This is a genomic window from Amycolatopsis sp. cmx-11-12 (assembly GCF_046269425.1).
Classification (GTDB): domain Bacteria; phylum Actinomycetota; class Actinomycetes; order Mycobacteriales; family Pseudonocardiaceae; genus Amycolatopsis.
In genome coordinates this window covers 167211-396525 of the sequence record NZ_JADNQM010000001.1, presented here as the reverse complement: position 1 = coordinate 396525, position 229315 = coordinate 167211, and the positions used below count along the sequence as shown (strand labels likewise).

General features: G+C 67.4%; 214 protein-coding genes, 4 tRNA genes and 1 pseudogene (2 of these 219 only partly in view). 124 read left to right on the top strand and 95 right to left on the bottom strand.

What is annotated here, in order from left to right:
- The 7 genes from murJ to ACLARN_RS01910 all read left to right on the top strand — a co-directional run.
- Window positions 1-1457 carry the 3' portion of a murein biosynthesis integral membrane protein MurJ gene (gene murJ, locus ACLARN_RS01940; RefSeq protein ID WP_409489641.1) on the top strand. The gene continues 691 nt to the left of window position 1, outside the view, so the window shows 1457 of its 2148 coding nt (coding positions 692-2148); the start codon falls outside the window, past its left edge; the stop codon is at window positions 1455-1457.
- Between the two features lie 121 nt (window positions 1458-1578).
- A complete protein-coding gene (locus tag ACLARN_RS01935) occupies window positions 1579-3141 on the top strand; it encodes a protein kinase family protein (RefSeq protein ID WP_409489640.1) in 1563 nt (520 codons plus the stop codon).
- Between the two features lie 200 nt (window positions 3142-3341).
- Window positions 3342-4001, top strand: coding sequence for an RNA polymerase sigma factor SigM (gene sigM / locus ACLARN_RS01930; protein WP_037308644.1), 660 nt, complete (start codon window positions 3342-3344; stop codon window positions 3999-4001).
- Window positions 3998-4783, top strand: a complete 786-nt coding sequence (locus ACLARN_RS01925; RefSeq protein ID WP_409489545.1) for a hypothetical protein — start codon at window positions 3998-4000, stop codon at window positions 4781-4783. The genes sigM and ACLARN_RS01925 overlap by 4 nt, the downstream gene beginning before the upstream one ends.
- 193 nt (window positions 4784-4976) lie before the next feature.
- Window positions 4977-5972 (top strand): thioredoxin-disulfide reductase, encoded by a 996-nt coding sequence (trxB, locus tag ACLARN_RS01920; RefSeq protein ID WP_409489544.1) that lies wholly within the window; start codon window positions 4977-4979, stop codon window positions 5970-5972.
- 39 nt (window positions 5973-6011) lie between these two features.
- Window positions 6012-6335, top strand: a complete 324-nt coding sequence (gene trxA, locus ACLARN_RS01915; protein ID WP_076163850.1) for a thioredoxin — start codon at window positions 6012-6014, stop codon at window positions 6333-6335.
- Between the two features lie 261 nt (window positions 6336-6596).
- On the top strand, window positions 6597-7745 hold the full coding sequence (locus tag ACLARN_RS01910; RefSeq protein ID WP_409489543.1) for an N-acetylmuramoyl-L-alanine amidase: 1149 nt from the start codon (window positions 6597-6599) through the stop codon (window positions 7743-7745).
- Window positions 7746-8065: 320 nt separating this feature from the next.
- Here ACLARN_RS01910 and ACLARN_RS01905 read toward each other — a convergent pair whose 3' ends face one another.
- Complete coding sequence (locus tag ACLARN_RS01905) at window positions 8066-8710, bottom strand: GNAT family N-acetyltransferase (protein WP_143253201.1); 645 nt, start codon at window positions 8708-8710, stop codon at window positions 8066-8068.
- 195 nt (window positions 8711-8905) lie between these two features.
- On the opposite strand from ACLARN_RS01905, the gene ACLARN_RS01900 reads away from it, so the two are divergent.
- On the top strand, window positions 8906-10225 hold the full coding sequence (locus ACLARN_RS01900) for a PLP-dependent aminotransferase family protein (protein ID WP_409489542.1): 1320 nt from the start codon (window positions 8906-8908) through the stop codon (window positions 10223-10225).
- Window positions 10226-10262: 37 nt separating this feature from the next.
- Complete coding sequence (locus tag ACLARN_RS01895) at window positions 10263-11213, top strand: D-alanine--D-alanine ligase (protein WP_409489541.1); 951 nt, start codon at window positions 10263-10265, stop codon at window positions 11211-11213.
- 47 nt (window positions 11214-11260) lie between these two features.
- Here ACLARN_RS01895 and ACLARN_RS01890 read toward each other — a convergent pair whose 3' ends face one another.
- From ACLARN_RS01890 to rpmH, 10 genes are all read right to left on the bottom strand, one after another.
- Window positions 11261-11638: a hypothetical protein gene (locus ACLARN_RS01890; RefSeq protein WP_409489540.1), complete on the bottom strand. Its 378-nt coding sequence runs from the start codon at window positions 11636-11638 to the stop codon at window positions 11261-11263.
- Window positions 11635-11844, bottom strand: a complete 210-nt coding sequence (locus ACLARN_RS01885; RefSeq protein WP_409489539.1) for a hypothetical protein — start codon at window positions 11842-11844, stop codon at window positions 11635-11637. The genes ACLARN_RS01890 and ACLARN_RS01885 overlap by 4 nt, the downstream gene beginning before the upstream one ends.
- A 195-nt stretch (window positions 11845-12039) precedes the next feature.
- Complete coding sequence (locus tag ACLARN_RS01880) at window positions 12040-13056, bottom strand: ParB/RepB/Spo0J family partition protein (protein ID WP_409489538.1); 1017 nt, start codon at window positions 13054-13056, stop codon at window positions 12040-12042.
- Entirely contained in the window at window positions 13053-13982 is a 930-nt protein-coding gene (locus ACLARN_RS01875) for a ParA family protein (RefSeq protein WP_409489537.1), read from the bottom strand. The genes ACLARN_RS01880 and ACLARN_RS01875 overlap by 4 nt, the downstream gene beginning before the upstream one ends.
- Before the next feature lie 64 nt (window positions 13983-14046).
- A complete protein-coding gene (gene rsmG, locus ACLARN_RS01870; RefSeq protein ID WP_409489536.1) occupies window positions 14047-14727 on the bottom strand; it encodes a 16S rRNA (guanine(527)-N(7))-methyltransferase RsmG in 681 nt (226 codons plus the stop codon).
- A gap of 222 nt (window positions 14728-14949) precedes the next feature.
- Window positions 14950-15507: a protein jag gene (locus ACLARN_RS01865; protein WP_409489535.1), complete on the bottom strand. Its 558-nt coding sequence runs from the start codon at window positions 15505-15507 to the stop codon at window positions 14950-14952.
- Window positions 15508-15537: 30 nt separating this feature from the next.
- Window positions 15538-16641 (bottom strand): membrane protein insertase YidC, encoded by a 1104-nt coding sequence (gene yidC / locus ACLARN_RS01860; RefSeq protein ID WP_409489534.1) that lies wholly within the window; start codon window positions 16639-16641, stop codon window positions 15538-15540.
- Window positions 16642-16645: 4 nt separating this feature from the next.
- Window positions 16646-16951: a membrane protein insertion efficiency factor YidD gene (gene yidD / locus ACLARN_RS01855; RefSeq protein WP_409489533.1), complete on the bottom strand. Its 306-nt coding sequence runs from the start codon at window positions 16949-16951 to the stop codon at window positions 16646-16648.
- 4 nt (window positions 16952-16955) lie between these two features.
- Window positions 16956-17366, bottom strand: a complete 411-nt coding sequence (gene rnpA, locus ACLARN_RS01850) for a ribonuclease P protein component (RefSeq protein WP_409489532.1) — start codon at window positions 17364-17366, stop codon at window positions 16956-16958.
- Window positions 17367-17389: 23 nt separating this feature from the next.
- The gene (gene rpmH / locus ACLARN_RS01845; RefSeq protein WP_005154511.1) at window positions 17390-17533 is read right to left on the bottom strand and encodes a 50S ribosomal protein L34; all 144 of its coding nucleotides are present in this window, start codon (window positions 17531-17533) and stop codon (window positions 17390-17392) included.
- Between the two features lie 604 nt (window positions 17534-18137).
- Between rpmH and dnaA the strand changes: the two genes are divergently transcribed.
- The 9 genes from dnaA to ACLARN_RS01800 all read left to right on the top strand — a co-directional run bounded on the left by dnaA (window position 18138) and on the right by ACLARN_RS01800 (window position 30440).
- Window positions 18138-19769: a chromosomal replication initiator protein DnaA gene (dnaA, locus tag ACLARN_RS01840; protein ID WP_409489531.1), complete on the top strand. Its 1632-nt coding sequence runs from the start codon at window positions 18138-18140 to the stop codon at window positions 19767-19769.
- A gap of 1089 nt (window positions 19770-20858) precedes the next feature.
- Window positions 20859-21992: a DNA polymerase III subunit beta gene (dnaN, locus tag ACLARN_RS01835; RefSeq protein ID WP_076163862.1), complete on the top strand. Its 1134-nt coding sequence runs from the start codon at window positions 20859-20861 to the stop codon at window positions 21990-21992.
- Window positions 21993-22029: 37 nt separating this feature from the next.
- Entirely contained in the window at window positions 22030-22920 is an 891-nt protein-coding gene (gnd, locus tag ACLARN_RS01830) for a phosphogluconate dehydrogenase (NAD(+)-dependent, decarboxylating) (RefSeq protein ID WP_076163863.1), read from the top strand.
- A 5-nt stretch (window positions 22921-22925) separates the two neighbouring features.
- Window positions 22926-24080, top strand: coding sequence for a DNA replication/repair protein RecF (gene recF / locus ACLARN_RS01825; RefSeq protein WP_409489530.1), 1155 nt, complete (start codon window positions 22926-22928; stop codon window positions 24078-24080).
- A 175-nt stretch (window positions 24081-24255) separates the two neighbouring features.
- Window positions 24256-24846: a DciA family protein gene (locus ACLARN_RS01820; RefSeq protein ID WP_409489639.1), complete on the top strand. Its 591-nt coding sequence runs from the start codon at window positions 24256-24258 to the stop codon at window positions 24844-24846.
- 205 nt (window positions 24847-25051) lie between these two features.
- A complete protein-coding gene (gene gyrB, locus ACLARN_RS01815; protein WP_409489529.1) occupies window positions 25052-27019 on the top strand; it encodes a DNA topoisomerase (ATP-hydrolyzing) subunit B in 1968 nt (655 codons plus the stop codon).
- A gap of 51 nt (window positions 27020-27070) precedes the next feature.
- Entirely contained in the window at window positions 27071-29590 is a 2520-nt protein-coding gene (gene gyrA, locus ACLARN_RS01810) for a DNA gyrase subunit A (protein WP_409489528.1), read from the top strand.
- A 39-nt stretch (window positions 29591-29629) separates the two neighbouring features.
- Window positions 29630-30319 carry a DUF3566 domain-containing protein gene (locus ACLARN_RS01805; protein ID WP_409489527.1) on the top strand — a complete coding sequence of 230 codons (690 nt, stop codon included), beginning with the start codon at window positions 29630-29632 and terminating at the stop codon, window positions 30317-30319.
- 47 nt (window positions 30320-30366) lie between these two features.
- Window positions 30367-30440 (top strand) — tRNA-Ile (locus tag ACLARN_RS01800).
- An 82-nt stretch (window positions 30441-30522) separates the two neighbouring features.
- Here ACLARN_RS01800 and xerC read toward each other — a convergent pair.
- The 8 genes from xerC to ACLARN_RS01760 form a co-directional block, all read right to left on the bottom strand.
- Window positions 30523-31692 (bottom strand): tyrosine recombinase XerC, encoded by a 1170-nt coding sequence (gene xerC, locus ACLARN_RS01795; RefSeq protein ID WP_409489526.1) that lies wholly within the window; start codon window positions 31690-31692, stop codon window positions 30523-30525.
- A 55-nt stretch (window positions 31693-31747) separates the two neighbouring features.
- Window positions 31748-31978: a helix-turn-helix domain-containing protein gene (locus ACLARN_RS01790; RefSeq protein ID WP_409489525.1), complete on the bottom strand. Its 231-nt coding sequence runs from the start codon at window positions 31976-31978 to the stop codon at window positions 31748-31750.
- Window positions 31979-33553, bottom strand: a complete 1575-nt coding sequence (locus ACLARN_RS01785; protein ID WP_409489524.1) for a DUF3631 domain-containing protein — start codon at window positions 33551-33553, stop codon at window positions 31979-31981.
- Complete coding sequence (locus ACLARN_RS01780) at window positions 33553-34092, bottom strand: hypothetical protein (RefSeq protein ID WP_409489523.1); 540 nt, start codon at window positions 34090-34092, stop codon at window positions 33553-33555. The genes ACLARN_RS01785 and ACLARN_RS01780 overlap by 1 nt, the downstream gene beginning before the upstream one ends.
- Before the next feature lie 31 nt (window positions 34093-34123).
- Complete coding sequence (locus ACLARN_RS01775) at window positions 34124-34408, bottom strand: hypothetical protein (protein WP_409489522.1); 285 nt, start codon at window positions 34406-34408, stop codon at window positions 34124-34126.
- Window positions 34409-34546: 138 nt separating this feature from the next.
- On the bottom strand, window positions 34547-36745 hold the full coding sequence (locus ACLARN_RS01770) for a cell division protein FtsK (RefSeq protein WP_409489521.1): 2199 nt from the start codon (window positions 36743-36745) through the stop codon (window positions 34547-34549).
- Window positions 36745-37428, bottom strand: coding sequence for an ABC transporter permease (locus tag ACLARN_RS01765; protein ID WP_409489520.1), 684 nt, complete (start codon window positions 37426-37428; stop codon window positions 36745-36747). Before ACLARN_RS01765 ends, ACLARN_RS01770 begins: the two co-directional genes overlap by 1 nt.
- Window positions 37429-37640: 212 nt before the next feature.
- Window positions 37641-37868, bottom strand: a complete 228-nt coding sequence (locus tag ACLARN_RS01760; protein WP_409489519.1) for a hypothetical protein — start codon at window positions 37866-37868, stop codon at window positions 37641-37643.
- A 145-nt stretch (window positions 37869-38013) separates the two neighbouring features.
- Between ACLARN_RS01760 and ACLARN_RS01755 the strand changes: the two genes are divergently transcribed.
- Entirely contained in the window at window positions 38014-38367 is a 354-nt protein-coding gene (locus tag ACLARN_RS01755) for a GntR family transcriptional regulator (protein WP_409489518.1), read from the top strand.
- On the opposite strand, the gene ACLARN_RS01750 is transcribed toward ACLARN_RS01755, so the two are convergent.
- A complete protein-coding gene (locus ACLARN_RS01750) occupies window positions 38364-38564 on the bottom strand; it encodes a hypothetical protein (protein WP_409489517.1) in 201 nt (66 codons plus the stop codon). The genes ACLARN_RS01755 and ACLARN_RS01750 overlap by 4 nt on opposite strands.
- Window positions 38565-38706: 142 nt before the next feature.
- On the opposite strand from ACLARN_RS01750, the gene ACLARN_RS01745 reads away from it, so the two are divergent.
- The gene (locus tag ACLARN_RS01745; protein ID WP_409489516.1) at window positions 38707-40140 is read left to right on the top strand and encodes a hypothetical protein; all 1434 of its coding nucleotides are present in this window, start codon (window positions 38707-38709) and stop codon (window positions 40138-40140) included.
- Here the strand turns inward: ACLARN_RS01745 and ACLARN_RS01740 are convergent.
- The 3 genes from ACLARN_RS01740 to ACLARN_RS01730 all read right to left on the bottom strand — a co-directional run bounded on the left by ACLARN_RS01740 (window position 40099) and on the right by ACLARN_RS01730 (window position 42251).
- Window positions 40099-40995 (bottom strand): phosphotransferase family protein, encoded by an 897-nt coding sequence (locus ACLARN_RS01740; protein WP_409489515.1) that lies wholly within the window; start codon window positions 40993-40995, stop codon window positions 40099-40101. The two genes, ACLARN_RS01745 and ACLARN_RS01740, sit on opposite strands and share 42 nt — an antisense overlap.
- 123 nt (window positions 40996-41118) lie before the next feature.
- Window positions 41119-42012, bottom strand: a complete 894-nt coding sequence (locus ACLARN_RS01735) for a helix-turn-helix domain-containing protein (RefSeq protein WP_409489514.1) — start codon at window positions 42010-42012, stop codon at window positions 41119-41121.
- Window positions 42009-42251, bottom strand: coding sequence for a hypothetical protein (locus ACLARN_RS01730; RefSeq protein ID WP_409489513.1), 243 nt, complete (start codon window positions 42249-42251; stop codon window positions 42009-42011). Before ACLARN_RS01730 ends, ACLARN_RS01735 begins: the two co-directional genes overlap by 4 nt.
- A 170-nt stretch (window positions 42252-42421) precedes the next feature.
- Between ACLARN_RS01730 and ACLARN_RS01725 the strand changes: the two genes are divergently transcribed.
- From ACLARN_RS01725 to ACLARN_RS01695, 7 genes are all read left to right on the top strand, one after another.
- Window positions 42422-43633 (top strand): helix-turn-helix domain-containing protein, encoded by a 1212-nt coding sequence (locus ACLARN_RS01725; RefSeq protein ID WP_409489512.1) that lies wholly within the window; start codon window positions 42422-42424, stop codon window positions 43631-43633.
- A gap of 1301 nt (window positions 43634-44934) precedes the next feature.
- Window positions 44935-45258: a hypothetical protein gene (locus ACLARN_RS01720; protein ID WP_409489511.1), complete on the top strand. Its 324-nt coding sequence runs from the start codon at window positions 44935-44937 to the stop codon at window positions 45256-45258.
- A gap of 362 nt (window positions 45259-45620) precedes the next feature.
- Window positions 45621-45809, top strand: coding sequence for a DLW-39 family protein (locus ACLARN_RS01715; RefSeq protein ID WP_037308710.1), 189 nt, complete (start codon window positions 45621-45623; stop codon window positions 45807-45809).
- A 37-nt stretch (window positions 45810-45846) separates the two neighbouring features.
- Window positions 45847-45919, top strand: a tRNA-Ala gene (locus ACLARN_RS01710).
- A gap of 160 nt (window positions 45920-46079) precedes the next feature.
- Window positions 46080-46451 carry a hypothetical protein gene (locus ACLARN_RS01705; protein WP_409489510.1) on the top strand — a complete coding sequence of 124 codons (372 nt, stop codon included), beginning with the start codon at window positions 46080-46082 and terminating at the stop codon, window positions 46449-46451.
- Window positions 46452-46459: 8 nt separating this feature from the next.
- Window positions 46460-47494, top strand: coding sequence for a hypothetical protein (locus ACLARN_RS01700; RefSeq protein ID WP_409489509.1), 1035 nt, complete (start codon window positions 46460-46462; stop codon window positions 47492-47494).
- Between the two features lie 9 nt (window positions 47495-47503).
- Window positions 47504-48010 (top strand): YbaB/EbfC family nucleoid-associated protein, encoded by a 507-nt coding sequence (locus ACLARN_RS01695; RefSeq protein WP_409489508.1) that lies wholly within the window; start codon window positions 47504-47506, stop codon window positions 48008-48010.
- Window positions 48011-48129: 119 nt separating this feature from the next.
- On the opposite strand, the gene ACLARN_RS01690 is transcribed toward ACLARN_RS01695, so the two are convergent.
- The 7 genes from ACLARN_RS01690 to ACLARN_RS01660 form a co-directional block, all read right to left on the bottom strand.
- Window positions 48130-49068: an alpha/beta hydrolase gene (locus ACLARN_RS01690; RefSeq protein WP_409489507.1), complete on the bottom strand. Its 939-nt coding sequence runs from the start codon at window positions 49066-49068 to the stop codon at window positions 48130-48132.
- A gap of 64 nt (window positions 49069-49132) precedes the next feature.
- Entirely contained in the window at window positions 49133-49792 is a 660-nt protein-coding gene (locus tag ACLARN_RS01685) for a response regulator (protein ID WP_409489506.1), read from the bottom strand.
- On the bottom strand, window positions 49783-50841 hold the full coding sequence (locus tag ACLARN_RS01680; protein ID WP_409489505.1) for a sensor histidine kinase: 1059 nt from the start codon (window positions 50839-50841) through the stop codon (window positions 49783-49785). The genes ACLARN_RS01685 and ACLARN_RS01680 overlap by 10 nt, the downstream gene beginning before the upstream one ends.
- A gap of 93 nt (window positions 50842-50934) precedes the next feature.
- Window positions 50935-52893 (bottom strand): N-6 DNA methylase, encoded by a 1959-nt coding sequence (locus ACLARN_RS01675; RefSeq protein WP_409489504.1) that lies wholly within the window; start codon window positions 52891-52893, stop codon window positions 50935-50937.
- On the bottom strand, window positions 52880-53488 hold the full coding sequence (locus ACLARN_RS01670; RefSeq protein WP_409489503.1) for a restriction endonuclease subunit S: 609 nt from the start codon (window positions 53486-53488) through the stop codon (window positions 52880-52882). Before ACLARN_RS01670 ends, ACLARN_RS01675 begins: the two co-directional genes overlap by 14 nt.
- A gap of 105 nt (window positions 53489-53593) precedes the next feature.
- On the bottom strand, window positions 53594-53809 hold the full coding sequence (locus ACLARN_RS01665) for a hypothetical protein (protein ID WP_409489502.1): 216 nt from the start codon (window positions 53807-53809) through the stop codon (window positions 53594-53596).
- A gap of 316 nt (window positions 53810-54125) precedes the next feature.
- A complete protein-coding gene (locus tag ACLARN_RS01660; protein ID WP_409489501.1) occupies window positions 54126-54977 on the bottom strand; it encodes an ADP-ribosylglycohydrolase family protein in 852 nt (283 codons plus the stop codon).
- An 82-nt stretch (window positions 54978-55059) separates the two neighbouring features.
- Between ACLARN_RS01660 and ACLARN_RS01655 the strand changes: the two genes are divergently transcribed.
- Window positions 55060-56244, top strand: a complete 1185-nt coding sequence (locus tag ACLARN_RS01655; protein WP_409489500.1) for a DNA glycosylase AlkZ-like family protein — start codon at window positions 55060-55062, stop codon at window positions 56242-56244.
- Between the two features lie 4 nt (window positions 56245-56248).
- Here the strand turns inward: ACLARN_RS01655 and ACLARN_RS01650 are convergent, their stop codons facing one another.
- The 3 genes from ACLARN_RS01650 to ACLARN_RS01640 all read right to left on the bottom strand — a co-directional run bounded on the left by ACLARN_RS01650 (window position 56249) and on the right by ACLARN_RS01640 (window position 58978).
- Entirely contained in the window at window positions 56249-57526 is a 1278-nt protein-coding gene (locus ACLARN_RS01650) for a M14 family metallopeptidase (RefSeq protein WP_409489499.1), read from the bottom strand.
- A gap of 93 nt (window positions 57527-57619) precedes the next feature.
- Window positions 57620-58261: a pyridoxal 5'-phosphate synthase gene (locus ACLARN_RS01645; RefSeq protein WP_409489498.1), complete on the bottom strand. Its 642-nt coding sequence runs from the start codon at window positions 58259-58261 to the stop codon at window positions 57620-57622.
- A 3-nt stretch (window positions 58262-58264) separates the two neighbouring features.
- The gene (locus ACLARN_RS01640; RefSeq protein ID WP_409489497.1) at window positions 58265-58978 is read right to left on the bottom strand and encodes a hypothetical protein; all 714 of its coding nucleotides are present in this window, start codon (window positions 58976-58978) and stop codon (window positions 58265-58267) included.
- A 123-nt stretch (window positions 58979-59101) separates the two neighbouring features.
- On the opposite strand from ACLARN_RS01640, the gene ACLARN_RS01635 reads away from it, so the two are divergent.
- Window positions 59102-59626 (top strand): DUF2020 domain-containing protein, encoded by a 525-nt coding sequence (locus ACLARN_RS01635; protein WP_409489496.1) that lies wholly within the window; start codon window positions 59102-59104, stop codon window positions 59624-59626.
- Between the two features lie 168 nt (window positions 59627-59794).
- A complete protein-coding gene (locus ACLARN_RS01630) occupies window positions 59795-60247 on the top strand; it encodes a DUF6918 family protein (protein WP_409489495.1) in 453 nt (150 codons plus the stop codon).
- A 294-nt stretch (window positions 60248-60541) separates the two neighbouring features.
- On the opposite strand, the gene ACLARN_RS01625 is transcribed toward ACLARN_RS01630, so the two are convergent.
- Window positions 60542-61246: a hypothetical protein gene (locus ACLARN_RS01625; protein WP_409489494.1), complete on the bottom strand. Its 705-nt coding sequence runs from the start codon at window positions 61244-61246 to the stop codon at window positions 60542-60544.
- 89 nt (window positions 61247-61335) lie between these two features.
- On the opposite strand from ACLARN_RS01625, the gene ACLARN_RS01620 reads away from it, so the two are divergent.
- Window positions 61336-61896 (top strand): peptidylprolyl isomerase, encoded by a 561-nt coding sequence (locus ACLARN_RS01620; RefSeq protein ID WP_076163882.1) that lies wholly within the window; start codon window positions 61336-61338, stop codon window positions 61894-61896.
- A 52-nt stretch (window positions 61897-61948) separates the two neighbouring features.
- Window positions 61949-62911: a rhomboid family intramembrane serine protease gene (locus ACLARN_RS01615; protein WP_409489493.1), complete on the top strand. Its 963-nt coding sequence runs from the start codon at window positions 61949-61951 to the stop codon at window positions 62909-62911.
- On the opposite strand, the gene ACLARN_RS01610 is transcribed toward ACLARN_RS01615, so the two are convergent.
- The gene (locus ACLARN_RS01610) at window positions 62902-63279 is read right to left on the bottom strand and encodes a PH domain-containing protein (protein WP_409489492.1); all 378 of its coding nucleotides are present in this window, start codon (window positions 63277-63279) and stop codon (window positions 62902-62904) included. The two genes, ACLARN_RS01615 and ACLARN_RS01610, sit on opposite strands and share 10 nt — an antisense overlap.
- A 118-nt stretch (window positions 63280-63397) precedes the next feature.
- Window positions 63398-63664 carry a cell division protein CrgA gene (crgA, locus tag ACLARN_RS01605; RefSeq protein WP_005161856.1) on the bottom strand — a complete coding sequence of 89 codons (267 nt, stop codon included), beginning with the start codon at window positions 63662-63664 and terminating at the stop codon, window positions 63398-63400.
- Between the two features lie 343 nt (window positions 63665-64007).
- Between crgA and ACLARN_RS01600 the strand changes: the two genes are divergently transcribed.
- From ACLARN_RS01600 to ACLARN_RS01590, 3 genes are read left to right on the top strand one after another with little or no spacing between them, the layout of a single operon-like run.
- Complete coding sequence (locus ACLARN_RS01600) at window positions 64008-64931, top strand: class E sortase (protein ID WP_409489638.1); 924 nt, start codon at window positions 64008-64010, stop codon at window positions 64929-64931.
- Window positions 64931-65086, top strand: a complete 156-nt coding sequence (locus ACLARN_RS01595) for a hypothetical protein (RefSeq protein WP_409489491.1) — start codon at window positions 64931-64933, stop codon at window positions 65084-65086. Before ACLARN_RS01600 ends, ACLARN_RS01595 begins: the two co-directional genes overlap by 1 nt.
- 2 nt (window positions 65087-65088) lie before the next feature.
- Window positions 65089-66060, top strand: coding sequence for an LLM class flavin-dependent oxidoreductase (locus ACLARN_RS01590; protein ID WP_409489490.1), 972 nt, complete (start codon window positions 65089-65091; stop codon window positions 66058-66060).
- A 3-nt stretch (window positions 66061-66063) separates the two neighbouring features.
- Here ACLARN_RS01590 and ACLARN_RS01585 read toward each other — a convergent pair whose 3' ends face one another.
- The 3 genes from ACLARN_RS01585 to ACLARN_RS01575 form a co-directional block, all read right to left on the bottom strand.
- Complete coding sequence (locus ACLARN_RS01585) at window positions 66064-66456, bottom strand: SCO5389 family protein (protein WP_409489489.1); 393 nt, start codon at window positions 66454-66456, stop codon at window positions 66064-66066.
- 110 nt (window positions 66457-66566) lie between these two features.
- Window positions 66567-67301, bottom strand: a complete 735-nt coding sequence (locus ACLARN_RS01580; protein WP_409489488.1) for an ABC transporter permease — start codon at window positions 67299-67301, stop codon at window positions 66567-66569.
- Between the two features lie 15 nt (window positions 67302-67316).
- Window positions 67317-68027 carry an ABC transporter ATP-binding protein gene (locus ACLARN_RS01575; RefSeq protein ID WP_409489487.1) on the bottom strand — a complete coding sequence of 237 codons (711 nt, stop codon included), beginning with the start codon at window positions 68025-68027 and terminating at the stop codon, window positions 67317-67319.
- A gap of 132 nt (window positions 68028-68159) precedes the next feature.
- On the opposite strand from ACLARN_RS01575, the gene ACLARN_RS01570 reads away from it, so the two are divergent.
- A complete protein-coding gene (locus ACLARN_RS01570) occupies window positions 68160-70010 on the top strand; it encodes a histidine kinase (RefSeq protein ID WP_409489486.1) in 1851 nt (616 codons plus the stop codon).
- On the top strand, window positions 69950-70606 hold the full coding sequence (locus tag ACLARN_RS01565; protein ID WP_409489485.1) for a response regulator: 657 nt from the start codon (window positions 69950-69952) through the stop codon (window positions 70604-70606). The genes ACLARN_RS01570 and ACLARN_RS01565 overlap by 61 nt, the downstream gene beginning before the upstream one ends.
- 331 nt (window positions 70607-70937) lie before the next feature.
- Here ACLARN_RS01565 and ACLARN_RS01560 read toward each other — a convergent pair whose 3' ends face one another.
- Window positions 70938-72257, bottom strand: a complete 1320-nt coding sequence (locus ACLARN_RS01560) for a pyridine nucleotide-disulfide oxidoreductase (protein ID WP_409489637.1) — start codon at window positions 72255-72257, stop codon at window positions 70938-70940.
- A gap of 111 nt (window positions 72258-72368) precedes the next feature.
- Between ACLARN_RS01560 and ACLARN_RS01555 the strand changes: the two genes are divergently transcribed.
- Genes ACLARN_RS01555 through ACLARN_RS01545 form a run of 3 tightly spaced genes read left to right on the top strand, consistent with a single transcriptional unit; the run spans window position 72369 to window position 74454 of the window.
- Window positions 72369-73013, top strand: coding sequence for an aminodeoxychorismate/anthranilate synthase component II (locus tag ACLARN_RS01555; protein WP_076163893.1), 645 nt, complete (start codon window positions 72369-72371; stop codon window positions 73011-73013).
- Window positions 73010-73822, top strand: a complete 813-nt coding sequence (locus ACLARN_RS01550; RefSeq protein WP_409489484.1) for an ATP-binding cassette domain-containing protein — start codon at window positions 73010-73012, stop codon at window positions 73820-73822. Before ACLARN_RS01555 ends, ACLARN_RS01550 begins: the two co-directional genes overlap by 4 nt.
- Entirely contained in the window at window positions 73810-74454 is a 645-nt protein-coding gene (locus ACLARN_RS01545; RefSeq protein WP_409489483.1) for a hypothetical protein, read from the top strand. The genes ACLARN_RS01550 and ACLARN_RS01545 overlap by 13 nt, the downstream gene beginning before the upstream one ends.
- Before the next feature lie 316 nt (window positions 74455-74770).
- Here ACLARN_RS01545 and ACLARN_RS01540 read toward each other — a convergent pair whose 3' ends face one another.
- The 8 genes from ACLARN_RS01540 to ACLARN_RS01505 form a co-directional block, all read right to left on the bottom strand.
- Window positions 74771-74977: a type II toxin-antitoxin system Phd/YefM family antitoxin gene (locus ACLARN_RS01540; protein WP_409489482.1), complete on the bottom strand. Its 207-nt coding sequence runs from the start codon at window positions 74975-74977 to the stop codon at window positions 74771-74773.
- A gap of 68 nt (window positions 74978-75045) precedes the next feature.
- Window positions 75046-77013: a Stk1 family PASTA domain-containing Ser/Thr kinase gene (pknB, locus tag ACLARN_RS01535; protein WP_409489481.1), complete on the bottom strand. Its 1968-nt coding sequence runs from the start codon at window positions 77011-77013 to the stop codon at window positions 75046-75048.
- Window positions 77010-78320 (bottom strand): protein kinase domain-containing protein, encoded by a 1311-nt coding sequence (locus ACLARN_RS01530; protein ID WP_409489480.1) that lies wholly within the window; start codon window positions 78318-78320, stop codon window positions 77010-77012. The genes pknB and ACLARN_RS01530 overlap by 4 nt, the downstream gene beginning before the upstream one ends.
- A 3-nt stretch (window positions 78321-78323) precedes the next feature.
- The gene (locus ACLARN_RS01525) at window positions 78324-79787 is read right to left on the bottom strand and encodes a peptidoglycan D,D-transpeptidase FtsI family protein (protein WP_409489479.1); all 1464 of its coding nucleotides are present in this window, start codon (window positions 79785-79787) and stop codon (window positions 78324-78326) included.
- The gene (locus ACLARN_RS01520) at window positions 79784-81262 is read right to left on the bottom strand and encodes an FtsW/RodA/SpoVE family cell cycle protein (RefSeq protein WP_409489478.1); all 1479 of its coding nucleotides are present in this window, start codon (window positions 81260-81262) and stop codon (window positions 79784-79786) included. The genes ACLARN_RS01525 and ACLARN_RS01520 overlap by 4 nt, the downstream gene beginning before the upstream one ends.
- Window positions 81262-82656, bottom strand: coding sequence for a PP2C family protein-serine/threonine phosphatase (locus ACLARN_RS01515; protein WP_409489477.1), 1395 nt, complete (start codon window positions 82654-82656; stop codon window positions 81262-81264). Before ACLARN_RS01515 ends, ACLARN_RS01520 begins: the two co-directional genes overlap by 1 nt.
- Entirely contained in the window at window positions 82653-83120 is a 468-nt protein-coding gene (locus ACLARN_RS01510; RefSeq protein ID WP_007030429.1) for an FHA domain-containing protein FhaB, read from the bottom strand. The genes ACLARN_RS01515 and ACLARN_RS01510 overlap by 4 nt, the downstream gene beginning before the upstream one ends.
- Window positions 83121-83280: 160 nt before the next feature.
- Window positions 83281-84549, bottom strand: coding sequence for a DUF3662 and FHA domain-containing protein (locus ACLARN_RS01505; protein WP_409489476.1), 1269 nt, complete (start codon window positions 84547-84549; stop codon window positions 83281-83283).
- 129 nt (window positions 84550-84678) lie between these two features.
- Between ACLARN_RS01505 and ACLARN_RS01500 the strand changes: the two genes are divergently transcribed.
- Together ACLARN_RS01500 and ACLARN_RS01495 are read left to right on the top strand one after the other, a co-directional pair.
- Window positions 84679-84761 (top strand) — tRNA-Leu (locus tag ACLARN_RS01500).
- Window positions 84762-85197: 436 nt separating this feature from the next.
- Window positions 85198-87099 (top strand): AAA family ATPase, encoded by a 1902-nt coding sequence (locus tag ACLARN_RS01495; protein ID WP_409489475.1) that lies wholly within the window; start codon window positions 85198-85200, stop codon window positions 87097-87099.
- Here ACLARN_RS01495 and ACLARN_RS01490 read toward each other — a convergent pair.
- Together ACLARN_RS01490 and ACLARN_RS01485 are read right to left on the bottom strand one after the other, a co-directional pair.
- Window positions 87077-88768, bottom strand: coding sequence for a hypothetical protein (locus ACLARN_RS01490; RefSeq protein ID WP_409489474.1), 1692 nt, complete (start codon window positions 88766-88768; stop codon window positions 87077-87079). The two genes, ACLARN_RS01495 and ACLARN_RS01490, sit on opposite strands and share 23 nt — an antisense overlap.
- 111 nt (window positions 88769-88879) lie before the next feature.
- Window positions 88880-89254, bottom strand: coding sequence for an FKBP-type peptidyl-prolyl cis-trans isomerase (locus ACLARN_RS01485; RefSeq protein ID WP_409489473.1), 375 nt, complete (start codon window positions 89252-89254; stop codon window positions 88880-88882).
- A gap of 142 nt (window positions 89255-89396) precedes the next feature.
- Between ACLARN_RS01485 and ACLARN_RS01480 the strand changes: the two genes are divergently transcribed.
- Window positions 89397-92633 carry a penicillin acylase family protein gene (locus ACLARN_RS01480; RefSeq protein ID WP_409489472.1) on the top strand — a complete coding sequence of 1079 codons (3237 nt, stop codon included), beginning with the start codon at window positions 89397-89399 and terminating at the stop codon, window positions 92631-92633.
- Here ACLARN_RS01480 and ACLARN_RS01475 read toward each other — a convergent pair.
- Window positions 92630-93541, bottom strand: a complete 912-nt coding sequence (locus ACLARN_RS01475) for an oxidoreductase (RefSeq protein ID WP_409489471.1) — start codon at window positions 93539-93541, stop codon at window positions 92630-92632. The two genes, ACLARN_RS01480 and ACLARN_RS01475, sit on opposite strands and share 4 nt — an antisense overlap.
- Between ACLARN_RS01475 and ACLARN_RS01470 the strand changes: the two genes are divergently transcribed.
- From ACLARN_RS01470 to ACLARN_RS01455, 4 genes are all read left to right on the top strand, one after another.
- A complete protein-coding gene (locus ACLARN_RS01470; RefSeq protein ID WP_409489470.1) occupies window positions 93540-94628 on the top strand; it encodes a trans-sulfuration enzyme family protein in 1089 nt (362 codons plus the stop codon). The two genes, ACLARN_RS01475 and ACLARN_RS01470, sit on opposite strands and share 2 nt — an antisense overlap.
- Window positions 94629-94646: 18 nt before the next feature.
- On the top strand, window positions 94647-94979 hold the full coding sequence (locus tag ACLARN_RS01465) for a hypothetical protein (protein ID WP_409489469.1): 333 nt from the start codon (window positions 94647-94649) through the stop codon (window positions 94977-94979).
- 444 nt (window positions 94980-95423) lie between these two features.
- Window positions 95424-96086 (top strand): hypothetical protein, encoded by a 663-nt coding sequence (locus tag ACLARN_RS01460; RefSeq protein WP_409489468.1) that lies wholly within the window; start codon window positions 95424-95426, stop codon window positions 96084-96086.
- 4 nt (window positions 96087-96090) lie between these two features.
- On the top strand, window positions 96091-96693 hold the full coding sequence (locus ACLARN_RS01455) for a class F sortase (protein ID WP_409489467.1): 603 nt from the start codon (window positions 96091-96093) through the stop codon (window positions 96691-96693).
- A gap of 85 nt (window positions 96694-96778) precedes the next feature.
- Here ACLARN_RS01455 and ACLARN_RS01450 read toward each other — a convergent pair whose 3' ends face one another.
- A complete protein-coding gene (locus tag ACLARN_RS01450; RefSeq protein WP_409489466.1) occupies window positions 96779-97834 on the bottom strand; it encodes a patatin-like phospholipase family protein in 1056 nt (351 codons plus the stop codon).
- Window positions 97835-97855: 21 nt separating this feature from the next.
- Entirely contained in the window at window positions 97856-98599 is a 744-nt protein-coding gene (locus ACLARN_RS01445) for a FadR/GntR family transcriptional regulator (RefSeq protein WP_409489465.1), read from the bottom strand.
- Window positions 98600-98659: 60 nt separating this feature from the next.
- Here ACLARN_RS01445 and ACLARN_RS01440 point away from each other — a divergent pair, with 60 nt between their 5' ends.
- Genes ACLARN_RS01440 through ACLARN_RS01405 form a run of 8 tightly spaced genes read left to right on the top strand, consistent with a single transcriptional unit; the run spans window position 98660 to window position 106982 of the window.
- Complete coding sequence (locus tag ACLARN_RS01440) at window positions 98660-100150, top strand: ABC transporter substrate-binding protein (protein ID WP_409489464.1); 1491 nt, start codon at window positions 98660-98662, stop codon at window positions 100148-100150.
- Window positions 100147-101091 (top strand): ABC transporter permease, encoded by a 945-nt coding sequence (locus tag ACLARN_RS01435; protein WP_409489463.1) that lies wholly within the window; start codon window positions 100147-100149, stop codon window positions 101089-101091. Before ACLARN_RS01440 ends, ACLARN_RS01435 begins: the two co-directional genes overlap by 4 nt.
- On the top strand, window positions 101091-101903 hold the full coding sequence (locus tag ACLARN_RS01430) for an ABC transporter permease (protein ID WP_409489462.1): 813 nt from the start codon (window positions 101091-101093) through the stop codon (window positions 101901-101903). The genes ACLARN_RS01435 and ACLARN_RS01430 overlap by 1 nt, the downstream gene beginning before the upstream one ends.
- A complete protein-coding gene (locus ACLARN_RS01425; RefSeq protein WP_409489461.1) occupies window positions 101900-102646 on the top strand; it encodes an ABC transporter ATP-binding protein in 747 nt (248 codons plus the stop codon). The genes ACLARN_RS01430 and ACLARN_RS01425 overlap by 4 nt, the downstream gene beginning before the upstream one ends.
- On the top strand, window positions 102643-103416 hold the full coding sequence (locus tag ACLARN_RS01420; RefSeq protein ID WP_409489460.1) for an ABC transporter ATP-binding protein: 774 nt from the start codon (window positions 102643-102645) through the stop codon (window positions 103414-103416). The genes ACLARN_RS01425 and ACLARN_RS01420 overlap by 4 nt, the downstream gene beginning before the upstream one ends.
- Complete coding sequence (locus ACLARN_RS01415; protein WP_409489459.1) at window positions 103409-104830, top strand: aldehyde dehydrogenase family protein; 1422 nt, start codon at window positions 103409-103411, stop codon at window positions 104828-104830. The genes ACLARN_RS01420 and ACLARN_RS01415 overlap by 8 nt, the downstream gene beginning before the upstream one ends.
- A complete protein-coding gene (locus ACLARN_RS01410; RefSeq protein WP_409489458.1) occupies window positions 104827-105585 on the top strand; it encodes an SDR family NAD(P)-dependent oxidoreductase in 759 nt (252 codons plus the stop codon). Before ACLARN_RS01415 ends, ACLARN_RS01410 begins: the two co-directional genes overlap by 4 nt.
- 11 nt (window positions 105586-105596) lie before the next feature.
- Window positions 105597-106982 carry an amidase gene (locus ACLARN_RS01405; protein ID WP_409489457.1) on the top strand — a complete coding sequence of 462 codons (1386 nt, stop codon included), beginning with the start codon at window positions 105597-105599 and terminating at the stop codon, window positions 106980-106982.
- A 64-nt stretch (window positions 106983-107046) separates the two neighbouring features.
- On the opposite strand, the gene ACLARN_RS01400 is transcribed toward ACLARN_RS01405, so the two are convergent.
- Genes ACLARN_RS01400 through ACLARN_RS01385 form a run of 4 tightly spaced genes read right to left on the bottom strand, consistent with a single transcriptional unit; the run spans window position 107047 to window position 110812 of the window.
- Window positions 107047-107718, bottom strand: coding sequence for a DUF4276 family protein (locus ACLARN_RS01400; protein ID WP_409489456.1), 672 nt, complete (start codon window positions 107716-107718; stop codon window positions 107047-107049).
- A complete protein-coding gene (locus tag ACLARN_RS01395) occupies window positions 107715-108830 on the bottom strand; it encodes an AAA family ATPase (RefSeq protein ID WP_409489455.1) in 1116 nt (371 codons plus the stop codon). Before ACLARN_RS01395 ends, ACLARN_RS01400 begins: the two co-directional genes overlap by 4 nt.
- Window positions 108831-108890: 60 nt before the next feature.
- Window positions 108891-109745: an HpcH/HpaI aldolase/citrate lyase family protein gene (locus tag ACLARN_RS01390; protein WP_409489454.1), complete on the bottom strand. Its 855-nt coding sequence runs from the start codon at window positions 109743-109745 to the stop codon at window positions 108891-108893.
- Window positions 109742-110812: an HpcH/HpaI aldolase/citrate lyase family protein gene (locus tag ACLARN_RS01385; protein ID WP_409489453.1), complete on the bottom strand. Its 1071-nt coding sequence runs from the start codon at window positions 110810-110812 to the stop codon at window positions 109742-109744. The genes ACLARN_RS01390 and ACLARN_RS01385 overlap by 4 nt, the downstream gene beginning before the upstream one ends.
- A 118-nt stretch (window positions 110813-110930) precedes the next feature.
- On the opposite strand from ACLARN_RS01385, the gene ACLARN_RS01380 reads away from it, so the two are divergent.
- The 6 genes from ACLARN_RS01380 (at window position 110931) to ACLARN_RS01355 (ending at window position 118553) form a co-directional block, all read left to right on the top strand.
- Window positions 110931-113147, top strand: coding sequence for a serine/threonine-protein kinase (locus ACLARN_RS01380; RefSeq protein ID WP_409489452.1), 2217 nt, complete (start codon window positions 110931-110933; stop codon window positions 113145-113147).
- On the top strand, window positions 113138-115396 hold the full coding sequence (locus ACLARN_RS01375) for a serine/threonine-protein kinase (protein WP_409489451.1): 2259 nt from the start codon (window positions 113138-113140) through the stop codon (window positions 115394-115396). The genes ACLARN_RS01380 and ACLARN_RS01375 overlap by 10 nt, the downstream gene beginning before the upstream one ends.
- Window positions 115397-115749: 353 nt before the next feature.
- Complete coding sequence (locus ACLARN_RS01370) at window positions 115750-116400, top strand: hypothetical protein (RefSeq protein WP_409489450.1); 651 nt, start codon at window positions 115750-115752, stop codon at window positions 116398-116400.
- Between the two features lie 19 nt (window positions 116401-116419).
- Window positions 116420-117070 (top strand): SDR family oxidoreductase, encoded by a 651-nt coding sequence (locus ACLARN_RS01365; RefSeq protein WP_409489449.1) that lies wholly within the window; start codon window positions 116420-116422, stop codon window positions 117068-117070.
- A gap of 66 nt (window positions 117071-117136) precedes the next feature.
- Window positions 117137-117592 (top strand): hypothetical protein, encoded by a 456-nt coding sequence (locus tag ACLARN_RS01360; protein WP_409489448.1) that lies wholly within the window; start codon window positions 117137-117139, stop codon window positions 117590-117592.
- Window positions 117593-117605: 13 nt separating this feature from the next.
- Window positions 117606-118553 carry a ribose-phosphate diphosphokinase gene (locus ACLARN_RS01355; RefSeq protein WP_409489447.1) on the top strand — a complete coding sequence of 316 codons (948 nt, stop codon included), beginning with the start codon at window positions 117606-117608 and terminating at the stop codon, window positions 118551-118553.
- Here the strand turns inward: ACLARN_RS01355 and ACLARN_RS01350 are convergent.
- Window positions 118550-119854 (bottom strand): D-arabinono-1,4-lactone oxidase, encoded by a 1305-nt coding sequence (locus ACLARN_RS01350; protein ID WP_409489446.1) that lies wholly within the window; start codon window positions 119852-119854, stop codon window positions 118550-118552. The genes ACLARN_RS01355 and ACLARN_RS01350 overlap by 4 nt on opposite strands.
- 87 nt (window positions 119855-119941) lie before the next feature.
- Here ACLARN_RS01350 and ACLARN_RS01345 point away from each other — a divergent pair, with 87 nt between their 5' ends.
- A complete protein-coding gene (locus ACLARN_RS01345) occupies window positions 119942-121126 on the top strand; it encodes an amino acid deaminase/aldolase (protein WP_409489445.1) in 1185 nt (394 codons plus the stop codon).
- 558 nt (window positions 121127-121684) lie between these two features.
- On the opposite strand, the gene ACLARN_RS01340 is transcribed toward ACLARN_RS01345, so the two are convergent.
- Window positions 121685-122329, bottom strand: coding sequence for a TetR family transcriptional regulator (locus ACLARN_RS01340; RefSeq protein ID WP_409489444.1), 645 nt, complete (start codon window positions 122327-122329; stop codon window positions 121685-121687).
- Window positions 122330-122455: 126 nt separating this feature from the next.
- On the opposite strand from ACLARN_RS01340, the gene ACLARN_RS01335 reads away from it, so the two are divergent.
- Together ACLARN_RS01335 and ACLARN_RS01330 are read left to right on the top strand one after the other, a co-directional pair.
- Entirely contained in the window at window positions 122456-123778 is a 1323-nt protein-coding gene (locus ACLARN_RS01335; RefSeq protein ID WP_409489443.1) for a GH1 family beta-glucosidase, read from the top strand.
- Window positions 123771-125027, top strand: a complete 1257-nt coding sequence (locus tag ACLARN_RS01330) for an MFS transporter (RefSeq protein WP_409489442.1) — start codon at window positions 123771-123773, stop codon at window positions 125025-125027. Before ACLARN_RS01335 ends, ACLARN_RS01330 begins: the two co-directional genes overlap by 8 nt.
- A gap of 402 nt (window positions 125028-125429) precedes the next feature.
- Here ACLARN_RS01330 and ACLARN_RS01325 read toward each other — a convergent pair whose 3' ends face one another.
- Both ACLARN_RS01325 and ACLARN_RS01320 read right to left on the bottom strand, forming a co-directional pair.
- On the bottom strand, window positions 125430-125855 hold the full coding sequence (locus ACLARN_RS01325) for a hypothetical protein (RefSeq protein ID WP_409489441.1): 426 nt from the start codon (window positions 125853-125855) through the stop codon (window positions 125430-125432).
- Window positions 125856-125868: 13 nt separating this feature from the next.
- On the bottom strand, window positions 125869-126243 hold the full coding sequence (locus ACLARN_RS01320) for a hypothetical protein (protein WP_409489636.1): 375 nt from the start codon (window positions 126241-126243) through the stop codon (window positions 125869-125871).
- Window positions 126244-126561: 318 nt separating this feature from the next.
- On the opposite strand from ACLARN_RS01320, the gene ACLARN_RS01315 reads away from it, so the two are divergent.
- Window positions 126562-127965: a tetratricopeptide repeat protein gene (locus ACLARN_RS01315; RefSeq protein WP_409489440.1), complete on the top strand. Its 1404-nt coding sequence runs from the start codon at window positions 126562-126564 to the stop codon at window positions 127963-127965.
- Window positions 127966-127972: 7 nt separating this feature from the next.
- Window positions 127973-128860: a phosphotransferase family protein gene (locus tag ACLARN_RS01310; RefSeq protein WP_409489439.1), complete on the top strand. Its 888-nt coding sequence runs from the start codon at window positions 127973-127975 to the stop codon at window positions 128858-128860.
- Between the two features lie 212 nt (window positions 128861-129072).
- On the opposite strand, the gene ACLARN_RS01305 is transcribed toward ACLARN_RS01310, so the two are convergent.
- The 6 genes from ACLARN_RS01305 to ACLARN_RS01280 form a co-directional block, all read right to left on the bottom strand.
- Window positions 129073-131154, bottom strand: a complete 2082-nt coding sequence (locus ACLARN_RS01305; RefSeq protein ID WP_409489438.1) for a tetratricopeptide repeat protein — start codon at window positions 131152-131154, stop codon at window positions 129073-129075.
- A 341-nt stretch (window positions 131155-131495) separates the two neighbouring features.
- Window positions 131496-131984 (bottom strand): hypothetical protein, encoded by a 489-nt coding sequence (locus ACLARN_RS01300; RefSeq protein WP_409489437.1) that lies wholly within the window; start codon window positions 131982-131984, stop codon window positions 131496-131498.
- 75 nt (window positions 131985-132059) lie between these two features.
- A complete protein-coding gene (locus ACLARN_RS01295) occupies window positions 132060-133091 on the bottom strand; it encodes a copper resistance D family protein (RefSeq protein WP_409489436.1) in 1032 nt (343 codons plus the stop codon).
- The gene (locus ACLARN_RS01290) at window positions 133088-133651 is read right to left on the bottom strand and encodes a copper resistance protein CopC (protein ID WP_409489435.1); all 564 of its coding nucleotides are present in this window, start codon (window positions 133649-133651) and stop codon (window positions 133088-133090) included. The genes ACLARN_RS01295 and ACLARN_RS01290 overlap by 4 nt, the downstream gene beginning before the upstream one ends.
- Window positions 133652-134419: a YcnI family protein gene (locus ACLARN_RS01285; RefSeq protein WP_409489434.1), complete on the bottom strand. Its 768-nt coding sequence runs from the start codon at window positions 134417-134419 to the stop codon at window positions 133652-133654.
- A 69-nt stretch (window positions 134420-134488) separates the two neighbouring features.
- Window positions 134489-134980 carry a hypothetical protein gene (locus tag ACLARN_RS01280; protein ID WP_409489635.1) on the bottom strand — a complete coding sequence of 164 codons (492 nt, stop codon included), beginning with the start codon at window positions 134978-134980 and terminating at the stop codon, window positions 134489-134491.
- 302 nt (window positions 134981-135282) lie between these two features.
- Here ACLARN_RS01280 and ACLARN_RS01275 point away from each other — a divergent pair, with 302 nt between their 5' ends.
- From ACLARN_RS01275 to ACLARN_RS01260, 4 genes are read left to right on the top strand one after another with little or no spacing between them, the layout of a single operon-like run.
- Window positions 135283-135930, top strand: coding sequence for an ABC transporter permease (locus ACLARN_RS01275; protein WP_409489634.1), 648 nt, complete (start codon window positions 135283-135285; stop codon window positions 135928-135930).
- Between the two features lie 7 nt (window positions 135931-135937).
- A complete protein-coding gene (locus ACLARN_RS01270; protein WP_076163941.1) occupies window positions 135938-137113 on the top strand; it encodes an ABC transporter ATP-binding protein in 1176 nt (391 codons plus the stop codon).
- Window positions 137110-137886 carry an ABC transporter permease gene (locus ACLARN_RS01265; protein WP_409489433.1) on the top strand — a complete coding sequence of 259 codons (777 nt, stop codon included), beginning with the start codon at window positions 137110-137112 and terminating at the stop codon, window positions 137884-137886. The genes ACLARN_RS01270 and ACLARN_RS01265 overlap by 4 nt, the downstream gene beginning before the upstream one ends.
- Before the next feature lies 1 nt (window position 137887).
- Complete coding sequence (locus ACLARN_RS01260; protein WP_409489432.1) at window positions 137888-138847, top strand: glycine betaine ABC transporter substrate-binding protein; 960 nt, start codon at window positions 137888-137890, stop codon at window positions 138845-138847.
- Between the two features lie 292 nt (window positions 138848-139139).
- On the opposite strand, the gene ACLARN_RS01255 is transcribed toward ACLARN_RS01260, so the two are convergent.
- Window positions 139140-139604, bottom strand: coding sequence for a DUF6474 family protein (locus ACLARN_RS01255; RefSeq protein ID WP_409489431.1), 465 nt, complete (start codon window positions 139602-139604; stop codon window positions 139140-139142).
- A 90-nt stretch (window positions 139605-139694) separates the two neighbouring features.
- Here ACLARN_RS01255 and ACLARN_RS01250 point away from each other — a divergent pair, with 90 nt between their 5' ends.
- From ACLARN_RS01250 to ACLARN_RS01240, 3 genes are all read left to right on the top strand, one after another.
- Window positions 139695-141341 (top strand): TM0106 family RecB-like putative nuclease, encoded by a 1647-nt coding sequence (locus tag ACLARN_RS01250; RefSeq protein WP_409489430.1) that lies wholly within the window; start codon window positions 139695-139697, stop codon window positions 141339-141341.
- Between the two features lie 81 nt (window positions 141342-141422).
- Entirely contained in the window at window positions 141423-142031 is a 609-nt protein-coding gene (locus ACLARN_RS01245) for a PadR family transcriptional regulator (protein ID WP_409489429.1), read from the top strand.
- A gap of 118 nt (window positions 142032-142149) precedes the next feature.
- On the top strand, window positions 142150-142824 hold the full coding sequence (locus tag ACLARN_RS01240; RefSeq protein ID WP_409489428.1) for a class I SAM-dependent methyltransferase: 675 nt from the start codon (window positions 142150-142152) through the stop codon (window positions 142822-142824).
- Between the two features lie 71 nt (window positions 142825-142895).
- Here ACLARN_RS01240 and ACLARN_RS01235 read toward each other — a convergent pair whose 3' ends face one another.
- Window positions 142896-143654 carry an SDR family NAD(P)-dependent oxidoreductase gene (locus tag ACLARN_RS01235; RefSeq protein ID WP_076163947.1) on the bottom strand — a complete coding sequence of 253 codons (759 nt, stop codon included), beginning with the start codon at window positions 143652-143654 and terminating at the stop codon, window positions 142896-142898.
- A 161-nt stretch (window positions 143655-143815) separates the two neighbouring features.
- Here ACLARN_RS01235 and ACLARN_RS01230 point away from each other — a divergent pair, with 161 nt between their 5' ends.
- Window positions 143816-145126, top strand: coding sequence for a UDP-glucose dehydrogenase family protein (locus ACLARN_RS01230; protein WP_409489427.1), 1311 nt, complete (start codon window positions 143816-143818; stop codon window positions 145124-145126).
- A gap of 66 nt (window positions 145127-145192) precedes the next feature.
- Here ACLARN_RS01230 and ACLARN_RS01225 read toward each other — a convergent pair whose 3' ends face one another.
- Window positions 145193-145771 (bottom strand): TetR/AcrR family transcriptional regulator, encoded by a 579-nt coding sequence (locus ACLARN_RS01225; protein WP_409489426.1) that lies wholly within the window; start codon window positions 145769-145771, stop codon window positions 145193-145195.
- A 114-nt stretch (window positions 145772-145885) separates the two neighbouring features.
- On the opposite strand from ACLARN_RS01225, the gene ACLARN_RS01220 reads away from it, so the two are divergent.
- From ACLARN_RS01220 to ACLARN_RS01210, 3 genes are all read left to right on the top strand, one after another.
- The gene (locus ACLARN_RS01220) at window positions 145886-147079 is read left to right on the top strand and encodes an FAD-dependent monooxygenase (RefSeq protein ID WP_409489425.1); all 1194 of its coding nucleotides are present in this window, start codon (window positions 145886-145888) and stop codon (window positions 147077-147079) included.
- A gap of 96 nt (window positions 147080-147175) precedes the next feature.
- Window positions 147176-147499 carry a hypothetical protein gene (locus tag ACLARN_RS01215; RefSeq protein WP_409489424.1) on the top strand — a complete coding sequence of 108 codons (324 nt, stop codon included), beginning with the start codon at window positions 147176-147178 and terminating at the stop codon, window positions 147497-147499.
- A gap of 32 nt (window positions 147500-147531) precedes the next feature.
- On the top strand, window positions 147532-149295 hold the full coding sequence (locus ACLARN_RS01210) for a gamma-glutamyltransferase family protein (RefSeq protein ID WP_409489423.1): 1764 nt from the start codon (window positions 147532-147534) through the stop codon (window positions 149293-149295).
- 205 nt (window positions 149296-149500) lie between these two features.
- Here ACLARN_RS01210 and ACLARN_RS01205 read toward each other — a convergent pair whose 3' ends face one another.
- The 3 genes and pseudogenes from ACLARN_RS01205 to ACLARN_RS01195 form a co-directional block, all read right to left on the bottom strand.
- Entirely contained in the window at window positions 149501-150382 is an 882-nt protein-coding gene (locus tag ACLARN_RS01205) for a VOC family protein (protein ID WP_409489422.1), read from the bottom strand.
- Entirely contained in the window at window positions 150375-150896 is a 522-nt protein-coding gene (locus ACLARN_RS01200) for an RNA polymerase sigma factor (protein WP_409489421.1), read from the bottom strand. Before ACLARN_RS01200 ends, ACLARN_RS01205 begins: the two co-directional genes overlap by 8 nt.
- Before the next feature lie 53 nt (window positions 150897-150949).
- A pseudogene (locus ACLARN_RS01195) lies at window positions 150950-151741 on the bottom strand (MFS transporter); the annotation flags it as partial.
- Window positions 151742-151873: 132 nt separating this feature from the next.
- On the opposite strand from ACLARN_RS01195, the gene ACLARN_RS01190 reads away from it, so the two are divergent.
- Window positions 151874-152746: a hypothetical protein gene (locus ACLARN_RS01190; protein ID WP_409489420.1), complete on the top strand. Its 873-nt coding sequence runs from the start codon at window positions 151874-151876 to the stop codon at window positions 152744-152746.
- A 339-nt stretch (window positions 152747-153085) separates the two neighbouring features.
- Here the strand turns inward: ACLARN_RS01190 and ACLARN_RS01185 are convergent, their stop codons facing one another.
- Entirely contained in the window at window positions 153086-153253 is a 168-nt protein-coding gene (locus tag ACLARN_RS01185; RefSeq protein ID WP_409489633.1) for a hypothetical protein, read from the bottom strand.
- Between the two features lie 110 nt (window positions 153254-153363).
- Complete coding sequence (locus tag ACLARN_RS01180; RefSeq protein WP_409489419.1) at window positions 153364-153582, bottom strand: hypothetical protein; 219 nt, start codon at window positions 153580-153582, stop codon at window positions 153364-153366.
- 30 nt (window positions 153583-153612) lie between these two features.
- Here ACLARN_RS01180 and ACLARN_RS01175 point away from each other — a divergent pair, with 30 nt between their 5' ends.
- From ACLARN_RS01175 to ACLARN_RS01160, 4 genes are all read left to right on the top strand, one after another.
- A complete protein-coding gene (locus ACLARN_RS01175) occupies window positions 153613-154737 on the top strand; it encodes a sensor histidine kinase (protein WP_409489418.1) in 1125 nt (374 codons plus the stop codon).
- Window positions 154734-155402 (top strand): response regulator, encoded by a 669-nt coding sequence (locus ACLARN_RS01170; RefSeq protein WP_409489417.1) that lies wholly within the window; start codon window positions 154734-154736, stop codon window positions 155400-155402. The genes ACLARN_RS01175 and ACLARN_RS01170 overlap by 4 nt, the downstream gene beginning before the upstream one ends.
- 592 nt (window positions 155403-155994) lie before the next feature.
- Complete coding sequence (locus ACLARN_RS01165) at window positions 155995-156195, top strand: hypothetical protein (protein WP_143253207.1); 201 nt, start codon at window positions 155995-155997, stop codon at window positions 156193-156195.
- A complete protein-coding gene (locus ACLARN_RS01160) occupies window positions 156195-156935 on the top strand; it encodes a Crp/Fnr family transcriptional regulator (protein WP_409489416.1) in 741 nt (246 codons plus the stop codon). Before ACLARN_RS01165 ends, ACLARN_RS01160 begins: the two co-directional genes overlap by 1 nt.
- Window positions 156936-157292: 357 nt before the next feature.
- Here the strand turns inward: ACLARN_RS01160 and ACLARN_RS01155 are convergent, their stop codons facing one another.
- The 6 genes from ACLARN_RS01155 to ACLARN_RS01130 form a co-directional block, all read right to left on the bottom strand.
- A complete protein-coding gene (locus tag ACLARN_RS01155; RefSeq protein ID WP_409489415.1) occupies window positions 157293-159062 on the bottom strand; it encodes a glycosyltransferase in 1770 nt (589 codons plus the stop codon).
- Window positions 159059-159598 carry a hypothetical protein gene (locus ACLARN_RS01150; RefSeq protein ID WP_409489414.1) on the bottom strand — a complete coding sequence of 180 codons (540 nt, stop codon included), beginning with the start codon at window positions 159596-159598 and terminating at the stop codon, window positions 159059-159061. Before ACLARN_RS01150 ends, ACLARN_RS01155 begins: the two co-directional genes overlap by 4 nt.
- A complete protein-coding gene (locus tag ACLARN_RS01145; protein ID WP_409489413.1) occupies window positions 159591-161492 on the bottom strand; it encodes a glycosyltransferase family 4 protein in 1902 nt (633 codons plus the stop codon). Before ACLARN_RS01145 ends, ACLARN_RS01150 begins: the two co-directional genes overlap by 8 nt.
- A complete protein-coding gene (locus ACLARN_RS01140) occupies window positions 161489-162832 on the bottom strand; it encodes a methyltransferase (RefSeq protein ID WP_409489412.1) in 1344 nt (447 codons plus the stop codon). Before ACLARN_RS01140 ends, ACLARN_RS01145 begins: the two co-directional genes overlap by 4 nt.
- Before the next feature lie 4 nt (window positions 162833-162836).
- Window positions 162837-164162 (bottom strand): flagellar basal body-associated protein FliL, encoded by a 1326-nt coding sequence (locus ACLARN_RS01135; RefSeq protein ID WP_409489411.1) that lies wholly within the window; start codon window positions 164160-164162, stop codon window positions 162837-162839.
- Window positions 164163-164305: 143 nt separating this feature from the next.
- Window positions 164306-165481 (bottom strand): hypothetical protein, encoded by a 1176-nt coding sequence (locus tag ACLARN_RS01130; RefSeq protein ID WP_409489410.1) that lies wholly within the window; start codon window positions 165479-165481, stop codon window positions 164306-164308.
- Window positions 165482-165643: 162 nt separating this feature from the next.
- On the opposite strand from ACLARN_RS01130, the gene ACLARN_RS01125 reads away from it, so the two are divergent.
- The 11 genes from ACLARN_RS01125 to ACLARN_RS01075 all read left to right on the top strand — a co-directional run bounded on the left by ACLARN_RS01125 (window position 165644) and on the right by ACLARN_RS01075 (window position 181852).
- Window positions 165644-165952, top strand: a complete 309-nt coding sequence (locus ACLARN_RS01125; protein WP_409489409.1) for a type II toxin-antitoxin system prevent-host-death family antitoxin — start codon at window positions 165644-165646, stop codon at window positions 165950-165952.
- A gap of 3 nt (window positions 165953-165955) precedes the next feature.
- Window positions 165956-166477, top strand: a complete 522-nt coding sequence (locus ACLARN_RS01120; protein ID WP_409489408.1) for a type II toxin-antitoxin system RelE family toxin — start codon at window positions 165956-165958, stop codon at window positions 166475-166477.
- Between the two features lie 254 nt (window positions 166478-166731).
- Complete coding sequence (locus ACLARN_RS01115) at window positions 166732-167031, top strand: multiprotein-bridging factor 1 family protein (protein WP_409489407.1); 300 nt, start codon at window positions 166732-166734, stop codon at window positions 167029-167031.
- 69 nt (window positions 167032-167100) lie between these two features.
- Window positions 167101-167607 (top strand): hypothetical protein, encoded by a 507-nt coding sequence (locus tag ACLARN_RS01110; RefSeq protein WP_409489406.1) that lies wholly within the window; start codon window positions 167101-167103, stop codon window positions 167605-167607.
- A gap of 75 nt (window positions 167608-167682) precedes the next feature.
- The gene (locus tag ACLARN_RS01105) at window positions 167683-168291 is read left to right on the top strand and encodes a hypothetical protein (protein ID WP_409489405.1); all 609 of its coding nucleotides are present in this window, start codon (window positions 167683-167685) and stop codon (window positions 168289-168291) included.
- Between the two features lie 188 nt (window positions 168292-168479).
- A complete protein-coding gene (locus tag ACLARN_RS01100) occupies window positions 168480-169028 on the top strand; it encodes a DUF2716 domain-containing protein (protein WP_409489404.1) in 549 nt (182 codons plus the stop codon).
- A 10-nt stretch (window positions 169029-169038) separates the two neighbouring features.
- The gene (locus ACLARN_RS01095) at window positions 169039-169440 is read left to right on the top strand and encodes an immunity 7 family protein (RefSeq protein ID WP_409489403.1); all 402 of its coding nucleotides are present in this window, start codon (window positions 169039-169041) and stop codon (window positions 169438-169440) included.
- Window positions 169441-169661: 221 nt separating this feature from the next.
- Window positions 169662-173768, top strand: coding sequence for a LamG-like jellyroll fold domain-containing protein (locus ACLARN_RS01090; RefSeq protein WP_409489402.1), 4107 nt, complete (start codon window positions 169662-169664; stop codon window positions 173766-173768).
- A gap of 54 nt (window positions 173769-173822) precedes the next feature.
- Complete coding sequence (locus ACLARN_RS01085; RefSeq protein ID WP_409489401.1) at window positions 173823-180638, top strand: RHS repeat-associated core domain-containing protein; 6816 nt, start codon at window positions 173823-173825, stop codon at window positions 180636-180638.
- Window positions 180639-180643: 5 nt separating this feature from the next.
- The gene (locus ACLARN_RS01080; RefSeq protein ID WP_409489400.1) at window positions 180644-181162 is read left to right on the top strand and encodes a DUF4262 domain-containing protein; all 519 of its coding nucleotides are present in this window, start codon (window positions 180644-180646) and stop codon (window positions 181160-181162) included.
- 396 nt (window positions 181163-181558) lie between these two features.
- Complete coding sequence (locus tag ACLARN_RS01075) at window positions 181559-181852, top strand: YiaA/YiaB family inner membrane protein (protein WP_409489399.1); 294 nt, start codon at window positions 181559-181561, stop codon at window positions 181850-181852.
- Here ACLARN_RS01075 and ACLARN_RS01070 read toward each other — a convergent pair.
- Complete coding sequence (locus ACLARN_RS01070; protein ID WP_409489398.1) at window positions 181849-183606, bottom strand: hypothetical protein; 1758 nt, start codon at window positions 183604-183606, stop codon at window positions 181849-181851. The genes ACLARN_RS01075 and ACLARN_RS01070 overlap by 4 nt on opposite strands.
- Before the next feature lie 310 nt (window positions 183607-183916).
- Window positions 183917-183989 (bottom strand) — tRNA-Gly (locus tag ACLARN_RS01065).
- A gap of 197 nt (window positions 183990-184186) precedes the next feature.
- On the opposite strand from ACLARN_RS01065, the gene ACLARN_RS01060 reads away from it, so the two are divergent.
- From ACLARN_RS01060 to ACLARN_RS01050, 3 genes are all read left to right on the top strand, one after another.
- Complete coding sequence (locus tag ACLARN_RS01060; RefSeq protein WP_409489397.1) at window positions 184187-185752, top strand: sigma-70 family RNA polymerase sigma factor; 1566 nt, start codon at window positions 184187-184189, stop codon at window positions 185750-185752.
- A 106-nt stretch (window positions 185753-185858) separates the two neighbouring features.
- The gene (locus tag ACLARN_RS01055; RefSeq protein WP_409489396.1) at window positions 185859-186299 is read left to right on the top strand and encodes a DUF983 domain-containing protein; all 441 of its coding nucleotides are present in this window, start codon (window positions 185859-185861) and stop codon (window positions 186297-186299) included.
- 32 nt (window positions 186300-186331) lie between these two features.
- The gene (locus ACLARN_RS01050; RefSeq protein WP_409489395.1) at window positions 186332-187195 is read left to right on the top strand and encodes an Fpg/Nei family DNA glycosylase; all 864 of its coding nucleotides are present in this window, start codon (window positions 186332-186334) and stop codon (window positions 187193-187195) included.
- Window position 187196: 1 nt separating this feature from the next.
- Here ACLARN_RS01050 and ACLARN_RS01045 read toward each other — a convergent pair whose 3' ends face one another.
- Window positions 187197-188318 (bottom strand): serine hydrolase domain-containing protein, encoded by a 1122-nt coding sequence (locus ACLARN_RS01045; RefSeq protein ID WP_409489394.1) that lies wholly within the window; start codon window positions 188316-188318, stop codon window positions 187197-187199.
- Window positions 188319-188495: 177 nt separating this feature from the next.
- Here ACLARN_RS01045 and ACLARN_RS01040 point away from each other — a divergent pair, with 177 nt between their 5' ends.
- The 11 genes from ACLARN_RS01040 (at window position 188496) to ACLARN_RS00990 (ending at window position 199563) form a co-directional block, all read left to right on the top strand.
- Window positions 188496-189791 (top strand): histidine kinase, encoded by a 1296-nt coding sequence (locus tag ACLARN_RS01040; RefSeq protein WP_409489393.1) that lies wholly within the window; start codon window positions 188496-188498, stop codon window positions 189789-189791.
- 19 nt (window positions 189792-189810) lie between these two features.
- Entirely contained in the window at window positions 189811-190656 is an 846-nt protein-coding gene (locus tag ACLARN_RS01035) for a S49 family peptidase (RefSeq protein WP_409489392.1), read from the top strand.
- A gap of 198 nt (window positions 190657-190854) precedes the next feature.
- Complete coding sequence (locus ACLARN_RS01030; protein ID WP_409489391.1) at window positions 190855-192276, top strand: carbohydrate-binding protein; 1422 nt, start codon at window positions 190855-190857, stop codon at window positions 192274-192276.
- Between the two features lie 144 nt (window positions 192277-192420).
- Window positions 192421-193257: a LytR/AlgR family response regulator transcription factor gene (locus ACLARN_RS01025; RefSeq protein WP_409489632.1), complete on the top strand. Its 837-nt coding sequence runs from the start codon at window positions 192421-192423 to the stop codon at window positions 193255-193257.
- Window positions 193258-193266: 9 nt separating this feature from the next.
- Window positions 193267-193791: a hypothetical protein gene (locus ACLARN_RS01020; RefSeq protein WP_409489390.1), complete on the top strand. Its 525-nt coding sequence runs from the start codon at window positions 193267-193269 to the stop codon at window positions 193789-193791.
- Window positions 193792-193822: 31 nt separating this feature from the next.
- Window positions 193823-195616 carry a cation acetate symporter gene (locus ACLARN_RS01015; RefSeq protein WP_409489389.1) on the top strand — a complete coding sequence of 598 codons (1794 nt, stop codon included), beginning with the start codon at window positions 193823-193825 and terminating at the stop codon, window positions 195614-195616.
- A gap of 139 nt (window positions 195617-195755) precedes the next feature.
- Window positions 195756-196100: a DUF485 domain-containing protein gene (locus ACLARN_RS01010; RefSeq protein WP_409489388.1), complete on the top strand. Its 345-nt coding sequence runs from the start codon at window positions 195756-195758 to the stop codon at window positions 196098-196100.
- Window positions 196097-197728 (top strand): cation acetate symporter, encoded by a 1632-nt coding sequence (locus ACLARN_RS01005; protein WP_409489387.1) that lies wholly within the window; start codon window positions 196097-196099, stop codon window positions 197726-197728. The genes ACLARN_RS01010 and ACLARN_RS01005 overlap by 4 nt, the downstream gene beginning before the upstream one ends.
- A 47-nt stretch (window positions 197729-197775) precedes the next feature.
- Window positions 197776-198126 carry a rhodanese-like domain-containing protein gene (locus ACLARN_RS01000; protein WP_409489386.1) on the top strand — a complete coding sequence of 117 codons (351 nt, stop codon included), beginning with the start codon at window positions 197776-197778 and terminating at the stop codon, window positions 198124-198126.
- A 35-nt stretch (window positions 198127-198161) separates the two neighbouring features.
- Window positions 198162-199100, top strand: a complete 939-nt coding sequence (locus tag ACLARN_RS00995) for a DUF4328 domain-containing protein (protein ID WP_409489385.1) — start codon at window positions 198162-198164, stop codon at window positions 199098-199100.
- Between the two features lie 154 nt (window positions 199101-199254).
- Window positions 199255-199563: an antibiotic biosynthesis monooxygenase family protein gene (locus ACLARN_RS00990; RefSeq protein WP_409489384.1), complete on the top strand. Its 309-nt coding sequence runs from the start codon at window positions 199255-199257 to the stop codon at window positions 199561-199563.
- Here the strand turns inward: ACLARN_RS00990 and ACLARN_RS00985 are convergent.
- Both ACLARN_RS00985 and ACLARN_RS00980 read right to left on the bottom strand, forming a co-directional pair.
- Window positions 199560-200729, bottom strand: coding sequence for a cytochrome P450 (locus tag ACLARN_RS00985; protein ID WP_409489383.1), 1170 nt, complete (start codon window positions 200727-200729; stop codon window positions 199560-199562). The two genes, ACLARN_RS00990 and ACLARN_RS00985, sit on opposite strands and share 4 nt — an antisense overlap.
- Before the next feature lie 60 nt (window positions 200730-200789).
- Window positions 200790-201002: a hypothetical protein gene (locus tag ACLARN_RS00980; RefSeq protein ID WP_409489382.1), complete on the bottom strand. Its 213-nt coding sequence runs from the start codon at window positions 201000-201002 to the stop codon at window positions 200790-200792.
- A gap of 272 nt (window positions 201003-201274) precedes the next feature.
- Here ACLARN_RS00980 and ACLARN_RS00975 point away from each other — a divergent pair, with 272 nt between their 5' ends.
- From ACLARN_RS00975 to ACLARN_RS00960, 4 genes are all read left to right on the top strand, one after another.
- Window positions 201275-202159 (top strand): DUF5926 family protein, encoded by an 885-nt coding sequence (locus ACLARN_RS00975; RefSeq protein ID WP_409489381.1) that lies wholly within the window; start codon window positions 201275-201277, stop codon window positions 202157-202159.
- 88 nt (window positions 202160-202247) lie between these two features.
- Window positions 202248-202595, top strand: coding sequence for a DUF952 domain-containing protein (locus ACLARN_RS00970; protein WP_409489380.1), 348 nt, complete (start codon window positions 202248-202250; stop codon window positions 202593-202595).
- A gap of 205 nt (window positions 202596-202800) precedes the next feature.
- Window positions 202801-203313, top strand: a complete 513-nt coding sequence (locus tag ACLARN_RS00965; protein WP_409489631.1) for a SigE family RNA polymerase sigma factor — start codon at window positions 202801-202803, stop codon at window positions 203311-203313.
- Window positions 203310-204152 (top strand): hypothetical protein, encoded by an 843-nt coding sequence (locus ACLARN_RS00960; RefSeq protein WP_409489379.1) that lies wholly within the window; start codon window positions 203310-203312, stop codon window positions 204150-204152. The genes ACLARN_RS00965 and ACLARN_RS00960 overlap by 4 nt, the downstream gene beginning before the upstream one ends.
- A gap of 81 nt (window positions 204153-204233) precedes the next feature.
- On the opposite strand, the gene ACLARN_RS00955 is transcribed toward ACLARN_RS00960, so the two are convergent.
- The 4 genes from ACLARN_RS00955 to ACLARN_RS00940 form a co-directional block, all read right to left on the bottom strand.
- Window positions 204234-204785, bottom strand: coding sequence for a ferritin (locus ACLARN_RS00955; RefSeq protein ID WP_409489378.1), 552 nt, complete (start codon window positions 204783-204785; stop codon window positions 204234-204236).
- A gap of 156 nt (window positions 204786-204941) precedes the next feature.
- Window positions 204942-206153 carry an arginine deiminase gene (locus ACLARN_RS00950; protein ID WP_409489377.1) on the bottom strand — a complete coding sequence of 404 codons (1212 nt, stop codon included), beginning with the start codon at window positions 206151-206153 and terminating at the stop codon, window positions 204942-204944.
- A 13-nt stretch (window positions 206154-206166) separates the two neighbouring features.
- A complete protein-coding gene (locus ACLARN_RS00945; protein ID WP_409489376.1) occupies window positions 206167-206964 on the bottom strand; it encodes a CPBP family intramembrane glutamic endopeptidase in 798 nt (265 codons plus the stop codon).
- 116 nt (window positions 206965-207080) lie between these two features.
- Entirely contained in the window at window positions 207081-207872 is a 792-nt protein-coding gene (locus ACLARN_RS00940; RefSeq protein WP_409489375.1) for a DUF2470 domain-containing protein, read from the bottom strand.
- Window positions 207873-207968: 96 nt separating this feature from the next.
- Between ACLARN_RS00940 and ACLARN_RS00935 the strand changes: the two genes are divergently transcribed.
- On the top strand, window positions 207969-208976 hold the full coding sequence (locus ACLARN_RS00935) for a hypothetical protein (protein ID WP_409489374.1): 1008 nt from the start codon (window positions 207969-207971) through the stop codon (window positions 208974-208976).
- Between the two features lie 9 nt (window positions 208977-208985).
- Here the strand turns inward: ACLARN_RS00935 and ACLARN_RS00930 are convergent, their stop codons facing one another.
- The 3 genes from ACLARN_RS00930 to ACLARN_RS00920 form a co-directional block, all read right to left on the bottom strand.
- Window positions 208986-209726: a hypothetical protein gene (locus ACLARN_RS00930; RefSeq protein WP_409489373.1), complete on the bottom strand. Its 741-nt coding sequence runs from the start codon at window positions 209724-209726 to the stop codon at window positions 208986-208988.
- An 11-nt stretch (window positions 209727-209737) separates the two neighbouring features.
- A complete protein-coding gene (locus tag ACLARN_RS00925; RefSeq protein ID WP_409489372.1) occupies window positions 209738-211555 on the bottom strand; it encodes a substrate-binding and vWA domain-containing protein in 1818 nt (605 codons plus the stop codon).
- A 185-nt stretch (window positions 211556-211740) separates the two neighbouring features.
- Window positions 211741-212919: a homogentisate 1,2-dioxygenase gene (locus ACLARN_RS00920; RefSeq protein WP_409489371.1), complete on the bottom strand. Its 1179-nt coding sequence runs from the start codon at window positions 212917-212919 to the stop codon at window positions 211741-211743.
- 85 nt (window positions 212920-213004) lie between these two features.
- Here ACLARN_RS00920 and ACLARN_RS00915 point away from each other — a divergent pair, with 85 nt between their 5' ends.
- Window positions 213005-213859, top strand: a complete 855-nt coding sequence (locus ACLARN_RS00915; protein ID WP_409489630.1) for a hypothetical protein — start codon at window positions 213005-213007, stop codon at window positions 213857-213859.
- On the top strand, window positions 213856-214497 hold the full coding sequence (locus tag ACLARN_RS00910) for an IclR family transcriptional regulator (protein WP_409489370.1): 642 nt from the start codon (window positions 213856-213858) through the stop codon (window positions 214495-214497). Before ACLARN_RS00915 ends, ACLARN_RS00910 begins: the two co-directional genes overlap by 4 nt.
- A 2-nt stretch (window positions 214498-214499) precedes the next feature.
- On the opposite strand, the gene ACLARN_RS00905 is transcribed toward ACLARN_RS00910, so the two are convergent.
- Together ACLARN_RS00905 and ACLARN_RS00900 are read right to left on the bottom strand one after the other, a co-directional pair.
- Complete coding sequence (locus tag ACLARN_RS00905; protein WP_409489369.1) at window positions 214500-215171, bottom strand: DUF998 domain-containing protein; 672 nt, start codon at window positions 215169-215171, stop codon at window positions 214500-214502.
- A gap of 88 nt (window positions 215172-215259) precedes the next feature.
- Window positions 215260-215847, bottom strand: a complete 588-nt coding sequence (locus ACLARN_RS00900; RefSeq protein ID WP_409489629.1) for a TMEM165/GDT1 family protein — start codon at window positions 215845-215847, stop codon at window positions 215260-215262.
- Between the two features lie 187 nt (window positions 215848-216034).
- Between ACLARN_RS00900 and ACLARN_RS00895 the strand changes: the two genes are divergently transcribed.
- The 10 genes from ACLARN_RS00895 to ACLARN_RS00850 all read left to right on the top strand — a co-directional run.
- Window positions 216035-216988 (top strand): S41 family peptidase, encoded by a 954-nt coding sequence (locus ACLARN_RS00895; protein WP_409489368.1) that lies wholly within the window; start codon window positions 216035-216037, stop codon window positions 216986-216988.
- Between the two features lie 81 nt (window positions 216989-217069).
- Window positions 217070-218581 (top strand): cytochrome ubiquinol oxidase subunit I, encoded by a 1512-nt coding sequence (locus ACLARN_RS00890; RefSeq protein WP_409489367.1) that lies wholly within the window; start codon window positions 217070-217072, stop codon window positions 218579-218581.
- Window positions 218582-218962: 381 nt separating this feature from the next.
- Window positions 218963-219970, top strand: coding sequence for a cytochrome d ubiquinol oxidase subunit II (gene cydB, locus ACLARN_RS00885; protein WP_409489366.1), 1008 nt, complete (start codon window positions 218963-218965; stop codon window positions 219968-219970).
- Window positions 219967-223218, top strand: coding sequence for a thiol reductant ABC exporter subunit CydC (cydC, locus tag ACLARN_RS00880; RefSeq protein ID WP_409489365.1), 3252 nt, complete (start codon window positions 219967-219969; stop codon window positions 223216-223218). Before cydB ends, cydC begins: the two co-directional genes overlap by 4 nt.
- Before the next feature lie 177 nt (window positions 223219-223395).
- Window positions 223396-224541 carry a GAF domain-containing sensor histidine kinase gene (locus ACLARN_RS00875; protein WP_409489364.1) on the top strand — a complete coding sequence of 382 codons (1146 nt, stop codon included), beginning with the start codon at window positions 223396-223398 and terminating at the stop codon, window positions 224539-224541.
- Between the two features lie 133 nt (window positions 224542-224674).
- Complete coding sequence (locus ACLARN_RS00870) at window positions 224675-225307, top strand: excalibur calcium-binding domain-containing protein (RefSeq protein WP_409489363.1); 633 nt, start codon at window positions 224675-224677, stop codon at window positions 225305-225307.
- Window positions 225304-225948, top strand: a complete 645-nt coding sequence (locus ACLARN_RS00865; protein ID WP_409489362.1) for a class F sortase — start codon at window positions 225304-225306, stop codon at window positions 225946-225948. The genes ACLARN_RS00870 and ACLARN_RS00865 overlap by 4 nt, the downstream gene beginning before the upstream one ends.
- Before the next feature lie 8 nt (window positions 225949-225956).
- Window positions 225957-226565, top strand: a complete 609-nt coding sequence (locus ACLARN_RS00860; protein ID WP_409489361.1) for a histidine phosphatase family protein — start codon at window positions 225957-225959, stop codon at window positions 226563-226565.
- Between the two features lie 42 nt (window positions 226566-226607).
- Window positions 226608-227873 carry a haloacid dehalogenase-like hydrolase gene (locus tag ACLARN_RS00855; RefSeq protein ID WP_409489360.1) on the top strand — a complete coding sequence of 422 codons (1266 nt, stop codon included), beginning with the start codon at window positions 226608-226610 and terminating at the stop codon, window positions 227871-227873.
- A gap of 74 nt (window positions 227874-227947) precedes the next feature.
- Window positions 227948-229315, top strand: the 5' portion of a protein-coding gene (locus ACLARN_RS00850) for an AAA family ATPase (RefSeq protein WP_409489359.1). The gene runs 810 nt beyond the window's last position; 1368 of the gene's 2178 nt are visible here — the first part of the coding sequence; the start codon lies at window positions 227948-227950; the stop codon falls past the right edge of the window.

Genomic DNA, 229315 nt, shown 5'->3' with positions numbered 1-229315 from the left:
CCAACACGATGCCGAACATCATCTTCGAACTGCTGATGGGCGGCGTGCTCTCCAGTCTTGTGGTCCCGCTGCTCGTGCGGTCGCAGGACGACAAGGACGGCGGCGAGGCCTACACGCAGCGGCTGGTCACGGTGGCGGGCACGCTGCTCGTCGTCGGGACGGCGATCGCGGTCTTCGCGGCGCCGCTGATCACCAAGCTCTACGTCGACGACAAAGGCCAGGCGAATCCCGACCTGGTCACCGCGTTCGCGTACCTGCTGCTGCCGCAGATCTTCTTCTACGGCGTGTTCGCGCTGCTCTCGGCGGTGCTGAACGCGAAGAACATCTTCGGCCCGACGGCGTGGGCGCCGGTGATCAACAACCTGGTCGTCGTCTTCACCATCCTCGTGGTCTGGATCATGCCGGGGAACATCGCGACCGATCCCGTGTCGATCACCGACCCGAAGCTGCTCACGCTGGGTTTGGGCGTGACCTTCGGCATCGTGGCGCAGTCGATCCTGCTGATCCCGCCGCTGCTGCGGTCCGGATTCAAGTTCAAGTGGCGCTGGGGCATCGACAAGCGCATGAAGGAGTTCGGCGGGCTCGCGCTCTGGACCGTCGGCTACGTCGCGGTCAGCCAGGTCGGCTACACGATCACGACCCGCGTACTGACCAGCGGTTCGCAAGGCGGTGTGACCGCGTACGCCAACGCGTGGTTGCTCTTCCAGCTGCCGTACGGCGTCATCGGGGTGTCGCTGCTGACCGCGATCATGCCGAGGATGAGCCGCGCGGCCGCGGACGGCGACCACAAGAAGCTGATCGGCGACCTCTCCTACGCGTCCCGGATCTCGACGGTGATGCTCGTGCCGATCTCCGCGGTGATGACCGTGGTGGGCGGTTCGGTCGGTATCGCGCTGTTCAGCAGTGTCGGCAAGGGCACGGTCGAAGACGCGGCGCGGATGGGCGAGGCGCTGGCGATCAGCGCGTTCGCGCTGCTGCCGTACGCGCTGGTCATGCTGCAGATGCGGGTGTTCTACGCGATGAAGGACGCGCGGACGCCGGTGCTGATCATGATCGTGATGACCGTGGTCAAGGTGCCGCTGCTCTACCTGTGCCCCGCGCTGCTGTCGCCGGACAACATCGTGCTCGGCGTGATGATGGTCAACGGCCTCACGTTCGTCGTCGGCGCGATCCTCGGCCAGGTTTGGCTGTGGGTGACCCTCGGAAATCTCCGGAGCAAGCGGATTCTCGGGGTGATCCTCTTCACGGTCGTCGCGAGTGTGCTCGGCGTCGGCGCGGCCTGGCTCGCCGGGCAGGTCGTCCCTGACTCGTTCGGGCCTACTTTCCATGCCTGGGTGAAACTTCTCCTGCAGACGGCGGTCGGGATCGTGGTGTCGTTCGGCGTGCTCATGGCCCTGAAAGTCGAGGAACTGAAGCCCGCCACGACCAGGATCACCCGGTTGATCAAGCGCGGATAACGATTCACGCACGGATGGCGCGCGTTCACGCGTCGTATTCTGGGTACCCTCGGTGCGGGAGCTACGCGGGAGAGTTGCGGTGGATACGAGACGGAGCGAACAGGCAGGGGAGGCGAGCCAGGTGGGCATCCGGGCCCAAGGCGGGTCGCTGGCACCTGGCCGGGTCGTCGGAGACGGCCGGTATCGCCTGCTCGCACAGTTCGGGGTGGACGAACGGGCCGCCGCGCACCTTTGGCGTGCCCGCGATGGGCAGCTGAAGCGGGATGTGGCGTTGACGCTGCTGGTCGGCGACCCGGCGGACGCGGAAGCCGCGAGGCTCGCGCGCCGGACGCTGGAGCGTGCCGCGCACGCCTCCAAGTTCGGCCATGGCGGTGTCGCGCGCGTCCTCGACGTGCTGAGCCTCGGCAGCGGCGTCACCTCGAGCGAAGGACTGCTCGGTGTCGTCGTGGCGGAATGGACCAAGGGCAGCGACCTGGTCGATCTGGTGGCGCAGCGCCCGGTGGCGCCCGCCGCGGCGGCCAGGATGGTGCAGGCACTGGCGGAAGCCGTCGACCACGCCCACCAGAACGGCCTCGTGCTCGGCCTCGACCATCCGCAGCGCCTGCGGCTCACCCCGGACGGCGCGCTGAAGCTCGCCTTCCCGGGCCCACTGCCCGAAGCGACCCTTCGCGACGACGTCAAGGCGCTCGGCGCGGTCCTGTACCTGCTGCTGACCGGCCGCTGGGCCCTTCCCGGCGGGCCGGCCGCGATCCCGGCGGCGCCGCACGCGCCGACCGGCCGCGTCATCCCGCCGCGTTCGCTGGTCCCAACGGTCCCGGTCGAACTGTCGTCACTCGCCGTCCGCACCATCGAGGACGGCGGCCACGGCGGGATCCGCACCAGCGCGGCCATCCTGCGCGTGCTGGACCAGGTCGCCGAAGCCGAGGAACGCACCCAGCTGATCAAGGCCGTCGGCGAGGAAGAAGCCCCCGCCGAGGCGGACGGCACGGTCTGGACGACGAAGAAGCCGGTCAAGGACGTCGCGCGGCGTAAGAAGCTGGCGTTCGGCGTGACCGTGCTGGTCGTCGCGACCGTGGTCATCCTGGCCTGGGGCGGGATGATGCTGATCAACCTGTTCCAGGGCGAATCGAAGTCCAGCGGTCCGCAGATCAACGTCGCCGCGCCGTCGTCCTCGCAGGCTCCGCCGCCTTCGGGCCAGCAACCCCCGCCTGCCCAGCAGCCACCCTCGTCTCCCGCCCTGGGAGCCGCGGTGAAGCCGTCGGCCGTCGCGGTGTTCAACCCGGGCAGCAAGGGCGACAGCCCCGGCCGCGCCAAGAACGCGAACGACGGCGATCCGGGCACCTCCTGGAAGACCGACGAGTACGACAAGCAGTTCCCGGTCCTCAAGGACGGTGTCGGGCTGGTCGTGACCTTCAAGGACCCGATCAACCTCAGCCAGCTCAAGATCGACGCGGGAAGCCCCGGCTCGAAGGTCGAGATCCGCTCCGCCGACAAGAAGAACCCGAAGCTCGACGAGACGAAGGTCGTCGGCGGCGGGGACCTGGCGGCGGGGGAATCGACCATCGCGTTGCAGCAGCCGCAACAGGGTCAGTACTTCATCATCTGGATCACTCAGCTGGGTGAAGACGAGGACGGCAAGTTCATCACCGAACTCAAAGAGCTGACCTTCCTGCCTGCGGGGTGACCTCGAACACCGGGTCAGTGCCTTCGAGGCGCGCTCTCGGATCGGCGTCGCCGGGCCGTGGTTTTCGATCCATCTCGCGACCGCGGGACGGCGGCCCGCCGCCACCGATCCGAGCCTCCGGCGAAGACGCGCGCGCGTATCGTCACCCGGCCGCGCACGTCGCGTTCGAGTGACCCGTCCCTGTCAGTAGGCTCTCCCGGGTGACAGCTGCAGCTCCCACGGACGCGGATCTCATAGCGGCGCACGCCGCTGGTGACCCGCACGCGTTCAGTGAACTGGTCCAGCGACATCGGGATCGCATGTGGGCGGTCGCCCTGCGCACCGTGCGTGATCCGGAAGAAGCCGCGGACGCCCTCCAGGACGCCTTCATCTCCGCGTTCCGCGCGGCGGGCAACTTCAGGGCCGAATCGCAAGTCACGACGTGGCTGCACCGCATCGTCGTGAACGCGTGCCTCGACCGCATCCGGCGGGGCAAGGCAAGACCGACCGTTCCGCTGCCCGAGACCGGGCAGTTCAACGAGCCCGCCTCCCCGCGCGACTCGATGTCCGAGCGCGAGACGAGCCTCGTGGTCAAGGAAGCCCTCGACCAGCTTCCCGAAGAGCAACGTGCCCCGATCGTGTTGGTCGACGTCGAGGGATACTCCGTCGCTGAGACGGCGAAGATGCTCGGCATCGCCGAGGGCACGGTGAAGAGCAGGTGTGCCCGGGGTCGCGGAAAGCTCGCGAAGGTTCTCGGACATCTGCGGAACCCCGATGCTATTGCGAACGTCCCAACTCACGAAAGCAAACGAGAGCGCGCCACCCCGCAACGGGGTGCCAGGCGGCCTCAGGGCACGCCGGGTGACGGGGAGGGACGATGACAGACGAGAGCAGGGGGATCGGTGGGACCGTCGGTCCGCCGTGGTCTGTCGATGTGCTCGCCGACCTGCACGCAGGGGTGCTGGACGAGCGAGAGGCGGCCGAACTCTGGCCGTTGGTGAACGCCGACCCCGAAGCACTGGCGATCATCGAAGCACTTGAAGCGACCACGGCCGACCTCGCGGAACTCGCGAACGAGCCGGTCGCACCGATGCCGGCGGAGTTCGCCGCCCGGATCGACGCGGCACTGGCCGCCGAGATGCGAACGTCGCCTGCGTTTCAAGGCGCACCTGAAGGGCAGCAGGCGCAGGTCGCCCCGGTGGTGGACCTCGCGGCCGCACGGCAACGGCGGAACAAGCGGATCGGCTGGGGCGCCGGGATAGCGACCGTGGCCGCGGCGGCCATCGCCGCCGTCGCGATCGTCGTCCCCACCACGCAGCAGTCGACGCCGGGCGGCGTCGCGCAGCCCCCGCCCGCACCCACCGGCCCTTCGGTCGGTGGAGACGGCGACGGGGCCGAAGCGCTCGTCGGCAAGGCCGTCGGCGTCCGCGACTTCGGCTCACTGCAGACCGAAGAGCGGCTCGACGCTTGTGTCGCCGCCGCCGGACTGGACCCCGACGTGCGGCCGGAAGGCATCCGGCCGGTGAACGTCGCGGGCAAGGACGGCGTGATGGTGATCTACACCACAGGCAAGCTCGCCCAGTTCCGCATCGTCGCCTTCGGTGCCGACTGCGGCCAGGGCAACGCGTCGGTCCTCTTCGACAAGATCATCGGACCGAAGTAGCAGCAGCGGCAGGAAAGGTCCCCCTGCTGCCTCCGGCCGCTAGTAAAGGTCCCTTGCTTCCCCCGCCGGGGAGCAAGGGACCTTTACTATCGCCGCCGCAAGGCAGGAGAAGTAGCGCCGGTCACCCCGGGAACACCGGCACCTACGATCGTGTTGAGCCTGGTGAACAGGTCACTACGAGCGGAGGTCACGGGTGGCTGCCGAGGAGATCAGGAACCTGATCGTTGTTGGGTCGGGTCCTGCGGGGTACACCGCCGCTGTCTACGCGGCACGAGCGCAGCTCGAACCGTTGGTGTTCGAGGGCACTCAGTTCGGCGGTGCGTTGATGACGACGACGGAGGTCGAGAACTTCCCCGGCTTCCGCGAAGGCATCCAGGGTCCCGACCTCATGGAAGAGATGCGCGAGCAGGCCAAGCGTTTCGGCGCCGACCTGCGCCAGGAGGACGTCGAGTCCGTGGAGCTGACCGGTGACGTCAAGTACGTCGTCGCGAACGGCAAGCGCTACGCGGCCCGCGCGGTCGTGCTCTCGATGGGCGCCGCGGCGCGTTATCTGAACGTCCCGGGTGAGCAGGAACTGCTCGGCCGCGGTGTTTCGGCCTGCGCCACCTGCGACGGCTTCTTCTTCCGCGACCACGACATCGTGGTCGCCGGCGGCGGCGACTCCGCGATGGAGGAGGCGACCTTCCTGACGAAGTTCGCCAAGTCCGTCACGATCGTCCACCGTCGCGAGGAGTTCCGCGCCTCCAAGATCATGCTGGAGCGCGCCCGCGACAACGAGAAGATCAAGTGGGCGCTCAACAAGCAGATCACCGGGGTCGAGGGTGAGGGCAAGGTCGAGGGCCTGAAGCTCAAGGACACGGTGACCGGCGAGGAGTCCCAGCTGGACGTGACCGGGTTCTTCGTCGCCATCGGTCACGACCCGCGCAGCGAACTGGTGCGCGGTCAGGTGGACCTCGACGAGGACGGCTACGTGCTCACCAAGGGCCGGACCTCGTACACGAACCTTCCCGGCGTCTTCGCGGCGGGCGACCTGGTCGACCGCACCTATCGACAGGCGATCACCGCCGCCGGCTCGGGCTGTGCCGCGGCGATCGACGCGGAACGATGGCTGGCGGAACACGCCGGTGTCGAGACCGCGCAGGAGACCCCCGAGCTGGTCGGTGGCGGCTACGGCGCCACCACCAACTGACTTTCACAGCACCCAGTTCACCACCCAGGAGGAGACACCATGGCCAACACCGTGACAGTGACCGACAAGAGCTTCGTCGACGACGTGCTGACGAGTGAGAAGCCCGTACTGGTCGACTTCTGGGCGACCTGGTGCGGCCCGTGCAAGATGGTCGCCCCGGTCCTCGAGGAGATCGCGGCGGAGAACGGCGAAAAGCTGACCATCGCGAAGCTCGACATCGACGCCAACCCGAACACTGCGCGTGACTACCAGGTGATGTCGATCCCGACGCTGATCCTGTTCCAGGGCGGCAAGCCGGTGAAGCAGATCGTCGGCGCCAAGCCGAAGGCCGCGCTGCTCTCAGACCTCGCCGACGTCCTCTGATCTCGCGTTTCACCTGCCGAAACCCGGGGCCTGCCCAGGCTCCGGGTTTCGTCGTTCAGCGGAGCGGGTATCTCTGACCGTTACGGGAACACGATCATGGCGCCTGGAAGGGTTCCTCGAACGGGGACTTGACGCACCGACCGGGCCTCCGCGCTCACCGAGAGTTCACAGGGCACAATAGAGCACCGGGGTCCGCCCCGCAGAGTTTTCAAGTCGTGCATCGAGCTCGCTTCGGTGCCCCAAAGGAAGAGCGAGGAGTGCATGCGGGTACTCCGCCGCGGTGACGCCGGACCGGACGTCGCCGAGATCAGGTCCACGCTGGCGGCGATGGAGCTGCTCCCGCCGGTGACCGAATCCGGGGAGTACGAGGTCTACGACACGGCGATGGAACATGCCGTGCGAGCGTTCCAGCAGCGCCGTGGGCTCATCACCGACGGTCTGGTGGGTCCTGCGACCTACCAGGCACTTCGTGGCGCCGGCTATCACCTCGGCAGCCGCCCGCTGACTTACATGTTCTCCGCGCCCATGCAGGGCGACGATGTCTTCGCGCTCCAAGAGCGGCTGACGGAACTCGGCTTCGACGCCGGCCGCCCGGACGGGCACTTCGGCGCCCAGACCGAACGCGCGCTCAAGACCTTCCAGCGCGACATGCGCCTGGTCGCCGACGGCATGTGCGGTCCGGCCACCATCCGCGAACTGCACCGGCTCTCCTCGCCGCGCGCCCGCGGCGGCCGCCCCGTCTTCCTGCGCGAGCAGGAGCAGGTGCGCCAGGCGGGCCCGCGGCTGCGCGGCAAGCGCATCGTGATCGACCCTGGCCACGGCGGCGAAGACCTCGGTGTCGTCGCCGGTGACCTGCGTGAAGCGGACATCGCCTGGGATCTGGCGCGACGGCTCGAAGGCCGGATGCAGGCCACGGGTATGGAGGCGCTGATCTCGCGCGGGCCGAACCAGAGCCCCACCGAGGGCGAGCGTGCCAAGTTCGCGAACGAAGCGGGCGCCGACCTGTTCCTTTCGCTGCACAACGACAGGAATCCCTCGCCCAAGGCGCAGGGTGTCGCGAGCTTCCACTTCGGCACCGGCAACGGCACCACGTCGACCGTCGGTGAGCTGCTGGCCGGCTTCATCCAGCGCGAGCTGGCCGCCCGGACCGGCCTGCGCGACTGCCGCACGCACTACAAGACCTGGGAGATCTTCACCCGCACGCGCTGCCCGGCGGTGCGGATCGAGATCGGTTACCTGACCAACCCGGAAGACAGCGCCAAACTGGCCGACCCGGCTTTCCGCGACATCGTCGCCGAAGGCATCCTGGTCGCCGTGAAACGCCTGTACCTCCTCGGCGAAGGGGACCAGCCGACCGGCACGTTCACCTTCGCGGACGTCCTGGCCCACGAACTCGCCAAAGCGGAGTAGCCAGTCCTCCACACCCGCACGCGGGCGCACATCCCCCTGCCGACACGCTCGGCACAACCGGTTGTGTGCCCCCTCGCCCGACCACGCCACCCCTAGCTCCACCCGGCGCGCAGCCCCCACCCTTCCCGGGGGGCGTCCCCAGGTCCAGCCTACCCATCCACAGATTTTCCACCGCTCCTAGCAGCGATCTGTGGATAACTCGGCGGGTTACCCACAGCTGCCCCCAAGGTGGGGGATGGCTGCTGCGCGCACCCGAAAACTCTGCTAGAGGCGTGAGATGAAGGCGTCCTTCAGTGCGAAATTCGCTACGAAGGGAAAGATCAGGCGCGGCCCATGCTCGGCTCGGCGGTCGTGATGGAGACCTGGCCGAGCAGCCGCTCGAGGGCCGCCTCCACGTCTTCCTTCCACGAGATCGCCGACCGCAGTTCCAGCCGCAGCCGCGGCCACCTCGGATGGGGTCGCACGGTCTTGAACCCGACACTTTGCAGGAACGCGGCGGGCAGCACGCAGCTGTGCCCGCCGTCCGGATCGGTCTCGTCGGGCTTCGCGTCCCCGAAGGCCTCGATCGCGCGGACACCGCGTTTGGTCAGATCCTTCGCGACGGCCTGCACCAGCATCCGGCCGAGCCCGCCGCCCTGGAATTCCGGGAGGATCTGGAAGGCGGTCAGCAGCACCGCGTCCGGCCCGGGCGGCGAAGTGGGGAAAGCCAGCGAACGCGGCACGGCGTTCGGCGGCGCGTAGAGCACGAAGCCGACAGGCAAGGTGTCGCTGTAGACGATCCGGCCGCAGGAGCCCCATTCCAGCAGAACGCTGGAGACCCAGGCTTCCTTTTCGACCTCTGTCGCGCCGTACTCCTCGGCCTGCGCCTTCATATGCGGCGCCAGCTCCCAGTACACGCAGCGACGGCAGCTCTTCGGCAGATGCTCCAGGTTGTCCAGGGTTACGCCCACGACGCGACGCGACACCGGCAAACCTCCCTGAAACGACGACACCGACTCAGCCCTGTCCCGAGCAGGGCTCGCTGAAGGGGTCCTGACCGAGGATAGGCCGATGTGATGAACACCGGAAGGCCAGGGCCCCTCAAGGGAGGGTGGTTACACTCGATGGAACTACCAGTCGGTAGCCGCTATGTCCACTTCGAAGCACGGGTGAAGCGCCTGATGACCGAGAATCGCCCTGTCCGGCCGCAGACCGGCCGTCACAACCTCGACCCGCATCTCGACCGCTACGCCGCGCGTACGGCCGGAATGACTGCTTCCGAGATCAGGGCCTTGTTCGCGGTAGCCAGTCGCCCCGAGGTGGTTTCCCTCGCCGGCGGGATGCCGAACCTCGCCGCGCTCCCGCTCGACACGTTGTCCGCGCAGGTCGGCGAGCTCATCGCGCAGGACGGCCTGGTCGCGCTCCAGTACGGTTCCGCGCACGGCGTCCCGGCGCTGCGCGAGCAGATCTGCGAGATCATGGCGCTCGAGGGCATCAAGGCCCACCCGGACGACGTCGTCGTGACGGTCGGCTCCCAGATGGGGCTCGACATGGTCACCCGGCTGTTCTGCGACCCTGGCGACGTCATCATCGCCGAGGGTCCGTCGTACGTCGGTGCGCTCGGTTCCTTCGCCGCGTACCAGGCGAACGTCGTCCACGTCGCGATGGACGACCACGGTCTGGTCCCCGAGGGGCTGCGCGCCGCGCTCGCGGAGACCAAGAAGACGGGCCAGCGGGTCAAGTTCCTCTACACGATCCCGAACTTCCACAATCCCGGCGGCGTCACGCTGGCCGTCGAGCGCCGCGCGGAGATCGTCGAGATCTGCCGCGAACACGACATCCTCATCGTCGAAGACAACCCGTACGGTCTGCTCGGCTTCGGCGGACAGACGTACCCGGCGCTCCGCTCGATCGACCCCGACAACGTCGTGTACCTGGGTTCTTTCTCGAAGACCTTCGCCTCCGGACTGCGAGTCGGCTGGGTGCTCGCGCCGCACGCCGTCCGAGAGAAACTCGTGCTAGCGGCCGAGTCCGCGACGCTTTGCCCGCCGACGCTTAACCAGTTGATCGTGTCGCGATACCTCGCAACTCACGACTGGATGGGTCAGATCAAGACCTTCCGCGAGAACTACCGGGAGCGCCGGGACGCGATCCTGTCCGCGCTCGAACAGCACATGCCCGCCGGGTGCAGCTGGACCAAACCCGACGGCGGTTTCTACGTCTGGATGACCGTCCCCGAAGGCGTGGACACGAAGGCGATGCTGCCGAGGGCGGTCACCGCCCGGGTCGCGTACGCCTCCGGAACCGGTTTCTACGCCGACGGCTTCGGCAGCAGACAGCTGCGCCTTTCCTACTGTTACCCGACGCCCGAGCGGATCCGCGAAGGTGTCCGGCGGCTCGCCGCGGTGCTCGAGTCCGAAATGGACCTCGCGCGTACCTTCGGTAACGTGAGCCCACGCTCGATCTCGGGGCCGCAGAACCCCTCTCCGGACACGGTCTGATCGACCGGACGTCCCCATAGACACAAAGGAGTCCTCGGTGGTCGACCGCACCGTTGCCGTACTCGCAGGCGGACTTTCCCACGAACGCGATGTCTCTCTCCGCTCCGGACGGCGGCTCTCGGTCGCGCTGCGGGCGGAGGGGCTCATCGTCGAGGAGTGGGACACCGACGCGGGCCTGCTCGAACGTCTTCGCACCCAGCGCCCCGACGCGGCCATCATCGCCCTTCACGGTGGCGAGGGGGAGAACGGCGCGGTGCAGACGGTGCTGGAAATGCTCGACGTGCCCTACGTCGGCACCAGTTCGCAGGGCTGCCGCCGCGCGTGGGACAAGCCGACGGCCAAGGCGCTGGTCGCCAACGCGGGCTTCACCACGCCGGACTGGGTCGTGCTGCCGCACAGCACCTTCCGTGAACTCGGCGCGCAGGCAGTGCTGGACGCGATGGTCGAGACACTGGGCCTGCCCCTGATCCTCAAGCCCGACCAGGGTGGTTCGGCACTGGGCGCCCAGGTCGTCAAGGAGGCCGCGGAGATGCCCGCCGCGATGGTCGGCTGCTTCGCGTACGGGGACACCGTGCTCGCCGAGAAGTTCGTGACCGGTGTCGAAGTGGCCGTGACGGTCATCGAAGGCTCCGAGGGGCCCGAGGCCCTGCCCGCGGTCGAGATCGTGCCGGAGAGCGGCGTGTACGACTACACCGCTCGCTACACCGCCGGACTGACCGATTTCTTCACTCCGGCGCGGATCTCCGACGACGCCGCCAAGGCGGTCAGCGAACTGGCCGTCGCGGTGCACCGTCAACTTGGACTTCGCGACATCTCGCGCACCGACGCCGTGATCACCGAGGACGGCACGGTTTACTTCCTCGCGGTGAACCCGTCACCGGGCCTCACCGAGACGTCGATCGTGCCCATGGCGATCGAGGCCGGTGGCGCCACCCTCGGATCGGTCTTCGCCGACCTCGTCGGGCGAGCGGTTTCCCGTAAGAGCTGACCTGAAAGCGAAGAAGGGGACTTGCCCACGCGGGCGAGTCCCCTTTCTCATTTCCGGGCCACGACGACAACTTGATACTCGTCCTCGTAGATGACCAGCCCGGGACTCACCGACCGGACGGTCTCGCAAGGGACCTCGTGCGTCTCCAGAATCGACAGGTAGCCGTCGACCCGCTCGATGAAGACGTGGGCCGTCGCCTTGAACCACGCCGAGGCCCCGGGATTCACCTCCGCGTCGTAGACGCTCGGATCGATGTGTGCGGGGTTGATGAAGTTCGCGTCGTACCAGTCGTTGTTCGCCCGGCGGAAGGCTTCCTGTTCGGCAGTGAGGCGACCTGCGCGAGCGAGACCGTTGACGAGACCGAAGACGCCGGTGAAGGTTCCCCGCTCATTGCGGGTCGGGCTCTGGAAGCGGACGAAGGTCATCGCCGAGGCCAACCACGCACCCAGGCCAGCAGATCTTCATCGCGCAAGGATTCGATCACGACGTCGGCAGGAAAGTCCTGATGCTTCGGCGCGGCCACCTCGTCGGCGGCAAGTTTCACGGGAAACATCTCCGAAAGCCCGCCCCGAACGAGAGCCGCGTCCAGAAGGGCTCGGGGCGAGTTCACCAACCTCAGCAACTCGTCCACACGAACAACTCGGTCTCTGCCACCGACCAACACGGCTCGGTGTCCATGAGCAATCCGTCGCAGTCGAGGACCACCGCGCGCGGATCTCGACCGCCGAAGAGCCCCTTCACACTTGCCCCCAGTTCAAGCACTCAGCGTGAGTGAATCATCAGCACTCAGCAATCGTCACCGTGACAAAACGACCTGGGGTGATCCCTAATCGGTTTCACGTGTCTGATTTGCCTGATTTTCGTCCATGAGTGCCACGATGCGTTCAAGATCGTCCACCGACCCGAATTCGAGGGTGATCCGGCCTTTGCGGCGGCCCAAGTCGACCTTCACCCGGGTGTCGAACCGGTCCGAAAGCCGGTTCGCCAGTTCTTGGAGACCGGGCGCTTGGATCGGCTTGCGGGGAGCGGGCTTCGGTTTGGCCGGCTTCTCGCTCTTCTTGAGCGTGACGGCTTCCTCGGTCGCGCGGACCGACATGCCCTCCGCGACGATTCGCGCGGCCAGCTCTTCCTGAGCGTCGGCGTCCTCGAGAGAGAGCAGCGCCCGCGCGTGTCCCGCCGAAAGCACCCCTGCCGCGACCCGTCGCTGGACCGCGAGGGGGAGTTTGAGCAAGCGGATCGTGTTCGTGATGACCGGGCGGCTGCGCCCGATCCGGCCTGCCAGCTCCTCGTGCGTGACCGCGAACTCGTCGAGCAGCTGCTGATACGCGGCCGCCTCCTCCAGGGGGTTGAGCTGAACGCGGTGGATGTTCTCGAGCAGTGCGTCACGCAGCATCGCCTCGTCGGCGGTCTGGCGGACGATCGCCGGGATCGCCTCCAGCTCCGCCAGCTGCGACGCGCGCAGGCGCCGCTCGCCCATGACGAGTTCGTACTCGTCGGTCCCGAGTTCACGGACCACGATGGGCTGCATGAGCCCGAACTCGCGGATCGAGTGCTCCAGCTCGCTGAGCGCGTCTTCGTCGAAGACCTGCCGCGGCTGCTTCGGGTTCGGCTTGATCTGGCTGATCGGCACCTCGCGGTAGACCGCACCGGCCACCGCTCCGCCGAGCGAACCGGCCGCACCGTTGGCCGCGAACCAGCCCTTGTCGTCCGGCCCTGCCGGGCCGGTCGGAGGAGCGGGGGCCGCGGCGGAACCGTTCTCCGCCGGGGCAGCAGAGCCCGGTGGCGGACCGGTGGGGATCAGGGCGGCGAGCCCGCGCCCGAGCCCCCCTCTGCGCTCGCTCATGCCGTACCGCTCCTTTCTTTCATCTCCGCCCCACGCTGGGCGATCTCCTTCGCCGCGTCCACGTAGCTCATCGCGCCCCGGGAACCCGGGTCGTACGCGAGGACCGTCTGCCCGTATCCAGGCGCCTCGGAGACCTTCACACTGCGCGGGATCACCGTCTTGAGAACAGTGTCCCCGAAGTGGTTCCGGACCTCGTTCGTCACCTGATCGGCCAGCTTCGTCCGGCCGTCGTACATGGTGAGCAGGATCGTCGAGACGCTGAGTTCGCGGTTCAGATGCTTCTGGACGAGCTCGATGTTGCTCAGCAGCTGCCCCAGACCTTCGAGCGCGTAGTACTCGCACTGGATCGGGATCAGCACCTCCTGCGCGGCGACCATCGCGTTGACGGTCAGCAGACCGAGCGAAGGCGGGCAGTCGATGAAGACGTAGTCGACGCCGATCTCGTCGAGGACCTCGGCTGAGAGCGCCTCCTTGAGCCGCATCTCGCGCGACGCCATCGACACGAGTTCGATCTCGGCGCCTGCCAGATCGATGGTCGCGGGCACGCAGTAGAGGTTCTCCGACTGCTCGCTCTGCGCGGCCGCCTCGGCGAGCGTGACCTCACCGATCAGCACCTCGTAGATCGACGGCGTACCGGAGCGGTGGTCGATGTCGAGCGCCGTACTGGCGTTGCCCTGAGGGTCGAGGTCGATCACGAGTGTCTTGAGCCCGTGGACGGCCAGGGCGGCGGCGAGGTTCACCGTGCTCGTGGTCTTGCCGACGCCGCCCTTCTGGTTGGCGACCGTCAGCACACGCCGACGGTTCGGGCGGGGGAGTGCCCCCTTCTTGGGGTGCAGCACGCTGGCTGCCCGGACGGCCTCTTCAGCGATCGGCGTCCAGCCGATCTCGTTGCCAGTGCCCGCAGGGTCGGACGGTGGGGGAGTCACCGGTCTCGAGCCTCCTCTGTATTAGACGTTGGAGTCGTTCTGCGATGTTTCACGTGGAACTGGTCTAGCTTCGCTTGCCGCGCGATCGAGTCGGTTTCGGAGGCAGGCGGTGGATTACGACGACCGTGCTGGGAACCTCAAGCACCTTGGTGCCGCACTCGAAGACTTCTGGCTCGCCACCGCCGGCCTTCCGGACGGCGACGCGATCGCGTTCGATTTCCTCTCCGGCGCTCGCTCCTTTGAGGGCGACCAGAGTGCCTTGGGAACGCACGAGCGGGAGGCACCAGTTCGCGAGCCGGGCCAAGGGAGCGACCGCCCGGGCGGTGACGACATCCGCGCCACCGAGCTCCTCGCGTACCTGCCGCTCTTCCGCGCGCCCGCGGACAACGGTGATGGGGAGTTCCAGCTTCTCGACAACCTCGGCCAGCCAGTCGACCCGGCGGGCCATCGGTTCGAGCAGAACGATATCGAGGTCCGGTCGGCTGATCGCGAGCGGTACACCCGGAAGCCCCGCGCCCGACCCGACGTCGACCACACGGGCGCCGTCGGGGATCCGCTCGCCGATCACAGCGGAGTTCAAGACGTGTCGTTCCCAGAGCCGGTCGACCTCACGGGGACCGATGAGCCCGCGCTCGACGCCGTGGCGCTCGAGGAGTTCGACATAGCCGGCGGCTTGCTCGACGCGGTCTCCGAACACTTCCGACGCCGCACTCCGTACCGATGCGGCGACCCCGTCCAAGCCCACTCTTGCTCCTCAACCCTCGACGCCGTTTCACGTGAAACGCGCTCCACTGATTGTCCATGACGCTGACCGCAAAGCGGGGAGACAGACCGAAGTTGTGGACAACTCCACTCGCCTCGACGACGAGCCGCGCGTTTCACGTGAAACGCCACGCGTGTAATTCACCCCGCAAACGAAGAAGCGGCCCGCCGGATGACCGGCGGGCCGCTTCTCTCAAGAGAACTGTCAGGCGGGGAAGATGACGACCCGGCGCTTCGGGTCCTCGCCTTCGCTCTCGCTCTTGACCCCGTCGACGGCGGCGACGGCGTCGTGCACGACCTTCCGCTCGAACGGGCTCATCGGCTGGAGCCGGACACGCTCGCCGGAGGAGACCACCGTCTCGGCGGTCGAGCGGCCGAGCTCGCGAAGCTCTTCGCGACGGTCCGCGCGCCATCCGGCGATGTCCAGCATCAGACGGCTCCGCGAACCGGTCTCCTGCTGCACCGCCAGCCGCGTCAGCTCCTGCAGTGACTCGAGCACGGTGCCGCGCGGGCCGACGAGCTTCTCCAGATCCTCGCCACCGTCGATACTGACGATCGCGCGGCCCGCTTCGACATCGAGGTCGATGTCACCGTCGTAGTCCAGAAGGTCGAGCAGCCGCTCGAGGTAGTCGCCGGCGATGTCGCCCTCCTTCACGAGAACGTCGTCGTCGACACCTCCCTTGCCTTCGGTCTCCGCAGCCTCGTCCTCGACCTCGGACGCGCTGTTCTCTTCGGCGTCGATCGTGTCGATCGTGTCCGCCATTGTTGGTCTCCTCTCCAGGCCGGATCGGCGTCAGCGACGCTTCCGGCCCGATTTCTTGGTCGAGTCCGAGATGAGACCGGGCATGTCCGCGCCGTTCTCCTTCGAGCCGTTCGTCGACGGCTCGGCTGATGCGTTCTTGTCGTCCTTCTTCTCAGCGGCGGACGAACCGGTCTGGGCGAAGCCGTGGGGCGAACCCGCCTTCTTGACCTGACCGCCGGAGGACGACTTGTTCCTCTTCTGCTGGACCGGCTTCTGGCCGGGGCGCGGCGCGGTCGGCTTCTGACCCGGCTTCGGGCCGAGGTTCGCGCGCTTCTCCTTCTCGGCTTCCTTGCGGGCCTCTTCTTCCTTGTCGATCTTCGTGTAGACGAGGCGCTGCTGCATCAGGGTCCAGCCGTTGTTCGCGAGCCAGTACAGGAGCAGACCGAGCGGGAACAGCGCACCGAAGATGAGCACACCGATCGGGAAGACGTACATCGTCAGCTTGTTCATCATCGCGGTCTGCGGGGTCGCCGACTCGGGGTTCTGACGCTGGACCGAGTGGCGCGCGGTGAGGTGCGTCGCGATGCTGGCGACGATCATCAGGGGGATCGCGACGGGGGCGACGTGCCAGTGGAAGCCCGTCGCCGCGTTGCCGCCACTGACCATGTCGACACCGGTGTAGATGGCGTCGCCGAGGTTGACGCCGAAGATCTTGGCGTGGACGTAGGACTCGACGCCGGCCTGGTCGAAGAAGTAGTTCTCGGTCTTCGGTCCGCCGTACGGGTTGATGGTGAACATCCGCAGGACGTGGTTCAGACCGATGAAGACCGGGATCTGAAGCAGCATCGGCAGGCAGCTGCCCAGCGGGTTGACGCCGTGCTCCTTCTGGAGCTTCTGCATCTCCATCGCCTGGCGCTGCCGGTCGTTCGCGTACTTCTTCTGCACCTTCTTCATTTCCGGTGCGAAGTCCTGCATCTTCTTCATCGACCGGACCTGGTTCACGAACGGCTTGAACATGATGCCGCGGACGGTGAACGTCAGGAAGATGATCGCGAGGATCCAGGAGACCGCATTCGCCTCGCCGAACACGAGCCCGAAGACCTTGTGCCAACACCACAAGATGAAGGACACGGGGTAGTAGATGAAGTCGAGCACTGAGCTACTCCTCGATCGGTGTTTCAGGTCGGCGGTGGCGCCACGAGAACGTCTCGGGTACCGGGTCGCGGCCGGGCATGGTCCACGGGCCACAGCGCAGCAAGCGCCGGACCGCGAGATAGCTACCGCGGCCGGCGCCGTGCCGGGTCAGTGCCTCGACGGCGTACGCGCTACAGCTCGGGTAGAACCGGCACGCCGGAGGAAAGAAAGGAGAGATCGCCTTGCGATACAGCTTGACGGGCAGGAGCAGGACCCATGCCACCGGACCTGGTCGGCCTACGTCGGTGGTCTCGTTCTCGGTGGCTCGCATGCCGTTACACCGCTGATCCGTTGTCGGGGAGACGCGTCTGGCGGGACTTCCCGGTGACGGCGGAAGGCCCGGACAACCCGAGACGCCGCAACGACGCGTCGAGGTCCGAGCCGAGTTCCGCGCTGGACGCGTCCGCGGCCGGAGGTAGTGCCCGTATCACCAACGAGCTCCCCGGCGGCAGTGTTCCGATCCTGGCGGAAATGAGATGCCTCAACCGGCGGGTGACCCGGTGGCGGACCACAGAGTTGCCCACGGCCTTGCTCACCACAAAACCCGCCCGTGCCGCTTCGGCGGCATCGGGCGGGTCCGTGGTCAACGCATGGACGACGAGGCGGCGCCTGCCTGCCTTGGCCCCACGCCGCATCACGGCACGGAAATCCTCACTGCGCCGCAACCTCGCGGCGGCCGGCAGCACGACGTCCCTCGACGGCGGCCGGATCAGGCGGACAGTGCGCCGCGGCCCTTGCGACGGCGAGCCGCCAGGATGGCCCGGCCGGCGCGGGTCCGCATCCGAAGCCGGAACCCGTGGACCCGGGCGCGTCGGCGGTTGTTCGGCTGGAAGGTGCGCTTACCCTTGCTCACGACTTACTTCTCCTGTTTCATCGGCCGCCGGGAGCGGTTCGACCCGTTCCTGGCGTGTCGTGCTGACGCACGGCAGTCTGTGGTGTCTCCTACCAACGTGTGGCCTCGTCACGTCGAGCGACGACAACGTGGGCACGCGAAACGCCCCCGCTGTATACGGGAGACCTTACGAGGGTACGCACCCACCGCCCGGGTCTGGCAGGCACCCCCTCGACCACTGACCGCGACGGGCCGTGGAGAGTGATCACCGCGACGCGCGGGCATCGAATGGCAACACGCCGTACACCGTGAAATGCTTGCGCGCGAGGATGCCTTGTGGCAACGGGCGGGGCTTGTTAGCGTGCCTCTCCCGGGTTTTCACCGAGGTGGAACGGTGTAGACGCCCGGGCGTCCTCGGGATGTGGAGGCGTCCCGCCGACCTACGTCGATCCCGCAGGTGACGTCGCCGCGGGCCGCCGTACATTAGTGCACAGCTGTGGACAACTATGTGGATATTTGCTGTGCGCATGAGCTGATCGGGCCATGATGGCGCCCGACCCGGTGTTTCGGAGCGCGGTGTTCCCGGATGTTCGCACGCACCGATGAGGGGAGGGGAGTCAGGCAGGTGTCCGATCACCAGCACAATCTTGGCGTCATCTGGGAACAGGTCGTGCGCGAGCTGTCCGATGGCACCCTCTCCCCGCAGCAGCGCGCCTGGATGCGGGTGACCCGGCCGATCGGCCTGCTCGACGGCACCGCGCTGCTAGCCGCCCCCAGTGACTTCGCCAAAGAAGCGATCGAGCGCGCTCTTCGCGGCGCGATCACCGAAGCCCTTTCGCGACGGCTCGGCCGCGCGGTCTCCCTCGCGGTGAAGGTCGACAGCACCGAGACGCACACCTCGATGCCTCCCTCTTCGCCAGGCCCCCGCTATGAGGCGTCACCCGGCCGGGTGGAAAACGGTTCCGGCGCGATGCCCGGTACACCTCCGCTGCCCGACGGTGACGGCATGCTGTCGCCGAACAGGCCCCGGCCCGAGCCCCCGAAGCCGAGGCCGCCCCGGCAGCAGCCGGTGGACAACAGCCTCAACGACGGCGACGACAGCGATGAAGAGGTCGACGAAGAGGGTGAGGCCCTCGCCGCCGTGACCGAGATCTGGCCGACGTTCTCCGGCCAGCCGATCGCGGGCCAGCCCTACACCGCGCCAGCGCAGCCGCAAACGTCGAAGACGAAGCTCAACGAGAAGTACACGTTCGACACCTTCGTGATCGGTGCTTCGAACCGCTTCGCGCACGCGGCCGCGGTCGCGGTCGCCGAAGCACCGGCGCGCGCGTACAACCCGCTGTTCATCTGGGGAGAGTCCGGACTCGGGAAGACCCACCTGCTGCACGCGGTCGGGCACTACGCCCAGCGGCTGTTCCCCGGGATGCGCGTGCGCTACGTGTCGACCGAAGAGTTCACGAACGACTTCATCAACTCGCTGCGAGACGACCGCAAGGTCGCGTTCCAACGCCGCTACCGCGACGTCGATATCCTGCTCGTCGACGACATCCAGTTCCTGGAAGGCAAAGAAGGTACGCAGGAAGAGTTCTTCCACACCTTCAACACCCTCCACAACACGAACAAGCAGATCGTCGTCTCCTCCGACCGCCCGCCGAAGCGCCTCGAAACGCTGGAAGACCGGCTGCGCACGCGGTTCGAGTGGGGCCTCATCACCGACATCCAGCCGCCCGAACTCGAAACGCGTATCGCGATCCTTCGCAAGAAGGCCGCGCAGGACAGGCTCGCGGTACCGAACGAGGTGCTGGAGTTCATCGCCTCGCGCGTCGAGGCGAACATCCGGGAACTCGAAGGCGCGCTCATCCGCGTCACCGCCTTCGCGTCACTGAACCAGCAACCGGTCGACGTCGCTCTCGCCGAGATCGTGCTCCGCGACCTCATCCCGGATTCGCACGCGCCGGAGATCACCGCGCCGACCATCATGGGCGTCACGTCCGAGTTCTTCGACGTGACTCTCGACGACCTCTGCGGGCCGGGTAAGACGAAGGCGCTCGCGACCGCGCGTCAGATCGCGATGTACCTCTGCCGCGAACTGACGGACATGTCGCTGCCGAAGATCGGCCAGACCTTCGGCGGCCGCGACCACACGACGGTCATGCACGCGGACAAGAAGATCCGCAAGGAGATGGCCGAACGACGGCGCATCTACGACCAGGTACAGGAGCTGACGTCGCGCATCAAACAGCGCGCCAGGCAGTAATTTTTGATCGAGCGCTGACGGAAACGTGCCGAAGGGGCGCCGGGCCGCTTACAACTCAGGTTGGGAGCGGAGGGCGCCCCTTCATCACGTTTCCGTGGGCCTTCGGCCCGAAAGAGGGCGCTCGACGGGTGAAGTCTCCGTCGGGCGCGGGGCGCCCTTGGGGAGACCGTAGTGGCCGCGAAATAGTAAGTCCTTAGCACACAAGGGGTTTTGGGGCTCTCACCGTCTGGGTGGGAGCCCCTTCGTCGTGTCCACATAGGCCCGAAGGGCGCGTAGAGCCGCGAAGAGTGGGTACCTCGGAGATATGGCCGAAGCGCGCGAAGGGGGCGAAGCGCGTGTAGGTGCGCTTCGCATTTTTCCTTGTGCACAAAGGAAATCCACACCCTGTGGGCAGCTTGTGCACAACTCTCGCGGGCGGGAGACCAGCGGCGATCGAGTTTCCGTCCACATCGCACTCACAGGGAATCCACAGCATTTCCACACCTTGATCCACATGCTGTCCCCAGGTTGCCCACATCTTGTGCACAAGGGTGAACGGTGCTGCTCGAGTCACTCTCCCGAGCGATTCCGGTCACGAACCGGGTCCACAAGCCTGGGTACAAACCGCCCCACATCTGGGGATAACCATGGGGACAACTGGGGCCGAATGTGGACAGATCGAGCGCGGCCGGAAACCATCCACCGACGGCCCGAGCTGTCCACCGTCCGTACACACCCGGAGTCCACAGGCTCGGAGCCGCCCGGACCTGCGCGAACGAGCCTTGTCCACACAATCCACAACGCCTATTACTACTGCTGTTCTTAGTTCTTCTTAAGAAGTGAATAAAACAAAAACAGGCGAAGGACGAATCTGGGGACAGCCGGTCAACCGTGTCGTCTTGTCGACAAAAGCAAGGGGAGGCCGAGGTGACGTGGACCCCGGGGACGGCCTAACGTGGGTCCCTGCACCTGGTCTGCGTGTCGACGTGCGTTCGCGTCCTCGCTCGGACCGAACGAACCTGCGAGGCACCTGGCCATCGCGCTCTCCGGCCGCGGTGACCCGTTGAGCTTTCGAGCCGTCAGGGGCTCGGCTGTCGAAAGGAAGCGCGCATGAAGATCCGCGTCGAGCGTGACGGGCTGGCCGACGCCGTCGCGTGGGTGGCGAGAAGCCTCCCGTCGCGGCCTCCGGTCCCGGTTCTGGGCGGTGTCCTGCTCGATGCGGGATCCGACGGGACGACGGACGCACTCACCGTCTCCGGATTCGACTACGAGGTCTCCGCCACGGTCGGTGTCCCGGCCACGATCGCCGACGGCGGCCGCCTCCTGGTCTCCGGCCGCCTCCTCGCCGACATCACCAAGTCGCTGCCCGCACAGCCGGTCGAGATCTCCGTCGACGGTGCCCGCGCGACCATCACCTGCGGCTCCGCGCGTTTCTCCCTGCCGACCATGCCGGTCGAGGACTACCCGCAGCTCCCGTCCCAGCCCGCCTTCGCCGGTGAACTCACCGGCGACGCCTTCGGTCAGGCCGTCACCCAGGTCGTCGTCGCCGCGGGCAAGGACGACACGCTCCCGATGCTGACCGGGATGCGGCTGGAGATCTCCGGGTCCTCGCTGACCCTGGTCGCCACCGACCGCTTCCGGCTCGCGATGCGCGAGTTCACCTGGGAGCCCGCCGAGGGACTGTCCGACGCCGCGGTGCTCGTCCCGGCGCGCACGCTCGCCGAGGCCGCGAAGACGCTCGGTGCCAGTGGCGCGAAGATCCGTCTCGCGCTCGCCAGCGGTGAGGGCCTCCTCGGCCTCTCCGGCTCCGGTCGCTACACGACGACCCGTCTGCTCGACGCGGAGTTCCCGCCGTACCGGCAGCTGCTGCCCGCGCAGCACACGTCGCGCGCGGTCATCGAGGTTTCCGCGCTCGCCGAGTCGATCAAGCGTGTTTCGCTGGTCGCCGAACGTGGCACCCAGGTCCGTCTGGAGTTCAAGGACGGGTCGCTGCGGCTGTCCGCCGGTGGCGACGACGAGGGTTCGGCCGAAGAAGAGCTTCAGGTCGACTACGAGGGTGAGCCGGTGACCATCGCGTTCAACCCGGGTTACCTCGTCGACGGTCTCGGCGCGCTGAACGCGAACCGTGCCGAGCTGACGTTCACCACGCCGAACCGGCCGGCGCTGATCAAGCCCGCCGACGAAGAGGGCAACGTCGTCCCCGGCTACCTGTACCTCCTGATGCCGGTTCGCCTCCCGGGCTGACCGGCCGTCATTTCTGTTCGCACCAAAGGGGATCTTCATGGCTCAGCTGGGACTCATCGGCCTCGGTAAAATGGGGTTCAACATGCGTGAGCGGCTGCGCGGCGCCGGTCACGAGGTGGTCGGCTACGACCGCAACCCGGACGTCACCGACTCCACGTCGCTCGAGGACATGGTGTCCAAACTGGACGGTCCGCGGATCGTCTGGATCATGGTGCCCGCCGGGGAACCCACCAGGCAGACCGTCGCGGAGCTCGGCAATCTGCTGTCCGAGGGCGACCTCGTGATCGACGGCGGCAACTCGAAGTACACCGACGACAAGATCAACGGTGACCTGCTCGCGGCGAAGAAGATCGGCTACCTCGACTGCGGGGTTTCCGGTGGCGTGTGGGGCAAGGACAACGGCTACGGCCTGATGGTCGGCGGAGCGGCTTCGGACGTCGAGAAGGCCATGCCGATCTTCGACGCGCTTCGTCCCGAGGGCCCGCGCGAAGAAGGCTTCTCGCACGCCGGCGCCGTCGGTTCCGGTCACTACGCGAAGATGATTCACAACGGCATCGAGTACGGCATGATGCAGGCCTTCGCCGAAGGCTTCGAGCTGCTCGAAGCCGCGAAGGTCGTCGAGAACGTTCCCGCGGTGATCAAGGGCTGGCAGCGGGGGACCGTCGTCCGCTCGTGGCTGCTCGACCTGCTCGTCCGCGCGCTCGACGAAGACCCGGAGCTGGACGACCTCGAAGGTTACGTCGAGGATTCCGGTGAAGGCCGGTGGACCCTCGAAGAGGCGATCAACAACGCGGTCCCGGCGCCGGTCATCTCGGCCGCGCTGTTCGCGCGGTTCGCCTCGCGCCAGGAGGACTCGGCCGCCATGCGTGCCGTCGCCGCGCTGCGCAACCAGTTCGGCGGGCACTCCGTCAAGAAGGTCGGCGGCTAGGCAGGTTGTACCTCAGACATCTCCAGGTCACCGACTTCCGGTCCTGGCCACAAGCCGATCTCGCGCTCGAACCCGGCCCGACCGTCCTCGTCGGACAGAACGGCCGCGGCAAGACGAACCTCCTCGAGGCGATCGGCTACATCGCGACCCTGGGTTCGCATCGCGTCGCGACCGACGCGCCGTTGGTGCGGCACGGGTGCGAACGCGCGCTGATCAGGGTCGCGGTGGTCAACGACGACCGCGAACTGACGATCGAGCTGGAGATCACCCCCGGCAAGGCAAACCGCGCGCGGATCAACCGCGGCGCGGTCGGCAAGCCCCGTGACGTACTCGGGATCCTGCGTACGGTGCTGTTCTCCCCGGAGGACCTGGCGCTCGTGCGCGGGGATCCCGGGGAGCGCCGCCGCTTCATGGACGAACTCCTCGTGCTTCGCGCGCCTCGGTACGCCGGGGTCCGCGCCGACTACGAGAAGGTGCTGAAGCAGCGGAACGCCCTGCTCAAGACGGCGGGCAAGCGGCGTACGGGTCGCGAAGACCCGTACGCGTTGTCGACGCTCGACGTCTGGGACGACCACCTTTCGGTGGCGGGGGCGGCGCTGCTGGCGGCCCGGCTCAACCTCATCGCGGACCTCGCGCCGTACACGGCCGCCGCGTACATGGGGGTCGCGCCCGATTCGAGACCGGCGAAGATCGCTTACAAATCGAGCCTGGGTGAAGCGATGCCGGAGGGCTACGGCGTCCCGGACGGTCCTCGCGCCGACGAAGCGGTGCTCAAGGAAGTGCTGGTCGAGGCGATGGGCCGGTCCCGGAACCTCGAACTGGAGCGCGGGGTGAGCATGGTCGGCCCGCACCGGGACGAGCTCGACCTCATCCTCGGCGAAGCACCGGCCAAGGGCTACGCGAGCCATGGGGAGTCCTGGTCGTTCGCGCTCGCATTGCGTCTGGGAAGCTACGAGCTCCTGCGTGGCGAGGCCGGGGAACCGGTGCTTCTCCTGGATGATGTGTTCGCCGAGCTGGACCGGCGTCGCCGGGCCCGGCTGGCGGAGGTGGCGGCAGGCGCCGAGCAGGTGCTGGTGACCGCCGCCGTGGACGAGGACGTACCCGCCGAACTGGCCGGGCACCGGTTCCTCGTGGCCGATGGTGAGATCAACCGAGGGTGATCCCGTGAAGCGGACACCCCGGGTGATCGGCGCCACAGCAGTTGCCCACCGATCTGGGGACAAACCTGTGGACAGTGTGGATAACACCGTGAACGCGTTATCGCCCCGCGTGACCAAGGGGCCTGAAAAGCGGCTTGACACCCCCCGTAAGGGCGGTAACCCGAGTGAGGGAGGCCTGTTCGACACGCAGAGTGAACAGGCCCCGGTATCGAACGGCGCAACCGATACCAACGGCAAGGAACCGACTACCGGCCGTGACCTCGCGCATGTCGCTTTAGAGGCCGCGAAGGCCAAAGCCAAGGCGCGCGGCGTCGAACCGGGCGTCCGCCGTGGCCGTATCACCGGCGGCGGGGGCGGTGCGAACGGGCAGAGCCCGCGACGTCGTCGCTGGTCAGGGCCGGGTGCCGACACCCGCGACCCGCAACCGCTCGGCAGGCTCGCCTCCCGGATCGCGGTCGACCGCGGCTGGAATACGCGGTTGGCCAACGGTCAGGTCTTCGGCCACTGGGCCCGACTTGTGGGTGAAGAGGTCGCCGAACACGCCCAGCCGGTGGCCTTGAAGGACGGCGAGCTGACCGTGCGCGCCAGCTCGACGGCGTGGGCGACGCAGCTGCGCCTGCTTCAAGGGCAGCTGCTGACGAAGATCGCGGCCGGCGTCGGGCACGGCGTGGTGAAGAGGATGCGGATCCAGGGGCCGACGGCGCCGAGCTGGCGGAAAGGGCCGCGGCACGTCCCGGGACGTGGTCCGCGTGACACGTACGGCTGATCCGAGTTGCGCTTCGCCGCGACTGTGCCACCAGCGCCCCGAGAACGCGCTCAGAGCGCTTCGCGAACGTCAAGACTCTTCTTCGAACGAATTAGCGCGCCTGTGAGCAAATCAGGGGTGTCCTTGCCGCATGTCAGCGGACGCGGCCAAGTACACTGGAGACGAGCGAGCTTCCGCTCGGGGTAGACGAGGAGAATCAACGCCTGTGACCGAGAACAAGAGCGAGTACAACGCGTCGTCGATCACGGTGCTCGAAGGCCTCGAAGCAGTCCGCAAGCGTCCCGGTATGTACATCGGTTCCACCGGAGAACGCGGCCTCCACCACCTCGTGCAAGAGGTGGTCGACAACTCAGTCGACGAGGCGATGGCGGGTCATGCCACCAAGGTCGAGGTTACCCTGCTGGCCGACGGCGGGGTGCGGGTCGTCGACGACGGCCGGGGCATCCCGGTCGACATGCACCCCAAGGAGAAGAAGCCGACCCTCGAGGTCGTGCTCACCGTGCTCCACGCGGGTGGCAAGTTCGACAGCGACTCCTACGCGGTCTCCGGTGGCCTGCACGGCGTCGGCGTCTCCGTGGTGAACGCGCTGTCGAAGACGCTGCTCGCCGAGGTCAAGTACGGCGGCCGCAGCTGGCGCCAGGAGTACACGAACCAGCTTCCCGGTGAGCTGGAGGACCTCGGCCCGGCCGACGAGACCGGCACCACGATCACCTTCTGGGCCGACGGCGACATCTTCGAGACCACGACGTACAACTTCGAGACGATCTCCCGGCGGCTGCAGGAGATGGCCTTCCTCAACAAGGGCCTGACCCTTTCGCTGCGCGACGAGCGCGTCGCCGACGAAGAGCTCGAAGAGGACGCATCCGGTCAGGCGGCGCGGGTCAAGGAGAAGACCTACTGCTACCCGGGCGGTCTCGAGGACTTCGTCAAGCACATCAACGGCAGCAAGGATCCGATCCACACCAGCGTGATCTCCTTCGAGGCCAAGGGCACCGGCCTCGAGGTCGAGGTCGCCATGCAGTGGAACAACGGCTTCACGCCGTCGGTGTACACCTTCGCCAACACGATCAACACGCACGAGGGCGGAACACACGAAGAAGGCTTCCGCGCCGCGCTCACCCGCGTCGTCAACGCGTACGCGCGCGAAAAGAAGCTGCTCAAGGAAAAGGACGCCAACCTGACCGGTGACGACGTGCGCGAGGGTCTCGCCGCGATCGTCTCGATCAAGCTGTCCGAGCCGCAGTTCGAAGGCCAGACCAAGACCAAGCTGGGCAACAGCGAGGCGAAGACGTTCGTGCAGCAGACGTCGAACGAATGGCTGGCCGACTGGTTCGAGCGCAATCCCACCGAGGCGAAGACGATCATCAACAAGTCGATCTCCTCGTCGCAGGCGCGGATGGCCGCCCGCAAGGCGCGCGACCTGGTCCGCCGCAAGGGTGCGCTGGAGATCGGCGGGCTGCCCGGCAAGCTCAAGGACTGCCGGTCGACCAATCCGTCGGAATGCGAGCTCTACATCGTCGAGGGTGACTCGGCCGGTGGTTCGGCCAAGGAAGGCCGCGACTCGATGTACCAGGCGATCCTGCCGATCCGAGGCAAGATCATCAACGTCGAGAAGGCCCGTATCGACCGCGTCCTCAAGAACACCGAAGTCCAGTCACTGATCACCGCGCTCGGCACCGGTATCCACGAAGAGTTCGACCTCGAGAAGCTGCGCTACCACAAGATCGTGCTGATGGCCGACGCCGACGTCGACGGCCAGCACATCACCACGCTGCTGCTCACCTTCCTGTTCCGGTTCATGCCCCCGCTGATCGAGCACGGGCACGTGTTCCTCTCGCGGCCGCCGCTGTACAAGATCAAGTGGCCGCGTGCCGATCCCGAGTACGCCTACTCCGACCGGGAACGCGACGCCGTCATCCAGGCCGGTGTCGAGGGGGGCAAGCGTCTCCCCAAGGACGACGCGATCCAGCGCTACAAGGGTCTCGGCGAGATGAACGCCGAAGAGCTGTGGGAGACCACGATGGACCCGGCGAACCGGCTGCTCGGCCAGGTCACCCTTGACGACGCCGCGCAGGCCGACGACCTGTTCTCCGTACTGATGGGCGAGGACGTCGAAGCGCGCCGCTCCTTCATCACGCGCAACGCCAAGGACGTTCGCTTCCTCGACGTGTAGTCACGTCCCGTTTCTCTGTCCCACCAGGACTGCCCTCACGAGAAGGACCTCATGACGGAAACCTTGCCGCCTGCTCCGGACCACGACCGGATCGAACCGGTCGACATCCAGCAGGAGATGCAGCGCTCCTACATCGACTACGCGATGAGCGTCATCGTGTCGCGGGCATTGCCGGACGTGCGAGACGGCCTCAAGCCGGTGCACCGCCGCGTGCTGTACTCGATGTTCGACTCCGGCTTCCGCCCCGACCGCGGGTACAACAAGTGCTCCCGCGTCGTCGGCGACGTGATGGGCAACTACCACCCGCACGGTGACTCCGCGATCTACGACGCGCTGGTGCGGCTCGCCCAGCCGTGGTCGCTGCGGTACCCGCTCATCGACGGGCAGGGCAACTTCGGCTCGCCGGGCAACGACCCCGCGGCGGCCATGCGGTACACGGAATCCCGGCTCGCGCATCTCGCGATGCACATGCTGCAGGACATCGAAGAAGACACCGTCGACTTCTCCGACAACTACGACGGCCGCACCCAGGAGCCCGACGTCCTGCCGTCGCGGTTCCCCAACCTGCTGGTCAACGGTGGTTCCGGGATCGCGGTCGGGATGGCGACGAACATCCCGCCGCACAACCTGCGCGAGGTGGCCGACGGCGTCAAATGGGCGCTGGAGAACTTCGAGGCGAGCGACGACGAGCTGCTCGCCGCGCTGCTGGTCCGGATCAAGGGCCCGGACTTCCCGACCAAGGCGATGATCCTCGGCAACTCCGGCATCGAGGACGCGTACCGCACCGGCCGCGGCTCCGTGCGCATGCGCGCGGTCGTCGAGGTCGAAGAGGACGCCAAGGGCCGCACGATCCTGGTCGTGTCCGAGCTGCCGTTCCAGGTCAACCCGGACAACCTGGTCGAGAACATCGCGAACCTGGTCCGCGACGGCAAGCTCACCGGCATCTCCGACATCGCCGACGAGTCCAACAGCCGCAGCGGGATGCGGATCGTCGTCACGATCAAACGTGACGCGGTCGCGAAGGTCGTGCTGAACAACCTGTACAAGCACACCCAGCTTCAGCAGAACTTCGGTGTCAACATGCTGGCCCTTGTCGACGGCGTGCCCCGCACGCTGCGCCTGGACCAGATGATCCGGCACTACGTGAAGCACCAGATCGAGGTCATCGTCCGCCGGACCCGCTTCCGGTTGCGCAAGGCCGAAGAGCGCGCCCACATCCTGCGTGGTCTGGTCAAGGCGCTGGACATGCTCGACGAGGTCATCGCCCTGATCCGGCGCTCGCCCTCGGCCGAAGAGGCCCGGCCCGCGCTGATGAGCCTGCTCGACGTCGACGAGATCCAGGCGACCGCGATCCTCGACATGCAGCTCCGCCGCCTCGCGGCACTGGAGCGGCAGCGGATCGTCGACACACTGGCCGAGATCGAACTCGAGATCGCCGACCTGAAGGATATCCTCGAAAAGCCCGAGCGGCAGCGCTCGATCATCGCCGAGGAACTGCAGGAGATCGTCGACAAGTACGGCGACGACCGGCGCACCAAGATCATCCCGTTCGACGGCGAGGTCTCGGTCGAAGACCTCATCGCCGTCGAGGACGTCGTCGTCACGATCACCCGCACGGGTTACGCCAAGCGAACGAAAACCGATCTGTACCGATCGCAGAAACGTGGCGGCAAGGGCGTGCAGGGCGCGACCCTGAAACAGGACGACATCGTCCAGCACTTCTTCGTCTGCTCAACGCACGACTGGATCTTGTTCTTCACGAACAAGGGCCGCGTCTACCGGGCCAAGGCCTACGACCTGCCCGAGGCCAACCGCAACGCGCGCGGCCAGCACGTCGCGAACCTGCTCGCGTTCCAGCCGGACGAGAAGATCGCCCAGATCATCGAGATCCCGAACTACGAGATCTCGCCGTACCTGGTGCTCGCGACCCGGCGTGGCCTGGTGAAGAAGACCAAGCTCACCGACTTCGACTCCAACCGCGCCGGCGGCCTCATCGCCGTCAACCTCCGCGAAGGAGACGAACTGGTCGGGGCCGTGCTCGCCGCAGCCGAAGACGACCTGCTGCTGGTGTCCGCGGAAGGCCAGTCCATCCGCTTCCACGCCACCGACGAGGCGCTGCGCCCGATGGGCCGCGCGACGTCCGGTGTGCTGGGCATGCGGTTCAACGACGGTGACGAACTGCTCGGCATCAACGTCGTCCAGCCGGACAAGTTCCTTCTGGTCGCCACCGGCGGCGGCTACGCCAAGCGCACCCCGACCGACGACTATCCGGTCCAGGGCCGCGGTGGCAAGGGTGTGCTCACCATTCAGTACGACCGGAAACGTGGCAGGCTGGTGGGCGCGGTCATCGTCGACGCCGAAGACGAGCTTTACGCGATCACCTCCAGTGGCGGGGTGATCCGGACTTCGGCCGGAGAGGTGCGCAAGGCCGGCAGGCAGACGAAGGGAGTGCGGCTGATGAATCTCGACGAAGGAACCACTCTTCTCGCGGTCGCACGCAACGCGGACGAGCCCTCAGACGTCGCCACTGCAGGTAGTACTGAAGGAGAAGAAACCCCGGCGTCGGAGTAGTAGGCGACGCCCCACGTACTGGGTAAGGACTGACACCTCGTGACACCATCCGAGAAGCCCGAAGCAGGCGGCGCGCAGGCGGGTTCGTCGAGCCCGCCCTGGCAGCGCGACAGCGGTGCGGGGGAGGCCGACGGCGCCAGTGAGCAGACGGTCTCGGTGTCTTCGGTCGCCACCGAGGACGTGGCCCACTCGGAACCGAAGCAGGACGCGACAACAGTGACCGATTACCACGGGGTCAGCGGCACGGCCGCGAAGAGGCTCTTCGGCGACAGCGGAGAGGGCGACCAGCCCGCCCCCTCCGCCATCCCGTCGGCCTCCCGCACTCGGGCCGCTCCCACCGCGCTCCGCCGCCCCGGCCGCGGACCGCGTCGCGCCAGCCTGCAGATCAAACGCTTCGACCCGTGGTCGGTGCTGAAACTGTCCCTCGTCCTCGGCGTCGCGCTGTTCTTCGTGTGGCTCGTCGCCGTCGGCGTCCTGTACACCGTCCTCGACGGCATGGGCGTGTGGGACAAACTCAACGGGACCTACTCGTCGCTCGTCGGCGGGGAAGGTGCCGACGCACCGGCCGACCCGTTGATCAGCGCGGGCCGCGTCTTCGGGATCGCGGCCATCCTCGGCGCCATCAACATCGTGCTGATCTCGGCCCTCGCCACGGTCAGCGCGTTCATCTACAACGTCTCCGCGGACCTCGCCGGAGGCCTGGAAGTGACCCTTTCCGAACGAGAGTGACCCGGTTGCAGGACGTCGAAAGGCGTCCTGTAATCTTCTCCTCGTTCGGGCCCATAGCTCAGGCGGTTAGAGCGCTTCGCTGATAACGAAGAGGTCCCAGGTTCAAGTCCTGGTGGGCCCACCCAGGGAAAGGCCGGTTTGCGAGTGATGCAAACCGGCCCTTTTGCTACCTGGGTGACTAAGTGAGCGACTATTCGTTCTGATCAGCCTGCGAGCGGTCGCCGGACGATTCGGCCCTCGCTGTCCGACGTGGTGCTCATCACCGGCTGAGGCATGTCCGGGGTCCAGCCAATCGGCTCGCCGAAGATCTCGTCCATGGCTTTCGCTCCCTCTTGAATTATCGGCCGTAGCTGATGGCGATAGACCAACTCAGTCACTGCCGTTCCGTTGTGGCCCATGAGTTGAGAGATCTGCTCAATCGGCATCCCGCTATCGGAGAGCAGTGACGCGAAGCTGTGACGAAGCTCGCGCGGCGTCCACTCGTTCGGATTGAGCCCGGCTTTGGCACAGACCTTCCGGAAGCCGCGCCGGACGTTTGCCGCATCCAGCTCCGTGCCGACGTCCGACGCGAACACCAATTCGTTCTCCTGCCATCGATCGCCCGCGACACGTCGCGCGAAGTCCTGCTTCGCACGCTGGGCCCGTAGCGCTTCGACGCACCGCTGAGGCAGCGCAAGCGAGCGACGTGACTTCTTGGTCTTCGTATCGCCACCCACCCGCACGGAACGCCAAACCATGATGTGCGGCGGAATCGGTGGTGTCGCGTCCGGTTTGCCGACAAGGTCAGCACGAGTCCACTTGAGCGGTCGTAACTCTTCGGTCCGCGCGCCGATCAGCAGAGACAACGTGATGTAGGCGCGCAATTGGGTCCGCTCAGCGGCCTTAAGGAGCGCTTCGGCCTGCTCGAACGTGAGCGACTTCGACGGCCTCCCCTCCTTCCCCTCAGGGATCTCGCAGAGCAGTACGACGTTTCGCCTCACCTTGTCCCGCTTCTGGGCTCGTGCCACTGCCCGCCGAAGGATCGAGTGCAGATCCCGAAGAGTCCGGGTCGAGAGGATCTTCGCCTTCCTCTCTAACCACTTGTCAACGTCATCGGCATTCAGTTCGACGAGAGGGCGCGCTCCGACATCGGGGATGATGTGGCCGTTCGCGAGGATGGTCAGCTTTTCGATTGTCGAGGCGGACCGTCGAGGCAAGCCGTAAGCCAGGAAGTCGCGGACAGCCTGCGCGACCTTGTACGCCCGGTCTTCCGAGGGCAAGCCGTCGTCAAGGTCCCGAACCAACGCCTTCAGCTTCTGCTGTGCTTCGGTCTTGGTCTTGCCGCTCGCCTTGCGCGTGATTCGCTTACCTGCCGGGGTGTAGCCCGTGGTCACCGTGGCGATCCACCGTTGCCGCACCTCGTCCCAGTGCAGTCCGCCGTCCCCTCGACTACGCCGTTTCGCCATAGCTGACCCCCGCTTCGTTCATGAGCAACTGGACGTAGTCCTGAATGGCGACGGCCGGAACGAGCCGGGCGCGCCCCTGCTTGACGGAGCGCAGACGCCCCGCGCGCAACTGTTCGTAGATGACCGATCGGCTCATCGAGAGCAGGCGCATCGCTTCCGTGATCCGGTAGAGGTGCCGTTCAGGCACTGCGACCGGCATGGGCACTGCGTTCATCTATGCCTCCCCCTTGGCGCTCGACATGGGCGTGCTTTCGCCCGCGACCTCCGCGACCGGGGCAACCGCGCAGGTCATACCGGGCGCGGAGGTCGCGTTGGTGCCGCAACCGTCCGCGACCTCCGGCGCTGCCGCGGTTGCGGAGGTCGCGGAGAACAGCGGCGGCGAGTCGGGGAGCGATGTCCCGTTGACCTGCGACGTTGCGGAGGTCGCGGAGGTCGCGCCCGATTCGAGCGGCGGCAGGTAGCGGCTCCACGCGTCGGCAAGTCCTGCGTCGCCGTCGATGCGGTAGCCCTTGAGGGTCTTGCCGTTGACCTTGAGGTCCTTCGGCCTGACTAGGTACCGCTCCAGCTCCTTGGCCAGCCTCCGGCTATCGAGCGGCTTGCCCTGGAGATCAGTCCACGGGCCGTCTTCGATGTCATGCAGCTCGCGAATCAGCTCAGCCGTGACCATGCGGTCGACCCTCTGAGCACCGAAGACCTGCCGGATGTCGGCGAGCAGGCGCACGCCGAGCGACACCGTCTGCGGTCCGTTCTCCAGGACGAAATGCCGACATGCCTTCCGGGCGGTTTCCGGCCAGTGCCCACCGGCCGCGTCCGCGATGGCGAGCAGCGGACGCCAGATTTCCGCCGCTCGATCCCGAACGCCGTCCGGGCGCTCTGGTCGTGCCCGGCTGACCTCGTCGCCGACTCGGCTCATCCAGGCTTCCAGTTCGCCGCGAACGGGAGCCGACTCGCGCTCGACGTCCTCTTCGATGAACTCTTCGACCACCTCATCGAAACGGCGCTTCCGCATGTGCACCGTGATCGAACGCGTGGTGATGGTGTCGGGCATCCCTCCGGCGATCCCGGCCAGCGCGACCGGTGCATAGACCGGAAAGCGTGTGACGTTCATGCTCTTGGCGTCGCCGACGCATCGCGTCACGGTCGCCGAGCGCTTGTACCCAGCGTTGAGCAGCGCCCGGAGATCTTCGTTGTTACCGCCCGTCTTCGGGTTGAAGACGGCATCGATCTCGTCGAAGAGCAACGTCATCGGGCCTTCGACAAGCATCCGGAAAATGGCCGCCGGAGTGATGCTGATCGTCATCTCCGGCTTGGCGACGAGGTATTGCCCGACCTCCATCACGCGCGTCTTGCCGCTGCCCGGTTCCGCGGAATCGAGGATGAGCCTTGGCGTGACGTAGAGCTTGTCCGCGATGTGGGTGTGCGCGTACCACAGCGCCAACATGGGAGCCGTGTGCTCGTTCGGGAACGCCGAGAATCGCGACACGAACGTCACGACCGAATCGAGCACCTCGTGACCGTCCTTGACGAAGGCCCCGACGGGCGGCGGGCCAAGCCACGTGAGCGGTTCGACTGGCGCCGTCTCGGGCAGAGCCTGATTCGGCTGGACGCCCCCATCTTCGGCGGGCTCGTTGGCTGTCTTGCGGGCACGCCAGACGCGCTGACAGTTTTCCGTGCAGAAGTCTGCCGACGGGGACTCACCGCGCGGACGACCACACTGAAGGCAGCTGGGTGCCGGTTCGTCGGCGATCAAGGCATCGATCGCGGACACGGCGTCGACAATCGCGGCCATCAGGCAGCCACCTCCAGACGAGGAAGTGAGCCGTCGGCCTCTTGGTACCGCCTCCACAGGTCGTCGAGGTGCTCGGTGTCGTCGAGCCGATCACGGAGGTAACCGGTCGACGCCTCCTGAGTTACGGCCTGTTCCAGGCGGACGGCGTGTGCCAGAACTGCGCGACGGTACGCGCCCTTGAGTACCAGGGCCTTCAGCCAAGAGCCGTAGTAGGACGGAGGCAAGATCGGTCCGTCGCTGTAGGTGTCCGCGATCCAGATGCCAAGAGCTTGCAGCCGGTTGGCGCCGCCCGACCGGGGAGTCGGGGACGTCTGCGGGTAGATCTCGTTCCTTTCGCGAGCGTGGTCCATCAGAGCGACCGGGGTAGCCGCTTGGTTGGCGGCCACCAACTCGATCGCGAGTTGAAGCACGTGGGCAGCGACCGGCGAGCCGAAATCGTCGGCCCGCATACCCGCGAGCAGTCGTCGCACCGGAGTGATGGAGCACTGCATGACACAGCCGAGAAACTGACGCTCGGGGTCGATCAGAGCGGTCTTCATAGGGCACCTTCCGAACGAGTGGCAGAGGAGGTCAGTGGTCGTCGTTGCGTCGGTTGCGTTCCTGGGCATCGCGGAACGAGCGACGAGCACGGAGGAGGGAGTTGTAAGCGCGACGTCCTGCGCGAAGAGTCCGGCCGCTGCCGTCGCAGCGACGGCAAAGCCTGATCGCCCGGAAGACCGGCGAGCGAAAGAAACCAACGCCACGGCACGAGCGGCATGCCTTGTACGGGAAGACGGCGCACGACCAGGTGTAACCGAGAGCGACGAACGTCAGGAAGAGGAAGAACAGGAACGTGAGGTTGGTCAGGGGGTTCAACGGAGTCTCCTGGGCTGTTTTGGGCCGCAATCGGCCTACGCCTCTAGGTCCTAGGGCGCTGATCAGGGATGTCTTGGAGGTCTAGGGAGGGCTCTAGGTCTAGAGGCAGCAGGCTCTAGACCTAGAGCCCTCCGCTAGCTAGCCGTTCTTGCGGTTCCGCTCACGCTCGGTGAGTGCGTCGGCGATCCATTCGCGCTTGACGCCCATGCGGTTCGCGCCCTTGCCTGTGTTCGGGTCGTTGCTCCAAACCTGCTTGGTAGCGATCCCCAGAGGCTTGAGCGCGGTGGAAAGCTGAGTCGCCTTCGCTGAGCCAGTCGGCAACTCGGCCCATGGGCCGTAGGTGGCGGGCCGGAGTTCGGCGAGCTGATCGACGATGGCTTCCGACCATGCTTTGTCCGCGTCGCCGATCGCTGCGAGCACATCGGCAAGCAACGTGTCGGTGTCCTCGTCCTCAGCAGGAGTCATGTCCAGCCCGGCGGCGTAACCGGTCAGCCGTCCGGCCGCCAGTCGTGCCGCGCGAGCACGCGCTGAGATCTTCTCGGCGTCCGGGCCGTCGATGTAGACACCCCGCGTGATCCGCGGTTCGTCTCCCTCACCGGCGAGATACCCGATTCCCTTGTCCCGGAAGGAAAGCGTGGTCGCGCGGATGCCGTTCCGGTAGGACGACGTGCCGAGCACCATGTCATTCGCCTGCTGCCCGGTGACCTTGAGGCAGAACCTCATGACGGCGTTGTCGCTGATCGCGGTCGGGATGCTCTTCGCGTCCGGCCGCTGGGTGGCCAGGATGATGACGATGCCCAGAGCGGGGCCGCGCTTCACCAGGTCGGTGCAAATCTCCTCGATCTCCGCGCCATGGTCTGGGTGCTCGAACCACTTCTGACACTCGTCGACGCCGATCACGATCGGGTGTAAGCCAAGGGACTTCTTGGTGGCCAGCTCCGGCGTGACCTTGTTCTCCGGACATAGATCCTTCGGCAGCTCTCGGATGACCTTCGCGCGTCGTCGAAGTTCACTGCTCAGCGCGCGGAGGTCGGCAACCGCGTAGGCAAGGTCTTCTGGCTCGTCTCCCGCGCGGTACCGGTGTGAGACCGGCGCGAGCGGCGAAAGGTCGCCTGTGCCCTTGAGGTCGTACGAATGCAGTTCGGCACGCGGGTCCAACGCGGCGATCAGAAGCAGCTCTCGCAGGGTGAACGTCTTGCCCATGCGTGGAATGGCGCCGATGACCATCGAGATGAACATCAGGGTGACGTCGACCCACCGGCCGCGCTGGTCCGTGCCGAACGGCTGAGGCTTGAACAAGTCCACGGTGCCCGGCTTCCGTAGCGGCCAGACAGCCTGACGGGACTTGGACAAGTCCTGATCGCCGACCCAGAGCACCATGCGTCCGGGATGAACCTCCGCGTTGCCCTCCGGCCAGACGCAGCCAAGCGGACGGCCGAGACCAGACGCGAGCTTCGCGCGACGTTCGATCACTTCGGCGACCGTGACGCCGGGCGGCAAGTCGACGTCGGCACGCCAACCCGGACCGTCGCGGGTGATCGGCGCAGTAAAGCCGATCGCGTTGGGATTCTTGGCAAGCGCCTGGTTGATACCCGCGATGCCCAGTACGGAAAGCGCCTGGATCACGTTGTCGCTGGTGAGCTTCTGCACTTGTCCGGACATCACTGCACGAGACGACACCACAGGGTTGTCCTTTGTGGTGCCGAGCTTGCCGAGCACCCCTACCGCGGCTACGCCGCACGCCCAGATCACCCACCCCGGCAACACGTTCGGCAGAACGAGGACCAGGACGAGGCCGATCGTCGACACGAGACCAAGCTGAATGAGCCGTAGCACGACTCGCCTGTCTCGCTGCTGTGACAGCTTGAGATACAGGTCAGCCTTGTCGGCAGAAGCCGTTTCGGAACGAGCCGGACGGCCTTCCGCGTCGGTCACATAACGGCCGGTCGCCGCGAGCAACAGCAGAAGTCCGCGCGGGGAGCGCACCGCCAGCTTGAGCGCGTACAGGGGCGACCGTGCGGCGTGGTACCCCGCTTTGTGGGTGTAGTGCTTCCCGACCCACTTTGCCGCGTCCTTGGCGTCGGTCGCCGATTTGAGGTAGCTGGGAATGACTGGCAGTCGGTCCTGTGACCGCAAACGGTCCAGCCATGACGAGCCATCGGCGGTGGGGGTGTCGACGTGCGCCTTCGGTGTCGGCTCAACCGACTCGTCGATTGTCTCGACGTCGTTGACTGTCGGGACGAGTTCGGTGGTGCTGGGCGCTGCACCGGCAGGGAAGGCGATCACGCGGCCGCCCTCTGACTCTTCACCGCGGAATTCGTCGGTGGTGGTGCTCATCAGTTCTTCACCTCCATGTCGGTGTTGTCGCGCACCAGGTGGGCTAGAGCGGCACCGCTTCCGAGCACGACGACGGGCAGACAGGACACGAGCGTGGTGACTGGCCAAGGTGCCTGGGTGACAGATGCGGCGGACATCAAGTGATAGGCGACTTGGCCGACCATTCCGAGACCGAGCGAGCCCAGTGCGGACCACTTCGCGAACCTGCGCGCTCGGTCCGTGTGCGGCGAACCTGACAGCCAGACTCGCAGGGCAAACGCCGAGTACGCCTCAACCCCGATCGGCAGAGTGATCGCCGAGTTGATCGTCAGGTCATCCCAGATACCCGGCAACACCTGAATCGGTCCGAACCCGGTAAGCCGACCGAGTCCGACCCACCCGCTCCACACCGCTACGAATGCCGGCATTGCCAGCAGGAGGACGGGCCATAGCTTCACGGGTCGCACCTTCGCGCCGGTACCTGGGTCTGCGACGTCCGTGACCTGTGAATTCGTGTCGTCTTGGCGCGATTCACGCAAGGTCACTTGATTCGGATCCGGCACGATGTCGTCCGGCTTGGACTCGGTTTCAGTGGCGGGTTCTGGCACCGCATGCAGCGGCCGGGCGGGTTCTGCTTCGTCGTCCTGTGCGATCGCTTCGAGGATGGCGCGAGCCTTCGGCGCACCTACCTTGAACTCGGCCATGATCCGGTTTCGAGAGGGGATCTCGCCCAGTTCCGTGATCCTGTCTCGGACTCGGGGAAGAAGTTCGGTAACCGAAGGCGGGTAGGCGCTTCCGGTGTCCGTAGGCAGGTTGAGCCCTACCATTGGTATCTCCTGACTGGCTTTGAGGTGGTTGGGAGATCCCGGTCCGGCGGGTGGTTCTTGGCGGTTCCGTGCGCCGGATCGGGGCGAAATCAAGCGGCCGAGCTGTCTGGCCTCGCTCGGAGTGTCGAGCTGACCGTCTGACGGCTGATGCGCCGGACGTGCCGATGTGTGGCTACGCGGTCCGAGACCGAAGGCGGTCCGACCTGCGTGAGTTCCTGGTCGTGAGTCGTCACGAAGTACTCGGCGATCATCGCGTCGATGTCCGATTCGAACAGGCCATCGGGTGCGTAGCTGAGAGCAGAGACGAGCTCTTCCATGGTGTTGAACTCCAAGTCGGTTTGAGTGCTCCCGGTCGGGAGTGGGTTCGTGTCGAACGCGTCTCAACGTAAATCCTGTCTATCAACTCTGTCAACAGACTTGCAGGAACTGACTTAACTGAGTTGCTTGGCCTACCCTTGAGGGATGACATCCCTGGACCCGGACGACCCGCGTGCGCCGTACCTGCAAGTGGCAGGTGGCCTGCGGGCTGCCATCGCGTCGGGGGAGTACAGCCCTGGTGCTCAGTTGCCGACCTATCAGGAACTTGCCGACTCCTGGGGAGTAGCCCCGAACACGGCCAAGAGCGCGGTTGCTCTCCTGCGGGATGAAGGCCTTGTGGTCATCCGACACGGCAAGGGGTCCTTCGTTCGAACCCAGCCTGCCGAAGGCGCGACCGCGAACCGAGCAAGTGACTCGTCGGATGAGCGGGTCTGGCAGGCCATCGCCGACGTCCGTCGTCGCCTCGCTGAGGTAGAGCGTCGGCTAGGGCCGAGCTAGCTCGACAGTGCGCGGAGGAAGCTCACGACGCCGTCGATCACGGCTCCGATTCCGTGCACCGCGTTGGTGACCCAGCCTGCCGAATCGGCGGGGTGCTTGACGACCATGACGCCGATCGCCACCAGGATGATCAGGCTGACAACCTTCGGCAGGAGGCCGCTACCGCTCTTCATGACCGGGAAGTTGCTCTTTGCCATCGCCGTTCCCTTTCGTCTAGCGACTCTGCCCTTGTGGCTGTGCGTCGCTGATGTACCTAGGAAACCGGCCGAGGGCGGGGGTGCAGCAGTGTGTTTGCGGGGGTGCAAATGTGCACTATGGGGGTGCACGGGGGGTGCTTTAATGACCACGGAGGTACTCGTGGTCGAGAAGGGGAAGCAGCCGAACACGCTCTTAGCAGGGGTGATGCGGCAAGCGGGGGCGACGAACAAGGGCCTGGCGCGGCGTGTGCGCGAGCGCAGCCAAAATGACGGTGGAGAGCCGGTCAGCTCTGACCATGTCTCGGTCAAGCGCTGGCTTGATGGCACGACGCCGCATCCGCGCACGTGTCAGTTGATCGCTGCCGTACTCGGCGAGCTGCTTGGCCGTCCGGTGAGCTTGGGGGAGATCGGCTACGCGGACAACTCTCCGGGAGGCAGCGACGACGTCGGCCTTGAGTACCCGGAGGAGGTCGCTCACAGCGTGGTGGCGCTCGGAGCCATCACCGAGCTTGAGCTGAGGACGCCGACGCGTGTCGGGCCGCTCTCCGTCGTGCCGGAGGCATGGAGCGGGCTCGTCGTGCGATGGCTCACGGACTCCGACACCGATCGATCACGGCCGCCGTCCGAACCGCGTTCGATCACGGTTGTGGACGTCGAGGCCGTGCGCGAAGCAACCACGATGTTCAGCGGGTTCGACTACAAGTACGGCGGTGGGCGTCCGAAGTCTCTCGTCGCGTCGTTCCTGGACCAAGAGGTCTTGCCGAACATCCCGCACGTGTCGCCGCATGACCCCGTCGGGCGCGAGTACTTCCGCGAGGTTGCGGCGCTGACCCGGCTCGCCGGATGGACGGCTTACGACACGGGAGCGCACGGGCTCGCACAGCGGTACCTGACTCAGGCTTTCCGACTGGCGAAAGCAGCAGGGGACAAGCCGCTGTGTGGCCGAATCCTCGCGGGAATGTCTCACCAAGCGAATTTTCTCGGCCACTTTCAGCGTGCCGTCGATTTGGCTCGCGCTGCCTACAAAGGCGCGAACGGCCACGCCACGCCAACGACGATGGCGCTTTTCCATGCCATGGAGGCAAGGGCGCTTGCATCCATGGGCAAGGAGGAGGACACGACCGCGGCCTTGCTGACGGCCGAGCGATGGCATGGCCAAGGTAGCCGCGAGAATGATCCGGAGTGGATTCACTACTTCGATGCGGCTGAGCTGCACGCCGAATTCGCGCATTGCTTCCGCGACGTTGGTAATGCCGAGCTTGCCAATCACCACGCCGCCGCATCGATCGAGGCATCGGAATCAACTTACGTTCGCAGTTTGTCATTCTGCCGGACTGTGCTCGCTACGTCACACCTGCAAGGCGGCAACCTGGACGAGGCGCTGCGCGTAGCGCGAGCAGTCGTCGAGACTGCCGCAAGCCTGAAGTCTTTCAGAGTGATTTCGTACCTGGATGATTTCCAGTTGAGACTAGGTGCCCACGGGGAAGATCCGTTGGTGCGGGAGTTTCTGGAGTTCTCCGGCCAGCATCTGCCCTCAAAAAACTCGCCAGTTTCGAGGCGCCTGATCGTCGCGTAGGTCAGAGATTCGCTTGTAAACTTCCGCTTCGACTTCTGGCGACTCGTCTACCTTCTGGGCAAGCCATGTCGTCATGTTCAGCTCGCGGGCTGCCCGGACGACCGGGAAGCCTGGCCAGTCGATCGGATCGAATCCGTAGGCGTCGGCATAGCTCCGATACTCGGCATCGGTTGCCCACCCAAAAGCTTGATGTCGCACGGAAAGCACAGCGGCGTCCCATTCTCGCGGTCCGTATGCGAAGTCCTCGAAATCGATCAGGTACAGGTTGCCATCCGTTGAGCGCATGACGTTACCGGGATGGGCGTCGCCATGGATCGGTCCGGGTGGCAACTCGAATTCGAGTGCTTCAAATTCTTCCAATATCTCCTCGTAGCGGCCTCGTAAGAACGTCAGGTCTGATTCGGGGAGTTGCCCATCAAGATGCTTGATCCGTGCCTCAAACTTTGACATGGGGGAGAATTCGGGCAGGCTGAAACTTGGGGCAGGCAGCGCATGCAAGTCGTGCAGAATCTTGCCGAATTCAGCGGCTGTGACTGTCTCGCCTTGCTCTGGAATGAACTCCCAGAAGGTGACAGGCAGCCCATCCTCAACGACGGGTTGGTCGACAATGCCGGTCGCCAATTTCGCAGAGGGAAACCTGTGCTCTTCGAGCCAAGCGGCAACCTTGACCTCCTTGATGGCAGCCTCGATGGACCGTCCAACGCGGCCGACCAGCGAGTTGTCAGCAAGGCTGTAGAGGGCGTTCTCGCCAAAACGAAGCGATACCGCTTCCGTCGAGTCCACGTCGGAGTGGTTGCACGCCACGTTGAGCACGGTTCGTGCCCGTTCCGGCGTGAACGGCGTGGTAGATGTCATCAGACTCCTGTCGGGGGTGCTTCAGTCCAGGCTAAGGGCTGTGCACAGGGGGCCGCTGTCCGAACGTGGCAGCAGAGTGGAACCCAGTCGGTGCGCCTATCGGGTAAGTGCACCGACCGGGAGTCAGGTGGGCCTTCTGCTGGTAGTGCTGAGCGTGTTCTGTTCGAGTTCGCGTGTTCGGTTGGCGAGCCATTCCCGGGACTGGTGGTGGTCGAGTGCGGCGGCATCGAGGTGGTTCAGGAACTCCTGGTAGAAGGCGATCTCGGTGTCGTCCTCCAGGAAGAGGCTGGCAGTGAGGGCGTCGACGTGGAGCACGGGTTGATCGACTTCGTGCCGGAAGATCGTGAAGTCATGGCGGCTGTCGAAGGTTTCGGTGCTGGCGGGTACGAGGTAGATACGGCAGCGCGGCAGCGCCGACGAGATCTGGAGATGAAGCAGTTGCTCGTACAAGACCGTCGGGTCGGCGAGCGTTGTGTAGAGGGCGTCTTCGTGGATGTAGAGGGTGAGCGCGGGGCGTGAGTGCCGGGTGAATATGGCTGTTTGGCGGCTGAGTCGTGTTTCGACAGCTGCTTCAAGCTCGGGACCAGCGGTGTGGCCGTACCGTTGCAGGACGGTCCGTATGTAGGCATCGGTCTGGAGCGGAACGGGAATGAGATCCGGGCTGTACGTGGTGATCGACATGCTCTGGGCTTCCAACAGGGTGAGGGTGCGAAGCCGGTCGGGCAGTCCAGCATCGTGGAATTGCAGCCTGTGGTCATGGGCTTCGCTTGCCAGCGCGACGAGCTCCTTGAGTTCCTCGGGAGTGGCGTGTGCGCGAGCAAGGTAGATCGCGACTTCTTCCGGGAGGACCGAGCGTTGGCCGCTTTCGAGCCGGGAGACTTTGGGGACGTTCCAACCCAGGTTCCGCGCCATGTCCGTGCCGGAGTACCCGGCACGTTTGCGGACTCGCCGAAGCTCGTGGCCAAGTTCCCTGGTGCGCGCGGTCGATGGTTCGTGCCTCGATGGTTCTTGACTCATGGGTTGTCTTCACCTCGCTCGATGTCCCCGCCGGTTTGCTCGATGGCCTGACAAGCAAGCTCGTCAGCGCGGGCTGTCAAGTCATTGCCAAGGCCGACAAGCCGTTCACCAAGCTCCCGAAGGCATTGCCCATACGCTGCGTCGTTGGGCTGTAGGTGCCTAAGTTCGAGCGTGGCAATGCCGGCACTCTTGTTCACGTTGGCGAGCTTGGCCAGCAACTCGATATCACGCCTGTGCACGCCTGGCCTCCGTCGCGGGTCCGCCCGGCTCTTGGTTTCCGCTGCTCAACGTCACGACATCGAAGCTATGAGCGATGGGACAACTGAAGGAACAAGAAAAGGACAACAGCGCGTAGTAGGTCGTACCGTAGGAGTAGACCGATCACCCCCGTACCGGGAGCGAACCCGCCATGAGCATCGACGACTTGCCGCGCGACGGCATCGGACGCCGCGTCCGGGCTGCACGAAAGCTTGCGGGCATCACACAGGATCAACTTGCGCAGCGTGCCCATGTGAGCCTGAGCCTGGTCAAACAGGTGGAGCAGGGCAAGACACCCGCAAGCGCTGGATTCACGGCGGCGGCCGCGCAAGCGCTCGGCATCGCGCACACCGATCTCACCGAGCAGCCTTACCCGATCCAGGATCGTGACTCACACCGCGTCCACTCGGTCATTCCTGCTCTGCGGCGTGAGATCGCGTCGTACTTGCTGCCGCCTGAGGACGTAGTCCCCAGGTCGATGCCCGAACTTGAGCAGTCGGTGCAGCACGTTTCCAAATTGCGGCACAGCGTGGTCCTGGACGAACTGGGCGTTGAGGTTCCTGGTCTGCTCGCCGAGCTTCGCGCGAAGACCTACATCAGTAACGGCCGCGAGCAGGAACTCACGTTTGGTCTGCTCGCAGAGGCATACGCGGCCGCCGGACAAGTTGCATACAAGCTCGGCTACGTCGACCTTTCGTCCTTGACGACCGAACGTTTCGAGTGGGCCGCAGAGAAGTCCGGCGATCCGCTCGCTATGGCGGCCGGAGCGTTCTACCGCGCTGGTGAGCTGATCAACTCGGCCGAGTGGCGCGGAGCGCTCACCTACCTTGAGCACGCCCGCGCCCAGCTCGACGGCCAGCTACGTGGCGGTGAGGAGGCAGCGCATGCGCTGTACGGCGCGCTCCACCTCAAGTCTGGTCTTGCTGCTGCTCGTGCTGGTGATACCGACACCAGCGAGACCCACCTTGGCGAAGCGCGCCAGCTCGCTGCCCACGTCACACCAGGCTCTGACTACTGTCGCCTGGCGTTCGATCGTGACAACGTCGCGATCTGGTCGGTCGGCCTGGCCGTCGAACGGCGAGACGGTACGGAAGCTGTAAAGCGCGCATCGGAGATGCAGATTAGTCCGACAACCCCTGGTGAGCGGGTTGGTCACCACTGGATCGACCTTGCCCGCGGCTTCCAGCTCCACGGAGACCGAGCCCGTTCGCTCCAGGCGCTCCAGCTCGCGCGTCAGGTCTCGCCCCAGCAGACCCGCTACCACCCGCACGTCCGGGAAACCGTGATCACGCTCGCCGAGCAGGACCGTCGGAGGTCGGAGACGCTGGCGGGGTTCGCTCGCTGGGCGAACATCAAGATCTGAAGCGGCTACCAGGTGTGCAGCGCCGTGATCGTGGACTAGAGCCCATCAGCGAGGTGTTCGCAGCGTTTGCAGTTGCGTAGGTCCATGCCGCCCACTCCTGCCTCGAACGGACCGTCGATCACCCACACGAGGGCGCCGCAGAGCGCTTCCTTTTGTACTCCCGCGCGTCCGCCGCTCACTGCGTGTCGGTCGCCGTATGGCTCGGCGACCTCGTCTTGGAGTCGTTTGTGCCGACCTCCGACTGGTTGGCGGGTAACTCGCGGTTTCAAGTCGATGAATCCAGCAGCCAAGAAATCGTCCTCGTCGTAGATCTGCGGGTGTATCTCCTGACCGCAGTCTCCGCACGTCCATGTACCAGTGGGGGCAATGCGGCCCACTACTGCTCGGCCGCCATGAGCGTCCCGTGAATGGCCTGCTACAAGGTCGTCCTGATTTGGGGGCATCTGAGTCATACGCAGAGGTCGTGTCAGATCTGCTCTCTGTTTCACGGCGGTCGAACGGCGAGACGGAACGGAGGTCGTGAAGCGTGCGTTGAGGGTCGCAAACGCTTGCGGGGTTCGGCCGGTGGGCGAACATCAAGATCTGAGCCACTCGCCCTGACGTGTGATGCGGAGGGCACACATGCCAGAAAGAATTACACGGATGTGACGAACAATTTCCGCACCCTTCTGACCAGCGGTTTTTGGTGAAATGGTGGAATTTGATCACCAGGTTGTCAACAGTGTTTTCCCGGTGCCAGACTGGTTATCCCCAGGTTGTCCCCAGGGTGGACCCCAGGCGAAATTGCGCTGGTCCTTCGGAGCGTTCTAGCGTTCTCGCTGACCGACGCGGGCCACAAGCACCAGCGGTCAACCCCTGTCCCGACGTAACCGGTTGCGTCGGAACATCTACGCCTCGACAGAGGCGATTGCCGCAGGAGAACCGATCGTGTCAACGGATGCGAACAACCGAAGAAGGCGGAAGCGTCGAACCAGGGCCGTAATCCCTGGCCGACGCCGTTCCGTCGAGCTACATGCGCAGTACGTCAAGTTGCTGATCTTGGTGGTCACCCTGATCCTCGACGGGATCCTGATGATCACCACGATTCTTAACGCGTTGCTGTAAGACAGGCAGCCGTCGGGCGGAGTGCCGAGCTCTGCCCGACGGCTCCGGCGCCAAGGATCTTCCAGCGCGGCCGCCCGGACAACTCCAGTAACCGAATCGTGTCTGATCAAGCAAGTAAGGATTCATGGACTAGCCAACAGGAAGATCTGACGGCAAGCTCGACTAGCTCCTTGAGAACTGTGAAGGGATCCTCCAACGTGAAGCTCAATTTCGACGAACACGATGGCGATCGGTTGTTGTGCCCGACCTGCGATTTCAGCTCCACGCATGTTGACGTCGTACGCGTCGCAGCCCGCTCGGAGGATGACGATTTCAACGAAATCTTCGTCGACGGCGTGACTGGTCGCGTCGCAACACACGAGGATTCACCTGCACCTACCGGCCCGAGGATGGGGACAGGCCGTCGCCACCGAATCGCTGTGACTGGACACTGCGAGGACGGGCATGGCTTCGCGATCGTGTTCACGCAGCATAAGGGCGAGACATTCGTCGAGGTTGTCACAACGAACGACGTCCCGTAGGTGTTTCCCCTGGTCGCGACCGTCTTTGGCGCGTCGCCTTGAGCGACATTCTGGGCGACAATCGGGGTAGCGACCAGGGGATGCCTGCGGACGTCAGTGGACGTTCGGAACCCAGGTCACCGGACTGTTTCCAAGGTCAACAGAGCGTGATCTTGGCCTGATAACGAAGAGGTCCCAGGTTCAAGTCCTGGTGGGCCCACTCCGAAAGCCGGTTCGCGATCATCGCGAGTCGGCTTTTCTGCTGCATGGGCAAGCTCATCGCGTGGTTCCACGTGGAACGTCGGGCGCCAGACGTTCGGGGATCGGCGTGCAGTAGCATCGGTGGGTAAGCGGAGCAACTCGGCGGAAAGAGGGGGCTTCTGATGAAGAAGCTGTTGGCACTCGCGGTCATCGCGGGCGGCGTGCTGTTCGTGATCAAGCGCAACAAGGCCGCCAAGGCCGAGGCCGACCTCTGGCGTGAGGCCACCGCGCCGACCGAGCGTCCGCTCGGCGCCGTTTCCACGAACGGAAGCGCCCCGGCCAAGGCCGCGGACGCGTCCCGCAACAACTGAACTTTCCGCGGGCGGTCATCCTGATCGCCCGCGACCCGGGGCTGTAGCTCAATTGGTAGAGCACCGCCTTTGCAAGGCGGGGGTCAGGGGTTCGATTCCCCTCAGCTCCACACGTTCGAAGAGAGCCCTGTTTGCGTAAAAAGCAAACAGGGCTCTCTTTTTCGTTCACGCGGTGACGCTCGTCACCGGACGCGGATCGCGAAGTCGGACTCCCAGCCAAGTCAACGCTGCTTACATGGGGGACGGAATTCCGGACAGCGAGGTGAAACCATGGTCAGTTTCGAAACCGACCTCGACGATCTCAGGTTGTCGAGCAAAGAACTGGGAAAGGCCGCTGACATCGTCAGTACCGCTCACGCCGGGGTGAGAGGACAGGACGTGCCCGCTCCCGACCCGGTCACGGGTGGCCTTCTCCCCGGCATGTTCGCGCCGAGTACCGCGTTCGGGAAGACCTTGGGCATGCGCGGGGTTTCGGAGGCCTACGAGGAACACCGCGCGGCCGTCGAGAAGATGCTCGCGAAACTGCACCAGAGCACGCAGGACGCCAGCCACGCGCTGGCCCGGGTCGCCGAACTGTACGAATCCGTCGACGAGGACAACAAGCAGCGGATGAACCGCGCGGCGTACGGGGAACAGGGGTAGCGGCGAAGATGGACGGATACTTCAACGCACTGGACGCGGAGACCACCGCCGAAGGTGGCAACAGCGAACTGCTCGAGGGAATCACGGACGACCTCAAAGCGGGAGCCGAAAAGGCCTTCGCCGCGGTCGACCTGCTCTTCCAGCCGTTCTTCGGCACCGACGTGGACCTCAGCGGTGGGCGGAAGGAACAGCTCCGCGACTTCTTCCTGGAATTCTCCGACGCGGAGCTCATCGGATCCGAGAACAGCCTGCAGACCATGATCGAGGCCTACGAAGGCCTTTGGAATGCTTTCCAGGACACGAAAGCGCCGCTCGACCGGTCTCTGGTCCTGCTTCTCAAGTGGCGTGGTGAAGGGGCCGAGACCGCCAAGAGTTACATCCAGGGCCTGGTGAACACCTACGCCCGGGTCGGCACCAAACTCACCGTGCTGGAAGCCGACATCGTGGCCGCGCGGGACGCCATCGCGACCGCCAGGGCCGATCTGAGCAATCTCGCCGCTTCCTTCCTGACCGCCGCGGAAAAGTACCGGGACGACAAGGAACGGCAAGACGAATCCGCCTTGTCGAAGGCGCTAGCGGCGACCTTCGCCGCTGCCGTCACCGCCTTGCTCGTGGCGGCTGTGCCACCGGCGGGTGGTCTCACCGCGGCGGCGTTCTTCACCACCGCGAACGGAGTGCAGGTCGCCGGCGCCGCGGCCGGTGCCGGGCTCGCCACCGCGGCCACCGTGCAGGCCGACATCGTCGGGGACAGCCCCGAAATGATCTACAACAGCTTCCACGACGGCGTGGTCAACATCAGGGAAAGCATGTTCCGTGCGACGGAATCCCTGATTTCGAAGATCCACGTCGAGATCAACAACCTGCCGATCATCCCCGACCCGCCGGACGTCAGCCCTGGTGAGACCTTCGACCCTGGCAACTTCGAAACGGAGAACACCGACAAGGGGACGGAAAAGCGGGTCCGGGACAAGAACGTGGACATCTCGAACGACGGCAAGATCGAGCAGCCGCCGATGGAGCTGTCGCCGCTGCCGGTCGAGTGACGGAGGATCGTGGCTGACAAACCGGCGCCCAAGAAGCCGCCCGCCGACCGGCAAGCGATGCTCGAAGCGCTGGCCACCCTGTCGGTGGACGCGTCCTCACCGGACGGTGCCGTCTCCGTTTCGGTCAACACCGACGGCGTGATGACCCGGCTCAGGGTGGGCGAAGCCGTGTCGCGGCTGTCGCCCGCCGAGATCGCGGACGTCGTCATGCGGACCTACCAGGAAGCGCAGCAAGGATCCGCGAAACGCAGCGCGGAGCTGATGGCGCCGATCGGCAACGCCGGGTACATCACGGACAGGCTCCGCTGGCGGCTCGGGTTCACGCCTTCGTTCCAGGACACCGGTGAAACGGTCTCGCCGGTGGCTTCGCCCCGGAAGCCTGCGGGCGCGGAGAACGTGGTGCTCAAAGACCGTTCGGACGAACCGGCCGGGCCAGCACAGGACGAACAGCCCGAACCGGCGGAAACCGACGACGAGTACTACGAGCAAGGCCTGCGGTACAACCCTTCCTGGTAGTCCGGGCTCGCACTCAACCGTGCTTCAGTTCGCATCCTGGTTCCGGCGGCGCGAGATCAGCGCCGCCGGACCGGAGGGGTCGTGGTCGAACTGGCCAGCCCGAATGGTCGGCGGCCGAGTTAGGCCCTGACTTTCGTGGCCAGCCAGGCGAACGTCCAGCGATAGAAACTCCGCGCGGCGAGGCTGGTGTTGATCGAGTGGCCGCTTCCCCGCACGATCTTGTCGGCGCCGCAGTCGCCATTTCCGCAGACCAGGGTGTCGTGCTCGCCGAGCACGTACGCCGTCGGGACCTTCGGCTTGGCCGAGCGCTTCGCCGCATCGGGCCCCACGGACCGGAGCTCGGCCGAGGCCAGCGTGTCCTTCAGGGCTTCTTCGACGGGGATGATCGCCGGGTCGTACGTCCCCGGGTAGTGGAACGCTTGCGCGCGCGTCCCCGGACGGGTCGTGAAGTAGCCGGGAGCCCACGGTTTCCCGGCGAACTTCGGGTCCAGCTCGGCTGGGTAGAACGGCGACGCGGCCTTCTCGCGTTCGCCGGGCCGGTCGCGGGGGATGCCGCTGATGATCACGGCGTCGACGCCGCCTCGTTCGGCGGCCCGTTCCGCGACCAGCCCGCCCATCGAATGTCCATTGAGGACGATCGTGCGGAACCGCGGCCGCAGCTGCCGGACGACCTGGTGGACGGCCTCCCCGCCGGTGGCGAAGTCGAGCGTCTCCGGATTCGGGCGGCTGCTGCGACCGTAGCCGAGCCTGTCGAGGTTCAAGGTCGCGTATCCCGCCCGCGTCGCACTGTCTACATAGGAATACCGGCGTGGCTGGAACGGCCAGTCCCAGTAGGCGCGGTCGTAAGTGCCGCCGTGCAGCAGCACCTGGAGCGGGGTGCGGGCGGTGAGCCTGCCGCGGACGCAGAATTCGCCCGCGATCGTCTGGCGCTCGCCGTTCACCTGGACCGAGAACCGCTGTTCGGCGCAGTGAGCCGGTCGTTCGGCGGCGACCGCCGTCGTGGTGCCGAGCAGGGAGAGGACCGTGGCCAGCAAGGCCGCTTTCGCTGTGGTTTTCATGGAGAAAGCGTCGGTCACGCGCCGGGGTCGCGTCGTCGTTCCGCTGTGGAGACCGACGGCTACGTCAGGCGCGCACCATCCCGCTCTGATAGGCGAACACCACGAGCTGGGCGCGATCGCGGGCGTGCACTTTCGCCATCGCGCGGCTGACGTGTGTCCGCACCGTCGCCGCGCTGATCACGAACTCCCGCGCGATCTCCTCGTTCGACATCCCCCGCGCGACCCGCTGCACGACCTCGTGCTCCCGCTCGGTGAACGCCGAACCGTCGGCACGCGGCATCGGATGCGATGGCCGCGCGGTGAATTCCGCGATCAGCCGCCGTGTCACGCTCGGCGAAAGGAGCGCGTCACCGGCGGCGACCACCCGGACGGCTTCGATGAGGTCCGCGGGCCGGGTGTGCTTGAGCAGGAATCCGCTCGCGCCCGCGCGCAAGGCGTCGAAGACGTATTCGTCCAGGTCGAAGGTGGTCAGGATGAGGACACGGACGCCGGAAAGCCGCTCGTCGGCCACGATCCGGCGGGTCGCCTCGATGCCGTCGAGGCCGGGCATACGGATGTCCATCAGCACCACGTCCGGCACGGTCTCCGCGACCACGGCCACCGCCGCGGCACCGTCGTCCGCTTCACCCACCACGGTGATCCCCGTCTCGACCCGCAGCAACGCGGCGAACCCGGACCGGACGAGCACCTGGTCGTCGGCGAGCACCACCCTGATCACGGCCATCGCGCGCTCACCCGGAACCTTCCGTCCTCATGGCGCGCGGTCAGCGTTCCGCCGGTCGCCTTGGCTCGTTCACTCATTCCCATGATCCCGGCACCGGGCACGTTCGGCCCGGGAGTGTGGACTTCGTTGACGACGTCGAGCCGGAGGCTGTCCTGCGCCACGACCATCACCTTCGCACTCGATGTCCCGTGTTTCGCGGCGTTCGTGAGCGACTCCTGGACGATCCGGTACACCGCGCCGCCGAGCGGCTGCTCGATCCCGGGAGCGTCGAGTTCCAGCGTGACGTCCAGGCCGGACCGGTTCGCCGAAGCGATCAGCGCCGGGAGATCCGCCAGACCCGGTGCCGGCCGGAGCGGGGCTGAGTCACGCAGCAGCCGCACCATCGCGTTCAGCTCGTCCAGGATCGTGCCGCTGACCGTACGGACGATTTCGAGCGCTTCCTTCGCCACCTCGGGATGCTCGTCGATCACGTGCCGGGCCATGCCCGACTGGACGTTGATGACCGCCATCGCGTGGCCGACGCTGTCGTGCAGATCCTGCGCGATCCGCAGCCGCTCGCCGAGGACACGGTCGCGTTCAGCCTGTTCCGCGGCCGCGGCCCGCTCACGATGTCCTCGAAGCGCGTCGGCCGCGAAGACCGCTACGCCCGCCCAGCCGACGAAGACCAGATCGATGACACCTGCCCCACCTGTCGACAGGTTCGCGCCCACGACGATCGTCGCCATTCCGCCCGCGAAGGCGTACGCGAGCCGTCGCGGGCGGAGGGTGCCGAGGGCGAACAGCGGTATTAGACCGGCTAAGAGGACGGGGCCGTCCGGATAGCCGATGCCCAGGTAGAGCAGGAGCGCAAACGCTTCCGTCCCGGCCACCGTCGCCGGCCGTCGCCAGACGGCGGCGAGTGCGAGACAAGCGAGCGCGACGACGGCGAACCCGAGCGCGTCGATCGGACGTTCCCCGCGATCGGGCTCGAGGTTCGCCGTGCCGACGACGAGCACCGCGCTCACCGCGAGCCAGCCGGCCACGGCTCCGCCCCAGATCAGCCACTTCACCGGCCCAGTCTGCCGAAGCAAGCCGACGGGCACGTCCGCGTTCTGTGGATCTCGGCTACGTCAGATGTGCAGCAGCCGTGACCCGCCTGACGCCTAGTGGCGAAAAGGTGACGGGTAGCCCAGTTGCTGTAGGCGTTCCTCGAGTCGGCTTGCACCTGCGTCACGCCTGGCTTCGAGATCGTGGAGCGAGACGGCGTACCGTTCCCCCCACGAGCGGTAGAGGTTGATCAGTTCTTGTCGGCCTGTCGCGACGAGAGCGTTCAACAGTGAAAGCAGCCCGTCACCTAGTTCGTCGAGAAGCTCTTGTCTCTCGCTGCCGCTCGCTTTTCCAAGGCCCAGCCACTTCAGGGTTCCGCGATTGCCGTCCCACCAGTCCGCGAACGCACCGTATAGCTGGTATTCGTCGAGGATACCGGACTCGGAAAGAGCGGAATGGAACGAATTCTTGAACTGGTCGCGGTTGACCAGCACGGCCCCTTCGCGGCTCAGCCCTGTCAGTCGCTCTGCGGTCTTCTGCCACCAGCCAGTGGCTCGAGTGCGAAAGTCATCTTCGGCGCTTGACGTGAACGCGGGTATCCGGGTGAGGACGGCTTCATAGCCGTCGTCGGGGAAATCCCAGTACTCATCGTTGCGCGGCTCGAACAGACTGGCGAGCGAGATGCCGTACGCGCGAAAGCGATCGCTGTCAGCTTGGATGACCCCTGCCGGTACTCCACCTTGAAGAATGGCCTTCGGATCAGGCATGAGGGCTGGGTGAGGGTTGGTGTCCACGTAGCGGCGAATGTTCAGATTGAAGGCGTTCTCCGCGATCTCGGCCAGCGGGACCCACCGAGAGAAACCGACGAGGGTGCGTTTTCGGAGGTAGGTGTCTGTGATCTTCTCGATATGGCGGGGATCCAGGTGGTTCTGGCTACGCCCTGTGGTGATCTCGCGCTCGGCGTTGATGAAGAAGATACCTGGTGGTTGGTCCGGCGGGCTTTGGTTCTTGCCCTTCAGTACCAGGATGCACGCGGGAATCCCGGTTCCGTAGAAGACGTTGGGACCGATCCCGATCACTCCGGCGATCCGGTCGTCGAGGACCATCCGCCGCCGGATCTCCTGCTCTGAACCACCACGGAACAGAACACCGTGGGGTGAGACCACCGCACCGGTTCCGCCGGGCTTGAGCGATGCGAGGACGTGTTGGACGTTCATCAGATCGGCCTTTTTCCCGCGTGGGGGAGTCCAGCCATACTCCATGCGCCCTGCGAAGTCCAGCTCGTGCTCGCTGTAGTTCATCGAGAACGGTGGATTTGTCAGTACATGGTCGAAGCACCTGAGTTCGCCATCGCTGTCGATATGACGGGGATGGGCAAGGGAGTCGTCCCGATACAACGTCGCGTCTGTGATGCCGTGCAGAAGTAGGTTCATCTGAGCGACAGTGAATGTTCCCGCATTCCTCTCCTGGCCGACAAGGGTCAGTGTCGCGGGCTTTCCGATCTTTTCGGATACGTGTTCCTGGGCCGCGATCAACATGCCGCCCGACCCCATGAACGGATCGTAGAAAGACTGATCATCCTTCGGCTGCGCGAGTCGTACCATCAGGTCAATCACTGATCGAGGTGTCCGAAACTCGCCGTGAGTCTTCCCCGGGGTGGAAAGGAATTGCTCAATGAGCTCTTGTCGTATTTCGCTTCCTGCTATATCTAATTCTTGATCCACGAGCGAAATCCGCGCCGTCAAATCGACCAGCTTCTGGAGTTCGGAAGCCGTCGTTCCTTTCGTGAAGTCGGGCAGGTATCCTGGAGGGCCGAGTACTTGATTGTTTTCGTGCGCGAGAGCGTGAAGTGCCGAGTTGAGCGTGTGGCCGAGAGCTGGGGCCATGTTGTTCGAGATATGTTGCCAACTGGCCTCCGGGGGAACGGTCAGCCGTCCAGGGTTGTCCGAAGCCCACTTGAGTACAAGGACCGACAGGGCGATTTGATGATAGTTTCCCGTATCCAGACGTCCTGTGAGGATGCCGGCGACGTCCCGGAACGCCGTGGTCAGTTCTCGCCGCTCATTCGCCTTCATGGCGTCGCGCTTTCTCGAGGAAGTCATGGAGCATGGCCGGTTTCAGAACCTCGAGTCGTTCAGTGATTTCGCGGTAAGTATGTATTTGTGCGTCGATGTCGAATGCCGCTGCCGCGACCTTCTGCTGGAGCTCAAGGTTCACTATCGGCACAGGGAGCTGGTTCAACGCTTCGGAGTTGATCGACTGAACGGTTCCAGGTAACGCCTGGTTGAACAGGGCATCCCTCGTCGGTGGGTAGGCAAGGATCAGGGCGAGGTATTCGGGTAGCACCAGTTCGCGGTGCGTCCGGACGCGCAGGCAGGAAGAGTTGTAGAACCACCCTTCGCAGTTCGCGTCGATCAGCGCGAATCGGCCCAAGGAGCCCTGTCGAACGACGAGGACGTCACCTTCTGCGAGTGCGAACCGGGAGAGCTTCTTAGCAGCGCTCGCCGGAACTCGGCGTAGGTTCCTCGCGTCGACCCTGTGGAGGTCGGTGAGGTCCGTCGGGGAGATCACGGGGACGCCGTCCGGCCGGTCGTCGAGTTGCTCGAGTAGCGAGCCCGACGGGCCGGCGGTGATGTCGGCGACGTCACCGAGGGGCTTGTCCACCCTCATGAACCTCGTACCTCTGGCTCTGGCATGACGGTCATTATCACCGTATCCCTTCATGCGGGTCAGCTGAGAGCCCGAGGCCGCGGCGTCGCAGCCTCGGGCTCTCAGTCAGGTGGGACGCCGGCGCAGGCGGAACACCGCCTTGCCGCCCTCGTTGACCGCCACCGTCAGTCCGGCGGCACCTGCCACGCCCAGGGCGCTGGTGCCGTATCCGGCGGCGATGGCGACGACCAGGATCAACACGATGATGGTCCCCGTCATCAGAGCGGTCCCGCGCGCCGCGGGGTCCAGGTACCATCCACAATCGAAGGTGTGACGCTTCATGCGTATCTCCTTTCTTCTGCTTTGTGGTTTCCCACGAAGCAACCGGCCCGCATCGCCCTGCGCAGACGCCAATCGACTCAGGGTGATGCGGGTTTTGTCGAACGAGTATCACCGTGCCGTGCGGCCTCGTATGTCTCCGAGATTCACCGCTGGCGACAGCTCGACACTCCTTCCTTACGTGAGGGACAGTACACGAAGAACTCCGCGAAGCTAGTTCCGCAATAAAACAGGTGAGGCTTCGTGGGTGACCAAGCCGCGCTGAACTGGCAATATAACTAAAAGTACTTTTGAAAATTCATAAAGTAACCAAGCTGGGTTACAGGGACAGCACCCGTTCGTCGAGTTCCGCGAGGTAGTCGCGCCCGAACTCGCCGTTCTCCAGGTCCCGCCACAACACCGGCGGGAGGTCCTGAGCGACTTCGGGGGAACGCGACGCGGCGGCCAGCGCGATGGTCGCGGCGGTGTCGACGTCGCCGGTGAACGCGACGCAGGTGTGGAGCATCCGGGCGAGACCACCGCCGCCGGCGAGCACGGTCAGCGCGGCGCGGACGCTCATCCAGCCTTGCGGCCCGATCCGGCCCGACCACGGCCGCGCCCAGCCACCGTGCCCGACGTCCTCGGGAAGCACCGCGTCGATCCACCGCGCGACCTCGGTCAGCGGGCCGAGCCGATGGTGGCAGTAGTGGACGGCGAGCGCCGCCGCCTGGGCCGCGGCGATCCCGGCCGGGGTGTCGTGCGTGATCCTGGCCTGGAGTTTCGCGTGGTAGAGGACGTCGTCGACGGTGGGCAGGACCCCGATCGGCCCGGCCCGCATGGCCGCGCCGCTCTTGTCGCTCTGCGGCTGGAGCCGTCGAAGCAGCTCTTCGCCGTCTCGGACCTCGCTGAGCAGCTGGTGGAAGCGCGGCGCGTAGCCGTCGTGCGGATCGCGGTGGTAGGCGAGCACGAACTGCTCGGCGAGCAGCAGCGGCGTCCACCGGCGACCCGAGACGAGTAGTTCGGCGATCGCGATCGTCATCTGCGTGTCGTCGGTGTAGCGGCCTGCCGGGACACCGAGCTGCCCGGGATGCGGCACGTATCCGGCGAGCGTGTTGTGCTCGGCGACGAAGCTCGGATACGCGTGCTCGAAGGAGCCTCCGTACGCGTCGCCGATGGCCAGTTCGACCAGCATCGGACTCCTTCCGAGAACCGCCTGCGCCTCACTCGATCGTGCCAGGCTGCGGTATGCCGCCGAATGCCCATACCGTGGAGGCATGGCGACCGAAAAGCTGCGCGCGTGGTGGGCACATCGGCAAGGTCTCGACGGATCGCTGCACGGCGCTTCGGCGGCGGACGTGCTGGAGCGGACCGGCTGGATGCGCTCCGTCGGCGGCTCGGCGCCCTATCTTGGGCTGTTCGCCAGAGCCCGTCTCGCTCGCGAGACGGTCGACGCGGACGTCGCCAGGCTCGCCATCCACGAACTGCCCTCGGCCCGCGGCTGCGCCTACCTCCTGCCCGCGGCGGATTTCGAACTCGGCCTGACCGTCGGCGCCGGGGCACCGGCGGGTGAGATCGCGGCCGCGGAGAAGTACCTCGGCGTCACGCAGGCCGAGATCGAGCAGTTGTGCGTCACCGTCGCCGACCTGCTCGACGCGTCGGCCGAACCGCTCGACCCGGCCGCGATCAAGGACGCCGCCGGGGCCGCGGTGCGCAACCTCGGTGAGGCGGGCCGCAAACGCGGCACCACCACGACATTGCCGCTCGCGCTCGGCCTGCTCCAGGTCCGCGGCGACATCCGCCGGGTCCCGGCCAACGGACGGCTGGACCAGCAGCGCTACGGCTACGTCCGCTGGACGCCGTCCCCGCGCGGTGGACTGTCCGATATGGACACCGCGCAGGCCGAACTGGCCCGGCGGTACTTCTCGTGGGCGGCACCGGCGTCGCTCAAGCATTTCCGCTGGTTCTCCGGCTTCACCGCGGCGAACGCCAAGAAGGCCGTGGCGCCGCTGGAACTCGTGCCGCTCGACGGCACCGATCTGCTGATGCCCAAGGATCTCGCCGACGAGTTCGACGGCTTCACCGTGCCGTCGGAGCCGTCGTACGCGCTGCTCGCCGGGATCGACGGCATCCACCTGCTGCACCGCGAGATGTCGCGGCTGCTCGACGACGCCGACGTCGAACGGCCGGTGCCCGGTGGCCGCGCGGGGGAGACGCTGGGCGGGCAGCCGGATCCGCCGAGCCACTTGATCGTCGACCGGGGCCGCTTCGCCGGGTTATGGGAGTTCGACCCCGAGACGAACAAGATCGTCTACCAGGTCTTCGGGGACGAAGACGCCGCACTGCGCGAAGCGGTCGCGGAGACCGAAGAATTCGTCCGCGACAACCTGGGCGACGCCCGGAGCTTCAGCCTGGATTCGCCGAAGAGCCGGGCGTCGCGAGTGGCCGATCTCAGAGCTTGACCGGTCAGGCTCCTGCTTCGTTGATCAGGATGTCGACAGCTGCGTCGTTGCGAGCGGTCTGCTCCGGGATCACCGAAGCGGGCGGGTAGAAGCCGTCGATCCCGCCGTCCTTCGGAAACATTTCGAAGGTGTAGCTGAGGATCTTGTGCTTGCCCCACGCCCAGTCGTTGACGTCGCCGTCGGTGACGTACAGATCGCTGGACTGCTCAGGCGTGTAACCGTTGGTGGCGGCCATCTTCTTGCCGACGTCGGCGAAGCGTTTCGCTTCTTCCTCGTTCAGGCCCGTGTCGGTCTCGTTCTTCGTGTAGCCGTACGGCCAGAGCACCAGCTCCGAGAAGGTGTGGAAGTCGATGTGCGCCTTGATCTGCTGAGCGCCGCCGACCACCCGGGAGTCCATGAACTCCGCGACCGCCTTGGTCTCGGCCTCGGAGAACGCCGACGGACCGTGGTAGTCCTCGGCGGACGGGCTGTTGCTCGACCCGCCGCAGCAGTTCCACTTGTAGTCCCAGTTGCGGTTCGGGTCGGTGCCGACGGCGCTGCTGCCCGGAACCGGCTTCCGTGTCTTGCGCCAGCCCTGGTACTCGCCGCCGGTGATGTCGTACTCGGAACCGTCCGGGTTGACGTTCGGGATCACGTAGATCTCGTGCTCGTCGACCATCTTCTTGATGGCGGGGTCGGTCGCGTACCCGCTGGTGAAGCGCTGCACGATACGCAGGCACATCTCGGTGGTGAGGTGTTCGCGGGCGTGCTGGTTGCAGGTGAACAGGACCTCGGGCTCGTTCTCGTCCGTGCCCGCGTTGTCGCTGATCTTCAGCAGGTTCAGCTCACGGCCTTCGTAGGACTTGCCGACGCTGGACAGCGTCGCGATGTCACCGTGGTCCTTCGCGGCCTTCTGCAGCTCAGCGGTCGTTTCGGCGTAGGTGTGGTACGCCTCGTCGCCGGGCGGGAAGTCGCCGGCGACCGCCGCGGTGCCCGCCCGATCGCTTCGTTGTTTCAGCATTCTGTCGAAGTCGCCGAGCGACTTCAGGCCGAACCCGTCCGCGCGCAGGCTCGCGGCCTGCTCCGGCGTGGCGACGACGGTCAGCGCGCCACCGCGCGAGCCCGCGACGTCGACACCGGTGCGGGCGACGGCGGTGCGTTTGGCGGAGTCGTTCGCACCCTCCACCGAATACAGCCCTCTCGCCGGGTCGCCGGTCTGGGCGCTCGCGACGGGCGTCGTGACGGCCAGCAGGGCGAGCCCGGTGGCGGTCAAGGCGCCCCAAATGCGACGGCGTGTGGACATTTCGCCTCCGAATGATCAGGGACAAGGTGCCGTTCACCGTCGCTGAGGTGAATCGTCCACGACAACCCGACGATCGTCGTTCCCAATTGCCGTTTACGGCCAGAGGCGTTCTTTGCGCCAGAGCTCGGTCTCACGTCGATAGCGGAGACGCTGGTGCCGCCGGTCGTGGCTCGCCTGCCAGAACTCCACTTCGGACGGCGTCACCAGATAGCGGGTCCAGGTTTCCGGTGCCACATCGGGATTCTCCGCGACCCACCGGCGCGCTTCCTCGGCCGCGCGGTCGAGATCGGCAGGATCATCGAGCACCTGGGACTGCCTGCCGACGAACGCCTCCGCTCGGGACGCCGGCGGCCGGGCGGTGAAATCGGCCGCGGAGACCTCAGCGCCGGCAGGCGAGACCAGGCCTCGCAACCGGACCTGACGGCCGCGTCCCGGCCAGAAGAAGGTCAGCGCGGCGTATGGATTCTTCGCCAGCTGAACACCTTTCGGGCTTTCGGAACTCGTCGCGACCGCCCAGGTGTCACCGTCGACGGCCTTGAGGATCACGACCCGCGCGTCCGGTATCCCATCGGCGTCCACTGTGGACAGAGTGACGGCATGCGGCGCGAGGACGTGTTCGCCCGCTTCGTCGAGCCATTCCCGGAACAGTTCGCCGGGAGTGCCCGGTGTGCGCTCGGGGTCGAACTCCGGCAGCTCCTCGGGGAACGACGGCCAGCCACGCAACGATCCGGTCAACGGTCAGTACCCCGGCGGGCGCTGGCCGTGCTGCGGATAACCGGGCGCGGGCGGCGGATAGTGCGGCGGATGCTGACCGGGCGGCGTGCCCTGCGCGGGCGGCGGCCCGACCGGCGGGTACTGGTGGGCGGGCGGCGGTTGCTGCGGCTGCCAGCCGGGCGGCGGTTGCTGGCCGGGCGGCGGCATCGGCGGCTGCTGTCCCTGCGACTGCTGCCACTGCACCTGCTGGTAAACCTCGGCAGGCTGCGGGAAACAGAACGTCAGCTTCGCGTTGACCGAACCCTGCACCGCCGCGCCCCACAGCTTCCCGCCGACGAACGCGTACATCTGCGCCGCCGAAACGTCGACGGCCACCATGCGCGTCTCGCCACCGAACTGATTGCCGGACTTCGCCGACGCGGCCTGCGCGGCGTCCGGATACACGCGGTCCCCGATCAGGCCCGCGATGACCACCGAAGCCGCCGTCCAGCCGACAGTGCCCATCACGTTCGCACGCGCGTGCTGCGTCGCCAGGCCGGTGAAGTCGTACAACGCGGGCGCGGTCACCTCCGGGATCGCCGCGGCGATCACGCAATAGTTCATCGTCGACAGCATCACGGATTCGGTGAACAGGCCCACCACGGCCGCGCTCGGGCCGATCTGGACCGTGTTCAGCCTGCCACCGCTGCGCTGGATACGTTCCGCCACCGCACCCAGGTACTGCTCCTTGGTGAGCACTGATGCCTCCTGAAGACCGCTACGCATCGCCATCGTCGCACGAACAGGACGGATGGTTGCGGCGACGCGGTGATCGATCCGATCTGCTTCACTGGACGCCGCTCTGCTTCACTGGACACCATCATGCGACGTCTTCTGATCTTGCCGCTCGTCGCGGGGCTCCTCGCGGCCTGCGGGCCGACGGAACAGCCGCCGCCCGCGGCGAACCCGACCGCGCCGTCGACCACCCCGGCGCCCCAGATCCCGCCCGCGCCGGAACCCACCGGCAAGGGCCCGTGCCCGTATCTGGGCACCGAGTTCATCTCGGATGCCAACGGGCAGAAGGTCTCCAAGGTCAAGACGTCGGCCGACCAGCCGCATCCGGCCTGTTTCTTCTACGCGCTCAGCGGGAAACTCCAGCTCACCGTGCGCGTCTACGTCGGAGAACCCGCCGTCGCCAAGGCGCTGGTGGACCAGGCGGCACCCATCGACACCTCCAACCCCGCCGACGAACCGGCGGGCTGGAAAGGCGGCTACCAGCCGTCCGGCGAAGGCGCCGTTTACGCCGTCGCGAAAGGTGGGAACGCGGTAGTCGTGACCACCAACCAGAAGCAGAGCGTGAAGGCACGTACGGTGGCGAAGGAGGCTATCGGTGAGCTACAGCTCTAGGTAGTGGTATCCACACGTCAGAGTGAAGTTGATCTTGTACTACCCTGTGCCGCACGCGCGAGGGTTCGCGGGACCCAGCGCAACGCCAGATCCGGCGGAGGCCGCCTCGCGGTGTGGCTCGGCGGCACAAAAGATCATTTCTCCCCATAAGACAAAAGGACAGGTTTCGTGGCTGACACCCTCAAGGAAATCTTGCTCGACTCCACCCGTCGCCCGGCGGTCGTGAGCGACTTCGAAGGCCTCGTCGACGCCGAGGTGTCGGACAAGGGCGGCGTTTCGGGTGCCGTCGTGAAGACCGGCTTCGCCGCCGTCAAGAAGATCAAGCCGGGCATCATCCCCTCCGCCGTCGACGCGCTGCTCGACGACTTCACCGGTGCCCTCGAGCCGTTCTACGGCGACTACAAGGCCAAGGGCGGCAACGACTTCGGCGCCTACCTGGTCGGCCGCGGCGACGAGGCCGCCGACGCGCTCCTGTCGGTCACCGACGCGCGCGCCGACAAGAGCAGCCGCGACAGCATCAAGAAGGTCTACGGCAAGCTGCGCCCGAACGGCAAGAAGAACGTCGAGGAAGCCCTTCCCCGCCTCGGCCAGCTGATCGACAAGCACGCTAGCTTGGTCTAATCGCGCGCTGACGTAAACGCGCCGAAGGGGCGCCCGTTCGCTTTCAACGTTCTGTTGAGAGTGGAGGGCGCCCCTTCATTGCGTTTACGTGGGCCTTCGGCCCGAAAGAGGGCGCGCGACGGTGAAGTCTCGCCGTCGCGCTGGCGCGCTTTCGGCGAGACGAGTCCGCCGGTGCTGTTGGTGGGCGCGTGGTCGTGGGGCTCGGTCCGGTGGGTGTGTGGACGTGAAAGGGCCGTCCAGTGGCCTTGTGGGCCACTGGACGGCCCTAGCGACAAGCAGAAGACGAGTGAGGCGTCAGTTCTTCTTGTCGGCGGAGCTGGGCGAAGCCTGGTGCCCGTTCTTCGGGGTGCCGGGCTTCGGCGGTGTCGCGGGCTTCGCCGGAGCCGGACCGGAAGCGGCAGGCTTCGCGGGAGCGGGCTTCGGCGCGGCCGCCGCCGGAGTGGCAGGCTTCGCGGGGGGAGCGGGCGGAGCCTTCGGAGGGGCAGGAGCGACCGGCGGCTCCTGCTTGGAACGCAGCGCGTAGGCGGCACCGGCGCCCACCACCGCGATACCGATGACCCACGGCCAGCGACGACGCTTACGCGTCCCCTTGGCAGCGGACTTCGCCTCCACGAGCGCGGCCTTGAAATCCTTCTTCGCGGCCTTGAAGTCCTTCTTGCCCCGGCGCTTGGACTCACCGGCGGACTTCGCGGCCAGGATGGCGGCCTTGCGTGCCTTACGGCCCGGCTTCCGCATCTCGGAAAGCCTGGCCAGCGCCTCCTTGCGAGCCGTCTTCGAGCTGCGCTTGAGCTCCTTGCGGGTCAGTTCCGTCTTCTTCGCGAGCTTCTTGCGCGCGCGACGGCTGGTCTTAGCGATCTCACCGGCGCTCTCGGAGAGCTTCTGCTCGGCTACCTCGACGGCGTGGGCGGTGGCTTCCTTACCCACCTCAACCGCACGTTTGCGCAGGCCGAGCGCGCCGGCCTTCGCCGACTCGGTCACCGAATCTGCGGCCCGGGTCATGGCCTTCACCTCATCAATCGTTTTGATTCTGCTTCGTTGCTTGTAACCTATCGTGCCCCTTTTCCCCAGATCTTGCCGCAGATGGCACGATGAAGCTCGTGACTGAAAGCAAGGGATCCCTCATCGGTGGCGCACTGAAGGCCACTCTGCACACCAATCAGGGTGACATCCACCTGAACCTGTTCCCCGACCACGCGCCGAAAACGGTCGCGAACTTCGTCGGGCTGGCGGAGGGCGGCAAGGAGTACACCCAGCCCAACGCGCAGGGCACGAACTCGGGCCCGTTCTACGACGGGTCCATCTTCCACCGCGTCATCGACGGCTTCATGCTCCAGGGCGGCGACCCGACCGGCACCGGCCGCGGCGGCCCCGGCTACAAGTTCGGCGACGAGTTCCACCCGGAGCTCCAGTTCTCCAAGCCGTACCTGCTGGCCATGGCCAACGCCGGACCCGGCACCAACGGCTCGCAGTTCTTCATCACCGTCGCGCCGACCACGCACCTGAACTTCAAGCACACGATCTTCGGTGAGGTCGCGGACCAGGCTTCCCGCGACGTCGTCGACGCGATCGGGCGCACGGCGACCGGTCCGGCCGACCGTCCGCTGCAGGACGTCGTCATCGAGAAGGTCAGCATCAGCCGCGAAGGCTGACAACGCCGATCACAGAGCCGGTTACGGGGGATTTCGGTAGGTTGGTGGCATCGTGAGCCAACCACCGAATCCCCAGTACCAGCAGGCCGCCATGCCCGGCTGCTGGTGGCACCCGAACCGGCCGACCGGGCTGAGCTGCTCGCGCTGCGAGCGCCCGGCCTGCCCGGATTGCCTGCGTGAGGCGTCCGTGGGCTTCCAGTGCACCGACTGTGTGCAGGCAGGCCGGCAGCAGGACCGCGTCCAGCAGAAGCAGTACCGCGACGCGGGCTACGGCGCGACCACGCTCGCCGGCGTCCAGCAGCCTCGGACGGCTCTCGTGACGCCGGCCCTCCTGGCGCTCAACGTCGTCATCTTCTTCATCACGGTCGCGCTGTCCGGCAGCATCTCGAACAACAACATCTCGGAGTTCTTCCAGCTCGGCAACCTGGACAACGCGCCGACGCTCGCGGGCAACGAGTGGTGGCGGATCTTCACCTCGGGATTCCTGCAGTTCGGCCTGCTGCACATCGCGAGCAACGCCTTCTCGCTGTGGTTCGTGGGCCGCCCGCTGGAGCTCGCGCTCGGCAGGCTCCCGTTCACCGCGCTCTACTTCGTGTCGATGCTCGGCGGCTCGGCCGCGTGCCTAGTGTTCTCGGGCCTCGACGCCCTCCCCGTGGTGGGCGCGTCCGGTGCCATCTTCGGGCTCATCGGCGCGTACACGGTCATCGTCATCAAACTCAGGCTCAACCCGACCTGGTTGCTGGTCATCCTCGGCCTGAACGTGTTCATCACCTTCCAGGTGCCGAACATTTCGATCCTCGCCCACGCGGGTGGTTTCGTCGCTGGTCTCTTGGCGACCTTCGCCCTGCTGTACGCCCCGGAAAAGAACCGGCTCCGCTGGCAGGTCGGCGGGATCGCGATCGTCGTCGTGGCGATCATCGGGCTCATCGCCTGGAAGGACGCGCAGACGGTTTCCGCCGCGTACTGCCAGTTCACGCCCTACCAAGGCCAGTCCGTCTACATCTGTTACCGGTAGTACTGACCCTTGAGGGCGGTGAGGACGTCCATGACGTCCCTGGGGTCCTCACCGAGGTCGATCCGGCCGAACACCAGCAGGTGCTCGCCGGATTCGACCTCGAGGGTCAGGCTGTCCCGGCCGAGACGGCGCGTCGTGCGCAGCCGGAGCCGGGCTTCGGTCCAGGAACAACGGTGCGCGCCGCCCACGGTCCTGGCCAGGATCCCGTCGGGACCGGCGGCCAGCCGGGGGCGGAGCAGGGTGCCGTGCAGCGCGAGCGCGCCGACGGAAAGCATCGCGAACCCGGTCAGCACGGTGCCGCCGACGTCGCCGCCGATGGCCAGCCACACCACACCTGCCAGCAAGAACAGGGTGATCGCCCAGGCCATTACCACAACGTTCTGCTGCGGCGCCCATGAGGTGGGGTAGTTATCCACAGGGGTTATCCACACTGGGGATGAGTCACACCGGTGTAATTCGGCGTCAAGCCGCCATCCGGGGTAATGCTCACCGCCACCGCATCGTCATGAGCAACCCGGCGATCATCAGCACGAAGCCGATCGCGAAGTTCGTGTTGCCCAGATCCGCCATGAAGGGGATCTTGTCGCCCGCGATGTAGTTGACGACCAGCCACAACAGGCCGATCAGCATGAGACCGAACATCACGATCTTGTAGAACAGGTTCGACGGGCCAGCGGCCTTGACCTTCACCGGTGTGCGGCGGTCGGTCGGCGGGGTGTACGCCGTCTTCTTGCGGACCTTGGACTTCGGCATCGTGTTCCTCGCGTACTGTTCGGCTTCCCTGGTGGCGATGACCCGCTTTCGGGTGCGCAACCAGCGCCACGTGCACACGTTAACGTAAACGAGCGCCGCTGGGCACCGTCCGGGACCGGTCGATTTCCCGCACTGTGACAATGGTGTCACACACGGTTCGACATTGTGCTGGTTCGACACTGCGGCTTGGTTCGAGACTGAGGAGCTTTGCGTGGCTGAGCGGGAAGAGCCGGGCGGGGACCGACGGCGGTACTCCGAACGTCCACCCGGCGAGGGCCGTCCGGTGCCACGCCGGAGGCCGCAAGAAGGCAGGTCGCCGGGCGGGCCGCCGCCGCGACGCCGGATGGACGGGCCACCGCCGCGCCGTCGTCCCGCGCCGCCGCCGGGGTCCACCGAGGAGACCGTGATCTTCGAACCGGTCGGAGGTGGCACCGCGACCGAGGAACGCCCGCCCGCGGAGCTGGGCAAGGGCGGCGTCGCCATCCGGAGCGTCGGGGAACTCCTCATCACCGCGGGGCTGGTGGTGCTGCTGTTCATGGTCTACGAGGTCTACGTGACCGACCTGTTCTCCGCGGGCAAGCAGTCCGAGGCGAGTTCGGAGCTGGACGGCGACTGGTCGAAGGACCGGCAGTTGCATCCGGATCTGGTCGACGGGAAGGCGTTCGCCAGGATCCACATGCCGGTGTTCGGCGCCGACTTCAACTTCACCATCCAGGAAGGCACCACCGAGGCCGCGCTCGAGGTCGGCCCCGGCCACTACAAGGGCACGGCGCTGCCGGGCGAGCCGGGCAACTTCGCCATCGCCGGCCACCGGGTCGGCAAGGGCGCGCCGTTCAACGATCTGGACAACCTCAGCTCGTGCGACCAGATCATCATCGAGACGCAGACCGACTTCTACATCTACAAGGTGCTGCCCTACAAGGACGAGGTCGAGGGCTGGGCCGCGGGCAAGGGTGCCGACCCGAAGTGCAAGAACGTCGGGACGCTGCGTAACCCGAACGCCGTCGACGGCGGCGCCTACGGCGAGACCAACGGCCGCCGCATCGTGTTCCCGACCAAGGGCGACACGGTGAACCCGGTGCCGTACAAGGATCCGGAGATCCTGCCGAAGGCCGAGCAGGTCTCGCTGCTCACGCTGACGACCTGTCACCCGAAGTTCTCGGCGAAGGAACGACTCATCATCCACGCGGTGCTGGCCCAGCAGGTGCCGAAGAACCAGGTGGGCACCTACGCCGAACTCCTGCCCAAGATCTCGGAGGCGCGCTGATGTACGGCTGGATCTGGCGCAAGCTGCCGGGCCCCTTCGCGGTGAAGCTCATGACGTCGGTCGTGCTGGCGCTCGGGATCGTGGCGCTGCTGATGTTCGTCGTCTTCCCGTGGCTGGAGCCACGTCTCTGGTTCAACGAAGTGAGCGTCCAGTAGGCGTGCGGTTCGGCGTCTTCCTGGTCTCCGGCCGGTTCCCCGGGCAGGAGGACGCCGATGTCCTGCGCAGGTCGGTCGACGCCGCCATCGCCGCCGAACGGGCCGGATTCGACGACGTCTGGTTCGCCGAACACCACTTCATGCCGTACGGCGTCTGCCCGTCCGCGATCACCCTCGCCGCGCACGTGCTCGGCCGCACCGAACGGATCGCGGTCGGCACGGCGGTGAGCGTGCTGTCGATCGCGCATCCGGTGGCGCTCGCCGAACAGTGGTCGCTGCTCGACGCGGTTTCCGGCGGGCGGCTGCGGATCGGCGTCGGCCGTGGCGGGCCGTGGCAGGACCTCGAGGTATTCGGCGCCGGTGAAGCTCGCTACAAAACGGGGTTCGAGGAGAGCCTCGATCTGCTGCTCGCGGCGATGACTTCGAAGACCGTTTCAGCTCACGGTGAGCACTTCAAGTTCCGTGAAGTGCCGATGGTGCCGCGGCCCCAGCGGGCTCCGCGGCTGGTCGTGGCCTGCGGCGATGCCGGATCGCGTGCGGTCCGGCTGGCCGCCGATCGCGGGCTGCCGATACTGCTCGGGCTGCACACCGACGACGACGCCAAGATCGAAACCCTTGCCGCGTACGGGGATTCCGCCGCCGAGCACGTTTCGACGGTGATGTGCCAGGTGGGCGACGACGCTCTGGACGTCGTGCGGTCCGCGTTGCCGGGCTCCCTGAAGGAGGGGTTCGCCGGGCACGTGTACCTCGACGGCAGACGGGGGCTGGACAAGGATCCGGTGTCCTACACCGATCAGCTGTGCGAGATTCATCCGATCGGCGGCGTCGAATACTGCGTCGACAGGCTGGGAACGAGTATCCGGCGTACCGGGGTCTCCCACGTGATCATGATGGTGGAAGCGTCCGGTACGCCGGAGGGAACGCTCGAGAACATCGCGCGGATCGGCGCCGAAGTGCTGCCCGCGTTGCGTTAAGTCCTAGCAGTCACGCAGTTCCGGGCTCTGGTTCAGCAGCTGGCCGCGCACCGAGACGAACGCGCGGTAGCGGTCACTGTCCACATGGGACTTCTTGAACACGGCGACCCGGTGGCAGTTCTGGAACGCCAGCTTCACGCCGAAGTGCCGTTCCAGCCCGCCGCGGATGGCGTCCGAGGCCAGCGCCCGCAGCAGCTGCCCGCGTTCGGCCTCGGTCGGTGGCGGCGTCTCGTTGTCGGCGAACCCGTCGGCCGCGCCGTCGGCCTCCGCGATGACACCGGTGATCACGGTCCAGGCGTAGGGCAGGGAATCCCGGACGCAGGCGACGAATTCGGCGTCGGAGACCTCCCCGCGCTCGGCCTTCTCCAGCAGTGCTGGCGATACATCCAGAGACATCGAACCTCCGAGGGAGACACAGTGAACGTTGGCCGTCTTCCTGACTACCCACCCGCGGCCCGCGCCACAAGAGAAAACGATCATCATCACCACTTTGGCGGAAGCCGTCGTCACTCCCAGCGAAAGAGTTTCGCCGCCACGACACAACTGCCCACCGCGAAAGCCGCCAGAACGGCGAGTTGCAGCGGCTGGGCGCCCGTGCCGGTCCAGGCGTCTTCGAGGGCTTTGACGCCCGGCGGGATGTATGCGCCGATGTTCCGGATGGCCTCCGGAAGCAGCGGACGCGGCAGCCAGACGCCGCCGAGGAACATGATCGGGATGTAGGCGACCATCGCGATCCCGCCCGCGGCGCGGCTGGTCTTGGCGACCGCCGCGGCGATCAGGCCGAGGCCGAAGATCGCGATCGTGCCGAGGACGAACGTCAGCAGGAAGCCGAGTGGGTGACGCGGGCTGGGGACGTCGAAGACGACGCCTGCCGTCAGGAGGAGGATGCCGACCCCGCCGATCGTCACGGTGACGTTGATGATCAGCTGCGCCACCAGCAGTTGGACCGGGTGTACCGGGGTGGTGGCGAAGCGGCGAAGGATGCCCTGTTCGCGGTAGGACGCGATGATCCCGGGGATCGCCTGCAGGCCCATCATGGCCATGGTGAGCACGATCATCGACGGCACCCAGGCGTCGAGGAAGCGCATGCCCGACGCCGTTTCGCTCTCCGCGCGAATGCCTGGGATCACCCCGAGCACGGCCGTGATGGCCGTCGGCAGGACAAGCCCGCCGATGACGAATCCCGGCGTGCGGAGGGCGATTTTCGTTTCGGTGAGGGTGATCTTGGCGAGCGTGTTCATTTCTCGTCTCCTGCTTCAGTCGCGGCCGGTCAGGGTTACGAAGGCTTCGTCCAAAGTGGATTTACCGGCGCGGTCACGGAGTTCGCCGGGGGTGCCGGTGGCGACCACGCGTCCGGCGTCGAAGATCGCGAGGCGGTCGCAAAGGCGTTCGGCCTCGTCCATGAAGTGCGTGACGAGAAGGACGGTGACGCCGGTTTCGCGCACGGTCTCGACGAGCTTCCAGGTGTCGCGGCGGGCGTGCGGGTCCAGTCCGGTGGTCAGCTCGTCGAGGACGGCGACCTCGGGGCGGCCGACCAGCGCGAGCGCGATCGAGACGCGCTGCTTCTGCCCGCCGGAAAGCTTGCCGAAGTACTGGTTCCGCTGCTCGGTGAGACCCAGTTTCGCGAGCAGGTCGCCGGTGTCGGCGGGGTTCGCGTAGAAGGACGCGTAGAGGTCGAGTGCCTCGTGGACCTTGATCTTGTCCGGCAGGCGGCTCTCCTGAAGCTGGGAGCCGAGGCGCTGCCGGAGGGCGTTGTGGTCCTTGCCGGGGTCGAGGCCGAGGACCGACATGGTGCCGGAGTCCGGCGTTCGCAGTCCCTGGAGGCATTCGACGGTGGTGGTCTTGCCGGCGCCGTTGGTCCCGAGGATCCCGAAGATCTCGCCCTGTTCCACGTGGAACGAAACGTCGTCGACCGCGACGCGCTCCCCGTACGTCTTGCGGAGGTTGCTGACTTCGATGAGTGGCATGCGAAAAACGTTATGGCGCAGCGGATCGGGCCAGAATGGCGCTGAAACCACAACCGGGGTGGGGCTGGGCCCACCCCGATCGGGGGCCTGCGGTCACTGCGTCGGACGGGGGTGGTGAGCGAGACTTCTCGCATGATTCGCAAGTACCTCACCTCAGTGCGCCGCGGCCTCGTGCTCGCGGGCCTGGCCCTGGTGAGCTGGCTGGATCTCCTGCTCGTGCTGGTGGGGTTCTGCCTGCTCTGCGCGGGTCTGGTCTTCGCGTACACGCTGGCGCTGGAGGGGGCACGGCCGCGCGCCGCCCTCACCCGGCGGCTGGCCGGGCGCTGGTGCGGTATCGACGTCGAGTCGCCGTACCGGCCCGCTCCGCCCGAGCCGGAACGTGAGCGCGATGGCTGGTACCGCGAAGGGAACAGCCTGTTCAAGCGGTCATGGTTCATCAAGTGGACCAAGCGGTTCGAGTGGATCTCCGACGATCCGGCGACCGGACGCGATCTCGGCTGGCAGCTGTGGAATCCCTTCGCCGGCCTGCTGCTCGTGCCCGCCGTTCTGCTGACCGGGCCGCGTGCGCTCCGGCTGTACGGGAAGTGGACGCGCTGGTGGCTCGGGCCTCGTCCCGCTCGCAGTGGGGACGGCTGGGTCAAGGCGAGGCTGAAGGCGCTGGGATTCCAGCTGGGCCTGTTCGCGCTTTCGGCCGCACAGCTCGGGATGGTGATCCCGACGCTGCTCGGCCTGATCTGGCCGGCGCCGCTGTTCCCGGCGCTGGTCGTCGCCGGTCGCACGGTGACCGACACCCTGCGCCGCGAGGCCAAGAACTGGACCGGCGTGCGGATCGACCGTCCGTACCTGCCGGAGCCGCCGTTCCCCGTCCCGCGGGCGGACGGGATGTACCAGCACGGACGTCAGTTGTACGACACGCCGTGGTGGCCGGCGCGGCTGGCGCGCTGGCGCTGGGCGATGTCCGACCGGGCGACCTGGCGCGACATGGCGGCCGCGGCGGTCAACTCCGTGGTGCTGCTGCTGATGGCGGTGCCGACCGCGGCGCTGGTGTTCTTCGGCTTCTGGGGCGTGCTGGCGCTGTGGGTCTGGCGGCCGATCGGCCAGTGGACGGGCACCTCGTGGTCGACCACGAACTGGTTCTCGATGATCGGTCTGCCCGAGGCGACCACGCACGGGCAGGCGCTCGCGCTGACGCCGGTCGCGGTGGCGGCCTTCATCGCAGGGCTGGTCGCGACGCCGTGGCTGGCGCGTCAGGAAGCGCGGTTCGCGAAGCTGCTGCTGGGGCCGACAGAGGCTTCGCGGCTGGAGCAGCGCGTCGAGCGGCTGAAGCAGACGCGGACGGACGCGTCGGTCGCGCAGGCCGCCGAGCTGCGGCGGATCGAACGGGATCTGCACGACGGGGTCCAGTCGCGACTGGTCGCGATGGGGATGAAGCTGGGTGCCGTCGAAGCCCTGATCGACAGCGATCCGGCCGCGGCGAAACGACTGGCCGCCGAGCTTCGGCAGACGTCGTCCGAGACGTTGACCGAGCTGCGGCTGCTGGTGCGCGGGATTCACCCGCCGGTGTTGTCCGAGCGCGGTCTCGGTGACGCGGTGCGGGCGATGGCCCTGGACAGTCCGCTGAGGGCTTCCGTGAACGGTGTGGTGCCGCGGCTCGAGCAGCCCGCGGAAGCGTGCGCGTACTTCGCGGTCAGCGAGTTGCTGGGCAACGCGGCGAAGCACGCCGACGCTCGGCGAGTGTCGATCGAGCTGGGTTACGACGACGATCTGCTGCGGATCGAGGTGACCGACGACGGGAAGGGCGGCGCGAACGCGGCCCGGGGCAGCGGGATTCGCGGGATCGAGCGCAGGCTGGGCATGTTCGACGGTATTTTTGCTCTGACCAGCCCGCCCGGCGGGCCGACGAAGGCGACCATGGAGATCCCGTGCCAGCTCGACCCCGATGTGTCGTCGCCGAGGACCAGTACCTCCTCCGAGACGGACTGACGCATCTGCTGACCGCGCACGGTTTCGACGTCGTCGAGGCCGTCGGGACCGGGCCGGAACTGGAACACGCGCTGCGCGAACATCGTCCGGACGTCTCGGTCGTCGACGTCCGGATGCCGCCGACGAACACCGATGAGGGCTTACAGGTCTCGCTGGCGGTGCGGCGTGACCTCCCCGGGCTGCCGATTCTCGTGCTGTCGCAACACGTCGAGCAGCTCTACGCGCGGGAACTGCTGGCCGACGGCGCCGGTGCGATCGGCTATCTGCTGAAGGACCGGGTCTTCAACGCCGACCAGTTCATCGACGCGGTGCGGCGGGTGGCGGGCGGCGGGACCGCGATGGATCCCGAGGTGATCGCGAAACTGGTGGCTGGCAACGCCTCCGACCCCCTCTCCGCGCTGACCCCTCGGGAACGCGAGGTGCTCGGGCTGATGGCCGAGGGCTGCTCGAACGCCGCGATCGCCGGGCGGCTGCACTTCAGCGAGGGGGCGGTGGGGAAGCACACCGCGAACATCTTCGCGAAACTCGGCATCGTCGCCTCGGACGACACGAACCGGCGGGTACTCGCGGTTCTGGCCTACCTGGGCTCGCCGTGAAGGCCTCCTTCCCTACCTTGAGCGTCAGGGCCCCGGCAAAGTCGAGATCTTGCAGGTCAGTCGGCTATTCGCCGCCTGTGTGAGGCTGACGGTGAAGGAATTGGGACGTTGAGTGTCCCAATTCCTTCATCGTCAGCGGTCACACCGGTTGCGGAGCCCCCTGAGCGGGGAGGATTCCGGACGTTGAACGTCCGGAATCCTCCCCGCTCGACCCTTTCGGGCACTAGCGATGTCAAGCCCGGATTACCAAGAGCAGCGCTGACCAGCAACTCTGCGACTTTGCCGGAACCCTGACCTTGAGCGTAGGGAAGGAGGCCTTCACGGAACGGGTTCAGTCCCTCGAGATCCGAGTCATTTCGTCGCGTTCCACGACCTTGACGCGGTCCCGGCCGTGCGGGGCGCCAAGGGACTTCTCGTGGGCGTCGAGTTTGCCCCAGCCTTCCCAGGTGGTGAAGGGAACGCCGCGTTCGGTGAGGAAACCGAGGATCGCGTCGGGGTCGGCGACCACCGGGGCCGTCAGGTTGTCGGCGTCGGCCAGCAGGCTGGCGATCGTCTCGGCTGCGTCACCCTTGGTGTGGCCGATGAGGCCGACCGGGCCGCGTTTGATCCAGCCGGTCACGTAGACGCCCGGCACCTGGTCCTCGTCGATGTCCAGCACCCGGCCCGCCTGGTTCGGCACGGTCCCGGTGGTGTGGTCGAACGGGATCTCCGGCAGGTGCGACGACAGGTAACCCACCGCGCGGTAGACGGCCTGAACATCCCAGTCGTGGAATTCGCCGGTGCCGCGCACGGTGCCGTCACCGGTCAGTTCGGTGCGTTCGGTCCGCAGCCCGGTCACCTTGCCCTCGGAGCCGACGATCTCGCACGGCGAGTGCAGGAAGTGCAGGTGCAGCCGCTTCGGCCGGTCGCCCTGGTCGCGGATCGCCCACTCCTGCAGCGTCTTCACGACCATGTCGATCTGCTTCGACGCCCGCAGCGCGGTGATGCTGCCTTCGTCGAACTCGATGTCCTCCGGGTACACGATGACCTCGACGTTCGGCGAGTGGTCCAGCTCCCGAAGTTCGAGCGGCGTGAACTTCGCCTGAGCCGGGCCGCGGCGCCCGAACACGTGCACATCGGTGACCGGGCTGGCCTTCAGACCCTGGTAGACGTTGTCCGGGATATCGGTGCTGAGCAGTTCGTCCGCGGTCTTCGCGAGAATCCGCGCCACGTCGAGCGCCACGTTCCCGACGCCGAGAACGGCGACCGAGGTCGCGTTCAGCGGCCAGGTGCGTGGGACGTCCGGGTGCCCGTCGTACCAGGAGACGAAGTCCGCGGCGCCGTAGCTGCCGTCGAGGTCGATCCCGGGGATGTCGAGGCCGCGGTCGGCCATGGCACCGGTCGAGAAGATGACCGCGTCGTAGAACTGACGCAGATCGTCGAGTTTGAGGTCGGTCCCGTAGTCGACGTTGCCCAGCAGCCGGATGTTCGGCTTGTCGAGCACCTTGTGCAGGGCGGTGACGATGCCCTTGATCCGGGGATGGTCGGGCGCGACGCCGTACCGGATCAGCCCGAACGGCGCCGGCATGCGCTCGAACAGGTCGATCGTCACGTCGGCGTCGGACTTGTCGAGGATGTCGGCGGCGTAGATGCCGGCCGGACCGGCACCCACGATGGCTACACGAAGAGAACGGCTCACCCCTACCACGGTAAGTTAGGTTGCCCTAACAATCATTGTGATCTGGCGTACGGTCCACCTGGTGGGAGCCGCTAAGCTGGCGGCATGCGCGTGCTCGTCGTCGACAACTACGACAGTTTTGTCTACAACCTGGTCCAGTACCTGGCCCAGCTCGGCGCCGACTGCACCGTCTGGCGCAACGACGTCGTGGAGATCGACAAGCTCGGCGAGTTCGACGCGGTCCTCGTCTCTCCCGGCCCCGGAACCCCGGAACGTGCTGGTCAGAGCATGGACGTCGTCCGCGAATGCGCCGAAAAGCGGATCCCGATGCTCGGCGTCTGCCTCGGTCACCAGGCCTTGGGCGTCGTCTTCGGCGCCACCGTCGACCGCGCGCCCGAACTGCTGCACGGCAAGACCAGTCAAGTCCACCATTCGGGCACCGGAGTGCTCGCCGGACTCCCCGGCGAATTCACCGCCACGCGATACCACTCGCTGACCGTTTTGCCGGAAACCATCGACGACACCGTGTTCGAGATCACAGGCCGCACCGAGTCCGGTGTCGTGATGGGGATGCGGCACCGCGAGCTGCCGCTCGAGGGCGTCCAGTTCCACCCCGAGTCCGTGCTCACGCAGGGCGGGCACCGGATGCTGGCGAACTGGATGGCTTCGGCCGGGCACCCGGTCGCCGACGCCACGGTCAACGAACTCGAACAGGCGACCCGGGCGCTGCAGAAGGCCGCTGCTGCGTGACCTCGCTGATCCGGCTCGAAGGAGTCGGTAAGCGCTACGGCCGCGGCGAACCCGTGCTCGTCGACGTCGACCTCGACATCCCGGCGGGTCGCGTGCTCGGCATCCTCGGCTCGAACGGCTCGGGGAAGTCGACGCTGCTCAGAATCCTGGCGGCACTGTCCCGCGAGACCTCGGGAACCGTCGTGGGCAGCCCGCGTGCCGGTTACCTGCCGGACCGTTTCCCGGCCGGGCAGCGAATGAGCGCCAAGGCCTACCTGCGGCACATGGCCCGCATCGACGGACTTGTCGACTTGTCGGCCATCGACCCCTTGCTGGACAGGCTGGCGCTGGTCGGCGGGCCGGACGCGCCCTTGCGGACGCTGTCGAAGGGCAACGCCCAGAAGGTCGGTCTCGCACAGGCCGTCCTGGCCGAACCGGATCTGCTGATCCTCGACGAACCTTGGTCCGGACTCGACGTCGAAGCCCACACGGTGCTCGGCGAACTCGTCGCCGAGACCAGGGAACGCGGCGCGAGCGTCGTCTTCACCGACCACCGCGCGGCCGCCGTGCACGCCCACGCCGACGACGTCTACCGAATGGACGCGGGGCGCCTGATCCGCGTCGAAACGGCCGCGAAGGCCGAAGCCGCGACAAGGATCGTGCTTCACGGACCCGGAGGCGACTGGTCGGCGGAACCCGGTGTCAGCCAGGCCGTCGCCGACGGCGAAAGAGTCGTCCTGACCGTCGAAGCCGGGCACACGGACGCGGTCCTGCTGCGCGCGCTCAACCGGGGTTTCTCGGTCCGGGAGGTGGCGCCGTGCTCGCCATGACCCGCTACTACCTCGCACTGCTCGGCCATTCCCAGCGCTATCTCCCCGCGGTCCTCGCCTACCTCGCGGTCAACACCGTGCTCTACACGGATCCGAAGTCGCCGCTGCTGCCGCAGTACGGGATCAGCGCGGGATCGCTCCTGGTGGTCTCGTGCTGGCTGACGATCGCGATGCTCGACGTCGAAGACCCGGTCCAGCGGCTGGTGACCTTCAGCCACGCGCGACGCTGGCGATCGGTCCTCGGCGGCGCCACGCTGGCCGTCTTCGGCTGCGCCGTCGCGCTGATCGTCGTGACACTGGCGTGGTCGGGGATCCGGTCCGGCGGTTTCCCGATCGGCACCCTCGCCCTCGGCGCCGCGGCGCACGCGTTGTGCGCGCTGTTCGGGATCGCGATCGGCCTGCCCTGTTCACGGCTGCTGGTCCCGCGGATCGGCTGGTCCGTACTGGCGGCGATCTTCGCCCTCGCCGCCGTGCTGCTGGTGAAATGGCTGCCGCTGGCCAATCCGCTGCTGCGTGCCCTGACCTCGCAACAACCACTGGCGGGCCCGTTCACGGTGGCGGTGGTAGCGGCCGTCGCCGCCTTGCTCGTGAGCGCGACGGCCGTCGGACGACTGCTTCGCCGCAACGCCTGATGCCCGCGACATCGCCATGAGCGCCGCGCGGACGCACCTGATCGGATCGTCCCGCAGTACCTCGGCCGCACGGATTTCTTGGACCGGCTCGAATCGCTTGCCGGAGTCCTCCGCCGCTTCGCCGACCGAACCCAGGCTGCCGCCGAGCCCGCACACGTCGAGGCGGACGAAATGCTTGGCGGGCCCGAAGAACTCGCGGCGATGTACGACCGCCTCGTGACGCTCGTCGACACGAGGCCACAGGCGAAGGTCGTCTGGACCAACGCCGGGCGGATTCAGCAGGCCTATCAAGGACTTCTCAGCAGAACCGCTTCTGTCACTGGTCCGGCTCTCCCGGGCCACGGTGCGGGTCAGGATCCGCCGCGCGATCGACGTTCGCGAAGGTGGGCTTCTGGCTGCGCGACACGATGTCCGCGACAGGCATGCCGTTGCGCATGAGAACGAAGCTGTCGCCTTCTTCGATGGCACGCATGAGGTCGGGTGTGCCATCACGCAGCTCGCGTTGAGTGATGTGCCGGACCATTCGCTCATTATCGCGGCATGAAAAGGGCCCCGCACGAAACCGTGCGGGGCCCTTTCCTCAGCTGTCGATCACGGGGGCGGGAGGATCCCCGACTTGGTGGGCGACGTCGTCGGCGACTCGTCGCCTTCGTAGATGAACAGCGTGATCGGCGCGTTCTTCGCGACCTTCGAACCGGCCTGCGGGTTGGTCTTGCTGACCTTGCCCGCGTCGTCCCGGCCGCCGGACTTGTCGGCCTGCGTGTTCAGCTGGCCGGACCAGCCCAGTTGCTGCAGCTGCTGAGTCGCCTGGTCGTCCGTCATGCCCTTCAGGTTCGGCATGTCGAAGGTCTCCTGGCTGCCGTCCGACACCGTCAGGTTGACCACGCTGCCGACCGCGAGCTTGCCGCCGTTCGGGTTCTGGTCGATGACGGTGTCCTTGGGCTCGCTGGAGCTCGAAGTCTTGGTCGACGGCGTGAACCCGGCCTGCCTCAGTCCGGCTTCCGCCTCGCTGCGGGTCTTGCCCTTGTAGTTCGGGACCGTCTTCAGTTCCTTGGACTTCCCGATGGTGATGTCGACCTTCGAGCCCTGGTCGACCTCGGACTGCGCGCCCGGGTTCTGCGAAAGCACCTTGCCCGCGTTGTTCGGCTCGTCGGTCTCCTGCTCGGTGGTCGCGCCGAGTTTCAGCCCGGCCTCGGTCAGCGCGCTCAAGGCCTCGGCCTGCGTCTTGCCCTTGAGGTCCGGAGCCTTGATCTTGCTCGGCTTCGCACCGACGGTCAGCGTGATCTTCTCCGTGGTCAGCGTCATCTGACCCTGGGCGGGGTTGATCGCGATGACCTTGTCGATGTCGTTCTCGTCGCAAGCGGGCAGGCCATTGACGGCCTCTCCGGTGCAGGGGACCTTCTTGGTGGCCTCGAACGAGATGAATCCCGCGTCACGCAGCGTGGTCTTCGCCGTCGCTTCGGACTGGTTGAGCACGTTCGGGATCGCCTTGCTCTCCACGCCGGTGCTGGTGAACGCGTTGGACAGCCACATGATCAGCAGCACCACGGCCGCCAGCGAGACGACGAGGCCGGCGATCAGCCAGGCGCGACGCTTCTTCTTCGCGGCCGGATCCTCGGCTTCGTCCTCGTACTGGTCGTAGCGCTGCGGCACCCGGCGGTCGGAGTCCATGACCTGGGTGCGCTCGTCCTCCGACATCACCATCGGCGCGGACGGCCGCTGGCCGGACAGCGTGCGGACCAGGTCCGAACGCATCTCCGCCGACGACTGGTAGCGGTTCGCCGGGCCCTTCGCGAGCGCCTTGAGCACGACGGCGTCGAGCTCGGGTGTCACAGCCGGGTTGACCGACGACGGCGGGTTCGGGTCCTCCCGGACGTGCTGGTACGCCACCGCCACCGGGGAGTCGCCGGTGAAGGGCGGCTCGCCGGTGACGAGTTCGTACAGCACACAACCGGCGGCGTAGACGTCCGAACGCGCGTCGACGGACTCACCGCGGGCCTGCTCCGGCGAGAGGTACTGCGCCGTGCCGATCACCGCGGCGGTCTGCGTCATCGCGGACTGCCCGTCGTGCATGGCGCGCGCGATGCCGAAGTCCATCACCTTGACGGCGCCGTTCTTCGTGATCATCACGTTCGCCGGTTTGACGTCGCGGTGCACGATGCCGTGCCGGTGCGAGAAGTCCAGCGCCGCGCAGACGTCGGCCATGACCTCCATGGCCCGTTTCTGCGACATCGGGCCTTCGGTCTTCACGATGTCCCGCAGAGTCCGTCCTTCGACGAACTCCATGACGATGTAGGGCAGCGTGCCGAACTCGGTGTTCGTCTCGCCGGTGTCGTAGACGGCGACGATCGCCGGGTGGTTCAGTGCCGCCGCGTTCTGTGCCTCGCGCCGGAAACGTTCCTGGAACTGGGGATCCCGCGCCAGGTCGGCACGCAGGATCTTGATCGCCACCTCCCGGCCCAGGCGCACGTCGTGGCCGTGGTGGACCTCGGACATGCCTCCGTAGCCGAGCGTGTCGCCCAGCTCGTAGCGGTTGCTGAGCAGTCTTGGTGTGCTCATCTCTGCGTGCCGTTCCATTCCGTCCAAGGTTTGCTGCTCATCATTCCTGGATTCGCCTGTCCGGCCGACTCCTCGGTGCTGCCCTCCGTCGGCACCGCGGGGTACGCGGATGTCGGTGAAGGACCTACAGACTTCTTACCCGGAGCCGGTGCCTGTTCACTCGTATCCACGCCGCCCGACTGTTGTCCGTTGCCCGAACCGACCAGTCTCACGATGAGGAAGGCTCCTGCCACCAGTACTGCGATCAGGATCACCGCGAGCAGCACCCACCAGCCCCATTGTGACCGTTTGCCGGGCAGGCGGCGGACCGCCATCGGGGGCGGGCCGGTGACCGGGTGCATCGCCGGATGCGACGCCGGTCCGACCGCCACCATCGGGTTCGCCGTCGAATGCGGACCGGGCGGCCCTTGCTGCGGCATCACGGGTGGCTGGCCCGCCACGTAGGCCACGTTGACCAGCCCCGACGGCGTCGGCAGGGGAAGGCCCGCGCGGACCGCGGCAACAGCGGCCGCGAATTCGCCGCCGCTGTTGTACCGCTGTCTCGGATCCTTGATCAGGGTCGCCTCGATGACCGCGCGGGTGCCCGGGGGCACGTCCGGCGGCAGCGGCGGCGGGAGATCGCGGATGTGCATCATCGCGACGGTCACCGCGTTCTCCGAAAGGAACGGCCGGTGCCCGGTGAGACATTCGTAACCGCACACGGCCAGCGAGTAGACGTCGCTCGCCGGTTCGGCGTTGTGCCCGAGTGCCTGCTCGGGGGCGATGTAGTGGGCGGTGCCCATGACCATGCCGGACCTGGTCACCGGGGCGGCGTCGGCGGCCTTCGCGACGCCGAAGTCGGTGATCTTCACCTGCCCGGCCGGGGTGACCATGATGTTGCCCGGTTTGACGTCGCGGTGCACCAGACCGGTTTCGTGCGCGGCCTGCAACGCGTTCCCGGCCTGCTCGAGGATGTCCAGGGTGCGCTCGGCGTTCAGCCGTCCTTCGCGGGTGATGATCGCGGCCAGCGGATCGCCTTCGACCAGTTCCATCACCAGGTACGCGATCGACAGCTCGTCCGCGACCGTCTCGCCGTAGTCGTGCACCGCGGCGATGCCCGGGTGGTTCAGCGACGCCGTCATCCGCGCCTCGGTCCGGAAGCGGTGCAGGAACTCCGCGTCGCCGGACAGCTCGGCCTTGAGGATCTTGACCGCGACCGTCCGGTCCAGCCGCGTGTCACTGGCCTGCCAGACCTCGCCCATCCCGCCGACGGCGATCCGGTTCGTCAGCTTGTACCGGTCGGCCAGCAGCTGACCCGAGGACAGCATGCGCTATCCACCCCCGAGCATCGCGTTGACGGCGGCGCGGCCGATCTCCGCGGCCACGGTGCCACCGGTCGCTTCGAGCCCGCGGTTGCCGCCGGACTCGACGATCACCGAGACGGCGATCTTCGGGTCCATCGCCGGTGCGAACCCGGTGTACCAGGCGTGCGGCGGGGTGGCCTTCGGGTCGTTGCCGTGTTCGGCGGTGCCGGTCTTGGAGGCGATCTGGATGTCGCCGCGTTTGCCGGCGCCCTTCGTGTTCTCCTCCGACGCCAGCATCATGTCGCGCAGGATCGCGGCGTTCGCGCTGGACATCGCGGCGTCGCCGGTCAGTTCGGTCGGGGTGTAGTCCTCGATGGTCGACAGGTTCGGCGCCAGCAGCGACTGCACGAGCTGCGGCTTCATCGCCATCCCGTTGTTGGCGATGGTCGCCGAAAGCAGGACGTCCTGGATCGGCGTCAGGCGCACGTCGCGCTGCCCGATGGCGCTCTGGAACAGGGCGGCCTTCGAGTCGAGCGGGCCGAGGGTGGAACCGGCGACCCGCATCGGCACGGCCAGGTCCTCGCCGACACCGAAGTTCTTCGCCGTCGCGTTCAGCTTCTCCTTGCCGAGTTCGCCCGCGAGTTCGGCGAAGGGCACGTTGCACGAGTACCGCAGCGCTTCCTTCAGCGTGCTGCCCTTGCAGGGCGCGCCGCCGTAGTTCTCCAGCGTCGTCTGCGTACCGGGGAGCTTGACGTTGGGCGCGGTGTTGACCGGCGTGTCCGCCGTCTTGCCGTTTTCGAGCGCGGCCGCGGTCACCATCAGCTTGGCCGTCGAACCGGGCGGGTAGGTCTCCGAGATCGCGCGGTTCAACATCGGCTTCTTCGGATCGTCGCGCCACTGCCCCCAGGCCGCGACCTGCTCCTTGGTGGTGTGCGAGGCCAGCTTGTTCGGGTCGAACGACGGCGTCGACACCATGGCGAGGATGCGCCCGGTCTTGGGCTCCATCGCGACCACCGAGCCGGTGTAGCCCTTCTGCGTCATCAGGTCGTACGCGGCCTTCTGCACGGCCGGGTTGATCGTCAACCGCACGTTCCCTCCGCGCGGGTCGCGGCCGGTGACCATGTCCGAAAGGCGCCGCACGAACAGCCGCGGGTCCGAACCGTTGAGGACGTCGTCCTCGGACCGCTCCAGGCCGCCCGAGCCGTAGTTGATCGAGTAGTAGCCGGTGACCGGCGCGTACATCGGACCGTCGGCGTAGGTCCGGATGAACTTGTACTTGTCGTTCGACGGGTCGACCTTCGCGAGCGCGGCGCCGTCGGGCGTCACGATCAGCCCGCGCTGGCGGGAGTACTCGTCGTAGAGCACACGCACGTTGCGCGAGTCGGTGCGATAGTCGTCGGCCTTGACGACCTGGATATAGGTGGCGTTGGCCATCAGGAGCACCACCATGACGAGCATGGCGACACCCACCTTGCGGAGCGGGGTGTTCACGAGGGGCTCCCCTCACCGGTCGCGGGCGGCCGCTGGACCATCACCGTGTGCGCTTCGGCGATCGGCGCTTGCGGCTGCTGCGGCTTCGGCCGCACGGCGGGTTTGCGGGCGGCGTCGGAGATTCGGAGCAGGAGGGCCACCAGGATGTAGTTCGCGAGCAGTGAAGAACCACCACGGGAGAGGAACGGGGCGGTGATCCCGGTGTTCGGGATCAGGTTCGTGACGCCGCCGACGACGACGAAGATCTGCATGACCAGGGCGAACGACAGGCCGCCGCCGAGGAGTTTGCCGAAGGTGTCCCGGACCGCGAGGGCGCTGCGCATCCCGCGCATCGCCAGGATCAGGTACAGCATCAGCATCGCGACGAGACCGATCAGGCCGAGTTCCTCGCCGATCGCGGTGGTGATGAAGTCCGTCTTGGCCTCGGGGACCATGTCCGGCCGTCCGGCGCCGAGGCCGGTCCCGCCGACCCCGCCGGTCCCGAGCCCGAACAGCCCCTGCGCGACCTGGTAGCCGCCGCCGAGGTCGTCGTAGGTGGCGAGCGGGTCGATCCAGTTTCGCACCCGCTGCTGGACGTGCGTGAACAAGTTGTAGGCGATGATCGCGCCGGCGGCGAAGAAGCCGACGCCCAGCACCACCCAGATGACCCGTTCGGTCGCGACGTACAACATCACCAGCGTGACGCCGAAGAACAGCAGTGACGTCCCGAGGTCCTTCTCGAACACCAGCACGCCGAGGCAGGCGGCCGCCGCGATCAGGATCGGGCCGAGGTCACGGGCACGCGGCAGCTCGACGCCGACGATCTTCTTGCCCGCGACCATGAACAGGTCCCGTTTCGTCACCAGGAACGAGGCGAAGAAGATCATCAACAGGATCTTCGCGAACTCGCCGGGCTGGATCGAGAAGAACGGGAGCTTGATCCAGACCTTCGCGCCGTTGACCTCGGAAAGGCTCGACGGCAGCACCGCGGGCAGCGCGAGCGCCACGATGCCGACCAGACCGCAGATGTAGCCGTAGCGGGTCAGCGTGCGGTGATCGCTGATCACCACCAGCACCACCACGAACAGCACCAGCGAGATCGCGGTGAACAGCACCTGCTTGGTGACGTCCGGCGTGTATTCCTTGCCCTGCTGGATGGCGCGTTCCGCCAGCGCCAGGTCGATCCGGTGGATCATCACCAGGCCGAGCCCGTTCAGCAGCGCGACGCACGGCAGGATCACCGGGTCCGCGTACGGCGCCCAGCGCCGGACCGCCAGATGCGCCGCCGTCAGCACCCCGAGGTAGGACAGCCCCAGCCAGATGATCGAGCTGGTGAGCTCCTGCTCCTGGTTCGCCTCCACCAGCACGAGCGCGATCGTGACGATGAACGTCGCGAACGCCAGGAGAACGAGCTCGGTCCCGCGCCGGGTGGGCAGCTCGCGCGGAGGGTTCGTGGCGAACTGGGCCGAAGCCGGATCGGCGAGCGGCGTGCTCATCAGTTACCGCCCCCTGGTGCTGCCGTTCCCGGCGTAGAGCAGTCCCTCCCCGCTGGCTGGTTCGCCGAGCTGGGCGAGGCAGGGGTAGAAGGGGAGGCCGCCGACGACGACACCGGAGGCGACGACGCGGGAGGCGACGTGGAAGTCGAGCTGGTGTTCGGTTTGCAGTCGGCCAGCTGCTTGTGTGGCCGCAGGAAGTCGTCGATGTACTTGCGGGCGTCGTCGAGGTTGTCCTTCTTGACACCGTTCTTCACCGCGATACGCGCGTCCTCCTGGAGCGCGGGCACCAGCAGCTTGTCGGTGCAGAGCCCGCCCGGCGGGCAAGAGCCCTGCTCGTAGGCGTGCAGGTCGATGCCGAGGATGCTGCCGGGGACGCCGCGGTAGATCACGACCTCCTCGCCCTGACCTTCGCCGACGTAGTACTGGCTCAGCACGAAATACCGCGTGGCGATCGCCGCCGCGGCCAGCACGATCAGGACGACCACTGCTCCCGCCAGCCAGCGAAATCGCCTCCGGCGCTTGACCTTCGGGTCCTCCTGTGGTGGCTGGACCTCGGGCCGCGGCTGCGGCGAGGGCTGGGTCAGCGCCCTGGCACGGGCGGCGGGGGAGTCGCCCTGGTGGAACTCGTCACTGCCGTCTCCGGCGGCGCCGCCCACGATGGGCGCGTCCTCACCGAAGTCGACGTCGACGACGTCGGCGATGATCACCGTGACGTTGTCCGTGCCGCCGCCCTTGAGCGCCAGCTCGATCATCCGGTCCGCGCAGGCCTGCGGATCCGGGATCTGGATGGCCTCGGCGAGCGTCTCGTCGCTGACCATGCCGGACAGGCCGTCCGAGCAGATCAGGTAGCGATCGTGGGCGCGGGCCTCGCGCACCGTCAGGCTCGGTTCGACCTCGTGGCCGGTGAGCGCCTTCAGCAGCAGCGACCGCTGCGGGTGCACCGCCGCCTCTTCCGGCGTGATCCGGCCCTGTTCGAGAAGTTCGTTGACGAAGCTGTCGTCCCGCGTGATCTGCGAGAACTGCCCGCCGCGCATCAGATACGCGCGCGAGTCGCCGACATGCACGACACCCATCCGCGAACCGGCGAACAGCACGGCGGTCAGGGTCGTGCCCATCCCGTCGAGGTCCGGGTCCTGCTGGACGAGTTCGGCGATGGCGGCGTTGCCGTTCTGGACGGCCTCGCGCAGCTGGGCGAGGAGGTCGTCGCTCGGATCGTCGTCGTCGAGCGGGGCGAGGGAGGCGATGACGACCTTGCTGGCCACTTCACCGGCGGCGTGGCCGCCCATACCGTCGGCGAGTGCGAGCAGGCGGGGACCGGCGTACACGGAGTCCTGGTTGCTGGAACGCACCAGGCCCCGGTCGCTGCGAGCCGCGTAGCGGAGGACGAGAGTCATGGGCGAAGCTCGATCACCGTTTTGCCGATCCGGATGGGGACTCCGAGCGGGACCCGGAGGGGTGCCGTGACCTTAGCCCGGTCGAGGTACGTCCCGTTCGTCGAGCCCAGATCTTCCACGTACCAATCCTCCCCGCGCAGTGCGATCCGGGCGTGCCGGGTCGACGCGTAGTCGTCGTCCAGCACCAAGGTCGAGTCGTCGGCACGGCCGATCAGGATCGGCCTGCCGTCCAAGGCGATCCTGGTGCCTGCCAGCGCGCCATGGGTCACGAGCAGCTGCTGCGGCGACTTCCCGCCGCGCGGCTTCTTGTTTTCCTTCTTCTTGCGACCGAACGTCGGGACGGCGACGCGCAGCCCGGAAGCCGCGTACAGATCCGAGCGGACGACGCGCAACGCGGCGAACACGAAGAGCCAGAGCAGCACGAGAAAGCCCACCCTGGTGAGTTGAACGACCAGCTCTGGCACTTGTTGTGTCCGCTCCCGTATCTCCTGTACGCCGCGGAGAGACCGGGCCGTCCGGGATGGTCGGCTCCGAACAGCCTTGCTCTCCGCATACGACCTGAAGTGCCGATCCACCGCAGGTCCCGCACCGCAATTCTGCGGTACCCCCTTCAGGCGCCGCCGGTCAGCCCTGCGTACGGAACACGAGAGACGAGTGGCCCACGCGGATCACGTCGCCGTCGGCGAGCTGCCACGTCTGCACCGGGGTGCCGTTGACGGTCGTGCCGTTCGTCGAACCGATGTCCGCGAGCGTCGCGCTCTGGCCGTCCCAGGTGATCTCCAGATGACGGCGCGAGACACCGGTGTCCGGGAGCCGGAAATCGGCGTCCTGGCCACGGCCCACGACGTTCCCGCCCTGCTTCAGCGAGTACGAGCGGTTCGAGCCGTCGTCCAGCTGCAGGCTCGCGGCGAGCTGACGGCCGGCCGCGGGCTGGCCGCCGTAGCCGCCACCCTGCGCGTACGGGTCCGCGGCGGGCTGGCCGTACTGCTGCTGGCCACCGCCGTACTGGTCGTACCCGGGCTGCTGCTGCTGGCCGCCGTACTGGTCGTACCCAGGCTGCTGGGCACCGCCGCCATAGCCCTGGTCGTACCCGGGCTGCTGCTGCTGCTGGCCGCCGTACTGGTCGTACCCAGGCTGCTGAGCGGCGCCGCCGCCGTAACCCTGGTCGTACCCGGGCTGCTGCTGCTGGCCGTACTGGTCATAGCCGGGCTGCTGAGCGGCGCCGCCGCCATAGCCCTGGTCGTACCCGGGCTGCTGCTGCTGGCCGTACTGGTCGTAACCAGGCTGCTGGGCACCGCCATAGCCCTGGTCGTAGCCGCCCTGCTGCTGGCCGCCATAACCCTGGTCGTACCCGGGCTGCTGCTGGCCAGCCTGCTGTCCGTAGCCGTACTGGCCCTGCTGCTGGCCGTACGGGTCACCCTGGTCGTATTGGCCGTAGCCGGGGGGCTGGCTCATTGCTGGGTCTCCTGCGTTGCTGGGTCGTGCCGACCGTGACGAACCTTCGGCGCCATGGGGATTGACGTCGGGATCGACGGACGAACGGGTCTTGAACTGTCCAGTATGCAGCGCCTCGTTGCGCTCGAGCGAAACTACGACGTCACCATAGGTGTCCCAACCGTGCTCGGCGAGGTGTTCCTTGACCGCCTCCGCCAACACCGACGTGACCCGACGCTCGTCTCCGGCCATGCGCTCGTGATCAGCCTGCCCCAACGACACGATGTAGTGATTGGGGGCGAGCTGTCGACCACCGGCCAGCTCACGAACGTTCTCCTCGCTCTCGCGCTCAAGCGCCACCGCCACTTCCTGCGTGACGACGTTGCCACCGAACATGCGCGCGAAGGTATTGCCCACAAGGTTCTCGAGCCGCCTATCAAAGCGCTCTACGCGGCCCACCGGGCAACCTCCTCACACGTGTGCTTCCCCGTCGATCCTATCCGGGTACGGCCAGTCGGACACGGCCCCCGGTGAAACCCGTGAAATCAGCCTGCTACGCTTTGCGAGCTGTCAGAGAACGAAGCACTCGGGCGAGTGGCGGAATGGCAGACGCGCACGGTTCAGGTCCGTGTGTCCGAAAGGACGTGAGGGTTCAACTCCCTCCTCGCCCACCCGTAGTCAGAGGCCCCTACGCTAGCGCGACGGGGCCTCTTTCGCGTTGGTCGTCGCTCGTCAATTCCCGGGGGGCCGAGCCCGCCGGACCCCACGGTGCGTCCGGCGCGTGTTGTCCGTCCAGTCACGCGTGTCATCCATCGGATCACACGTGTCCTCCGTCCAGTCACGCGAAACCACCTCACCTGTCCCTTTCGGTCAGTTGGCGAGGTCAGGCCCGGTTCGATCTGGGTTGTCGAGGTGGACGAAGCGACGTGAGTGGAATCGGCGATGTGCTCGAAACACTTCGCCGACCTCCGCTCGCGCGGGATGAATTCGAGTGGCGGGGCGGTCACTTCCGGTAAGGTCGGCGGCTCACCGTGGGGAGGGGTGAGCGTGAACGAGGCGCACTTCGGTGGGCAAGCCCACAGTTCGAGGGTTGTTCAACGCCAGGTCATGGCGGTGACCACGTACTACACCAACTACGCGGACCAGCTTCGCCAGCTCGACGAGGTCTTCTGCCCGGAGAACCGCGCCGAGGGGCCGGTCATCGGGTACGTGACGGGACCGCCGGGTAGCGGCCGCAGCACACTTTGCCGCAAGTGGGTGAACGACCAGGGGAAGGACACTTTCCCTGACGGAACCTTCTACATCGCGCTCGCGCTGTCGGCCGAGCGGGCGCCGGACGCTCTCGAAGATCTGTTGCGCGCGGTCGGGTACCGGCCGGACGAAATCCCGTCCGGTCTGGAAGCACGGTCGGCGATGTGGCGCAGCTGGAGTTACGGCAAGAAGATCGCGGTCATCATCGACAACGCCTTGCTGCCGACCGAGATCGCGCCGCTGATCCCCGGTGTGGGTCCCGCCGCGGTCCTCGTCGTCGCCAGTGGCGAGTCCCGCAAGCTCCGGACCGAGTACCCGGGTAAGAGTGTGCGGATCGACCCGCTGACCGACGAAGCCGCGCGGCTGCTGCTCGGCCGGATGATCGGAACGGACCGGCTCGAGACCGAAGCAGGTCCGATCGATGAGCTGATCGGCCTCTGCGCCGGACTGGCGGGCGCGCTCACCGTGCTCGGGGCCATGCTCGAAGACGAGCCCGCGACGCGGACCCTTCGCCGGATCGAGCACAAGGGCGGCGTGCTCGACGCGCTCGAGTTCGCCCCGGTCTTCGATGCCGCGTATGACTTGCTTTCCCCTCTTTGTCAGGATTGCTATCAGGTACTCGGGGTTCATCCCGGAGACGGTGCGGTCGCCGCGCGCACTGTCGCGGACATCCTCGGCAAGGACGAGTTCGACGTCTCCGACGCCCTCCGGGACCTGACGAAACGACACCTTGCCCAAGAGGTCGCGGAAGACCGGTACCTGATCGCGGGCAGCATCGTCCGGGACCACGCCGCGACGAAGGCCGACGGCGAACTGCCGTCGCGGATCGTCTCCGCCTATCGCGGCAGGGGGCTCGCCGTCGAGGCCGCGTTGCCCAACCGCGGCTGGATGGCGGAGATCTGGCCACAACTAACGGTCGAGCCGTTGGCCGAAGAGGTCGCCGCCAGGGACTGGCTCGACGTCGAGCGCGAGAACCTGGAAGCCGTGGTCGAGCTGGCCTATCGGCTGGGAATGCACCAATGGGTCTGTCAGTTCTGCCTGGTGCTGTGGCCGGTGCATCTCAAGGGTGAGCATTTCGGCGAGATGGTGCGGGTGAACGATCGCGGGATCGAAGCCGCCCGCGCGTGGGGCAACGACCTCGCTGCCGCCGTGATGACGTTCCAACTGGGCTTCGCCTATCGGCAGGCTTATCAAGCGGGCTTCGCGGCCATCCGGTTCCAGGAGTCGATCGACTTCGCGAGCGAGGCCGGTTCCTCCACCGCGCTCGCGACGGCCATCGAGTCACTGGGGTTGGCGAAACTCGACCTCGCCGAGCACGCGGAGGCGGAGACGCTGTTCCGGCAGGCGCTCGATTTGGCGACGCAGCTGGGAAAGAAACGACGGATCGCGCTCGCCCGCTTTCATCTGGCGAAGGTCCGCCCGCCGTCGGAGGCGTTCGAACTGCTCGACGCCGCCGAGGCCGTCCTCGGCTCCGAGCACCTCAACCAGGTCAAGATCGCCTTGTGGCGGGGCAAGAAACTGCTCGAAGCCGGTGCACACGCGGACGCGACCGCCGTCTTGACCGGCACGCTCGCTTTGGCGACCGATCGTTCCTTCAATCGTGAGCGGGCCGAAACCAACGAAGCGCTGGGCGACTCGGCGTTCGCGACGGGCCGGCCTGCCGACGCGCGTGCTTTCTGGGAATCCGCGAAGGAGATCTACTACTTCTACGGCTTCACTCCGGACCGCGACAGGGTCAGTGCGAAGCTCGCACAGTGATCTTCGCCGAGTAAGTCGTCGGGCCGCGTCGCAACCGGAGCTCTTGCGGCACGGCCTCACCACCGAGCAAGGCGTAGAGGACGGAAACGAACGCGGGATCGGCGGTGCCGATACCGAACCGGAGACCATCGTGGGTTTCGACCCGCCATTCGTCTTCATCCGCGCGGATGGCCGCGACCCGGCAGCCGGGTAGCGCTCGCAGTGTCGCGGCGGTCCAGGTGTCCGGGGCGTGGGCGATGTCGGGCCGCATCACGACTTCGGCCAGTCGCAGCAGCGCGATGTCCGGCTCGTCCGTGCCGACGACCAGATGGGTGTTCGCCCTGCCGAGCGTTCGTTTCGACCGTCCATCGACGGGATAACGCGACAGAGTGGCCGTCCCGTCGGTGGCGAACGACACCTCGGCCGTCCATGCCCTCGGATTCGGGGGAGCGATGTCCGGGACCGGAAGGGCCTTCAGCGACGGCGCGATGGTCGGCGGGGCCAGTCCGATCGCCGAGTACCAGAGGTCGCGAAGCAGATCCGCGGCCTTGCCCGGCACGGAGGTCGCCAATTCGGTGATCTCCGCATAGCGTCCCGGTCGATGCGCGTCGATGATGTCATCGAGCCGCGTCGACGAAACCGCGTCCAGCCGCGGTGCCGTCCGCAGGAGCAGGGCGATCGGGGAATCCGGGTGGACGGTCTCTTGCGGGGCGGAGCCCAGGACGACCGGGGTGCCGAGACAGGCGGAATAGAAGGTGACCGAACCGTGGTCGCCGATGGTCAGATCCGCGGCGACGAGAGCCGGACGCCAGAGATCCTCGTTTTCGAGGACGAGGACACCAGCCCGAGTGCAGTCGTCGAGCCACATTTTCACCTGCCACGGAGAATGGCCTTGAACGATATTGGGATGCAGGGCGACGGCTATCCGGTACGAATCGTAAGGAAGCTCTTGGGCGAGTTTCAGCACCAGTGAAGTGTTCGCGCCGAGCAGCGACGAAGTGCCCCATGTCGAGGAAACGACCACGAAACGCTGGGCCTTGTCGAGTCCGAACGCCTGCCGGTACGTCTCCCGAAGTGGTGTGCTCGCTTGGAGCCTGTCGAGACAGGGATCGCCGGAGACGATGGCGCGTTCGGCGGCCTCGGGGCAGGCCATGCGCAGCCGTTCCAGCTGTTCCTCATGGGAAAGGACGATATGGGTGGCCACGACCTTGCCGTCGTGCATCAACCAGGGAGCGGAAAGCCCGAATACGGTTTCCGGTTTCCGGTTTCCGGTTTCCGGTTTCCGGTTTCCGGTTTCCGGTTTCCGGTTTCCGGTTTCCGGTTTCCGGTTTCCGGTTTCCGGTTTCAAGAATTTATTGTAGCCCATTCCGTGTGGGACAACGATGAGCGGCGCCGCTATCTCGTGCAGGTCGCCCCCATAACTCGCCGAAATCGCCGAGTCGAAATTGGTCCGGATCGCGCGGTCCCACGGCAGGGTCGTCACGCCGCGCGCGGCGAGGTATTCGGCGGTGCCGTCGGTGAAGGCGCTGGAGCCCGGGCAGGTGAAGACGATCTGGACGCGCGGGTCGCCCGCGAAGAGTTCCAGGACGTCGAACAGCCGGGTGGCGGCGGTGACGTTGTGCACGACAGCGAGGACCGTCCGCTCGGTGGCGACCGTCCTCCACTGTGGAGAGAGGGGGACAGTGGGCACGAAGGGCGATGCTACCCACCGGGGAACGTCGAGTTCAGAAGCTCGCGGTGCCGTGTAGGTCACCTCCCGCCCCGGTGGAGTGGCTCCGCCGGGGCAGGAGGTCGAAGTGGGTCAGTTCACGCCGACCAGGTCGACGACGAAGATCAGGGTTTCGTTCGGCTTGATGACGCCGCCGGCGCCGCGTTCGCCGTAGGCCAGGTGCGGCGGGATGACCAGCTGGCGGCGGCCACCGACCTTCATACCCGCGACGCCCTGGTCCCAGCCGGGGATGACCTGACCGGCGCCGAGGCCGAAGCGCAGCGGCTCGCCGCGATCCCAAGACGCGTCGAACTGGTCGCCGGTCGAGTGCGAGACACCGACGTAGTGCACCGAAACGGTGTCGCCGGCCTTGGCCTCCTGGCCGTCGCCGACCGAGATGTCGGTCTTCTCCAGGTCGGAGGGTGCGGGCCCCTCGGGGCGGTCGATCTGGGGCTTTTCCAAAGACATGCCCACAAGCTACCTGTGCAGGTCCGGGGTTCGCAGGTCGAAGTGTTCCGCCGAACGGTGGCAAGAACGCGAATAGTCTTCACAAATTTGGATACCCGTGGGTAGTGTGCGCCTCGTCACTCTCCGACGACGGAGGTCTTTCATGCGACGAGGCATACGGGTCTTGACGACGCTGGCGGGGTTGACGCTGGTGGCGGGAACCGTTCCGGCACTCCAGGCGAACGCGGCGGAAGCCCCACAGAACTCCGTGGTGGCGGCCGCGCTCGACGACTACTGCGGCGGCCAGTGTTCCGACATCCTGCCGCCGGGCACCAAGGGGAACGCCACGCTCGCCGAGATCCTGGCGCACAAGGCGCTCGGCACCCGTCCCGCGCATTCCGCCGACCAGCTCGGCAGGTACGCCTCGCTCGCTGACGGCTACAAGACGCTGACCACGGACAAGATCAACCAGTTCTTCAACGACGCCTCGTTCGGCGTCCCGTCCGGGCAGGTCGAGAGCACGATCAAACCGCGTTCGGACGTGACGATCACCCGTGACAAGGCGGTCGGTGTTCCCCGCATCGTCGGCACGACGCGGCCGGGCACGATGTACGGCGCCGGGTACGCCGCCGCGCAGGACCGGCTGTGGCTGATGGACATCATGCGCCGTGTCGGCCGCGGCCAGCTGACCTCGTTCGCCGGTGGCGCGCAGGGCAACCGTGACCTCGAGCAGAGCTTCTTCTCCTCCGCGCCCTACACCGAGCAGGAACTGCAGAAGCAGATCGACAACGCCGCGGCGAGCGGTCCGCGCGGCGCACAGGGCAAGGCCGACGCCGAGGCATATGTCCAGGGTGTCAACAAGTACATCTCCGACGCGCACAGCGGCCGCTACTTCCCCGGCGAGTACGTCCTCACCGGGCACGTCGACGCGATCACCAACGCCGGGACCATCGAGCCGTTCAAGCTGACCGACCTCGTCGTCCTCGCCGCCGTGGTCGGCGCGCAGTTCGGCGCCGGTGGCGGCGGTGAGGTGCAGAACGCGATCGCGAAGATGGCGATGCAGGAGAAGTACGGCCTCGAACAGGGCGACAAGGTCTGGAAGAGCCTTCGCTCCGAGGACGACCCCGAGACCGTCAAGACCCTCCACAATGGACAGACCTTCGACTACGGCAAGGCGCCGTCGAATCCGCAGGGCGCGGCCGTCCCGGACAAGGGTTCGGTCTCCGGGCAGCAACTCGTCTTCGACCCGACAGGTTCCGCCGGGACTCGGGCGCCCGCCAAGGTCGCCGTTCCCGCGCCCGAAGACCAGAAGGCCGTCCGCGGCATCTTCGACGACGGTGTCTTGCCCGGCAACATGCTCTCCGAAAAGCACGGCATGTCCAACGCGCTGGTCGTCTCCGGCGCCAAGACCGCGAGTGGTCACCCCGTCGCCGTCTTCGGCCCGCAGGCCGGCTACTTCGCGCCGCAACTGCTGATGCTGCAAGAACTTCAGGGCCCCGGCATCAGCGCCCGCGGCGCCTCCTTCGCGGGCATCAGCATGTACGTGCTGCTCGGCCGCGGCAAGGACTACTCGTGGAGCGCGACTTCGGCGTCGCAGGACATCACCGACACCTACGCCGTCGAACTGTGCGAGCAGAACGGTTCCGCGCCGACGAAGAACTCCGCCTTCTACCGCTTCCGCGGCCAGTGCCTGCCGTTCGAGATCGTCGAGCGCAAGAACGCCTGGAAGCCCACGATCGCCGACGGGACCGCCGAAGGCTCGTACACGCTGCGCAGCTTCCGCACGAAATACGGTCCGGTGACGAGCCGGGCACTGGTCGGCGGCAAGCCGGTCGCGTACGCGTCGCTGCGGTCGACCTTCCAGCACGAGATCGACACGATCATCGGCTTCCAGAAGTTCAACGACCCGGACGCGATCAAATCCGCGCAGGACTTCCAGGCCGCCGCGGCCGACGTCAACCAGACCTACAACTGGTTCTACGCCGACTCCCGCGACGTCGCGTACTTCAACTCCGGCTCGAACCCGGTCCGCAATCCCAACGTCGATCCGGCGATGCCGGTGCGGGCCGACGCCGGATTCGACTGGCAGGGCTGGAATCCCGACGGAAATCTGGCGAACTACACGCCGTCGTCACAACATCCGCAGTCGATCAACCAGGATTACTACATCAGCTGGAACAACGCCCAGACCAAGGGCTACGCGGCCAGCGGCGCGGACAAGAGTTCCGTGCACCGCGGTGATCTGATCGACGCGCGGGTCAAGAAGCTGGTTTCCAGCGGCACCAAGGTGACGCGGGTGAACCTCACGCAGGCGATGGAAGAGGCGGCGCTCGCCGACCTGCGGGCGGAGAAGGTGCTGCCGGAACTGTTCAAGGTGATCGACAAGGCCCCCGTGACCGGTCCGGCCGCGGACGCGGTGGCGAAGCTGAAGACCTGGCTCGCCGCGGGCGGCCTGCGTTCGGAGACCTCGCCCGGAAGCAAGGCCTACGCGAACGCCGACGCGATCCGCATCATGGACGCGTGGTGGCCGCTGCTGGTCAACGCCCAGTTCAAACCCGGTATGGGCGACGCCGCCTACGCCGCCATGGTGGGTGTGCTGAAGATCAACGAGTCGCCTTCCGGCTGGCAGAACGAGGTTCCCGGCAAGCACGTCGGCCAGTCGCACGCCGGCTCGTCGTACCAGGCGGGCTGGTGGGGCTATGTGCACAAGGACATCCGCTCGGTACTCGGGCAGAACGTGGCCGGACCGTTGGGCGCGAAGTACTGCGGTAACGGTGACGTCAACGCCTGCCGCCAGGTCCTGCTCGACTCGCTGACGCAGGCCGCCGCGCAGCCCGCCAACACCGTGTACCCCGGTGACGGCGACTGCTCGGCGGGTGACCAGTGGTGCGCCGACACGATCATCCACCGGGCACTCGGCGGGATCACGCAGGACAAGATGAGCACCCAGAACAGGCCGACCTTCCAGCAAGTCGTCGAGTTCCCGGCGAAGCGCGGCGACAACATCGCCAACCTCGCCACCGGCCGGTCGGTCAGCGCGAGCAGCCACGAAACAGGCTGGTACAACTCGCCGCCGTCCAACGCGATCGACGGGAACCTCTCGACCCGCTGGGCGAGTGACTGGAGCGACAACCAGTCGATCACCGTCGACCTGGGTTCGGTGCAGCGCGTTTCCCGCGTGATCCTCCAGTGGGAGTCCGCGTACGGGAAGGCGTACCGGGTGCAGGTCTCATCCGATGGGACGAACTGGCGAGAGGTGGCGTCCACAGTGGACGGAGACGGCGGGAAGGACAACGTCGCCTTCGAAGCCACTGACGCCCGCTATGTCCGGATGGCCGGGGTTCAGCGCGGCACGAAGTACGGCTACTCCCTCTACGAGTTCGAGGTGTACGCCCACTAGTCCGTGCCGGATGGCCCGCCTTGATGGATCACTTCGAGGCGGGCCAGGTCGTCGGACGTGAGCCGCAGCGCTCCGGCGGCGACGTTGTCGGCGAGGTGGCCGAGGTCGCCCGTACCCGGAATGACCAGCACGTTCGTCCCACGGTGCAGAGCCCACGCCAGGCGGATCTGCGTCGGCGTGGCCTGGTGCGCGCGGGCGATCGCGAGCACTTCGTCCTGCTCGGCGCCGCTGGGACCCGCCTCGCGCCCGGCTCCGGCGATGGCGAAGAACGGGACGAAGGCCACGCCCTGTTCACCGCATTCGCGCACCAGTTGATCCTGCTCGGGACGGTGGCCGAGGCCGTAGGAGTTCTGCACGCACACCACCGGCGCGATCGCCTGCGCCTGAGCCAGCTGCTCCGCATCGACGTTGGACACGCCGAGGTGGCGGATCAGGCCGGCGTCGCGCAGCTCGGCCAGCGCGCCGAAGTGGTCGGCGATCGCACTTTGCCCGGCCAGCCGCAGGTTCACCAGATCCAGGTGGTCGCGGCCGAGCTGGCGCAGGTTCTCCTCGACCTCGCCGCGCAGTTGTTCGGGGGTGGCCTCGGGCAGGAAGCCACCGGACGGATCCCGGCGCGGCCCGACCTTGGTGGCGATCACCAGATCGTCGGCGTACGGCGACAGCGCGGAGTTGATCAGCTCGTTGGCCGACCGGCGTGAGGAGAAGTAGAACGCCGCGGTGTCGACGTGGTTGACGCCCAGCTCCACCGCGCGGCGCAGCACCTTGATCGCCTGGTCGCGGTCACCCGGCGTGGCGTCGGGCGCGAACGCCTGGCCTCGTTGAGGCAAGCGCATCGCGCCGAACCCGACCCGGTTGACCCGCCTGTCGCCGAGCGTCCAGGTCCCCGCGTCGATCGTCCCAGAAGTCATGGCCGGAGTCTGGCACGTGATCATCCGCGACCTTTACGGTGGCGGGGTGGACACGAACGACTGGTCACCCCGCACCCTCGCCGTCGCCGCCGGACGCCCCGAGGGCCCCGGCGAACCGCTGAACGTGCCGATCGTCGCGGCGAGCACCTTCGACGCCGGCGCCGATCGCGCGTATTCGCGGGAGAACGGCACGCCGACCTGGGAAGCCCTCGAAACCGCGATCGGCGCCCTCGAAGGCGGGCACGCGACCGCGTTCGCCTCGGGGATCGCGACGCTCAGCGCGGTGGTGGACACGTTGAAGGTCGGCGCGAAGGTTTGCGTCCCGACGTTCTCCTACGCCGGGTCTCGCGGGCTGCTCGCGCACGCGCACCGGACCGGCCGCCTGGTGGTCACCGAGATCGCGCCGGACGACACGGCCGCGTGGGTCGCCGCCGCGGACGCCGATCTGCTCTGGCTGGAATCCCCGACGAACCCCACCCTCGACGTCATCGACATCGAGACGATCGCCGCCGCCGCGAAGGGCCTGGTCGCCGTGGACAACACGTTCGCCACCCCGCTCGGCCAGCGGCCACTCGAACTCGGCGCGGACATCGTCGTGCACAGCGCGACGAAACTCATCGGCGGACACAGTGATCTGCTGCTCGGCCTGACGATCGCGGCCGACGAAGGCGTCGCGAAGGACCTGCGCGACGCGCGCACCCGGATGGGCGCGACGCCGGGAGCGCTCGAAGCGTGGCTGGCGCTGCGCGGCCTGCGGACGCTGCCGGTTCGCCTGGCCGAGCAGACGCGTTCGGCCGCGTTGCTGGCGGCGCGGCTCCTGGACCACCCCGCGATCACCCGGGTGCGTTATCCCGGTTCCGGCACGATGATCGCGTTCGAACTGCCGGACGCGGAGACCGCGGACAAGGTCATCGGTTCGCTGCGGCTGATCCGCGCGGCCACCAGCCTCGGCGGCGTCGAGAGCCTGGTCGAGCGGCGGGCCTGGCTGGCGGGCGACGCCCACGTGCCCGCCGGACTCGTCCGATTCAGCGTCGGGCTCGAGGATCCGGAAGATCTCTGGACGGATCTGGCTTCGGCACTTGGCTAGCGCCTTAACCTGGAGCGCGTGGAGGAGACGAAACCGCCTCGGCGGCTCGGTCAATGGATGTGGGGCCTGTTCTGGCTCCTGGTGCTCGGCTTCCTCGCCATCGTCGCGGCGGGCGTGCTGGCCGAACTCGCGTCGAAGCCTTGCCCGAGCGACGAGATCTGGGCCTGTGCCCCGGAGAACCGGACACTCGCGACCTTCATTCCGGGGATCGGGTTCGGTCTCGGGCTCCTGCTCGCGGCCGTGGGCGGTGGCCGGGCGGTGCGGAAGCGGATGTCGCCGAAGCCCTGGTTGCTCTTCGCGGGCTTCCTCGGCGCGTTGTCCCTCGCCGTGGCCTTGTTCCTGGTGCTCTAATCGTGACCTTCGGGTTACTGGGCACCGGCTTTTGTCTTGAGCTGGTCAGTACTTCACGAATGAGTACTCCGAACGTGTGAACCGGCGGGTAACAAAGGCTCGGAAGAAGGCCGATTCGCCAGGAAAACCGGCGATTCCGGGACGTTCGGCGGACGAGGAAAAAATGCTTCCGCATGGCAACCGTTCCGGCCATATGGGTGTTAACATTCCTCCAGCGCCGCGAGGATTTCCCCTCTGTTGAGCGACTTTCGGGCCCTTGTATCGGGTCGGACCACCTCGGCGTTACCGGTTTTCCCAGTGGTTCTTGTCACTGTCTATTCGCTACAGTCAACCTGCGATTTTCCGGCAGTATCGCGCTGTCACCCGAACGAGGGATTTCTTCCCCGGGTGGTCGCATGGTGGGGGTCACCGTGCGTTGCGATGCTTTTCCACTGGGAGATCACTTTGAAGAAGACGTTGGGCCGCCTCGCTGGTGCGGTGCTGGCCGGCGCCGTCATCTCGCTGGCCGTGACGCCTGCCGCGATGGCGCAGGACGAGACCACGACGACGCCTCCCGCGCCGACGAGCGAGACGCCCACCACGGCGCCCTCGCCCTCGTGGACGGGTGGCAAGGTGACGACGGCTCCGCCCGAGTCGAGCGGTGCGCCTTCCTCGTCGTCGCAGCAGCCGACCTCGACCAGCGGCAAGCCGCCTTCGAGCAAGCCGTCGCCGACCTCCACCTCGGAGACGCCGACCACTGCGCCGGAGGATCCCTTCTACGACAACGTCGGCGCGGGCTACATCGGTGACACCGGCATCGGCGCGCTGGTCATCGCCTGCCAGTCGGGCGAGCCGTCGAACGTTTCGGCGCCGGACTTCGACATCATCAGGCACAACCAGGCCGAGGACGACGGCCGCTACTGGGTCTACATCGTGAAGGTGAAGAAGTCCTTCAAGGGCAACTCCAGCTCCTTCACCTGGACCTGTGACGGCAAGCCTGGCAAGGCGGACATCGAGTTCGAGTCGCCCATCGGTGGCGGCGCGGGCACCCCCGGCAAGCCGGAGAAGCAGGTCAAGTACGCCCCCAAGGGCGGCATCGAGACCGGTTTCGGCGCCACCGCGGCCTGATCGAATGTCGACGAAGTTCCTGAGGCGGGGTGGCCGCGCGGTCGCGGCCACCCTGATCCTTTCCCTCGCACTGACCGGTTGCGGCACCGACGATCCCGCGCCGGCCGCACAGCAGGCGCCGGCGGAATCGACCGTTCCGGTCACGAAGCCGTTCGACGGCACCCGGCCGACGAACGTGAAGATCCCCAAGATCGGCGCCGAGTCGAATCTGATCGCGGTCGCGGTCAACAAGGACGGCAAGATGGCCGTCCCTTCGGCGAAGAAGCCGATGCAGGCCGCCTGGTACCAGCTTTCGCCGGTACCCGGTGACGTCGGCCCGGCGATCGTGCTCGGGCACGTCGACGGCAACAAGCAGCCGGGCATCTTCTACAAGCTCAAGGACGTCAGCCCCGGCGACGAGATCCTCATCGACCGCAGCGACGGCAAGAGCCTGAAGTTCGTGGTCGAGAAGAAGGACCAGGTTCCCAAGGACCAGTTCCCCGAGGACGCGGTCTACGGCAACACGGACAAACCGCAGCTGCGGCTGATCACCTGTGGCGGTGTCTTCGACAAGGAAGAACACAGCTACAAGGACAACATCATCGTCTACGCGAACCTGGTCGCCTGACCTTCGCCTGACGCGAGTGCCATGAACGGCCCGTTACTTGCAAAATTTGCAAGTAACGGGCCGTTCATGGCATCCCGGGGCACTCTCAGCCGACACCCGCGGCAGGGAACGGGAACCCGGCGGGAGCCACCGCCTCGGTATCGACCCACTTGCGCATCCCCGCGTCACAGGCCGCGTAACCCCAGTTGATCAGCCGCTCCTGCAAGACTTCCGGCAGTTTCGTCAGCCGCGTCGGGGTTTCCGCCAGCTTGTGCGTGAGCTCGACCGGCGCCGTCAGGGAATCCGCCAGCTCGAAGTTCTCCAGATCGACGTAGGTCCCCCAGTAGGCGCCCGCGAAGTCCTTCTCCACATAGGACTTCAGCAGTGCGCCTCGCCGCAGCTCGCGGACCTGGTTGTCGATGATGTCGAGGACGCGCAGCAGCTGTTGCCCCCAGTTCCGGTTGATCTTCCGCTTGACCTTCATCCGCTTGCCCGCGTCGCTGACCAGCACGGTCGCATGCCCCTCGACCGGGTCCAGCCCGAGGTTGTCGTAGACGCCGGCGTCGCTCAGCACGATCTTGCGGCCCGCTTCGGCCGAAAGCGGATCGCGGAAGACCACCGGCGAGAGCACCGGCGGAAAAGCGGACGACGCGGCGACGGCGGTCGCGAGCGGGATGTCGCCGTGCGGCCCGTCCTGCCGGAAGAACCACCACAGCGCGCCGTCCTGGAGGTTGGTCGCGGTGAAGACGAACTGCGGGCTCGCCGGATCCAGATCCTTGAGGCAGCAGTCGCCGAACAGGTGTTTCGCGTACACCCGCGCGAGTTCCTCACCGGCACTGCGCCACGGCATGGCCATGGCGCGCAAGGTGACCGGGATGTCCAGCCGCGTACGTGCCAGATCGCGGATCGGTGCGACGACCTCGTCGTGGAAGTTGTTCGCGGCACCGTTTTCGAACCTCAGATCCGGCCACGCGTGCGCGAGGACCCCGGCGGCGATCGAACCGCCGGAGACGCTGGAGAACGTGGAGATCTTCGACAGCCAGCCGAGTTCGTTGAGCCGCCACAGGGCGCCGGTGTGGAACAACATCGCGCGGTAGCCGCCGCCGGACAGCGCGAGACCGACACCCTCCCGGGCTGTTGAAGGCTTCTTGGCATCCCCCACCTGAGCGAGTGTAGAGGCGGGTCAAGCGAGCAGCGGCTGGAGGAGGCGACGCTGTTCTTCGGGGACGTACTCGGCGTAGTTGTCGTAAAGCGCCTGTTTCGCCAGCCGTGCCGCGCGTTCGCCGTCCGAGTCCCGGATCGCTCCCAGCACCTCTTCGTGATGCGCCAGCCAGTTGCGCATCAACGCCGTCCGGTCGTTGGCGTGCTCCAGTTTGTCCTCGATGAGTTCCAGTACGACCCCGCGGACGACCTCGCCGCTGATCACCAGCAGCGGATTCCCCGTCGCGCGGGCGATGGCCTCGTGGAACGCGACGTCCGCGTGGCTGAATTCGGCGAAACCCCGCGAGACACCCGCGCGCATCGCTTCCAGTGCCGCGTCCAACTCGGCGAGATGGTCTTCGGTCCTGAGCTGCGCGGCGAGCAGATGTGCGGAACCGTCGAGGATCATGCGGAATTGCAGCAGTTCGGAGAGACCGAGGTGGTCGGCTCGCGCCAGCCGGTGCATGGACCGGTGCAGTGCGGCGGGTGAAGCGGCCAGCACCTCGGGGCCGCGCGGATCGCCGGGCCGCGAGCGGATCATTTCCGCTGCCTGCAACACCCGCAGCGCCTCGCGCACGGTCGAGCGGCCGACGTCGAACTGCACCATGAGTTCGCGTTCGCTTGGCAGCCGGTCGCCGGGTTTGATCCGGCCGCTGAACACGGCTTCCTCGATCTGTTCGACGACACGCTGGTACGCGCGGACAGGGGCGACCGGCTCGAATTCCATCTTGACCCTGCCGTCTCGTCTGGTTTACTGGTCAGACCAGTCTACCGGTCAGGGGGCAGGATGAAAGTCCGGATCCATGCGGCGGCGTTGGCGTTGCTGCTGGTGACGTCCGGCTGCTCCGCTGGGCTGAGTGCCACGGTCGCTCAAAGCCCCAACACGCTCGCGATCGGTTACACCGCCGAGCCCGCGAACTTCGACTTCACCCGCACCGACGGCGCCGCCATCCCGCAGGCCTTGCTCTACAACGTCTACGAGGGCCTGGTGAAACTCGACGCGGACGGGAAGATCGTGCCGCTGCTGGCCGAATCGTGGACCGTCTCGGAAGACCGCAAGACCTACGACTTCAAACTGCGCAAGGACGCGAAGTTCAGCAACGGCACGCCGTTCACCGCCGAGGACGTCAAGTTCTCGCTGATGCGCGTGAAAACCGACTGGACCGTCTCGATCAAGTCCACAATGGACGTCGTCGACCGGGTCGACGTCGTCACGCCGGACCACGCGCGGGTCGTGCTCACGAAACCCAGCAACGGCTGGCTGTTCAGCCTCACCAGCAGGCTCGGCGCGATGTTCAGCCCCACCGGCGTCGCGGATCTCGCGAACAAACCGGTCGGCACGGGTCCGTACACGGTGTCTTCGCGACGGCGCGGCGATTCCATCGTGCTCAAGGAGAATCCGGCGTACTGGGGCAGGAAACCGGCGTACTCCACCGTCGTCCTCAAATACATCAAGGATCCGACGGCGCTCAACAACGCCTTGCTCAGCAACGGGATCGACGTCATCTCCGCGATCACCGTGCCGGATTCGATCCCGCAGTTCCAGAGCGACGACCGGTTCACCGTCGTCGAAGGCACGACGAACAGCGAGGTCACGCTCGCGTTCAACAACGCGCGTCCGCCGTTGAACGACGTCCGCGTGCGGCGCGCGCTGTCCTACGCCATCGACCGGAAGGCGTTGCTGGACACGGCCTGGGCCGGGCGCGGCACGCTCATCGGCAGTATGGTCCCGCCGACGGACCCCTGGTACGAAGACCTTTCCGGCGCCTACCCGTTCGATCCGGCGAAGGCGAAAACGCTGCTCGCCGAGGCCGGGCAGCCGAATCCGTCACTGCGCTTGAGGATCCCCAATCTGCCGTACGCCGTCTCGGCCGCGCAGGTGGTGGCGTCACAACTGGCGGACGTCGGGGTCACGGTGACGATCGAGCCGCTGGACTTCCCGGCGGTGTGGCTCAAGCAGGTCTTCACCGACCGCGACTACGACCTCTCGATCATCCAGCACGTCGAGGCGCGCGACATCGTGACCTTCGGCAGGCCGAAGTACTACTGGGGTTACGACGGCAAGCCCGTCCAGCAGAACCTGGCGAAGGCCGACGCGGGAACGCCCCAGGAACAGGTCGAGGCGATGCGGCAGGTCGCGCGGCAGCTGTCCGAAGACGCCGCCGCTGATTGGCTCTTCCTGTTCCCCAACGTGATCGTGGCGAAGAACAAGGTGACCGGGTTCGTCCGCAACCAGGTCAGCGAGTCCTTCGACCTCACGGGATTGGCGCCGCGATGACGGTCAAAGTGCTGCGCCGCCTGGCGATCCTCATGGCCAGTGTGCTGGTCGCGTCCATCGTGGTGTTCCTGTTCATGGCCGTCCTGCCCGGCGATCCGGCGCAGGTCGCGCTCGGCGTCAACGCGACGCCGGAGCTGATCGCCAAGACCCGCGCCGAATTCGGCATCGACCGGCCGTTGGTGACGCAGTACTTCGACTGGATCGGCGGTGTCCTGCAAGGCGACTTCGGCCGCTCGTACGTCACCCGCGAGGAGATCGGACCGGCGCTGGCCGACCGGCTCGGCGTGACATTGTGGCTGGTCGGAGCCGGGATGCTGGTGGCCTTGCTGATCGCCGTCCCGGCCGGGACGTTCGCCGCGGTGCGGCACCGGAAGGGCGACGGCGCCGCGGTTTCCGGGCTCTCACAGATCGGCGTCGCGATCCCCGCGTTCCTCGCCGGCATCATCCTGGTGCAGATCTTCGCGGTGCAGTTGCGCTGGCTGCCTTCCGGCGGCTGGACACCGCCGGTGCAGGACCCTGGTGAATTCCTGCGCGGTCTCGTGCTTCCGGCGTTGTCGCTCGGTCTGGTGCAGGGCGCGGTGCTGACGCGCTACGTCCGGTCCGCCGTGCTCGACACACTCGGGCAGGACTATCTGCGCACCGCACGGTCCAAAGGACTCCGGCCGTTCCAGGCGCTGTTCCGCCACGGGTTGCGCAACGCCGCCGTGCCGGTGGTGACGGTGCTCGGCCTGCAACTGGCGACGCTGCTGATCGGCGCGGTCGTCGTCGAGCGCGTGTTCGTCCTGCCGGGCCTTGGCAGCATGCTGCTCGACTCGGTGGCGTCGCGGGATCTGTTGTCCGTACAGGGGATCGTGCTGGTGTTGGTGGTCGGCGTGCTGCTGGTGAACTTCGTGGTCGACGTCCTCTACACGGTGCTCGACCCGAGATTGCGGGGTTCCTGATGCGCAATCGCAGTCTCGTGATCGGCGGCGTCCTGGTCGCGTTGATCGTGCTCGCCGCGGTGCTTTCGTTCGTGTGGACGCCATTCGACCCGGTGAAGGTCGACGCGGCCCACCGGCTGCACGACTTCAGCGGCGCCAACGTCCTTGGCACGGACAGTTTCGGCCGCGACGTGCTCAGCCAGCTCATGGTCGGCGCGCGGACGACGCTGTACGTCGGCGTGGTCGCCGTCGGGATCGCCGCGCTGATCGGAACGCCGCTGGGCATCCTCGCCGGGATGTCGTCGCGGTGGCTCGGCGAGTTCGTCATGCGCGTCAACGATCTCGTGCTCGCGTTCCCCGCGTTGCTGCTGGCGATCATGTTCGGCGCGGTGTTCGGGGCCGACACGCTGACCGCGATGGTGGCGATCGGCATCGCGACCATCCCGTCCTTCGCCCGCATCGCCCGCTCGGGAACGCTGCAGGTGATGAGCAGCGAGTTCGTGCTGGCCGCGCGGTCAGCCGGTCGCTCGCGGCTGAACATCGCCGCGCGCCATGTGCTGCCGAACATCTCCGGACTGCTGATCGTCCAGGCTTCCGTGTCGTTCGCGATCGCGGTGCTCGCGGAAGCGGCGTTGTCGTTCCTCGGGTTCGGCACGCGGCCGCCGACACCGTCGTGGGGACGGATGTTGCAGGAATCCCAGGTGTTCCTGACCCTGCACCCGCGGCTCGCGCTCGTGCCCGGCGTCGCGATCGCCATCGCCGTCCTCGGTTTCAACCTGCTCGGGGACGGCCTCCGCGATCGACTCGACCCCCGATTGGCGGCACGGCTATGACCCTCGAAGTCCACGGCCTCGGCATTGGTGACCTGGTCCGCGGCGTCTCGTTCGATATCGCGCGCGGCGAGCGCGTCGGGTTGATCGGCGAGTCCGGTTCGGGGAAGTCGTTGACGGCGTTGTCGATCATGGGCCTGCTGCCCGAAGAACTCGCCGCGTCCGGTTCGGTGAAGCTCGACGGCCGCGAGTTGCTGACCGCGCCGGAGAGGGAACTGTCGCGGTTGCGCGGCAACGAGATGTCGATGGTGTTCCAGGAGCCGATGACCGCGCTGAACCCGGCGATGCGGGTCGGCGCGCAGGTGGCGGAGCCGATGCGGATCCACCGCGATCGTGGGAATCACCGCGCGGCGGCGGAGGCTTTGCTGGATTCCGTGGGGTTGCCCGGTGTCGCTCGTGCGTATCCGCATCAGCTCTCCGGCGGGCAGCGGCAGCGTGTCGTACTCGCGATCGCGCTGGCCAACGATCCGAAGCTGCTGATCTGCGACGAGCCGACGACCGCGCTGGACGTCACCGTGCAGGCACAGATCCTGGACCTGATCCTCGACGGCGTCCGCGAGCGGGAGAGCGCGCTGCTGTTCATCACGCACGACCTCGCCGTGGTGGCGTCGGTGTGCGAGCGGGTGCTGGTGATGCTGGACGGCGAGATCGTCGAGGCCGGCACCACCCGCGAAGTGCTGACCGAGCCGAAGCACGAGTACACCAAGAAGCTTTTGGCCGCTTCGGATCTGGAGGCGAGCCGATGATGATCGAAGTGCGGAACCTCGAACGCCGCTACACACGCCGGGACGTGCACGCGCTGAAGGGCGTTTCCTTCGACGTCGAGGCTGGTCAGCGCTTCGGCATCGTCGGCGAGTCGGGCTCGGGAAAGTCCACTTTGGTCAGACTGCTGGCCGCCCTCGACAAGCCGACGGCGGGCAGTGTCTCGTTCCAGGGCAAGCGCGTCGACACCTTGCCCGAACGCAAACTCGGCTTCCTGCGGTCGGAACTCCAGATCGTCTTCCAGGATCCGATGGGCTCGCTCGATCCGCGGATGCGCGTGCGCGACATCATCTCCGAGCCGCTGGGCCGCCGGGATCCCACGCGGGTTTCGGAGCTGCTGACGGCGGTCGGCCTGCCCGAAGACGCCGCCGGCCGGTACCCGCACCAGTTCTCCGGCGGACAGCGGCAGCGCATCTCGATCGCGCGGGCGCTCGCGCCGAACCCGAGCGTTCTCATCGCGGACGAACCGGTGAGCGCGCTCGACGTCTCGGTGCGGAAACAGATCCTCGACCTGCTCGCGTCGCTGGTCGAGCTGTACTCGCTGACGCTGATCTTCGTCTCGCACGACCTCGGTGTGGTGCGGCACGTGTGCGACCGGGTCGCGGTGATGCGGCGCGGAGAGATCGTCGAGATGGGTGACGTCGACCAGGTCTACGACGCGCCGGAACACGAGTACACCAGGGAGTTGCTGGCGGCCGCGCCGAATCTGCGGGCCGAACTGGCGCGGCTTCGCAACGGAGGCGACGATGCTTGAGTACCCGGAAGGACTGCCGATCGGCGGCGACTGGGTGTCCACTGTGGACACGCAGCCGGTGACTTTCCCATACGACGGGAGCGAGATCGGCCGGGCGCCGGTCGGGACGCCGGAGCTGGCCACGCGGGCGATCGATGCGGCCGTCGCGGTGTTCAAGCAGGTCGCGGCGCTGCCGTCGCGTACTCGGCGCTCGCTGTTGAACGACGTCGCCGCCGCTTTGGAACGGCGGCGTGAGGACTTCGAGCGGCTGCTGGTTCTCGAAACCGGCAAGCCGCTGGTCGATTGCCGTGTCGAGGTCGCCCGCACGATCGTCACCTGGCAGGCCGCCGCCGAAGAGGTCTCGCGGCTGCACGGCGAGACCGTGCCGCTCGATCTGCTGCCTTCCGGCGACGGACTGGTCGGATTCTGGAAGCGCAAGCCGATCGGCGTCGTGGTCGGCATCGCCGGGTTCAACTATCCGCTGCTGCTGGCGTCGCACAAGATCGCGCCCGCCATCGCGGCGGGCTGCCCGGTGGTGGTGAAACCGGCGCCGCAGACGCCGCTGGCGACGTTGTGGCTCGTGCACCTCGTACGCTCGCTGACCGACCTGCCCGCGATGGTCCAGCTGGTCACCGGGGACGCGGCGGTCGGGGCGGCGCTGACCACGGACAGGCGCGTCGGCGCGGTGTCGTTCACCGGATCCGCGCAGGTCGGGCACCGGATCGCCCGCGATGCCGCGCCCACGAAGACGTTGCTGGAGCTGGGTTCCAACGCTGCTTTGGTGGTTGCGGAGGACGCCGATCTCGACGCGGCCGCGGACGCGGTGCTGCGCGGCGGGTTCTACGCGTCCGGACAGGCCTGCATTTCGGTGCAGCGCGTCCTGGTCGTCGAAGCGGTGGCCCAGGAGTTCACCGAACGGCTGCTGGCGCGGCTCGGCGAGGTCGTCGCTGGTGATCCCCGCGACGAGAAGTCGCGGGTATCGGCGCTGATCGACCCGGGTTCGACACGGCGCGTTCAGGAGTGGGTAGACAAAGCGACTTCGGCGGGTGCGCGGCTTGCCGGGGGCGGCGTGGACGGCACGGTGTTGAAGCCGACGGTGTTGCTCGACGTGCCCGACGGCCTCGAATGCTGGGACGAGGAGATCTTCGGTCCGGTCGTCTGCCTCCGCACGGTTTCCACTGTGGACGAAGCGTTCGACGCGGTCAACGCGTCGCGCTACGGCCTGCACGCTTCGGTGTTCAGCACTTCCTTGAAGACCGCGTTCCGCGCGCTCGACGAACTCGACGTCGGCGGTGTGGTGGTCAACGAGGTGCCCGGCTTCCGGTCCGACACCATGCCGTACGGCGGCGTGAAGGACTCCGGGATCGGGCGGGAAGGGCCGCGGTTCGCGGTCGAAGAACTGACCGTGACGAGGATGGCGGTGCTACGGCCATGAGCTATGAGAACCTGTTCCGCCTCGACGGGCGACGGGCCGTGGTGCTCGGCGGAGGCAGCGGCATCGGCCGCGAAGCCGCGAAGGCCCTGGCCGCGCACGGCGCTGAAGTGATCGTCGCGGACCGCGACGTCGCCGCGGCCAAGGAGACCGGCGCGGGGGAGGCGTACGAGATCGACCTGCTCGAGTCCGGTGCCGCCGCGCGAGCAGCCGCGGAACTCGGCGAGATCGACGTCGTCGTGCTGACCGCCGCGACCAACGTGCGCAAACGGTTGCTGGAGTACTCGCGCGAGGAATTCGACCGGGTGATCGCGTTGAACCTCGGTGCGACGTTCGAGGTCGTCCGCGCGTTCGGCGCGGGGATGGTCGAGCGCGGGCGGGGCAGCATCATCGGGTTCTCCTCGATCCGCGGCACGACCGTCGAGCCGGGTCAGGGTCCGTACGCGGCGACGAAAGCCGGTCTCGTGCAGCTTTTCCGCACCGCCGCGGCGGAGTTCGGCCCGGCCGGGGTGCGCGTCAACGCGATCGCGCCCGGCGTCGTCGAAACCCCGCTCACCGCGCAGATCAAAGCGAATCAGGCCTGGTACGACGCCTACGCGACCAAGGGCGCGCTCGGCCGCTGGGCGCGTCCGGACGAACTCGCGGGCGCCGTCGTCTACCTGGCCTCGGACGCGTCGTCATTCGTGACCGGGTCCGTGATGGCGGTGGACGGCGGCTGGACCGCGGTCGACGGCCGCTTCGAACCACCCGCGACGTGAGGAGGACCCCTGTGCCGGAGTTGCCGGATCTGACCGCTGTCGAACTGGTCGCCCAGTACCGCGCGAGAACGTTGTCGCCGGTCGAAGTCACCGAAGCGGTTCTCGCCCGCGTCGAGGCGCGTGAACCCGAACTGCACGCGCTGTACGCGTACGACCCGAGTGGCGCGCGCGAAGACGCGAAGGCGTCCGAAAGCCGCTGGCACGCCGGGGAACCGCTCGGCCCGATCGACGGCGTTCCCTTGACCCTCAAGGAGAACATCGCGACCCGCGGCACCCCGGTCCCGCTCGGTACGGCCGCTTCTGAATTGACGGCGGCGCCCGAAGACGCCCCGGCGGGCGCTCGCGTGCGCGAGTCCGGCGGGGTCCTGCTCGGCAAGACGACCATGCCGGACTACGGGATGCTGACGTCCGGGCTGTCGAGTTTCCATACCCCGTCGCGGAATCCGTGGGACACCACGCGCACGCCCGGCGGTTCCAGCGCGGGCGCCGGTTCGGCGGCCGCCGCCGGCTACGGCCCGCTGCACGTCGGCACCGACATCGGCGGCTCGATCCGGCTGCCCGCCGGCTGGTGCGGCCTGGTCGGGCTGAAACCGAGTTTCGGCCGGGTGCCGGTGGATCCGCCGTTCCTCGGCCGTGTCGCCGGGCCCATGACACGGACCGTGGCCGACACCGCGCTGCTGATGAGCGTCCTGTCCGGCGTGGACGGTCGCGACCACCTTTCGCTGCCGCCGTCGTCGTTCGATTGGACTTCGCTGTCAGCCGAGGTCAAAGGCCTGCGGATCGGACTGCACCTCGACCCTGGTGTCGGCCTCCCGGTCTCGCCCGACATCCTCACGGCGGTCACCGAGGCCGCACGGGCCTTCGAAGCCGCGGGTGCCGTCGTCGAACCGGTGGATCCGTTCCTGCGCCGCGAAATGCTCGACGGGCTCGACACCTTCTGGCGCGTCCGTGCCTGGTCGGACATGTCGATGCTGCCCGAAGAACGCCGCGCGAAGGTCCTGCCGTACATCGCCGACTGGGCGGCCGGCGGCGCTGACGTCAGCGGTGTCGACGCCTACCGCGGCTTCGCGCAGATCGACGCCATCGCCGTCGCGACCCTGCGCGAGACCGAACGCTTCGACGTCGTCCTGTCGCCGACCTGCCCGGTCTCGGCCCCGCCCGCGGAATGGCCTTCGCCGACCAACGACCCGCGCCGCCCGTTCGAGCACATCGCGTTCACCGTGCCGTACAACATGTCCGGCCAGCCCGCCGTCTCGATCAACTGCGGCTACACGAGCGACGACCAGCCCATCGGCCTCCAGATCAGCGGCCGCCGCTTCGCCGACCTAGACGTCCTTCGCGCCGCTGCCGCCTACGAAACCCTTCGCCCCGCTCCGCGCCCCTGGCCCTGCCCCTAACGCAATTCGTCCTCTAGTTGCGGTAGTTGCACGCGCAACCACCGCAACTAGAGGACGAAACGCGTCAGGCCCTGGAGCCGAGCTTGGCAAGCCACGCGGCGAAATGGGGGCACTGGGCAGCCAGCCCTTCGACGCCAAGGTCCGCTATAGCCAAGGGGCCGTCGTTGGTCTTCGAATAGCTGGCACAGTAGCGAGCGAGTCGTTTCGAGGGCGCGGTGTTCGGGCCGTCGTTCACGAGTTCCGGGCCGCCCGCGTCCCTCGCATCTTTCAAGAGCAGGGTGGTGAGGTCACTGCCCGAGAACAGCCAGCCCAGTTGCTCTGCGGCCGCGAACGCCCAGGTTTCAAGCTCGTGCAGGATAAGATGCGGAACAAAGCGTGGGTCGGAAATGGCCGAAGTCAGAGACCTTTCGACGTGCTCAACTCGGTCATAAGGGCTCGAGGATGGTTGATCGTTCATGCCGGGACTGTCTGTGGGAAATCCGTAGAAATCGAACAACGTCGTGAGCGTGTGGATATCACTGCTTCGTAGTAGCAGTCTGATCTCGTTTTTCAACTTCGACCAACTACTGACACCGCCATGACTGGCCGGGCCCGTGGCGGGTCGCTTGGTTGTCACGATGGACTTCGTGACCATCCAGCCCTGGTTCTGGAGGTAAGGTTCCAGAACGTTGTTGACGACTATCTCTTCAGTCTGTCCTTCGACGAGGATATGGAGTCGTCGATACCCGGTTGTCATGCGTTCCCGGTTTCCTCCCGGGCGGGGCGCCCGCCCAGCAGGTTCTTCTCCCATAGCTCGCCGAGCGAGTACTCTTTGAGCCAGTCCTCCAGTGCGGAAAGATCGGGACGCGTGAAGTCGGAAAAGCCCGCTTTGCGCTCGACCACGATGAGATCGCCGACCTCGAATTGGTTCATCAGCGTGACTGACTGAGTCGCTATCAGTACCTGGCTGCGTTGAGAAGCCTGCCTGAGGAGACCGGCGAGCTGCACGATCGCAAACGGATGAAGGCCGAGTTCTGGTTCGTCCAGTACGACCAGACGGGGGAGCTCGGGTTGCAACAAGAGCGTCGCGAGGCAGACGAAACGAAGTGTGCCGTCCGACATCTGGTTGGCGGAAAAGACGGCATCGGAATCTTGTTGCCGCCAACGAAGAAGAATTCGGTCGTGACTATCGGGCTCCAATGCGAAATCCCGGAAGAACGGCGCCACAAGCCTGATCGCGCCCAGAATTCGACGGTAGGCCGATTGCTCGGCGGGTACGTCGCTGTTCTGTAGACGGAATAGGTACGCCGCTAGATTTCCGGCGTCGTTTCGCAGGCTCAGGTTGTCCACAGTGGGGACCAGGCGCTTGACCGGCGCGTCCGCACTGGTGTCGTGGAAGTGAAAGACTTTACAGCCTTTCAGGAGGCTGGTGACATGTGCCGCGATGCGGCCCGGACGCCGTTTCGCCTCCGCTGGCAGATGGGTCTCACGATGCCCTTGCCCCAGAACCTCGTTGTATGGCCGCTCGTATCCTTCTGCGTGGAAGTACATGACCTCCGATTTGAAGATCAGTTCGTCGTTCACCGCAGGGGAAAGAGTGGCCGCGTACGAGTTGGATTCTCCCTCGAGTTCGAGGTGAATCTGAGAGGCTTCGGTGTTCAGCAGAGCGAGCGCTCCGCCGTTGAGACCCACGAACAGGCCTAGCTCACCCTCGACGATCCGGCCGAGTAGTTCGAGGGCGTGAACGAAGTTGCTCTTGCCCGCACCATTGGCGCCTACGAGGATATTGAGCTTGCCGAGTTCCACGGTCGCCGAACGGATCGAGGTGAAACCCTCGACCCGGATCTTCTTCAGCGACTGATCGGTCATACCTCCACTCTACGGTCGGCCACCGACAGTTGCGCTACTCGGTTGGCCAACCGAGTAGGCCTAGTTGCCGATCGCTTCCGCCAGCGCCAGGATCCGCCGCGCGTTGTCCACGTGCAGGTTCTCGATCATCCGCCCGTCCACGGTCACCACGCCCTGCCCGGCCGCCTGCGCCTCCTCGAACGCCGAGATGATCTTGCGTGACCGCTCGATCTCCTCCGCCGACGGCGCGAAGATCCGGTTGCACGGCTCCAGCTGGGTCGGGTGGATCAGCGTCTTGCCGTCGAAGCCGAACTGGCGCCCTTGCAGGCATTCCGCCTCGAAGCCTTCGAGGTCCTTCACGTCGTTGTAGACGCCGTCGAGGATCGCCTTGCCGGTCGCGCGCGCGGCCAGCAGGGCCAGCGAAAGCCCGCCGAGCAGCGGCGCGCGGCCGGGGACGAATTCGGCGTGCAGTTCCTTCGCCAGGTCGTTCGTGCCCATGACCAGCACGGTCAGCCGTTCGGACGCCGACGCGATCTCCTCGGCGTGCAGCATCGCGACCGGGGTTTCGACCATCGCCCAGATCTTCGTGTGGTCGGGTGCGCCGCCGAGTTCCAGCGCGCGCTCGATGTTGTGCACCTCGGCGGCGGAGTTCACCTTCGGCACCACGATCGCGGCCGGACCCGCTTGCGCGGCGGCTCGGAGGTCGGCGTCGTGCCATTCGGTGTCGAGGCCGTTGACGCGGATGGTCACCTCGCGCTTGCCGTACTCCTTCGACGACGCGGCAGCGCAAACCCGCTCACGAGCGGCTTCCTTCGCGTCGGGCGCGACGGCGTCTTCGAGGTCGAGGATGAACGCGTCCGCATCCAGCGTCTTGGCCTTTTCCAGCGCTCTTTCGTTCGCACCGGGCATGTAGAGGACGGATCGGCGGGGATTCATTCGGCGATCTCCTTGCTGGCAGTGTCGTAGGCGGCGGCGAGTTCGGGGTCGTCGGCGGCCAGGGCGTCGGCGAGTTCGGCGACCACCCGGCACTGCTTCACCGAGGCGTCGTCCTGCATTTTCCCGTCGATCATCACGGCACCGGTGCCGTCACCCATCGCGGCGATCACGCGCCGCGCCCAGGCCACGTCTTCGGGAGAGGGCGAGAACACCTTCTTGGCGATGTCGATCTGCACCGGGTGCAGGCTCCAGGCGCCGACGCAGCCGAGCAGGAACGCGTTGCGGAACTGGTCTTCGCAGGCCACGACGTCGCGGATGTCGCCGAACGGCCCGTAGTACGGCAGGATCCCGTTTGCCGCGCAGGCGTCGACCATCCGCGCGACGGTGTAGTGCCAGAGGTCCTGCTGATACGTCGTGCGTCCCTCGTTCAGGTCGTCGCCGGTCGGGTCCGTGCGCACGAGGTAACCGGGGTGCCCGCCACCCACCCGGGTGGTCTTCATCCGGCGGCTCGCGGCGAGGTCGGCCGGGCCGAGCGAGATGCCCTGCATCCGGGGGCTCGCGCCGGCGATCTCCTCGACGTTCGCGACGCCGCTGGCGGTCTCCAGGATCGCGTGCACCAGCAGCGGTTTCGTGAGGCCCGCCCGCGCTTCGAGCTGCGCGAGCAACCTGTCGACGTAGTGGATGTCCTGCGCGCCTTCGACCTTCGGCACCATGATCACGTCGAGTTTGTCGCCGATCTCGGTGACCAGCGTGATCAGGTCGTCGAGCACCCATGGCGAGTCGAGGCTGTTGACGCGGGTCCACAGCTGCGTCTTGCCGAAGTCGTTCGCCTTGGCGATGGCGACGAGCCCGTTCCGCGCGGCCTCCTTGCGGTCGGCGCGCACCGCGTCCTCGAGGTTCCCGAGCAGGACGTCGACCTTCTTGGCGAGATCCGGGACCTTGGCCGCCATCTTCTCGTTGCTGGGATCGAAAAAGTGGATCATCCGCGAAGGAGGCACGGGGATCTGGCGGAGCGGTTCCGGCGCCCCCACCGCGAGCGGGGCGAAGAAATCCTTCGGCGAACGCATCGTTCCTCCATCGCAACGGGCTAAGTGACCGACGAGTAACCCTAAACCCGGAAGGCGGGGAACCGCTGCGGCGCAGCTCACCTCCAAGGGGACACGATCGGGAATCGCGGAGGAATCTGTGGACGACTGGGCCTTGCCGGGTTTCACCGAGATGGGGTCGCTGGGCGAAGGCGGGTTCGGGCGTGTCGTGCTGGCGCGGCACAAGGAATCCGCCCAGGTCGTGGCCATCAAATACCTGTACACGCGGTTCGCGGTGGACCCGCAGAGGCTGGCCGAATTCCGCCATGAGGCGCAGATCCTGAGCCGTGTTTCGGGGCCGCACATCGCCCGTCTGCACCAGTTCGTGGAAACCCCACAGGGTGCCGCCATCATCATGGAAGCGGTTCACGGAATCTCCCTGAAAGAGATCCTCGGCCGCCAGGAGAAGCTCGAACCCGAAGCCGCGCTGGCCATCCTCAAGGGCTCGCTGCTCGGCCTCGCCGGCGCGCACGCCGCGGGCACCGTCCACCGCGACTACAAACCGGCCAACGTCCTGGTCACCCGGGATGGGCAAAGCAAGCTCGTCGACTTCGGCATCGCCGTGCTCGCCGGGCAGACAGGGGTCGCCGCGGGCACGCCCGCGTACATGGCGCCCGAGCAGTGGTCTGGCGGGATCGCCACTCCCGCGACCGACGTCTACGCGGCGACCTGCGTGTTCTTCCAGTGCGTCGCCGGGCACCGGCCGTACGAGGCCGAACAGACCGAAGTGCTGCGCACGCTGCACGAGTACGCGCCGATCCCGTTCGGCGAGGTCCCCGAACCGGTCCGCGACCTCATCGCGCGCGGCATGGCGAAGGACGTCGCCCAGCGGCCGTCGGGCGCGGCCGAGTTCGTCGCCGAACTGGAGTCGTCCGCGCGGAAGGCGTACGGCGAAGACTGGGAGCGCAACGGCTGGCACTGGCTCGCCAAGGGCGCCGGTGTCCTGGTCGCCCTGTCCCCGCTGGCCCTGCTCGGGGCCGGGACGGCCGCCGCGCCGGTCATCGCGGGCGGCGCGGCGGGCGGGGTCGCCGCGACCACTGGCGGCGGGATCGCGCTCGGCCTCAAGGTGACCGCAGCGATCGCCGCCGTCACCGCGGCCGCCGTAGGCACGGTCGTGGTGGTCAACGCCGACAGCGACGACCAGCCGCCGCCACCGACGACGACGCTCGCCGCCATGCAGGTCGATGTCCTCACCCGCACCGAGAAGCTCGACGGCTTCGACTTCAACGGCAAGTACGTCCGGATCAGCGGACTGAAGGACAAGGCCGTCGAGGAGCGGGTCAACAAAGCACTGATGGCGCCCGTCGACGGCTGGCTCACGAGCGTCTGGTCGCCGGGCAACCCGCCGGAGAAGGAACCCGACGGCGACATCCCGCATATGACCACCAAGGCCGAGGTCCTGCGCCAGGACGACAAACTGCTTTCGGTCGTCTACGAACGTTCGGTCGACACGGTGCAGCTCGGGAATCGCGGCGGCTACGACGTCCTCACCCTCGTGATCGACCTGTCCGGCGGCGACGTGATCTCGACGCCGAACCTGTTCGACAACGTCGACGGCAACGCCGAGCGGATGCTGGCGCTGGAAGAGCGGCTCTACGCCTCGGCCAAACCCGGCGAATGCCTCGCCGAGCCGCCGTCGGAGCCGAAGCATCTTCCCGCCCGGTCGATGTCGGATCCGTACACCGAGGACGCGTCGATCGTGCAGGCGGCGCCCGCGGCGAGCGGGATGGTCTTCCACATCAGCGCCTTCGCGCTCGGTTATCCGATGGTCTGCAACCCGACGACGGTCACCGTGCCGTACGACCGGCTGCTCGATCTGCTGAGTCCCAGGGTCAAGAAACTGCTCGGCGGCACACCGACGCAACGGACCGAGGAGGCCGACGTCGGCGCGTTCACCATCACCACGCCGGAGAAGTGGTCGCTGCTGTCCAGCGCGACGCCCGAGCGCTCTCTGGTGACCGCCGACCAGTGCGTGGGGCCGCAGTGCGCGCACGTTCTCTTCAGCGACAACTCACGGGTCGATCCGTCCACTCCGGCGTATGAACCGGGCAAGCCGTACAACCGCTCGAACGGTCCGCGGCCGTGTCCTTCCCTCGGTGCGCCTGGCGAAACGCAGGGTTCGCCCGTCTTGCGGGTGAAGGAGCTGCGGCCGATCGGGATGAAGAAGGCCGCCTACGAGGAATGGCAGCTCACGTGTTCCGGTGGCGGGATCGTCACCCAGCGGGTGTGGTTCCTGCCGAAAACGCGGCTCGTGGTCGTCGACGAGTGGAACACTCCAGGTCTCGACAAGATTCTGGAAGAGGCACGGTGGCACTGACCGACGAGTGGAGACTGCCCGGCTTCACCGAGCTCGAACAGCTGGGGGAGGGTACGTTCGGCCGCGTGGTCTTGGCACGCCAGGACAACACCGGCCACATCGTCGCGATCAAATACCTCTTCTCCCGCTTCGCCGCCGATCCCGCGTACCTGACGGCGTTCCGGCAGGAAGCGCTGGCGCTGCATCGGGTGTCGAGTACGCACGTCGTCCGGCTCTACGAGTTCTTCGAGACGCCGCAGGGCGCGGCGATCGTGATGGAGGCGATCAACGGCGTCTCGCTGCGCGCGGTACTTCAAGCCGAAGGCGCCCTCGAACCCGAAGCCGCGCTCGCGGTGCTGAAGGGGTCGCTGCTCGGGCTGGCCGCGGCGCACTCCGTCGGCGTCGTCCACCGCGACTACAAACCGGGCAACGTCCTCGTCGCCGACACCGGCGAGAGCAAGCTGGTCGACTTCGGCACGGCTGTCCTGGCCGGTGACCTCGGCCCGGCGGTCGGCACCCCGGCGTACATGGCGCCCGAGCAATGGGCGGGTGGACAGGCCACTCCCGCCACCGACGTCTACGCCGCGACCTGCGTGTTCTTCCAGTGCGTCGCCGGCCATCGGCCGTATCAGGCCGACGACACCGAAGTGCTCCGCACGCTGCACGAACACGCGCCCATCCCGTTCGGCGAAGCACCCGAACCAGTGCACGAGATCGTCGCGCTGGGGATGGCGAAGGACCCGTCGAAACGACCGGTCGACGCGCTCATGTTCGTCGGCGAACTGGAACGCGTCGCCCGTGCGGGTTACGGCGAAGACTGGGAACGCAAGGGCTGGTCACGGCTGGCGAAGGCGACAGGTCTGCTTGCCGCGGTGACGCCGTTGGTCCTGCTCGGCGCGGGTACGGCGGCCGCGCCCGGGGTCGCCGCCGCCGGAACGGGCGCGGTGGCCGCCTCGACCGGCGGGATCGCGGCCGGGCTGAAGATCGCCATCGGTGTCGTCGCGGCGACGGCCGCGGTGGTCGGCTCGGTGGTCGTCTTCTCCGACGCGAGCACCCCGCCGGAGTCGCCGCCGACGTCTCAGCAGGCCGTCGCGCTCAAGGTCGCCATGAAGAACCGCACCGGCACCGTGCCCGGAACGAACCTCGCCTACGCCGGGGACTACCCGGAGGTGACCGGGTCCCCCGACCAAGCCTGGCTGAAGCGGGTCAACGACGCCCTGACCGCGCCGATCGACGAGTGGAACCGCAAGACCGGCCCCGGCGCCGCCAAGCTGGAGCCGGAACGCGGCCCGTACGAACTCGTCACGAAGGCCGAGATCCGCTCGCAGAACGAGCGGTACCTCTCGGTGAGCTACACCCACGACCTCACCAACAAACCGCATTCGACCTGGGGAAACGGCCGTAACGCGGTGATGATCGACCTGAAGGAGGGCAAGGCGCTCGCGCCCGCCGAACTGTTCGCACCCGGAAAGCTCAGCGACGACGGGCTGCGGACCCTCGCCGAACTGCTCTGGCCCGGCAAGGAGCAGTGCGGGCCCGCCAACCCCTACTTCCCGTACCGCCCCCTCAAGACGGCCGACCTCACCGACGACCGGAAGGTGTGGCTCGCGTTCACCCCGACGGCCGTCGAGATCACCATCGACCTCAACAGGCTCGGCTTCGCCACCGCCTGCGGCGTCCAGAACTACACGCTGCCCTACGACAAGCTGGCCGATCTCCTGAACCCGGACCTCGTCGCGGGCATGACCGGCGGAAAACCGCTGAAGGGGACACCGCCCGCGCAAGGGCTCACCGACGTCACGGTCGGTGCGCTGACCCTGCACCTGCCTGACGGCTGGACCGCCGTCTCGCAAGGCCTGGAGAAGGTGATCGTCGCCCCGGGCTGTCCGGACCCGAAGAAGTACTTCAATTGCCAGTACATCCTCGTCACCGACAACGCGAAGGAATCCGCGGAGCAACCGCCGTACCGGCCGGGCGAGGTCTATCGCCGGAGCGCGGGCGGCCGGGCCTGCAACGCCGCCGGGCGCAAGGACCTCCGCCAAGAGGGTGACGCGACCAAGACGACTTCCGCGACCGCACCGATCGGCACCGCGACGGCGACCTACGAGGAGTGGACGATCCAGTGTGTTCCTCGTGGACAGACGGGTGGCGGCGGCGAGGCGCAGGTGACCCAGCGGATCTGGTTCGTTGCGGACAGGCAAATCGCGGTGATGGACGAATGGCGGACGCCGGGCGTCGAGGAGCTCCTTCGTACCGCGACCGTCTCATGACCTTGACCTGCGAAAGTCCACAGTGGAATGACTATTCACTGGGCCGAATGGACTAGCGTCCAGCTTCCTTTGCCGCGCTTGTGTTCGGTGGTGATCAGTCCGTACCCGTGACCGTTCGGAGACACCGGGTAACACCACTTACCTCGCTCTCACTCGGTTGGCGGCACGGTCGGACTGAAGTCGAATGACCGCCTACCGACCGGTCACCGATGACAAGGCGCCGTCGATCGCAGCCACTCGCCTTGTCCGGCGCCCCCGCGTCCCCGCCCTGTTAGACAGGTCATGTGCCGCTTCCACCGAGGCGGCACGGGGATGAAGAGCCTTAGGGAAACCAGGTTCGAAGGAGGCGGAACGTGGCGGCTACACCGAACATGGAGAGCTCGACGGTCGCCGGTGGCGCGAAGCGCAGCCGGTCACTGCCGAGCCGGGTGGTGCCGCCGATCGAACTGCCCGCGAGCGTCGAGGAGCTTTCACGCAAGGCCGCGGCCCTGCTCGGCTGGAACGGCATCGTGTTGCCGGAGACCACCGTGCTCGGCCGGAAGATCTGCGTGGTCGCCCGGCTCCGTACCGACGTGCACGCGGAGCGCATCGCGATGGGCATGGGTCCCGTCGTCGATCGCGCCACCGTCGACACCTGGACATGGCCAGAGCTGGCCGCGACCGCACCCGCGCCGGCCGCCGAGATCATCGGCGTCCTCGCGGTCGCCCGGCACTGGCGCACCGCGATGGCCTCAGCGGTCCCGTTCGCACGCTACGGCGAGGCCGCGATGGTGCTCCCATCGCCCGCCGTACTGACGGAGGACTACGTCGGCAACTGCCTGCCGCGTGCCCGCGCCTACGGGCTCGGCATCGTCGCCGCCGACCCCAACGCGGTGACCGACCTCGACCTCGAGGGCCACAACGAGCGCATGATCCTGGACGAGGACCCGGTCTCGCGCCTGGTCAACGAGATCGTCTACGACCAGCTGCTGCGCGCCACCGAGGCCCCTGCCGAAGTCGACTGAACCGATTACTGTCGGGTCCATGCGAGTAGTCATTGCCGGTGGACACGGACAGATCGCGCTGAAGCTCGAGAAGATCCTCGCCGCGCGCGGTGATCAGGCGGTGGGGATCGTGCGCAATCCCGATCACGTCGCCGACCTCGAAGCCGTGGGCGCCGAAGCCGCCGTCCTCGACCTGGAAAAGTCCGCTGTGGACGCCGTCGCCAAGGTGCTGGACGGCGCCGACGCCGTCATCTTCGCCGCCGGTGCCGGGCCGGGAAGCGGCACGGCTCGTAAGGACACTGTGGACAGAGCCGCCGCGGAACTCTTCGCGGCGGCCTCCGAGCAGGCCGGCGTACGGCGGCACATCCAGGTCGGCTCCATGGGAGCAGACAAATGGGAGACCGCGGACGTCCCGGACGATTTCCGCGTCTATCTCAAGGCGAAGAAAGCGGCCGAAGACGATCTGCGTGCCCGCGATCTCGCATGGACCATCCTGCGGCCAGGGCAGCTCACCAACGACGAGGGCAACGGCAAGGTCCGGATCGCCGAGGCGACCGGGCGTGGACCGATCCCGCGTCAGGATGTCGCCGCGATCCTCGTCGCGCTGCTCGACAATCCGTCGACGGCGGGACACGTCCTCGAAGCGATCTCGGGTGATACTCCCATCTCTCAGGCTGTTTCCACACTCTGAACCAGATGAGCCGCGCCGCACGTTTATCAGGGGGTAAGGGAAGAGCGCGTTGTGGAGGCCGTTCAGATGACCGACCCTGATAGTTGGTTCCAGAGAATGGAGCGGCGGAAGTCCGAGGACAGGCGGCTGCTGGCGGAGTGGGCTCGAGCGAACGGCGATCGCGATCTGCGGCATGCCCGGGAGTTCGTCGAGCATGTTCGCCGGGACATCGGCGTGAAGGGTGTCATCACCGCGGTGGAGGTCAAACCGGGCAAGGGCGGCCCTGAAGTCGTGCTTGCCTACTACCTGGAGCCCGATCTGGCGGATGCGCTGCCGAACCCGAGTTCGGAGGCGACACCGCCCCCGGTTCCCGTGGCGACACAGTCGTCAGCCGGTGGAGATCAGGTGCGGTCACCGGGCGAGTCCGTGATTCCACGCTTGTCCACCGTATCGGCCCCGGTCACCGGTTCCTCACCTCTCGAAGACACCCGCGCGGCGGTGGCTCAGGATGTGAGGGCTATTTCACTACGAGTCCCTGAGTGAACGGAGTAGGTCCTTGCGCGAGGACATCGCGGTTTTCAGCGGTAGCGCACATCCCGAGCTCGCCAAAGAGATTTGCACTCATCTGGGTGTTCCGCTGTATCCCGTGCGGGTCGAGCGGTTCGCCAACGACTGCCTCGAAGTCCAGCTTCAGGCGAACTGCCGCGAGCGCGACGTCTTCCTGATCCAGCCGCTGGTGCGGCCGGTGCAGGAACACCTCGTCGAACTGCTGCTGATGCTGGACGCCGCGCGGGGAGCTTCGGCGAAGCGGATCACCGTCGTCATGCCGCATTACTCGTACGCCCGGTCGGACAAGAAGGACGCGCCGCGGATCTCGATCGGCGGCCGTCTCGTCGCCGATCTCATGGCGACCGCCGGCGCCGATCGAGTCCTCGCGATGACACTGCACTCACCGCAGGTGCACGGATTCTTCAGCGTCCCGGTCGATCACCTGCACGCGTTGAAGGAGCTGGCCAAGCACTTCCGCCAGTACGACCTCTCCGCGACCACCGTGGTCTCGCCGGATCTCGGCAACGCCAAGGAGGCCGCGCATTTCGCCCGGCTGCTCGGAGTTCAGGTCGCCGCAGGCGCGAAGCAGCGCTTCGCCGACGACAGAGTCGAGATCAGCTCGGTGATCGGTGAGATCACCGGCCGTGACGTGATCGTCCTCGACGACGAGATCGCCAAGGGCAGCACGGTGATCGAACTGCTCTCCAAGCTGCGCGAACTGAAACCGCGTTCGATCCGGGTCGCCTGTACGCACGGCCTCTTCTCCAGCGGTGCGCTCGAGCGGATCGGTAGCCAGCCCGACGTGCTGGAGGTCGTCTGCACGAACACGGTGCCGATCGCGCCGGAGGAGCAGAGCCCGAAGCTGCGGGTCCTGTCGATCGCGCCCGCACTGGCGGAGGCGATGCGGCGGATCCACAACGGCGAGTCGGTCAGCGCGCTCTTTGAGACCGCCTAGACAGTGTCGAGGACCCGGTCGAGGTACGTGTTCGTGAAGAGCCCGGCCGGGTCCACCTCCTTGCGGATCCGCAGGAAATCGTCGAACCGCGGGTAGCGCGAGCGGAGGGTCGCCGCGTCGAGGTCGTGCATCTTGCCCCAGTGCGGGCGGCCGCCGACCTCGCCGACGATCGACGCGAATCCGGCGAAGTACTCGCGGTAGGGCATGCCGAGGAACTGGTGGATCGCGATGTAGGCGGAGTCGCGGCCGTTCGCGGTGGAGAGCCAGATGTCGTCCGCGGCGGCGACGCGTACTTCGACCGGGAACGCGATCGGGTTCTCCAGTTTCGGCACGAACGCGCGGAGTTCGGCGAAGACGTCGAGCAGCGCTTCGCGGGGGATCGCGAACTCCGACTCGACGAACCGCACGCCGCGATGGGTCACGAAGACGCGATGCGAGGTGTCGCTGTATTCGCGGGCGGAGAGGATGTTCGAGGCGAACTTGCCGAGCGGCTGCACGAGTTTCGGTACCGCGCGGCCGAGGCGGCAAAGCCCGCCGAACGCGACGTTCTCCGTGATCTCGTAGTCGACGAATTCCTTCACCTTGCCCAGCGGTTTGCGTTCGCTTCCCGCCGGGAGCCGGTTGTTGCGCTTGACCAGGGCGTTCTTGCCGTACGGGAACCAGTAGAACTCGAAGTGGTCGTTCTCGTCGGCGAACTGGTCGAAGCCTTCGAGGACCTGTTCGAGTGGTTCCGGCCGCTCCTGCGCGGAGAGCAGGAACGACGGTTCACACTGCAAGGTGACCGTGCTGATGACGCCGAGCGCGCCGAGACCGACCCTCGCGGCGGCGAACAGGTCAGGGCGCTCGTCCGCCGAACAGGTGACGACGGTGCCGTCGGCGAGGACGAGTTCGAGCGCGGCGATCTGGGTGGCGATCCCGCCGAGCCGGGCGCCGGTGCCGTGGGTGCCGGTGGAGATCGCGCCCGCGACGGTCTGCGCGTCGATGTCGCCGAGGTTGGTCATCGCCAGCCCCAGCGCGTCGAGTTCGGCGTTGAGCTGCTTGAGGGTGGTGCCCGATCGGACCGTGACCAGGCCTTTCGCGACGTCGGCCGACGCGATCCCGGTCCAACCGGTCAGGTCCATGGCGTCCGAATTCGCCACGGCGATCGCCGTGAACGAGTGGCCGCTGCCCAGCGGGCGCAGGCGCCGTCCGTCCGCGGCGGACCGGCCGATCGCCTCGGCGATCGCGTCCGTGTCCTGCGGCCGGTGAACGCGCAGGGGCGTGGCCGCCGCGGTACCGGCCCAGTTGGTCCACCGAGTCATGCGCCCACCTAACCGTCGCTTGTGAGTGCCGAAACAGTAAGTGAATAGTATTCGCGTTTCAAGCCCTTCTGTCGTACCTTAGTTCGGGTGACCAGTGCGACGGTGTACGACTTGGCGACGAAGGATCTGGATCCTCCGTTCGCGATAGTCGACTTGGATGCGTTCGACGCGAACGGCGCCGACCTGCTGCGGCGGGCGGGTGGCAAGCCGATCCGCGTGGTCAGCAAGTCCGTCCGTTGCCGATACCTGCTCGAGCGGGTGCTCGCGCGGCCTGGCTTCGAAGGCCTCATGTGCTACTCGCTCGCCGAGGCCGTCTGGCACGCCGAGCAGGGGACGACCGACGACATCGTGGTCGCGTATCCCACCGCCGATCACGGCGCGCTGCGGCGGCTGGCGGCGAACGACCGGGCGCGGGCGGCGATCTCGATCATGGTCGACTCGCCGGAACACCTCGACCTGGTCGATGCCGCACTGGGCCAGGACCATCCCGAAATCCGGGTTTGTCTCGAACTCGACGCCTCGTGGCGGCCGCTGCCCGGTGTGCACGTCGGCACCCGGCGCTCGCCGGTGTTCAGCCCGCGCCAGACCGCCGATCTGGCGCGAACCATCTTGTCCCGCAAGGGTTTCCGGCTCGTCGGGATGATGGCGTACGAAGGCCAGATCGCCGGGCTCGGCGACGCGGCCGGCAGCGGTGTCCGGAACTCGGTGATCGGCTGGATGCAGCGGAAGTCCATTGTGGAAATCGCGAAGCGCCGCGCGGCCGCGGTTCGCGCCGTGCGGGAACTGGCGGACCTCGAGTTCGTCAACGGCGGTGGCAGTGGCAGCGTCGAATCGACCGGCGCCGAAGCGGCCGTCACCGAAATCGCCGCGGGCTCCGGCCTGATCGGCCCCACCCTCTTCGACGGCTACGCGCACTTCTCGCCGCGCCCGGCCGCGATGTTCGCGCTCCCCGTCGTCCGGCGCCCGGCACCGAAGGTCGCGACGCTCTTCTCCGGCGGCTACATCGCTTCTGGCCCAACGGAGTCTTCGCGACAGCCGACGCCTTACCTGCCCGAAGGTCTCTCACTGCTCGGGTTCGAGGGGGCCGGTGAAGTCCAGACCCCCGTCTCCGGCGAAGCCGCCCGCCACCTGCGGCTCGGCGACCGCGTCTGGCTACGCCACGCGAAAGCCGGCGAACTCGCCGAACGCTTCACGCACTACCACGTCGTCATCGGCGACCGCGTCGACCGGACCGTCCCCACCTACCGAGGCGAGTCCCAAAACTTCGGCTGACCCGCGTGACCCCACCCCCACCCGTCCCAGGGGGGCGCGCCCCGCACCAGCGTATCGGGAGGGGGTGTCGGGGGATGGGGGTCCGAGGGGTGAGGGGCGAGGTTGTCCACAACTGTGGGTGGGTGTGGACAACTTATGTGGATAACTGGATAAGGCCAGCTCAGCGTAGGTCGGAGCGTGGCTGATGGGGGCTGTGTGACTGGTGAGGCTTGAGGCCCGGTCGCCGGTGGACTCGAATGGAGCAGGGGGATCCATCGGTGACGGGGAGGCCACCTTTGGGACGTCGAACGTCCTGAAGGTGGCCTTCAGGACACGCGGGCAGCGAGCCGTGGGTCCATAATGGACTGACGCGGGTAAAGCGTCCTTCGGCCAAGGGGGAGACCGCCGCGGTGAGGGCTCCGCGTGTTCCCAATGTCGCATCAGGGACGCTCAGCGTCTCAAATGTGGCATTGGGAACAGTCGGGCACAAGCGAGTGAGTCCATAGTGGACCGACCCGGGGCGAAGGGGACTTTCGCCGCATCCGACGCGGGCAAAGTCCCCTTCAACCGCCAGAAAACTCAGGCCTCGCCGAACTTGCTCGCCAGGTACCCCTTCACCACCGACTTCGCCTCCGCCACGATCCGCTCGTCCCCGCTCGGGTGGCGACGGAAAGCCAGCTTCAGCAGCGCGTCGGCCGTCTCGTTCGCGATTGTCAGCGCGAACCGGATGTCGTCCAGCGGCGACGAGATCCGCGCCGAAAGGATGTCGGTGAGCGCGTCGACGATGACGGCGTTGTTGTCGCGCGTCTCGTCGAGAAGCTGCCGGTCCACGACGTCACCGAAGTGGACCTTCGAGAACCCGGGGACCTCGCGGTGCATGTCGAGGTAGATGTCGAGGATCGAGTCGACGACATCCCACCAGTGCTCGGGCGCGAGTTCGTTCAAGGTTTCGGACACCGAAGCGACGAACCGTTCGAGGTTGCGCTGCGTCAGCGCCTGCACCACGGCCCGCTTGTCGGGGAAGAACTGGTACAGCGAACCGACGGCCACCCCCGCGCGCTTCGCGATCAGCGTGGTCGTCAATGCGTCGTAACCGAGCTCGTCGATCAGCTGGGCGCTGGCGTCGAGCATCTGCTCCACCCGCTTGGCGCTGCGTTGCTGGACGGGCTGCCGCCGGAGCGGAGTCGTCTCCGTCTGCGGTTTCGCGGCCTGGATGTCGGACACTCGGGCTCCTCCTTCGCTGATCTGCGACTTTATCGTGCCGACGGGGTTCCCCACGGTCGAGTGAAGGCATAGTATCTGAGAACTTTTCATGTTCGGCCGTGTCTGAAGAGGAAAGGTGCGTAGCCGGTGGAGAATCCGACCTTCCCGTCCGAATTCCTGTGGGGTGTATCGACCTCCGCCTTCCAGATCGAGGGGGCGACCGGAGAGGGCGGCCGAGGACAGTCCATTTGGGACACGTTCACTGAAACGGAGGGGAAGATCGCGCGGGGGGAGGACGCCAAGGTAGCGGCCGATCACTTCCACCGCTACTCCGGCGACATCGCGCTGATGGCCGGACTCGGCGTCGGCGCGTACCGGATGTCCTTCGCCTGGCCGAGAATCCAGCCCGACGGCGACGGAAAGCCCAACGCGGAAGGCTTCGCCTTCTACGACGGACTCATCGACGAGGTCTGCGCCGCCGGAATCGACCCGGTCGGGACGCTCTTCCACTGGGATCTCCCGCAGGCGCTCGAGGACAAGGGTGGCTGGCTCTCCCGTGATACCGCCGAACGGTTCGCGGAGTACGCCGCCATCCTGGGCGAGCGGTTCTCCGATCGGGTGAAAATGTGGATCCCGCTCAACGAGCCCATGGTCATGTCGATCTTCGGCTACGCGATCGGCGAGTACGCGCCGGGCAAGACGTTGTTGCTCGACGCGCTGCCCACCGCGCACTACCAGAATCTGGCGCACGGTCTCGCCGTCCAAGCCCTGCGCGCGGCCGGGGCCCGCAGTGTCGGTACGGCCAACAACCACTCGCCGATCTGGCCCGCCTCCGATTCGCCGGAGGACGAGGCCGCGGGCGAATGGATCGACGCCCTCATCAACCGCACCTACGCGGATCCGGTGCTGCTGGGTCGATATCCCGAACAAGTCGTCGAACATCTCCCGAAGAACTTCGCCGACGATCTCCCCACCATCGCGCAGCCGCTCGACTTCTACGGGGTGAACTACTACGAGCCGCAGGGCGTCGCGGCGCCCGGTGAAGGCAATCCCCTTCCCTTCGAGCTTCGCGCGATCGAGGGATATCCCATGACCACCAACGATTCCCCGATCGTCTCGCACGGCCTGCGCGATCTGCTCGTCACTTTCCAGGAGCGCTACCGGGAGCATCTCCCACCCGTCTACATCACCGAGAACGGATGCAGTTTCGACGACGTCGTCGCCGAGGACGGGCACGTCCACGACCAGGAGCGCATCGACTTCCTCGACAGTCACCTGGTCGCGGTGCGCGAGGCGATGGACGCCGGCGTCGACGTCCGCGGGTACTTCGTCTGGTCGCTGATGGACAACTTCGAATGGTCGAAGGGCTACCAGCCGCGCTTCGGCCTGGTGCACATCGACTACGAGACGCAGCAGCGGACACCGAAGGATTCCTTTGGCTGGTACCGGGATTTGATCCGCCATGAGTGAGGTCAGGGACCTGCCCGAGGCGCTCGCCGAACCGGTCGCCAGGGTCCGCGCGGGCTGGATGAGCCTGCTGTTCTTCGCGAACATCGCGCTCTGGCTCGGGGTTTACGCGCCCATCCAGGTCCTGCTGCCGAAGCAGGCCGAAATCCTGGACGCGGCCAACAAGGAAGCCGTGTTCAGCCTGGTCACCGGGGTCGGCGCGATCGTCGCGCTGATCGCCAACCCGGCCGTCGGCCTGCTCTCGGACCGCACCTGTTCCGCGCGGGGGCGCCGCCATCCGTGGACCGCGGCCGGTGCCGTGGTCGCCGCGGCCGGACTGCTCGTTCTCGCGTTCGCGCCGAACGTCGCGGTCATGGTGCTCGGCTGGTGCCTGGTGCAGGCAGGACTGAACGGAATGCTCGCGATGCTGGTCTCGGTGATCGCGGACCGGGTGCCCGTGCCCCAGCGCGCGCAGGTCGGCGGGCTGGTCGGCATCGCGCAGATGCTCGGGACCGTGCTCGGCGCGGTGGTGGTCGTGGTGATGCTCGACCTCGCCGGTCTTCCGCTGGGCTACGCGGTGTGCGCGGCCATCGTGCTGGCGGGCGCGGCGGCTTTCGTCCTGCGCACGCCCGACGCGCGGCTGCCGGTCGCGAACCGGCCGTCGGCCAAGACCCGCGACGTGCTGTCGAACCTGTGGATCTCCCCGCGCAGGCATCCGGACTTCGCCTGGGCGTGGGGCTGTCACTTCATGATCAACCTCGGCAACGCCTTCGGGACGCTGTACCTGCTGTTCTTCCTCAAGGACGCGGTGCACTACGAAGACCCGGACACCGGCCTGTTGATCATGATGGGACTCTACGGCGCCGCCCTCATCGTCGGCGCGCTCGTCGCCGGGCACTTCTCCGACAAGTCCGGACGACGTAAGCCTTACGTCCTCGCGGCGGCCGCGGTGATGGCCGTCGCCGCGCTGCTGCTGGTCGTCTGGCAGAACTGGACGGCCGCGCTCGCGGCGTCACCGTTGCTGGGTGTCGGTTTCGGCGCGTACATGGCCGTCGCGCTGGCGATGCTCACGCAGGTGCTGCCCACCGCGCAGGACCGGGCGAAAGACCTCGGGGTCATCAACATCGCGAACTCGCTGCCGCAGGTGGTGGCGCCGATGCTGACCGCGCCGATCCTGGCCTACCTGGGCGGGTATCCGAGCCTCTTCGCGGCTTCGGCGCTGTCCACCATCATCGCCGCGGTGCTGGTCACGCGGGTGAAAACAGTCAGCTGACAAAGGGTTGGAGACCGCGGACCGGTGCCGGTCGGGGGAGGGGAGTGCAACGGCACCGGCCCGCGGAGTTCGGGGGATGACAGCGTGTTCCTCGGGAGGAATCGCGCTGCGTTTGTGATCATCAACCTAGCGACCGATTACTGCCTTCGCTAGGTGTTCTGCCGAGAATTTTCGATTAATCGCGGTGGGGACCGGAGTGATTACCGAGAGCGGCTCGTCGCGTTCGGGGGTACGGGCGAACCGCTTCCGGCAAAGGCGAGCTCATGGCGTGGTTGCCGAGGGGGCGCTCGGGCCGCCGTTCGCTCGCCCAGTCTCTAAGCTGTGTCCCTCAAAGAAAGAGACTCAGCCGCGGGCATTCTTTCAAGCTGTGTCTCTCAAAGAAGAGTCAGCTGCGGCATTCTTTCAAGCGTGTACGCCGCCGATGGCGGGGCGACGCGGGTTGACCAGTGCGTGCCTGCCGGTGGTCTCGGCTGGGCTCACGCCGCGGCCTTGACCAGGGACACGGCGGCGGTTCTCCCGCCGGTGGACCTGGGAGGCCGCGGTCTGCTGAGGGGCGAGGCCGCCGGCGACCAGGTGCTCGTGCGCGACCTGCCATACCGAGCAGGGCGCCTTGCACTTGTGCCAGCGGGTCGAGCAGGTGGGGCAGTCGCCGCGCTCGTCGGGTTCGTGCGCTTGGAGCATCGCGCGCCAGCCCTCGGTCAGCCGGGGGAGCTCCGAACGGGCGACCGACACGAGCGACTGCGCGTCAGCCCGGTTCGCGAGATCGGAGAGCATGTCGAGGCGTTCCCAAACCGCGTTGCGGAGGACTTGCCCTAGGACCTGATCCACGGAGAACTCACCGTTACCTTTCCGCCATCTTGGCGGCTTCGTTGAGCGCGGCCCTGAGCTGTCCGAGCTGGCCGGACGTCAGGCGCGCGGTCTCTCCTGGCGGCGAGACGAGAACCACCTGGTTGTCTTCGACGAACACGGTGACGGCGCGCTCGCGGCTGATGAGATCGCCGCACTGCACGCGCCAGACCAGTTGTCCGCCTTCATAACGGCGCACACTCGCGGTACGAGGGTCGACCGTCGCCGAAGGAGAGACCGGACGGTTGGCACCGGGGGCGACGGCGACCGCCTGCTGACCGGCGGGGCCGGCCGCACGCAGGTGGCGCGTTGCCATACCGGGCCGTCCCGCGGTGATGGAGCCTGTTGCGATCGAGTCCACGAACTCCACTGGCTCTTCTCCGCTCTCTCGTTCCACGTCGTCTTCCTGACCGCGTATCCGCACCTGTAGGGGGTTCGGAGACTTGGTAGCTCTCCGTGATCGCCGCCGGTGGCTGGTCGGTCACTGAGATCTGACAACTACAGTGATGTGAAACCGAGTGCGATAGAAGGTCGAACCGCCGTCATAGCGGTGACCGGACGAGGTTTCACGGTAAGCGGTCAAACGACTTCTGCCGGGCCGATCACGACGGGCAATCCGGTGTTTCGCACGGTTGAATAGGTGTGCTTACGCTGTTTCTCGACCCCAACGGAACTGTGAGGGGGCGCAATGGACGCCAGTATCGGTGGCGGCGCTGTCGCCGGCTCGGACTCCAAGAGCCGCCAGAGTCACCCCGTGCCGCCGGATGCCTGGGAGCAGCCGGAGATGCGAGCCGCACTGGCCACCCGGGAGATCTCTTCCGTCTACCGGCTGTTGCGCAAGCACGGTGTTTCGCAGCGTCAGATCGCCGCGATGACCGGCCAATCGCAGTCCGAGGTGTCCGAGATCCTCAAAGGTCGCCAGGTGATGGCGTACGACGTGCTCACCCGCATCGCTGACGGCCTTGGTGTCCCCCGGGGATACATGGGTCTCGCCTACGACGAGGCGACAGCGATAAAGGTCGTCGGTGCTGCCGACGGCCAGCAGGCGGAGGAGGACGAGTCCGTGAAGCGACGGAGGTTCCTCGCGCACGCCGCCCAGGTCACGATGGGTGCGGCGGTGTTCGGTCCGGAATCGGGTACCTGGTCTTCCGGGCCGGCGAAGACGCCCGCTCCCGGGCGGATCGGCATGACCGACGTCCGTCAGGTGGAAGCCGCGACCAGAGCGCTCCGGTCCCTCGACTACCAGTACGGCGGCGGGTTCTGCCGTGACGCCGTGGTCGCGCAGCTGTCCTGGGGGCAGCAGATGCTCGAGTCCAGCGGCACCGAAGTGGTCAAGACGCGCCTGTACGTCGCGCTGGCCGACCTGCACAGCCTGGCGGGCTGGACCTCCTTCGACACCGGCCTCATGGACTCCGCTCGCGGTCATTTCGCGAACGCGCTGGACCTGGCCAAACAGGGCGACAACCATCCGCTGGTGGCCAACGTGCTGTACCGGATGGGCCGCGTCTACCTGCACCAGGACGCGCCGAACGACGCGTTGAAACTGTTCCAGCTCGGCCAGATCGCCGCCCAGGAATCGGGCTCGGAGCTGGCGGTCGCCGTGCTCTGCGCCAACGAGGCGTGGGCCTACGCGATGATGGGCAACGAGGAGCAGGCCAGCAAGCTGCTCGGCCGGAGCAAGGACGAGTTCGCCCGCGCCGACCTGGCCGAGGCCGAGTCCTGGGTCAAGTTCTTCACCGAGACCGACGTCTACGCCATGATCGGCACCGTGCACACGGTGCTCGCCGCGAAGAACGCCGAGCACACCAAGTACGCGATCCCGGCGCTGACCAAGGCCGTCGAGTCCTACGACGACGACATGGCCCGCAGCAAGACGTTCATGCTCAGCGCGCTGGCCACGAACCACCTGCTCGAAGGCGACCTCGATCACGGTGCCAAGGTGGGCTCGAAGGCCGTCGACTGTGCCGAGGGCATCAAGTCGGAGCGGGTGAAGGACCGGATGCGGCCGTTGCAGGTCGAGGCGGAGCGCCGCCGGAACAACGCCGACGCCCGTGACCTCGCCGATCGCCTCAACTCCTTCTACGCCGCCTGAGCGAGGATTGGACGGCCGGTTCACCCCCGGCAAACTGCACGACGTCCTGAGGCGGACTTGTGAGCTGCTGGCCGTGGATCCCGCCGGGGCTCGGCTGCTGAGGTTCACCAACAACGCCGTCTACGAACTGGCGAGCGCGCCGTTCGTCGTCCGGATCGTCGGCTCCACCCTGTTGCGGCACCGGGTCGGCACGGTCGTGCGGGTCGCGCGGCACTTCGAACGGCACGACGTGCCTGCCATCCGGCTGCTTCCCGGCCTCGACCAGCCGCTGCGGGTCGGCGACCATCTCGTGACGGTGTGGTGGAAGGTGCCGTCCACCGGCCGGAAGGCCAAGTCCTCGGACCTCGCCGCGCTGCTGCGCCGGGTCCACGCGCTCGAGCCGCCGGAGGGGCTCGCCGAATGGGCGCCGTTCGCCGCGGTCCGCGCCCGGGTTTCGGACGCGGAGGAGCTGGCACCGGGCGACCGGCGGTTCCTGCTCGAACGCTGCGCCGAGGTCGAGGCCGCGCTCGAGACGCTCGACTTCCCCCTGCCTCGGGGCCTGGTCCACGGGGACGCGCACACCGGGAATGTGATCGGCGGGCCGGACGGGCCGGTGCTGTGCGATTTCGATTCGTCCTGCGTCGGGCCGCCGGAATGGGATCTGACGCCGCTCGCCGTCGGCCATGAACGATTCGGTGATCCACCCGCTCGCTATCGCCTGTTCGCCGAGCGGTACGGATTCGACGTGACCACGTGGTCCGGGTTTCCGGTACTGCGCGCGATCCGTGAACTGAAGCTCACCACGAGTGTCCTCCCGATTCTCCGCAGTCATCCCAGCGTGCGTGATGAGCTGCGAAAACGGTTGGACGATCTCCGGAACGGACATACCGGCGCCCGCTGGAACCGGTATCGGTGAGTCACCCGGGAAAGGTATCTGCACGTGCATTCGCCGACGCCGAATGACCGTTCGCCGCTTGCCCGAAATCGCCGGTCAATCGGTGACTAATTCGCCCGGGCTGATCACTTCTCCTGGCCCAATGCTCCCCCAAATGTGCAACTTGCAGCTACGCTCTGTCATTCAAGACGGTCAGTTCACCCTGTCGTTGGTTGCCGATCGGTGCCTTCGGGTCACAGTTGTTCCAAACGCGTACGCAGAGCGTCGGCTTCCGGGCGGCCCAGCCCGACGAAAATCGGCAACGCCTTGTCGTAGAGGCGCCGGGCTTCCTCGGGATCGCCCTCCGCTTCGGCGATCTCGCCGAACGCGGACAGCGCCCTGGCCACCTCGAACCGCGACCCGCTGGCCTCCATGGTGGCGCGGGCGGGCTCGAGTTCGGCCCGCGCGCCCGCGAGATCCCCGCTCGCCGTGAGGGCACGGCCGAGTTCGATCCGGGCGCGGGCCACGTTGTAGTCGTCGCCGTCGAGGACGTCGCGAGCGCGGGCGAGGTCGGCGATCGCGGTTTCGACCTGCCCGGTCCTGGCCCGGGTCGCGCCCAGATTGATCAGCGCCAGCCCGACGTCGTGCGGGCGGTCCTGCCGCTCACTGAGGAGATGGTCCTCGGTGAACCACTCGATCGCCTCGTCGAGCCTGCCCTGTTGCAGGGCGACCAGGCCGAGCCCTTCCACCGATCGGATCTCGACGACCTCGTCCTCGCCCCTCCGTGCGGCGTCGCGTCCGGCCAGGTAGTGCCGGACGGCGTCGTCGTACCGGCCGGTGGCGCGGCAGGCGGCACCGCTGCGGTTGCGCATCAGCGCCTCCGCGGAGGCGTTGCCCCACGCCTTCGCGCAGTGGACGGCGATCTCGCTCACCCGCAGGAAGTCCGGATAGTGCTTGCGCAGCAGGAAGAGCGGCCACATCGCGGCGGCGAGTTGCCAGCCGAGTTCCGGCAGCTGCCATTCGCGGGCCGTTTCGACCGCGGCGATGAGGTTCTCGCGTTCCAGCTCCAGCCAGGCGAGTGCTTCCTCGGACGAGTCGAACGACACCCGTGTCGGCGGCCGGTACTCGTAGCGGTATGGGATCGCGTCCTGGTCCGGCGTGGTCAAGCCGGCCGTCGCGGAGGCCGTGGACAGGTAGTACTCGAGCATGCGGCGCACGGCGATGTCGCGGTCGTACTCGTTGCCCGACGTCTTCTCCTTGGCGTGCAACCGCGCGAGGTCGTGGAACGTGTACCGGTCGTCGCCGCGGTCGATCAGCAGCCCGACGTCGACGAGCTGATCCAGCAGGTCGTCGGCGACCTCGGGACGGACGGCGATCGACGCGGCCGCGACCCCGACGCCGAAATCGGGACCGGGGTGCAGCCCGAGCGCCGCGTACAGCGCGGCCGCGTCCGAGGGAAGTTCGTCGTAGGACAGGTTGAAGCTGGCTTCCACCGATTGCGCCTCTTTCGTCGAGAGCGTGGCCAGTCGACGATATTCGTTCCCCAGCTCGGTGGCGATCTTCTCCAACGACATCTTCGGCCGCCCCGCCAGCTTGGCGCTGACCGTGGTGAGGGCGATCGGCAGGCCTCCGCACAGCTCGGCGATGGTGCGCGCCTGGTCGGTCTCGGCGCCGACCCGCTCGGCGCCGAGCGCGCGGCCCAGCAGTTCGGCGCTGTGCGCGGAACCGAAGGGAGCCAGCTCGATCAGCTTCGCGCGATGTTCGGTCTGGAGTCTGCCGAGGCGGCGCCTCGAAGTCACGATCACGAGGCTTTCGCCGCTGGAAGGCAACAGCGGCAGCACCTGCTCGGCCGACGCCGCGTTGTCGAGCAGCAGGAGCAGTGGCCGCTCGGCGGTCGTCGTGCGGTACAGCGCGGTGAGTTCCTCGACGTCCGCGGGCAGCCCCTCCGGCGGGACGCCCAAAGCCCGGAGGAACCGGCCGAGCGCTTCGCTCACGGAGAGCGGGCCGTTGGTGCTGAACCCGCCGAGATCCGCCCAGAGGTGCCCGTCCGGGAACCGGTCACCGACGTGACGGCCCCACGCGGTCGCCAGCGCCGTCTTCCCGATGCCGCCCTGTCCGCTGATCAGGTGCAGCGACGGCCGGTCGGTGTCGGTGTCGTCCTGGGCAAGCAGCTTTTCGAGCAGCGTGAGCTCGGCCGTGCGGTTGGTGAAATGCGCCGGCGCGGGCGGAAGCTGACGCGGCCCCGAACTCACCTGTCTAGTGAGCCGGACCACCGATCGCTGACGCGGTACCTGCGTGGTGCTGACCTCACTGTCACCCGGCAACGGGCCGCCCATCCACTATCCCCTCTTCGGGTTACCCCAGCGATCGCGTAGAGCATTCCGGGGGAGATCCGAAGAGGACAGTGAAACCGGCCAAATGCGGCCAGATGGAGCAAAGCTCGCGCTAGGACAGCCGATTCGTAGCGTCTCCCCTTTGCGTCGTTGTGAGACCTCGCGACGAAGTGCAAGTACGCGCATTCATGAGCTATGCTCGACGCGTCGGATCGGCTTGCCGGTGCGACAACGAGGGTCAGACCACTCGTTGAGAGCGCGCCGTCACGGACGTCGCGTGAGTCGCAAGGCCAGGTGACCTGGGGCATGACCGGGAGCCTGGCCTTACGCATGTCCAGGGGTGGTCAGGTCGGCGTATCCAGCTGGACCTCGTGCACGCAGCCGCTCAGTGGCTGAAAGAAAGCGTCGTTGCCGGTGAGCCGAGCCCGGTGCAGCCGCGCGTGCCGGACGCTGTCGACGTCCCGCTTGTTCAGGTCGGCTTGCCGGGCCTCGGCGACGAGAGTGTCGACACCGACGCCGTGCAGCTCGACGACCAGTCGCTGCAGGCACAGGGCGCGACCGCGCTCCTGCCTCTTCGGCCGCACTGGCGTGCCGACGGTGACCACGTGCAGTTCATCGAAGTCGGCTACGCGCTTGGCGACGTCGAGCTTCTCCTGGTGATCCATCGGGTACCAGTGCAGCTTGCTGCTACGGCGGCCGCCACGGACGTCCAGCATCACCTCGCGCAGCTCCGCGTGCCGGGCGATCGGCAGCACCGCGGCCGCGAGCACGTAGAAGCCTTCGGAGGGGTCCTCGTGGAACGACTCGTCGGCGAAGGCCTGCGGCGGGGGCATCCACTTAGCGTAAGCGTGACCCCCGACAGCCCCTTCCCAGCGACGCGGGGGTGTCGTTCTTGCCCGAGCGCACCTTCAGCTCGTCGGCACCACCGGCGCGCGAGTGAGGACGACAGCGAACCCGAACGCCAGCCCCATCACGGTCAGCTCCAGCGTCGCCCACGCGGCCAGCGCCGTCCGGTTGTGCCGGATGATCTGCGGTATCAGTTTCCAGCGCGTGTAGGCCCCGAGTGCCGCGATCACCCCGGTGCACAACAGCTTGAGCAGCACCAATTGCCCGTACGGCGTGGTGAACACGCCTTCCCAGAAGCCGAGCGACGGGTTGAGTGAGATCTCGATCAGCCCGTTGAATAGGCCGGTCGCCGCACCGAGGATCAGGCACAGCGTCGCCAGCTTGGAGAACCGCGGCAGCGCGTGCGCCAGCAGCGTCCGGTTCCCGACGAGCAGCACCGCCATCGCGCCGAGCCCGCCGGTCCAGGCGACGGCGCTCATCACGTGCAGTTCCATCGAGATCATCGTGTAGTCGTGGTAGTTCCAGTTCGACGCGTGCCCGGTGACCGGCAGCGGCAGCAGCGCGAACAGGCCGAGTCCGACGCGGACCTCGGCGGGCACCTTCTCGCCGTGTTTCAGCGCGAGGATGCCGAGTCCCGCGTGCAGCAGCGCCAGCACCGCGACGATCAGCAGTGCCTTCCCCGCGCCGACGTCGGCGATGTAGCTCCCGACGTCCGAGATCGACAGCGTGCTGGAGCCCGGCCGGTACTCGGCGGTCTGCAGGATCAGCGCGACGAGCGCCGTGGTCGCCCAGACCAGCGCCGCCGCGACACTCGCGGGCCGCGCGCGCCGCATGATCGGTTCGGAGAGCTTCGGCCGGTCGTAGCCGACCAGTACCGAAAGCAGCGCCAGCCCGATCGTGGCGACCGCCGAGATGTCCAGCAGCACCCGCACGATCGGGATGGAGACCGAGACCACCTCGCTGACCTGCGCGACCCCGGGAACCGGGGCGGTGGCCGTCAGCGCGACGCCGATCAGGGCGCCGACGATCCCCGCCGTCACCACACAGAACAGGACGGCGACGCGGGCGCGTGAGGTGGTCTCGGCCTGTGTCATGACCCGCTCTTCTCCTTGTCACCCGCGCCGGTGCGCAGTGCGACGGTCAGTCCGACGGCGAGCAGCACGACGGCGCCCGCGATCCACACCCAGATCGGCACCCCGGACGAGCCTTCGCCGCCGGTCGCCGGGGTCGTCTCGGCCTGGCCCCCGTTGCCGCGCGCGGCGTCTGCGGTCGCCGGGGTGCCGGTGCCCGCGGCGGTGAGGGTGAACGGAACCTCGCCGGTCACGGCATGCCCGTCCGCGGAAAGGATCCGGTAGCCGATCTTGTACTCGCCCGCCGGGCCGAGCGGCCGCAGCGGCACGGATACGACGCTGTCGCGGACCTCGACCTGGCCTTCGGCCCACTGGCCGCCGCCCGGTCCGATGACCGCGATCTGGTTGACGTTCGCGCTCTGGACGTACTGGTCGAACGTGAGCGTGATCTTCGCGGGCCCGGCGGCGATCGAAGTGCCCTTCGCCGGGTCTGAGGAGATCAGGACGTTGTGCGCCAGCGCCGGGGTGGCGGTGGCGAGCCACGCCACCCCGGTGATCGCCAGCGCGACGATCGCTTTACGCATTTACTCGGTTCCCTCGGTCTTGCTGCTGGAGGCGGTGGCGCGGCGGGCGCGCAGGGTGGCACCGGCGCCGACGCCGAGGCCGAGTGCGCCGACGACCAGGCCCGCGCCGCCGAGCCAGCGGGCGGTGTTGTCGGACGACGACGAAGAAGCGTGCGATTCCTCGGAGGCCTTCGCGTCGGAGCCGTGGCCACCGCCGTGCCCGTCACCGCTCTTCTCGGCGAGCTTCACGCTCGGCGCGGGGTGCTCCGGCTCCTCGCCGGAGGCCGGGGTCGGCTGGTTCCACTCGACGACCTTGCCGTTCTCGTAGGTCTGGGTGGCGGGGAACTCGATCGCGTCGACGTTGGTCGGGAACTTACCCGCGCTGATCTGGAACTCCTGGAACTCGGCCGAACCGGCGGCGATCTTGGTGCCGGGCTCCGCGGTCCACGAGACCTTGGTGACGGCCTCGGTGATCTGAGTGCCGGAGTCGGTGGTCACCGGGGCGGGCAGCTTGGACTTGACGACCTCGGCCTTCCAGCCGGGAAGCGGCTTGGCGCGCACGGAGCTGAGCGCGTACTCGGGCTTGAGGGTGATCTCGACCTTGACCGTGCCGGCGTCCTTCTCCTCGTTGGGCACGCGGAAGAAGATCGAGCCGTAGCCGCCCTTTTCGGGCTGGGGGCCGTAGACGTTGGCGGTGACGTGGGCCGAAGCGACCCCGGCCGAGAGCAGACCGGCGGCACCGATGGCGGCGGCGAGGAAACCGGCGCGTTTGAAGACGTGCTTGGACACGAAGACTCCTGAACGTGAATGAGACGGCGGGTTCGGAGACCTCGCCGGATTACGGGGATCAGCTGGGGTTCAGGAGAACAGCGGCGGGCCACGCCTGCCGTGGACCCGGCGGAGGTCCACACCGACGAGGTGACCGGGCCCCGCCGGACGGGCGAGTACCGGTGTCACCGCCGCGGCGGGCACCGGGAGCGCGTTGAGGATGAACGGGACCAACGTGCGCAGACAGGCGAGGACGCCGAGCAGCAGTCCGTCGGCCTTGGCCAGCAGCAGCGCGGTGACCAGTGTCGCGACGACGTGGGCCACAGTCATCGCGAGCCCGCCCGAGAGGGGTGCGGGTTCGTCGTGCATCAGTTCGTGATTGCTCAGGGAGCTGAGCACGAGGTGCATCACGACCTGGCCGGCGCCGAGGTCGATGATCGTGGCGAGGGGGCCGCGCGCCTTCGCGGCGAGCGCGGCGGCGTTCCAGCCGATGAGCACGGTGAGCAACAACGTCATCGCCGTATCGGGTACCTCGCCGTCCCCGAGCACGTGAGCGGTCACGGCCAGTGCCGCGGAACTCACGCCCAGCAAGCCACCACGCACGGCGCGTAACGCGCTTCGGTGATGGCTGCCCTTACTCACGGGTGAAGAGTATTCGACGTACTGCCGGGCGGTCGATCTCCTCCCGGCTGTTGAGCAGTGGGAAAGACACCGGCGGGACGGCGCGTGCGTTTGCCCATTTAGGCCGAATGGGGAAGGTTTACGGGATAAAAGGCGGTAAACCGGGGTTTGACCGCGCGTGTTCTGGGTAGTCAGGCTCCCGATACAGCTACTCCGAATGGGTGAGGACTCTCACTCAGAGGCGGCGGGAGAACCAGCACGCGATGAACCTCTTCGAGTACATCTCGGATCGGTGGGACAGACTCGCCCTCCAAGGGCTTCTCCATGTCAGCGCGGTCGTGCAGTGCACGATCATCGCCGCCGTGCTCGGCGTGGCGATCGGGGTCGCGGTCTACCGCAGCCCGATCGGGTCGGCCGTGGCCACGGCCTTGGCGAGCACGATCCTCACCGTCCCCTCCTTCGCCCTCTTGGGCCTTCTCATCCCGGTTTTCGGCCTCGGTACGAACACCACCGTCATCGCTCTCGTGCTCTACGCGCTGCTCCCGATCGTGCGGAACACGATCGTCGGGCTCGGCGGCGTCGATCCAGCGATCAGTGACGCGGCACGCGGCATCGGTATGAGCCGGTTCGGCGTGCTGACCAGGGTGGAGCTGCGGCTCGCCTGGCCCGCCGTCCTCGCCGGGATGCGGGTCGCGACGCAGATGCTCATGGGCATCGCGGTCATCGCGGCCTACGCGAAAGGCCCGGGCCTCGGCTCGGAGGTCTTCTCCGGTCTCACCAACGCGGGGAGCACGAACTCCCTCAACCAGGCGCTGACCGGGACGCTCGGCGTGGTCGTCCTCGCGCTGGTCCTCGACGCCGTTTACGTCCTGATCAACCGTCTGACCGTCTCAAGGGGTGTCCGTGGCTGAGTCAACTATGGGGTCGCCGGAAACCGTATCCGGCGTCGAAATCGAGCTGGAGAACGTCTCCAAGCGCTACCCCGGCACTCGCGAGCCCGCGGTCGACGAGTTCTCGATGGTGGTGCCCGCCGGCAAGATCGTGGTCTTCGTCGGCCCGTCCGGCTGTGGCAAGACCACCACCATGCGGATGATCAACCGGCTGATCGAGCCGACGTCCGGCCGGATCACCATCGGCGGTGACGACGCGCTGAAGCTCGACGTCGACACCCTGCGCCGTCGCATCGGCTACGCGATCCAGCAGGCCGGGCTGTTCCCGCACTTCACCGTCGCGCAGAACATCGCGGTGGTGCCCGGCCTGCTCGGCTGGGACAAGAAGAAGGTCAACGACCGGGTCGAGGAGATGATGGACCTGGTCGGGCTGGACCCGGCCGACTTCCGCGACCGCTTCCCGCGTCAGCTGTCCGGTGGTCAGCAGCAGCGTGTCGGCGTCGCGCGGGCACTGGCGGCGGACCCGCCGGTCCTGCTGATGGACGAACCGTTCGGCGCGGTCGACCCGATCACCCGCGGCAACCTCCAGGACGAACTGCTGCGGTTGCAGACCGAACTGAAGAAGACGATCGTCTTCGTCACCCACGACTTCGACGAGGCCGTGAAGCTCGGCGACAAGATCGCGGTGCTCGGCAACCAGTCGAAGATCCTCCAGTACGACACCCCGGACGCGATCCTCGCGAACCCGGCCGACGACACGGTCGCCGGGTTCGTCGGCGCCGGTGCCTCGCTGAAGCAGCTGACGCTGCTGCGGGTCCGCGACGTCGAGCTGAAGCAGGACGCCCTGACCGCCGCGGTCAGCGAATCGCCGTCGGACGTCCGCGAGAAGCTGACCCGGCAGCGGAAGCATTTCGTGCTGGTGCTCGACCAGCGTCGTCGTCCGATGCGGTGGGTGCATGTCCGCGAGCTGACCGCGGCCACGTCGCTCGCCACCGCGGGCAAGCCACTGCGCGACTCGGTCAGCCTCCAGTCGACGCTGCAGGACGCGCTCGAAGCCATGCTCGCCGAGGGCGGCAGCGTCCCGGTGACCGGCGCCCGCGGCGAGTACGCCGGGACGATCGAGCTAGACACCGTCATCTCGACGATCCAGCAGCTGCGCGAGGAGCACTCGGACGACAACCCGGCGGAAGGTGTGACCGCATGACGGCCGTCGATACCGGGTTCAGCACCGAGTCCTCGTCGAGAAGCGCCGAACGGGTCCGGCTGTTCGCCCAGCCGGCGGTGGTCCTGCTGATCGTCGTCGGCGTGCTGATCTGGGTGTTCGCCAGCGACCTGACCGCCACGGAGAAGGAGACGCTCAACGCCACCGGGCTGCTCGAAGCGCTGCGCGACCACCTGGCGATGACCGTCGTGGTCACCGCGATCGTGGTCGCCGTGGCGGTTCCGCTCGGCGTACTCGTGACGCGGCCGTACGCGAAGTGGGCGGCGCCGGTGTTCCTGGCGGTCGCGAACATCGGCCAGGCCGCGCCCGCGCTCGGGGTGCTGGTGCTGTGGTTCATCGTCACCGGCGCGACCGGCGGACTGTGGGTCGCGGCGCTGCCGCTGGCGTTCTACTCGCTGCTTCCGGTGCTGCGGAACACGATGGTCGGCCTGCAACAGGTCGACCCCGCACTGATCGACGCGGGCCGCGGCATCGGCATGTCGGCCTCCGGCGTGCTGTGGCGGGTCGAGTTCCCGCTGGCCATCCCGCTGATCCTGGCCGGCCTGCGGACCTCGCTGGTGCTGGCCGTCGGCACGGCGACGTTCGGCATGTTCGTCAACGCCGGCGGTTTCGGCCTGCTCATCGACACCGGCTACAAGCTCAACCTGACGAAGGTGCTGATCACCGGTTCGGTGCTCGCCGTCGCGCTGGCACTGCTGGTGGACTGGCTGGGCGCGGTCGCGGAACAGTTCTTCGGACCGAAGGGACTGCGCTGACATGCGATTGAAAGCGATTCTGGGCACAGTCCTGTTGTGCGGCACGCTTTCCGCTTGCGGACTCGAGGTCAACACCGCGCTGCCGTACAAGATCGAACCCGGTTCGATCCAGCCCATCGAGGCGCTCAAGGGCGTCGAGGTGACGGTGGGATCCAAGGACTTCACCGAGAACATCATCCTGGGCTACATGGCCGAAATGGCGCTTTCCGCGGCGGGCGCGGACGTCATCGACCTGACCGACATCAAGGGCTCGAACTCGTCCCGACAGGCACTGCTCGCCGGCCAGACCGACGTCACCTGGGAATACACCGGCACCGGCTGGATCAACTACCAGGGCAACGAACTCCCCGTCCCCGGCGGGGAACAGGCCCAGTACGAGGCCACGAAGACGGCTGACGAGGCGAAGTACGGCGTCACCTGGCTGAACTACTCGCCGCTCAACGACCAGTACGGCTTCGCGGTCACTGAAGCCTACGGAGCGGCGAACAACCTGAAGACGACGTCGGATCTGGCGGCGTTCCTCAAACAGAAGCCCGACCAGGGCGTGTTCTGCCTGGAGACCGAGTTCACCAGCCGCCAGGACGGATTCCCCGCCGCCGTGCGGGCCTACGGATTCCAGAACCCGGTGATCAAGAACTTCGGCATCGGCACGATCTACTCGGCCGTCGCGAGCGGGACCTGCCCGATCGGCGAGATCTTCACCACCGACGGCCGCATCGCCGGACTCAACCTGCGCGTCCTCGAAGACGACAAAAAGGCGTTCCCGCAGTACAACGCCGTACCGACACTGCGCTCGGACTTCCTGAAACAGCACCCGGAACTCCGCGGCCCACTCGAAGCCGTCGCCGCGGCCATCGACAACGAGCAGATGATCGAACTGTGCAAGCAGGTCGACGTCGACGGCCGCGACCAAGGCGAAGTCGCCTACGAATGGATGAAGAAAAAGGGCTTTATCGGCTAAATCTGTCGAGCGCTGACGGAAACGTGCCGAAGGGGCGCCGTTCCGCTTCCACCTCGCGGTGGGTGCGGAGGGCGCCCCTTCATCACGTTTCCGTGGGCCTTCGGCCCGAAAGAGGGCGCTCGACGGTGAAGTCTCCGTCGGGCGCGGGGCGCCCTTGGGGAGACCTCTCGGCTGGGTTCGGCCGCCGTCACCACCCGTCTGGCGGCACCGGGTCGTGTTATGAACGGACCGTTTATAACAAAAAACGTTATGAACGGTCCGTTCATAACAGCCGTTCAACCCCGAAGCGGTGTCAGATCCCGAGGCGGTGTAGGAGCTTGCCTTCCAGCTGGTCCAGCTCCCCGGCCACGGCCCGGTGCGCCGCCTTCCGCCGCGCGGCCGGCATCCGCTCCGAAGCGCGGACAGTCGCCGAAAGCTGCTCCAGCGTCCCCTGCGTGTCCTTCGCGAAGGCCACGTCGGCGTCGGTCGCCTTCGCGGACTTCTTCAGCTCCGCGAGTCCCTGAGTCAGCCCGGCGATCCGCGCGTGCAACGCGGCACCGCGTCCGCTGAACTCACCGAGCTGGTCGACGGCGACGCCGAGCTTCTTCGCTTGATAACGGTCGTACAGCTCTCGCGCGGCACCCGCCGCTCGAACGGCGTACGGCGCGATCACCGGCAGTACGGCCGGACCGAGCACTTTGGCCACCGCGATGGCGTTCTTCGCCTTCTTCGGGGTGATCCTGCCTTCGGCCTCGACGGCTTTGGCCTTGCGCGCCATGGCACCTCCCACGCTGTGTCACTGACGAACTTACTGGTCCCCGAAGTGGCGGGCATGGCGGCTTGCCGGTCGCCTTCTAGAGTGTTGTCTGTGAGTAACGAGGTGCTACTGGACGCGGGAGCGGTGAGCCGCTGCCGGCGTCGCGTGCACCTCGAACACGATCCGGCGATGCGCGAGGTCCCGCTCGCCCCGCCCGACCCCGCCGCGCAGCAGCGGATCGACGACGCGTCAGCGCATCGCGAGGCGATCGTGCGGCAGCTTATGGAGGCGACGGGACCCGGCGTGAGCTGGGTAAAGATCCCTCGCGACCTTCCGGCCGCCGAGCGTGTGCAGCTCACCGAAGAGGCCTTCGCCGCCGAAGCGCACTACATCTGGGGTGCCTTGCTCCCGGTGGATCGTGCCGGTCACCGGCGTGGCGGCTCCGAACTCTTGGTCCGTACCGGTGATGGTTACGTGCCGGTGCTGGTCGTGCGGCATCGCATCACCGATCGCGGCGCGGGCGCGCCGACCACGGTGATGACCGACCTCGACCCGGCGAACCGGTTGCCGGACGCGGCGCGAAAGGTCCGCTCGCAGCCGCGCGACCAGATGCGGCTCGCGCACCTCTACCGAATGCTCGAAGCGCTCGGGAAGCACGAAGGCCACCGAGCCATCGGCGGCGTCATCGGACTCGACGCGGACGTCGTCGTCTGGCACGACCTGTCCGCGGGTACCTGGCCGGGCGGCCGGAGCGCGCTGACGGAGTACCAGAGCCGCTTCGCCGACAGGCTCGCCATCGCGACTGCGGCCGCCGAAGGCGAAGAGCCGCTGGCTGAACCTTCGCGCGTCCTCGAATGCCGTCGCTGCCCTTGGTGGCCGACGTGCGAGGTCGCGCTCACCGAAACCCGTGACGTCAGCCTGGTCGTCCGCGGCGAGGACGCGATGGAGCTCCGCCGCGCCGGGGTGTCCACAGTGGACAAGCTGGCCGCGCTCGACCCGGCCGACGAGCCACCGCCGATGAACTGGACCGGCGGCACCTTCGCCGACGCGATCATCCTCGCGCGTGCCTGGCTCGCCGATCTCACGATGGTGCGCAAGGTCGATCGGATCGAGGTCTCCCGCGGCGACGTCGAGGTCGATGTCGACATGGAGAGCTTCGGTGATTCCGGCGCGTACCTGTGGGGTTCGCTGCTGACCGGCGCCGACATCGGGATGGAGCAGGGGTACCGGGCCTTCGCGACCTGGGAGCCGCTGCCGACGGCGGACGAGGCGCGGTCGTTCGCCGAATTCTGGGCCTGGTTCAAGGAAGTCCGCGAGCGCACGCTCGCGGCGGGCCTGACCTTCCGTGCCTACTGCTACAACGCGCTCGCCGAGAACCGCTGGCTCTTCGGTTCCGCCGACCGGTTCGGCGAATACCCCGGCGTTCCCACGAAGGCCGAGATCGCGTCCTTTGTGGACTCCGAGGAGTGGATCGACCTCTTCCGCAGCGTCACCGACCAGTTCCTGTGCTCGCACGGCAAGGGGCTCAAGGTGATCGCCCCGGTCGCCGGCTTCGCCTGGCGCGATCCGGAAGCGGGCGGCGAGGCGTCGATGAGCTGGTACCGCGACGCCGTCGGCATGGACGGCGGTGTCCCGGACGACCTGCAGCGGGAACGGCTGCTGCGCTACAACGAGGACGACGTCCTGGCCACACACGCGCTGCGGAAGTGGCTGACCGACCACGCGCAGACGTCCGTGCCGTACATGAACGACCTCTGATCTCTCACGAACCAAGACACTTGCGATCGCCTGCGCTTCTCCGCATACTCGTAGACGAGTACTCGTTCACGAGGAGGACCGGTGAAGCGACGGAAGGTCGGCAACCTGCTGGCGCTGGCCATCTTGTCCACGCTCGTCGAGCGCTCGATGCATCCGTACGAAATAGCCTCGATCCTCAAAGCGCGCGGCAAGGATCGCGACATGGGGATCAAATGGGGCTCGTTCTACACGGTCGTCCGCAACCTGGGGAAACACGGTTTCATCGAGGCCGTCGAGAGCACTCGCGACGGCGCGCGCCCCGAGCGAACGGTGTACCGGATCACCGACGCCGGCCGTGACGAAATGCTCGACTGGCTGCGCGAACTCCTCGCCGAACTCGCGCCGGAGGAGCCGAAGTTCGTCGCCGGGCTTTCCGTGATGGCGTGGCTCGGGCCGGACGAGGTGATCTCGCTGTTCCGCACCCGGCTGGCGGCGCTGGACGAGGAGATCGAGCGCTCTCGCGGAGAACTCGAACGGCTGATCGAGGAGCTGCCGCGGCTGGTGCTCCTGGAGGGCGAGTACCGCCTGGCCATGCGTATGGCCGAAGCGGAATGGGTCCGTTCGATCCTGGGGGAACTGACGTCCGGCTCGATGCCCGGCCTCGCCGAATGGCGGGCCTACCTGGCCGAAGGGGGGAGTACCCGCAGTTGAAAGAGCCCCGGCGAGGTGTTGCAGCACCCCGCCGGGGCGACGATCCCGCGACCGGACCCGGCCACGAGAAGGCATCTTGAGGATAGCCGGGCTCCGGGCGGAACAACCTGGAGTGACCATGTCGAACATCAAGGACAGAAAACGGTTCAAGCTCATGCCGGAGATGGGCGGCGCGCTGGCGCGGAACTACGCCCGGCAGCGCGGAACCGAACCGCAGATCGAACTCTGGCGGAAGCAGGCCCGCGAACTCGCCGCGGACCTGCCGGACGGCGCGAAGGTGCTCGAAGTCGCCTTCGGCCCCGGCTACTTCGCCGTCGAACTGGCGCGGCTCGGCTTCTCCGTCACCGGCCTCGACGTCGCGCCGACGTTCGTCGAGATCGCGAGCGAGTACGCGCGAACTCAGGGCGTCGAGGTCGAGTTCCGCGAGGGCGACGTCGCGGGGATGCCGTTCGACGACGAGTCGTTCGACTTCGTCGTCTGCCAGGCCGCGTTCAAGAACTTCGTGTGGCCGGTGAAATCGCTCGACGAGATGTATCGCGTCCTGCGTCCGGGTGGCACGGCCGCGGTGCAGGACATGAACCGGGACGCGACCGACGGCGACATCGCGCGTGAGGTCGAGAGCATGAAACTCGGCAAACTGGCCGCGCTCGGTGTCCGGCAGGCACTCGGCGGGCTCCGGCGGCGCGCTTACACGCCGGTGCAGTTCGGCGGGCTGGTCGCCGAAACCGCCTTCCGGACCTGCGAGGTCACCACCGAGGGCATCAGCCTGGACGTGCGCCTCACCCGTCCCTGAGAGATGACATGAAAGGCCCCTTCATTGCAAAATTTGCAATGAAGGGGCCTTTCATGTCACGCGAAGACGGCTCAGCGAGGGGCCATGCGCAGCGAGCCGTCCATCCGGACCACCTCGCCGTTCAGGTAGTCGTGGTCGATCAGCGACAGCGCGAGCTGCGCGTACTCGTCCGGCCGCGCGAGCCGCTTCGGGAACGGAACGCCTTCGGCCAGCGAAGCGCGGAACTCGTCGCTCACCGTCGCCAGCATCGGGGTGTCGACGATGCCCGGCGCGATGGTCAGCACCCGGATCCCGTGCGACGCGAGGTCGCGCGCGGCCGGCAGGGTCATCCCGACGATGCCGCCCTTGGACGACGAGTACGCCACCTGCCCGATCTGGCCGTCGTAGGCCGCGATCGACGCGGTGTTGATGATGACGCCACGCGCGTTGTCGGCCAGCGGCTCGGTCTTGGCGATGGCTTCGGAGGCGATCGTCAGCACGTTGAAGGAGCCGATCAGGTTGATCTGGACGACCTTCGCGAACAGGGCGAGATCGTGCGGGCCCTTCTTCGAAAGGATCCGCGCGGACGGTCCGATCCCGGCGCAGTTCACCACGGTCCGCAACGGCACCCCGGACTCGGCGGCGGTCGCGACGGCCGCGCGCACCTGCTCCGGATCGGTCACGTCGGCCTCGACGTAGGTGATGCCCTCGACCTGCTCGGCGTTGGCGATGGCACCGGCGAGGTCCAGCGCGAAGACCCGCGCGCCCTTCGCCGCGAGCGCCTTCGCGGTCGCACCGCCGAGCCCGGACGCGCCACCCGTGACGAGCGCCGCGGTATCGGTGATCTGCATGTTCTCCCTTTCGTCGACAACCGTTCCCTAGGTTAACGCTCGTTCGCATCGGTGGGGTGGGTGTGCTGGCTCACGTCGGTGCGCAGCATGTCGTGAGGAGTATTCGGGCCTGAAGTATTCCGTTCGCTCGGAGGTCAACTCAGGCTGTCACCTTCAGCAGCATGAGCGCTGCTCGGATCGTGGTGGTGGGGACCGGTTACGTCGGATTGACCACGGGGGCCTGCCTGGCCGGCCTGGGGCATCGAGTCACTTGCGTCGATGTCGACCAGGCGAAGGTCGCAAGGCTCTCCGCCGGACGAGTGGACATCCTGGAGCCGGGATTGTCCGAGCTGGTGTCGAGGGGGCTGACCAGCGGAAGACTCGAGTTCGTCGTCGGCGCGCGGGCCGCGGTTCGTGATGCTGAGGCCGTTTTCCTTTGTGTGCCAACGCCGATGGGCGCGGGTGGGTCGGCGGACCTGCGGGCCGTCGAAGCCGTGACCACCGAGATCGGCGACGTCATTCCTCCGGGTTGTGCGCTGATCACCAAATCGACCGTTCCGGTGGGGACGTCGAAGCGCATCCAAGCGATGCTCGGCCGCACGGACGTGCCGGTCGTGTCGAACCCGGAGTTCCTGCGCGAGGGCACCGCGGTGGAGGACTTCCTCGGCCCGGACCGGATCGTCGTCGGCTCCGACGACGTCGCCGCCGCCCGCTGGGTCGGTGACCTCTACGCCGACCTCGCCGCCCCGGTCGTCGTCGCCGACGCGGCCAGCGCGGAACTGGTCAAGTACGCGGCGAACTGCTTCCTCGCGATGAAACTGTCCTATGTGAACTCGATCGCCGAACTGTGCGAACGCCTCGGCGCGGACATCGACCTGGTCACCGAAGGGATGGGCTACGACCGCCGAATCGGCCGCTCGTTCCTCAAGCCCGGCCCCGGCTGGGGCGGCTCGTGCCTGCCGAAGGACACCAGCGCGCTGGTCAAGGTCGCCGAGTCCGTGCAGTACGACTTCACACTGCTGACCTCGGCGATCGAGGAGAACCTCGCGCAGCGGGACCGGATCGTCGCGAAGATCGCCGGCGCTGTCGGCGGAACGCTGGCGGGTTCGCGGATCGGCGTCCTCGGGCTGGCGTTCAAGGCCGGGACGAACGACCTGCGCGACTCGCCCGCCCTCGCGGTCGCTTCGGTGCTGGGTGCGCTCGGGGCGGATCTGACCGCCTACGACCCCGCCGTCGGCGGCCAGATCGCCGGGATGACCGTCGTCGACGACCCGTACCAGGTCGCGAAGGCGGCCGACGCCGTCGTCGTGCTGACGGAGTGGGACGAGTTCAAGCGGCTCGACTGGACCTACATGGCCGAGCAGATGGACGGCGACTCGGTCGTCGACACGCGCAATCTCCTGGAGCCGCAACGGATCCTGGACGCCGGCCTGTCGTGGCAGGGCGTCGGGCGGCCGCGGGCGGCGCTGCGGCGGAAGGTCGCCGTCTCCTGACCCACCTGCCTCCCGCGGGTGCGATGAACGGCCCGTTACTTGCAAATTTCGCAAGTAACGGGCCGTTCATCGCACCCGGGAGACGAGCGTCATCAGCCCGTCCACGACCTCCTCGGACGTCGGAGCGTTCTCCGGGTCGAGCATGTGCTGGAGCATGATGCCCGAGTTCAGAGCCGTGGCCACCGCGCCGATCCGGCGCTCGTCCGCCTCGGTGAGCCTCTCCTCGTCGATCCCGAGGATGTCCGCCGCCATGCCACGGCGGCCCTCACGCTGCGCGGCGGCGAGCTGTTTTCGCAGCTCAGGGTGATGTTCGGACTGTACGAATGCCTCGATCGAGGCGATCCACAGCTGACGGTTACGCCCGTAGGAGTCGATCATCGCGCGCCACGAGGCCCGGTACCGCTCGTCGGCCGAGGCGTTGGGGTCGACAGCGTTCATCATCTCCCGCTGGACCTCCTGGCCCCAGTCGTCCATCGCCTGCGAGAACGCCGTCAGCAGCAGTGCTTCGCGCGAGCCGAAGTGGTAGCCGATCGCCGCGTGGCTGACCCCGGCCGCCGCCGCGATATCCCGCACCGTCGTCCGTGACCAGCCCTTTTCCTTGAGGCACTGGATGGCCCCGCTCATCAGGTCCTCGCGATTACCCATGCCCGAGATCCTAGACCACACGGTTTATCCATTTGGTTTAACCAAGCGGCTTGACCAAGCGTGCAAATCTGCCGTACGGTCGTTCCCATCACCACGAACCCACTGGGAGCAGCCATGACGACCACCGTTCTGATCTCCGGCGCCGGCATCGCGGGACCGGCCCTCGCCTTCTGGCTGCGGGAGCGCGGCTTCGCGCCGACCGTCGTCGAGCGCGCCCCGGCCCTGCGCGAAGGCGGGAGTGCGGTCGACTTCCGCGGCGAGCAGATGACCCTGTTGAAGCGCATGGGCATCCTCGAAGACATCCGCGCGAAGGAAACCGCGATGGGCGCGCAGTTCATCGTCGATACGCGAGGAAAGAAGGTCGCCGAGATGCCGTCGGTGTTCTTCAGCGGCGAAGTCGAGATCGAGCGCGGAGACCTGACGCGCATCCTCTACGAGCACACGAAGGACGGCGCCGAGTACGTCTTCGGCGACTGGATCACCGGCCTGGACGAGGATTCGGACGGCGTCACCGTGACCTTCGCCAACGGTGAACCGCGCAGATTCGACCTGGTCGTCGGCGCGGACGGGCTCCACTCGGGCGTGCGGCGGCTGGCCTTCGGCGACGAAGAGCGATTCCGGACCGATCTCGGTTTCCACACCGCCGGCTTCACCGTGCCCAACCACCTCGGTCTCGATCACCTCGGCCTGATCTGCAGCGTCCCCGGCCGGACGGTGATGGCCGCCAGCGGTCGCGATCGCGAGGTCGTCAACGTCAGTTTGGTCTTCGCGTCCGGGCCGCTGGAGGTCGACCGTCGCGATGTCGAGGCCCAGAAGAAGGCCCTCGTCGAGCGCTACGCCGACTTCGGCTGGGAAGCTTCGGCGCTGTTGGAAGGCCTGGGCGACGTCGACGCGCTGTACTTCGATTCGCTCAGCCAGATCCACCTCGACCAGTGGTCACGGGGCCGGGTCGTGCTGCTCGGCGACGCCGCCTGGTGCGCGGGTCCGGGCGGTTCGGGCACCGGGCTCGCGATGACGGGCGCGTACGTCCTGGCGGGAGAACTCGCCGCCGCTCACGGCGACCACGAGGTCGCTTTCGCGCGGTACGAAGAGAAACTCCGCGGTCCGGTCAAGGTTTCGCAGAAGCAGGCGGCCGGGATCGGCACGTTCCTCGCCCCGAAGACCCGGTTCATGGTCGGCTATCGGAACTTCATGTACCGGATCTTGGGTTCGAAGCCGATGACCAAGGTGTTCACGTGGATCACCTCGCGGACGGCCAACGCGGCGACGCTCGAAAACTATGACGCTCCGGTCGCCGCGCGGGGATAGTTTCGGTGGGTGAGGGATGAGAAGGAGTTTCGGAAGGCCTGTTACGAGGCTGCCCGTCGAACACGCGGCCAGGTCGCCCGGTTCGTACCGTCCGACGTGGGACGGAACTTCGAAACCGGCGAGATCACTTATGATCATCGAACCGCCGCGGTGGTGTGGACGCAGGATTGGGACGAGGACGGAAGGCACGAGATCCTCGGCATCGCCGACGCGTTCATCACCTTCGGAACGATCACCTTCGTCGACGAGCCGGGATTGCTAGCCGTTTTGGGGGAGCTCCTTCCCCGGCACCGGTTGTACTCCCGGGCCGAACTCGAAGCGCCGATCGACCTCACGGCAGCGCGCTGGAAGAACCACTATGTCGCCAAGCACTGGCGGCCCGACAGTCTTGGCAAGATCCTCTTCAACTGCTGGGACTGAAAAAGTAGTTAGCAAAGCGTAGTATCAGTCGCGTGTTCACGACCAGGCCGGAACTGGCCGGCACCCACGGCATGGTGGCATCGACGCACTGGCTGGCCTCGGCCACCGGTATGGCGGTGCTCGAAAACGGCGGCAACGCCTTCGACGCGGCGGTAGCGGCCGGGTTCGTCCTGCAGGTCGCCGAGCCGCATCTGTGCGGCCCGGCGGGGCAGGTCCCCGGCATCTTCGTCACCGCCGCCGATCGAACCCCGCGCGTCCTCGCAGGTCAGGGGGTCTCGCCCGCGGCGGCGACGCCCGAGTACTTCGCGGACCTCGGACTTGACCTGATCCCCGGCAGCGGTCTGCTCCCCGCGACCGTGCCGGGGGCGTGGGACGGCTGGCTGCTGCTCCTGCGGGATCACGGCACGAAGTCGTTGCGCGACGTGCTCGGTTACGCGATTTCCTATGCGCGCAACGGGATTCCGCTGGTCAGCCGGGTCGGGGACACGATCCGCGCGGTGCGGGACCTGTTCACCGAGCATTGGCCGACGTCGGCGGCGCTGTGGCTCTCCGACGGCAAGCCGGTCGAGGGACTGCACCGTAATCCGGCGCTCGCGGACACCTGGGAACGGCTGCTCGCCGAGGCCGAGTCGGTCAGCGGCCGCGAGGCACAGATCGACGCCGGACGTCGCGCGTGGTCGCAGGGTTTCGTCGCCGAAGCGATCGAGGTGTTCAGCCGCAAGGCTTTCCGCGACGATTCCGGTCGCGATCACGCCGGTCTCCTCACCGGCGAGGACATCGCGGGCTGGGAAGCGACGTACGAAGACGCGTTGCAGGTCGACTTCGGCGACTGGGGCCTGGTGAAGATGGGCGCCTGGACGCAGGGTCCCACGCTGCTCCAGCAAGCGCGGTTGCTGGACGGCCTCCGCGACGAACTGTCCTATGTGGACGGAATCCCGACGGAACGCACGGTGCACTTGGCCGTCGAGGCGACGAAGCTGGCGTTCGCCGACCGTGAGGCCTGGTACGGGGATTCTCCCGATGTGCCGATCGAGTTGCTGATCTCCCGCGAATACGCGGACGCCCGGCGGGCGTTGATCACCGAGGAGGCGTCCGCCGAACTCCGGCCGGGCGGTCCCTCGCCGCGGCTGCCCGCGATCCTCGAAAAGCTGCGTGGTCTCGAATCCGGTTCCGGCGCGACGGGGGAGCCGACGGTCGGGCCGCTGGGCGAGACCCGGGGCGACACCGTGCACATCGACGTCGTCGACGCGGTGGGGAACATGATCTCGGTGACGCCGTCGGGCGGCTGGTTGCAGTCGAGTCCGACGATTCCGGAACTCGGTTTCTGCCTCGACTCGCGCGGTCAGATGTTCTGGCTGGAACAGGGCCTGCCGAACTCGCTGGCGCCGCGGAAACGGCCTCGGATCACGCTTTCGCCGTCGATGGGCCTGCGCGACGGCGAGCCGGTGCTGGCGTTCGGGACGCCCGGCGGGGACCAGCAGGACCAGTGGCAGCTGTGTTTCTGGCTGGCGCACACCCTCGGTGGGCTGAACCTTCAGGAGTCGATCGACTCGCCCGCGTGGCATACGACCGCGTTCCCGAGTTCGTTCTATCCGCGCTCGTGGACGCCGCGGGAACTCGTGGTGGAGTCGCGGCTCGGGCAGTCCACAATGGACGCTCTGGCCGCACGCGGGCACGCTGTCGTCGATGCCGGACCTTGGGCGCTGGGGCGGCTTTCGGCCGTCTCGCGGTCCGGCGGAGTTCTCCGCGCCGCCGCCAACGCGCGGGGAATGCAGGGCTACGCCGCCGGTCGCTGACCTGCCCTGATCGTGCCGTGAAGGCCTCCTTCCCTACCCTCAAGGTAGGGAAGGAGGCCTTCACGGCCTGCGCCCCCAGCCTCAGTTGTCCACAATTCCTCCCACCTGTGGACAACTCGCCTCAGCCCCAGTTCCCGCCCCCCATCGGCGATAGACTGGCTTCGGGGTCGCCCCCCTGGGAGCGGTGGGGGCTGGGGTGGTGACCTTAAGAGCGAGGCTGTTCCCAGAGCCAGAATTCGATGCCCTGGTCGTCCGCGCAGTCGGCGCTCAGGCCGTAGGGCTGCTGTTCGGTTTCGCCCGCTCGGCCACCCTGGGCCCGGACGCGGTCGAGGGCGGCGGCGAGGTCGTCGACGGCGTACATGACCTTCCAGCCCACCTGCCGTCCCGGGCCACCCCAGAGCCCGCCTTGCAGACCGGAACCTTCGACGCCCCAACCACCTTCGACCCGTCCGGGCGAGAACTGCCAGCCGAGGACGGCGCCGTAGAACGCCTTCGCGCGTGCGTCGTCCGGGACCTGGAAGGTGAAGTAGCCCGCTTCGCCGTGCCGGATCGGCTTCGCGCCCGCCGAGGAGCGCGGTGCCGCCTGCGCGACGAGCCACCGCTGTCCGTACGGGTCCTTGATCGTCCCGCTCAACCCGTGGCCTTCATCGGCGACGGGCCGCTCCAGCACGCCGCCCAGTTCCACGGCCCGCCGCGCCGACTCGTGCGGATCGGCGACCTCGATCCGGATCAGCGTGCCGCCCTCGGGGGCGACCACGTTCCCCAGTTCGGGGAACTCTTCCGCGAGCATCAGCACGCTGTCCCCGATGGCGAGTTCCGCGTGCCCGACCCGGCCGTCCTCCATCACGATCGGTTCGGCGCGGCGCCACGCTCCGAACACCTCGACGTAGAAGTCGAGTGCGGCGCGGGCGTCGGTCACCACGAGATACGGGGTCAGGGAACGTGCTTCCGCCAGTGTTTCAGTCGTTGTCATATCGGCTCCGTTCAAGACGGCGCGACGCAGGTTGTCGCGCAATTCGGCGGCGAAGAGCGGGTCAGGATCGACACGCTGCGAGGGCGCGCGAAGCGCGTCGAAAGGATCAGGCATCGCGACCCTCCTTCTCCTGGTAAGCACGTCGGAACGCGGCACGGGCCCGCACGAGCAACGCCTCCGTGGCGTGCACCGTGCGCCCCAGATGGTCGGCGACCTCCGGTACCGGGAGACCGTCGACATAGCGAAGCGTCAGCGCGGCTTGGTGATGCGCCCCGAGCGACGCGAGCACTTCGCGCGCCAGGAGCGCGTCCAGCCGCTCGTCCCACGGATCGGTGTGGTCCTCTTCCTCGTGGACGAGCCGCAGCCCGCGTTCCTCACGTTCCTTACGCCGCCAGTGATCGGCGAGCTTGTGCCGGGCGACGCCGATCAGCCACCCGGTGCTCACGGCAGGCGCGTATTCCTTGCGACAGGCCCTCACCGCGCCGAGGAACGTCTCCGACGTCAGTTCCTCGGCGAGGGTGCGGTCACCGCACCGGGACAGCAGGTACCCGTAGACCTCCGGCAACGCCGTCTCGTACAGCGACAGCAGTGCGAAGGCCGGGTCCCGATGCACCCGTGGTTCCGTCACATCCCCATCGTCGCTCGGCGACCCACAACTCCGACGGGTGAAATCGAACTTTCTCAATCCCCCGGATCGGGCAGCCGCCGTGCCACCGTGATCACGCCGACCGTCAGCACCGCCTGAATGCCGATGACCAGGGCGAACGCGCCCTTCATCCCGAGCGGTCCCGCGCCGGTGGAGGCGAACAACGTCCCCAACGTCGCCACCCCCAGCGCCATCGCGGCCTGCTGCGACGTCGTCAGCATCCCGCTGCCTATCCCGGCGATCTCCGGCGGCACCTTCGACAGGACGATCCGGAACACCGTCGTCATCGCGAGCCCTTGACCGAGACCGCACAGCAGCATCCCCGGCGCGAAATCGAGCACGCCCAGATCCGGCCACTCCAGCAGCACGGTGCCGGTCACCACCCGCTGCCCGAACCTCGTCACCAGACGGCTGCTGACCAGGCACATCGCGAAGAACGCCAGCGAAAGCGGCGCCGTCACCAGCCCCGAGCCGAACGGGCCCAGGTGCAGGCCGTCCTGCAAGGTCACCGCGAACACGAACATGAACGCGCTGAAGCCGACGAAGAACGGCACCCCGACCAGCAGACCTTGCCGCACACTCGGCATCCGCATCACCGAAGGTGGCAGCAGCGGAACACCGCCTTGGCGTTCCATCCGGCGTTCGACGTGGACGAACCCGGCCGCGGCGAACGGGAAGACCACGAGCAGCGCGATCGTCCACAGTGGCCAGTTCAACGCCGGCCCTTCCGTCAGCGGGAGCAACAGCGACACCAGGGCGATCGCCAGGAGAACCGTGCCGGAGCGGTCGATGCCGAGCGGATTGCTCGACCGGCCTTCCGGGATCAGCCAAGAGTCCGACGTCTTCGAGCGGATGTGGAAGGAAAACCGCGGCGAAGCTGCCCAGCTCCTTCTGAGGAGGGAGACGGACCAGGCTCGCGAGGGAGTCTTTCCGCGGGATGAAAGCCGACGCTGAGAACCATGACCGCAGCAGCCGCCGCCCCCAAGATCTCCAGTGCACGCCTGATCATCTGCTATGCCGCGATACTGGGCACGCTTCCATATCTGACACTCAAGGCATCCTGGGTCACGGGAGGCAGCCTCGGCCTCCGAGATCCGTCCTTTGTGGACTCCGAGCTGATGCTCTTCGCGAACCTGCTCACCGGCGGGATGGACGTCGTCGCCGTGGTGCTCGCGCTGGCGTTCACCTACTCCTGGGGCCGCCGGATCCCCGCGCCGCTCGTGCTGTTCCCCATCTGGATCGGCACCGGCCTGCTCGCGCCGATCGTGCTGAACCTCCCGGTGATCGTCACCGATCTGGCGCACGCGCAACTGGCCGAGATGCCGCTGGAAAACTGGGTCTGGGCCGCCGTCTACGGCGGTTTCGCCTGGCAAGGCATCCTGCTGCTGACCGCGTTCGTGCTCTACGCCCGCGATCGCTGGTGGTTCGTCGTCACCGGCACCGTGCGGCCGGGCACGATCGGCATGACGGGCGGACTCGGCATCGCCGCCGCGCTCGTTTCCGCGATCGGGCACGGGAGCTGGGCGTTCGGTTCCGGCGGCATGTCGGCTCGCGGCCAGGACGTCGTGGTCGCGTTGCTCAGCGTGCTCGCCGCGGTGGCCTTGGCGTCGGTGTCGCGAGGACGGTTCTGGCCGCGGCTGGTGCTGGTGTGGACCGGCGCTGGGGTGATGGCCGGTTCGGGTGCGTGGGGCCTGTTCAGCGCGGTCGGCATGAGTTCGCACGGGCTCGGGCGGGTGCTCGTGCTGGCGGTGCAGGTGATCGGCGGGGTGCTGATGATGACGTCTGTCCTGCGCCGGCTACCGCACGCGGCCAGGTTCGAGCAGACGACGTGATTCCTTGCTGAAGCCGGGGACCGTTCGAGCGCGTCGACCTGTTCTCGCAAGCAGCGAAGCGTCGCCTCCGGGTTGATAGGGCTCGAGGGCTGCCCTGGGGAAGTCTTCGAGATTCGCCGTCACGATCACCGCGGCGGCCAGCACATGCCTGTCCTTCGGATGGTTGGTCATGGCAGGAATCAATGGTTCGTAACCGGTGACCCCGGCATCGGGAAAGGCCGAGCACTTCGTCGGACCACAAAGCACGGTAGGTGCCCGCCTCGGCCAGGCGCAGCAAAAGATCCGTCAGCCGGATCGGAATGAGCACGCAAGCGTCGAGGAACGCGGGAAAAGGCACGGCTAGCGAGTCTGGATGAACCCGTCGACGATGTCATCGCTGCCATCCCGGTTCGCCTCGGCTGTCAGCTCATCGAGTCTTCCTTGGCGTTCCGCACGAGAGCGTGCCCGGTACTCGAGCAGGTCACTGAGGAGGACCCTCCGATGGCGTCCCGGTTTCTCGAACGGGATCTCGCCGGATTCCAGCAGCTTGACCAGTGTCGGCCGCTTGCTGGGTGGTCAGGACGGCGTTCAACGGCGCGATGTTGATGGCGAAGCCCTGGGACATCGCTTTCACGACGTCACGAAGAACTGTCGTAGACCTGGTCGGGAAGCGCCACTTCGCTGCCGTCCGGGCCCACCAGCTTCGCTTGGTGGGCGGGGGAGCCCGCGAGCGTGATGAACTCGTCGAGCCGTCGGAGCTCTCGCCGGGCGTCGGTAATCGAAAAAAACGAAAAGCGCATCCCTGCGCCGGCTACCGCACGCGGCGTAGTTGAGAAGCCGCTTTCCAACGGACGCACCACCCCTCCGCCCCGGGTAGCTTTCGTCCTGTGCTGCTGAAAGAACGGTATCCGTGGAGTCACTGGGTGGGCCGTGTACTGCGCGTGGTGCTGCCGCTGGGGTTCGTCCTCGGCGCCACGAGCAGTGCCGCCCGCTGGCAACCGGGCGCGCAGGCGCTGACCACGTCCGGTGCCCTGTGGCTGGTCGCCATCGCGCTGCCGTTGCTGCTCGTCCACCGGTTCCCGATGCCGATCTTCCTGCTCACGTCCGCGCTGACACTGGGCTACTACGCCTCCGGCAACCCTGGCGGCCCGGCGATCGTGCTGCCGACGATCGCGTTGTTCGTGCTCACCAAGGTCCGCGGGCCGCTGGTCGCCGGGATCACCGGCGGATCGCTGCTCGCGGCCGCCGGTGTCGCGTTGTTCGTCCGGCACGGGTTCGGTTCTTTCGACGCGCGGGCCGGGCTGGGTGTCGTGTGGGTGATCGCGGTCGTCGGGATCGGGACGGCGGTGCGCAACGGGCTGGCCGCGGCGCGGGCCCGGCGCGAGCAGGCCGACGAGCACCGACACCGGATGGCCGAGCAGGAGCGGCTCACCATCGCCCGCGAGGTGCACGACGTCGTCGCGCACAGTCTCGCGATGATCAACGTCCAGGCCGGGGTCGCCGCGCATGTCGCGGACCGGCGTCCTGAGCAGGCGAAAGAGGCGTTGCTGAACATCAAGGAGGCGAGTGCTTCGGCGCTGAAGGACCTTCGTGCGACGCTGGCCGTGCTGCGTTCCGGCGAGGACAAGGCGCCCGCGCCGAGCCTCGCCCAGGCCGACGAGCTGTTCGAGCACGCGCGGGCCGCCGGGCTGGAGGTCCGCGTCGACGGCGAACCGGGTGAGCTGCCCGCCCCCGTCGACGGCGCCGCGTACCGGATTTTGCAGGAATCGCTGACGAACGTGGTCCGCCACGCGAACCAGGCGCGCGGAGTCGACGTCAGGTTCGAGCGGAAAACCGGTGCGCTGACGCTGCTCGTCCGCGACGATGGCCGTGACGCGGTCGAACCCGTGCCAGGACATGGCCTGCGCGGGATGTCCGAACGGGCGGCGGCGCTGGGTGGCGCGCTCACGACGTCCGTGGTGGCCGGAGGATTCCAGGTTCGCGTGGACCTGCCGATACAGGGGGAACGATGACGATCCGGGTGGTCCTCGCCGACGACCAGGCGCTGGTGCGCGCCGGTTTCCGGGTGTTGCTGGAGACCGAAGACGGCTTCGAGGTACTGGCCGAGGCGGGTGACGGGGAACAGGCCGTCGCGGCCGCCGTCGAGCACAAGCCGGACATCGTGGTGATGGACGTCCGGATGCCCGGTGTCGACGGGCTCGAAGCGACCCGCAGGATCACCGCGGACCCCGAGCTGGCCGGGGTGAAAGTCCTGGTCCTGACCACTTTCGACGTCGACGAGTACGTCTACGAAGCGTTGCGCGCCGGCGCGAGTGGGTTCCTGCTGAAGGACACCGATCCGGTGGAGCTGCTGCGGGCGCTGAAGGTGGTCGCCGCGGGTGAGGCGCTACTGGCGCCGACCGTGACCCGGCGGCTGATCGCGGAGTTCGTCGACCGGCCGGAGAACCGCCGCATCGACGTGAGCGCCGTCCGTGAGATCACCGACCGCGAACGCGAAGTGCTCGGCCTGGTCGCCGGCGGGATGTCGAACGACGAGATCGCCGCGCATCTGGTGATCTCGACGGCCACCGCGCGCACGCACGTCAGCCGCATCATGACCAAGATCGGGGCGCGCGACCGGGCGCAGCTCGTGGTGCTGGCCTACGAATCGGGCCTGGTCAGCCCTCGTCGCACCTGATCGGGAGCCCCTGCCGCGTTATCCGGCCCGTGGGGGATTCCCCCAAAAAGCTGAGATTGCCGAAGTTTCTTTCGGATCACTGAGTGTGATCGACGGCAGCGGATCGTTGACCCTCCGTTAAATGGCCCCTATTTGGCCCCAGGTTTCGGCGAGCTTCGTGAGGCTGTGCATCTGCACGTGCATCCCCGTGTCCGATTAAACTTTCCTTCGACCTGGGGAAACGTCGGGCTCGGCAAAACCGCCGCTGATTTCCGGTGGACAAGTCTCAGCGATATGTCCGTACTGCTAATCCTGATTTCCCGCTGTTTTCAGCCGTGATCCGCGAAAACTGACGGCTTCTTCGTGTACAGTCCGTGATTTTCTTCTTCGGTCGTGTCCGAAACGACTGTCACTTTCCGTCGTGAAATGGGCGAATGGGGGCTCCCTGTAAGGGTGTCGCGGGCCGTGCGTTGCTTTCTCGCAATGGCGCTGAGCACTAGTCTTCGAAGGTGCGGTCATGCGGTTGTGTCACCTACTGGACGTGATTCTCACCCGGCCGGGCAAGAACTTGAAAAAGCTTCAAGAACGCGTTTCTTCTCACTGGGAGTCACTATTGGCGTCGAATACACCTGATCCCCTGCTGGTGATCACCGCGGGCGTCGTCGTTCTCGCCTACATCGTTTTCGCCGCGATCCTGACCCGGCTCCTGCTCGCCGGGAAGGTCGCCCAGCCCGCCAGGGTCATCGGCGCGGTGACGGCTTTGGTGGCGGGTCTGCCGGCCATCCTCTACGCGTTCGCGGCGGTGGTGGGCTGATGGGCCGGTCGTTCCTGGAGGCGCTCACCGACCGGCAGCGGCGGCGGCTGATCGACCTCGGCAGATACGTCGACCACGCGGCGGGCACGAACCTGGCGAATCAGGCGGACCCGGCTCCGCCGGTGCTCGTCCTGCAATCCGGCTTCGTGAAAGTGCTGCGTACGGCGCAGGGTGACACTCCGCCGATGATCGTCGACCTGCTCGGCAGCGGTGACCTTCTCGGTCTCGAAGACTGCCTTGTCGGCTGCTCGAGCCACCTCGCCTACATCGCCACGAAGCCTGCCCGCGTGCTCGAAGTCCCTCAGAAGGCTTTTCGCGGCTTTCTCCGCGACAACAAGCAGGCGATGGGCGCGGCCGCCGAGGTCTTGGCCTTCCGGGCACGGCGCCGGGACGTCGCGCTGGGCTTCGCACCGGCTAAGGTCCGGAGCAGGCTGACCGCGTTCCTGGCTCGTTTGCAGGTGGTCTACGGAGTTCCTGGAGAAGACAGCGTCGTCATCGACGTGGGGCTGAACCACGCGGACATCGCGTTCGCGATCGGGGCGTCCCCGGCCTCGGTGCACTCCGAGATGGTGAAACTCAAGAACGAGGGCTACCTGACGACGGGGTACAAGACGATTCACGTCAAGAAACAACTACGGGACGACGGCCCGCCGCTTTTCCCGGTGGATTCCCCGGTCGACGGTGCCCGTGCTCGACGGATTCCGCAAATGCGGCTGGGACGGCGGGCGGTCGTGGGATGAACGGGGCTTTCATCGCGAAATCCTTGATGAAAGCCCCGTTCATCTCACTCGTGCGCCGCGGGAGCGGGCTAACGGTCCGAAAGCGGTCAGCCGCGCTTCAGCTGAAGCGCGAGCCGTATGACGAATACGACGGCCAGCGCGGCGACCAGGGCGATTTCCCAGGCCATGCGGCTCCTCCTCGTCCGGCATCCGAACGCTCCGATGCTCTGCCCATAAGGCGCATCACCGGGGGAGGACGTTCACCGACACGGCCTAACTCACTCGAACGGACGAAGATCGCGCCTACGCCCCGTGCAATGAAGGACGCTTTCATAGCAAAATTTGCTATGAAAGCGTCCTTCATTGCACGAGCGGGAGCTAGAGGGCGCTGTCCACCGCCGCCCACACCCGATGCGGGTCGAGGTCCATCGGCCGCGAGTCCGGATCCGGCCGCAGCCGCCGCAGCAGCACCTGCTGCACCAGCGTCGTCGGCCGCGCCGCGGCGGCAACCCGCCGCCAGAACAGGTGGTCCTCCAGGCCCTCGAACAGGACCTCGGTGTTCCACCCGCCGAACTCGTCGACCAGCGACCGCCGCACCAGATACCCACTGCCGAGGTACGGCAGCGTCCGCAGACGCCGCTCCTCCGGCGGCAGCGCGCCGACCAGGCCGTCCACCGGATCCGCGACCGGGCAGTGCACGACGTCGGCACCTTCCGAGGAAGCGAGCAGCCGCTCCAGCAGGAACTCCGAAGCGCGCATCCCGCCGTCGAGCACCAGCAGCCACGACGCCGTCGAACGTTCCAGCAGCGAGTTCCGGGTGAGCCCGCGGCCGAGCGGGGTGTCGTGCAGCAAGACGTCGTACGGGCGCGGACGCGGCCACGGGTGCACGCCGTCCTCGCCGACGAGCACCTTCCGCGGCGCCACGCTGCCGGTGAGCAGGTCGTTCGCCAGATCGTCCGGGTCGACTTCGCCGGTCCGGCGCACGATCAGCACGTCGACGTCGGCGGAGCCCGCCAACGAGGCCGCCGCGGGCTCCCAGCGCCGCGAAGCGACCCGTCGCGCAACTGCCGCGCGCTGCGCGATCCGTGCCGACAACGCCGTCCCGCGGGCCGAAGCCGGACCGCCCGCGGACCGGTCGCCCGCGAACCGCGCGTCGAACGACGGGGTGTCGACGGCGAGCGCGTTCTCCGGGTTCCGCAGGCTCGTCGCCAGTGCCCGCGCGGGCGCGATGTCCGCCGCCGGTGTCGAACCCAGTGACGACGCCAGATCGATCAGCCGCCGCGCGGACGCCGTCATGTCCAGCGACTTCACGAAACCGTAAGCGGCCGAACGCAGGTGCCGTTCCCGTTCGGGCTCGTCGGCCAGCGCGGTGACGACCGCGCCCAGCGCCTCCGGCCTGGCCAGCACCAGATGCTCGCCGGGGACCAGCGGCTCGACGTCGATGGAGGTCTCGCTGACCACCACGCAGCCGTTGGTCATCGCTTCGAGCGTGCGTACCCATTCCAGGGTCTGCTTCTGCTCGCGGTGCAGGTTCAGCAGGAACCGCGACCGTGCGAGATGCTCGAACTTCGCTTTGCCCGGCAGGAAATCGACGCGGGCCGCGGTCATCGGTTCGTGCGGCGGGGTCAGCAGCCGTGTCCGCAGCCCGGCGAGGTCTCGCGCGTACGAGCCGAGCAGCACCGAACGCCGCCGCTCGGCCGTGCCGAGGTAGGTGACGTCGAGGTCGCGCGGGCTGTCGAGGTCGCCGCCCCACAGGTCCCACAGCGGGCTGTAGCCGAGCTGGAAATGCTCGACGGTGATCCCGCGCCGCCGCAGTTCGGCGGTCGAATCGGTGTTGATGTCGACGGCGCCGCCCAGGATGGACAGCAGTTCGGCGTTGCGCTCGAAGGTCGCCGTCCCGGGGTGCTCCACACAGAAGCCGATGGTGCGACGGCACTGTTCGGCGGTCGGGAAGTCGGCGTCCGGGGCGGTCACGAAGTACTCGTGGGGGACGACGACGTACACCGTGTCGCCGCCGGTCTCGGGGTACTTGCCGATCGCGGTCCTTGCCTTGCCGCCCGCCGTGCGCACGGCGTCGGCGACCACTTCGAGGAGCTCCTCCATGAAGGCGGAACCGCCCTCGGCGGAGACGAAGCAGAGTTCGGTCACGGCCGGTCCATCTTCTTCCGCACGATCCGCAGCGGCGCGGTGACCCGCCAGCTGACGGTGCGGCGCGTGGCGTCGAGTTCCCTGGCCATCTCGGCGGCGAGGCGTTCGGCGTTGAGCAGGCGCTGCCGGTCGGCCGACGGCTCGCCACCGGGCAGGATGTCCGCGTCGACGACACCGGCCGACACCACGAGTTCGGCGTCGAGCAGCGCGAGCCGCAGCTTGTCCCGCTCCTCGCGGCAGGTCTTCAGCTCCGCGCGCAGCGAGTCACGCTGCTGGTGGGCGAGCAGGACCTCGGCCTCCAGCGCGTGCAGACGTGCCTTCGCGACATCGAGTTCTTCCTGCTGCGAGGAGAGCTTCTGGTTCATCTCGGCGGACTCGCCTTCGTTCGACGCGCCGGCGGTGGCCTCGCGCAGCTCGTGCTCGGTGTCGGCCAGCTTGGCCTTCAGCCGGTCCTGCTCGGCGGTGAACACCTGCCGTTCGGCGCGGAGCCGGGTCAGCTCGGCCTGGACACGGCCGGGAATGTCGGTGTCAGACATGAACGCCCCCACTCAGTTCGGTCAGGATTTCGGAGTACTCGCGCGCGTAGCCCGCCGGGTCGAGCCACGGCAGCAGCTTCTCGTGCGCGGCCTTCGCCATCTCACGGCGGCGCGTGGCCGAAGTGCCCAGCGCGCGCAGCAGCGCCGCTGTCAGCGCGTCGACGTCGTTGGTCTCGAACAGCCAGCCCGTCTCGCCGTCGACGATCATCTCCCGCGCGCCGAACACGTCGGTCGCCGCGACCGGGACGCCACAGCAGACGGCTTCGAGGATCGAGCGCGGCAGCGACTCGATGTCGGAGCTGTTCACGAAGATGTCCGCGGCCTGGAGCCAGCGCAGCGGATCCGGCTGGATCGGCACCAGGCTGACCGACTTCTCCAGTCCGGCGCGCTCGACCGATTCCTCCATCGCCAGCCCGTACGGCGACGGGTGCAGGCCGACGACGGACAGTTTCGCCTCGGGGTGGACCTTGTGGATCCGTTCCATCGCCGAGATCAGCGGCGCCTGTCCCTTGCGGGATTCCGCGATGCCGATGTTGACCAGCACGATGTCGTCCGGCGTGTAGCCGAGCATGTTCCGCGCCTGCCGCCGGGTCTCCGACCGCGTCCGGCCGCCGAACTTGTGCATCGGCGTGCCGTAACGGACGGTCCGGCAGCGTTCCGGCTTGCTGTACGGGAGGAACATCTCGCGCGTCGCGTCCGCGACGAACAGCAGCCTGTCGACCTCGGCGAGAGTGCTCTCCCAGCGCTGCCACACCGCGGCGGGCGGCTTCACCGGGCCCCAGTTCTGGTAGGCGAACGCGGGCAGCGAGAAGCTCTCGTGGATCACCCACGCCGTCGGCATCCCGGCGCGCTTCGCCGCGTCCGCGCCGACGAAACCGCCGAGCGTGTTGACGAGCGCGACGCCCGCCCCGGAGCACTTCGCGAAGCGCGCCAGCTCGGCGACGTGCCCTTCGTAGGCGGGCACCGTCTGGTTCCGGTAGTGCGTCGTGACGTGCACGGGGATGCCGAGCTCGTGGCAGTCCGCGCGCAGCGGGCCGTCGGTTTCGCTGACCAGGCTGACCTGCCAGCCGTGGTCGGTCACCATCCGGCTCAGCAGTTCCTGCAGCCACAGCTGCCCGCCGCCGACACCGAGGCTGTGCGTGAACACCAGCACGTGCTTCGGATCGGTCGGGATGTTCACGCGCGCCATCGCGCGGGCGGTGTCACCGGCCAGTTCGGCGGCGAGTTCAGCGTCGTCCGGGTCCGCGACGGGGTTGCGAAGCGTGAAGGTGCGCTTCGGCGACACGACCTCGCCGACGCCTTCGGTGCGGTACCGGACGCGAAGCGACAACGCCCGCTCTTCGCCGTACGGGAGGTCGACGGGCACCCAAGCCTCGAAGCCGCTCACCGCGGCGTCGTCGAATCCAGGGAATTCCTTCGGCACATCCTTGCGCGGCAAGCGGGTGCGCGCGCTGACCGTGCCACCGCCCTCGACCATGACCTCGATCAGGTTGGGCGCCCGACCCTGAAGCAAGGCCCAACCCGTCACGTAGACGACGTGCCCTTCGGTGACCTTGCCCTGCTTCGGCGCTTCGAGTTCGCCTAGCCACAGCGGTTCGTCACCCGGCAGCGTGCCGACGTGGACACTCGCCTGGTTCAGCACGCGCTCGTCCGGGCCGGTGACGACGATGTCCTGAGTGCCCGCGGGAACCCAGGTGGCCGGGACGGCACGCCACCCGAAAGTGCCTTCGGGCGCGCCCGGGCACGGCTCGGGGAACAGGTTCGCTTCGACGTCCGCGATGGTCACGGACATCTCGTCGATCCGGCTGATCCCGGTCGTCCAGCCCCGGAGCTCGAACAGGTGCCCGACCGGCCGGTCCGGGGTCAGGATGCCGGCGGTATGCAGGCTCGTCATCGCTTCGCTACCTCGTCTTCGTTCGCCGCCACACCGGCGCCGAGCTTCGTTGAACGGTACCTGTGGACGGTTCTCGCCAGGCGCGATCGCCAGATTTCGGCGATGGACCTCCGCACTTCGTCAGTGCCGGACGAGGTGCCGCACGAGCCGATCGCCGAGAAGGCGGCCTCACGTTCCACCGCACTGTCCACAAAGGAGGGATGGAGGCCGATCAGCACACCGAGCCAGCCCGCCAGATCACGCATCGACCCGCCGTCCGCCGCCGCGGACCAGCCCGCGTCGGCGAGTTTGTCGGCCAGCACCAGTACTCCGCGCTCGATCACCTCGGGCACGCCGGCACCCGCGTTCCGCCATTCGAGGTCGATCGGGCGCAAGGTCGCGCCGTCGACGAGGACGTTGTGCGGCACCAGATCCCACAAAGCCTCGACCTCGCGCGAGGCCTCCGCGCGCAGGAGATCCCGCCAGCCGGTGAGCAATCCCGCGACGCGCTCCGGCTCGTCGAGCAGGACTTCGACCATCGTCGGCGCGTCGTACACCTTGTCCGTGCACGGGCCGACCGAGATCCCGGCGACCGGCGGCGATGGAGCGAGCGGGACGCGGCGGACCTCGGCGCCCTCCCCGGTGCGCACGACGTCGGCCCGCGTGCAGGCGAACGCGGCGCGCTCGGCGGTGTTGAAGTACGTCGCGAGCCGGTACGCGGGCCAGAGGGCGGCGGCGCCGGGACCGCAGAGCAGGGCCAGGCCGTCCCCGGCGCCGCCGGTGATCGCGGCGGCGAGGCGGGGCAGTTCGGTGTCGATCCGCGCGCCGCGTACCGCGCGGGCGACCTCGTGACCGGGGGAACAGAGCAGCTCACGCTGGACTTCGAGACCAGCCGCCGCGAGCGTCTTGGCGACACCGCGCGACGCCGTGAGCACCACGACGGCACCCGTCGGTGACAGCTGCTCTCGAACCGTGACCAGCAGGTTTCGCGTCGCGTACGCCTGCTGGACGACGACGAGGTCGTGGGTATCGGCGGGCAGCCGGTCGGACACCGTCACGGTGCCGAGGTCACGGGTGCGGAACCGCACCGCGGCGGCGCGGACCGGATCGGCCTCGACGGCGTGCACCCTCGCCGAGACCTCGCCCAGATACCGCGTCAGACCACCGAAACCGGCGCCGACTTCGAGGACTCGCGCCGCCTTCGGCAGCACGAGCGCCCGGAGGACGTTCGCGGCACCGTGGTCGAGCGGAACGCGCTCGGTGGCGTCCCAGCCGGCGAAGTGCAGCTCGTCGGACAACGAGCCGGTGTCCTCGGCCAGGGAGAGCAGAGTCGTGAGCAGCCGTGCCTTCTCGGCGTCCATCGACTCAGCTGGTGACGGCGTAATTTTCCAGCGTCTTCTTCACCGCACGCTGGTACGTGCCGCTCAACGCCTTCTCGCCGTCTTCGCCGCCGAGCGGGTTCTGCAGGATGTCCACCCGGACGATGTTGTTGCCGCTGATCCAGGTGCCGCGGTAGCTGCCCTTGTCGCCGTCGATCTTCTTCTGGAAGTTCAGCTTCGGCGGCATCCCCGGCAGCGGCTCGGTGATCTGCACGAACCCGTTGCTCGTCTGGTACTGGCGCAGCTGCTTGACCAGGTCACCGGCGGCGCCGGGGCTGGTCAGCGGGATGACCGTGACCGAGATCTTCGCGGCCTGCGGCCCGGTCTCGTCCGGCTGCTTCTGCGAGCCGCGGTACGCGACCTGCTTCACACCGGCGGCGATGACCAGATCGGCCTCGGCCTTCTCCATCCCGGTGATCGCGGCGAGCTGGGCAGCCGGGATCGCGCCGCTCTTCGAGTCCTCTTCGCCGGACTGCTCCGGGATCTTCTCGAACAGCAGCTCTTCGGGCGTCTTCGGCTTGGCCGACGACGTCGGAGGCGCGTTCTGGGACTGGGTCGGCTGCGGCTGGGCCGTCGGGTCCGTCGGTTCGTCACCGCCGCCCTTGAAGGCGAAGTAGCCGCCGACACCCAGACCGCCGAGAACCAGCACGGCGACGATCGCGATGATCGCGATCTTGCCGCCCTTGCCCTTGGGCTTGTCTTCGAACAGCTCGGGGCCCTGCTTGACCCACTCCGTGCTGCCGACCGGCGAGATCGGCGGGAAGTCCGAACCACCCCACGGCGGGCTGGCGTCGTTGTCGGTCCAGCCCTGCTGCTGCGGCTGCTGGTAGCCGTGCTGCTGCTGTTGCTGCGGGAATCCGCCCGCGGGAGAGGCCTGGCCCTGCTGGGGGAAGCCACCCGCCGGGGACGAATGGCCCTGCTGCGGGAAGCCGCCCGGCGGCGACGCCACCGGCGGCACGACCTGGGTGCGGTTCGGATCGGCCTGCTGCTGTTGCTGCCAGTTCGGGACGACCTGGGTGCGCTCGCCCTCGCCGCCCGGCGACGGCTGGTTCACCGGCGCGATGATCTGCGTCGAGTCGGCGCTGCTGGGCTGGCCGGACTGCTGCGGCGCCTGCGGTTGCTGCGGCGGAGCGGGCGGCGGCTGCTGCTGCTGGAAGGGCTGCGGCTGCTGGACCTGCTGCTGGGCGGGGTCGCCGTACGCGACCGCCGAGGACAGCACCTGGTCGCGCCGGAGCCGGTAATCGTCCGCGGAGAGGCGTCCCGACGCGAGCTCTTCGTCCAGATTGCGCAGCTCTTCCTGCCAGGACACCACCGGCCCCCTTATCCGATTTCAGGCGGGAAACACGCTCCCGGCCGTCGCGATACCACCACTGCGGTGACCTCGCACATTCTGCACTGCCCGGACTCGGCTCGCCCCCGCGGGTCGAATCGTGATCTCTCCGCGACCTGCGCTTCTCAGCTCGCCGGGAGAACGGTGTCCAACGAGGTCAGGGTCTGCTCCAAACGGGTGTCGAGCGCCTGCGAATCGCCGCCGAGCGGCTGCGAGACCCACGTCGTCACGGCCATCGTCCCGGAGACGTAACCCATTCCGCTGAGCTGGCCGTTCTTGTTCGCGCCGACCAGCGCCAACCGATCGCCGACGCGCTGCTCGCGCAATCCGGCGTTGATCGAGTTCTCCCGGAAGTACTTGACGATCGCGGCGGCATCCTTCGCGTCGTTCGCCGGGACCACCAGGACGAGGTAACCGTTCGTACCCTCGTTCGAACCCTTGTAGGTGATCGACGCGACGTTCTTCGACGCCAGGTAGTCGGCCGCGGCCTTCGAGTAGAGGTTGAGCTCGACGCCCTTCGCGACTGACATCGTCGAGTTGTCCTTCGACGGTATTCCCGGCAGCGCGGGCAGCCTGTCCTCCAACGGCGTCTGGGCACTGTCGGGCTGGCCGGACGGCGTGAGCCCGTCCGGCGGCTGGGCCACACTAGGCGCGGACGGCTGCTCGGCGACGTTCGAGGACGGCGACGAGCCGAGCCACAGCGTTCCGCCGATGATCAGCGCCAGCACGACCAGCACGCCGGCGCCGATGAACAGCCAAGCCGGCTTGCGCTTGCCGACGACCGCGTACTCCTCGGGTGGCGGGCTGTGCCGCGGCCCCGGTTCCGGGGTCAGCGGCGGGAGCGGCCGGTTCAGCTGACGGGTCGAGGGCTTGTTCTTCGCCGGAGGCGGCTCGGCGCGCAAGTAGACCGTCGGATTGATGTCTGCGGGCGAGGGCGCGGTGGTCCGGTGGTCCGCGATGCGGGGGACGGCGTTCTTCTTCTCTTCGCGCGGCTTGGGCTTCTCGGTTTCGAAGGGCTGGGTGCGCTGCTCCGGCGGCGGGGGCGCGTAAGCCTGCTGAGGCTGTTGGTACGGCTGAGGCTGCTGGACCGCGACGGTAGGCAGTTCGCTCGGCCGCGCGGCGGGATTGGTGCTGTGCCACGCCCCGCCAGGACGTCGCAACGGTGAGGGAACCGGTGACGGCATCGTCCCGCCGGAGGCCTCCGCCAGGAGCTCGTCGCGCTTCCGGCGGTGTTCGGCGTGCCCGATGCGACCCGCGGCCAGCTCGACGTCCAGCTGCCGAAGCTCGTCCTGCCAGCTCATGTAGCCCCCTGCCGCCGGGTGTGGGCAGCCAGTGTTGCATGCACCCTTATGGGTGGTTGATGTGGTCTTTCCACATTCTTGCGTCCACTCGCGACCCGGTCCAGCACGGATCTTCCATACCGCCACGCAGACAATCTGTGTAGATTTCTGTATAGTTTTGTCATGGTGGATTTGAAGGACGCTCACGAGCTGACTGTCACCGAGGCGACCAAGCGAGGCGTCGCCGGTTTGGTCGCTGACGCTGAGCAGGGTGACGCGCTGGTGGTTACTCGTCATCATCGTCCGGTGGCCGCAGTCGTCGGGATCGCGCGGTTGACCGAGATCGAGGAGGCGGCGGCGGATCTTCGGGATCTCGCGTTGGTGCTTGCTCGGTCGGTTGCGGACAAGGGACGGCGCACCTCACTTGATGAGGTGTTGGCTGCGTTCGGGCATACGCGGGAATCGCTCGCCGAAATCGAGGACGACGAGTAGTCGATGGCTGAAGTCTCTTTCACCGATGCGGCCATTGGCGACCTGCGTCGTCTCGGCCCGGACGTGGTTCCCAAGGTCCTGAAGAAGGTCCTGATCCTGCTCGATGATCCTGAAGCAGGTTACCCGTTGGGCGGCAACCTCACGGGCTTTCGCAAGTTGGTGGTCGGCCGCAATCACTGGCGCATCGTGTATCGCCTTGACGAGGGCGGCTCGATTGAGGTTTGCGAGGTCTGGTGTGTCGGGGCCCGGTCCGATGCCGAGGTCTATGCGGAAGCGACTTCGCGAGTAGCGGACGCGGCGGACTCGGCCCCTGAACTTCAGCGGCTCGCTGACGTGATCGCCAAGCTCGGGCGGTTGGCAGGAGATGTGGTCGTCGCGACGGAGCCGCAGGGTGAGCCGGTGCCGGACTGGCTGGCGAACCGGCTCATTCACACGGCGGGCATCTCGCCGGAGAAGGTCGCGGCCCTTGACCTTGAGCAGGCCGTAGACCTCTGGACGGCGTTCACGATCAAGCCTCAGTCCTGATCGAGAAGTGACCGCTCAGTGGCGATGACCTGAGGATCGTTTGCGGGGAGGCAAACGGATCACTCAGAAGTGGTTCGACCTGCATTTATAGCATCGAAGCTATGACATGGGCACCATGGAACTGCACGCGGAACAGGGGCGTTGTCGGGCGAGCCGTACACACGACAGCGTGAGATGCGGCGGGCGCGGAAGGCGATGTGGCGATGTGTCGCTCGAAGGCATACGACCGATGAGCACGGTGGGGAGTGAAAGCGATGGCCGAGCGGACCGACTGGCGGCGGCTTCGCGAGCGGCGGATGGCCGAGCCGGGCGCCGCTGACGCGTACGAGGCCGCGAGGCTGGCCTACGACCTCGGCAAGACGGTGCGTGAAATGCGCGAGGCGCGTGGCTGGTCCCAGTCGAGGCTCGCCGCCGCGGCCACGATGACGCAGTCCGCGGTCGCGCGGTTCGAGGCGGGAGGGACCGTCCCGACCATTCCGGTGCTGGAACGGCTCGCTCACGCCCTCGAAGCCGATCTCGACGTCCGCATCACCCCGCGGATGTCCTCGGTGTGATGCTCTTCTGGCTGGTCAGAGGCGACGGGCCGGTCCCGGCGGTACGGTGACGGACGTGGGAAGTGCCGGGTGACGGAAATCGACGCGTGTCGCGACGCGCTGCGCGAGCTGGCCATCGGCAGGCTCGCCGGACGTGACGTTCGCACGTCACACCTGGTCGAGGCCGGTCTGGACGCGATCGTCGCCGGACTCGACGTACCCTCTCTCGCCTTGCTCGCCGGGCTCGAGTCGTCCGGGGAAGACGCCGTCGACAAGGCGCTCGGCCAGGTCGTCGACGAACTCGGCCTCGACCTGCCCGCCGACCCGACGGCCGCGCGCTGGCTGCTGATCCACGGCTGGCTCACCGCCATGGTCGAGGGTGATCTCTCGCCAACGGCCGGTGGCGCGCTGGTCAGCGAGGTCGGTGAGCTGCTCGGGTCCCCGGCGTCGCTGCGGGGGATCACACGCTGGTCGGCGATGCTCGACAACTGGATCCCCACCGACCTCACCCCGCGTGACGTCTGCGAGGTGCCGATCCTCGAAGAATCGGCCGAGTTGCTCGAAGGTCCTTGGCCTCCTGGCCGGAGTCACCCGTAAGGCGCCGGTTTCTGTCGTACATGTGTTCTAAAATCGACGTTGTACAGCAGGAACAGCGGCGAAAGGCGGACACGGATGGCCTACATCACCCTGCCCACGTTCGTGGGGTACAGCACGAGCTCGGGTCCCTCGCGTTCCTCGTTCGTCCGGCGCTGGCGCCGTCAGTACGAGGACCCGGCCCGGGGCGGGTTCAACTTTTACCTCCGCGCCGCGAACGCGATCCGGGCCGGGCGGATCTCCGGCCAGGATCGCGAAGTGATGCGTGCCCTCGTCGAGAACGCGGACGAGCGCACGCGGCCGCATTACACCGAAATCGCCAACGGCTGGCTGCGCTACGTGGGGCGGCGTGACCTGCGCCTGGCCGAGGTCGGCCGGTCGCGCTGGCGGCTCGGCTCGCTCGAAGTGGGCATCAACCCGCACCTCGGCCTGCGCAAGGGCGACGGCCCGGTCTACGCGACCTGGCTCTACTTCAAGGAGGAACCGTTGAGCCGCGACGCGGCGCAGATGGTGCTGTGGCTGCTGGAGCAGACCATGGACGAGCTGCGTCCCGGCGGTCGTCCGCTGGTGATCGACGTCCGGCGCTCGAAGGAGTTCGCGTTGTCCCCGCGTGATCGCGACAAGGTGCGGCCGTGGGTGCGGAGCGAGGCCTCGGCCTTCATGAGCCTTTGGGAGGCGGCCGCATGATCGAACGACGGCGAGCCCGCGTTCGGTGGGCTCGCCGTTCACGCACCGTCATTCTCACGGTTCCGGCGGCAGCGCAAGACACCTGATCAGGTGACAGTTTCACGGAGTATGCCCACGAGCTGGACAACTCGGCCCCCCGAACACGAAGCTTTCCCAGTCTTAATCGGCCGAACCACCGAGGGTCGCTCGTGAACAACGCTTGGGAAGCCGTCTCCAGGGTCGCAGATGAGCCCGCTTGGTACTGGGTCTACGACAAGCTCGCGTTCTGGCCGAGTACCTACTCGCACGCCTGGCCGGGCTTCCGTGAGCCCGCGCCGTCCGTCGCGTGGGACCTCGCGCCTGGGGGACTCGACCGGTCGTCGGCCGAATTCCGGCTCGGCCCGTACGCCGTCGAGCAGAACGACGTCGCCCGGGTCGCGCTGTCGGCGTTGAAGGACTGCGTCGCCGAGGACGAGTGGGTCTGGGTGCTGCACTGGCAGCACCAGTCGTATCGCTTCTACCCGCATCGGCACGCCGCGCTCGACCCGTGGCCGGTCCCGGTGTTCCCGCGCACGGACTACCACCTGTTCCTGGCGAACGACTTCCGCTTCGGCACGCTCGGGCACCCGTGGGAGCGGACCTTGTGCGTCTACGGCGAGCAGCTGGTGCCCGCCTTCGAGCGGCACGGCGAGCGAGTTTTCAAGAACGTGCTGCGGCGCGATGGGGCGCCGGCGGTGCTGGCGGCCGGACCTGCCTAAACTCAGGCGGGTGTTCGAATACCACGGGTGGGTGACCATCCAAGCGAGCCCTTCCGGTGACGATGACGCGGCGCTGCTCGAACGCATCGTCGAGCGGGTGCACCGCGCCGTCCGCGACTTCGACGACGGCGACCTGGTGGACCTGCGCTGGGCCGCCGGGGTGCCGGTGCTGCACCTGGGTGGCATGGACAAACACGGCACGGTGATCGGGACCGAGCTGGTGGACCTGTTCACCCGCGTCGGCGACCTCGCACCGGGTTCGTACGGTCTCCTGCACGTCTGGGACGACCAGGATCCCGCGCACGACAACGAGTTCCGGGTGTACCGGATGGCACGCGGCCTGGTCACCGAACGCGGGGACGACCACCTGTCCCCGGTCGCGCCGACCGTGCTGGACGGCTACGAGATCTGAGCTCTACCCCGCTGTTTCGTGGATGATCGAATTAGGCTGTTCGGCTGCTTTTCCCGCCCGTCCGAATAGGACAGAGTTCACCAGGGCGCGGGTGGCACATCCCCGCAAAACGAGGGGGAACAGCCGTGAGATCGTCGTGCCTGAGATCGCGTCTCGGTGTCGTCATCGTCGTGTTGGCCGTGGCTTTCGGGGTACTCCCGGCCACGGCTTTCGCATCTCCGGTGGAAGCCGCTTCCCCAGCGCCGTCGGCGGTACCGAATTCCGCTCCCGACACCGCGTCCGCGACGAAGTTCGCCAAGGAGGGCCGGAAGAAGGTCCGGATCGACGACCTGACCTCCGAGCGATCGGAGACTGTCGCCAACCCGGACGGCTCCCTGACACGGACGCAGAACACCCGTCCGGTCCGGGTCCCTCGTGACGGTGATTGGGTGCCCGCGGACTCGACGCTGAGCTCCGGCCCGAACGGGGCACTGTCGCCGAAGGCCGCGATGGCCGACATCTCGCTGTCCGCCGGACGGCGAGGCGACGTCCAGACCGCGGGGACCTCGCCTCTGCTGCAACTGAGCGCCAACGGCACCTCGGTGGGGCTCGATTGGCCGGGCGTGCTTCCCCAGCCGGTGGTTTCGGGTGCCACGGCCACCTACCCCGAGGTCCTTCCCGGGATCGACCTCAAGGTCGAGGTCGACGTGGACAAGGTCCACGAGGTCGTCGTGATCAAGACGCCGGAGGCGGCGAAGAACCCGGCCATCGCGAAGATCAAGCTCGGTCTCCCGGTGAAGAACGGCCAGGTCACGAAGGACGCCGACGGTGCTCTGCGGGTCAAGGACCCTAAGGGGGCCGACGTCTTCCTGGCCAAGGCGCCCTTGATGTGGGATTCGTCGGGCGTCGAACCCGGCTCGGTGGATTTCGTCCGCGGCCCCGCGGCGGGCGGGCGCCAGGCCAAGGTCGCGACCGAGATCTCGGGTAAGGCGCTGCTCCTCACCCCCGACGCCGACCTGCTGGCGAACGCCGCCTACCCGGTCTACGTCGACCCGACCTGGCAGACGAACTACTGCGCCAACTGCGGTCGCAACCACTACCTGGTCCAGCACGCCTGCGGTGCTTCGAAGACGCCGGGCGAGGCGGCATGGGACTCGGGCGACCAGCTCAAGGCCGGGTACATCTACGACTCCAGCTCGAGCTGTGCGGGAAACCTCGTGACCGCGCGCTCCTTCGTGGAGATGAACCTCGGCGGCCTGGCTGGGAAGCTGATCTACACCGCGCAACTCAACCTGGCGGTGACCAACTCGAAGGATTGCGGCGGCTCCAACAACGTGGTGCTGACCAATCCGATCGTTCCAGGGCTGAAGTTCGGGAGCGGCCCGGCACTGGGCAACTGGCTCGGAGGCGTGAGCGGCTGCCCGACCAACGTCGGGTTCGACGTCCTCCCGACCATCGTGAGCCTGGTGAACGCCGGCGGGCCGACCTTCACCTTCGGCATCGTCTCGCCCAACGAGAACGACCAGAAGACCTGGAAGAGGTACTCCACCCAGGTCGGGTTCTCGGTCACCTACAACTCGCGTCCGAACGCGCCGTTCAACCTCGCCATCGTCAACGGGACTTCGACGCATTCCTGTGTCCCGCCCGTCCCGGGCATGCCGCGGATCCGTCCGGTGCTCGGCCGCACCAGCACCGGTTACGTGGTCAAGGCGAACGTCCAAGATCCGGACGGCGGCATGCTCTACACCGGTTTCCGCGTCTACAAGGGCTGGGTGAGCACCGGGAACTACGCCTGGGACGGTCGTGAAGCCGGAGTCGACAACGTACTGAGCGACTCCAACGTCGCCAATCGCAACGCTCAGGCCACTTTGTCCACCGCGTCGATGAACGCGGACGGGATCTACTCCTTCGACGCCCATGTCACCGACGGCCGCGAAACCAGCTGGGCGGGCGCTTGCGAGGTCGAAGTGCAGCTGTCCGCTCCCGCCGCGCCATCGGTGTCGTCCCAGACGTATCCGAGTGGCAGCTTCGGAGGCGGCCCCGGCCGCGCGGGTGACTTCACCTTCGCGGTGGCCAACACTCCGACCTCGGTCGGAAGCTACGTGTGGAAGCTCGACAACACCGCGCCGCCCACCTGCAACGGGACCGAGCCCGGAACCGTGAAACCCGCCGCGTACAGCGGGCCCGCGACCGTCGCCATCGCCCCGCAGACGAAGGGGACGCACGTCCTGAGTGTCTGGTCGTGCAACCGGGCGAAGACCCCGTCGACCAGGGTCGACTACAACTTCAGCGTCCGCGACGTCACGGCGCCTCTCGCGTCCTGGCAGTTCGAAGGCGACGGTGCTTCCCAGGCGACCGGCCTGCGTTACGCCGGTGAGGGTCGGGGCGCGTTCACCGAGGGGAAGATCGGGGAAGGCGCGGCCCTGTCCGGCCAGGCAGGCGACTACTTCGCGACCGGTGCGCGGGTGGTGGACACGACGAAGTCCTTCTCGGCTTCAGCCTGGGTGAACCCGGCCGGGCTGAACAGCAGGCGGGTCGTGCTGTCCCAGGACGGCAGTCAAAGCAGCGGTTTCGCCTTGCAGTACCACGAATCCGGCAAGTGGGCCTTCAGCATCGCCGATTCGGCTCAAGCCAACCCCGCGCAGAGTTCCGCTTTTTCCACCTCCGCTCCGGCGGAAGGGACATGGGCGCATCTGACCGGCGTGTACGACGCCGCCGCGAAAACGGCGACGCTCTACGTGAACGGGCAAGCGCAGGCCACGGTCGCCGCCACCGGCTCCGGCGGTGCGGGACCGTTGGTCGCGGGCGGCGGAAAGGCAGGCGGTGGGCGGACTTACCTCTACGCCGGGAAACTCGACGAGGTCGCGCTCTTCGACCGCGCGCTGACCGCGGCGGAAGTCGTTTCCCTGCACGGGAACAACGGCGTTCCGACCGGTCTTTCGGCCATCCGTGAATACGCGTTCGAGAGCAGCACGGTGGACGCGACCGGAAACGACGGTGCGCTCACGTTCGCTCCCGGTTCGGGGTTCGCGACCGGCTACAGCGACTCCGCCGGGCAATCCGCCACGGAGAGCAAGGTCGGACAGTCGTCCGGGCAGGCTTTCGTCAGCAACGGAACCGCTTACGGGCAAACGAAAACACCGATGATCGACACCGCGCAGAGTTTCACCGTTTCGGCGTGGGTGAAGCTGGCCGATACCAACGGTTACTACTTCGTGGCCGGACAAGACGGCATCCGCTCCAGTGCCTTCCAGCTGCGCTACTCCCCGGACGCGAACCGGTGGATCATGGGGATTTCGTCCGCCGACGACGATGGGGACGCGTATCGATGGGCGTCCTCCACCAGCATCCCGCAGGCGGGTGTCTGGACACATTTGACCGGCGTCTACGACACTTCCACGGCCAAAGTGCTGATCTATGTGAACGGTGTTCTCGAAGGGCAGACAGCCATTCCCGCAGGGTCCGCCTGGACCGCGACCGGCGGCTTCGCCGTCGGGCAGGTGCGGTGGCACGGCCAGCCGTCGCCCAACTTCAAGGGCAGCATCGACCAGGTCCAGGTCTGGGACCGCGCACTTCCCGCCGCCGAGACCGCGGGACTCGCGAACACCGCTGTGCTCCGGGCGAACTACCAGCTCGACGGCAGCACAACCGACGGGGTGACCGGCGCGGCCGGTGTCGTCTCGGGCGGCGCGGCCATGGTGAGCGATGACGGCGTCAACGTCGCGAAGTTCGACAAGACCGCAACCGGGCAGATCGCGGCGGCACGCCCGGAAAGTTTCCGCGGGGACCGCAGTTTCACGGTCGAGGCGTGGGTGAGGCACCGTTGGACCGCCGAGGACGTCGCCGCGGCGAAACTGGCGAACCCAGCCAACAAAACCGGTGTCGACGAGGTGGGCCGTGCCGCTGTCGGGATGGATTCCGCACAGTTCCCGCCCTTCATGCTCGGGTACCGGGGCATCAAGGACCAGGCAGGCAATTGGCAGGGCCGGTGGAGCTGGATGATGGGTTCGTCGACCGCCACCCCGACGAATCCGTTCGCCTGGTTCGCGGTTTCCGACAGTAACGCCTCCGACGGCGTGTGGACCCATTTGACCGGGACGTATGACGCGACCACCGGTACGTCGTGCTTGTCCGCCTCCACGGACGAAATGCAGTACACGCCGGTCTGTCTGACCAATGTGACCGGGTGGAACGGTGCCAGCCCGCTCGAAGGGCTGCTCATCGGCAGAGGTGCCTGGACCGGCAACAAATCCGACTACTGGTACGGCGATGTTCGCGGAGTTCGCGTCTACACCGGTGTGCTGGACCCGCAACGCATCGCCGCGGACATGATTCTCGACCACCCCTGATTTCTCTTTTCCGGCTTGGCAGACGCTCCATTTGAACCTTGGGCAGGCTTCGTCATGCGTAAAGACACCCGCTGGACCCGCATCGGCCGGTTTTCCCGGGTCACCGCGCTGGCCGTGACCGCGATCATGCTCGCGTCCGGTGGCGCGGCGATCGCGCTCGAAAGCAAGGGGAGCACACCGGGCTGGTCGCTTGGCCCAGGCCAGAAGGACCAGAGCGTCCCGGTCACGCCGCTCGTCGCCCCGCCATCGCCACCTCCGGTGGTGCCTGACGCGAAGGTGACTCCGCCGGTTTGGCCGGGAGCGGCGGAATCCGAGGTCGAAGTGCTCGCCGGCCGTCAGCCGCAGGGGCTCGGCGTCCAGAACGCCGCGAACGGCACTCCGGTGAAGGTCGGCTGGGCACGGGCGAAGGACACCGCCGCCACCAAAAAGGCACCGAAGGTTCGCGTCCGCGTCGCGGACCAGAAGGCCAGTGAGGCACTCGGACTCCACGGCGTGGTGCTCTCCGTGACCGACACGGGCGTTGGCACCGAGCCGGTGAACGTCGCGGTGGACTACCGGGCGTTCGGGAGCGCCTATGGCGGCGGCTGGGCCGATCGGTTGCACCTGGTGGAACTGCCGGGCTGCGCGCTGGTGACACCGGCGAAGGCCGAGTGCCGGACGAAGACCCCGGTTGCCGGGACGGTGAACAACGGCAAGACACGGCAGGTCTCGGCCGACGTCGCGCTCGGCGGTGCCGCGCCCCGGGTCTTCGCGGTGACAGCGGCCGCGAGCGGCTCCGCCGGAAACGTGTCCGCCCAGCCATTGTCCGCGGCCGGGTCGTGGTCCAGCGGCGGGTCTTCCGGAAGCTTCTCCTACAACTATCCGTTCGCGGTCCCGTCCGCGCCCAGTGGCGCGGCACCGAGCCTCGCGCTTTCGTACTCGTCCAGCGGCGTCGACGGGCTGACCTCCGCGACCAACAACCAGGCGTCCTGGGTCGGCGACGGATGGGACTTCACGCCAGGCGGTTACGTGGTCCGCAACTACCTGCCGTGCAGCGAGGACCTCGGCGGCAACAACGGACAGACCAAGACCGGCGACCAGTGCTGGGGGATCGACAACGCGACCCTCGTCCTCGGCGGGAAGTCGACGGAGCTGATCAAACTCGCCGGGACGAATCAATGGCGGCCGAAGAACGACGACGGCTCCAAGATCGAGCTGCTCAACGGCGCCGCGAACAACGCACAGGACGGGCAGCACTGGAAGGTCACCACCGGTGACGGGACCCAGTACTTCCTGGGACTCAACCGCCCGCCCGGATGGTCGTCCGGGAAAGCCGAGACCCAATCCACCTGGACGGTCCCGGTGTTCGGCAACAACGACGGCGAAGCCTGCTACAAGCCGAACAACTTCGCCGGCTCGTCCTGCCGTCAGCCGTGGCGCTGGAACCTGGACTACGTGGTGGACCCGCACGGGAACGCCAGCACGTACTACTACCAGACGGAGATCAACTACTACGGGCTCAACCAGAACGTCACGACGAACGGAACCGAGTACACCGCGGGCGGATACCCCCTGCGGATCGAGTACGGCCTGCGCCTGAAGGACGGCAGCGTCTACGGTTCCGCGCCCACGAACCAGGTCGTCTTCGAAACCGCGGAGCGCTGCCTCCCGTCGGGAGCGGTCACCTGTGCTCCCGCGCAGCTGAACTCGACGACCGCCGGCTCTTGGCCGGACGTCCCGTTCGAACAGATCTGCGCGAAGGACAAACCCTGCGACTACGGGTCACCGGCGTTCTTCACCCGCAAACGGCTGACCACGGTCCGGACGCAGTACAACAACGCGGGCTCGCAGACCGATGTCGACGTCTGGAACCTGGCACATACGTTCCCCGGCACGGGAGACGCCTCCCCGTCCGCGCTGTGGCTCTCCTCGGTCACCCACACCGGGAAGGGCGGCGGTGGAAGCATCACCCTCCCCGCGACCACGTTCGGCGGATTCATGTTCGCGAACCGGGTCGACACGGTCGACGACAAGTACTCCCCGATCACCCGCTACCGGGTCAACGAGATCAGGACCGAGACCGGCGGGCGGATCGGTGTCGCCTACTCCGGCCCTGATTGCGTCGCGGGGACACGGATGCCCGCGTCACCCGAGACCGACACGATGCGGTGCTACGCGTCGTTCTGGAGTCCGCCGGCGGCGAAGGACCCGGTCCTCGACTGGTTCCACAAGTACGTCGTCACGGACATTTCCGAAGAGGACCTGACGGCAGGCGGGGTCGCGGTCAAAACGCATTACGACTACCTCGGCGACGCCGCCTGGCACTACGACGAAGGTCAGTTCACGCCCAAGGAGCGGAAGACCTGGAGCCAATGGCGTGGCTACGGCGTGGTGCGGACGTCCATCGGCCAGCCGTCCGCCACCCAGACGGTGACGGAGTCGTTGTATCTGCGCGGGATGGACGGCGACCAGCTGCCGAACGGCGGTAAACGCACGGTCTCGGTCGAGGACTCCGAAAAGGGAACGATCGTCGATCAGGATCCCTTGCAAGGGTTCCTCCGGGAGTCCAGGACCTACCTTCCCGGCACGACGACGGTGGACAACGCCGCCATCAACGACCCCTGGGTACGCGGTCCGACGGCGACGAGCGCGGACGGCCTGCTCAAGGCGCATTCGGTGGACACCGCAGCCGTGCGAGGCCGCACCCTGCTGTCCGACGGCAAGACCTATCGCCGTAACCAGGTGAACAAGAAGTTCAACGACAACGGTCTCGTCATCGAGCAGGAAGATCGCGGCGACACCGGCGTCGCCGCGGACGACACGTGCACCAAGACGACTTATGTCCCGAACGCCGCTACGGGGATGTTCGACAAGTCGAGCGAAGTCGTGATGTTCGCCGGGGTTTGTTCGGGTACGGCGACGGCGTCCACGGTCATCACCAACGTCAAGGTCTCTTATGACAAGCAGGCCTTCGGTGTCGCGCCGTCGGCGGGCGACATCACGCGCACGGACACGCTGAGCGCTTGGGACGCCGCGGGGAAGAAGTTCGTGACGACCGCGACGAACGAGTACGACGCCTACGGTCGTGAGACGTTGTCGACCGACGTGGCGGGTGCGGTGACGAAGACCGCGTATGTGCACAGCGCCGGAGGACAGGTCGCCGAGGTCGCCGTGACGAACCCTCTCGGCTGGGTGTCGACGACCACCAAGGAGCCCGCGCGGGGGAACCCGCTGTTCTCGGTCGACGTGAACAAGGTCCGCACGGACATCACCTACGACGCTCTGGGACGCAAGACCGCGGTCTGGAATCCGGGGCGCAGCAAGCTCGATGGTGACAAGGCGACAGCGACCTTCGCCTACACCGACGCGGCGACGTCGCCGACCGCCGTTCCCACCACGGTGGCGACGAAAGCCTTGCAGGACAACGGCGAATACACGACGTCGTACGCGATCTACGACGGTCTCGGGCGGACGAGGCAGGCGCAGTCCGCGGCGTCCGGCGGCGGACGGATCATCAGCGACACCGTCTACGACTCACGCGGACTCCCGTTCAAGTCGAACAACGGGTACTTCAACAACGCTTCCGGGCCCGTCGCGAACCTGGTGACCGTCGCGGACAACACGGTGCTGAACCAGACCGTGACGGAATACGACAGCCGTGCCCGTGCGACGGCGTCGATCCTGATGTCCAAGGGTGTCAAGCAGTGGCAGACGTCGACCCTCTATGGCGGCGATCGGGTCACGACCATTCCGCCGCGGGGCGCGTCGCCGCAGACCGTGGTGACCGACGTACACGGGCAGACCGTCCAGCGGCTCCTCTACACCGACGGGTACACGCCGGGAGCGGCCAATCCGGCCGACGTCACGAACTACACGTACAACGCCGCGGGCGCCATGACGTCGATGGCCGACGCGGCGGGCAACATCTGGTCGACCGGTTACGACTTGCGCGGCCGCAAGGTCTGGCAGTCCGATCCGGACGCGGGGAGATCGACCTACACCTACGATGACGGCGGACAGCTGACGTCGACCACCGATTCGCGTGGCAAGGCCACCTTCTACAGCTACGACAAGCTGGGACGGAAGACCCAGACCACCGCGGATTCGCCCACCGGCACCAAACTGGCGAGCTGGACCTACGACTCGATCACCAACGGGATTGGCCTGCCCGCCTCGTCGACCCGGTGGGTGGGCACGGACGCGTACGTCACTCGCGTCGCGGCCTATGACAAGTACGGCAGGCCGACCAAGAAGGCTGTCGACGTCCCAGCCGCCGAAAAGGGTTTAGCCGGGACGTATGAGTTCAGTACCGCCTACACAGCGACGGGCGCTGTCGCGTCCACGGTGAGCCCGAAGGCGGGCAACCTGCCGCTCGAACACGTACGGCACACGTACAACGAGCTCGGGCTGCCGTCGACGACGTATGCGATCGACTCTTCGGGCACGACCACGAACCTGGTGTCGAAGACCGATTACACCTCTTTCAACGAGATGTCCCGTATGCAGTTCGACGGTGAGAAGTCCACCGCGAACGTCGGCGTGACCCAGACCTACGACGAGATCACCCGGCGCCCGCAGACGACCACGGTCAACCGGGTGACGCAGATCGGATCGCAGCTGACCAACCGGACCTACGGCTACGACCCGGCTGGCAACGTCACGAAGATCTCGGACACCCCGTCAGGTGCGCCGTCCGACACCCAGTGTTTCGAGTACGACTACCAACGGCGCATGACCGAGGCGTGGACTCCCTCTTCGGGTGAATGCGCGACGGCCAAGTCGGCGTCGGCGCTCGGTGGTGCCGCGCCGTACTGGAAGTCGTATTCCTTCGACAAGACCGGCAACCGGACGAAGGAGGTCGACCACAAGTCGACCGGCGACGTCACGAGTACTTCCACCTATCCGGCGGCAGGGCCGACCGCCGTCAAGCCACATGCCCTGCAGAAGGTGGACACGAGCGGCCCGAACGGCACGTCGACGAGCGGCTACACCTACGACGACGCCGGCTCGATGCTGACGCGGAACGTCGGCGGCGATACCCAGACGTTCAGTTACGACCACGAAGGAAGAACCGCCGGGGTCGCGACGCCGACGGGGGAGAGCAAGTACATCTACGACGCCGAAGGCAATCGGCTCGTCACCCGCGCTCCGACCGGCGCCACGCTGGCGATCGGCGACCTCGAACTGGTCATCACCACCGGCACGACCGGGGTGACCGCGACCCGCTTCTACCAGCACGGCGGGGTTCAGGTCGCTGTGCGTGTCGGTGGGTCCAGTCTCAAGTGGATGCTCGGTGACCTCCACGGCACGAACGGCCTGGCAATCTCCGCGGGAACACTCGCCCCCACCCAGCGCTACATGGACCCGTTCGGCAACCCACGCGGTCCCGCGCCGTCCACTTGGCCGGACAAGCACGGTTTCGTCGGTGGCTATCAAGACGCGACCGGTCTGACCCATCTCGGCGCACGCGAGTACGACCCGGCGCTCGGCCGGTTCACCAAGACCGACCCGGTGCTGGATCCCGCGGTCCCGCAGCTGTGGAACCCGTACGCCTATGCGAACAACTCGCCGGTGACCATGACGGACCCGTCCGGCATGTCGGCCTGTTTCCACATGGGCGAGGACGGCCTGTTCTGCCGCGAAGGCACCGAACAAGCCGCCTCTTGCGGCGGCAGCAAGAGCTGCACTGTCATGGCGAGTTCGCCGTCTTCGCCGCAGGGACAGCGCTACGCGGCCGAACAGCGGGAGAAGGCCAAGCGGGGCTACAACGAGAAGTCCTACAAGGAAGCGCAAGCCGTCGTGAAGAAGTCCAAATGGGACGTCTTCGTAGACGCGGCCGGTGAGTTGATCAAGAGTCTCATCGGCTGGGACGACATCATGGGCTGTATCGAGGGCTCGGTCGGCTCGTGCATCAGCACCCTCCTCAACTTCATCCCCTGGGGCAAGATCCTGAAGGTCGGCGAGATCGTCGCCAGCTTCTGGAAGGGCGCGCGGGCTCTAGCGACCTTCGGCCGCGAAGTGGAGAAGGCCCAGAAGGTCATCGCCGACACGGAACGGATCCTCGCCGACGCCGAGATGGCGGCGAACGCGGTCCAAGTTGTGGTGGCCGTCAGCGAAGGTGAGGGCGTCGTCGGCGCTGCGGCCGCGGCCATGGGCGGTGCCGACGCGGCGAGCAGCTCGAGCTGCAACAGCTTCGTCCCCGGTACGCGGGTCCTCATGGCGGATGGCACGACGAAGCCGATCGAGCAGGTGACACTTGACGATCAGGTGCAGGCCACCGATCTGGAGACCGGCAAGACCACGGCTCGGAAAGTTGTGGCCACGATCATCGGCCAAGGTCAGAAACGCCTGGTCGAGATCAGTATCGTCGACGGGGCACCGATCGTGGCCACCGATGGTCACCCGTTCTGGGCACCCGACCTGCGGGAATGGGTCCCCGCCAGCGCGCTGACGGTCGGAAGCTGGTTGCAGACCAGCACCGGTACCTGGGTACAGGTCACCGCGGTTCGGACCTGGGACGCGCCCGCCCGCGTCCACAACCTCACCGTCGATGTCGACCACACCTACTATGTGGATCTCGGGTCCGTAGCGCTTCTTGGGCATAACGCGTCACGCTGTGAGCCAGGCTCGCGTCCGGGTAAGAATTTTACCCCAGCGGGGAAGCGTGAAGTATGGGGGGAGAATGCTGGTTCCCACAACGGCGTGTACATATGTGAGTCCTGTGGAGCTGAGGTCGTCAAGCCCAAAAGGCATCAACGAGGGATCACGCCACCGACAAACGAGGGTCAAGTTGATCATGTGGTACCCAAGTCGCATAATGGGTCCGGTGATCCGTCAAACGGGCAGTTGCTGTGTCGAGTGTGCAACCGGGCAAAGTCGAACAAGTGGTGACATACGTGAAGCATGATGAGTCGTGTGATCTTTGCGGTATTGATCGAAAGAACTCTGTGTCCGGAATTCCACAAGCTGTGCGCGTCATATCTGACGTCAGGGAGTACGACTACCACAAGGTTGGCGTGTTTTCGGAGGACGCCGACGAACCGGACTTCGGCTATACCGTGGGGCTTGAGCATGTTCTCGGGCACCCAGAGGTCTTGGTTATCGGACTTGACATCGAAACAGAGTTTGCGGTTATCGACAACTTGGTTGAATTGATAAGATCCGGTTCTGTATTTGGAGATATGATTCGGACGGATTTGGCACTTGAAGGCGTCGAGGCTTGTTTCCGTCTGCTGAATAAGGATCTCTATTCGGAGTATGTGCAGCAGGCGGTGAATTTTTACAAGACAGACGAATTCTCGGTGTTGGTGCTGTATTGGCCGGATAAGGATGGACTTTTTCCGTGGGAGGAGGGGGCATCGAGTTACCTTTTGGAGCGCCAGCCGGTCTTATGGTCGGCCGATGCTGGCGATTAGCTCGCAGGTGAGCCGAGTGGTAGGGCGCGAACTGGTCACGAACACGCTGCCCCGAGCTTCGTAGTGATCAGGCTGTCCTCTCGACGTGGCTGGTCAGGTATCGGATGACTGCACCATGCGCAGGCAACAAGCAAGAAATGGTCCAGCCGCTAGGGCAGACCAGGTGATCTCGCCCAGCAGATAAATCAGGCCTGAGTGCACCCTCGATAGGTGATCTATCGCGGAACCCCCTCTCGCCGGTAGCACATGCTTCGAAGATCTCCGCGGCCGCCGAGCGCGACGACGACCTGTCCTGGTTGCGCCGACCATGATGGACGGCCACGAGATCTGATCGCGACACCTTCTTGAGTAGGCATACTCAAGACATCGGGCGGCCGTCGGCGCACCTTGGTACGCATGACGAAAACCTCCGCAGCGCCTCCCACCACCGTCGCGTTCTTCGTCCAGGCTGCGCTCTCGTTCGGTCTCGCGCTGATCGCGGTCGTCATCGGCATCTGGTACCTGCCGGTCGACGGCTGGGTCCGCGGCTTCCTCGCCCTCGGCATGCTCTTCCTGACGACCTCGGCGTTCACCCTCGCCAAGTGCATCCGTGACAGGCAGGACGAGAACACCGTTGTCAGTAGAGTCGACCAGGCACGGGTCGACAAGCTCCTCGCCGAGCACGACCCCTTCAAAGCGCCCGCCCTCTAGCCCTTTCCGGCGTCCTTGATCGTGGTGATGCGGTGGTAGACGCCGTCGCGATAGGCGAGGACGACCGGGTCCTTGACCTCCGGCGCCGCGACGGCCTGCCAGCCGGAGCGGCCGGTGCCGTTCATGAACTGCGAGATGTCGTCGCGGGGGAGACCGACCGTGCCGCCGCCGACGACCTTGCCCGAGCCGTCCGTGATGAGGATGCATTGGGCCTGCTGTCCGCCGATGAGCGCCCAGCCGTTGATCTGCTTGTCGCCGGTCACCGGCGCGGTGTCGACCGCGCCCGCGGTGTCCTTGGTGCCGTAGCCGGGGCCCTTGAGTTCGACGGCCTTGGCGAGGTCGACGTTCGTTTCTAGTTCCGGTCCGCCCGCGCCGCAGCCCAAAGTGAAGTCTGGGACGAACGGGTAGATGCCCATCGCCCGTTCCTGCTCGAGGAAGTCGGGGTAGGCGAACATCTTGCCCATCACGTTGCCGGCGTTGACCTGCATCGCCACTCCGAGGACGGGCTGGTACGCGTAGCGGTACCGGGTCGCGCCCGCGGCGGTGTTCCCGATCGCGTAGACGCACAGCGTCATGACCAGCGCCAGCGGGATCGCCTTCAGTCGCAGTGCCCGCGGGCCGCGAGTCACCAGCAGTACGAGTACCGCGCAGACGCCCAGGAGCCCGATCCCGACGTAGCGGGGCGACATGCCTTCGGTGGCGTTGTAGCCGCCTCGGCTGACGCCGATCATCGCGCCGTTCAGCGTCACCTGGGCGGCGAGCCCGAACCAGCCCGCGACGGCGGCGACCGGCGCCTGGCCGTCGAGGGTTCCGGTGAAGTTCTCGGTCTTGGCCGTGAGCCGCTGCTTCACGGCTGCCGCGATCAGGACGCCGAAGAGGCCGACGGTCAGCGCGCCCGCCAGGAACGCTAGATCAGGGGACTTGGTGGACCAGGACTGGCCGATGGTGCTGGTCATCGCGCCGAGGTAGGTGTCGGCGCCGACGACGTTCGGCTTCTGGTAGCTCGGTGGCCACGGCGCGAGGCGCCAGAGGATGAAGACGACGAGGCCGAGGCCGAGCGGCAGCGCGGTCCTGATCCGGCTCTCGCCGCGGAGCCAGAGGACGAGCGCCAGGACGATCCAGACCGGGAACGCCACACCGTGCCCGAGGCTGCCCATGAAGGCGAAGAGGAAGGCGGGGATCAGCTTGCCGTGGTGCGCGAAGGCGATCGCGATGACGGCGGGTGCGAGTCCGAGGAGCCACTGGACGCCCATCATGCCGTCACCGAAGTACTCGACCGTGCCCGCGGAGAACACCAGGCCGGAGAGTCCGGCGACGACGCCGGCACGGCGCAGGCCGGTGAGGGTGCGGGGCAGCATGCTCCACAGTGCGGCGAACATGCCGGCCGCGAGGACGACGCTGAGGAAACCGAGCGGTGGCTGGGTCCCGGCGAACAGTTTCGCGTCGAGCCAGAAGACGATGCCGACCAGCACGATCGGGTGTTCGTGGTAGAGGTGGAACAGCTGAGCGACGTCGAGGTCGCCGTTCTTGTCGGCGATCAGGCCGAGGACGACCCAGTAGTCCGCGTGGTTGATCTTGGGCGCGCGGACGACCTCGGCGATGGACAACACGATGGGTACCGCGGTCAGCGCCCAAAGGGCCCAGTAGGGGAGCCTGTCGAGCAGGCCTCGCTTCGCGGGTTTGCCGGACTCAGGCGTCTCCCGCTCGGCTTCCATGGTCGCGACGGGACCGCCGTCGCGCACGCTCTCGCTCATCCGTGTTTCCCCACCTCGAAGATCCGGCCCACAAAGTACCGAACGCCCAGGTGACGACCGCCGCCAGCAGGCCGACATATGCACAAATCCGAATTACTACGGTCGTGTGACTCCGCTCACCGAACCTGTAGCACTTAGTAACCAAGAAGAACAACGGAGAAACCGAGGAACAAGAAGATCAACGTGCCCCATGCCCACCCGAAAAGGTGAGGTGAACGAACCGTGGGGGTCCGGGGGGCTCGGCCCCCCGGGGATTATGGCGAGCAAGCCATGGTCCAGGCGTTCCCTGGACATACCTCGCCCACTTGCGAGCGGATGACGGGATTCGAACCCGCGACCCTCACCTTGGCAAGGTGATGCGCTACCAGCTGCGCTACATCCGCATGTAACTCGCTGCTTCGACACTCGTTTGAAGCAGTGGGACAACCATACACCGACCGTCAGTAGCCGTTTTGACCCACCCCGGCACGTGCTCCGGTGTCACGCCTGGCGTACAAGGGGTGACGACGGCTGCATACCTCCGTATGGTGTCCCCATTCGACCGAATGGTGAGTCCTTCGGGGAGGAGGTGCCTGGCCGGATGACCGAGCAGGGCACAGTGCCGCTTCAGGCGGTCTCGGAATCCGACGAGCAGGCATTGCTCCAACGGCTCCGCGAGGGGGAGGACGCCGCTTTCGGGGAGCTTTTCGAGCTTCACGCCGCCGCGGTGCGGCGGCTCGCGCGCAGTCTGGCCTCCGATCGGTCGGAGGCGGAGGACATCACGGCCGAGACTTTCTTCCGGGTGCTTCAGGCGCTGCGCCGGGGCGCGGGTCCGCGGGACTATGTCCGGGCGTATCTGCTGACGGTGGCTCGCCGGGTGTCGTGGGAGTGGCATGGCGCGCGTCGTGACGTGCCGGTGAGCGACGACGAGCTGACTTTCCGGGCCGGGGCGGGGGCGGACACGCATGCCCGTACGGCCGAGCATTCGCTGATCACGACCGCTTTCACGAGTTTGCCGGAGCGCTGGCGTTCGGTGTTGTGGCAGACGGAGGTCGAGGGTGAGCAGCCCTCGATGGTCGCGCCGCATTTCGGGTTGAGCGCGAACGCGACGGCGGCGTTGGCGCGTCGGGCGCGGCAGGGGTTGCGGGCGGCGTATCTCCAGGCGCATCTGTCGGTGAACCGCGGGCCGGATTCGTGTCGTGCGGTGGTGGAGAAGCTCGGCGGGTTCACCGCGGGCAGTGTCACCGGTGCCGAGGCTCGCCGGATCAAGGCTCATCTGATCGGGTGCCAGTCCTGCCGTGCCACGCACGACGAGTTGCGTGACGTCTGTTCTTCGCTGCGGGCGCACGCCGGTGTGGTGGCCCTGCTGGTGCCGGGTGCCGCCGGGATCTACGCGAGCGGGTCTTCCGGGGCGTTGTCCGGGCTGGCCGCGTCGGTCAAGGGGATCTTGCTCGGGTCGAAGGTCAAGGTCGGGCTGGCGGTGGCCTCGACGGCCGCCGCGGGCGCGGTCGGGATCGTCGCCGGTCCGGCCGTGTTCGGCACCGACGTCACCCACACCATCGGGTTGTCCGGTGGCGGGCTGCCGGAGCTGGCGTTGTTGCCGGCGCAGGTCGCCCCGCCGGGCCAGGGCGGGCCGGTGGAGATCCCGCCGCAGCGGATCGCCGAGGACCAGCTGCACGGCAAGGGCTCCCAGCCGATCGAGACCGGGCGGGGCCCGGCGGCGGAACTCGGCGCGGCCGACGTGCCGAGCCTTCCCGGTGCCGGCAATGCCGGCAAGTCGCGGAAGGAACTCGTCGGCGACGACATCCATCAGCCGGAACCACAACAGCCCCAGCCCCAGCCTGGCCTGGTCCCCTCGCAGGAGGAGACGTCGCCGCGCAACGAGGTCCCGGAGACCGGCTCGAACCAGACCACCTCGAAGCGGGACGACATCCCGCCGTCCGAGGGGTCGCTGAGTCCCACGACGACCACGCCGCGGGAGTCGACGGATCCGAACAACAAGCCGGAGTCGACCACTGACCCGGAAGGGTCCACTTCGCCGGTGACAGGCACTCCTGAGAGCACGACCGAGACGCCGTCCGGCGAGCCTTCGGAGGACGAGCCGAGCCCAGTGAAGCCCACTTCCCACTATCCGGAACCGGGCGTCGACTACCCCACGTGCCCGTAACGCTCGAGAGGGACATATCGCCTTCGAACTCTCGCGAATCCAGCCGTGATCACGGTACGGTGGAGCTCGCTCACCACGAGCGAGCGGCCGCGCGGGAGGCGACTGAATGAACCGGCTGGTGCACGGCGAGGACGGCCGTGACTGGGTGGTCCGAGCCCAGATGGAATGGCGTGCTCCCGCGACTGCGGACGACTTCGAGCACGATGTGGCGGGCAGCTACGGTCCGGGTATCGCGATGATCGTCGTGACGGCGCTGCTCGCGATCGTGCTCATCACGTGGACCCCGGCGGACGTGATGATCCCGTCCTGGGTTCCGCTGGCGCTCTTGCTGATCGCGTTGTTCTTCCCGCTGCGGTGGATCCTGCGCCGCCCGTGGACCGTGGTCGCCGAGACCGAGGGCGATCTGGCGGGCGACCGGCCGTCCGAGCGCTGGGTGGGCACCATTCGCGGCATGTTCACCGTGCGCGGCGAGGTCTCGAAGATCACCAAGACCATCCAGAAGCACTCGCTGCCGGATTTCGACGGCCCGCTGCACCCGGTGGAGTAGTCGAAGCGGCCTGAACGCGCGAGACTGGGGCCATGCCCGAGTTACCCGAGGTCGAAGCGCTCGCTCACCACCTGCGTGAACACGCGGTGGGCAAGACGGTCTTCCGCGTCGACGTGTCGTCCCTCAGCGTCCTGAAGACGGCGACACCGCCGTGGACCGAACTGCACGGCCGCGAGGTCACCGGGGCCGGTCGCTTCGGCAAGCATCTCGACCTCGTCGCCGGCGATCTCCATCTGGTCGTCCACCTGGCAAGGGCGGGCTGGCTGCGCTGGTCCGACGCCTTGTCGCCGACGCCGCTCAAACCCGGCAAGGGGCCGATCTCGCTGCGCGTCCACCTCGACGCCGCCGCCGGGCCGGGCTTCGACCTCACCGAAGCCGGCACGAAGAAGGGGCTAGCGGTCTGGATCGTGCGCGATCCGGAGAAGGACGTCGCCAGCATCGCGCGGCTCGGGCCGGACGCGCTGTCGCTGGACCGGGCTGGACTCGAGAAACTGTTCGCCGGGCGCACCGAGCGGTTGAAGACGGCGCTGACCGATCAGTCGCTGATCGCCGGGATCGGCAACGCCTACTCCGACGAGATCATGCACATGGCGAAGCTTTCTCCTTACGCCACAACCGGAAAGCTGTCCGAAGGAGCGCTGGACGGGCTCTCGGAGGCCATCCGCGAAGTGCTGACCAGCGCCGTGACGCGTTCGGTCGGCCAGTCCGCGGCCCGGCTCAAGGGGGAGAAGTGGTCCGGGCTGCGGGTGCACGCGCGGACCGGGCTGCCGTGTCCGGTCTGCGGCGACACGATCCGCGAGATCTCGTTCGCGGACAAGTCGTTCCAGTACTGCCCCACCTGCCAGACCGGCGGCAAACCACTGGCGGACCGGCGGATGTCGCGACTGTTGAAGTGACTCAGCACAGGGCCACGGCCACGGCAGGGAGCGGACTGCTTGGCAGCGGCGCCTCGTGTGCCACGTCCTTTGCCAGGTCGTACACGTTCAACGCCAGCACGATCTGCTTCGAGCCGTCCTCGGTGCTCATCGAGACGCTGTAAAACCCTGGCCCCGCCCCGGTGTTCCCCCAGACCGTCTTCGGACCGCCCGGGCACGGCAGGTTGAGCGTCTCGACACCGGCGCCGTACGCGCCGAACTCGCTGTACGGCGCCAACCGCTTGAGTTCGGCTTGCTGCGCGGGTTCCAGGAGCCGTCCCGCCAGCAGCGCGCGATGGAACGTCGCGAGATCGCCGACCGTCGACACCATCGCGCCGGCGGTCCAGTCATACGACGGACTGAACACGGTCATGTCCTTCGCGGGCTCGCTCAGGTCGTACCCGTGCAGATGCGGGCCGCGCAGGAACGGCGACCAGACCGGGAAATACGTCCGCTCGAGACCGAGCGGGCCGAGGAGCCGCCGCTGGATCTCCTCGCGGACATCGTGGCGGGTGACCTTCTCGATCACCTTGCCCAGCAACAGGAATCCCGTGTTCGAGTACTCGGTCCCGGTGCCCGGCGCGAACGAGGGCGGATCGACGAGCGACCGCCGGATCACCTCCGATGGCGTGATGATGTGCGCCCGGTCGCCCCGCACGAGGTACGGGTCGAAGAAGTGCGGATCCAGCGGATCGTGCACCCCGCCGGTGTGGTTCAGCAGCATGCGCAGCGTGATCTTTTCCGGCTGGTAGCCCGGTCCGCGGACCACGCCGGGGAGTCGCCGCTCGATGGTGTCGTCGAGCGAAAGCGCGCCTTCACCCGCCAGTTGCAGGACCACCGCGGCGACGAACGCCTTGGTGTTGCTGGCGATCCGGAACCGGTGGTGCGGTCCCGCGAGTTCGCGGGTGACCGGGTTCGCGTACCCGGCGCCGAACCGCGAGACCGCCTCACCGTTCCGGACCTCGACAACCGCGCCCGGGAAACCCCCTTTCGCGACCAGGTCCCCGACCGCCGCGCGGACCGGATCGCCCGCCGCGGCCGCCGTCCCCGCCGTCGCGCTCGCCAGCAGGACCCCCGCCAGCGCACCCGCCGCGAGTTTCCCCATTCCGCGCATTGTGTTCCTCCCCCGGAAGCGATTGCCTGCGGACAGTCTTCCCGGTGCCACGGGGAGTGACCATGGGGAGAACCCCCGGTCTTGGGTAGGGTCGACCCCACCCTCAGTTGTCACAACTCAACGGAAAGTGGGGAGCAGACCTTGCACCCGGTTGGTCGAGCGCAGAGCATGGACGCCGTGTCCGGGCTCGAGATCGCGCAGATCATCCCTTGGGGTGTCGCGTTGCTCCTCGCGATTCTCGTGGTCGTCCTGCTGATCAAGCTGCGGCGTCCCGCGAGCATCGTGGAGAACGCGGTGCTGCAAGCCGTCCACCGGATGTCGAAGGCGACGCCCGACCTCCGCGAGGGGCTCGACGAACAGGTCGCCGACAAGATCACCAGTCAGCTGCTTGAGATGCTCGACTGCGTCGCCGTCGGCATCACCGACAGCGAAGGCACGCTGCTGTCCTGGGACGGCGAGGCCAACGACCACTACGTCGATCTCGTCGACGCCATCGGCAACGCGATCCGCAAGCACCGCCGCGAGGTCGTCGCGCACGACAAGATGCCGTGCAACCACCGCGGCACCTGCCGGATGCGGACCGCGGTGATCGTGCCGCTGATCGTCGAGGGCGAGACCGAGGCGGCGCTGCTGGTCGTCGGGCGCACACGCGGGCGGCTGGTGCAGATGGCCGACGCGGTGGCGCAGTTCGTCTGCACCCAGTTCGAACTGGCGCGCCTGGACGAATCGAAGAACCAGCTCCAGCAGGCCGAGATCAAGGCGCTGCGCGCGCAGATCTCGCCGCACTTCGTCTACAACGCGCTCAACACGATCTCGTCGCTGATCCGGACAGACCCGGAAGAGGCGCGAGAGCTGCTTCAGGACTTCGCCGACTTCACGCGCTACTCGTTCCGGACGTCGGGCATGTTCACCTCGCTCGCCGAGGAACTGCGGAACATCGACCGGTACCTGACCATCGAGAACGCCCGGTTCGGCGGGCGACTCGAAGTGCGGATGAAGATCGCGCCCGAGGTGCTTTCGGTGGTCGTGCCGTTCCTGATCATCCAGCCGCTGGTGGAGAACGCCGTCAAACACGGCCTCGCGTCGAAGCCGTCCGGCGGCTGCGTCACGGTGATCGCCGAGGACTACGGCGCCGAGGCGCTGATCAGCGTCGAGGACGACGGCATCGGCATGGAGCCCGCCAAACTCGCGGACCTCCGCAGCCAGCACCGCACCGGCGCGCACGTCGGCCTCGGCAACATCAACCAGCGGATGCAGCAGGTGTTCGGCCGCGACTACGCGCTCATGGTCGAGACCGCGCCCGGCGCCGGTATGAAGGTCACCCTGCGGGTGCCGAAGTTCATGCCCGGTGTGCGGCCCAACCTGCCGGACTTCTCGGCCGACAGCGCAGCGGTCCCGTCTCAGGGCGGCTCGAACGAAGCCAGCGGGGTGACCGGTTCGCGCAGCGGCGTGCTGCCGTCCTGAACGTCGGTAACCTGGCGGTATGAGCGTTGCGGACAAGTTGACCTCCCGTCTCCCGATGATCGGCGATCGGGGTGAACGCAAGGACGTCGTCGCCGTGGTGAAGCTGCACGGGGTCATCACACCGACCCCGTCGCCCCTGGCGAGAGGGTCGATCAACCTCGCCGCCGTCGAATCGGCGCTGACGCGCGCGTTCGCACACGACCGGCTGAAGGCCGTCGCGTTGCAGATCAACTCGCCGGGCGGGGCGCCGACGCAGTCGGGCCTGATCGCGGAACGGATCCGCCAGCTCGCCGACGAGAAGAACGTGCCCGTGCTGGCCTTCGCCGAGGACGTCGCCGCGTCCGGTGGTTACTGGCTGGCCTGCGCGGCCGACGAGATCTACGCGCATCGGACGTCGATGGTCGGTTCCATCGGCGTGATCAGCGGCGGCTTCGGGTTCACCGGTCTGCTGGAGCGGTTCGGTATCGAGCGGCGGCTGCACACCGCGGGGGCGAACAAGTCCCGGCTCGACCCGTTCAGCCCGGAGAAGCCGGAAGACGTCGAGTGGCTGAAGAAGATGCACGGCCAGCTCCACGAACTGTTCGTCGACTGGGTCACCGAGCGTCGGGGCGAGCGCCTTTCCGGTTCGGACGACCTGTTCAACGGGGACGTCTGGCTGGGCGCCCGCGCGGTCGAACTCGGTCTCATCGACGGCGTCGGCAGCCTCCGCCAGGTGATCACCGAGCGGTACCCGGACGCCGAGATCTCCGTCGCCGAACCGAAGAAGGCGCTGCTGGCACGGCTCGGCATCGGCGCACCGGCCGCGGCGAGCGCGCTGCTGGACGCCGTTCAGCACAAGGCCGCCTGGAGCCGCTTCGGCCTCTGACGCCGATGTTATGAACGGACCTTTCATAACAAATTTTGTTATGAAAGGTCCGTTCATAACGCCCAAGAGCCGTGACCGCCTCGGACGGATTCACCCGAACGGTGGTAGGCGTAAGTGGTTCAGACCAGGTGTCATATCGGACATACCGCTTTGTTGTGAACGGCAACAAACCCTCGACAGTGTTGACGAGGAGGTCCGATGTCCGTTACTTCTCCCCAAGCGAGCCGTCCGAGCCACCGGAGTCGCTGGAAGCTCGCGCTCGGCGCGGCGGTCGGCGCGGCGTTGATCGCCATACCGCTGACGCTCCCGGCCGCGGCCGCCGTCCCGCCCCCGCCGTCCGGCTGGACCACCGTGTTCACCGACGACTTCACCGGCGCCGCGGGTTCGCTCCCGTCGAACGCGAACTGGATCATCGACACCGGTCACGCGTACCCCGGCGGCCCCGGCAACTGGGGCACCGGCGAGATCCAGAACTACACCGCGAACCCCGCCAACCTCGCCCAAGACGGTTCCGGGAACCTGCGGATCACGCCGCTGCGTGACGGCGCGGGCAACTGGACCTCCGCGCGGATCGAAACGCAGCGCACGAACTTCAAACCGCCGTCGGGTGGCGCGCTGCGCATCGAGGGCCGGATCCAGATGCCGAACGTCACCGGCGCCGCGGCACTTGGTTACTGGCCTGCGTTCTGGGCGCTCGGCTCGCCGTATCGCGGCAACTACTGGAACTGGCCCGCCGTCGGCGAGTTCGACATCATGGAGAACGTCAACGGGATCAACTCGGTCTGGGGCGTCCTGCACTGCGGCGTCAACCCCGGCGGCCCGTGCAACGAGACCACCGGCCTCGTCGGCAGCAGGGCCTGCCCGGGCGCGAGCTGCCAGAGCGCGTTCCACACCTACACCTTCGAATGGGACACGAGCGCCAGCCCCAACGTGTTCCGCTGGTTCGTGGACGGCCAGCAGTTCCATTCGGTCAGCCAGAACCAGGTCGATGCCACCACCTGGGCGAACATGACGAACCACGCCGGCTACTTCGTGTTACTGAACGTCGCGATCGGCGGCGCGTTCCCGAACAACAACTCCGGCACCACGACGCCGGGGCCCGGGATCGTGCCGGGGCATCCGATGCTCGTCGACTACGTCACCGTCCTGACCCGCGGCGGCGGCACGACACCCACCACACCCACGACGACCACGGGTTCTCCCGGCGGTGGCAGTGCGTACGGCACGATCCAGGCGGAGTCCTACAGCCAGGCCGCCGGGATAGCCAAGCAGGCCACGTCCGACCCCGGCGGCGGCCAGAACATCGGCCCGGCGGGCAACGGCGACTGGGCGCTGTATCGAGGCGTCGACTTCGGAACGCAGACCGGCAGGCAGTTCCAGGCGCGGGTGGCGTCCGGCGCGGCGGGCGGCGTGAGCGGCCTCGTGGAGGTGCGGCTCGACAGCCGGTCGAACGCGCCCGTCGGCAGCTTCGCCGTCGGTGACACCGGAGGCTGGCAGAACTGGCGGACCGTGCCGGCGAACATCAGCGGGATCACCGGAAAACACGACGTCTACTTGACCTTCACGAGCGGGCAGCCCGCCGATTTCGTGAGCGTCAACTGGTTCACCTTCACCCCGTGAAGGAAGAGATGTGGCACGGCTAGGCGGTTCGTGTCACCGGAAAAGATGACGGCACCGGCCACCCCAGGCGCGGGGGTGCCGGTGCCGTCCTTTTCGTTCGACTTTCGTGAAGCGGGCTGGACAGGGAACCCGGCAATGGGCATTATGCGACTCACTGTGAGTGCTCACGATGACACCCGGAAGCTCATTGTCCTTGCGGTGGACGATGAGCCCAAAGGGCTAGACGAACTCGTTCACTGTCTCCGGAACAGCCCGCACGTCGCCCTGGTCTTCCCGGCGATCGACGCTTCGGAGGCGCTGCGCCTGCTGTCCACCGACGACCCGAGGCTCGGCGACCGCAAGGCGCGCGGCCTCCCGATCGTGGACGCGGTGTTCGCCGACATCGACATGCCAGGGCTTTCCGGCATGGAGATGTCCCGCGTGTTCGCCGCGTTGCGCCCGTCACCGGCGCTGGTGTTCGTGACCGGGCACGCCGAAGAGGCCGTCAACGCCTTCGACCTCGGCGCGCTCGACTACGTGCTCAAGCCGTACCAGCAGGACAGACTCGACCGCGCGATCGTCCGCGTGATCGACAAACTCGCCGCGAACGCCGCGCCGCAGCGGGGCGGTCCCGAGGGGACGGGGCTCGTCCAGAACGACGACGAGGTCATCCCCGTCGAGCTCGCGGGCACCACGAAGCTGATCCCGCGGTCTTCGGTCCGGTGGGTCGAAGCGCAGGGTGACTACGCCCGGCTGTTCACCACCGACGGCAGCCACCTGGTCCGCATCCCGCTCGCGCAACTCGAAGAGCGCTGGGAGAAGGCGGGTTTCGTCCGGATCCACCGGTCGTTCCTGGTCTCGCTGCCGCTGGTCACCGAGTTGCGGATGGGGCAGGGCGGTTACCAGGTCGTCATCGGCAACGAGGAGAAGGTGCTGCCGGTGAGCCGCCGCCACACGCGCGCGCTCAAGGACCGGCTCGTCGGCACCAACCGGTCGACGTAGCGGCGGGACATGACCGACGACTTCTACCGCCGCGTCAACGGCGTCCGCGAACCGGACCCGACGCTGGGCAAGGGCAGGCACAAGAAACCGCCGCAGCCCGAAGGTGCCGTCGTCGAGCCCGTGCCGGGTGCGCCGTCCGGCCCGAAGCACGAGCAGGCGAAGCCCGAACACCACGCGAAACCCAAGCGGCAGCGGGTGATCCTCGCCGATCCGCGGCAGGCCACGAGCACCCTGCGGGCGAGGGTCGAACTCGAAGAGCAGACCAGCTGGGGAAAGCTCCTCGTCCGGGATCTGGTGAAGATCCAGCTGCGGACGGCCTCCCTGCTGGCGCTGCTGGTGATGGTCACGCTGTGTTCACTTCCGGTGCTGTTCTACCTGATCCCGTCATTCGGACGGGTGGTCGTCGTCGGCATTCCGTTGCCCTGGTTGATCCTCGGCGTGGCACCGTTTCCGTTCCTGTTCGGCATCGGGCTCTGGTACAACCGGCTCGCCGAACGCCATGAACGCGACTTCGTCGACATGATCGAGAACTGATTACGGAGCTGCACGTGCGAGGATCCCTGCTGTGCAGCAGCTGAATCCGTGGGCCCTCGCCGGCATCGTGCTGGTAGCGGTCCTGACCTTCTACTTGGGGCATCGTTCCTCGAGGTCGGCCGTCAGCACGCACGACTTCCTCGTCGCCCGCCGCACCGTGCGCTCCCGGCGCAACGCCGCCGCGATCTCCGGTGAATACCTGTCCGCCGCGTCGTTCATGGGCGTCGCGGGCATCGTGCTCAAGGACGGCGCCGACGCGCTGTGGTTCCCGATCGGCTTCACCGCCGGTTATCTCGCGCTGATGCTGTTCGTCGCCGCGCCGCTGCGGCGGTCCGGCGCGTACACGCTGCCGGACTTCGTCGAGATGCGGCTGGGCTCGACCATGCTGCGCCGGGTTTCGACGGCGTTCGTGGTGTTCATCGGGATCCTCTACATGGTCCCGCAGCTGCAGGGCGCCGGCCTGACGCTGACGACCATCCTGCCGGTGCCGGTGTGGGCCGGAGCGCTCCTGGTCACCTTCGTGGTCGGCTTCAACGTGATCGCGGGCGGGATGCGCGCCATCACCGTCGTCCAGGCCTTCCAGTACTGGCTCAAACTGTTCGCCATCGCGGTGCCGGCGTTCGTCCTGTGCATCGTGTTCGTCGGCTCCGGCGGGCCGGGCAGCGCGCGCCCGCTGGGGCAGCCCGCGCCGCCGATGTTCACCGAGAACACCACCATCTCCGTCCAGACCGACGTCACGCTGAAGGTCACCTCGGTCACCGTCCTCGAGGCGTACGGCCAGATAGAAGGCGCGCGGGCCAACGGTTTCGCGGTGTGGACACCGGAAGCCGGGCACAAGGTCACCAAGGGCACGACGCTGAAGTTCACCGCGGGCACGCCGGTCCCGGTGGTCAGTGACGCGCCCGCGTCCAACAGCGACTGGCTGCGGCCGGGTTCGGGCAGTCTCACCGATCTGCTGCAGGTCTATTCGCTGATCCTCGCGACGTTCCTCGGGACCATGGGCCTGCCGCACGTCCTGGTCCGCTTCTACACCAACCCCGACGGCAAGGCCGCGCGCCGCACGACGGTGCACGTCCTGCTGCTGCTCGGCCTGTTCTACCTGTTCCCGACGCTGCTGGGCGCGCTTTCGCGGATGTACGTCCCGGAACTGCTGGTGACCGGGAAGACCGACGCGGCCGTCCTGCTGCTGCCGTCCGCGGTCCTCCCCGGTCTCTGGGGGCAGATCCTGGGCGCGGTGACCGCGGCAGGCGCGTTCGCCGCGTTCCTCTCCAGTTCGTCGGGGCTGCTGGTGAGTGTCGCCGGGGTGGTGTCCACCGACGTGCTGCCAGGCCGGGTCCGCGATTTCCGGGTGGCGACGGCGATCGTGGCGCTGATCCCGTTCGCGCTGGCGGTCTTGCTGCCGTCGGAGGATCTGTCGCTTTCGGTCGGGATGTCGTTCGCGCTGGCCGCGTCCACGTTCAGCCCGCTGCTGCTGCTCGGGGTCTGGTGGCGGAAGCTCAGCTGGCCCGGCGCCCTGGCCGGGATGCTCGTCGGCGGCGGCCTGGTGCTGACCGCGCTGGTGGTCAACATCGTCAGCAAGTACACCGGCGGCTGGGCGCCGTGGTTCTCGAACCAGCCCGCGCTGATCACCGTGCCTGCCGCGTTCCTGACCACCTATGTGGTGAGCCGCGCGACCGGGTACGGGCGGCCGGACGACGTCCACGGCGTGATGCTGCGGCTGCACGCGCCCGACCCGCTCGGGTTCATGCGCGATCGCGCGGTCGCCCGGTTCGGGCAGGCCGAAGAGAAGACGCGGACGGCCGGAAAGGGTCGTCACCGGAAGTAGTTCACCCGGTCGTGTCGCGACTGTCTACTCAGGGTCGTACCGTTCACTCAAATGGATTGCCCCTCTCGCGCCCTATAAGGGGCATGATCTTCCGTGACACCGAAATCTGCGAGTGGTCGCGTCAGGTGGGAGGTCCGAAGTGCGTGATGCCGATCAAGACCTCGGGTCCGATCCGGAATCCGACTGGGAAAAGGTGCAGGCGAGCGCGGAATTCACCGAGCTGCGGCGACGGCTCCGGGTATTCGTTTTCCCGATCTCCGCGCTGTTCCTTCTCTGGTATCTGCTCTACGTGCTCCTCGCCGACTACGCGACCGCGTTCATGAGCACCAAGCTCTTCGGCAACATCACCGTCGGCCTGGTCTTCGGCCTGCTGCAGTTCGTGTCGACTTTTGTGATCACCGGCCTTTATGTCCGGTATGCGAACCGGAAACTCGATCCGCTCGCCGACAAGATCCGGCACGAGGTCGAAGGGACCGAACGGTGAGCACACTGGCCGCGGGTGTCCAGGGCAGCAATCCGGCGCTCAACATCACCATTTTCGCGGTATTCGTCGCGATCACCCTCGTGATCGTTTTCCGGGCCAGCCGGAATACGAAGACCGCTTCCGACTACTACGCCGCAGGTCGCGCGTTCACCGGCCCGCAGAACGGGATCGCGATCTCGGGCGATTACCTTTCCGCGGCGTCGTTCCTGGGTATCGCCGGTGCCATCGCGATCAACGGCTACGACGGTTTCCTCTACTCGATCGGGTTCCTCGTCGCGTGGCTGGTGGCGTTGCTGCTGGTCGCGGAACTCCTTCGCAACACCGGCAAGTTCACCATGGGCGACGTCCTCGCCTTCCGGATGCGGCAGCGCCCGGTCCGCGCGGCGGCCGCGATCTCCACCCTCGCCGTCTCGTTCTTCTACCTGCTGGCGCAGATGGCGGGCGCGGGTGGCCTGGTGAACCTGCTGCTCGGCATCGAGGGGAACCTCGGCCAGGACGTGGTGATCGCCGTCGTCGGCGTGATCATGATCCTGTACGTGCTGATCGGCGGGATGAAGGGCACCACCTGGGTCCAGATCATCAAGGCCGTCCTGCTGATCGCGGGCGCGTTCGCGATGACGTTGTGGGTGCTCGGGAAGTACGGCTTCAACCTCTCCAGCCTGTTCCAGGCCGCCGTCGACAAGGGCGGCGCGACCGGTGAAGCGCTGCTCGGGCCGGGTAAGCAGTACGGCAAGACCGGTACGACCAAGCTGGACTTCCTGTCGCTGGGCATCGCGCTGGTGCTCGGTACCGCGGGTCTGCCGCACGTGCTGATGCGCTTCTACACCGTGCCGACCGCGAAGGACGCGCGCCGTTCGGTGGTCTGGGCGATCGCGCTGATCGGCATCTTCTACCTGTTCACGCTGGTGCTCGGCTACGGCGCGGGCGCACTCGTCGGCCCGGACGTGATCGCGAAGGCGCCCGGGACGACCAACTCCGCGGCGCCGCTGCTGGCGCTCGAACTGGGTGGCCCGGTGCTGCTCGGGTTCATCGCGGCGGTGGCGTTCGCGACGATCCTCGCGGTGGTCGCGGGCCTGACGATCACGGCGTCGGCGTCGTTCGCGCACGACGTCTACGCCAACGTGATCAAGAAGGGCAAGACCGACGCCGACAGCGAGGTCCGCGTCGCGCGGATCACCGCGCTGGTGGTCGGGGCGGTCGCGATCGTCGGCGGGATCCTCGCGAAGAACCAGAACGTGGCGTTCCTGGTGGCGCTGGCGTTCGCGGTGGCGGCGTCGGCGAACCTGCCGACGATCCTGTACTCGCTGTTCTGGAAGCGGTTCAACACCCAAGGCGCGTTGTGGAGCATCTACGGCGGCCTCGCGGTCTGTGTCGTCCTGATCGTCTTCTCGCCTGCGGTCTCGGGGAAGCCTGTCGATCCGAAGACCGGGAAGAGCGCCTCGATGATCCAGGGCGTCGACTTCCACTGGTTCCCGCTCGACAACCCCGGCATCGTCTCGATCCCCGTCGCGTTCTTCCTCGGCTGGCTCGGCACCGTGCTCTCCAAAGAACACAACCAGAAGAAGTACGCCGAGATGGAGGTCCGCTCCCTCACCGGTGTGGGCGCCGAAAAGGCGACTCAGCACTGAGATCCGCTTCACGCGCGCGCAACGGGACGGGATGCGAGGATGGCAGGGTGGTGAGCCCTGCTGACATCCCGACCGTCGCCGTCCGTGATCTGCCGAAGGACGGCGTCGCGCTGCTCGACGTCCGCGAGGACGACGAGTGGGCCGCCGGGCACGCGCCGGGCGCCAAGCACATCCCGATGGGCGACCTGCCAGCGCGCGTCGGCGAACTCGACGACCTGCCCGACGACCAGCCGGTCTACGTGATCTGTCGCAGCGGCGGCCGGTCCGCCCGCGCCGCCGCGTGGCTCAACGCGAGCGGCTGGGACGCGGTGAACGTCGCCGGCGGGATGGGGTCCTGGAAGCAGGAGGGGCGCCCGATGGTCGGCGACCATCCCGGCGTCGAACCCGAAGTGCTGTAACCGTGCAGCCAGGCCACTACCCGCCGAGGACGCCGGTGCCGCCCGTGCGTCCCGCGCCGATGCAGCAGCCGCGGCCCCAGCCGGTGCGTCACCGTGTCCGCTGGGTCGCGTCGCCGCCTCCTGGCGCTTGGCCGCTGCGGCGCAAACCCGTTGCCGAGCGCTACTCCGGGCCGCCGTCGTACCCGGTCCCGCCGCGGTGGGGCTTCCCGAACCTGGTCTGGCGCCGTCCGACCGCGGTTCCCGGCACGGCGTCCGGCGAGGTCACACCGGGCGAGCGACTGCGGGTGATCACGCGCAGTCTCCTGCCGGTGCTGTGGACTTTCGCCGTCCTCGCGCTCGCCGCCGCGGCCTCCGAGATCTGGCGCTACGTCCTGCTCGTGCAGAGCCGCGACTCGGCGTTGTCGACGTCCGTCGTCACGGTCTCCGACAGTTTCGTGATCACTACCGGCCTGCTCACGACGATCCTTTCGCTGCTGCCGTCGGGACTCACCGTGTGGTGGCTGCTCGTGGCGAGGCACGCCGCCGCGGACGTCTCCGGCGAGGTGCCGCCGAGGCGGCAGTGGCAGGTGCTGACGTTCGTGCTGGTGCCGGTGGCGAACCTGATCCTGGTGCTGCCGATCGTCGCCGAACTCGAACACGCCGTCCTGCGCCGGACGCGGGAAACGCGGCCGAAGCCGTCGCGGCTCGTGCTGGTGTGGTGGGGCGTCTGGGCGCTGAACTGGCTGCTGCTCGTCCTCGTCATCGTCTGGCGGTTCCGCGACGGTGTCCAGGCGCTGGCCGACGGTGTCGTGCTGGTCGCGCTGACCGACCTGGCCGCGGCCGGGCTGGCGGTGGTGACGGCTCTGCTCGTGAAGCGCATGTCCGGCCTGCTGGCGCCTGTCGCGGAGAAGCGGCTTCGCCTGCTTCGCGTGCTGAAGGTGGACGGCGCTCCGGACCCGGAACGGCGCGAGCGTCCCGCCTCTTCCGTGCGCTGACCTGCGACCTCGTCAGTGGTAAGTGACGTGTCGCGAAAGCCACTTTCGGGACGTCTGATGTCCCGAAAGTGGCTTTCGCGATACGGCCATGGGTGGCGGCGTGAGCCAGGTCACCGTTGACCTCCAGCTCACTCGAGGTTCGAGACTGGTGATCATGAGCGACGACGGCGTCACCTTCATCAATGTCTTCGAAATCCCCGCCGACCGCGTGGACGAGTTCGTCGAGACGTGGCGCGAGCGCGCGAAGCTGATGCGGGACGCGCCCGGTTTCCGTGATGCCAAGCTCCACCGCGCGCTGCTGCCGGATTCGCGTTTCCAGCTCGTCAACGTCACGCACTACGACAGCCGGGAAGCCTGGGAGGCGGCCGGGAAGAACCAGGTGTTCACGGCGTCGGCCGAACGGGCCGCGGAGATCGCCACCCCCAACGCCGCGCTCTACGAGGTCGTCGTCGAGTACCCCTAGCTCGCGGTGACGGGGAGCGCGCGCAGGCCCCGGATCACGAACTCCGGTCGCCGTTCCGGGGTCTCCGCGAGTTCCAGCCCTGGCAGTTTCGTGGTCAGCGCGGTCAGCGCGGCCGCGATCTCCACCCGCGCGAGCGGGGCGCCGACGCAGTAGTGGATGCCCATGCCGAAGCCGAGGTGCGCGTTCGGTGTGCGGCCGATGTCGAGGGTGTCCGGCCGGTCGAACACCTTCGGATCCCGCGCGGCGGCGCCGAGGAGCGCGCCGATCTTGTCGCCCTCGGCCACCCGGAACCCGGCGATCTCGACGTCGGTGGTCGCCGTCCGTTCGAAGAGCTGGAGCGGCGCGTCGAAGCGGATCAGCTCTTCGACGCACGGGTCCAGGAGGTCAGGGGAGGCCACCAGCCGCTCCCATTGGCCGCGGTGGGTCAGCAGCGCGTTGACGCCGTTCCCGATGACGTTCACCGTCGCCTCGTGCCCGGCCATCAGGAGCAGGACCGCGGTCGCGACCAGTTCGTCTTCGGTGAGTTCACTGCGCAGAAGATCGCTGACGATGTCGTCGCCGGGGGAGTTCGCGCGCTGCTTCGCCACGTCACGCAGGTACTCGACGAACTCCGCCGAAGCGGCTTCGGCGGCGTCGCGCTTCTCCTCGGCGAGGCCGTATTCGTACATCTTCACGATGTGGTTCGACAGGGTGACCATGCGCGGCCCGTCCTCGATCGGGACGCCGAGGAGTTCCGCGATGACCGCGACCGGCAGTGGCTGCGCGAGGTGCGCCAGCAGATCGGCCGAGCCGGTTTCGGCGATCTCGGCGGCGAGCCCGTCGACCATGCCGTCCGCGAGTTCGGCGACCATCGGCCGCAGCCGCTGGACGTGCCCGCGCCCGAACGCGCCCGCGATCACCCGCCGCAGCCGGGTGTGGGCAGGCGGCTCGTTCTCCAGCAGCGAGTTGCGGTGCAGCAGGTTGAACGACGCGAACCGCTCCACCGGCAGCGCGTCCTGCCAGATCCGGCCGAGCCCGCGATGCCGCAGGACGGCGGCCGACGCCGAATGCGACACCGCCACGGCGATGCCGAGGCCGTCGTGCCGGTGGACTTCGCCGCGCTCGAGGAGGTCGGCGAAGTACGGATACGGGTTCGCGAGGAAGGCCGGATCGGCGAGGTCGAACACTCGCCGACTGTAACCCGGCCCGGCGCCGCGCCGGGGAGTCCGCCCCGGCGCGACCGGGAGCTACAGATGCAGCCAAAGCCCCAGGTGCAGGCCGAGACCATGGTGGTGATGGCCGTGGTGGTGCCCGACGCACAGCAGCAGGCAATGCCGGGCGTGGTCGGCTCTGTCCGGCTGCGGCGCGGCCGAAGCCGTGCCCACCGCGGGCCCGGCCAGCATCAGCCCGAGTGCCACGGGCAACGCGGCCAAGGCGGCCCGGCGCTTTGAGGTGCTCATCTGTGATCCCTTCTCCGCACTACGACGCCGGATGGCGCCGTGATCGAGTATTCGGTGCGGTGAGGGGAAAACGGCAGGCTGATCACCCGCGGTTAGATCATCCGGATGATGACAACCGTTTTCAGTCACGTTTGCGTGGTACACGAACGGCCGCTGAAACCGGCCGATCCGGCTAATTCGGAGGAGATGGGCGTCGTTCGCGGCGCGGGGGGTGTTACGAGCCGCGCGCCCTTCCCGCGATAGCGTTCTGAACCGAGCTTGAGGAGGCTGACGTGGGCAAGGGTTCGCGCAAGAAGGGTCCCAAGACGACCTCGGACCGCAAGCCGAAGGTGCGCGACGTCTTCGTCGGCCAGCCCTTCGAGGGTCTCGCGGCCGAGACCGAGCTGATCGCGCTGCGCGAGTTCGTCCCCTCGGCGACGGCGTCGCTCACGCTGGCGGGCTCCGGCGAGAAGGTCACCCTCGGCACGGTGCTGCCGATGGCGGCGGCCGCGTTCGTCCGGTCCGACGGTGAGCGCTACGTCGGGATGCAGGTGCAGACCCGGTCCTCGGACATCAGCCGTGACCTCGGCCGGTCGCTCCAGTGGGTGCTGGAGGCGAAGGAGGGCGACGTCCTATCCGTGCCGGACACGACGACCCCGCCCACCGCCGACGAGAAGGCCCGTTTGCAGGACCTGCTCGACACGAGCGTCGAACTCGACGCCACGCTCTACAACGACTTCGCCTGGTGGCTGCCCGAAGACGCCGACGCGAGCGGCGACGTCGCGCTGTCCCTCGAGCGCGCGAACGCGGCGATCATGCCGACCGAGCGCCTCGGCGCGGGCGCGTACTGGGTGCTCGCAGGCGAGAAGGCGCACCTGCGCTGGGTCCGCCCCGAACCGGAGAACCTGCTGCTGCAAGCGCTTGCGCGGCTGTCCGCGGCCGGTGAACTCGGCCTCGGCGAGGGCTCCCGCTACGCCGGTTCTTTCCGCGCGCACGGGCTGCTCGTGCCGGTGTGGGACCTCGACTCCGAGGCGCACGCCCGCGAATGGGCCGACGCGAAGGACCAGCTCGGCGTCCGGCTCGATGCCGCGCTGAAGTCCCTCGACACCGAGCCGCTCAACGCCACCGAGCGCCGCTCGCGCGACGGCCTGATCGGCCGCCAGCTCACCATCCGCTGACCCACCCCCGTCGCAATTCGGCACCTGGTTGCGGTGGTTGCGCGCGCAACCACCGCAACCAGGTGCCGAATTGCGTCAGGATGGGTGCGTGATCCTTCATATTTGCCCTAAGGGTGACTGGGTGCCCGAAGGCGGCGTCTACACCGCCGCGTCGCTCGACTCCGACGGCTTCATCCACTGCTCGGACCCGGGAACCGCGCATATCCCGGCCAACGCCGTGTTCGCCGGCCGCACCGATCTCGTGCTGCTGGAGATCGATCCGGCGCTCGTCGGCTCGCCCGTCGTCTGGGAGGACGGCGACCCGCCGCATCCGGCCGGTGTCCAGTTCCCCCACGTGTACGGACCGATACCCCGTAACGCCGTGGTGGCCGTCCACGAATTCCCTGTTCAGGGGGATGGTTCGTTCAGAATTCCCGAGTCCCTGTCGAGACGTTGAGGCGGGCAACTCCTCATCCGGATGGGCGTCCCTCGAACGAGTTCGCGGCAAGAGACAACCTGTGGGGGCGGTCATGCGTTTCGGGAGAGGTGAGCCAGGTGTCCCTGGCCGAGGGACCCCGGGAGGAGGCGATACGGTGACCGCTGCCGCGACGGTCATCCCGGGGACGGACGTCTGGGGGGCCGGCGAGGGCCGAGGGAGTGACGTGCCGGGCGAACTCACCGACTTCGGCGACTTCGTGCAGGCCAGCCTGCCGGGTCTGCTGAGGTACGGGCACGCCCTCACCGGGAATCCGCACGACGCCGCCGACCTGGTCCAGACCGTGCTGGAGAAGATCGGCTCCCGCTGGTCCTACGTCCAGCACAAGACCGGCGACCCGATGGCCTACATCCGTCGTTCGATGGCGAACGCGCACGTCAGCCGGTGGCGCCGGACCAAACGGGAGAGCCTGGTCGCCGACCTTCCGGACACGCGGCCGTACAGTCCGGCGGACCCGTTCGAACACGAACCGCTGTGGCAGGCGTTACGCGCGCTGCCGCCGAGGCAACGCGCGGTGATGGTCCTGCGTTACTACGAGGGGCTGTCCGAAGCGGAGATCGCGGACTCGCTCGGCATCAGCCAGGGCACCGTGAAAAGCCAGGCCAGCAAGGCGATCACGTCCTTGCGCACGAAGCTCGCACTGTTCGAGACCAAAGGTGAAGGGAGGGAAGCGGGATGAACATGTCCGAGGAGGACGTGCAGCAGAGGCTGCGCGACCTGTTCTCCGACGATCGGCTCGGGGTGCCGTCCACGCTGAATCCCGAGACGATCGTGGCCGGCGCCAAACGCCGCCGCCGTCGCCGCCAGATGATGCAGACGACGACCGGGATGGCCGCCGCGGTGGTCATGGTGGGCAGCGGACTCACCGTCTTCTCGATCCATGACAGGGACAACGGCGCGGCCTTCCCTCCCGAGCAGCTCAGCTTGGGGCAGTCCGCGACCAGCCAGGTTCAGCCGGGGCCCGCGACCGAGCCGCCACCGCCGGCGTCGTCCTCGGCGCCGCAGTCGAGCCTGGCGGCCCAGCCGCCGCCGTCGACGATCTCCGATGGGCCGGTCAAGCCGCCGAAGAGCACCGCGGCCACGAAGCCGCCCGCACAGGGCAAGGTGACCACCGGCTCGCTGCTGACCGCCGCCGGTTTCGGCAAGCTCCGGCTCGGGATGAGCGAGTCCGAGGCGGAGGCCACCACCGGGCCGCTGCGGGCGAAGGAGGTCCGGGGCGGCTGTACGTACGGCTACGCCGAGGGATCCGCCGTTCCGGGGCCGACGTCGGTGTCGCTGACCGAGGGCGACGGGATCACCGTCATCAACCCGGCGGGCACGGTGCACACCCCGGAGGGCATCGGGGTCGGCTCGACCGAGGCGGACATCCTCGCCGCGTATCCCGGCAGCACCAAGGACGGCGGTGCCTACGTCGCGCCCGCCAGCGCGGTGAGCGCGTACCGGATCTTCGTGTCCAACGACGGATCGGCCGTCAGCATCCTGCTGACCAGCATCAACCAGGACTGCCAGTTCAGCTGAGCCGTCCGCACAGACGGAAAACCCGGGCTGCTCCAAGGGGGAGAGCCCGGGTTTTCTCTGTGGTGGGAGAGCGTCAGTGCGTCAGAGCGCGCCGCCCGCGACCGGGGGCATCCCCGAGTCGGCGCCGCCGTCTCCGATGGACTCGCGGTGCAGGTGGTTCTCCACCTCGAACAGGTTGCCGTTCGCGCGTTTGACGATGTTGAGCAGCGTGGACATCTGGGAGATCTCTTCGACCTGCTCCTTGAGGAACCACTGCGTGAACTGCTCGCCGATGTAGTCCTCTTCGGCGCGGGCGGCCTTGGCCAGCTGCTGGATGTCGGTCGCGACGTCCTTCTCTTGCTGCAACGCGAGCTCGATGAGCTCGGTGACGTCGGAGAAGGTGTTGCGCACGTCGCCGGTGCCGGGGATCTCCACGTGGTGGTCGGTGTCCAGCATGTACTGGATCAGCGCCATCGCGTGGTTGCGTTCCTCGACGGACTGCTTGTAGAAGTGCTTCGCGAGCTGCGGCAGGTCCTCGGCGTCGAACCAGACCGCCAGCGCGATGTACTGCTGGGAGGCGTTGAACTCGTTGTGGATCTGCGCCTGCAGCAGTTCGTAGAACTTCGAGCGCGGTTGCTTCTTGGTGAGGGCCATGCATTCAAAGATACGTCATGCGCTATTCGATTTCCACTTTTTGCTGGTGATGTGCCCCCTATTAGGTTACCATTGCCGATAATAGGTCCACCTCAATTAAGTAAGCCTTCCCTAATCAATCGCAATCAATTAGGGAAGGCTTACTTTATTTCTGTTTCAGATGCTTTCGCGCCGGATCGGGCACGACATGCAGCGCGGCCCGCCGCGGCCGGAGCCCAGTTCGGAGCCGGTGATGGCCAGTACCTCGATACCGGCCTCCTCCAGGCGTGCGTTGGTTTCCACATTACGTTCATAGCCGACAACGACGCCGGGAGCGAGCGCGAGCGTGTTGTTCCCGTCGTCCCATTGCTCGCGTTCCGCGGTGACCGGGTCGAGGCCGGTGTCGATGACGCGGAGCCGGTCGATTCCCATTGCTTCGGCGGCCGCGGTGAGGAATGGGGCCGGGCCTTCCACCTTCATGGAACCGTCATCGGTCGGCCGCATGGTGAACGCGGTCAGCGAATCACGGGAAAGCGGATACATGACGACGGCGTCGGCCGCGACCATCGTGCAGACGGTGTCCAGGTGCATGGTCGCGCGGGTCTGCTGGATCGGGACGGCGAGCACGGTGTGCGCGATCCCGTCGGCGAACACCGACCGCGCCAGCGACTCCGCGCCGGCCGCGGTGGTCCGCTCGCCGACACCGATGGCCAGGACACCCGGCGAGAGCAACATGACGTCGCCGCCCTCGATCGGCGCCGAATGCGCGCCGTACGCGCGGGACGCGTGGCGGAACCACGGGTGGTAGGCGTAGATCAGGTCCAGCACCGCGGTCTCGCGGACGCGGGCGGGCATGGTGAGCGAGGAGACCGCGACCCGGTCGCCGATCCACGCCGACGAGTCGCGGGTGAACAGCAGGTTCGGCAGCGGATCGACGGCGAAGTCGTTCGGGTGGTTCATCAGCCGGACCAGCGAGACACCCTCGGAGGCGGGCAGTTCCTCGAAGGTCATCCCGGCCATCAGCGCCTCGGCCAGCACCTCGGGGGAGACACTCGACAGGTGGGAGCGCAGCGAATCGGCCAGGTCGATCCCGAGCCGTCGCTCGTCGACGGCCGCGTGCACGCCCGCCGCGTGGGCACGGGTGTCCGAGAGTGCCGTGCGCAGCGCGTCGGCCAGCAACAGCACCTCGACATCGCGGCCGCGCAGCACCTCGGCGAACGCGTCGTGCTCGTCCTGCGCGCGGTCCACCCAGGGGATGGAATCGAACAGGAGCTGGTCGTTGTTGCGAGGCGTGAGCCTTTTGAGCTCGTTGCCGGGCCTGTGCAGCAGCACCGCACGCAGGGGGCCGACTTCGCTGTCAACTCGGGGTGGAGTCGTCTCGTCAATCACTCCGCGAGCTTAGCTACGGGAGCCAGGAAACTCGCCCCTTGAGCAGCGCGTATCCGACGAAAGACACGAAGTCGAGCGCGGTGTGCGCGGCGATCAGCGGCCACAGCCGGTTCGTCTTCTGCCACAGCCTGCCGAACACCAGGCCCATCACGACATTGCCGACGAAACCGCCGAAGCCCTGATACAGGTGATACGACCCGCGAAGCACCGACGAGGCGACCAGCGAGGTGTTCTCGCGCAGGCCGAGCTGCCGCAGCCGGGTCAGCAGATACGCGACGACGAGCACCTCCTCGGCGAAGGCGTTCCCGAACGCCGACAGCGTCAGTGTGATCGGACGCCACCACGTCTCGCCCAAAGTGGACGGTTGCACCGAGAGGCTGAATCCGAGGCTGTAGGAGAGGAAGTACAGGCCCAGTCCCGGGATCCCGATCGCGGCGGCGAGCAGAACGCCGTGGCCGATGTCGCGGCCGGGTCGGCTCCGGTCCAGCCCGATCTGTGCCAGCTTCATGCCGCCGCGCCACAGCAGGTACAGGCCGAGCGCGCCCCAGCCGACCAGCTGGCCCGCGCTCAAAAGCTGCTTGAGCATGTCGACGAGGCTCAGCGTCGCTTGGGGAACGTTGAGCTGGGCTTGTTGCTGCGCCAGCGGAACCGGTTGCAGCAGTGAGTCCACAAGGGACAGCAGGCTGCGCAACCCGGACAGGCCGAGGGTGATTCCGAAGACGACGACCAGTTCGATGACGATCGCGCGACGGCGTGCCGGGTCTTCCACGAATTCCGGCAGCGCCGGGCGTTCGGGACGCAGCCAGCTCATCGGCCGCACGTTACCTTGGGGCTGAAGGACGCTTTCGCCGCATACCACGCGGTGAAGGGAGCTTTCACCGCGTCGCATGCGGGCATGGTCCCCTTCAGCTTCCCGGCGGAACTCGCCTAACCCTCGGAGAAGAACGGGCAGCCGACCAGCCTGCGGATCTCGCCGGCGAGCTGCGGCGGGCCGTCGACCGGGCGCGAGAACGCGAGCCGGACGTCGTGGTCGCCGGAGTCGGCCTCGACCCGCAGCCGCAGGCCGTAGCGGTCCAGCCCGAGCGGCCGGATCCAGCCGCCGCGCAGTTCGGTCGGCACATGTTTGGCGAGCTGCTGGACGACGTCGGCGTGGTCGGTCTCCAGATGCCGCAGCCAGCCGGCCTCGTAGTCGTGGAAGGGGTCCGGCGGCGCGGCGCTGAACATGTGCGGGCGGAGCGAATGTGTGCCCTCGGCGTCCGCGAGCACCAGTGACGCCGGGGTCAGCCGAAGCAGTGTCAGGCCGTGTCCGACGTCCAGCAGCCGTTCGTCCGGCCGGGTTTCGGCGATGGAGACCGCGCGGGCGCGGGCGGAGACGTCGGAGAGCGGGCGGAGCCAGCCGGTGATCCACAGCAGCCCGCGGATGGGTTCCCGCAGGGCGACCGGCGCCTGATCGGTCAGCTCGACCATCACCGCGAGCTCGCCCCGCTGCGCCTCGCGCGAGCGTTTCACCAGGTGGTGCTCGTCCGGCAGCAGGATGCTGACACTGCCGCTCGTGTGCACGTGGTGCAGCTCGGGAATGACGCGGCCGTACTGCCCTGGCTGGTCACGCTGCTCCGCGGTCGGCATCAGCGTCGCCGGCCCGTTGCGGGTGGCGATCGTCTTCGCGCGTTCCGCGGGGTTCGGCGCCGGCGGGCGGCGAATGGACGTCGGTGTGGTCACGGCTCACCTCCTAAGTTAGGTGAGCCTAACCTGATTTACGCGTCGAGCGGAAGTAGGCTCGATCACGTCTCACCGAAACGCGTATACGTTGACCAGGTGGAAGACCGCAGAATCCAGGTGCTCGAACCACCCGAAGGGATTCCGGCGGCGAACATGCCGGTCCTGGTGCCCTTGCTCGACCGCTCGGCCACGACCTCGGGCACGCTGGCGTTCGCGGCGGGACTGCTCACCGTGCTGGGCGTCGCCCTGCTGGTCACCGGCCGGTTCGGAATCGCCGTACCGCTCTTCCTCCTCGTCTTCATGGCGCCGGTTTCGGTCTTCTACGGCCACCTCACGATCGCCGGATCCTTGCCGATGCGGCGCCTCGCCGACAAGCCGTTCCGCCTGGTGAGCGGGCTCGAAGGCGCCGTCGTGGCCGGTTCGCGGGTGAGCGTCCCGCTCGACGGGCGGTGGCTGGTGGTACGGCTCCCGGCACCGCTTCGCGCGCAGCTCGCGGCTCAGCGACGGCTGTGGGCGCTGGACCGGTTCGTCCTGCTGCCGGGGGTCATCGTGCCCCGCCGCGGCGCGATCCGGGGTGCCCCGGTGAAGGGTTCGCGGCCGCTGGCCGCGGAGCCGGTTTCACCCGGACGGCTTCTCTCGCTGCAACGCCGGTTGCTGGGGCAGTACTACCTCTACGGAGCCGGGGTCACCCTGGTGGCGGGCGCCTTTTCGGCGTGGATCGCCCTCGACCTCCCGGAACGCGACAGCTTCCTCTCGCTGAACGCGCAGATCTTGGCGGTCCTCTGCGTGCTGGGGACGCTCGGTCTCGCCATCACCGCGCTCGTCGTCTCCAGGCCGGCGCCCGAGCCGCGCTGGACCGAACTGGCTGTCGTGTCCGGGCCGGCGTCGGTCAACCACTTCGGCATGGTCATGGTGAAGGGCTGGACGGTCCTGCCCGACGGACGGCAGGTCACCGTGAGCGCGGGCGGCTCGGACCAGTCCCTCGCCGCCAACATCGCCGCGACCGGACGGTTGTGGGTGCTCGGCGTGCCGGTCGCCGGAAAGGCCGCGAAGGCCGGGGTGCCCGGTCACGCGGTCATCGGGCCGGTCAAGTTCGGCCGGTGACTTCGCGGGTCAGGTGAGCGAGCGCCGCGTCGCTTCTTCGGTCTCCACGACGCCTCGACGGATCCCTTCCAGCTGTTCGCTCAGTTCGCCGATCGTGGTGGTGTCGAGCAGCGAATCGCCGGTGGCCGCCGACAATTCGGCCGCCCTGGCGACCAGGCCGTCGAGTCCGAGCGCGCCGGATCGCAGCTGTGCCAGCAGTTTCCGCTGCGCGCTCGACAACCGCGCGTGCACGTCCTCCTGTGCCTGCACGGCTTCGAGCGACTGTGTGAGGTCGCCGCGGATGTCGTCGTCGGCGGTCTTCAGTTCCTTCCGCAGCCGGGCCTTCTCGGCGGCGACCGAGCCCGCGTCCACCCGCGCCAGCGCCTTCCCGGTGGCGGACGTGCGACCGGCCAGCCGCCGGAGGGTGTCGACGGTTTCCCGCACCACCGGTTCCATGTCGGCCACCCGGTCGGCGAGCGGGCCGGTGACGAGCGAGTCGGAGATGGACTGAAAGCCCTCGGCCGCGGCCTCCGCGCGCAGCAACCAGCCCGCCTCCGGTGAACCCGGTTCGACGTCGGGGAGAGCCCGTTCTCCGGGCTCGGGCGCGGGTTTCGCCCGCGTGGCGGCGGCGATCCCGGCGCGGGCGGCGAGCACGGTCACGCCGACACCCAGCGCGGCGAGCGTCGGCAGTTGCACCGCCCAGGCCGCACCCGCCGACGTCGCCGCGAGGAGCAGTCCCCACGGTTCGGCTAGCTCACGGACGAAGCGCATAGTCGAGGATCTCAGAAATTCGAGATCACGGCGGTGAAGACCTGGTCGATCGAGTCCGGTTTGGACGAGTCGTACCCGACGCCCTGGGTGGTCTCGGCGATCTCCTTGAGCACGTCCAAGTCCGCGTCGGAGCCGTAGGCGATGGTGAACATCCGCACCGCCTCACCGCCGCCTTCGGTCCGCAGCTGCCCGACGAGGTTGGGCAGATCGATGCCGCCCGGATCCTCGTTCCGGCCGTCGGTGAGCACGACGACGGCGTTGATCGTGTTCGGATCCAGCCGCTGCTTCATGAACTCGTACGCGGCGAGCGACGAATCGTAGAGACCGGTGCCGTTCTGCGGGGTCAGCCCGTTCAACCGCGACGCCAGTTCCTGCCTGCCCGCTTCACCGCCGATCGGCGCCACCGGCCGGAGTTCCATAAAGTCCTTGTCGCCGTTGAGTTTCGTGGAGAACATCCACAGCCCGACCTTGTCCGCGTCGCTGAACTGCGGCAACGACGCCACGGCCGCCTGCTTCGCGAGATCCATCTTGTTCTTCCCGGTCCCGCTGACGCCGTCGCCCATCGAGCCGGAGACGTCGACGACCAGCAGCACGTTCGCTTTCTTCCGCAGGTCCTTCCACGACTTCAGCACCTCGGTCAGCACCGGCGGGCTCGGCGGGCGGATCAGGTTGAGTTTCGCGTCGGGCTGGGCGCCGTTCTCCGAGGTGGTCTGAGATCCGGGCTTCCCGTCGAACGTGCGGAAGCCGATGTCGCTGAACTTCTGCTGCGCTTCGGCACCGCGAAGATGCGCGAGGAAGTCCGCCGCGACCTGCTTGTGGAGGTCGTCGGCCCAGTTCAGCACGGTGAACGGGTGATCGGAGTTGAGCGTGCCGTCGCTCGGGTAGATCCCGACGAGCGGCACCTTCGGCGGCGCGTGCTGCCCGCGCTTCTCCGGATCGTTGGTGGGGTTGCCCTGGTTGTAACCGACGAGCGAGTTCTCCTCGACCGTCACCGCCGAGATGTACGACAGCGCCGCGCCGCGGTCGTCGGCCTTCTGCAAGTTCGTCAGGAACGTCAGCGTGTTGTCGCCGTAGTGGACGATGGCCTGCTCGACGTTTTGCACGAACGTCCGCGCCTCCGGCTTCGCGAGCGCGTTCGCGGTGAGGTCCGAGGACGTGCCCGTCGCCGCGTAGTAGGCGCCGATGGTGGCGTTGAGGCCGGACGTCGAGATGTTCGGATTCGTCTTGCCGAGCCGGAACTTCCCCCACTCCGGGTGGCCGTACTTCGCCCAGCCCTGCGGATCGGTGGCGAGCGCGGCGAGATCCTTCCAGCCGATGCCCTTGCCGGGCCAGCCGAGCGCCTCGGCCATCGGCTTCGGCATGGCGACGACCAGCGGCGCGTTCGCGACCGACTCCGGGTCACCCTCGGGGACCAGCGCGGGGTGATCGGTGCCGGTGAGGTTCTGGCGCAGCAGGTTCACCCAACCGGACGCGGCGGGCGTCCAGACGTCCGGCCTCGGCCCGTCCACCGCCTCGTTCCAGCCACGGGACAGCGCCTGCATCACGGTGCCGGAGGACTTCGACTGCACGAGCACGTCGACGCAGCGCCCGGCCACCGTGCGGCCGCTGTAGCCCTTGGCGATCTCGGTGACCACGCCGGCCTTCTCCGGCGACGACGACACCTGGAGCTTGATCGCGTCGCCGGTGGTGCACTTCGCTTCCGCGGCCTCGTCGCCGGAGTCGCTGGTGATCGCGCGCAGTCCGATGATCAAGCCGATCGCGACCACCGCCGCGGCCACGAACGCCAGGACCTTGCGGCCGCCTCGGGACTGACCGGGATTCACGACCATGGAGAACCTCCAGCGGTGGGAACACCGATTATCCGGAGGTTTCCCCTCGTCCGGGGGCGCGTTGCCGAACCGTTGCGGCCATGGCGGTACTTATCCCGCCACGTGCCGCAATCAGTCCTCTAGTCGCGTTGGCACCTGCTCGCGCGTGCCTTTGAATACCGCAACTAGAGGACTAATTGCGGCGATCACTGAGCGCCGGGGCCTCGGCCGGACCAGGTCCACGCGTAACCCGGGTCCTCCGACGCGTCGGCCGCTTCGCCGAGGTCCAGCGGCGCGAAGGTGTCCACCATGACCGCGGTCTCGTCGAAGAACTGGGCCCCGATCGACGCCTCCGCCGCCCCGGGCTGCGGCCCGTGGGTGAAGCCGGACGGGTGCAGCGAAAGCGAGCCGACCTCGATCCCGGAGCCCTTGCGCGCCTCGTAGTTGCCGCGGACGTAGAACATCAGCTCGTCGGAGTCGACGTTCGCGTGGTTGTACGGCACCGGGATCGACTCGGGGTGGTAGTCGACCTTGCGCGGGCAGAACGAGCACACCACGAAGTTCGGGCCCTCGAACGTCTGGTGCACGGGCGGCGGCTGGTGCACGCGGCCGGTGATCGGCTCGAAGTCGTCGATGTTGAACACCCACGGGTACAGGCAGCCGTCCCAGCCGACGACGTCGAACGGGTGGGTCGCGTAGGTGTAGCGCGTGAGGCCCGCACGGTGGCGCACGAGGACCTCGACGTCGGTGCCGTCGACCACCAGGGGCTCGGACGGCCCGCGGATGTCGCGCTCGCAATACGGCGAGTGCTCCAGGAACTGGCCCTTCGCCGACAGGTAGCGCTTCGGCGGGCCGATGTGGCCGCGCGCCTCGATGGTCAGCAGCTTGACTCCGCCGTCGTCGTGGGGAAGCACGCGATAGGTGCACGACGTCGGGATGACGAGGTAGTCGCCGTCCCCGATCTCCAGCGAGCCGTAGATCGTCTCGACGGTCGCGCCGCCGCCCTGGACGTAGAAGAGTTCGTCGCCCGCCGCGTTGCGGTACAGCGGCGAAGGCTTCGTCGCGTGGACGAAGCCGATGGTGACGTCCGCGTTGCCGAACAGCCGCCGCCGGTCGGTGGCCGCGTCGGCGTCGCCGAACTTGAGGTCGTGGGTCTTGAACGCGCGGGGCTTGAGCGGGTGGTTCGGGGTGATCGGCCCGCGCTCGTCCTCGATCGCGACGGCGTCGACGATCGCGGTGGGCAGGCCGCGGTGGTACAGCAGCGCGGAGTCCGCCGAGAAGCCCTCGACACCCATCAGTTCCTCGGCGTACAGGCCCCCGTCGGGCTTGCGGAACGCCGTGTGGCGCTTGTGCGGGATCTCGCCTACCTGCCGGTAGTAAGGCATCGGAATCTCCCCGGAACGTGTCCGTTGTGCGAACGATTTTGTCCTGATGTCGTACGCTACTAGCGTGTCAGTCGTGTCAAGCGCTGTGGAACTCACGCCACCCGGCCCCCGAGGAATCCCTCCCCTGTTCGCGCGGCTCGTCGACGACTCGGCGTTGTTCCCGCCCGGCGAGGCGTCCATGCCCGAAGCGCTGCGTGCGCACTTCGCGTCGAGGTCCGGTGAACACTCCGGCGTCCTCGGCGTGTTCCTGTGCCAGGCGTCGAGGCTGCCCGAGCTCATCACCGAACTGATCAAGATCAAACCCAAGGAACCGCTGCCGCTGTCGCTGATCATCGACACCGGCCTCGGCGGGGTCCCGAAGGCGATCTCGATCGTCGAGTCGCGCAGCGAGATCCTCGCGCTGCGGATGGTGGAGATGCCGGCGCCATCGGACGTCGACGAGGTCTGGCTGGAGCGCGTCTCCGAGTTCGTCCCCGAAGACGTCATCCGCGTGGTCGAGCCGCGGCGCGGCGTCGGCTGGCTGGACGGCGTGCGGAAGGTGATCGAGCACGGCAGCTGGCCGAAGATCCGCTGCGGCGGCAAGGCGGGCGAGAACTTCCCCAGCGTCGACGAGGTCGCGGACTTCCTCGCGGTGGTCAGCGGCTCGACCGGGGCTTCGTTCAAGGCGACGAACAGCCTGCACCGCGCCGTCCGGCACACCGACGAGACCAGCGGCTTCACCCATCACGGGTTCCTGAACCTCATCGTCGCGTCCGCGCGTTCCCTTTCGGGCGGCGACGTGCGCGACGCGCTCGAGTCGACCGACAGCGCTGCGCTGGCGGCCGAGGCCAAGGGCATGTCGGAGCCGGCAGCGAAGGCCGTTCGCGGACTCTTCGCCTCCTACGCGGCTGCTTCGTTCGACGAGCCCGTCGCCGACCTCGGGGAACTCGGGTTGTTGTGACTCGTGAAGGGTCACTGACCCTGGACAGAGGGCTCGCCCTGCTGCAAGCGGTGGCGGACGCCGGTGGCGAGGCGGCGACGATCTCCGAACTCGCCGCCGCCATCGGCGCGAGCCGGGCCGCCGTCTACCGCCTGCTCGTCCCGCTGTCCGAACGCGGCCTGGTGTGGCGCGACGGGAACAAGGTGCGGCTGGGCGTCGGCCTGCTCCGGCTCGCCGGGCAGGTCCTCCCGCAGCTGCGGGAGGCGGCGAGGCCGGTCCTGCGTGAACTCGCGGAGAAAGTCGGCGCGACAGCGCATCTCTCGGTCGCGCAAGGGGACCAGGCGCAGGCGGTCGCGGTCGTCGAACCGACGTGGACGAGCTTCCACGTCGCCTACCGGGTCGGCACGCGCCATCCGCTGTCCGCCGGAGCGGCCGGCAAGGCGATCACGTTGCGTCCCGGCGGCGGCGAGGGCTGGGTGACCTCGTCCGGCGAACTGGAGGCGGGCGCGTCCGGGGTCGCCGCACCCGTGCGCGGGGTTCCGGGTCTGAAGGCCAGCCTCGGTGTCGTGTCGCTGGAGCCGCTGGAGGCCGCCGTGGTGGGGCCCGCGGTCGTGGCGGCCGCCGTCCGGCTGGCCGAGGTGCTGAAACAGCCCGAGTAGCGTCAGCGGTCGCTGAGCAGTGGGCGCACCATGGTCGCCAGCAGGGTGAGGTCGACCGCGAACAGGAGCCGCTCGAACAGGCCGAGCGTGACCTCCTGGTGCGACGGCCCGGTGAGCATCGTCCAGACGAAGCCGCCGAGCACGATCACCACGGCGGCGAAACTGGCCACCGAAAGCCGCCGGATCGTCGTGCGGCGCGGCTCCCACGGGCAGCGTGCCCGGCCGGGGCGGGTCAGCACCCAGGCCGCGGCCGGAAGCGCGAGGAAGGCCGTCAGCGCGGCGTAGTTGTGAATCTGCCCGGCCAGCGAACGGGCCTGGCCTTCGGGATCGACGGGGACGAGCGCGAGGACGAACAGCCCGGCGCACCACACGCCGAGCAGGACGAGAACGGACTCGTAGCCGCTGCGGTGCGCCTTCGCGATGCCGCCGAGCAGGGCGAGCGAACCGAGTCCCAGCGCCAGGCACATCGCGCCGAACAGCGGGGCCGCGGTCGAACCGGGCGAGAGGTAGCCGTAGACGTACTCGGACAGCGTCTGCCAGATCGGGCTGACCTGGCTGGACAGCCGCAGGTGCAGGTCGATCGAGATGGCGACGGCGACGGCCATGCCGAAGATCGCGAGCCTGCCGTGCAGCGGGGAGACGGCACGGGCCGCGACGATCTTGGGCAAGGTCACTACCGGGTTCTCCAAGCACGTCGGGGCAGGTGTTCACCGTTTCGTTCCCGAAAGGTTACCCGGCGAACCTGTGAAAACCCCGTGCGCCTCAGAAGGCGAGCTGGGTCAGCGCGAACAGCGAGAATCCGGCGAAGACGAAGCCCGCCACGCGCTGGATGAGCTTGGGGCGGATGCGGCTCCGGACCTTCGCGCCGATGAAGACGGCGAGTCCGGCGACGGCGACCAGTGCGACGAAGGAGCCGAGCGCGACCGCGAACGGGTTGCCGAAGCGAGCCGTGAGGCTGGCTGTCGCGAGCTGGGAGGCGTCGCCCCACTCGGCGGCGAAGAGCACACCGAACGACGTCAGCGCGGAGCGGAAGAAGCTCGCGGGGCTCGGCCCGGAACGCGACGCGTCCTCTCCGCCGTCCTTACCGGGCCGGAACCCTTCACGGAGGAGCATGTACGCGCCGATACCGAACATCGTGGCGACGATCGCCGTTACCAGCTTGTCCGGCAGCAAAGTGAGCACACTGCCGAAAGTGGCGGCGATCGCGCATTGCACGGCGAACGCGGCGGTGACCCCTGCGAATACCGGCCACGCGCGGAAACGGGTGGTGAGAACCAGGGTGGCGACGAGCGTCTTGTCCGGTAGTTCCACGGCCAGTACCAGGCCGAACGCGCTGATGAGCGCCAACATCGAGTCAGACATGATGATTCTTCACCCCTTCACTGCAACGATAAAGGGGTGATTCGGTAAAGGGCAAGCTGATGGCTTTTCCGAATCGGTCGGCATGTACCAGCGAATTGTATTTCTTGGCTGAGCGGAAAGGAGGTTTCGGTAAACCGAATTCTTTTTTCAGGCGCCGCTGGTAGCGTCCGCGATCATGGACGAAAGAGTGCGTATCGAAGACGTGTGCAGGCGGCTGAAGGACCACTACGTGTTCCCCGACGTGGCCGAGAAGCTGACGGTGTACTTGCGGGCGAGGCTGGGCGAGGGCGCCTACGCCGGGCTCGACGACGAGGCGTTCGCCGACGCGGTCACCCAGGACCTGCAGTCGGTCAACGGGGACAAACATGTGCGGCTGCGATATCACGTCGACCCGCTGCCCGAGGTGGACGGCCAGTACTTCGATCTGGAGGAGTTCCGGCGCGAGGCGGAACTGAACTGTCACGGCATCGCGTCGGCGCGGCGGCTACCCGGGAACGTCGGCTACCTGGAGACGACGCTGTTCTACGGGCCGGACATCGCCGGCGAGGCACTGGCGGCGGCGATGACGCTGCTCGCGACGACCGACGCGCTGCTGATCGACGTCCGGGAGAACCGGGGCGGCGACCCGATGGCGGTGGCCATGCTGATCGGTTACCTGGTCGACGAGCCGACCCACTACAACAGTATCTATCTGCGCGACGGCGACGTGACCAACCAGTTCTGGTCGCTGCCGTACGTACCGGGTCGGAAGTTCGGCGCGGACAAGCCGGTGTGGGTGCTGACCGGTCCGGTCACGTTCTCCGGCGGGGAGGACCTGAGCTACTCGCTCCAGCAGCTGGGGCGGGCGAAGACGGTCGGCGCGGTGACCCGGGGCGGGGCGAACCCGAGGAAACAGTACAAAGTGGACACTCATTTGGATGTCACCGTCCCGGGTGGGCGGGCCGTGAACCCGGTCACGGGGACCAACTGGGAAGGCGTCGGCGTGCGGCCTGACATTGACGTCGATGTCGAGGCGGCGTTCGACACCGCGTACGCGCTGGCCTTGGAACACGTGCTGACACTGGGGGATTCGGGCCTGCGGCGACAGGTCGCCGACGAGGCGAGGCTCGCCCTCGCCGACCTCGGCTGAGCCGGATGCGGGACCTACGTCCCGCCGAGGTCAGGACCAGTTGAACTGGCGGGCCCACCTCGGGTTGAGCAGGCTTGAGGCGTGGAGGTTCTCGATCTCGCTAGGTGGCAGTTCGGCATAACCACCGTCTATCACTTCCTGATGGTCCCGCTGACCATCGGGCTTTCGGTCCTGGTCGCCGGGATGCAGACGGCGTGGGTCCGGACCGGTGATCCGCGCTATCTGAAGATGACCAAGTTCTGGGGGAAACTCCTGCTGGTCAACTTCGCGATGGGCGTGGTCACCGGGATCGTGCAGGAGTTCCAGTTCGGGATGAACTGGAGCGCGTACTCGCGGTTCGTCGGGGACGTGTTCGGCGCGCCGCTGGCGATGGAAGGGCTCGTCGCGTTCTTCGTCGAGTCGACCTTCCTGGGGTTGTGGATCTTCGGCTGGGACAAGTTGCCGAAGAAGGTCCATCTGGCGTGCGCTTGGGCGTACTCGCTGGCGACCGTGGCGTCCGCGTACTTCATCCTGGCGGCGAACTCGTGGATGCAGCATCCGGTCGGGGTCGAGTTCGTCGACGGGAAACCGACGATGAACTCGATCTGGGCGGTGCTGACGAACAACACGGCGCTGGCCGCGATCCCGCATACCCTCGCGGGTGCTTTCTCGGTGGCGGCGGCGTTCCTGGTCGGGGTGGCCGGCTGGCAGTTGTGGCGCAAGCGTTCGGGGGACGACGAGCACCGCGCGGTGTGGCGTTCGTCGTTGCGTCTCGGCGGCTGGACCGGGGTGGTGGCGTTCGCGGTGCTGGCGATCACCGGTGACGTGCAGGGCAAGCTGATGTTCGAGCAGCAGCCGATGAAGATGGCGTCGGCGGAAGCGTTGTGCCATACGGAGAAACCGGCGAGTTTCTCGATCATCGCGATCGGCGACGTACGGAACGCGAACTGCGAGGACGTCAAGACGTTCAACGTGCCCGCCCTGCTCTCGTTCTTGGCGCACAACGACTTCTCGACCGAGGTCAAGGGTGTCGAGAACCTGGTGACCGAGTACCAGGCGAAGTACGGCACGAACTATCCGGACGACCCGCAGCTCGGCTCGCTCGCGGGCAAGCCGATCGACTACGTGCCCAATCTGCCGGTGACCTACTGGGGTTTCCGCGCGATGATCGGTTTCGGCGCGATGTCGGCCGGGATCGGGCTGCTCGCGCTGTGGCTGACCCGGCGCGGGCGGATCCCCGGGCAGCGGTGGTTCCCGTGGCTCGTGCTCGGCGGGATCGCGACGCCGTTCATCGGCAACAGCGCCGGCTGGATCTTCACCGAGATGGGCCGTCAGCCGTTCGTGGTGGTGCCGAACCCGACCGGTGTCGACGGAGTGTGGATGTTCACCGCGAACGCGGTCTCGAAGTTGTCCACAGGCGAGGTGTGGACGTCGTTGATCGCTTTGACGACCGTCTACGCGGTGCTCGGCGTCGTCGAGGTCTACCTGATGCGCAAGTACGTGCGCGGCGGTGTCGACGCCGTCATGCCACCCAAGAAACCGGCTTCGACCAGCAAGAACGACGACCCGGAAGGCGGTGACAGCGATGACGACGCACTCGCCTTCGCCTACTGATCGCCTCTTGACGTCACCTACCCAGCCCCCCGCCCTTCCCGGGGGACGGCCCCGCACCCAGCGTATCGGGGGTATCGCTCAGGCGGGTTACCCACAGCCAATCTGTGGACAACTCGGGTGGTTGTGGATAACTCAGGGCGATCAGGGGCGGCGGCGCCGGATCGGTCGGGGTGGAGTGGTAGCGGCGGGTCCCGAAAGTGGCTTTCGCGACGCTCAACGTCTCGAAAGTGGCTTTCGCGACATCCGGGGCGGGCGCGGGCGCGGCCAGGCGGAGCGGCGGGCCGAAGGGGCCCATGGCCGCATCGCACGCGCCGAAAGCTCCCTTCGCCGCGTCGCATGCGGTGAAAGTCCCCTTCAGCCCCCAGCAGCAGGGAGCACCCGATGACTCTCGAAACGATCTGGTTCTGCGTCATCGCCCTCTTCTGGCTCGGGTACCTCTTCCTCGAAGGCTTCGACTTCGGCGTCGGCATGCTCATGCCGGTCCTCGCGAAGGACAACACCGAGCGCCGCGTCATGGTCAACACGATCGGCCCGGTCTGGGACGGCAACGAGGTCTGGCTGATCGTCGCGGGCGGCGCGATGTTCGCCGCGTTCCCCGGCTGGTACGCGTCGCTGTTCTCGGCCGCGTACCTTCCGCTCCTGGTCGTCCTGCTCGCCCTCATCGGCCGCGGCGTCGCGTTCGAATACCGCGGCAAGGTCGACTCCGACCGCTGGCGCCGCAACTGGGACCGCGTCATCGGGATCGGCTCGTGGATCCCGCCGTTCGGCGTCGGCCTGCTGCTCGCGACCACCGTCCTCGGTCTCCCGCTCGACGCCAAGGGCGACCGGGTCGGCGGCGCGTTCGCCGCGCTCAGCCTCGAAACCCTGCTCGGCGCGGTCGCGGTCGTCGGGTTCTCGCTGGTCCACGGCGCCGCGTTCCTCGCACTCAAGACCGAGGGCGATCTCCGCCACCGGGCGCGAAACCTGGCCACCCGCCTGCTCCCGGTCGCGCTGCTGCCGCTGCTCGCGTTCCTCATCGTCGTGCAACTCCGCTCGGGCGACCTGTGGACGCTGCTCCTGATCGGCGTCGCCGTCATCGCCGCGGTCCTCGCCTGGTTCCGCGTCCGCGCGGGCCGGGAAGGGCAGGCGTTCGCCGCACTCGGCGGGGTCATCGCCGCTTCGGCGGTCGCGATCTTCGTCGCGCTGTACCCGAACGTCCTTCCGTCCACTTTGGACGCGGCGAACACGCTGACCATCGCGGGTGAGGCGTCGAGCCCGTACACCCTGACCGTGATGACCTGGGTCGCGGTGTTCGGCGCCCCCGCCGTCCTGATCTACCAGGGCTGGACGTACTGGGTGTTCCGCAAGCGCATCGGCACCCGGCACATCCCACCGGTGCACGCACCATGACCGAACTTCCCGGCCGCGACACCCTTTCCGCCAAGGAGTCCACAATGGACCCAGCGCGACCGGGAAAGGGTCCGCTCGGCGCGCTGGCTCCACTTTCGGGTGCGGCGCGCCGAGCGTTGATCCTCAGCGGAATCCTCTCCTTCGTCAACGCGGTTTTGCTGGTGGGACAGGCGTTCCTGCTGGCCGATGTCCTCTCCGCGGTCGTCCGCGGAACACCGGGGGACCGCACCGCCCAGCTGGCCGTGCTGCTCGCGCTCGTCGCAGGGCGCGCGTTGACCGGCTGGGCGGTGCGGGTCGTTTCCGCCCGCGCGGCAGCCCGCGCGAAGGAAGAATTGCGCGCCAAGGCCATCGACCATGCCCTGCGGCTCGGCCCGGAATGGATCGCCCGCCGCGGCCACGGCGAGCTGACGTCGTTGACCACCAAGGGATTGGACGCGCTCGACGCCTACTTCACCCAGTACCTCCCGGCGCTGGTGACCGCCGCGATCGTGCCACTCGCCGCCGGCGCCGCGATCCTGTTCGCCGACTGGCCCTCGGCCCTGCTCATCGCGATCACCGTGCCGCTGGTGCCGCTGTTCGCCATCCTGATCGGCAAGCACACCGCCGAGCGGGTGGCCGACGCCGCCGACGCCGAACACCGGCTGTCGGGACAGTTGCTGGAACTCGTCCGCGCGCTGCCGATCCTCAGCGCGTTCCGCCGCGCCGAGGCGCAGGCCGAGACGGTACGGAAGATCTCCGAACGTCATCGCCGCTCGACACTCAAAACCTTGAAGGTCGCGTTCGCGTCGGCGTTCGCACTGGAACTGATCGCGACACTTTCGGTCGCGCTGGTCGCGGTCGTTATCGGCGTCCGGCTGGTGTCCGGCGAACTGCCGCTGGCCATCGGGCTCGGCGTGCTGATCCTCGCGCCGGAGTGCTACCAGCCGTTACGCGCGGTCGGTGCCGCGTTCCACGCCAGCGAAGACGGCGTCGAGGCCGTCCGCCGGGTCGCGGACGTCCTCGCGGAACCCTTGCCGCCCAACGGCTTCGAGGCAGCGGTCAAGGGCGAGGTCCGCGTCGAAGGACTTCGTGTGGCTCGAAGGGGCGGATTCGCGCCGGACGGCGAGACGTTCAGCGTCCGGCCTGGCGAACTGACGTGGTTGCGCGCTCCCAGCGGCGGAGGCAAATCGACGACGCTCGCCGCACTGCTCGGCTTCGTGCAGGCCCACGACGGGGCCATCACCGTCGGCAGCACCAGCCTCGCCGACGCGGATCTCGAGCGTTGGCGCGAGAACGTCGCCTGGGTTCCGCAGTCGCCGGTGTTCGGCGGGGGCACCGTCCGCGACGAGGCCGGCGCGGACGACATTCTCGGCGAACTCGGGCTGACCGGCCTGGCCGAACGCCCGGTTTCCAAGCTGTCGCAAGGACAACGCCAGCGAGTCGCGGTGGCGCGGGCCTTGATGCGGATCCGGTCGGGCGCGTGGCTGCTCCTGCTCGACGAGCCCACCGCGCACCTCGACGAGGTCAGCGCCGGACTCGTCATGGCCGCCGTCTCCAAGGCCGTCGACAACGGCGCCGCCGCGATCATCGCCGCGCACGAACGCACGCCCGGTATCGATATGTCGACAGGCCTGCCGGAGGAAGTCGTCACGACGGACGAGCAGTCCCCGACCCGGCCGGTTCCGTGGCGCGAGTTGCTGCACCCCAGGTTCTTCGGCGGAGCGCTGCTCGGCGCCGCCGCCCTGCTCGCCGGAGTCGCGCTCGCCGCGCTTTCGGGCTGGCTGATCGCCAAGGCGTCGCAGCAGCCGCCGATCCTGACGCTGACGGTGATGATCGTCGGCGTGCGGACGTTCGGCCTCGGCCGCGCGGGGTTGCGGTACCTCGAACGGCTGGTCACGCACGACGCCGCGTTCCGGACCGCCGGAAGCCTGCGGGTGCGGCTGTGGCGGTCGCTGGTGCGGCTCGGACCGGCTCGGGCGGTTCGGGCCGGTGAGGAGCAGCGGCGACTGGTCGGCGACACCGACACGGTGCGCGATCTGCTGCCCCGGGTGATCACGCCGCTGGTCGTGGTCGCTTTGGTGGTCGTGGGTGCCGTCGTCGTCCAGGCCGTCGTGCTGCCCGAAGCCGGGCTCGTGCTGGCCGCGGCCGTACTGGTGGGTGCGTTCGCGCCGCTGCTCGCGCTTCGGGCGGAACGCCGCGCGACCAGTGCGCTGGCCACCGGACGGCGGTCGGTGTCGGCGCAGGTGCTGAGCCTGTTCGAAGCCGCCGCCGAGTTGATCGCGTACGGGGTCGACAAGGCACGACGTCGCCGAATCGCCACGACCGACGCCGCGCTGACCGCCGAAGCGCGGCGACAGGCCTTCGGTGCTGGAGCGGCCGACGCCCTGATCATCCTGGCGACGGGTGCCGCCACCGTCGTGAGCGCCGGGCTCGCCCTGAACGCCGTCGCCGCCGGTGCGCTGAACCCGGTCCTCGCGCCCGTGGTCGCCCTCGTACCGCTCGCGCTGACGGAAGTCCTCTCCCTGCTTCCGCCTGTCGCGCAGCACTGGGACACCCTGCGCCAGGCCCGTCTGCGCCTCGGCGGCTGTGATGAACGGACCGTTTATAACAAATCCTGTTATGAACGGACCGTTCATAACACCGGTGGGGTGCGGATCCGCGACGCCGACCTCGGCTGGCCCGGCACCGAGCACCCGGTGCTCACCGGTGTCGACCTCGACATCGCGCCCGGCACGCACGTGGCCGTCGTCGGCCCGAGCGGCGCCGGGAAGTCGACGCTCGTCGCGGCTCTGCTCGGTTTCCTGAAGCCGAGCAAGGGCGACGTCGCCGTGCCCGAGAACGTCGCCTGGGCGCCGCAAGAACCGATGCTCGTCTCGACGACGGTCGCCGAGAACCTGCGCCTCGCCAAACCGGCGGCGTCCGAGGCCGACCTGCGAAAAGCCTTGTACCAGGCCGTTCTCGAGGACGTCGAGCTCACCACGATGCTGGACAGCGCGGGTGCCGGGCTGTCGGGCGGGCAGGCGCAGCGGCTCGCGCTCGCGCGTGCCGTGCTCGGCGCCGCGCGCGCCGATCTCGTCCTGCTGGACGAACCGACCGCGCACCTCGACGAGCTCACCGCGCGCACCGTCCGCGAACGCCTCGGCGAGGCGCTGGCCGGGAAGACCGTCGTGCACGTCACGCACAACGCCGCCGAAGCCGCGGACGCCGATGTCGTCCTTGAGGTGCGAGAGGGTCGCGTCACAGCGCGCACACCGGTCGGGGCGGACTAGGCCGTGTCCTGTGAGTCTGTTCGCGGTCTTCGCGCCCAGGCGGCCCCTGACGGCACGGGCGGTCCAGCCGAGTACAACCCGGTACGAGGCCGAACCGCCCGCACCGCCAGGAACCACCTGGATCACGAAGCCCCATCGAACACACTCACAGGACACGGCCTAATGTCGATAGCGCTCATGGATCCCACGCTTGCCGCGCGCGCACTGTCCGCCGCCACCGAGATCACCGGCACCGCCCTGTCCGGCGACGACCCGGGCGACGTGCTGGAGACCGTCCTCGCCCGCGCCGTCGAACTGGCCGAGGCCGACCTCGGTCTCGTCATGGTGCGCGCGGACGACGGCCAGGTGGTCGTCGAGGCCGCGCACGGGGCCACCACTCAGGGCCTCCGTGGGCTGGCCTTCGCCGCCGATTCCGCCGCCGGGCAGGTCGCCCGCGGCGGTAAACCCGTGGTGAGCGAGGACTTCACCGTCGATCCCCGCACGGCGCCGTTCGTGCCGCCGGAGCTGCAAGGCTTCGGGCCCTTCGCGGCGTCGGCGTTCGGCGCGGGCGGGCGGGTCCTCGGCGCGCTCACCGTGTACCGCCGCCACGGCGGGGCCCCGTTCTCCGCCAGCACGGTCGAGGTGCTCACCGCCTTCGCGGCGCAGGCGGGCGTGGTGCTCGCCCTGGCCGAAGGCGCCAACGCCCGGCACCGCGTCACTCTTTACCAAGAGCGCGAACGCATCGCGCGCGAACTGCACGACGTCATCGTGCAACGCCTCTACGGCGCGGGCATGCAGCTCGACCGCGTCCGCAAGAACATGCGGAAACGGTTCGCGCAGGCCGACGGCGTGCGGTTGTCCGAGGCGATCGACCAGCTCGACCAGACCATCGAGGAGATCCGCGGCACCGTACGCGCCCTGCGCAGCCCGGAACCCGCGAACGAGACGGTCACCGCCACCGACCTCGCCGAGTCCGCGCGGGGCGAGGTGCGCATCGCGGGCGAGCTGCTCGGCTACCCGCCGACCCTCGAACTGTCGGGAGAGCTGGCCGACATCCCCGCCGAACAGGCGGACCACATCCGCGCCGCACTGCGCGAAGCACTGTCCAATGTGGTCAGACACTCCGGAGCGAGCGAGACCCGCGTGACGCTCAGCCGCGACGCCGAGGGCGTCAAACTCCGCGTGCGGGACAACGGATCCGGTGTGCCCCAAGGTGTCGCCAAACGCGGCCTCCGGCATCTCGCCGAACGCGCGACGACCTCCGGCGGGCGCTTTTCGATCAATTCGTCACCGAGTCTGGGGACTTTGGTCGCTTTCGACGTGCCACTTGACCAACCCGTGTGAAATTAACGGGCGCTGTCGCTCGATAGAGTGACGATTCGCGTTTTCCGATTAATCCGTAACAGCCTGCGTCGGCGCGCGATTATAAGGGTATCGAACGCGCTCGGAGCGCGAATTCCCATCGAAAGGACTCCACATGTCCTCGGTTCGTCGCGCCATCGGCACAGTCGTGATCCTCGCCGGATTCTCCTTGTTCGGCCCCGCTTCCGTCGCGTTCGCGCTGGCCGAAGCACCCGCGATCGCCGACCTCGACTGCAAGGACTTCCAGTACCAGGAAGAGGCGCAGGCGGAGTACGAGAAAGATCGATCCGATCCGCACGGTCTCGACGACGACAAGGACGGAATAGCGTGCGAAACGTTGCCGAAGCGGGGAACGACGCCGACGAAAACGATCACACCGACCGTTTCTCCCAGCGCAACCGAAACGAAACCGGCGCCGAGCAGTACGAAATCCGCGGACAAGGACTGCGCCGATTTCCCGTCACAGGCCGCGGCGCAGGCCGAGCTCACGAGGAACCCGAGTGACCCGCACAAGCTCGACGGTGACAACGACGGTTACGCCTGTGAGTCCAGGTTCGGCGAGCCCGCGAAATCCGGCCAGGTGAAGGTCAAGCCCGTCGGCGGTGTCGCGACCGGTGGCGGTGAGGAAGCCGCCGAAGTCAACGGCGGTCTCCTGGAGATCGGCGCGGTCGCGCTCACCGGCGCGGCACTGCTGACCGCGTCGGCCGCGGGCGCCTCCGTCGTTCTCCGGCGGCGTGCGGAGCGATGACCAGGGCTTCTTGGCGCCGATGGCCGTTCCCGATGGTCATCGGCACCCTCATCGGGGTGATGCTCGCGGCCGCGCTGGCCGCGTGCGCCGCCCCGCCGGCGGGCAAGGTCGCGTCACCGGCGGCACCTTCCACGGTGTCCTCGATGGTTTCCTCGGTGGCGCCGTCGGCCGTCGCGGCCCCACCGCTCGGCCCCGGGAAACCGGCGACGCTCGAAATCCCGGCGATCGGGGTCCGCACCGGCGAGATCGTCGACCTCGGCCTGGCCGGTGACGGCAGCCTGCAAGTGCCGCACGACGCGATCACCACCGGCTGGTTCACCGGCGGCCCGGCACCCGGCGAGATCGGCCCCGCCGTGCTCGCGGGGCACGTCGACTACAAGAAGGTCCCCGGTGTCTTCGTCCGGCTCAAGGAACTGAAGCCCGGCGACGAAGCCGTCGTTCATCGCAAGGACGGGGCCACCGCGGTGTTCACCGTGTACGCCGTCGAGCGGCATCCGAAAGCGACCTTCCCGACGGAGAAGGTCTATGGCGACACGTCCGAGCCGGAACTGCGCCTGATCACCTGCGGCGGGGACTTCGACTCCTCGACCGGCAACTATCTCGACAACGTCGTCGCCTACGCCAAATTGACCCGCGTTTAATCCGGGGTATGCGCACCGTCCACGTCGTCACCCATCCGCAGGCCACCCACCACGTCGATCACCTCGTCGGCGGCTGGTACGACTCCGAACTCACGCCCGAAGGCGAGCGTGCCGCCGTCGCCATCGCGGAGTCGCTGCACGCGAAGGTGCCGGAGGACGTGGAGCTGTACTCCTCGGACCTGCGGCGCACGGCGCGGACGGCGGAAGTGATCGGCGAAAGGCTCGGCGTGACACCGGTTCTGGACCCGCGGCTGCGCGAGAAGTCGTACGGAGAAGCCGGTGGCAAACCGCAGGAGTGGCTGGACAGCCGGTTCGTCCCGCCACCGGCGACCGGCGAGCGGCTGGGGCACGACGAGGGAATCCCGGGCGCCGAGACCAAAGGCGCGATGGCCGCGCGGGTCTACGCGGCGATGGAGTCGATCCTCGAAAGCGACCGCGAGCACCAGATCGTCGTGACACACGGCGGCGCGCTCACCTTCGTCATCGCGGCGTGGATCCGGATGCCGCTCGAGTCGGCCGGGTACGTCGACTTCCGCGGTTCACCCGGCAGCGTCATCGTGCTCCGTGAGGACGACTACTTTCACAACCGGCAGGTCGTGCTTCCCGCCGGCAAATGACAGGATCTCCCCGGAAAGCCGAAGAAGACGTGGGGAGATGACATGCCGAGGTTCCTGCGAGCCGTGGCCCTTGCCGCCGCCGTGGCGGTCGTGCCGATCGCCCTGCCCGCCACGTCGGCGGCCGCGACCGGGTCCCGCTGCCCGCAGCTGCGGCTGGCCGACTACTGGTATGGCGACAACGCCGCGAAGATCCAGCAGGTCATCGACGAACGCGGCCGTTGCGCCGGGAAGCACGGCGAGCGGCCGGTGGCGGTGTTCGACTGGGACAACACCGTCATCAAGAACGACATCTCCGACCAGACCGTCTTCTGGATGATCCGGCACGACAAGGTCCTCCAGCCGAGGAACAAGGACTGGCGCACGACCAGCCGGTACATGACCGACGCCGGGGCGAACGCGCTCGCCCGCGCGTGCGGCACCGCCACCCCGGCCGGGAAACCGCTGCCGACCAGCAAGAACGTCGCCTGCGCGGACGAACTCTTGTCTGTGCGGAAGAACGCGAAGACGAGCACCGGCGAAGAAGTCTTCGCGGGGAACAACCGGCGCTACATGGAGGCGGCCTACGCCTGGGTCGCGCAGATCAACGCGGGGTACCGCCCGGACGAGGTCCGCGCGATCGCCCGGCAGGCGAGGGCGGCGGCGTTGCTGGCGCCGGTCGGGGCGACCCAAAAGGTCGGTTCGAGCACCCAAATCGCGTGGATCCGGTACTATCCGGAGATCAAGGACCTGATCGCGACGCTGAACAAGGCCGGGTTCTCGACCTGGGTCGTTTCCGCCTCGCCCAAGGAATTCGCCGACGTCTGGGGTTCCGCGATCGGCATCCCGCCGAGTCGCACCCTCGGGATCTACTCGCAGACCACGAACGGCCGGATCAACGGGCACCTCGAAGGCTGCGGCGGGCACGCCGACGGCGCCGACGAGGTCATGACCTACATCGACGGGAAGCGCTGCTACATCAACGAGCGGATCCTCGGGATCCGCGGCGCGAAGGCGATGGAAGCGGCACCGGCGGCCAAGCGGCAGGCGCTCGCCGGCGGCGACGCGACCACCGACGTCACGATGCTGCGCGACGCCACCGGAGTCCGCGTCACGCTCAACCGCAACAAGGACGAGCTGATGTGCCGCGCCTACGACAACGCCGACGGCAAGTGGGCGGTGAACCCGATGTTCATCGAGCCCTTCCCCGCACTGAACCGCACCTATCCGTGCTCGACGACGGCGTACGAGAACGCCGACGGCACCCACGGCCCGGTGCTGCGCGACGACGGCACGGCGATCCCGGACCAGCGGGACATCGTTCACCCCTGAGCGGGTTCACGAAGCGTGACCCTCTCCTCGCCCCGCTGCTACCGTGGCGTTCTGGGCTGAGTGAGGGGGAGGCCGTGGTTGACCTGTTGCAGGTCGTCGTGGACGAAGCCGCGAAGGCGGCCGCGGCCTCGGCGGTGGGGTCCGTCTCCACAGCGACCCGGAACGTGGTGTCACTGCTCAAGGAACGGCTCGGCACGGGCAAGTCCGGTAAGGACGCGCTGAGCCGCCGGGCACTCACCGCGGCCCGCGCGGACAAGGAGTGGGCGGATCGCCTGATCGAGGCGGTTTCCGTCCTGCACGACGAAAACGTCTCGACGGCGACAGCCGGAATCGAGAACTTCCGCAATCACCTCGCCATCCTCGCCGACCCGCCGAGGACAGGGCTGAAGCTGATCGTCGGCCCGGGAGGTTCGGGAAAGACCGAACTCGCCCGCCAGCTCGCCGAAAGGGTGCGGGAAGACTTCCCGTCGGGCCGGGTCGAGGTGCCGCTCGCCCGGTACCGCGACGGCGACGAATTCGACGCCGCCGCGGTGAAACGGTACGTGCTCAGGGAATTCGGGATCCCCCACGGCGAGATCCCGGTCGACGACGAACAGCTGGACCGGCAGTTCCTGTCGGTGCTGGTCACCAGGTCGTTCGTGCTGATCCTGGACGACGTCGAACTGGCCTCCGAGCTGGCCTTGTTCACCAGGTTCCGCACCAGCCTGGTGCTGGCGACGGCTTCGGTGTACAGCCGCGAACTGAAAGCGTGCGATCCCGCCGCCATCGAGTTGCGGGGGCTCGACGTCGAGGGCGCTCGGCACCTTCTCGCGGACTTCTGCGGCAAGGTCCGGCCGTTGGACGAGCCGGTCGAGACCGATCGGCTGATCGACCTCTGTGACCGGATGCCACTCGCACTCCGCGAGGTCGGTGTCACCCTCGCCGGTCGCGCCGGCGAAGCCCGGCCCGTGGCGGCGTTGCTCGACGAGTACCGCGACACGGGTGTCGTAGACGCTGAAGGAGTCATTCACGATTCCCTGCGGCGCACGTTCGCACGGCTTTCGGACGCCGCCGTCGAGGCCTGTGCCGTACTCGCCGATCATCCCGGTGGCTTCTTCACCCGGGCCACCGCGGCGGCGATGACCGGCGAGGCGAAGGTCGTCGACGAACTGATCGCCGCGCAGCTGACCTATCAGGTCGGCGATTGGTATTCGCTCACGATCCTCGCCGGACAGTACGCGCGCAAACTGCCGTCGGACCGGGACGCGGGCTTCGATCGGTTGCTCGCTCATGTCCGTGACACGGCGGTCGCGGCGGACTTTCGGGAGAACCCCGATCGGCTGCGCACCTACGTCGTTCCGTCGAAGCGGGTCTGGGAACCGCGGATCGATCACATCGACTGGCTGGAGTGGCACCGGTCGCTGATCGGCGAGCTGGTGAAGCTCACCTGTCTGCGCCGCCGC

What these genes read in the sequence shown, in the direction of transcription:
- ACLARN_RS01925 (WP_409489545.1), top strand. Translation starts at nt 3,998, where the DNA reads ATGACAGACGAGAGCAGGGGGATCGGTGGGACCGTCGGTCCGCCGTGG.
- trxA (WP_076163850.1), top strand. Translation starts at nt 6,012, where the DNA reads ATGGCCAACACCGTGACAGTGACCGACAAGAGCTTCGTCGACGACGTG.
- ACLARN_RS01910 (WP_409489543.1), top strand. Translation starts at nt 6,597, where the DNA reads ATGCGGGTACTCCGCCGCGGTGACGCCGGACCGGACGTCGCCGAGATC.
- ACLARN_RS01900 (WP_409489542.1), top strand. Translation starts at nt 8,906, where the DNA reads ATGACCGAGAATCGCCCTGTCCGGCCGCAGACCGGCCGTCACAACCTC.
- ACLARN_RS01890 (WP_409489540.1), bottom strand. Translation starts at nt 11,638, where the DNA reads ATGACCTTCGTCCGCTTCCAGAGCCCGACCCGCAATGAGCGGGGAACC.
- ACLARN_RS01880 (WP_409489538.1), bottom strand. Translation starts at nt 13,056, where the DNA reads ATGAGCGAGCGCAGAGGGGGGCTCGGGCGCGGGCTCGCCGCCCTGATC.
- ACLARN_RS01865 (WP_409489535.1), bottom strand. Translation starts at nt 15,507, where the DNA reads ATGGCGGACACGATCGACACGATCGACGCCGAAGAGAACAGCGCGTCC.
- yidD (WP_409489533.1), bottom strand. Translation starts at nt 16,951, where the DNA reads ATGCGAGCCACCGAGAACGAGACCACCGACGTAGGCCGACCAGGTCCG.
- dnaN (WP_076163862.1), top strand. Translation starts at nt 20,859, where the DNA reads ATGAAGATCCGCGTCGAGCGTGACGGGCTGGCCGACGCCGTCGCGTGG.
- gnd (WP_076163863.1), top strand. Translation starts at nt 22,030, where the DNA reads ATGGCTCAGCTGGGACTCATCGGCCTCGGTAAAATGGGGTTCAACATG.
- gyrA (WP_409489528.1), top strand. Translation starts at nt 27,071, where the DNA reads ATGACGGAAACCTTGCCGCCTGCTCCGGACCACGACCGGATCGAACCG.
- ACLARN_RS01790 (WP_409489525.1), bottom strand. Translation starts at nt 31,978, where the DNA reads ATGAACGCAGTGCCCATGCCGGTCGCAGTGCCTGAACGGCACCTCTAC.
- ACLARN_RS01785 (WP_409489524.1), bottom strand. Translation starts at nt 33,553, where the DNA reads ATGGCCGCGATTGTCGACGCCGTGTCCGCGATCGATGCCTTGATCGCC.
- ACLARN_RS01780 (WP_409489523.1), bottom strand. Translation starts at nt 34,092, where the DNA reads ATGAAGACCGCTCTGATCGACCCCGAGCGTCAGTTTCTCGGCTGTGTC.
- ACLARN_RS01770 (WP_409489521.1), bottom strand. Translation starts at nt 36,745, where the DNA reads ATGAGCACCACCACCGACGAATTCCGCGGTGAAGAGTCAGAGGGCGGC.
- ACLARN_RS01765 (WP_409489520.1), bottom strand. Translation starts at nt 37,428, where the DNA reads ATGGCCGAGTTCAAGGTAGGTGCGCCGAAGGCTCGCGCCATCCTCGAA.
- ACLARN_RS01760 (WP_409489519.1), bottom strand. Translation starts at nt 37,868, where the DNA reads ATGGAAGAGCTCGTCTCTGCTCTCAGCTACGCACCCGATGGCCTGTTC.
- ACLARN_RS01755 (WP_409489518.1), top strand. Translation starts at nt 38,014, where the DNA reads ATGACATCCCTGGACCCGGACGACCCGCGTGCGCCGTACCTGCAAGTG.
- ACLARN_RS01750 (WP_409489517.1), bottom strand. Translation starts at nt 38,564, where the DNA reads ATGGCAAAGAGCAACTTCCCGGTCATGAAGAGCGGTAGCGGCCTCCTG.
- ACLARN_RS01745 (WP_409489516.1), top strand. Translation starts at nt 38,707, where the DNA reads ATGACCACGGAGGTACTCGTGGTCGAGAAGGGGAAGCAGCCGAACACG.
- ACLARN_RS01740 (WP_409489515.1), bottom strand. Translation starts at nt 40,995, where the DNA reads ATGACATCTACCACGCCGTTCACGCCGGAACGGGCACGAACCGTGCTC.
- ACLARN_RS01735 (WP_409489514.1), bottom strand. Translation starts at nt 42,012, where the DNA reads ATGAGTCAAGAACCATCGAGGCACGAACCATCGACCGCGCGCACCAGG.
- ACLARN_RS01725 (WP_409489512.1), top strand. Translation starts at nt 42,422, where the DNA reads ATGAGCATCGACGACTTGCCGCGCGACGGCATCGGACGCCGCGTCCGG.
- ACLARN_RS01715 (WP_037308710.1), top strand. Translation starts at nt 45,621, where the DNA reads ATGAAGAAGCTGTTGGCACTCGCGGTCATCGCGGGCGGCGTGCTGTTC.
- ACLARN_RS01705 (WP_409489510.1), top strand. Translation starts at nt 46,080, where the DNA reads ATGGTCAGTTTCGAAACCGACCTCGACGATCTCAGGTTGTCGAGCAAA.
- ACLARN_RS01700 (WP_409489509.1), top strand. Translation starts at nt 46,460, where the DNA reads ATGGACGGATACTTCAACGCACTGGACGCGGAGACCACCGCCGAAGGT.
- ACLARN_RS01690 (WP_409489507.1), bottom strand. Translation starts at nt 49,068, where the DNA reads ATGAAAACCACAGCGAAAGCGGCCTTGCTGGCCACGGTCCTCTCCCTG.
- ACLARN_RS01685 (WP_409489506.1), bottom strand. Translation starts at nt 49,792, where the DNA reads ATGGCCGTGATCAGGGTGGTGCTCGCCGACGACCAGGTGCTCGTCCGG.
- ACLARN_RS01675 (WP_409489504.1), bottom strand. Translation starts at nt 52,893, where the DNA reads ATGAAGGCGAATGAGCGGCGAGAACTGACCACGGCGTTCCGGGACGTC.
- ACLARN_RS01670 (WP_409489503.1), bottom strand. Translation starts at nt 53,488, where the DNA reads ATGAGGGTGGACAAGCCCCTCGGTGACGTCGCCGACATCACCGCCGGC.
- ACLARN_RS01665 (WP_409489502.1), bottom strand. Translation starts at nt 53,809, where the DNA reads ATGAAGCGTCACACCTTCGATTGTGGATGGTACCTGGACCCCGCGGCG.
- ACLARN_RS01660 (WP_409489501.1), bottom strand. Translation starts at nt 54,977, where the DNA reads ATGCTGGTCGAACTGGCCATCGGCGACGCGTACGGAGGCTCCTTCGAG.
- ACLARN_RS01655 (WP_409489500.1), top strand. Translation starts at nt 55,060, where the DNA reads ATGGCGACCGAAAAGCTGCGCGCGTGGTGGGCACATCGGCAAGGTCTC.
- ACLARN_RS01650 (WP_409489499.1), bottom strand. Translation starts at nt 57,526, where the DNA reads ATGTCCACACGCCGTCGCATTTGGGGCGCCTTGACCGCCACCGGGCTC.
- ACLARN_RS01635 (WP_409489496.1), top strand. Translation starts at nt 59,102, where the DNA reads ATGCGACGTCTTCTGATCTTGCCGCTCGTCGCGGGGCTCCTCGCGGCC.
- ACLARN_RS01625 (WP_409489494.1), bottom strand. Translation starts at nt 61,246, where the DNA reads ATGACCCGGGCCGCAGATTCGGTGACCGAGTCGGCGAAGGCCGGCGCG.
- ACLARN_RS01620 (WP_076163882.1), top strand. Translation starts at nt 61,336, where the DNA reads ATGAAGCTCGTGACTGAAAGCAAGGGATCCCTCATCGGTGGCGCACTG.
- ACLARN_RS01610 (WP_409489492.1), bottom strand. Translation starts at nt 63,279, where the DNA reads ATGGCCTGGGCGATCACCCTGTTCTTGCTGGCAGGTGTGGTGTGGCTG.
- crgA (WP_005161856.1), bottom strand. Translation starts at nt 63,664, where the DNA reads ATGCCGAAGTCCAAGGTCCGCAAGAAGACGGCGTACACCCCGCCGACC.
- ACLARN_RS01600 (WP_409489638.1), top strand. Translation starts at nt 64,008, where the DNA reads ATGGACGGGCCACCGCCGCGCCGTCGTCCCGCGCCGCCGCCGGGGTCC.
- ACLARN_RS01595 (WP_409489491.1), top strand. Translation starts at nt 64,931, where the DNA reads ATGTACGGCTGGATCTGGCGCAAGCTGCCGGGCCCCTTCGCGGTGAAG.
- ACLARN_RS01585 (WP_409489489.1), bottom strand. Translation starts at nt 66,456, where the DNA reads ATGTCTCTGGATGTATCGCCAGCACTGCTGGAGAAGGCCGAGCGCGGG.
- ACLARN_RS01580 (WP_409489488.1), bottom strand. Translation starts at nt 67,301, where the DNA reads ATGAACACGCTCGCCAAGATCACCCTCACCGAAACGAAAATCGCCCTC.
- ACLARN_RS01575 (WP_409489487.1), bottom strand. Translation starts at nt 68,027, where the DNA reads ATGCCACTCATCGAAGTCAGCAACCTCCGCAAGACGTACGGGGAGCGC.
- ACLARN_RS01570 (WP_409489486.1), top strand. Translation starts at nt 68,160, where the DNA reads ATGATTCGCAAGTACCTCACCTCAGTGCGCCGCGGCCTCGTGCTCGCG.
- ACLARN_RS01555 (WP_076163893.1), top strand. Translation starts at nt 72,369, where the DNA reads ATGCGCGTGCTCGTCGTCGACAACTACGACAGTTTTGTCTACAACCTG.
- ACLARN_RS01540 (WP_409489482.1), bottom strand. Translation starts at nt 74,977, where the DNA reads ATGGTCCGGCACATCACTCAACGCGAGCTGCGTGATGGCACACCCGAC.
- pknB (WP_409489481.1), bottom strand. Translation starts at nt 77,013, where the DNA reads ATGAGCACACCAAGACTGCTCAGCAACCGCTACGAGCTGGGCGACACG.
- ACLARN_RS01530 (WP_409489480.1), bottom strand. Translation starts at nt 78,320, where the DNA reads ATGCTGTCCTCGGGTCAGCTGCTGGCCGACCGGTACAAGCTGACGAAC.
- ACLARN_RS01520 (WP_409489478.1), bottom strand. Translation starts at nt 81,262, where the DNA reads ATGAGCACGCCGCTCGCCGATCCGGCTTCGGCCCAGTTCGCCACGAAC.
- ACLARN_RS01515 (WP_409489477.1), bottom strand. Translation starts at nt 82,656, where the DNA reads ATGACTCTCGTCCTCCGCTACGCGGCTCGCAGCGACCGGGGCCTGGTG.
- ACLARN_RS01495 (WP_409489475.1), top strand. Translation starts at nt 85,198, where the DNA reads ATGGCGGTGACCACGTACTACACCAACTACGCGGACCAGCTTCGCCAG.
- ACLARN_RS01485 (WP_409489473.1), bottom strand. Translation starts at nt 89,254, where the DNA reads ATGTCTTTGGAAAAGCCCCAGATCGACCGCCCCGAGGGGCCCGCACCC.
- ACLARN_RS01480 (WP_409489472.1), top strand. Translation starts at nt 89,397, where the DNA reads ATGCGACGAGGCATACGGGTCTTGACGACGCTGGCGGGGTTGACGCTG.
- ACLARN_RS01470 (WP_409489470.1), top strand. Translation starts at nt 93,540, where the DNA reads ATGGCCGGAGTCTGGCACGTGATCATCCGCGACCTTTACGGTGGCGGG.
- ACLARN_RS01475 (WP_409489471.1), bottom strand. Translation starts at nt 93,541, where the DNA reads ATGACTTCTGGGACGATCGACGCGGGGACCTGGACGCTCGGCGACAGG.
- ACLARN_RS01455 (WP_409489467.1), top strand. Translation starts at nt 96,091, where the DNA reads ATGTCGACGAAGTTCCTGAGGCGGGGTGGCCGCGCGGTCGCGGCCACC.
- ACLARN_RS01445 (WP_409489465.1), bottom strand. Translation starts at nt 98,599, where the DNA reads ATGGAATTCGAGCCGGTCGCCCCTGTCCGCGCGTACCAGCGTGTCGTC.
- ACLARN_RS01440 (WP_409489464.1), top strand. Translation starts at nt 98,660, where the DNA reads ATGAAAGTCCGGATCCATGCGGCGGCGTTGGCGTTGCTGCTGGTGACG.
- ACLARN_RS01435 (WP_409489463.1), top strand. Translation starts at nt 100,147, where the DNA reads ATGACGGTCAAAGTGCTGCGCCGCCTGGCGATCCTCATGGCCAGTGTG.
- ACLARN_RS01430 (WP_409489462.1), top strand. Translation starts at nt 101,091, where the DNA reads ATGCGCAATCGCAGTCTCGTGATCGGCGGCGTCCTGGTCGCGTTGATC.
- ACLARN_RS01425 (WP_409489461.1), top strand. Translation starts at nt 101,900, where the DNA reads ATGACCCTCGAAGTCCACGGCCTCGGCATTGGTGACCTGGTCCGCGGC.
- ACLARN_RS01420 (WP_409489460.1), top strand. Translation starts at nt 102,643, where the DNA reads ATGATGATCGAAGTGCGGAACCTCGAACGCCGCTACACACGCCGGGAC.
- ACLARN_RS01415 (WP_409489459.1), top strand. Translation starts at nt 103,409, where the DNA reads ATGCTTGAGTACCCGGAAGGACTGCCGATCGGCGGCGACTGGGTGTCC.
- ACLARN_RS01410 (WP_409489458.1), top strand. Translation starts at nt 104,827, where the DNA reads ATGAGCTATGAGAACCTGTTCCGCCTCGACGGGCGACGGGCCGTGGTG.
- ACLARN_RS01400 (WP_409489456.1), bottom strand. Translation starts at nt 107,718, where the DNA reads ATGACAACCGGGTATCGACGACTCCATATCCTCGTCGAAGGACAGACT.
- ACLARN_RS01395 (WP_409489455.1), bottom strand. Translation starts at nt 108,830, where the DNA reads ATGACCGATCAGTCGCTGAAGAAGATCCGGGTCGAGGGTTTCACCTCG.
- ACLARN_RS01390 (WP_409489454.1), bottom strand. Translation starts at nt 109,745, where the DNA reads ATGAATCCCCGCCGATCCGTCCTCTACATGCCCGGTGCGAACGAAAGA.
- ACLARN_RS01385 (WP_409489453.1), bottom strand. Translation starts at nt 110,812, where the DNA reads ATGCGTTCGCCGAAGGATTTCTTCGCCCCGCTCGCGGTGGGGGCGCCG.
- ACLARN_RS01365 (WP_409489449.1), top strand. Translation starts at nt 116,420, where the DNA reads ATGCGAGTAGTCATTGCCGGTGGACACGGACAGATCGCGCTGAAGCTC.
- ACLARN_RS01360 (WP_409489448.1), top strand. Translation starts at nt 117,137, where the DNA reads ATGACCGACCCTGATAGTTGGTTCCAGAGAATGGAGCGGCGGAAGTCC.
- ACLARN_RS01350 (WP_409489446.1), bottom strand. Translation starts at nt 119,854, where the DNA reads ATGACTCGGTGGACCAACTGGGCCGGTACCGCGGCGGCCACGCCCCTG.
- ACLARN_RS01330 (WP_409489442.1), top strand. Translation starts at nt 123,771, where the DNA reads ATGAGTGAGGTCAGGGACCTGCCCGAGGCGCTCGCCGAACCGGTCGCC.
- ACLARN_RS01315 (WP_409489440.1), top strand. Translation starts at nt 126,562, where the DNA reads ATGGACGCCAGTATCGGTGGCGGCGCTGTCGCCGGCTCGGACTCCAAG.
- ACLARN_RS01305 (WP_409489438.1), bottom strand. Translation starts at nt 131,154, where the DNA reads ATGGGCGGCCCGTTGCCGGGTGACAGTGAGGTCAGCACCACGCAGGTA.
- ACLARN_RS01300 (WP_409489437.1), bottom strand. Translation starts at nt 131,984, where the DNA reads ATGCCCCCGCCGCAGGCCTTCGCCGACGAGTCGTTCCACGAGGACCCC.
- ACLARN_RS01295 (WP_409489436.1), bottom strand. Translation starts at nt 133,091, where the DNA reads ATGACACAGGCCGAGACCACCTCACGCGCCCGCGTCGCCGTCCTGTTC.
- ACLARN_RS01290 (WP_409489435.1), bottom strand. Translation starts at nt 133,651, where the DNA reads ATGCGTAAAGCGATCGTCGCGCTGGCGATCACCGGGGTGGCGTGGCTC.
- ACLARN_RS01275 (WP_409489634.1), top strand. Translation starts at nt 135,283, where the DNA reads ATGAACCTCTTCGAGTACATCTCGGATCGGTGGGACAGACTCGCCCTC.
- ACLARN_RS01270 (WP_076163941.1), top strand. Translation starts at nt 135,938, where the DNA reads ATGGGGTCGCCGGAAACCGTATCCGGCGTCGAAATCGAGCTGGAGAAC.
- ACLARN_RS01265 (WP_409489433.1), top strand. Translation starts at nt 137,110, where the DNA reads ATGACGGCCGTCGATACCGGGTTCAGCACCGAGTCCTCGTCGAGAAGC.
- ACLARN_RS01260 (WP_409489432.1), top strand. Translation starts at nt 137,888, where the DNA reads ATGCGATTGAAAGCGATTCTGGGCACAGTCCTGTTGTGCGGCACGCTT.
- ACLARN_RS01255 (WP_409489431.1), bottom strand. Translation starts at nt 139,604, where the DNA reads ATGGCGCGCAAGGCCAAAGCCGTCGAGGCCGAAGGCAGGATCACCCCG.
- ACLARN_RS01240 (WP_409489428.1), top strand. Translation starts at nt 142,150, where the DNA reads ATGTCGAACATCAAGGACAGAAAACGGTTCAAGCTCATGCCGGAGATG.
- ACLARN_RS01235 (WP_076163947.1), bottom strand. Translation starts at nt 143,654, where the DNA reads ATGCAGATCACCGATACCGCGGCGCTCGTCACGGGTGGCGCGTCCGGG.
- ACLARN_RS01230 (WP_409489427.1), top strand. Translation starts at nt 143,816, where the DNA reads ATGAGCGCTGCTCGGATCGTGGTGGTGGGGACCGGTTACGTCGGATTG.
- ACLARN_RS01225 (WP_409489426.1), bottom strand. Translation starts at nt 145,771, where the DNA reads ATGGGTAATCGCGAGGACCTGATGAGCGGGGCCATCCAGTGCCTCAAG.
- ACLARN_RS01220 (WP_409489425.1), top strand. Translation starts at nt 145,886, where the DNA reads ATGACGACCACCGTTCTGATCTCCGGCGCCGGCATCGCGGGACCGGCC.
- ACLARN_RS01205 (WP_409489422.1), bottom strand. Translation starts at nt 150,382, where the DNA reads ATGCCTGATCCTTTCGACGCGCTTCGCGCGCCCTCGCAGCGTGTCGAT.
- ACLARN_RS01190 (WP_409489420.1), top strand. Translation starts at nt 151,874, where the DNA reads ATGACCGCAGCAGCCGCCGCCCCCAAGATCTCCAGTGCACGCCTGATC.
- ACLARN_RS01170 (WP_409489417.1), top strand. Translation starts at nt 154,734, where the DNA reads ATGACGATCCGGGTGGTCCTCGCCGACGACCAGGCGCTGGTGCGCGCC.
- ACLARN_RS01160 (WP_409489416.1), top strand. Translation starts at nt 156,195, where the DNA reads ATGGGCCGGTCGTTCCTGGAGGCGCTCACCGACCGGCAGCGGCGGCGG.
- ACLARN_RS01150 (WP_409489414.1), bottom strand. Translation starts at nt 159,598, where the DNA reads ATGTCTGACACCGACATTCCCGGCCGTGTCCAGGCCGAGCTGACCCGG.
- ACLARN_RS01145 (WP_409489413.1), bottom strand. Translation starts at nt 161,492, where the DNA reads ATGACGAGCCTGCATACCGCCGGCATCCTGACCCCGGACCGGCCGGTC.
- ACLARN_RS01140 (WP_409489412.1), bottom strand. Translation starts at nt 162,832, where the DNA reads ATGGACGCCGAGAAGGCACGGCTGCTCACGACTCTGCTCTCCCTGGCC.
- ACLARN_RS01130 (WP_409489410.1), bottom strand. Translation starts at nt 165,481, where the DNA reads ATGAGCTGGCAGGACGAGCTTCGGCAGCTGGACGTCGAGCTGGCCGCG.
- ACLARN_RS01125 (WP_409489409.1), top strand. Translation starts at nt 165,644, where the DNA reads ATGGTGGATTTGAAGGACGCTCACGAGCTGACTGTCACCGAGGCGACC.
- ACLARN_RS01120 (WP_409489408.1), top strand. Translation starts at nt 165,956, where the DNA reads ATGGCTGAAGTCTCTTTCACCGATGCGGCCATTGGCGACCTGCGTCGT.
- ACLARN_RS01115 (WP_409489407.1), top strand. Translation starts at nt 166,732, where the DNA reads ATGGCCGAGCGGACCGACTGGCGGCGGCTTCGCGAGCGGCGGATGGCC.
- ACLARN_RS01105 (WP_409489405.1), top strand. Translation starts at nt 167,683, where the DNA reads ATGGCCTACATCACCCTGCCCACGTTCGTGGGGTACAGCACGAGCTCG.
- ACLARN_RS01085 (WP_409489401.1), top strand. Translation starts at nt 173,823, where the DNA reads ATGCGTAAAGACACCCGCTGGACCCGCATCGGCCGGTTTTCCCGGGTC.
- ACLARN_RS01075 (WP_409489399.1), top strand. Translation starts at nt 181,559, where the DNA reads ATGACGAAAACCTCCGCAGCGCCTCCCACCACCGTCGCGTTCTTCGTC.
- ACLARN_RS01070 (WP_409489398.1), bottom strand. Translation starts at nt 183,606, where the DNA reads ATGAGCGAGAGCGTGCGCGACGGCGGTCCCGTCGCGACCATGGAAGCC.
- ACLARN_RS01060 (WP_409489397.1), top strand. Translation starts at nt 184,187, where the DNA reads ATGACCGAGCAGGGCACAGTGCCGCTTCAGGCGGTCTCGGAATCCGAC.
- ACLARN_RS01055 (WP_409489396.1), top strand. Translation starts at nt 185,859, where the DNA reads ATGAACCGGCTGGTGCACGGCGAGGACGGCCGTGACTGGGTGGTCCGA.
- ACLARN_RS01050 (WP_409489395.1), top strand. Translation starts at nt 186,332, where the DNA reads ATGCCCGAGTTACCCGAGGTCGAAGCGCTCGCTCACCACCTGCGTGAA.
- ACLARN_RS01045 (WP_409489394.1), bottom strand. Translation starts at nt 188,318, where the DNA reads ATGGGGAAACTCGCGGCGGGTGCGCTGGCGGGGGTCCTGCTGGCGAGC.
- ACLARN_RS01040 (WP_409489393.1), top strand. Translation starts at nt 188,496, where the DNA reads ATGGACGCCGTGTCCGGGCTCGAGATCGCGCAGATCATCCCTTGGGGT.
- ACLARN_RS01035 (WP_409489392.1), top strand. Translation starts at nt 189,811, where the DNA reads ATGAGCGTTGCGGACAAGTTGACCTCCCGTCTCCCGATGATCGGCGAT.
- ACLARN_RS01030 (WP_409489391.1), top strand. Translation starts at nt 190,855, where the DNA reads ATGTCCGTTACTTCTCCCCAAGCGAGCCGTCCGAGCCACCGGAGTCGC.
- ACLARN_RS01025 (WP_409489632.1), top strand. Translation starts at nt 192,421, where the DNA reads ATGCGACTCACTGTGAGTGCTCACGATGACACCCGGAAGCTCATTGTC.
- ACLARN_RS01020 (WP_409489390.1), top strand. Translation starts at nt 193,267, where the DNA reads ATGACCGACGACTTCTACCGCCGCGTCAACGGCGTCCGCGAACCGGAC.
- ACLARN_RS00990 (WP_409489384.1), top strand. Translation starts at nt 199,255, where the DNA reads ATGAGCGACGACGGCGTCACCTTCATCAATGTCTTCGAAATCCCCGCC.
- ACLARN_RS00980 (WP_409489382.1), bottom strand. Translation starts at nt 201,002, where the DNA reads ATGAGCACCTCAAAGCGCCGGGCCGCCTTGGCCGCGTTGCCCGTGGCA.
- ACLARN_RS00960 (WP_409489379.1), top strand. Translation starts at nt 203,310, where the DNA reads ATGAACATGTCCGAGGAGGACGTGCAGCAGAGGCTGCGCGACCTGTTC.
- ACLARN_RS00955 (WP_409489378.1), bottom strand. Translation starts at nt 204,785, where the DNA reads ATGGCCCTCACCAAGAAGCAACCGCGCTCGAAGTTCTACGAACTGCTG.
- ACLARN_RS00945 (WP_409489376.1), bottom strand. Translation starts at nt 206,964, where the DNA reads ATGAGCTGGCTGCGTCCCGAACGCCCGGCGCTGCCGGAATTCGTGGAA.
- ACLARN_RS00930 (WP_409489373.1), bottom strand. Translation starts at nt 209,726, where the DNA reads ATGCGCTTCGTCCGTGAGCTAGCCGAACCGTGGGGACTGCTCCTCGCG.
- ACLARN_RS00925 (WP_409489372.1), bottom strand. Translation starts at nt 211,555, where the DNA reads ATGGTCGTGAATCCCGGTCAGTCCCGAGGCGGCCGCAAGGTCCTGGCG.
- ACLARN_RS00920 (WP_409489371.1), bottom strand. Translation starts at nt 212,919, where the DNA reads ATGCCTTACTACCGGCAGGTAGGCGAGATCCCGCACAAGCGCCACACG.
- ACLARN_RS00900 (WP_409489629.1), bottom strand. Translation starts at nt 215,847, where the DNA reads ATGTTGGCGCTCATCAGCGCGTTCGGCCTGGTACTGGCCGTGGAACTA.
- ACLARN_RS00895 (WP_409489368.1), top strand. Translation starts at nt 216,035, where the DNA reads ATGGACGAAAGAGTGCGTATCGAAGACGTGTGCAGGCGGCTGAAGGAC.
- cydB (WP_409489366.1), top strand. Translation starts at nt 218,963, where the DNA reads ATGACTCTCGAAACGATCTGGTTCTGCGTCATCGCCCTCTTCTGGCTC.
- cydC (WP_409489365.1), top strand. Translation starts at nt 219,967, where the DNA reads ATGACCGAACTTCCCGGCCGCGACACCCTTTCCGCCAAGGAGTCCACA.
- ACLARN_RS00875 (WP_409489364.1), top strand. Translation starts at nt 223,396, where the DNA reads ATGGATCCCACGCTTGCCGCGCGCGCACTGTCCGCCGCCACCGAGATC.
- ACLARN_RS00870 (WP_409489363.1), top strand. Translation starts at nt 224,675, where the DNA reads ATGTCCTCGGTTCGTCGCGCCATCGGCACAGTCGTGATCCTCGCCGGA.
- ACLARN_RS00865 (WP_409489362.1), top strand. Translation starts at nt 225,304, where the DNA reads ATGACCAGGGCTTCTTGGCGCCGATGGCCGTTCCCGATGGTCATCGGC.
- ACLARN_RS00860 (WP_409489361.1), top strand. Translation starts at nt 225,957, where the DNA reads ATGCGCACCGTCCACGTCGTCACCCATCCGCAGGCCACCCACCACGTC.
- ACLARN_RS00855 (WP_409489360.1), top strand. Translation starts at nt 226,608, where the DNA reads ATGCCGAGGTTCCTGCGAGCCGTGGCCCTTGCCGCCGCCGTGGCGGTC.